We start from the raw sequence: 230686 nt of genomic DNA on the forward strand, positions 1-230686 counted from the left end.
CAACAATGGCTGGCTGATCAATTCCTCCTGCATTTTTGGTGCAGGAGTTGGGTATAGCGTGACTTGATTACTGGTTTGCTTCACCGCAAAACCATCCTTTCTACTACTCTTCATCTAACAGCGAGTCACTGTTAGCCAGTAGACGAACGTAGAATTGTGTTGTTTCTTCTTGTGCTGAACGCAGTCGTTTGCGGTAATTCTTGATTTCTTGTTTCATCACCCGCAGCTCTAGGGCCGCATCATGGATGACCTGCTCAGCTTCTTGTTCCGCTTGACTGCGAATTCCTTTCGCTTCATATTCTGCTCGCTCTAAGACAGATCGTTCTTTCTTTTTAGTCTCGATCAAAATAGTCGCTAACTCTGCCTTCATTTCCTCATTTGCTGTTTGTTCCTTTTTCAAGGCTTCAATTTCTTGTTGCGCTTGGATAAGTGCTTCTGCTTGCTCCTTCACGTTGCTGTCAAGCTGCGCCTTTAAATGAGCTAGCTGTTGTTTCATTTGAACCAGCTCTTGCTCTTTTTTAGCCTGTTTATCTTGAAATTGCTGTTCTTTTTCAGTCAGAGTTGTTGCCATATTAGACATTTCTGTTTGTTTGACTTCCAGTTGATGCTTTAGTTGAGCAACAGTTTCTTCTAATCGTTCAATTTCCTGATGCATGGGAGATTCCTCAATAGGCTCCTCATCTGCTTGTTGAGGAATCATATTTTCTTCCTCCTCATATCGGGAAGCATATCGCTCTTCACGGGAATCGTACCGTTCTTCTGTTGAAGGACTTGTTCTTCGCTGGGATCGTCGGTCTTCGCGTTCACTGTGATCATACTCAGAATAATTTTCTCTTGGGCGATCGTAGGCTTCTTCCGGGTAAGCTTCATACCCATAGTCTTCTTCATATCCCTCAGCATCGTATTCATCGTAAAAGTAGTCTTCTTGATGTGAATCTTGATACGCATCCCTTTTCTGTTTGCCAAATCCAAACATGTTCCTATTCCTCCTCGGTCACTAACCTTGCATTCTAATTCTCAAACTATGAGAAAGCTTTAAACTACCTACCAAATACATGCCAAATAGTTGTGCTTCGTGATAAAATATAAACAAATAGACACCCCCCGCTTTCTATCTTTGAATTAAGGAAAACAGGATGGCGTATTTAAAGCTTGTAATGACAGGCTTTTTTTCGTGTGACGATTATTGATGACGGCTTATGATTTTGTAAAAAAAACATTTCATAACAAGAATGTCATTTTCCTGCTAAAGAATTTATATAGACAATGTTTTATTTGGGCAACTAATTAATGTTAGCGCTTTCTCGAAAAAGACAAAAAAACTCTCCTCCGAATCGTCTATTTTCGTTAAAAAAACAGTTGTTATAGATTCTTCAGTTTATCCGATTGCTTTCTCCATACTGGAAATAGCCACTACTCTCTGGGCTAACATCGAATCCGAATAAACATCCAATGTCATTTGTGAAGAGGCATGACCTAACAATGCACTCACTGATGGAATATCAGCACCGCTTTCTAAACAACGTGTCGCAAATGTATGACGTAATTGGTGAAAATGTACTTGCTCCAGCTTCGCTTTTTTACGAAGACGATGGAAATGGTACGTCAACAATCGTGGTTCGCAAGGCTTGCCATTTACTGAAAATACATACTCATCTATTGCCTGTTTTTTGCGTTCTATCAAGGCCTCACGGATTTTTTTTGACATTGGAATTACTCGAAGGGAAGAAACACTTTTTACGGAGCTATAGCTCATCTTTGTTTTTTGCCCATTCGGCATTGTTAAACGCTGGTAGGTATTTTCAACCATGATCAAATTCTGATCGAATAAAATATTCTCCCATTTCAAGGCAGAAATTTCTCCAATTCGCATACCTGTGTGCATTGCCAGTATTACAGATAGTGCCTTCGAGCTCTTGGCTTTCTCTGCCAGACGTTCTAACTTTCTTTGTTCCCGCTTAGAAAGCGCGCGAATCTTTTTCTTTTTAGTTTTTGGCAGGATCATATTCACACAAGGATTCTTCTCAATTTTTCCCAGTTGTTCTGCATTTTTTAGTGATTTGTTCAATAAGCCAACAATAATTTTAATGCTGCTAACAGACAGTCCCTCATCCATCCATGTTTGAATCATGCTTTTTAACTGCACATCATTGATTTCATGTAAGGGTGTTTCTTTTAAGTGAGGCATTAAGTATCGGTTGATTTTGTAGCTATAGCTAGCAAAGGTGGAATCCTTGACCGTATCTTTTATCTCAACAATCCACTGGTTAATCCATTGCTGATAGGTCACCCCACCAACCACTTGATAGTGAGACAACAAAGCAATTTTCTTTTTCAATGGCTCAAGCTTCTCTTTTACGTCCTTATAGGTTTTCCCATAAATATAACCATAGCGTAGCCGACCGTTTGATTTCCGGCCGATGTGATAACGCCCTTCCCATCGACCATCTTTCCGCTTATAAATGTTTTCTCCAGTACGCGCCATAAAATAACCCACTCCTTCTAATAGTTTGACGACGAATTTTGACGAGAATAGACAAAAAAATTTCTAAAACAAATCCCACGACTTCACTATTCTCGTCCTATCTTTACGTAGATTTTTTAAAAAAAGTAACAGAAAATTTAAAATTACCGTTGCTTTCTCCCTTATTTTCTTTTATAATTTCCAGAGAATAGAACACAAAGATAAAAGCATATATCAATTACGTAGCTTAAACCTGAGTTTTTTTCCTGTTTTCCTTAATTCAAAGATAATTTTCAACTTTTTTCATAATATAGAAAAATCAACTTCATGTAAAACAATTATTTAGTATATTTAATGTTTTCCATTAGGTTTAACTCACTCTAATAAAAATAACGAACAAATGATCAGTAGATGTTGGTATAATTTTAAAATCATTTTTCTATTTCTAAATAAGCGTAAACTATGTATTGTCATCAGTTTTTAAGAAGCAATCTCTTAATTTTATAAACTTCCTTTTCTATGATGCTACGGGCTAACTACCTCAATATTTCCTAAAAAATAGGCATATATAAAAACATCTAGTTAGTTCCACAACGGGAGGCTACTAGATGTCTCTTAAAGAATGCAAAAAAACCGGAAGCATCTGTGGTAAAGATGCTTCCGGTTCAATTTCTATTTCGGATATTTAATACTGCTGCGGACTGCCAGACTAGCGCTCATTCCGCCGATAATGATAGCCAACAAAATGTTAGCACCAATAATACATGGGACTAAAGTCGAGAAGTCCAACCAATTGTAACCTGCTGGTATACGTACCCAGTTTGTTACAAAACGACGATACCCGCTCAAGGCTACTGCTCCAGCGACTAGTCCGCCTAAGCCCGTTAACAATACACTTTGCAGGAAGAATGGTCGATAGACATAGCCTCTAGTCGCTCCTAACAAGGTGCGAGTACGGATCTCTTCTTCGCGTGTTTTGATACTCATCAGTAAGGTAGCAAATAGAATTATCCCTGTCACTAGTAAAGTGACGCCTAAAATAATGAAGCCTGTAACCTGTACCCCACGTAAGCCAGACAGTAAACTGTCGGCAGCTTCATCGCCGTAGGTTGCCTGGAATACATCTGGCAGCTGACGAATCTGGCGCAGCGTTGCTTGAATCTGTGAGTTGTCAGCAACCTCTACCGTTAGCTGGTCATACAGCGGATTGGTGTCACCCTCTAACATTTCAAAGGCCTCGCCATAGTGTTCCACCATTTGCTTCATGCCTTCATCCTTGGAAATAAAGGTAACCTTGGAAATATTTCCCAAGCTGTTGATTCCCTGTTCTAAGGCTTGAATCCGTGGCTGATCGGCTGTTGAGTCAATAAATACTTGAATTTGAATATTCTCCTTGGCCTGCTGTGAAAAATGATTGATATTCAGCAGCAAAACCACCAATAAACTAAAGAAGAGTAAAGAAATGGCGGCAACTAGCCAGCTGATGATCGAAAGAAATCGATGCCGCGAAATGTTCTGCCAGCTTTCTTTCCAAACTTTTTTTATGCGGTAACGAAACATCCTTTCCCTCCTTTAACATCCTTGCTGGTATTCCATAAAAGTCACTTCTAAATGTATAAATGTTACCCGTTTATTAAGCGAAAATAGCAGTCGGTGGATATATCCTTCCTGCTTTATCCTTAAAAATTTTACTTGTTCACATTTTTACTAAGATCTTGTTAAATTATTATCTTATGAATTCTTCATCATTGTCAACCTTTTTTCAGTATTTGCCTGCACGAAAAAAGACGACAAGAAATGGCTTAGATTTCTCGTCGTCGCAGGTTTAAATTTCTTCTGGATCAATTTCTGGTGCTTTGTGGAACTTGATTAGTTCATTGATGATGATTGGTACAAAGGATAAGATAATCGCAATCATCCAATGAGTCAAACCAATTGGTACTAGGTTAAATAGACCTTGAGTAACTGGTACTAAAGCAATCACTGTGGTTATAGTAATAGCTAGTAAAGCCATGCGAGCCAACGATTTATTCGTTAACAGGTTCACCTGGAAGATCGATTTGCTGCTGCGTACATTAAAGACGTGCAGGATCGATGAGTAAGCCAAGACTAAGAAGGCAACAGTTTGGCCCACTTCAAGACTTGGAGCGATCCAATGGCTGACTTCGTTAACAAATGCACCTACATAAAAACCAATTAATGTAACAATCGTGAAGATCGTTGCGTTCAGTGCAATTTTCTGCCACAAGCCGCGGGCAAAGATACCTTCATCGTGAGGAATTGGTTTTTCATCCATGATTCCTTTTTCAGCTGGTTCGCGACCAAGAGCAAAGCCTGGAAGTCCATCAGCTACCACATTTACATACAGTAATTGAACAGCAGTAAATGGTGCTCCCCACCCTAATAACAGGGCAATCAATACGATAAATATCTCTGAGATATTACAGCTTAACAGGAAGTTGATCGCTTTACGGATGTTTTGGTAGACAGAACGTCCACGAGCAACCGCATCAACAATCGTCGCAAAGTTATCATCGGTTAATACCATGTCAGCAGCACCTTTGGCTACATCAGTACCGGTGATCCCCATGGCTGCTCCAACATTACTTGCCTTCAGAGCTGGGGCATCATTTACTCCATCACCTGTCATTGCGACAACTGCTCCGCTTCGTTGCCAAGCTTTTACGATTCGGATTTTATCTTCAGGGGTTACACGGGCATAAACAGAGAGTTTACTGACTTGTTCATCTAGTTCTTCGTCGGTCATTTTCTTCAGTTGTGCTCCAGAAATAGCCTCTTGGCGCGAAGCCATAATTCCTAACTCTTTGGCAATCGCACCAGCAGTTACTACATGGTCCCCTGTAATCATGACCGTTTTAATTCCAGCTTTTTTAGCACGGGCAATTGCTGGTTTTGATTCTGGGCGTGGTGGGTCAATCATCCCAATTAAGCCCATTAAGTGTAGATCTTTTTCTAAAGCTTCTGAAGTAATTTCTTTTGGTTCTTCGTCATGGATGGCATAGCCCACTGCAATAACGCGCAAGGCTTTTTTACCAAAACGGTCGTTTACAACAGCGGCCTGATCGACATCGCCATAATGGAACTTAGGCAATAGCACATCAAAGGCACCTTTAGTAATCGACATATATTTCTTACCGCGCTTGTGCACGGTTGTCATCATTTTACGATCAGAATCAAAAGGAATTTCACCAATTCGGGGATATTTTTCTTCTAATTCAGCTTTCGTATGATAATTTTCTTCCACTGCGCGGACAATCGCCGCTTCGGTTGGGTTTCCTTTAATGATTAACTCGTTGTCTTCTTTTTCTACGATGACATCACTATTAAGAGCAGCAATACTGAGTACTTCCATCGCTTCATCTGTCATACCTTCTTCCGTATCCACCACGGAATCGCCACGAGTCCAAACTCGACGGACGCGCATTCTATTTTGGGTAAGAGTTCCGGTCTTGTCTGACAAAATGACATTCGCCGAACCCAATGTTTCAACTGCGGGTAATTTGCGGATGATGGCATTTTTCTTCGCCATTTTTTGTACACCGTAGGCAAGGGTTAATGTTACGATAACCGTTAGTGTCTCTGGGACAGCGGCAACGGCTAAAGAGACTGAGGTGATGAACATTTCTAACACAGGTTCTCCCTGTAGTTCACCAATAACAAATACTAAGGCTGCAGCAGCTAACGCGATGATACTAATGCGTTTGCCAAGCTGATTTAAACGTTGTTGTAGTGGTGTTTTTTGTTCGTGATCCTGATTCAGCAGATCAGCAATTTTACCCATTTCAGTCTGCATACCAGTAGCAGTAATCACTGCTTTCCCGCGACCATTTACGACGGTGGATCCTTTATAGATCATATTCAACCGATCGCCTAATGAATCGTCTTCTTGTGCTTCATAAGCTGAATCCTTCATTACCGGTTCACTTTCACCAGTTAGTCCGGATTCTTCTACTCGTAATTGTGAATCTTCAATGAGTCGGGCGTCTGCGGTGATCAGCGCGCCAGATTCTAACAGAACAACATCACCGGGAACGAGTTCTTCCGCGTCAATTTCTTCAACTTTTCCATCACGCATTACTCGCGAGGTTTGTTTGTTCATGTCTTGCAGGGCCGATAGTGCTTTTTCGGCATTTCCTTCTTGGACTATCGATAAAACGGCATTAATCACAACAATAGCAATAATCAAGAAACTCTCGAAATAATCTCCATGGTCGGTAGCAATTGCAGTGTATAAAGAAATGACTGCTGCTACAAGTAAAATAATGGTTGTAAAGTCTGATAGGCTGCGGAAAAACTTCTTAGCAACCGATTCTTTCTTGGCTTCCTCGAACTTATTTTTCCCGTTATTTTTAAGTCTATCATCAACTTCATTAGATGTTAAACCGTTATCGAAATCCGTGTTAAATTCCTTCTTAATTTCTTCAATCGTCTTCTTGTATGGTTCCATCCTATTCCTCCTTCATGTTATAAAAAACCACTCTCTTTACTTACTATAACATAGTATTACTTGACAATTCAAAGGATTCAACTCGAAAATTGGTCATAAAGTAACAAAACCTAAAGATTAAATAATCAGATGTAAACGCTTCCCAAAAGTGTTAATCTGTGCTATTATATAGATACAAGGAAGGAGGACATTTGTTATTCGAAGAATTTCTCGATAGTTTTGAGTGTAGAAGAAAAAGTAAACAATAAAGTTGTTCGTAATACCAGATTCACCAAATAAGCAACACGATATGTGTAGAGTATTTTCTTATAAATAGTGAATGCGTATCAGTCGTTGAGTAAAGAATCAAAATTAAGTAAAAAAGATACGTAAGAATTGAACATTGGTAAAACTGAATAGTGTGAAAAAAAGTAATATAAGCAAGATTTATGTTTATGATCTAGAAATTCGTGTAAATACTTTACATGTATAAGAAGTAAAGAAGTAAGCAAATTCGAATAACAAATCCTTCCGCAGCAACACAAAGCCAGGCTTATCGAGAGCCTGGCTTTTTTGTGTGGTTTGTGATGCGATGAGGGATAGCGATTTGAAGCGGTTCTGAGAAGAGCCACTCGTTCCTTCTGTAACCAAGTAGCTAATTTCATTCAATTTATATCTATCATAAACGCAAGCATAAGCTCCGCATGCACTGCTACTTTTTTTCAAACCTCGATACGTGGTCCAACGCATTCTATGCTTCTCTTTTGTGTCTAAGAGTATTCGCTCAATCGATTCCTTTTTGCAAATGATTTTATTCAAAGCTGTTAAGTGAAAGTGCTCCGCTTCGTTTATTGGAGTTCTCTATGCAGATCTTATAAATACAGATAAGTGCTTTAGTGCTTATATTAAGATTTCCAAAAGTTAATAACAGTCGTTACTAATAAAAACTTCCACTATTAGTTCCGATGAAGTATAGTAACCACTACTACGAAGCTACCTAACGATTATGCAGACAATCTTACAACTAGATAAAAGCCGCTCATCGCAAAGCGAAGAGCAGCTCACATAATCATTAAATATTTTATTGTCTTATTGACAAATTACCTACCAAAATCCAGTTATCTAGTATCAAACTTTATGCTTCAAACTTTTGTCTTACTCGTTCAAACTGTTTATTTACGGGTTTAAAATAACCTTACCATATAATTCTTTTCTTTCTAATAACTTATCCATCATTTCTGGACCAGCTGATAATGGTTTTCGATGAGTAATGATGTTTTCGGTATTAATTTTGCCATTTGCAAAAAATGTTACGCTGGTGTCCCATTCCTTACCAGGAAATGGTGCAGATACATTGCTCCAAGAACCGATAACTCTAAGCTCGCTTCTAAGAATTTTTTCAAAGTAATATCTTTTAATTTTTACATCACCATATGGAATCCCTAAGAATAAAACTTCTCCCCCTTTCGTTGCATAAGCGTAGACCTGAGAGGCTGTAGTTGGATTTCCTGCTGCTTCAATTACTAAATTGGCTTTTAGATTTTTTGTTTCTTCTTCCACCCTTTTTTCAACATCTTCATTGAGAGAATTCACAATAACATCCGCACCTGACAACTTGCTTAATGCCAACTTCTCATCATCAATGTCTACCGCAATAACTTTACTGGCACCATAAATTTTTGCCCATTGAATTGCTAATAAACCAATTGATCCTCCTGCTCCGACTACCACTACCGAATCACCTGGTTGCAATTTTGTTTGGAATAAACCATGCAAAACAACTGTAGAGGGTTCAATTAAAGCTGCGGAATCAAAAGAAATGGCATCATCAATTTTGACAAAATTCTCAGATGGTAAACATATATATTCTGCAAAACATCCTGGTTGTTTTGCACCGATTGCATTGTTATGAGCGCTGCGATTATACTCTCCTTTTCGATAATAATAATCTACTCCATCAAAGACGACCGGGCAACCTGCTACACGATCACCAATTTTTAAATCACTCACTTGATTGCCTACTTCTACAACTTCTCCTGAAAATTCGTGTCCCCAAACCATTCCTTCAATATAAGGCCCTAATAGGCGATATCTAGAAATATCTGAACCACAAATACCTGCTGCCTTAACTTTGACAATTACATCATTAGGAGTTTGAAGTGTTGGTTTTTCCGCCTCTTCATATCTTAAATCCTGCACACCATACAATTTTAATGCTTTCACATTACTTCCCCCCTGCTAAACTTTGTAATGCATTAATATTTTTTTCTTTATCCCCACTAAATAAATTACTACCTACTACAAATAAATCTGCACCTTTTTCGGCAGCTTTTTGAATTCGCTCTACATTCATACGACCGTCAATTTCAATTAAAATGTTTCGTTCACCAATCAACGCTTTTGTTTGCTCAATTTTTTGATAAATCGTCGGAATAAAATCCTGATGCCAAAATCCAGGATTAATCGACATCAATAAAATAAAATCAAGATCGTCTAAAAGATAGGTTAAAACTTCCGGTAAAGTAGCTGGACTAAGAGCAACACCGACTTTGATGTTTTTAGCTTTGATTAACCTAATTATTTCATGGGGATGAGGCGTTGCTTCATAATGAAACGAAATCATATCCACCCCAGCATCCGCCAGTAAATCAATTAATTTTTCAGGATGTTGCACCATCATATGCACGTCAATTTTCATTGCTGTATTTTTTTTAATCTCCCGTAATTGATCGGGACCGAATGAAATGTTTGGCACAAAATTCCCATCCATCATATCAATATGAATAGTTTTAATGCCTTGACTTTCCATAAATGCTAGCTCAGATTGTAAATTTAATATGTCAGAATTAAATAATGATGGTAATATTTCCATTTCTATACCACTCCTTTTTTAAAATAATGTACTTATCCAATAGATCATCACACCCCAAATTGGTGCACCGACTGAAACATCCGTGCCTAATCCAGAAATTTCAAAACCAGCTGCTCGCAACATTTCCGTTGCTCCAGGTGCAACATAAGCACAGGTATACATTGAGATAATACAAAAAATTAGCGTCGATAAGATCGATCTGAAAAGATTCCCTTTACTTGCTAAAGTACAAACTACTGCGAAGTAACAAACAGAAGTTAACATTCCAACTGGGAAAAACTGAACATTTGGCAAGACTAGTGCTGCTAAGATAACTAGTGGAATCGTAATAACTGTTGTCGTAATAACTGTTGGATCACCCATCCCAAGAGCTACATCCATACCAATCGATAAATTTTCGTTGTCGCCCATTCTTTTTTTCATAAATTTGTTAGCTGCTTTTCCAACAGGTGCTAGTCCACCCATCATTACCCCCACCATTTTAGGCATTAACAACATAACACCGGCCACACCGATACCCATTGAAATAATTTCAGAAACATCTTGTTTCGTTAATACACCTAACAAAACCCCTACAATTAGTCCAATAACCATTGGATCACCAAAAATCCCGATTCGTTTATGAATTTTCTCCATACTTAAATCAATCTTGTTGACTACTGGAATAAAGTCAATAATTCGATTTACTAACCAAGCTACTGGAAAAGTCCAAGCTATTAAGTTAACCGTCGTACAAGTCGTCTCTTCTAATTTAAAATACTCTTGCCACAAGGGTGCCAGTCTATCCCCTGCAAATAATGCAATAACTGACATTAAAATAGTTACTAAGAATCCAGCGATTACGCTGTTAAATAAAACATAAGTTAAAAATCCGGGAATTAAAAAATGCATATAGTTCCAGATATCAATATTCATTGTTTTGACAATTTTAAAGCGAATTAACAGTAGATTTAATAAGAGTCCAACTGGAATCGCAAGAGCAGCAAAAGGAGCCATCCAAGAAGCAGCGCCAACCGCGGCCCAGCCAATATCAATAATGGTATATCCAGTTCCCAATTCTTGGTAGTAGTCCACCGCCGGCTGTAAAGTAGAGGTTAAAAGATCAACGATCAACCCTAAACCTAAAAATCCTAAACCAACTGTTAAACCAGCGATAAGTGCATTTTTAGCTTTCATTCTGAAAAATATACCAAGAAAAAAGATAATGATTGGCAAAATAGCTTTAGCACCTAAATTTAAAACTAATTGAACTGCATTGGATAACGTTTCCATTTACTTCACCCCGTTTATTTTTCTAAAAATCCCTTCAGCAACTTCTCTTGGTTGAGCATCATTTAAAATACCACTTCCCACAATTACAATATCTGGTGATTCTTTTATATAACTATCAATGGTTGATAAATTGATACCACCTGCAACGGCAATCTGACATTTCTTCACATGTTTCTTCATTTCGATTAAATCTTCTAACGGTGTTCGTCCTTGTTTTTGCAGATCCGCTCCGGTATGAACCGCAATAATATCCACACCTAAGGCCTCAATTTCAGGAATCCTTTTTTCCAAATTTCCAACACAGATCATGTCAACTAAAACTTTTTTCCCATATTTTTTAGCAACTTCCACACATCCCCGAATAGTTGAGTCATCAGTTAGACCTAATACGGTAACATAGTCAGCCTTTGCTTCAAATACCAACTCAGATTCATAAGCACCCGCATCCATAATTTTGGCATCACATAATACCTCTTTATGAGGATATTTTTCTTTTATTCTTCTGACTGCTTCTCTCCCAGCATCAATCATAAAAGGAGTCCCGACTTCAATGATATCGATAAAGGGAACAATTTCATCTAGAATATTCAGTGTCTCTGATAAAGATAATTCGTCAATCGCCAACTGGATTTTCATAGTTTTCCTCCTTATTTTTCAGCCGAAATATTGGACAACAGCTCTTTTAATTCTTCTTTGATTTCATCTTCCTTAATGCCAGTTATTAATCCAGTAATATTCTTATGGGGCTTTAAAATTTCTCCTGAGTAATTATTGGTCGTAAATACCACATCCACTTGATTCAAATACCCTTCAATCTCAGTCATGCTGCTTTTTTGAATATGAAAAGGAATATTTAAGGCTTCGCACAATTCGCTTATTTCGTCTGCTGCCATTGTTGAAGTAGCAATTCCGCTTCCGCATGCAATTAAAATTTCGACTTTTTTATTCATAGACTTTTTCCTCCAATTCGATTTCTATTTTTAATAACTCACTAATTTCTTTTACTGATTGACTATTTTCCGCTCGATGAATTAATTGCTCACTTTTGATAACCTTCATGATTTTTTTTAGAATTTTCAAATGATTATTAGCATCTTGTAATCCCAAAAAGAAAAGATATTTTACTGGAATTTCATTGTCAGGTTTATCCATTTGATTCATTTGGATATAATTTGACAAAATTACAATAGCAATAAAATCTTTTTTAACATACTGACTATCACAATGAGGAATACCAACATTATAATTTTCAAGTACTAAACCAGTAGGAAATTTTTCCTCTCTGCTTATAATTTCTTCTTGATACCCCTCATTGACATACCCCTTTTCATATAGCTGCTGAGACATGAAGCTAAATAGGGCCTCTCGACTAGTGAAATCTTGCTGAATCCAGACTAATTGTTCACTTGTAATTGCTTTTTTCATGTACTTTCCTCCTTCACACATTACATAAAGCAAAAACCGTGCCAAGGCACGGTTAGATTTGTGTTTTAGTTAGTAAATCATAAATTTGATTTGGTTGTGTCGTATCTCGAAGCTTATTCAAAAAAGCTTTTGACGACACTAATCGATATAACTGCTTAATATAAATATCACTATCTTTATTCAAAGCCAATAGAATAACAAACTCAACTTCTCGGTCATTTTCCCACATTATTGGCGTGGTCAATTTTGTGATGTAAGCGGTTGGTTTTGTGACGAATTCAGAATCTCCATGAGGGATACCAATCCCGCCTTTTAAAAAAGTTGAATTCATTGTTTCTCTTTTATAGACACTCAGTAAAAAATGATCATCGACATAGCCTTTAATGTTAAGCGCCGTTACCATTTCATCAATCAGCTGATTTTTATTTTTATATTGTTGACAAATTTCAATTTGATCTTCTTTAATAAATTCGGAAAGGATATTTTTCCTAATTTCAATGTTGATTGAATCCAAGTAACAGACTAAAGCATTGGGAGATTGTGTTAGTAGATCATTGGCAAAAAAGAATTTTGCATTAGGAAATTTTGGATTCATGGTTCCTACAATGGCAATAATTTCAAACTGTTCTTGGATTTTTGACAGCTCTATTAAAATATCGTTCTCTGAAAAAAAACCAGCTGCTAATATATCTATATCAAATCCTTTATTAGCTAAACTTTCATCTAAGAATTCCTTTATCTCCAAGGCTGCTCCCTGACCAGTCAAACAAACTGTGACTATAACTTTTTGCTTTTGAGTTATTTTAGGAGTTATTAAGGAAATGCCTTTTTCACTGAGTATCTCGTCGTATAGCCCCTCCAAAGTAGTATTGGGCAATAACGATTTTCGAACTGATTCTAATACCATTAAGGTGTCCACCCGATCAATCAGCTTAATCGGCGTTGTTATCTGTTCACCGATGATTTCTTCTACCCGAATCAACGAGCCCATATCAGCTAAGATAAGGACCCCTTTTCCACAATCTACCTTTTTTATCTGCTCAATAATCTGATCCAAAATCATCTCAAAAGAATCATTCAAACTCATTTCAATACCCACTGCATGAGAAGTATTTAAGATAGAATTAGCTACATCTACCATACCTTTAGCAACATGACCATGACTCAAGACTAATACTCCCACAGATTGCTGACTTTTATTCATTTCTTGGGTAAAATTTTGAAGATATAATGAAATATATGAGTTTTCGTCTTCAGGCAAGGCAATCCCAAAATGCTGATTGATTTTATCCCGAATTTGATCGGCAAACTCTAAGTAAATAGGATTTTTTATTGAATTAATCGATATATGATTGATTTCCTCTTCCTGATTCAGTTGACGATTCACCCGTGATTTTAAATGGAGTGCCAATGGAATCACTACTTGTGAATCAATCGTCGGTAATCTTTTTTGTACCATTTGAATACATCTGTCAGTTATATCAAGAATATCTTTTCCAATAACACTTTCCACTATGTTTTGATGTAGGTTATCTTTTTGAATTTTTGAGATAAAACGGCTGAATTTTTCATCGATCTCTTGATTGATAATTTGACTGATTTCTTCTTTGGAATTTCCTTGAAGAATTAGTTTATGATAATTTTCTTCTATATAGTCATAAATAGAATAAAGAGATAAATTACCTTTTTCACTAGTCTTCTCCTGATTTTCATCAATTACTAAATCGTTTATAGCACTCTCAAAAAAATCGGTTGGCTTAAACGACTGATTTACCATAGGCAATGCCAAATTATGATTATCAATATGGACGACTGCTTGATTATCAATACTTGCTTTTAAAAATGCCCGGGCGCAAGTTGCCTGAATATCAGATTTCAATTGTCCAACATTTCCCGGACAATCATAGGTAAGCAGATTTTTAATCACTTCTTTTTTTATATGAATAGGTTTTCCAATTCGTTGACTTTCTGCTTCAAAAAACTTCTTCAATAGGATAAATTTTTCATCTAGCGGTCTTTCAGAAAATTTCGGTAGCATTATACTAATTGGAATCCGTCTTCTAAAAGTTAGCAACAAAGAATTCTCAGGTTCTTCTGTAGTTGCCGCAATTATTAATACATTGGCTTTTCGAGTTAACTCCGTTTCTCCTAATCTCCGATACATTTTCTTATCAAACAAGGTAAACAAAATTTCTTGTCCTTCAGGTGGTAAACGATGGACTTCGTCTAAAAAAAGAATACCTCCATTACTAATTTCAACTAATCCTTTTCTACTTTCATTTGCTCCAGTAAACGCACCTTTTGTATGACCAAATAGCTGAGAAAGTAAAAACTGTGGGTTTTCAGCATAGTCCGCACAGTTGAATACATGATAAGGACTTGATTTAGAAAAGATCTGTTTCTCTTTTCCAAATTCATACATTTTTTGTGCTAAGAAACTCTTTCCAGTACCAGAAGGCCCTAATATCAGAGTATGAAGCCCGAAAGGTGGATACAAAACAGCCGCTTTTGCTTGATTAATTACATTTCTTAAACTTCCCTGAGCACCGATAATTTCTGCCATTGTATCTTTTGGTGCATGACTAGTAAGTTCTGTCGAAAGTGATTCCTCTATAGCGTTACGAATGCTTTTAATTGTTGTACGGCTTGCTTCAATTCCCACCTCATTGACTAATGAAGTCAGTTTGCGGTCGGATAATTGTGGATCTGTTTTAAGCAATTTAGCGATCTGTTCTTCAATCGTTTTCCGCTTTCGTAAACGAGAATCGGGTATCTCATGTTTAAGACGGATTTTTGTTACCGTATCCCTAGCAGTATTTAGCTTTAATGCGATTTGTTCATCAGTCAAAGGATGATTTATATCCTCTGCTTTTATAATATCTAGAATGTCATCTATCATATATTCCACCCTTTAATTGATTTATTTCCTTCTTATCAAGACTTCAAACACTCTAATAATATATCATCCCTACTAGATCAGTTTTTTTTAATATGACTCTTCTTCAACAGCTCAAGCATTCTATTATTGTATCTATTCTACTTTAGGTCGGTCAAACATTGATTCACTTATTTTGATTAAATTGGTATTTGTTCAATGAGATAAACGATTAATGAAATCAGGACACTTATAGACTATCGTTGATTCTCAGGCTTAGGATTCACGAACTCGGTTTTGTATTTCTCAACTTTTAGTAAGGATTATTATGTTCGATGTTTTGCTCAAACGACACTTTTAAGAAATCTCTTTCTATATTTTGAAACAAGCTGTCAAAGTCGGTTTCATAGCGGATGGGGATCATTTATAAGGATGCTACGCATATCAAACAAATATAGATTTACAAAGCGCTAAGAAATTCATCTAAAGAGTATGTTCTAGTAGTTTTCTTAATTAATTTACTATTTTCGAGATTTATTTGAATGAAGAATATCATTTGCTTTATCTGCAATAGCTTCTGTTAAAAGAACTGAAAAATTCATGCCTGCTCGTTTTCCTAAAGTATCTGCCCATTTAGGAATAGTCAACGTTTTCTTAACCAGTTCAGTATCTTTTAAATACTTTGCAACGTTCACTCGAATGAATGTAGTAAAGGAATCATTCTCAACTTTTATTTCATTAATTGGTGTTGGTTTTGGTAAAGGATCTTCATGCTCAATATAATCAGCTAAGACTATTCCAAGTACCTCTTCTGCCATTGCAATCCCATACGAAATGTCCTCTTCATTGATTCCTGTATATGCGCCTTGAATATCAGGGAATGTAATAAAATATCCGCCACCTTCTTCTGGTTGAAATACAGCTGGATAAGTTTTAGCTAAAGGTTCACTCAACACTTCACTCAGTCCTTTCTTTTAATTAGACACAGGATTATTTCAATCCCGCGTCCTTCAAAATTTGTTGCTCAAGTCTTCGGTTGATATCTTAATTGCCCTCCTTATAAATATAATGATGAGAACCCTCTTACATACGCTCAATCCAACCATTTTTTTCAATAACTTCAGGATCTGTTTTCCTGCAAGTAGCATGTGCACTATAGCTCTTTACGATTTTATCTTAGTACGTATCAATACGTGTGTAAAGGTTATCATTATTCTTCAGTGGCTTTTTAATCGATCTTGCTACTTCCTGTCTCTCATATTATTCAAACAGACTTTTTAATTTTTCTTTCAGGCGCCAGACTTTGCGCAATAAAAAAAGCCAACAACATTTTGCTGGCTTGTTGATTGAAAATCAATCATTCAACTCTTTGATTTTTTCAATAGTTTTCTTTTGGACAGAATTTTTTGCACTGGTTAAGACCGCAATTAGATTCGCTTCTTGATGATTTTCATCGTAAGCATGACCAATACTTTGAATATAGCTCTGCCGCAATTCGCTGACTACATTGATTTGTAGTCTTTCATTTTCTGCAGCTGCTCGGAAGCAAACTCTGACCGGATCGTCTTTCTTTTTTCCCAATTGGAAATGGTCTTTTTGAGAAAAATATTTTTCTTCAGCTAGTCTTATGTCAGCTTATATTTGATTTACTTGCTGATAGCTGTCTAACTGCTTTCTATTTATTTTCACCTATTAAAAAGTTTTTATCCCTTAACGATTTACCCTTCTACTCCATATCATCTTTATTCAATTAAGATTTTGGTTGTGTATATTGATACCTTGCTATAATGATAGAAAGGAGCTGATGACACATGGAAAATACTGAACAGGCGATGTCAGCTCGTACGAATCGCCATGAATTTGAACTAGCAAAAAAGAAACTCTTTTCCTAACTTGAAAAAGGTGCAAAAGTTAGGCGGGAGCAAAACTCCATTACGCTTAAACATCTTAAGGAATAAATGAGTGTAAAATTATAAGTTGTATCTATCATCTCAAATCAGTAATGATTTGAGCGATAGTATCGGCTATATGCACGACAACGGACATATAGTGCTACAATAAACCCCATTTCCAATCGAATCTATACAACAATCAGCAGCCTCAATAACACACCTCTAGTAGGTGCATCGCTACAAACAAAAGTACAGATCATACAGCCTATCGGGTTATTATTGTGAAGTCATATAGAATCTTTTATAAATTGATTAAAGACACAATATACGTTGACCGAATTCTTTCTGAAAAAAAGATTATCAAAAAAATGATTGCCTAAAGTTTGTAATGAATTGCAGTAGTTTGGCGGATAATCCATGATCACTTCTGATTCCTCTGACTTTTCATCAATCAACTGTTAACAACCTAGCTGCATTTCTTTTGGTACCTGTTCATTTACTCTTCTCGTGATGCAGCAATTTTCTCGCGTATCAAACACTACTTATTCCTCCTTAAACATAAAAAACAACCCAACCATCATTACGATGATTGGGCCTCATGATAATAATATATATAGATTAGAATCTTGACGGAGATTTCCAAAGCTTTTTATTGAACACCTATCAAGTAGTCTTATTCTTTTACATCTAAATGTTCTGGACCCCAATCAGTTGGAACACGAACCAACTCTATATTTTTGTGTTCATAAATAACCACTTCACCGACATAACATACTGCACAGCCATCTTCTAAATGACCTGCAAAGGTCTCTTTCCCTTGTGAGATGACCATGTGGATATGCGGCTCGCCATCAGCGATAACCCCTGTCATTGAAGCTAGCTCTAATGGTGCATCTTTCCATTCTGGGAAAATATTTCCTGCTGGAAACTCGCCTGTTGTTGTCACCATATGCATCTTAGCATCTGAAAAAGTCCCATAACCACACATTAAAGTTGCATTTTTGATGTCTAGATCTTTGATGGTTTGCTTGATTGACTCAAGCATTAGCTCTCCTTTATCTAGCCTAAGAATAATTACTCGTCCACCGATTTCACCTGTAAATTGTTTCATTTTCTATTCCTCCATTTTCTAATTAAACTTTACCAGCTGATCCAAACATTACCATGTAGCGTTTCAGTTCTTCTTTGTATGCTTCATAGAAGAATGGCAGCGTATCATGTGGGGCATGAACTGTACTATTTAAAACGGCATCGCGGCCTTTTTGCATCACATCTGTTCCAATATTTACTTTACAAATACCTTCACGACAAGCGCGAGCTAAGTTTTCGTCTCCAGAACCTGAACCACCATGTAAAACTAATGGGATATCGACTGCTTCAGTTAATTCATGCAATAAATCAAAATCAATATACGGAGTTCCTTTGTAAGCACCATGAATGGTTCCGATAGCTACTGCCAAACAATCTACGCCTGTTTGTTTTACATACTCTTTTGCTTCTGATGGGACAGTCAAAGCGCGTTGATCCTCATCATCCTTATCACTATAGCCAACATGTCCTAATTCACCTTCAACGGTAACACCGCAAGCATGGGCCACTTTGACAATTTCAGCTACCTGAGCCACATTATCCTCAAAAGGCAATGTTGAACGGTCTGCCATAACGGATGTAAAACCGGCTTGGATGGCACACATTGCATGGTCATAACAGGCTCCATGGTCCTGATTTAATGCAACTGGAACAGTAGCTTCTAAAGCAAGGTCACGACACATCCGAGCAAAGAACTTGATATCTGGATGGGCCCGATAGTTTAAATTGATGATAACTGGCGAACGTGTTTCCTCAGCGGCATCGATGGACGCTCGCAAAGTAATCTCATCTTTATTACTTGGCGCGCATACAGCATACTTCCCTTTTTGTGCTTCTTTCAATAATTCTCCCATTGTGACTAACATATTTATTTCCTCCTATTTCATATTTTTAAACTGTTCGGTGTTCTTAAACTTGCACTTTCTTATTTATCCCGAATAATTTTCCACCATGCGATTTGTAGGCATCTGTGGATTCTACACCCGGTGTGCAGTTGTTTTGAATCTCAGTACCATCTAGAAATTTCACTAGATTACTCAACCCGATTTCATATTGGTGATCGATTCTCTCTCTACTGAAACCAGCAGTGTGATTAGTAAGTATCAGTTTTTCAGCAGGAATATCATAATAACTATCGGTCAATGGCAAACCTTCACCATCAAAAACATCCACTGCCGCCATGCGAATCTTATTGTTCTTCAATGCATCTTTTAGAGCATCTGCATTAACTAATGCTGCACGACCAGTATTGACAAATGCTGCCGTTGGTTTCATCAAATCAAACTGTTCGAAATCAATCAGATTATGGTTTTCTGGCGTAACACGAGCAAGTACGCTGATATAATCACTTCGAGACATCAATTCATTCAGTTCGACTAATTCAATGCCTTCTTTTGCCATCGCCTCTTCATTTTGGAATGGATCATATGCAATAACATCCATCTTAAACGCTTGAGCAAATTTTGCGACTTGCCGTCCGTTTCTGCCCAATCCAACAATCCCTAACGTTTTCCCGTAAAGCTCCGTTGATTTTTCAGTGACGATATTCCGCAGTGATTGCTGATTTGCCTTTGTCCAGCCATCACGTCGCATAGTAGAAGTCAACTCGAATACAGGTCTAGCCATATTCATGATCAAGTTAAAGGTAAATTCGGCAACAGAAACAGTACATCTTCCGGCACTGTTTAAAACAGGAATACCCAGTTCTTTACACGCCTTTAAATCCGTCCCTTCTTCTGGACCATCACGTACAGAAAGAATAAGCTTCAAATCTGGACTATTTTCTAATACGCGCTTTGTGACTGTGTCGTAGGCATTAAAAAAGATGTCGCAGCCTTTTAACTGCTCAATCAATTCATCTTCGTCAAAATAATCATTCGCTCGATTATGCACGTTGAATCCTGCCCTTTTTACTTCGACAACTTCTTGAAAACGTTTGTCCCATTCTGGACTATAATCCGCTGTCCATAACATCTTTGGCATCTTGATTCCCCCTCTTCTTCTCCTAAAGCTTACAAAATAGTTCTTTCGTTCACAATGAGTTGAAAGGATCAAGCATGCTTGTCACCAAGTTAGCAATTTGTTGCCACATTTCTATAGAACAAACTGCTCAATAGCCCTTGCTACGCCCTCTTGATCATTGGTGTAGGTAATTGTATCTGCCACTTCTTTTACTTCTTTCATTGCATTATCCATCGCAACTCCTAGTCCCACTTCACGAAGCATTTCAAGATCATTAACTCCATCGCCAAAGGCCATAACTTCTTGACGTTCTATTCCTAGAAGTTTCGCTAATTCGATCAGTGATGACCCTTTATTGACCTGTTTCTGATTAATCTCCATGTTCCGTTCATTCCCATAAGTCAGAGCTAACCCGGTTCCACTCATTTTATTGAATGCTTCTTTGCGCTCCCTACTATCAAGAAAAACACAGTTGATTTTGTCGAAACCATCCTTAGTTTCTCTTAGCATATCTTCTAGCCGATCAACGGTCTTCCTAGTTTCTCTAACATATTTTTCCATGTGGGGATTAGTCGTATATTTTTCTATCTTTTTCATCTGATCTGTTTGAATGTATCCCACACCATGAAAAACAATTTCTCTTAACGCATCATAGGAATTCAAAATTGTCAGAGCCCTTTTCACATCCTCTGCCAATAGAAGTTTTTCCAACACCAATTGATCTTCCTTCAAGTCAAAAACCCGGGCACCATTTGAAACAAGTACATAACGGATTTCTGGAATCAAGCGAATTTCTTTTGGTATACCTGTCAAAGGTCTGCCAGTCGCAACCACGACAGTTATACCTTTATCGATAGTCTGTTCCAGCACTTTACGGGTATAATCCGTTATTTTATTCTCTAGATTTAGCAATGTACCATCCAAATCTAAACCGATCATTTTGATTTGTTGCTTTTCCATTTCTATCCCTCCTATTTCGATCTTCTTCTCTTATCTTAAATTAAAGGGCACGTATATATTGACAATTGTCTTGTTCATCATCACTGTCACCAACATATCATTTTGATGTCAAATATTATGTTGTCAACCTTTTCATAGGGTTCAGCTTATTGGTCAAATTGCTATGAAGCTTGGAATTTGATAGAATCAAAGTATAGAAGGATTGAAGTTATTTATTCTTAAGCGAGGGGGAAACATGATGCTTTTAGATTTTATTCGAGAAAACTGGTGGCTTTTATTCCTGGGAATCCTTTTGGGTTCATTTAGTATTTTTTCGCGTCGAAATCGTAATACAAACAAAACGTATAATGGAAAACTAACCGATGTCAGTTCAGACATCGCTATTGGTTCAAATGTAACTCTAGACAGTGGTATACATGGTATAGTTCGTAAAATCCAGGAAAATACCTATATGGTTGAAATTGCAAATAATGTTATTATTGAAGTTGAAAAATATGGAATTGTATTTGTCCGTTAGGAGTGATGAAAATGTTTCATTCTCGATTCAACTACTTGATGTCCACCATAGCCTTCAAAAATAAAGATCTTGCGGATGCCTTATACATCGACCGCTCTCTGGTCTCTCGTTGGCGGACTGGAAAAAGAGAACCGACTACAGATGTTGTAAAACAAATTTCTTCCGCGATCATCTCATTGTGTGAGGATACAAATACCAAGCTGCTTCTATGCCGAACTTTGGAGCTGCAGTATAGTGATCATCTATTCAATGACACTCGTATGCTTCAATTAACCCTATCGAAATGGTTATCAGACGATATCGAGAACGATTCATCTGTTCAATTTAATTGGGATACAGACGGCAGCGAGCGATTATTGCAGCCAACTCAGGTCAGTTTATACTCTGGTGATGACGGCTATCGAAGTTGTGTAAAGTCTTTATTAGAAATGGCTTTAGCCACCGGAAAGCCCTTCACACTGTATTTCTTTGGCAATGACAGCCTTGAATGGTTGATAAGACAGAAGAAATTTTTTAATCTTTTTAGTCAAGTTATCAATCAGGCCAAGCAGATCGGAATGAGAGTCCGTTTAATATTTCACATCTCAAATGATTCAAAAAAGATGGGGAATTATATAAGCCTCTGGTCACTCGTCCAATCAATCCCCAATACTGAGCTTTATGGGCTTTATGGCTTAGCTAATCGCGAAACCAATCGGCGTTTATTCAGTCATGTATCCTTCGCTATCCCAGAAATAGGAGCGGTAACTGGCTGGTCAGTGATGAATTCTCCCCATCAGTACGTCACTTTAATTACCGATCAAAAAGAAACGCGTTATGTTATTGATGATTTTGAAATTCTTTTTTCTAGATGTATCCAAATAACGAAAAATTGGGAGAACTACGACCATGAGCGGCTCTTCAATTTAATTGCCAACGATGACTATCTCGACAGTTCCAAAGAGTATATTTCCCATAGCCATGCACTTCCTCTGGCGACTCTTCCGACAGAGATCCTGCAGGACATGCTGGAAAGGGCCGGTTTTAGTTCAGAAAATATTTCCCGCTATGTTGAACTTCATCTTAAATACAAGCATTGGTTCGAAAAATATATTGATCAAGGTAGTATGGAGTATTTCTTTATAGAAGATGAAATGTCTGGGGAAGTTATCATGCCACATTCCGATAAATTTTTTGGGAAGACATTGACTTACAAGCAGAATCAATACTTTGAGCACATCATTTCTACGCTAGAATACTCACAAAAATTTGAGAACTTCCATTTCTATCCAATCGATGAACCGCTCTACCCAGTCGATACTCACATTGCTTATGGTGCTTATCTTATTAGCTTTAGTGAATCAGAAGGCGATCAGATTACTATCTGTACACACCAGCACTTTGCTAATTGTGTCTTTATGTATATCAACGAAGCTGCTGCTCAGTTATCAGAAAAACTTTTCTTGCCTAGTTATCCATTTCAGCATTATATGGAAAAATATCCACAGATTGAAAATCTATAGATAATAAAGGACGCTACAACAGTAAAATACTACTGCTGTAACGCCCTTTTTCCTTATGGCTCCATCGCTTTTGGTCGCTCACAACGCGAGGTTATCGGAACAAAGGTTTGTTTATCTCTTCCTTGAATTAAGCTATCCAATACTTCCAATACATGATAGGCTAATTCTGCGGAAACTCTAGGTTTAGTATTCCTTCGAATCGCTTCTGCCATATCCGCCGGACCAATCCCACGACTATTATTTTCAAAAGGAAATTGAAAATTGATGATCTCTTTCTCTATTTCTCTGGTAGCTTGATTTTTTGTTTTTATTAGCGTAATCTCACTGCCAAATTTATCTGGATTCCCAAAGTGAAGAATGCCTTTGGTTCCATACACAATAAACTCCGCTTGGTCTTTGACAATGCTATTCGCATTCAAATGGAAGGTTCCCGTCAATCCGCTCTCAAATCGTAATATAGCTGAGACACGACTTTCATTGTCACAGATAAACTCTTGGCCATAGTCTGGACTTTTGACATTACTGTTGATATGTCTAGGAATCGGATTGTCCGTGAATGCTGCTGTAGTAGCAACTGACCCAAATAAACTAGCTAAGGCTGTCATATAATACACGCCATAGTCATAGCAGACCCCACAGCCAGGTGCACGCAGAAACGGATAATAGCTCAGCATATGGTCATTCTCCCGATTGGCAGAAACTACAAAAGACGTAACTTGCCCGATTTCTCCTTCATCTATTAGTTTCCGCGCTGTTTGTAAAGAAGCACCTAAAAACGTATCAGGTGCAGATCCCAAAAGCAAACCTTTTTGTTGAGCTAACAATAAAAGTTCTTGTGCAGTTCCAGGACTATTCGTCAATGTTTTTTCAGTGTAAACGTGCTTTCCTGCTTCCAATGCCTGCTTAATAAGTTCATAGTGGAATTGCACTGGGGTTAAATTAACGATCAACTCGATTTCAGGATCAGCAAAAATGTCCTCAACTTCTTCAGCACGTATCCCATACTGCTTCGCTTTTTCCTGTGCACCAGAAGCAGCTCCAATCGCAACTACTTCAATAGCAGGAAATTTTTGAATCATATTTGTTAAATAAATATCACTGATCATTCCCGCACCAATGACTGCTGTTTTTACAGGTTCGTTTTCCATGATTTCCTCCTTAAAAGTAGAACGAACTCGCTCACTTTTTGAGCAATAAGACTAAAATTTTGAGCTGCAGCTTCCCAGACTGATCAAAATTTTCGCTTATTATCGAGAAAGCTAGTTCGTGCAGCCAGATAATAAAAGACAAAAGAACATCCTGAAGATGTTCTTTTGTGAGAATTAATGCCCCATAATTTTGAATACCGATAGAATAATACCTAAGACCATTGTCCCAATCGTTAAATGACTGATCTTGACTTTTTTCTTCAATAACCAGTAATAGATAAAGACGGCACCGATGGTTAAAATACCAGGAATCGCACTATCGATCATTTCTTGAATATTGATTTCCTTGTACTTGTTCTGGAAGACCAACGATGTAGTAATAGATACGAATTTAGAAGACATTCCACCCATGATAAACATAGCCATGATCCCGGCAGCGTCAGCAACCTTTTGCATAATACCGTTTTGTAAAAGCTTCAATACAAACTCGTTACCTAGTCTATAGCCTCTTGGATAACCAAGTAAAGCAATTAGACATGGTGCTAAGCTCATCCCAGCCATCATCATGAAAGCACCAAAGACGCTTCCTTCTAAACAATAGGGCAAGGTAATAGCGATCGCGATTTGTCGAAGCGTCGATCCATTGATCGCATCTCCCAACCCCGATAGTGGTCCCATCATACTGGCCCGTGTAGCAACGATCAAGTCCCCATCAATCTCAGCACCATTTGCTTTTTGTTCTTCCATACCAATGATAATAGCAAAAACGATTGTCGAAAAACTCTGTTCACATAAGTAATAGTTTCGTGTCCGCATCAACCCAGCACGAATTTGTTCATCTGCATCTGGACGTCCTTCATACAAATAACGGAAAATTGGTGCAATCGCGTTGGTAAATGAATTAACATACCCGCGGTCAAAGGATTGACTACAATGATGGAAGAAAGCAAATTTGAAAAAACATTTCCATAGTAAAGATTTAGGTACTTTCCGTGGTTCTTGTGAACTCGTCATATTAGCTAAATTGTTTGCATTTTCCATAATTATGCCTGCCCCCTATTCTTAAAGAAATCCGGATCGCCCCATAATACAGATAGGAAGGCTAAGAATGCACCAAACACTGCCATCCCAATAATTGGTATGTCACCGAATCGCATGATGTAGAAACCAATAATGAAGAATGGAATCTGTAATGGTCGCCCTAAGATCGTAATAAACATCGCAAACCCCATCGCCGGAATAATCGCACCCATGTTAGAGAATCCGATTAACAGCCATTGCGGTAAATTATCCATCAGCCAGTTCACAGCATCGGTACCGACATAAAGAATTAAGAAAATAATCGGAGTCGATAATAGAATTCTAGTCAGGATGGGAAATAATGTACTCCCTCGACTGATCTTTCCATATTGTAGTTTTTCACAGGCTCGGTCAACATATGGTCCCCAAGCTGAGGTATTCAACGTTTTCCAGATGGTATCGATGGCAACTCCTAAAGCACCAAATGCTGCTGCTAATGCCAAGGCTTGCTTGTCATCCATACCGGTTGAAATAGATATTGGAATCGCAATAATACTTGCAAAGAATTGGTCAACCGGCATTGTTCCCCCGTAGTGAACTACGCCTAAATACATGACTTGGATCATCGCTCCAATCATGACTGCCTTTGCAGGATCTCCCATGATGATACCGATGAAAAGTCCGATAACTGCTGGCATTCCCGATGGTCCCATGATCAACATGATCGGGTGTGCGGAAAAGAATCCGTAGTAAAGTGCTAATAGAAATGCTGTAACTAACGCCATAGTGAATCGCTCCTTAATATTCTATAATTTGGTAATCTGCAGGGCCTTTTCAAGTGTCGTCTTCGGTAAACTTGGCATCGCTTGGAAATAGATTTCAACACCTTCATCATTCATACTGCGTAAATAATCCGCTTCCTTCTCGCTGATATAACAAGACGCATTCACTTGGACCGCTCCTACTTCACCAGGTATATTAGCTAATGCAATAAAATCGAATTTTAACCCTGCTTGCAAAGTATCATAAGCATCCTTGATATTTCCCCACAGCAGCATCATATTTTCCGTCTGATAAACCCCAGAGTTCCAGGCCTCCACAGCATCTTCGATTCCTAGAATATCTACTGTATAACCAATTGCGACAGATTTATAAAGCGTTGACATAAATGGATCTTTTGCATTGATATCACTGATCATCAAGACTTTTGTGATATTGTATTCCTTAATCAAACGTGCATTTACCTGTCCGTGAATGTATCGATTATCGACACGAGATAATTTAATGTTACTCATAATAATCCTCCTCAACTTTTATTACGTTTCTTCTTTAGTCAAATTATATATCATAAAGCGGCTCTTTTATTAATTTGCGAAGCAATGACAACGCTGTCATTCATTTGTCATTTCAATGATATCGTTCTAAATTTTCTACCCTTGCGACATGGTATGAAGCATTCGTAAATCAGCGTTCATATTTTTTATGCCTTCTGCTGCTGCCTCTGCCATCTGGTCCGCATACACATCTGCATTACGTTCACCGCTCATACGTAGCTCCATTGCTCGGAACACCATTGGAAAGTTCACTCCGGCGACGGCACATAGTTCCCAATCACGGCTGACTTTCATCACAGTGTTGTAGGGTGTTCCACCGATGATATCTAAGCAGATCACAATATCTCCTTCGTATTTTTTTACAATATCCGCCATTTCTTTTTCATATTTTTCAACATTCATTCCTTCAAGCAAGGGTAAAACCTCAATATCATTGATTTCCCCCATAATCATTTTGGATGAGTCGATCAGTCCCTGACAAAGCGGTCCATGAGTCGCAATTAAAATCGCTGGTTCTTTTTTGAATTCCATTTCTATCTTCCCCTTACTGTTTAACGCACGCCGACAGTCAATAGTATGTTGCCAAATACTCTAGTTTCAGCACTTCCGATGACTAAGCGAACTTCTTTTTCAACCGCTTTTTGGTAAAACTCAAATCGCCCAAGTTTTTCATTCTCGATATCAATCAAAATCTCCGAAAATTCAGTGAATAGGGCAGGTAGTTCTTCATGGTCACCTGGATCCATCAATTCATATTTTTCAACATTCACAACACTCGTCAGTGCTTTTAGAACCTCAATGACACTAGGAATATTTTCGCTAAGCGCCAAATCAATCAGACGAGCTGCTTCATGTTTCTTTTCGTATTTTGGATAATTCCCGTCAGTAATCAAGATTTTATCTCCATGGCCGCATTTTGCGACCTCGAAGAGAATCTCTGGATGAATCAAACTTCCCTTCAGCATTTCATTCTCCTTCCCTTATGTGAAAAATTAGCAACTTGCTTTTTGTTCTTCCCCGAAATCTTTAATTTGATTCAAGCAACTTAGATTATTTTGAAAATATTCTTCCTCCAACCAAATTGCTGCTAAGTTCTTCAACTCTTCCCTGGATGAATTCCAAGTTCCTAAGCATAGGACATTCGTATTGGTATCTACCCGAGATAATTTTGCGGTATAAGGGTTATGGCAAAGCGCTGAACGAACTCCGTTAAATTTATTTGCTGCAATATTCATTTCTTGACCTGTAGTACTAATTAGAATCCCACGCTCATATTCTCCGGATTGAACAGCTTTACAAACTGCTTCAAGAGCCTCTGTGTAATGAGCCGCTCCGTCAATTGCTTCATCAATTAGGTATTTTCCGCTCGCGTTCAATGATTCAATCAAATCATTTTTCTCCTTAATACAACTAGGATCACAACCTAAAATTACTTTTATTTTTTTATTCATTTATGGACACCTCCTGTAATTAAAATTGTTGTTCGATCATTTCAATACATTTCATACCTTTTTCGTCGCGGTTATTGTATCCAACCATCAACCAAGTTTCGATCATTTTCGCGCATTTTTCATCTGATTCCATTGTCCAGGCCCCTGTACAAAGAACATTAGCATTATTATCGATCACAGAGAGAGCAGCTGGTAAAATATCATAAGCTAACGCTGCTCTTACTCCGTGAAACTTGTTCGCAGCGATGCATACGCCGATTCCCGATCCGCAGAATAAAATTCCTCTTTGATATTCTCCACTCTGGATTCCCTCAGAAACGATCTTAGCTGAACTGGTGAACTCACCGATCGCTTCTTTTTCAGCTCCAGCATCAGTGATCTCATATCCATGATCTTTTAGTATTGCGATCGTTCCTTTGATCATTTGACTAATTGCCTGATCATAAGCAATGATAATTTTCATTTTTGATCCCATTTGATTTGGCTCCTTCATTCAATTTTTAAGCTATTTTAGACCGAGTTGTTTCTCAACCTCAGAAAAAGTCGGCAAGGATGGTTGTGCTCCTAATCTTGATACTGTAACTGCTGATGTTGCCACGGCCCACTCCAAAGCGGCTTCGATTGGATAATCGATTGATAGACCGAAAGCCAGACCACCAATAAAGGAATCACCTGCGGCTGTTGTATCTTCCACCTGCACTTTATGGGCATTTTTAAAGAAGGAATTCGTGTTGTCTTGAAAAAGAATGCCACGTTCACCTAGAGTAATAATTACTTTCTCAAACCCTTTATTCCGTAATTCCGCTGCAGCTTTTTGTGCATCCTGATCTGTTTTGATTGCTATTCCTGTCAGTAATTCTGCCTCGGTTTCATTAGGAATGATCAAATTGATCATGTCATTGTATTTTTCATCAATCTTTTGTGCTGGGGCTGGATTGAAGATCACAAATTTATTGTGTTTACGCGCCAATTCAATCGAGCGATAAACAACTGGTAACGGAACTTCCAACTGTAAAATAATAATGTCATTTGCCGCGATCAATGCCTCGCAGGAGTCAATTTCTTCAACGGTCAGCTCCATATTGGCCCCAGGAACAACAATGATTCGATTGTTTCCCTCTGCATCTAAAGTGATACTGCCTACTCCTGTCGCCTTTTTGGGATCACGAAAGACATTTTTACTATCAATCCCATCATTTTCTAACGCTTCTATGTGTTCTTGACCAAAAGCGTCGTCTCCGACTTTACCAATCATATCGACTTTTCCACCAAGTCTTGCTGCGGTCACCGCTTGATTTGCACCTTTACCGCCAGTGAATTGGTTAAAAGAATTCCCTATAAAGGTCTCTCCATTTTTTGGTAAACGATCCGCTTGAACAACCAAGTCCGTCATAAAACTGCCGATAACCAGGATCTTTTTCATTTGAAAGCCTCCTTTCTATTTGCTGCTTTTAATACCTAAACTTCCTCCGGGGTGAAATAAAGCAAAATCGGATTTCCCGAATTTCTTCACATGAGATAGCGTCAAGGCAATCGCATCTCCCACAACTAAGGTCGCTGTTGAGCTGTTCGTTGGTGCCAAGTCTAGTGGATCGGCTTCTTTTTCAACAAATAAATTAAGGTTGATATCACTTGCTTTTGAAATTGTTGATTCAGGATTACTGGTAATCGAAATAATTTTTGCGCCAATTGCCCGAATTGGTGTGATCGTAGCAATTACTTCCCCGGTTTCTCCACTATTTGAAATCATCACAACAATATCCTTTGCCTCGATCATTCCTAGATCGCCATGTAGTGCTTCTGTCGCATGGACAAAGAATGCTGTTGTGCCTGTACTAGCAAAAGTTGCAGCTAGTTTTTTTCCGATAATGCCAGATTTTCCAACACCTAAGAATACTACTTTGCCTTTGCAATTTAGAATGGCTTCCACCGCTTGGTTGTACGTTTGTTCATCAATGTTGTTATAAACCTCATCAATACATTCCTTCTCGACATTAATATAGGTACGAATTTTTTCTGTATAGTTCATATGCTCCCCTTCTTCACCTCATTGAAAACTCTTACATTCCATTTTAAGATAAAACTATTTCTTAAAAAGAGAATCAACTAGACAGATTGCTCTATTTGATTCTCTTTCAGACTGATCAATTATAGTAACCCGTTTTCAATCGCCACTTTCTTTAGCTTCGCTTTTTCCTCATCAGTCAAAGGTAGAAACGGTTTACGACATTCACCGCAATCAATGCCCTGCAGCTTCAAGATTTCTTTCACGCCTTTAAAGACACCGACTTCGCAAAGGACAGAAACAACATTATTGACTTCATTTTGAATCTTCAAAGCCTCTTGCAGCTTACCCGCCGCAAACAGTTGATTCAGCTGAACAAATTTACCAGCCATAATGTTATAGGTACTTCCAATTCCAGCACTAACGCCGACTGATAAAGCACTTAGATAAATCTCATCATGTCCGATAAAAATACTTTTCTCCGGAAACTGTTCAACGAGCTGCTGCAATTGGAATAAATCATAGCTAGTATGCTTCAAACCAATAATTTTTTCGTTAGACAACAAACGAGTTAAATCATCCATGCTGAATTTCACCGCTGACATCGCTGGAATGTTATACACGATTACCGGAACAGAAACAGCATCGGCCAAGTCATTATAAAACTGAACATATTCATCCATATTGAATGAAAAGTAGAATGGCGGCACAGAAGAGATAGCTGATACATTCAACTCTTCTGCGTGTTTTGCCAACTCAATACTGTGCTTCGTTGAAAACATTCCAACATTTACGATGACTTCTGCTCTTTTTCCAACAATTTCCATCACCGCTTCTACCAGATATTCTCTTTCTGCCATTGAAAGCATGTACGATTCTCCGGTACTACCTGTAAGATAGAAGCCCTCTACACCTTCATCAAGATTCTTTTGAATAAGTTTTTCCAATGAGGAATAGCTGATATTTCCTTTATTATCGTAAGGAGTGACTAAAGCTGTAAAAATCCCATTAAACTTTTTCATCGCTAGACTCCTATCTAGTTATTTGCTGTCGTTGTATTTTTTCATCGCATAACGGAAGATGATTGATTTTTCTTGGGTTACTTCTTCAAGGACAGAAGACATACACTCACGGCTATTACCGCTCATTTTCTTACCGCCGCCAAATGGTAATTCCTGCGCTCGGAAACCACCTGAACCATTGATTGCGACCATTCCCGTTTTGAGTGATCCGGCAACCTTCATAGCATCTTGGAAATCATTTGTAATCACACCCGAACTCAAACCAAAGCTAGATGCTTCCGCAATTTCTATTGCTTCGTCTAGGGTTTCAAATTCGATGATCGGATATACAGGACCGAAAACTTCCATATCTCTAGCGATATCCATGTCGACTGTTACATTATCTAAAACAGTTGGTTCATAGAAAGCCCCATCACGAGTGCCGCCATAGATTAATTTGGCTCCTTGTTCGATCGTTTTTTCTACTTGTTTCTGTACATCAATCGCTGCTTTTTCGCTAATCAAAGTGCCATAATTTGTTTCAAGGTCTAACAGGTCTCCTGTTTTGATCGTCTTCAACCGTTCCTCAATCAATCTGTTAACAAACTCTTCTTTGATTGATTTATGAACAATGAAACGCTTCGCCCCTGAACAAGCTTGACCAGCATTTCTCGTTTTATCGCCGGCTTCATTGACCGCTAAGTCCATATCACAATCCGCACAAATGATTAACGGATCATTTCCACCTAGTTCAAATTTATAGTCCGTTAAGTTTTCAGCTGCACTTTTCGCGATGGAGATACCTGCTGAAACGCCGCCAGTCAAGTTCACTTGAGCCAATAAAGGATTTCCGCAGATCCAGCCGCCAACTGTTGATCCACCGCCCGTAACACATTGAACAGCTTCTGGTGTCACCCCTGCTTCAACCAATAAGCCCATTAGCTTCATAACACATAATGGATTAGAAGATGCTGGTTTTACTACAATTGAGTTTCCTGCCATCAACGCGGGACCAGCCTTGAACGCCCATAATGCCGCTGGGAAGTTGAAAGGAATGATACAAGCAATTACTCCGAGTGGTTCATGGACTGTTACTTGTAAATCATCGTCATAACCGCCTTCGATTCCCATTGGCATCGTTTTGCCATATTGATGCTTAACGATTTCGATTGAGCTTTCAAAGGTCATGTAAACTGAATCAATTTCACCGTAAGAATCGAAAATTGGTTTCCCAGTTTCCAGGGTTAGTGTTTTGGCTAAGTCATCACGATTTTCTTTGATTAGCTCTAAGTACTTACGCATAATTGCAGCACGTTCGCGAATAATTATTTTATTCCAATTTTTTTGTCCTTCAACTGCACTTTCAATCGCAAAATCAACATCTTCTTTCGTAGCCATAGGTACAGTATCCAAAAATTTTCCATCATACGGATTAGTTACATCTTGTGTCTCTTTGTTACTTGAATCGACCCATTGTCCATTGATCAACATTTTCATAATTACTTTCCTCCTAGTTCGTTTTATGATATTCATTTTTCAAAAAGTGAAAAATGAGTTTGATGCTCACCACGTATATCATTCAACTAAACGCAGACTTTTTCGAATGATGACTTTTTTTTTGATCATTAGCCGAAAAGAACTGCGAAAAGTGGAACTGACAGCCTATTTCAGTAGTGTTATATTGTCTTCGTTTAATTCCATTCCCAAACCAGGTCCATCTGGAATGGTTAAGATACCATTTTTTGGTTCTGGCGGATTTTTGTACACCATTTTGGTCACGTCTTCAAAAAGGAATAACCGTTCTAAGAACACTGCATTTGGAGCCGCACTTGCTAAGTGCATATGGACGTGTTCCATCGCATGTGGCGCAAAAGCGATATTAAAGCTTTGAGATAAACCAATAATCTTTAACGTCTCGGTGTATCCGCCACAACGACAAGCATCAACTTGTAAGTAGTCTACAGCTTCAGCCAAAAGTAAATCTCTCGCGCCGTATTTTGTATATTCATGTTCCCCAGTTCCTAGTGGAATGTCTGTACCCTGCTTGAATTTGTGTAAGCCGGGGATATCATCCGCAAAAACAGGTTCCTCAAACAACATGATGTCATATTGACGAATGTCATTTGCCAGCTTTACTGCATCTCCGGCATAGAAAGCATTATTCGCATCAACCATAAATTCAATATCTGGTCCAATTGCCTCTCGAACTTTACGACATCTTCGAACATCTGCTTTAAGATCTTTCCCGCCGTTGTATCCTACCTTTAACTTGATGGCTGTGTATCCACGAGAAACCATTTCCAACGCTTCTGCAACTAATGCGTCGTCATCATGAGATGTCCAGCCTCCGCTAGCATAAATCGGAATTTCTGTTTTGGTTCCGCCCAATAATTTGTATAGCGGCATATCCAGAATTTTTCCTTTTAAATCCCATAATGCGATATCCAGTGCACTCAAAGCACAGAAAGCCAATCCTTTCCGACCAACACCTCTTGGATAATGGAAAAGCTCTTCCCAGATATCTTCTGTCTCAAATGGTGTTCTACCAATAATTTTCGGTGCATAGTATCTTTCAATCAAATCTTTGATCGATTCGCCGCCTACTTCATGATAGGTGACACCGATCCCAACTAATCCTTGATCAGTTGCTACCTGGACCACACACATGCCGACTGTTTCGACTGTTCGAGTCGCATCTTGAAAACCATAATCAATTGGAGCTGCAACTAAATCTACTTTGACTTTTTTTATAACCTGATTCATGCTCGCCCATCCTTTCTTTAACCCGATTATATGAACCAGCACTGATTAAATCTACAAGTTGGAAGAGCTTGACAACGCTGTCATCAGTTTGTCATTTCGTTGATTTTTAGAAAAGAACAGATGTGTCTTATTTTTCATTAATTAGAAAGAACAGAAAATAAAATAACGAACTCTTCGATATGATAGGTGCTTCAGTCATTGATACAAAAAAAGACTGTGATATAAGTCTCTAAAAAAATACCAGTGAAAATGACGATAACTGCCAATTTCACTGGTATTTACGAGGTAGAGTAACAATAATAAAATATTGCGAGCCCCTCATGTTGTTCTCCTGTAAAAAAACTGTGAAGTAACTTCCAACATGAAATTAGTGGTTACTCACACAGTTCATATAATATTCTTTTTTCTGGGATACGAATAGTCCGATAATTTTGAATAAGTAACTAGTAGTCCATATTAGTTTTTAATGTTCTTCATCAGCTTTTTAATCGATCTTGCTACTTCCTGTCTCTCATATTATTCAAACAGACTTGTTGATTTTTCTTTCAGGCGCCAGACTTTGCGCACTAAAAAAAGCCAACAACAGTTTGCTGGCTCATTGATTGAAAATCAATCATTCAACTCTTTGATTTTTTCAATCGTTTTCTTTTGGACAGAATTTTTTGCACTGGTTAAAACCGCGATTAAATTCGCTTCTTGATGATTTTCATCGTAAGCATGACCGATACTTTGAATATAACTCTGCCGCAACTCGCTGGCTACATTGATTTTCACTACATTGTAGTCTTTCATTTTCTGAAGCTGCTCGGAAGCGATCCCTGAGCCACCATGGATAACCAGTGGGACAGGAGATTCTTTTTCGATCTCTGCTAATAAATCAAAATCAATACAAGGCTCTTCATCCATTCCATGTACATTTCCTACTGAAACTGCTAGTAGATCACAGCCTGTTCGCTCAACAAACTCCTTCACCTGCTTTGGATCAGTCTTGCAATCCGCTTCATTGACATGATCGTCTTCTTTTCCTTTGATCGCGCCTAATTCCGCCTCAACAGGAACACCATAGGCTTTCGCAAAATCTACTGCTTCTTTGGTATAGCGAATATTCTCTTCAAAATCAAACTCAGCTCCGTCAATCATTACAGAAGTAAACCCTGCTCGAACCGCCGCTTTGAAGTCTTCCATCTTTTTACCATGATCTAAATGCAAAGCTACTGGTGTATCCATTTGCTTAGCTTTGCGCTCTACCATTTCCACAATTCCCTCGTAACCTGCTAACTCAATATTTGAAGGAGCGATTTGGATAAAGCTTGGAATTTTTGTTTCTTCAATGGCATCTAAAATCCCAACGGTCGTTTCCAAATTGGTTGTATTAAAAGCGCCGCCCATTACCTGTTGTTCTTGAATAAAATTTACTAATAACTTGCCGTTAACTAATGGCATTTTTGTTCACTCTCCTTACGTTATCTTAACGCTCCTAGTAAATCCGTCAGCAGCTCATTTTTATTTTCTGACAATGCCAACGTACTGGAAATCCCTGTCCCTTGAGCACCCAATCTGAGTAAGCGTCGAACATCTTTACCACAAGTAATCCCTGCACCCTCCATGATCAAGATTTCAGAGTTCACTGCCCGCACTGCCGCAATCGTCTCAGCAATGTAGGATTCATCACTCACTGTTCCAGTACCTACTAAACAATCCGGTTCACATAAGATGATATCAGGATCTAAAGTAGCAATTGCTGCTGATTCCTCTGGTGTATCCGCACAGGCGATGGTAATAATTCCTAATTCCTTTGCTCGCTTGATTGTTGTACTCAATTCTTTAATCGTTAATGGATGTTCCATATGATTCAAGAAAGTTGCCTCAACGCCATTTGCCTTTAAAGACTCTAAGGGGGTTCTCCCCATTCCTCTCCCCAATCCATTAGCATCTGCCGTTTGTGCCGTCACAATCACATGTTCAGTATTTTGCACGATGTTCACCAGTTCAGCCGCTGGTGCTACAAAAAAGATAGAAGATTCATGTTTTTCGGCTAACTCGTCTGTCATTTTTGCTAATTCTATTAGTTCGTTACCTACTAAGTAAGATTTAGGGCTAACTGTAAAAAAGGGAGGAGTTATTTGTTCACGCTTCATATCTTTCTCTCCTTTCCTTTTTGATCAAAGCATCCGAAAAACTGATGAATGCTCGATAGTTTTTTTGGTATTTTTTTACTAGCATCTCTTCTGGTATCGTTTCACGCAGCTCATTTTCCAAATCGGGAAATTCCTTGAATAAATTATAGTATGCCAGCATTGCTGCACCACAGCTTGCTTCACGTGCAGTTTGATTAACAGTGACTGTCGTATTAAAAACATTAGCGAAAATTTGCGGCCAAATGTTACTTTTCGCACCGCCGCCAATCAACAAGATATCCCGTTTTAGTTCTGGCTGCATTTGTTGCATCAAGCGTTTCATCGCAAAAGCGACCCCTTCATAAACTGCCAATGAAAAGTTTGTTTGATTATGATTCAAGGTAATTCCATAAAAGGCTCCACAAAGATCAGATTCTTTGAAAAGTGTTTTATCACCATTCAAATAAGGAAAGAAAAGCACTTGATTCTCACCCAATTGTTGCTCCAATTGATCTTCAAATTGTGTAACATCCTGCTGAATGATTTTTTTGGACCACCAATCAATTACTTTTGCCCCACTCTGCAATGCTCCTTGAGTGATTACACGTTGATCGTTTACTGAAATTTTAGCAAGGATGTTTTTTCCGGTATTCAACCATTGACCTTTTTGATTCGTCAAAATCACCACGCCTGATGTCCCCAGCGAAATAATTGGCTGATTCTGATTTTGGTTGGCAATAGCAGAAGCCACATTGTCTCCTGTTCCGATTACTACAGGGATAGCTGCTTCTGCCTCAATTCCTAACAACGATAAATCTAGATTCCCTGCAAAATCAGACGCAAACTTCACTTCCGGAAAAATTTCTAAGGGAAGCTGAAAGGTATTGATTACTTCAGATGACCATTGTTCTGAAACGACATCATAGAGACTGCTAGTAGAAGCATCACAATAGTCAGTCGCTAATTCGCCCGTTAAAACATACCGCACATAATCCTTAGCAATCAGCAACTTGCCTAATTTCTGATAGTTTTCGGGTTCATACGTCTTTAGCCAAATCAAGTTGGCAAGCGGACTCCCAGTCGATAAGATAGAAAAGATATTTTCTGTTTGTTTCACCCTCGGCAGCTTCATTTTGATCTCTTCTACAATGTCTACCGTTCGTTTATCATTCCACATGATCGCTGGGCGAAATGGTTGATTCGCCTGATCTAAGAAAACGGTCGTATGCATTTGCCCGGTAAGTCCGATGCCCTTCACTTGTTGATAAGGAATGCTTTCAAAAATCTGCGACAACTGTTCTAGAACCTGAGTTGACCAGATCGTTGGATCGACCTCTGTCCAGCCAGCCATAGTCGAAACATATTCATAACTGCTGCTGTACTCCTCAACTAACGTAAAATCATCGCTATAGACTGCTGTCTTTATTGAGGATGTTCCGATATCAATGCCGATAAAGTAATTCTCCTTCGTCATTGCTATCAACTCCGTTGTTCTTGGATTTTATTTACTGACAGCTTTACTGCATCATAAAATTTATCGCCATTCAGTTCCGTTAAAACCGTATTTACCCCACAGCCGACTAACTCAGATTTTTGCTTAAATTTGGAAAAAGTCGTCCAGCCATACAGGTATTGACACTCAGTAATCGTTCCTTCAAAATCGCTCACAGTTATGATCATGACCTTGCGAAAAAAATTGACCTTACTGACACCCGTTCCTAAATAGCCGGAAAAACTTTGCTTCAATTCACTCAGCTTTCGATTGACCTTTTTCCAGTGAAAGTAAGAAGATATCGTGCCTAATATCCAAATCAGCATAATCAAAAGTAATACTTTCAAATCTCCCATGATCTTTACTCCTATCTTCTACAGTCCGAATGAGGCAAAGTACGCAATAATGATTGCCAAAGGTCCTGTTAATAGTTTTCCGATTAAAAAGGCCGGTACGCCATTTTCGATCGTTTCTGGTTTTGCTTCCATTAATGTCAAACCAACTGGGGCAAAATCTGAGCCAACCTGACAGTTCACTGCATATAAAGCTGGTAACGCATAATGGGCCGGAATTGTCCCACTTGCAATTTGGTTCCCAATCAACAGACTGATTACCGAAGCAATAATCGCTCCTGGACAAATCAGCGGCGAAAGGAATGGAATACTACAGAACAGTCCGATTGCGATCAATCCCCAAATACTTCCTGCTAATGGTGACAATAAATTCGCAATAACATCTGCAAAACCTGTATAGTTAATAATCCCAATTAACACTGATACGAACAGCATGAAAGGAATAATGTTTCGTACCAACGTATCAACTGTATCGCGAGCTGCCTGATAAATGACATTGATGACATTTCCTACTCCTACACCGACTTTGTTAATTGCATCCATCATGCCATTGCTTTTCGTCTTGTTGGATTCATATTTTTCCCGAGCTTCTTTGGTAATGCTTTTCTTTGGTCCTTGGACAGCTGTTTCTTTTACTGTTGAAGAAATCGGTGCTTCATCGCCTTCAGCAAGAGCAATACTGTCCGGCACTACACCTGAAACAAAGATATCTTCCGTAATATATTTTGCTAACGGGCCAGATGGTGAGCCTAATTTCACATTGACTGTTGGAATTCCTAGTTTCGGGTAAGTCCCACACCGAGCGATCCCTGCACAATCGATTACCGCACAGAAAGCTTCCCCCGTATCGATTGGATTGGTAAACTGATCAATCACTGTTGCACCAGATAATTCTGCAATTCGTTCAGCAACTGGATGAACACCGCCTGTTGTGACACTAATGACGTATTTCTTTTCATCTGTTGGTTTTACTACTAGTGGGCCACCCCAGCCACCATTTCCATGAGAAATCTTAATTGAGTTATACATATCACTTCGTCCCTTTCTTTTTCATTTTCCTATGTTTCAGAAACTTCAGCAGATCTTCTAGCAGCAAAACGTTTTGCTAATTGTTCGGTGACAATTCCTCTGATCAAGCAAATTACAAAACCTGTTAATAGGAAACGAATCGCCAAATCACTCTGATTACCAACTGTTGCAAACCCGCCAGAAACACCTAACCAAACGAATAATTCTGAGGAATTAGCATGTGGAAACAATCCCGTAATCGGATGGAGCATTGAAACCGTCGAATCATAAAATCCTGCTTTATATTCTTCTTCTAAGAAAGTTCCAAAGGTATAACACATTGGATTGGTCAAAAAGAAACAAGCCATGAATGGAATGATTGTGTATCTCAAAATCGTAAATCGCGTCATCTTTTTCATGAAACCAAAGACTCGATCTTCCCCGATAAATTGTATAAGAGCATTAACAAAAAGAATCAGGCAGGCGATCAGCGGGATCATTCCTCCAACAAACGAAGTGAATTGATCGGCGCCAGCTTGGAACAAACCAGTAAAATGTTCAGCAATACTTACTAAGAAATCCATACGAAAACTCCCTTTCTTTAATTAAGATCAAAAAACCAACGAAACGAACAAATCCTCCCCTACTTGTGATAAATGCTAAAATTTGTTACTATACATATATAAACGTCTATAATGGTATAGTAATAGGAACGCTTTCATTTGTCAATAGGATTTACCAAAATATTTCAAGGAGGAAGTAGAATGAACATTTTTGAAACTCAAGTAATTGCGATTGGTGAGGATGCAGAGGATTTCAAACAGGAGGATATGCTATTGCTCTTTGGAGAAGATGCTCCGCCTGAGCTAAGTGATTTTTGTTATAAGATTCTGATCAAGCCAATCCAGCAAACCATCACCCCGGGAATGAAGGTTTGGTTTAATAAGAATGCCTACAAGATTACCGCTGTCGGTGAAGTCGCTGAAGAAAACTTGCGGAACCTTGGGCATATCACGATCAATTTTAATGGTGCGATAAGTTGTGACATGCCTGGTACCATTTATGTTGAACATAAAGACTTACCTGATCTAAAGGTTGGCGATACAATCTCAATTAGAATGTAGCTTTTTGTATTCTTAATTGTTCGCCCTTATCGACAAAAGAAATAACTATTGTCATTTAGTTCTATATTTAAGAGAATTATCCCTACATATCACAGGTGAAATTGGATATAATGAGAGCAAGAGCTTTTCGACTAAGAGTTAGGAGAATTGATTTTATGGAAATCGATAAAAATTCATTAATACCAATTTACGAACAAGTGATGGACTATATTAAAAAGAAAATAGAAAAAGGCGAATGGAAAAAAGGGGATAAAATATCTACCGAGAAAGATCTCATGGAGCTTTTTGATGTGAGTCGTGGAACGATTAAGAAAGCGATTGCTTTACTAGTAGAAGAAAAAGTATTGACGCAGAAACAAGGAAAAGGAACCTTTGTCATTGATGAGAATATCAGCTTTCCTTTTGCTGAAGGATTGATTTCCTTTTCTGAATCAATGAAAAATCAAGGTCTTGAGTTTGATACAAAATTGATTAACTTAGAAAAGCGACAGGCCGATGAAAAAATCGCGCGCATGTTAAAAATCAATATAGGCGATGACTATTTATTTATTGAACGGACGCGGACGGTTCATGATGAAGTGGTGATGTTTATCCAAAATAATATCAACATTCAATTAGCACCAGATATCGATACTGCAGATTACGCTCATGAAAGTCTGTTTAACATCGTTGAAAGTTATAGCAAACACAAGGTAGCTTATAGTGAGACTTCTTTTGCCGCTGTCCCTTCAACTAAAACGATTTCGGAGCTTCTTCAAGTTGAAGAAAACTCTCCGTTGCTTTATCAAGAACAGCTTGTTCATTTAGATGATGATTCAATCATTGAATTAGGACGCGTTTGGTTGAAATCAAACAAATTCTACGTAGGAAGTATTTTGCAACGAACTTAATATTTTACCCTTAACTGTGTAAGCAACCATTGATTCCGAATAGGTGGCTGCTTCACAGTTTTTCTTTTTCTAAGTGAAACTAAATGAGCTTTGCTCATATTGAACAATTGTTTAATTTTTCTTCGCGTTTCGTAAAATCATGTATGCTATGAATGTCGTTGAGAATGCCCTGCCAATTTTCAGAAAGGCAATAAAAAAGGGGCATTCTTCAATGAGAATGCGCTCCTTAAGCTACTATATTTGCGTAAAAAAAGAAATGTATAACTATTGGATTAGTAGCCATATATCGTCTTTCCTATTTCCCAATTGAAAATGGTCTTTTTGAGACAGGGATTTTTTCTCCAGCTGGTCCTATGTCAGCTTATATTTGATTTATCGTAGTTGTCTAACTGCTTTTTAGTTATCTTCACCTATTTAAAAGACTTTTATCTTTAGTTATTTCCCCTCTACTCCATATCATCTTTATTCAATTAAGATTTTGATTGTGTATGTTGAAACCGTGCTATAATGATAGAAAGGAGCTGGTGACACATGGAAAATACTGAACAGGCGATGTCAGCTCGTACGAATCGCCGTGAATTTGACCTAGCAAAAAAGAAACTCTTTTCCGAACTTGAAAAAGGTGCACAAGTTAGGCGGGAGCAAGGCTCCATTACGCTTAAACAGCTTAAGGAACAAATGAGTGCAAAATTATAAGTTGTATTTATCATCTCGAATCAGTAATGATTTGAGCGATAGTATCGACTATATGCACGACAACGAACATACAGTGCTACGATAAAAACCCTTCTCAATCGAATCTATGCAACAATCAGCAGCCTCACGAACACACCTCTGATAGGTACATCACTACAAACAAGAGTACATGATCATACAGCCTATCGGTTTATTATTGTGGAATCATATATAATCTTTTATAAATTGATTAAAGACACAATATACGTTGACCGAATTCTTTCTGAAAAACAAGATTATCTAAAAATTTTAGGATTCTGATGTACGTTTTAGTAACTCAGATTTATTGCATCACCAAATAATACCGGATTAAGGAGTCGCTTCCTTGATCCGGTGTTTTATTTTAAGAATTTATACTTCATTCTTCAATAAACAAGCATTAGGACGGAATATTTTTCCATTTAGAAGGACGTTGCTATAATGAGTGCAGAAAGAAGGCTGAAAGATGAAAAACTATAAAAACGTGATTATCGGCTTTGGCAAGGGCGGTAAAACACTGGCTAAAAGCTTGGCGGTGCATGGTGAAGAAGTTCTAATGATCGAAGCCTCTGATCAAATGTATGGCGGAACTTGTATCAATATTGGATGCATTCCTTCAAAGTCTTTGATTGTTAACAGCGAAAGAAATTTGCCTTTTACAGAAGCAGTGGCGCATCGCGGCGAGCTGACAGCCAAGCTGCGGAATAAAAATTATCATATGGTTGCTGATCAGCCGACTGGCGAGGTCTGGACTGGCACAGCTTCATTTTTGTCTGACCATGAGCTGGCTGTGGAATTGACAGATGGTACTTATCAGGAAATTCAGGGTGAACGAATCTTCATTAATACTGGTTCGACACCAGTTCTTCCGGACATTCCTGGTCTTGCGCTGAGTTCACGGATTGTGACTTCTAAAGAAGCGATGGAATTGCCTGAGTTGCCTAAACGCTTGATTATTATTGGGGCAGGCTATATTGGATTAGAGTTTGCTTCGATGTTTGCCAACTATGGCAGCCAAGTAACCGTCTTGGATCCTCACACTGAGTTTATGTTTAAGGAAGACCCGGATATTGCTGAGATGATCTTTCAAGATTTAACTAGAAAGGGCATTGAATTTGAACTAGGTGCAACCATTAAGCACGTGACTGAAACCAGTGACGGTGTTCAGGTAGCTTTTGAAAAGGATGTTGAGCACATTATCACAGGCGATGCGATTTTGGTAGCAACTGGCCGCAAGCCAAATACGAAAAGTCTCCATTTAGAAAATACCGGAATTGAAATCACTGAACGAGGTGCAGTCAAGGTCAATGATAAGCTACAAACTACGGTTGACAATGTTTGGGCCATTGGCGATGTGAACGGCGGTCCACAATTTACCTATGTATCATTGGATGATTATCGTATCATTAAGGATCAATTGTTAGGAAAGGGCGACCGGTCTACCTCTGATCGCAAATTCGTGCCTTATACGGTGTTCCTGACCCCGCCGTTATCGCGAGTTGGATTAAGCGAAAAAGAAATCAAAGCTGCTGGCTATGACTATAAAACCTTCAGCTTTGCGACAGCTGGGGTACCCAAAGCACAGGTCCTAGAAGATCCAACTGGTCTCTTCAAAGTAATGGTGGATACTAAAACGGATAAAATCTTAGGTGCAGTGATCTACAGCGAGGAATCCCATGAAGTGATTAACCTGATTGCTTTAGCGATGAAGGCTGACCTGCCTTATCAGCTATTAAGAGATCAAATTTATACTCATCCAACTATGTCAGAAGCGTTGAACGATGTGTTGAGCGATTAGTCAAAGAAGGCCTGAGGGAATTGTCCTCAAGCCTTCTTTTTCATTTGATTTTATTTTGCTGAACTACAACGTGTTGCCACCATCTACACTAATTACCGCACCGGTCATGTAGCTAGAATTTTCAGAAGCCATCAGTGACACCATACCAACAATTTCGCTGGTATCCCCCATTTTGGCCGGACCTAACAGCGCAACAGATGGTTTTGGCTGTTGATACTGATGCTCCTGCATGTATTGCCCAACCTCCATTGTCATTGGAGTAATGAAGCCTCCTGGGCACAGACAATTTACTCGCACATCGTAACGCGCGTATTCCATTGCGGCAACTTTACTCATACCAACTACACCATGCTTAGTGGCAGAGTATACGCCAAAGCCGGTTTCTGGGCGAATCCCTGAGGAAGAACCAGTATTCAAGATGTGACCGTAGCCTTGTTTTTTCATTACTTTCAAGGCATGTTTCATACCGAAGAAGCAGGCCTTAAAGTTGGAATGCAGCACATAATCCATGTCTTCTTCTGTCAACTCATCAAAGTCTCTTGGCATATGCAAAACGCCTTGATTGTTAAAGAAGAAATCAATTTTTCCATATTTGTCCATAGTAAATTTCATCAGCTTTTCTACTTCGGCTTCTTTACCCATATCAGTTAAAACGAAGTCGACATCTTTATGCACATCTTTACATAGACCCAGAGTAGTCTTCCCTTCTGCTTCATTCCAGTCTGCCAATACTAAAGCAAATCCATCCTCTGCTAAACGAACCGCACTCGCCCGTCCGATTCCAGTAGCAGCCCCACTAACAATTGCAATTTTTCTTTCCATGCTTTATTCTCCCTTCTAATATTAAATACTTCTCGCTAATTCTGCGGCTTCTGCTGTTGCATCGATTGCCCGACGCGGCTGCAGCGCATCGCCGATTACATAATAATCCAGCCCTTGTGTTTCGCAATAGTCGGCAATGGCTTCGAAGGCGCGACTTCGAGAACCAATGGCCAAGACAACATGATCACTTGGCAAACGTTCTTCTTTGCCCTCCTTCATTACAAGGACACCGTCATCAGAAATACTTAAGCACGTAGTCTCGGTCATGGTTACAACGTTATCTGCATATAAATGTTCCATCACAGTGATTTTTCTAGTTGAGCCTAGATCTTTGGCAATCGTGTCGGTCATCTCAATCACGGTAACCTCACCACCAGTTTCTGCCAAAGTTTCAGCTACCTCTAGACCGACTAAGCCACCACCGATAACCACCGTTTTACCTGCCAAATGTGGTTTGTTTTGTAAAATGTCTACAAAGTTATGCACGTTCTGCCCTTCAATTCCCGGAATCGCTGGTATAAGTGGCTGTGCACCAATAGCATTGATGACTACATCTGGTTTCAGTTCAGCTAACAGATCAGGTGTGACGGGCGTATTCAACCGTACTTCTACCCCCGCTCGTTGCATTTGTTCGCCCTTCAATTCAGCGGCATCCTTCATTTCCTGCTTGCGAGGTGCCATGCCAGCCAATAGGAATTGTCCGCCTAAACGATCGGATGCTTCCGCCAAAATGACATCAAATCCGCGTTCCTTCAACGTCATTGCAGCTTCCATTCCAGCCATTCCTCCACCAGCAACCACAATTTTCTTCATTTCATCAGCTGGTTTCAACCGGTATTCTCGTTCTTTCCCCACCGCTGGATTTCTCAAGCAAGTAATGTGAGGGATATCCGCTCGTTCACAGGCATCATAGCAGCCTTGGTTACAGCCAACACAGTAAACAATGTCTTCTAGCTTGCCTGCTTCGGCCTTATTCAAGAAATCTGGATCAGATAGCTGGGCACGGCCGATCCCAATCAAATCTACTTTTCCAGCCGCCAGAATTTCTTCAGCTAATTCCGGTCGATTCACCCGACCGACTCCCATGGTGATTATGCCAGTTTCTGCTTTTATGCGCGCCGCATTTTCAATGTTGAAGCCGAAGGGAATATCAATTGGCGGCACTTCGTATTTCAAGCCGCTGGAGATGATATTGCCGCGAGAAACATCCGCAACATCTACACCACGTTCCTTGGCCCACTTAATAAACTGGATGACTTCCTCAATGGTTAGTCCATTTTCCAGATAGTCATCATGGGCGTCAATCCGCATAAACAAAGGCATCGTGTCTGGCAGCGCAGAACGAACTGCCTCAATTACAGCCAACGGGAAGCGTGCACGATTTTCTAGACTGCCGCCGTATTCATCGGTTCGGCGATTGATTCCTCCAGATAGGAAGGAATGCAAAATATAATTGTGACCTAAATGGATTTCTACACAATCAAAATCTGCCTCTACTGCACGGCGAGCTGCTTGCCGATAGCACTCAATCAGCTCAGCAATCAATTCTTTACTGGCACCCGGAATCGTGTATTCGGGTGATACCGGCATGTCACTGGCAACAATCACCTGAGAAGTCGGGTCCGCGGCAACTGCGATACTGCCTTGCCAAAGCTGAACGCCGGCTTTTCCGCCGTACTCGTGGATTGCGGCTGTTAATTCCTGCATTCCGGGAATGAAACGATCTTCTGCTAACGACAGATAGTGACTAGGAATGGAGCCTGCATGAACCCCAGTTACCTCAACCATGTTCAAGGCGGATCCGCCTTTTACCCGTTCTACATGAAAATCAATCAATTGCTGTGTTACTTGGTTGTCCTTCGGGAACTTAGTACCCATTGCTGGCATAATGGCACGATTCTTCAAAGTCAGTTGGCGAATAGTGACCGGTAAAAAAAGTGTCGGAAACATAATATATCCTCCTCCTTGTGAATGATTCAACAATATTTTCTCACACCTTTTGAAACCATTCTGGACAAAAGGATCACATCTATTCTCATTTTATTAGCCATTAACTAAAAAAACGCTATCATTTATGGTATTCTGAACTTGAGAGGAGGAATTCCTTGTGGGAGATTACGAAAATATTCACACTTATTCCTTAGCGGAGTATCACCAGCAATCCTTTGAACCTGTTGCTTTTGAAGCTGAACAGAAAAAGCTGATCCGTTCTGAGGAATTGCATGCCCATGATTGTATTGAACTGATTTATATTATGAGTGGTCAAGGGAGCTTGCATGTCAATGGTCGACAATATGATTTTGAACCAGGAGCATTAATTCGGCTTTTTCCCTTTCACATTCATGCTTTAGAAAATAAGGCCGTGACAGTTGAGTATATCTATTGCCGATTTCCACTTTCGGTTTTGATGTATGTAGATGTTGATTTGTCAAAGCGTTACAGCAGCTATTACATTCTCGAGAATTTACCCCCAGTAGTGACTATCCCTCTCACTAACCAGATGAAGGTACAGCAATCTTTTATCGAAATTTTGGAGGAAAAAGAACAGGCGGATATTTACTGTGACAATTTAATAATTGCCGAATTAACGAAGCTTTCTTTGTATTTTGAGCGAGCCTCTCAGCAGGCGGAAAAAATCCCGCAGGAACAAACAGCTATTTGGCAAGCTTTGCAATACATGCATTTGTACTTCAATCAAGAACTGAGTGCTAAAACAGTGGCCGAAAAATTCCAGCTCTCGGTAACCCAGTTGAACCATCAGCTTTATCAAAAAACCGGAACAAACTTTATGGGCAATTTGCATGAGATTCGCATTCGCAATGCCTGTGCCATGATGCCGTTTACTGAATTGTCGATTGCCTATATTCAACGCTATGTTGGTTACAAATCGCCGGCCACCTTTTATCGAGTGTTTAAGAAGCTAAAGGGAACGACACCTGAGGCCTATCGGAAGAGCAATTTACCACAGGAAACAACTATTCACGAGAAAGCTGATACGGTCTGGAAAATCATCCTGTTTGTCGCAGAGCATTTCAAAGAGAGTATTAGTCTGGATGATGTAGCAAAGCGCCTTTTCTTGAGCCCTCACACAATTAAGCAAACGCTGCAAGATGATCTGTCTATCAACTTTTCTGACTTGCTTTTAACCATTCGCATGGCTTATGCATCCTCCTTGATTAAAGCTACCAAATTGGAAATCGCCTATATTGCGGCTTACGTGGGCTATGATTCTTTACGGAGCTTTAATCGGCACTTCAAAGAGTATCTAGGTGTGACACCGCGGGAATATCGATTAGAAGGAAAAGAAAAAACGTAGAGCAGCTCCTCTGCTCTACGCTTTTAAGTTGTGGGTTTCAGATTTCTATCACTCATTAATAGGTAAAAGAGCTAACCTGACCGACCTCTTCAAATCCCGACATTCGGCCCTCGCCTTCAAAGATCTGTTTACCTTGTTCCATTAAAGTGATATTAATGGTCGTATTCGCATTTTCACGGATAATCCGGTTCATTTCACCTTGGCTTGGTGCCATTAACGCGTGGCCCACACGACTATCAACAGCTATTCTTAATACTAAATCTTTTTGTTTAAGGGTTATTATCAGCTGCTCATTTTCTCGGGTAATGGATTGAACCTTTCCCCCATGATAAGTGGCAATTCGGTATTCTTTTCCAGCAATTACTAACACACAGATTAAGCCCAAAAACTCGAAGCCGATAAACGGAATATCTGCCAAGGAAAAGAAAAACTGAACATCTCTCTTCGAAAATTTATTCGATTGTACCCAAATATAGGCCTTAGGAAATGACGTTCCCCAATCCTTCTCGATATAGCCTGTTCCTCCAGAAAAATCAATCACCTGCCCATTCCAAGTAAGACTGCCCTGTAAAGAATGCTCCATACTTAAAATGCCATGATAGCATTCCATAAAGCTTAAATAAGAAAAAGGACCCATGATGCTTGGTGCAAATTTACTCCGTTGAATTGGTGCAAATGGCCCGTAAGTAATTTGTCCTGAGATAGCTAGCTTCTCTTTCTCATCCTGAATGTCTAATGAGATTCCTTCTTCTCCAAACACATTGTTGCCAATGCGCACATGAAAATGATCCTTTTCTGCAAAAAAATCATCCTCAGCAAAATGAATCATATGAGAGCTGTCGTCATGAATAATTTGAATAAAAGGGTGCTTACTTCCATCCTGCTCAATCGAAATCCCTGGAATAAAAGCATAGGCCTGTTGCTCTATTTGATGTTTCAAATACCAGCCTTCAAAGAAAGTATGCTGCTTTGTTTCTCCGTGATAAGCAATATCGGTTGTTATTGACATTTTTTCGCCGCCCTTTCAACGAAACGTTTTCATTTATATTCATTATACTGAACTGCTGAAAAAGTAGCGAAGAATGAGCATCGGGGAGAAGTCTTTCGTTTATGCCCTGACTTATTTCAAACCTATTAACTTCCACTCATCGATCATCCATCCAATTCATTGGCTTCATACTTTAATACTCGTTCCTCGTACCCCTCAATTTTTTTATCTAACCGAGCTAACACATTTTGCATATCGCTGATTCGCAAGGCTAAATCTTCTCGCTGGTCCAAAAGTAGTTCCTTTCGGGCAGGTATCGTCTCAGCACCTTGTTGAAAAAGTGTTACGTACTCAATTAATGTTTCCACCGAAATCCCTGCACTTCGCATTGATTTGATATAGAAAACCCAATTTTCATCATATTCTGAATAATCTCGATACCCATTCTTCATCCGATTTACTTTCGGCAGCAAACCGATTCGCTCGTAATATCTCAACGTATCTATAGAAAGATCATATTTTTGACTGACTTCTTTGATATTCATGCTAGTTCTCCTTCACTTATTTTGTATTACTAGTATAAACTATGGAGTGAACTCCTAGGCAAGCAATGAATCAGTATTCTTTTGATTGATTTGTATTCGCTCGGCGAAAAAGCAGAAGATAAGGAAACCACCGTAGAGAAAATTTGACAAATGTCTTGCGCTTGAGTTAACTCCATAGTTTAAGATAAGTCCTATACTAACTATCGAATGGAGCGAAGCAGATATGAAAATGAGACGATTAGGTAAAACAGCTATTGAGATTTCTGCAATTGGTTTAGGAACAATGGGAATGGACCACGCCTATGGTCCTCAAGCCGATCGTAGCGAAATGATTAAACTTTTGCGTAAAGCCGTTGAACTTGGCTGTAATTTTTTTGATACAGCCGTAGTTTATGGAGAAGCCAATGAAGAATTGTTAGGCGAAGCCTTTGAACCCCTTCGCGAGCAGGTCGTGTTAGCAACAAAATTTGGTATCATAGGACAAGAAATCGTAGATGGAGAGCCACAAAATATTTTAAACAGTCAGCCTAAGTCAATCCGAGAACAATTAGAAGGATCACTGAAACGCCTAAGAACAGATGCTATTGATCTGTACTATCAACATCGGGTAGATCCAAACGTTGAGCCGGAAATTGTAGCAGCAACGATGAAAGAATTGATTGCAGAAGGAAAGATAAAAGCATGGGGAGTATCAAACGCGCCAATTAATTATATTAAAAGAGCACATGCTGTTTGTCCAGTTTCAGCCGTTGAAAATCAATATTCTATGGTGTGGAGAGAACCTGAAAAAGAACTATTCGATTTGTGCGAAGCCTATGGCATCTCTTTTGTGGCTTATAGTCCGCTGGGAAATGGTTTTCTAAGTGGAAAAATCTCAAAAGACACCAAGTTTCCTGAAGGAGATTTCAGAAATTTCATGGGTCGTTTCAAACCTGAAGTGATTGACCATAATAAAGCACTCCTAGATATTATCGCAGATGTTGCTGCACGTAAAAACGCTACATCCGCACAAATCGTCTTCGCTTGGGAGCTAGCTCAAAAACCGTTCATTATTCCAATCCCTGGTACAACAAAGCTCCATCGTCTCAAAGAAAATCTTGGTAGTGCAGATATCATTCTTACTCAGACTGAGCTGAATGAACTTAACGAAGCACTCGCTAAGCTTGAGGTTGACGAAACTCATTTTTAATACTTGATGAGAAGCCTATTCCAACAGCAGAATTCTATGTATAAGAAAGGTAAGCCTGGAGGCAGATTTTAATCATCTCCATTTAATTTTTCGCTATCTGTGGTAATTGACTATTACCTATCTTTCTTCCCTAAAGATTAATAAATCCATCTACACATAATGGTCCTAGTCTTTGAATTTGAAGATTTCATAATAGCTTCTAACGAATGATTAGATATTTTGAATAATCCTGATTTTTCAAAATGTCACAACAGCACAGCTACTTTTTTGGTAATTTATTCAGGTCATTTAGTACAACACTAAAAAAACAGCTTACAACAACTTTCCCAATAGTAGCTGTTAGAAAGGGTATTGTAAGCTGATAAAGTAGTAGTATCCGTTCTTATACTTCCTATAGCCGAACCTACTTCACGAACATGGCATCGCCAAAGCTAAAGAAACGATAGCGTTCGTCAATGGCATGCTGATAAGCGGCCAAGGTATTTTCTCTTCCAGCAAAGGCACTTACCAGCATCACTAAGGTTGATTTTGGCAAATGGAAATTGGTGGAGAAGGCTTGGACTACTTTAAATTCATACCCAGGAGTAATGAAGATATCCGTCCAGCCGCTGTCAGCCTTAATTTCACCGTTGAATTTGGTTCCGATTGTTTCCAAGGTACGAATCGAGGTAGTTCCTACGGCTACGATTTTGCCGCCATTTTCACGTACTGCGTTTAATTGATCAGCCGCTTCTTGAGTCAGGCGATAAAACTCGCTGTGCATTTCGTGTTCAGCAATATTGTCCACACTGACTGGTCGGAAGGTGCCTAACCCGACATGCAGAGTTAAATAAACCAGTTTTATCCCTTTTGCTTCAATTGCCTGCAGCAGCTCTGGTGTAAAATGCAAACCTGCTGTTGGGGCAGCTGCTGAACCATTTTCTTTGGCATAAACCGTTTGGTAACGATCTGGATCTTCCAGGCGCTCCTTGATGTATGGAGGCAGAGGCATTTCGCCTAATGATTCCAGGTTTTCTAGAAAAATCCCTTCATATTGAAACTCCACAATTCGTCCGCCATGCTCCAGCTCTTCTTTTACTTCCGCCCGCAAGCGGCCATCACCAAAGACGATTTTTGTGCCAACTTTGGCCCGGCGAGCGGGTTTAATCAAGGTTTCCCACTGGTCTCCTTGAGTATTATTCAATAAAAGAACTTCCAAATGTCCGCCGGTTTCTGGCTTTTCACCATATAAACGGGCTGGTAAGACACGCGTGTCGTTCATTACTAGGGCATCTCCTGGTGCTAATTCATCAATAATGTCATGGAAATGCTTATCCTCTACCTCTCCTGTTTGGCGATCCAAGATCAGCAGGCGGGAGCTGTCTCGCTTAGACAGTGGGGTTTGAGCGATCAGTTCCTCAGGCAAATCAAAATCAAAATCTTCTGTAGTTAACATATTTTTCTTCCTTTTTTCTATTAAAGTATTCGTGACCGTCTCTATCCTAGCAACGGTATTTCCTCGGCTATTCTAACACGCATGGACTGGAATGGAAAGCAGACTCCTTTGAATCCTATTAAATGTGCGTTATACTTACTTTTAGTAAAAGTAATACCGATGAAGATTTTCGATAGCTAAATAGCATTCATTATAAATTTACCATTAAAGGAGCAAACCATTATGACCTACTATCATCATGTTTCACTATTGACGCGACACAAGGAAGAAAATGTTGCCTTTTATACCCACTTACTCGGCCTGCGATTTGTCAAAAATACAGTCAATCAAGACAATCATCGCATGCTTCATTATTATTATGGAGACTATCAAGGTGCTCCTGGCTCAGTTATTACCTTCTTTGTCGTTCCTAAACTAGGCCATCGCTACGATAATGACCATTATTTAGCAGAAGTGGAGTGGAATTTACCGGCAGGAAGCTTGTCATACTGGAAAGAGCGGCTAGAAAAGCAGCAGGTTCCCTTCACGCAGCAGCAAAATCAGCTGCTCTTTAATGATCCAGATGGTGTAGCCCTCATTTTTACGGAAACAGATCAGCCGCCGTTAAATGAAAATCATCGAGTGGCTAATGAGGTACCGGCGGACAAGCAGCTGTTGGGCTTGCGCTCCATCCATTTCCATGTGCCTGAACCGGCAAAGACTAGCGAATTCTTCAGAAAACTACTGGACTGGCAGACAGAAGATGGTGTGATCCCTTTAAGCTCTCAGGAATTCGTAAAAATTTCTGCCTCAGATACCACCGATACTAGCCGCATGGGACGTGGCAGCATCGACCATGTCGCCTTTGCATTAAAGGATGAGGACACCTTAACAGCTCTTTACAAGAAAGCGCAAGAGCAGCAATGGCAGATTGAGAAAATTGTTTCTCGCGGCTACTTTAAGAGTCTTTATATTCGTGAACCAGGCGGCATTCGAGTTGAGTTTGCGACAATGGGGCCGGGCTTCACCATCGACGAAGATTTGGCTCATTTAGGAGAGTCTTTTGCCCTGCCGCCCTTCTTAGAAAATCAACGAAATGAGATCGAAAAGCAGCTTTATCCCGAAAATTAGTCAAAAATCTTCAATCCTTCCATTCGTTGCGGAGGATTGTTTTTTTATTTTTTTGACTCTTTTTGCTTTTCTGCCAAGCTATACAGTGCTTATTATAAGCTTCCTTAATAATTAAAATCACATCTATTAGTTATTTTATAATCTTATAAAATGCCTGTAATACGCCATTTTAGACCTGATAAAAGCTTTCAGATTTGTCTTTTTCTCATATTTATAGCATACTAGAAGTATCAGAAATGATTGAAAGGATATAAAGGTGGAAAAAAATGATTGAATTTGATAACGTTTCAAAAATATACCCAGGCAACAAAATGGCCGTCGAAAATGTCAACCTTTCCTTCAATAAGGGTGAGTTTATTTGTTTAATTGGTACTAGCGGGAGCGGGAAAACCACGACGATGCGGATGATTAATCGGATGATTGATCCCACCGAAGGAACCATCAAAATTGATGGTGAGGACATTCAGCAAATTAACCCTGTCGAGCTGCGCCGTCAAATTGGTTATGTCATTCAAAACATCGGTTTAATGCCCCATATGACAATCCGTGAAAATATTACCCTCGTACAAAAATTATTAAAAGTCGATCAAGACAAACGTGATAAGACAGCTGAACGAATGATTGATTTAGTCGAGCTGCCTAGAGATATGCTGGACCGTTACCCGCATGAGCTGTCTGGTGGACAGCAGCAGCGGATCGGGGTTGTTCGTGCCTTAGCTGCCGATCAAGACATTATTCTGATGGATGAACCCTTCGGTGCCTTAGACCCTATTACCCGTGATTCCTTGCAGGATCTAGTAAAGGATCTTCAGGAACGTTTAGGGAAAACCATCGTATTTGTTACCCATGATATGGATGAAGCCCTGAAATTAGCCAGTCGAATCGCTATTATGGATGGTGGTCATGTTATTCAGTTTGATACACCAGAAAATATTCTACGTGCCCCTGCCAATGATTTCGTTGAAGAGCTTTTAGGTGAGGATCGTCTGCTGCAGGCCAAATCAGATACGACAACAGTTGGCGAAATTATGATGCACACCGCTGTTTCAATTACTCCTGAAAAGAGCCTGCAAAGTGCCGTTCGTCTAATGCGGGAAAAACGGGTGGATACCTTACTGATTGTCGATGAAGACAACACCTTAAAGGGCTTCGTGGATGTTGAAACCATCGAAAAGGAACGTCGTCGCAGTGCAGCAACTAGTGTAGGCGATATTATCAACACAAAAGTATTTTATGTAAAAGAGTCTGCTTTGCTGCGTGACAGTTTGCAGCGTATTCTAAAACGCGGCGTTAAATACGTCCCAGTAGTGGATGATCATAAGCATCTAGTTGGTATCTTGACTCGTGTTTCCTTGGTGGATATTGTCTATGATGCATTATGGGGCGAGGAAGATGCTGTCATCAGTGCTGCTGGACCGATTACCGCTACGAATGAGGAGGCGTAAGCATGCAACAATTCATTAATGAATACGGCGGACAAATCCTGACTAAGAGTGCCGAGCATATTTATATTTCTGCTTTTGCACTTGGCTTAGGTATTTTGTTTGCGGTACCTTTAGGAATTTTATTGACCCGCTTGCCTAAGGTTGCCAATATAGTTATCGGAATTGCCAGTGTTTTGCAAACCGTCCCTTCACTAGCATTGTTGGCTTTAATGATCCCCTTTTTCGGGGTCGGAAAACTGCCTGCGATCATTGCACTGTTTATCTATTCTTTGTTGCCGATTTTGCGTAATACTTATATTGGTATGAAAAATGTTGACAGCAATTACCGAGATGTCGCCAAAGGGATGGGCATGACCAACATGCAATCAATTATTTCAGTTGAACTGCCAATTGCTATGCCTACTATTATGGCTGGGATTCGTCTGGCTGCTGTATACGTAGTGGCTTGGGCAACCTTGGCTTCTTATATTGGTGCTGGTGGATTAGGTGATTTGATCTTTAGCGGATTGAACAACTTCCAACCGCCATTGATTTTTGCCGGAACAATTCCTGTTATCATTATCGCTTTATTGTCAGACTTCTTGTTGGGCGTATTGGAAGACAAAATGACCCCAGCTGCACTACGGAAGGAGGAGTAGTCTGTGAAGAAAGCAAAATTACTTATGTTAGGACTCGCGCTACTTTTTCTAAGCAGCTGTTCATTCCCTGGGTTATCCTCTAATGATAACGAGGACACTGTCGGAATTACTGGCGGAGTGACCTCGGAGGCTCAGATTTTAGGTGGTATCGTGTCCGAAATGATCGAACATTATACCGACTTGAATACTACAGTCATTAACAACTTAGCGACTACAACCATTAATCATCAAGCAATGATGAACAATAATGCGTCGATCTCAGCAGCTCGTTATACTGGTACAGATGTCACCACTACTTTGGGACTGCCAGCTGAAAAAGACCCGGAAAAAGCTTTCGATCTAGTCAGCAATGAGTTCGAGAAACGCTACCAGCAAACCTGGTTCCCTTCTTACGGCTTTGATAATACCTATGTTTTCTTAGTTCGCAAGGATACCGCTGAAAAGTATAACTTGAAAAAGGTTAGTGACTTGAAAAACGTTGCCGGCGAACTAACAGCTGGAGTTGATACCGCTTGGATTACTCGTGAAGGCGATGGCTATGATGGCTTCAAGCAGGCCTATGGTTTTGAATTCTCATCGATTCTGCCAATGCAGATTGGTTTGGTTTATGATGCAGTAGATGCTGGAAGAATGGATATTGTGCTGGGCTACTCTACCGATGGCCGGATTGCCAGTTATGACTTAGTGATGCTGGAAGACGACTTGAATTTCTTCCCACCCTACGACGCAGCTGCTGTCGCAACTGATGAAGTTCTAAGAAAAAATCCAAAAATTCGTGAAGCCTTAGATAAATTGGCCGGAACGATTGATACCGAACAAATGCAGAAATTAAACTATCGTGCCGATAACGACTTGGTGGAACCATCTGTAGTAGCCAAGGAGTTCTTAGAAGAGCACAATTACTTTGAAGGGAAGTGAGCGCAATGGAAAACATGAACACGTTTCAACAATTCTTTGAATATTTTCAAGTGAATGGCGGCTATGTCTTCTCACAATTCTATCGCCACTTCTTGATTTCAATTTATGGGGTACTTTTTGCTGCTTTGGTAGGCATCCCGGTAGGTATCTTCATTTCTAAACATTACAAATTAGCCAACTGGGTGATCCGGATTGCAAACATCATTCAAACCATCCCTTCATTGGCGATGATTTCGATTTTGATGTTGGGCTTAGGACTAGGAGCAAACGTGGTTATTCTAACCGTGTTTCTTTACTCCCTTTTGCCAATCATCAAAAATACCTATACCGGAATGCGCCAGGTCGATCGGAATGCCTTGGACGTGGGGAAAGGCATGGGGATGACTTCTTTCCAACGCTTATACATGATTGAATTACCTTTATCGGTCTCAGTCATTATGGCAGGGATTCGGAATGCCTTGGTTGTTGCCATTGGTATTACAGCCATTGGTGCCTTCGTGGGAGCAGGCGGCTTAGGAGATATCATTATACGTGGGACAAATGCCACGGATGGTACTGCGATTATTTTAGCCGGTGCACTGCCGACAGCCTTAATGGCAATTATTACTGACTGGCTGTTAGGCTTAGTGGAACGCCGTTTAGATCCAGCAACTAAAACAAGCAAATAGCAAAAAAGCTAGAAACAGTGGTACACACACCGTTTCTAGCTTTTTTTTATTTCTTCAAATGATAGTTATAGGTACTGATAATAATATCATCCCGATAGGACAATCGTAAACGCAAGCGCAAAGCCGTTTGGTTATGCAGGGAAAGCTTCCACGCTTTGTTCGGTACGAACTCTGGAATTAATACCGTCGTTGTATAGTTGTATTTCTTGGATTTCTTACTTACCCGATCAACATAACGAGTAACAGGATTAATAATTGAACGATACGGTGAATGTACCACGGAGAAACGAATATCAGGAAACTTCTCTTTAAATTCCTTTTGAATTTCCTTTTCCTTTTCCGAATTTTCATCTAAGGACACATGCATCGCAAGGATATAATCACCAATTGAACGCGCATAATTAATCGCTCCAATATTTACTTGAGTGACATTTCCCACCAATACAATGACCGTATTGCCATCGTATTCATGCAGCTCGACATCCTCAGCCAAACGCAATTGTTCCGCCACATTTTGATAATGTTTATGAATCTTGTAGAAAATATAAATCAAAATCGGCATGATAATGAAGAATGGCCAAATATCATTCAAGCGATAAACAAACAGAATAACCACAATAGAGAAGGAAATCAGTGCGCCGATAATATTAGCGATTGATTTTCTTAACCATGAACCACCTTCACTGTACCATTTCTTCACCATTCCCGTTTGCGAGAGAGTGAAAGGAATAAATACACCTACTGAATACAAAGGGATTAAGCGTTCCGTTGAGCCTTGGAAAATCAGCAGCAATACAATTGAACCTAATGCCAACGTGATAATCCCATTCGAATAGCCTAAGCGGTCCCCGCGATCTTGGTAGCGGTGAGGAAGATATTTATCTTTCGCCAAGTTGTAAGCCAGAACTGGAAAAGCTGAGAAGCCAGTGTTAGCCGCAACCGCTAAGATCAACGCAGTCGCAAACTGCATAATGTAGTACATAATCCCTTTACCGAAAACCGATTCGCCTACTTGAGACAACACCGTTACTTGTTCAGATGGCACGATTCCATACCAATAGTTTAAAAAAGTAATCCCGGTAAAGAAGAAAGCCAGAATAATTCCCATCATGGCTAAGGTTCCAGCAGCATTCTTTGCTCGCGGTTTCTTAAAGAACGGTACTGCATTACTGATGGCTTCAACCCCAGTCAGTGAGGAAGAACCTGATGAGAAGGCCCGCAGCAGCAGGGCGATACTAATCCCTGGTACAAATGATCCCGGCTGAGCAGTTGCATTCATAGGCGCCATTCCGGTTACAATTTTGAATAATCCAACCACAATTAAAATAGTCATAATAGCAATAAACGAATAAACCGGAAGCATCAAAAAGCCAGCGGACTCTCTAAGTCCCCGTAAATTCATCAGCATTAACAGCAATACAATTATTATAGCAATCAATACTCGATGACTATACAAAGCCGGTATGGCTGACGCAATGGCTTCTGCTCCAGCAGAAACCGATACTGCTACCGTCAGCATATAATCCACTAGCAGTGAACCACCTGAAATTAAGCCGGCACTTTTCCCTAGGTTCTCACTGCTGACAACATACGCCCCTCCGCCATGAGGATACGCATGAATGATTTGTCGATAAGAAAGAATCAACGAGGTCAACAAGACCAGTACTACTGCTGCTATTGGCAACGAATACCAAATCGCTGCAGCAGACAACGTTACTAACACAACTACGATCTGTTCCGTACCATACGCCACTGATGACAGTGCATCGGAGGAAAGCATCGCTAAAGCTGCAAATCGGGTTAAGCTTTGATCATCATTTTCAGAGGATTTCAAAGGCTTACCTACCAGCAGCCGTTTCAAATAATTCACTTTGTTCAACTCCTTATTTTTAACGAATCGCTTCGGTTTTTCGCACCATTTAAGCTTCTCTTCTTAGTTTAGCTGCTTTTTTTAGACTTTCCCATTATCCTGCCTAGCAGCTTGGTAGATTTAGCGAGAAGCTGAGCAAGGCAAATTAGCCGTCTTCATCTGCTAAATAACTACAAGCAATCGCCATACTACTCGCCTTTTTAATAAAAGTCAATATTAGTTTTGATTAAATTATGCTAAAAGACAGCTAAGCAAAAAGCTGCTGCCTCCGCTTTTGGCTTTCCCACTTTCTTGCTCATATTCTCAAAAGCTTTGCTTGTTACCAGAGTATTGTGACTTCCCTTCTAACCGGTTACCCAAACATAAAATAGCTTCTTAAGCATGCAACAAAAAAACAGACAATCAACAATAAGATGACTGTCTGCTTTCGCTTAATGGAAGATTTTACTTTCATGGGAAATCTTGGTCAACTTCGCCATTTTTGGTTGAAGAATTGGATACGCCCACGTACCGACGACTCCAAATAAAATAACGATAAATATCATAATTAGTATATCCATTTTGGCATTAGGCCAGTAGATACCACCAGCACTTTCCCGCAACAGATTGACTGCATGGGTAAACGGCAGCCAAGGATTTACTGCTTGGAAAAACTTGCCGGATACTTGAATTGGATAGTTTCCGCCGCCACCAGAGATGGACAGCACCAGTATGATGATGGCAATTCCCTTACCCACTGTTCCAAACAGGGCGACTAGGACATACACCATCATAGTAAAGGCAATGACTATCAACAGAGCAAACAGCACACTCCAGACAGGGTTCTTCACGTAGACACCTAACAGGAAGTAATTTCCCAAGGTAACTACCAAGGCTTGAGCAATCCCCATCGTCATATAAGTCAACATACGAGCACTGAACTGTTCACGTTTCGTATATTTGCCGCGATCCTTTTTATCCAAATAGAAATCCGTAGTTGTTACACTAGAGAATAGAACGGCTCCTACCCATAAACAAAGTGCGGTATAAAATGGGGTACTAGCTGAACCATTGTTGGCAATTGGATACATCGTGTTGGTTTGCAGATCAACTGGTTCAGCAAAGAAATTACTTTCCTTCTGTGCATCCAGCTTCAACAGCTTGATTACTTCGCCAAAATCAATCGTTTGATCCCCTTGATTGATTGCAGCAGCAGCCTTTTGAATTCCGCCGCGAATCGATGGCCAATCATTTTGAATCAAATCCGTCGCCATATTCAGTGCAGATTCGACTTCAGGCATTTTTTCATTGGCTATATTTAAGCCTTGATTAATGTCATTTTTGACCCCTGGCCAATCATTTTGCATGAAATTCGCTGCCTGATTTAACCGTTGTTCAACTACAGGCAATTCATTGTTATACAAGCTAGCACCTGTGTTGATGCCATTTACAATGGTATCCATATGTCCATTTAACAAGACATTGGCATCATGCACCTCTTGCCCAATCGCTGGCATTTGTTGCTGATACTTTTCCAAAATTGGAATTGCATTGGCAACTGTCTTTTGGGTATTGTTCAAAAGAGACGCAAAATCAATTTGTTGCGCTTGATTCAATACTCCTTGCGCAGTCGTGATGGTGCCGATTACTTTGTCTAGGACATCTGTAATGGTTTTAGAAGCTTGATTTACATCAATCTGAGCAACTAGATTAGCAATATTTTTTGAAACAGTTCGAATTTGATCTAGATAAGCTATTGCTTCGGCAGGTGAGCCATTTTGAACTAGATTGTTCAAATTCCCTAGTCGATTGCTCAAATCTCCTAAACTATTTTTTACGTTTCCTAATTGACTAACCATCGTTGCTAAAGCTTGGCTAGCATCTGGCAAATTATTATTGTCAGCATATTCTTTTAACTGATTCAAAAAACCGACTAGATTATCAATTGCACTTTGCTGGGTCGCAATATTTGTCTGGAAGTCTTGAATCAAGGATGCTATGTGCTGCTTCTCAGCAGGTGTCAATTGTTCCTTGTTCAATAGCTCTTGAATGTTGGCTAATAAAGAATCCGTAGCCGTTGCTACTTCGCCAATTGAGCTCAAGGTTGCGCTGGCACTGCTAGCAATACTTGGCACCGCACTCTTTAACTGCTCTGCTCCGTTTTTTGTAGTAGTAGCTAGGTCATCGGCCTGGTTGCCTAATTTTTGTACATCCGGCAGAATTTGCTGAACCTGTTGAATAATTTGCAACCCTTGTTTTGCTTCATTGATGCCATCAGTTAAGGTTTGTTGGATTGAAGCAAAATCTGAATCCACTGTTGCTAGCTGTTGGCCAGCTTGTTGAATTTCTGGAATTTTTTGCTGTAGCGTTAGAATGACACTAGCCTGCTGTTTTAGTTCCGGAAATTTCTGATTCAAGGTGACTATTTTTTGTCCTAAATCATCAATCTGTGGCAAATAGCCTTGTATTTGATTGGCTTGCGCCAGCTTTTGCTTTAGCTCTGGCAGCTTGCCTTGAACCGCTACGATTTCTTGAGTATATTGATCAATTTCGTCCAAATTATCATTGGTCTTAAGGATGAGATCCTTGACTTTGTTTATGCTGACAAGATTTTCGTCAATGTTGTAGCCGATCTCATTGAAGACTGACAGTAACGTTGAGCTGGCTGTTTTGATGAATTCATCTGTGATTTCTTGTTGAATCGAGCTGGCTCCCTTATCTGTAATCTTTGGCGCAATGGCATTGATCTTTTGATTCAAATAATACTCGATCTTGGGTTTCTTAATATCTCCCGAGGTAAAGCTTAGTAAATCCGCTGAAAAGTCTTTTGGTAAATAAATGCCGGCATAGTATTTACCTGATTTTACTCCTTCAACGACTTGCTCCTTAGAATCTACAAACCGCCAGCCTAATTGTTTGTTTTTATGCAGATTATCGATTACCTGATCGCCAATCTCGATGTCCTTTCCCTGAAAAGAGGAACCAGCATCGGCGCTGTAGACAGCAATTGGCAGCTCGCCTGTATTAGAATACGGATCCCACAACGCCTTGATATTAAACCAGGCATACAGCGATGGAATAATCATCAAAGCGATCATCAGTAAGACCGCGATTGGATTTTTGGCAATTCGTTTCCAATCGAGGGCGTATAGTTGAATTGTATGTTTAATTGATTGGAATGGTTTCATTTGATTTCACCCACTAGTTTTATTTTTCGACTGACTTACTTTAGCATGGAAATTTGCCTGATTTCAATCATCTAAACTGCGTGAAATCAACTTTTACGACATATATGACAATCTGTCATAATTGTATCCCTTTCCAAAAATTAAATCTAAAGAAAAGCTTAATGTCCGAGATTTTTAGCCGCTAGAAATTTATCCAGCAAGGCTTCTGCTTGCGCCTCAATTTGCTCCTGATCTCCATCCTTTACTGACAAACGAGTGGTTGGTGTTGTCTCTAAATCCATCAAACGGCTGGGGACAGCTTGTCCGTCTACTACTTCAATCGTAATTTCTGGATGAATCAGCGTCTCCCCGCAAAGTCCTGGCACAAGATACGCCATTTGATACCCTTCCTCCACCATTCTTACCCGATAGTAGCCATCCTCAATAAATTCTTTTTCCGCAGAATAATTCGCTAAGACTGTTTCCCATTTTTTTTGATCCATTTTTTATGCTTCCTCTCTCTCCACCACGAATTTACCAGCTATCGGATGACCCTCAAGCGCTTCATGAGCGGCAATAACACTTTCCAAGGTAAAGGGATATCTTTTGGCAATGGTAATATACAAGTCTGCTTCTTCATAAAGCTGATTAAAAGCTTCTAAGGCTTCTAAATCTGGATAATCCTTTGATGGGGCAAAGTGAAGATAGTTTCCAGGCTTTGACTGATCCTGCGGCAAATCATTCAATACTACATAATTTCCGCCAGGTTTCATGGCTTTTAAGCCTGATTCCGCTGTTCGACTGCCTTTTGTCGCATCAATTACCGTATCAGCTTGCTCTTTAAACAGCTCGCCAACATCCTCTTCATCATAGGCAGCAAACTCATCTGCACCAAATTTACGCACCATTTCTTCATTTTTCTTAGAGGCTGTAGCAAAAACTTTTTTCCCCTGATATTTCAACAGACGAACCAATAATGAGCCGACTGCCCCAGAAGCACCTTGAACTAAAATCGTGTCGCCAATTTCATCCCCTAGTAAATGGGTGACCACATTATAGGCAGTCAACCAAGGAGTAACTGCTCCAGCCGCTTCTGCCCAGCTGATTGAAGGTGACTTCTTAGCCGCCTTTTTACCAGGGACAACAATTTCTTCTCCATAGGTTCCGCCAACAGCATGGACAATAACTCTATCACCAACAACTAGATGATCCACCTGTGCGCCCACCTCTGTTACAATTCCCGCTCCATCATTGCCTAAAACATAAGGAAACTTCAATGTCCGAAAGCTGCTCATGTTGCCTTGACGCAGCGAAACATCATAAGGGTTCACGCCAAAGGCCACAATTCTCACCCGAACATGGGTATCGTCCACTTCTCTTGGCTGAGCGTCTATTTCCTGCAAGACTTCTCTGGCAGGTCCGTAATCTTTCATCGCAAAGCGTTTCATTTTCCTCATCCTTTCTACCTAAAAAAAAGCGGCTAGGTTTACACGAAACCTAGCCGCATACCTATATTAACAATAATACAAAATGGATAACTTGGAAACTATCTAGCTCTAATCCAGCTCAACCTTGCCAGTATATAATTGGTAATACATTCCATGCTCAGCCAGCAAGCTGTCATGGTCTCCACGTTCGATGATGCGACCGTGGTCCATTACCATAATGACATCGGAATTTTGAATAGTTGACAGGCGGTGAGCGATGACAAAGACTGTTCTGCCTTCCATCAACCGATCCATCCCCGTTTGCACAATACTTTCAGTCCGAGTATCAATACTAGAAGTTGCCTCATCCATAATCATTACCGGCGGATCAGCGATTGCTGCTCGGGCAATCGCCAGCAGCTGACGTTGTCCTTGTGACAGCCCTTCGCCATCACCAGTAATTACCGTTTCGTATTTTTCCGGCAAATGCTGGATAAACATATCTGCATTGGACAATTTTGCCGCTTGATACACTTCTTCATCCGTCGCATCTAAACGTCCATAACGGATATTCTCTTTAATCGTACCAGTAAACAAATGCGTATCCTGCAAGACAATTCCCAGTGAATGCCGCAAAGAGTTTTTCTTAATTTTCTTCACGTTAATGCCATCATAACGGATTTTTCCTTCTTGAATATCATAGAAACGATTAATCAGGTTGGTAATGGTTGTTTTACCAGCACCTGTTGCTCCTACAAAGGCCACCTTCTGCCCAGGCTCTGCATAGAGATTAATATCGTGCAGCACCATATTTTTGGCATCATAACCGAAGTTCACGTCTTCAAAACGTACATCACCGGTTAAACGTGTGTAAGTAGTCGTTCCATCTTCATGAGGGTGCTTCCAGGCCCACAATCCAGTTCGTTGATTTGTCTCAATTAGCTGACCATTTTCTTCTTTTACATTGACCAGTGTTACATAACCATCGTCCACCTCTGGCTCTTCATCCAATAATTGGAAAATCCGGTCAGCACCAGCTAAGGCCATAATAACAAAGTTAATTTGTTGGGAAATTTGGCTGATGGGGCCATTTAAGGAACGGCTCAGCTGCAGGAAGGAGGCAATCATCCCTACCGTTAAAGCCGAAACGCCATAGACTGCAAACAAACCGCCAACAATGGCTACTAAAACATATTGAATGTTTAACAGGTTCATCATAATCGGCATCAGCATATTGGCTGTTCCATTGGCTTTGGCTGCACTTTGACGCAGCTTCTCATTAATCTCATCAAACTCTTCAATCGCTTTTCGTTCGTGATTAAAGACCTTAACAACCTTTTGACCATGCATCATTTCTTCGACATAGCCGTTCACTTTCCCCAGATCCCGTTGCTGACTGCCAAAATAGCGTCCGCTTCGTTTCGAAATAAAACGCAGCATCACAAACATCAAGGAGACTGAGAACATAACAAACAATGTTAACGGCACACTGATTGAAAACATCGCGATAAACACCGAAATAAAGGTCACCAAAGCCATCAGCAGGTTAGGAATACTTTGGGAAATCATTTGACGCAGGGTATCGGTATCATTGGTGAAATGACTCATGATATCCCCGTCAGAATTCGCATCAAAGTAACGCAGCGGCAGACTTTCCATATGGGTAAACATGCTGTCGCGAATCGTTTTCTGAGTACCTTCTGACACCTTAACCATGACTAAATTGTAGAAAAGCGTCCCCGCAATACCTACTAAATAAATCATCGCCATCATAATAATTGCCCGCAGCAATCCACTAAAATCTGGATTGGCTTGCCCTAGCATCGGCGTGATATAATCATCAATTACTACTTGCAGGAATAATGACCCTCGTACATTGGCAAAGGCACTAACCAAAATAGCGATAAAAACGACAACAAGCTGAAACTTGTATTTTCTCATCATAATACTCAACAAACGCTTTAACGTCCTGCCTGGACTGGATTTAGCAAATTTTCGATTATTCGGAATCATGGTCACCAAATCCTTTCTGTTGAGAATTAAAGACTTCTTGATAAATCTGGTTATTGGCCAACAACTCCTCGTGCGTTCCAACACCGTTTATCTTGCCGTCATCTAAAACGATGATCCGATCCGCATCTTGAATCGAGCTAACCCGTTGGGAAATGATAAAGGTTGTGGTTCCTGGAATTGCTTGATTTAAACCATCACGAATTGCCCGATCAGTTTTTGTATCTACCGCACTAGTTGAATCATCCAAAATTAAAATCTTAGGTTTCTTCAATAATGCGCGGGCAATTGTCAACCGCTGTTTCTGTCCGCCAGAAACGTTATTCCCGCCTTGAGAGATCATAGTTTCGTACTTATCAGGAAACTCCTGGATAAACGGATCAGCCTGCGCAATTTTTGCGGCTGCCTGAATTTCTTCTTCCGCCGCCTGTTCATTGCCCCAGCGCAGGTTTTCGTTAATCGTTCCACTGAATAGAACATTGTTTTGCAGAACCATTCCGACTTGATCCCGTAATGCTTCTAGGTCATAATCACGAACATCGTGTCCGCCAACCTCCACTCGTCCATGGGTTACATCGTAAAGCCTCGGAATCAGCTGAACCAAGCTGGATTTCGAGCTTCCGGTTCCTCCAACAATCCCTACCACTTCCCCGGAAGGAATGGATAGATCAATATTTTCCAAAACCAGCTTTTCCATATCGTCTTGATAGCTGAAGCACACATCTTTAAATACAACTGAACCATCCGGTACTTCGGTCAATGCGACTTCATTGTTTTTCAAGTCGCTTTCTTCATCAATCACTGCAATAACCCGCTCAGCAGAGGTCCGGGCAATCATCAATTGAACAAAGGTCATAGACATCATCATTAAGCTCATTAGAATTTGCATAGTGTAGTTAAACATACTAACCAGCTCACCCGTTGTTAAAGAGCTTTGTTCAACAATCAATTCGGCACCTAGCCAAGAAATCAGCAGCATACAGGTATAAATAGCAATTTGCATTACCGGCATATTAAAAGCAACAATTCGTTGTGCTTTGGCAAAGTTGTTGTAAACCGCTTGAGAAACCTCGCCAAATTTTTCCTCTTCATGTTCTTCACGAATATATGATTTTACTACCCGAATCCCTTGAAGATTTTCTTGAACAACGTTGTTCAACCGGTCATAAGTGCGAAACACCTTCATAAAAATCGGATAAGCAAAATGAATAATCAAGCCTAAACCGATGCCCAATAAAGGAACAATAATCAAATAAATCATGGATAAACTACGGTTGATATGAAAGGCCATTATTAAAGAAAAAATCAAAATCAAGGGAGAACGAACGAGGATACGAATAATCATTTGGTATGCGTTCTGGATATTGGTTACATCCGTCGTCATACGCGTAATCAAACTAGAGCTGGAGAAACGGTCAATGTTGGAAAAGGAAAAGCCTTGAACCTTTTCAAACAAACGGTGCCGCAAATTCTTCGCAAACCCAGCGGAAGCAATTGCAGCCGTGCGCCCTCCCAGCGTTCCCATAAACAGTGCAAAAATAGCACACAGGAACAGCAGACCGCCATAGCGTAAAATCGTTGACTGATCACTTTTTTGAATTCCTTGGTCAATTAAACTTGCCATAATCAATGGCATGATAACATCCATCAATACTTCCCCCATTGTAAATAAAGGGGTCAACAAACTATCTTTCTTATATTCGCCGACATTTGCCAGCAGCTTTTTCAGCATACATTCACGTCCTTTCACTTCATTACCAGTATAAAAGTTTCTGGCAGGTATTCCTAATAATAGACTCACTTACTCAAAAGAAAAAGAGAGGCACGCCTCCCTTTTTCTTTCTCGATTATTAACGAATCTGTTTAATCACTGAATTAACAATAGAAAAATCGACCTCGGTTAAAAAATCATCTACAATTTGTAAATTAGAATAAGGATATTGCTTCAAGCTATAGTTGGAGATTACTAAATCATACACATCAAAAGCTTCCATCTTTTCCGGTGTTAAATGTAAAACAGATTCATCATACACCGTAATTTCCACCCGATAATAAAAACGGCTTTGGATCAATTCTGAGAGCATCTCACCATGCCGCCGACCAGAGTCGCTGACGATCAAAATTTTAACCTTTGGCGAGAGAACATCTAGATAATGCGCCAGCTGTCCCCATTCGATAAACAAACAACGCAATACTAAAAAGTAAAACTGACTAAACCAGGGGAATGCCATTTCACGTTCTAAATCAATCAACTGCTGTTGAACCGTTCTTGCAAAATGAGGATAATAATGCTGAGCCGAACGACTGAAAAAAGCAGCCTCGTTGAAAAGCATGGCCCGAGAGTAGGGATAAATATAATATCCGCGGTAAATCCGCAACATTTTTTGCGTGAGGTGCTTTTGATTCAATTCCTCCAATGGAATTTTGAAGGTAGAAACCAATTGCTCCAAGAAGCTCTCAATACCTGTACAAACCTGATCGTAGGTTTCTTTCTTGTTGGTGAGAAAGTAATCATAAAACAAGCTATGAATCACTTCCTGGTACCACGTTTTAGTTACTACGTAATCGGAATTTTCAACAGTTGCTTCTGCATAGGTATATAAATCCTTCAGCTTAGCTAGTATTTCCTCATCGGGTTCCTTAATCGTTGGGTTAGACATAATCAGGCCTTGCGAACAACGGATGATAATGATAGAAAGCAGGAAGCTATATTCCATTGTATCCCGGTCATTCATCATGATATCAAAAGCTTCACTGGAACGATGAACAAAGGTTATGATCTTGTCCTTCTCCAGATCAAAAGGCCATTCACTCAATCCATACTTCTCGAGGAATAAATGAACATAGAAGATGCGAACCCAGCGTTCGTCGTCAGCAGTGATGCGAAACGGCTTGCGCTCCAATCGCAGTCCTCTTTTCTCCATGACATCATCAATCTGACGAACCATGCGATAAAAGGTCGCTTCACTAATATACAGCTCATTGATCCAATAATCAGCATCCTCATTCGGGCGGAAAAAGACCCGCTCCAAAAATTGAAAGCTTTCTGACTCTTCCATAATGTCAGCAGCTAAGGGACGGATTTTGTTATGTAAGCTATCATCTAATCGTATACCTTTAGTTCTTGAATATTCAATACCGATCTTATCTTGCCAGTCATGATTGATTGCCTCTATATCAGAAAGGATTGTTTTAGTGGAACAATCCAGCAAATCAGCCAGCAGTTGAGGGTCTTGCCAATCATAGAAATCCCTTAATATTCCAATGATCGACAATCGGCGTTGAATCGTCGTTTTTAATAGGTGCTTCAAGGGAAGCCCTCCTCTGCTAATCATTACGTTGATTTGTTTTTTCTTTCGTTCACTAAAACATATAATCGAAAGAGCACACAGGTATTATACCTAAAACAACTGTTTTTTTCTCGTATAAGCCATCAATTACAAACTTAAAAAAAACAAACATTTCAAATCAAATAATGGTTAAACAATCTTTTCTAGCAAAATTTGTTGTTAAAGTGCTAAAAACGAGAGAGTGAGTCATAAATCCATTGATTTACACGTTCACTCTCTCACTCTAAATAAATTAGCAGTATGCAAAGGCTGCTTATACGATAAATGATAAAATTTCGTGAATGACTGCTTTAACCGTCAAAACTGGACGCATTCTCCATGTCATCTACAGCTTCTTTTTGAGAAACTTGAGAGTATCTAACATATAAGACTAACAGAAAAACGGCTCAACTGTCTACCTAATCCCACATTTTATTTTTATTATCTGAAAAAATTTATGTATAATTTGGCTGGGCGGCAACAACTGAAGAAGATATCTCGATCCCCACACTAACCCGTAATGCCTCATCTACTGATTTCATCATTGCTTTATCAAGATGACAAACCTTTTCTTTTAACCGTGATTTGTCTATGGTTCGAATCTGCTCCAACAAGATGACCGAATCCCTCTCAATCCCTGTTTTATTGGCATTGATACCAATGTGGGTGGGCAGCTTGGGTTTCGCCATTTTAGCTGTAATTGCTGCAACAATAATTGTTGGACTAAAATGGTTGCCTAAATTATTTTGGATCACTAAAACTGGACGGACACCACCTTGTTCTGATCCTACTACTGGAGATAAATCCGCAAAATAAATATCACCACGTTTAACCATGACACTCCTCCTACTCCTTATAAATTCGTGGCACTCTTTCTGAAATCATACAAGCTACTTCGTAATGAATGGTATCCAAATGGTCTGCAACCTCCTGCATCGTAATTTCTGCAGCACCACTTTTCCCGATCAACGTCACTTGAGTTCCCACTTTGTATTCATGGGGCAAGCGAATCATTAATTGATCCATACAAACACGACCGATAATTTCACAATAATTGCCATCTACCAAAACAGAAAAACCTTGCATTTTTCTTAGCCAGCCATCGGCATAACCGATTGGAACAGTCCCTATCCATTCCCTTTCTGGCGTGATATAGGTTTCCCCATAACCTATCCCTTCTCCAGCGGGTAATTCTTTTACTTGGATTAACTCTGAAACAAGCTCCAATGCCGGACTTAATGGATATGCATCTGGTAAAGCATGACCAGATGGATTGAGTCCATACATGGCTACACCATAGCGGATCATATTCCCTGGAAACTCTTTATGCCACAATGCCGTCGCACTGTTGCTGGCATGAATATAACGCGGTTTTTCCTCCAACACATCCAGCATTTTCTTAAAACGCTGGTTCTGCTGCTCCCAATAACGCGTGTCTGGCTCGTCAGCGGTTGAGAAATGAGTAAACAGACCTTCCCACAGCATATTCGGCGATCGCTGGATAAAGTCAGCAGCTTCCTTCACCTCTTCAGGAGTCAAAAAACCAATCCGCCCCATTCCAGTATCTGCCTTAATGTGAAGCTTTAATGGCAAATCCGAACCAATATCAGCAAGCATCTCCTGAGCTTCAATCAGCCACTGCTTTGTAGCAACGGTAATAGATAAATCATAATCCAACACTAACGACAAATAACTTGGAAAAACAACGCTCAAAATCAGAATGGGTTCTACAATCCCAACTTCTCGCAGCTCAATCGCCTCATCCAGGGTAGCTACACAAAAACCAGCAGCACCGGCTGCTAATGCTGTCTGAGCAGTTGCAACTGCTCCATGACCATAGCCTTGTGCCTTTACCACAGCAAATAGCTCTACCTCTTCTGGCAGGCGCTCTATCTCTTGCTTTATGTTCTTCTCGATTGCTTTTCTATGTATAAGTGCTCTTGTTGGTCGATGATACGTTACAACCACGTAAAAATCCTTCTTTCCTATTCTTCTAATAATACTTGGGCAATAGCCAAAGTATCTGTATGGGTTAAGGTCACTAAAACTTTTCCCATGTGTGGAGACTTAGTAAACTGGGGAGCTCCGTTTTCATTACGAAGGATCTCTAGATCTTGAAAGCTTATTTCACCGATACCAGTACCCCAAGCCTTGGAAAAAGCTTCCTTACACGCATACCGTCCTGCTAAAAATTCTACCTTGCGATGAGCAGAATGGCTAGTAAAAAGCGTTAACTCTTTTTCAGTCAATACTCGGGCTGCAAATTGCGGCTTGGCTTCGATGATTTTTGCCATCCGATCCAGTTCCACCGCATCTATGCCGATTCCTTTGATCATGCTTACATCCTTTCCATGTATCACTACTATTTTACCAAAGTCTTCATCAAAATCTATTTATTTTTTTAAAAGAACGCTAAAAAAAGATAAAAAGACTTATGATCGCTGATATCAGTAGGTTACAGCCTCATCATGTCTTGGGTCAATAACGAGCAAAAACAGAAAAAAGGCGGTATATTGCTCTAAGTTACAAGATTCGGTTTTTAAAATTATTTTCCCTTATTACAAATATAATAGAATATGAATGTTGTATCCAGCTATTTCTCATGCTTTTCCGACTATTATAAATGACTTTTCCATCATTTATTCTAATGTTCATTTGTCGATCACGTTTAGAATGTATTATACCGTTTTGAGACCTTCATTAGTAAGAAAGAGTGCAAAACTTTTTTTACTTAAAAATAAGTAATTGTCTTTGCTTTAAAACGAGGATACAGGATTTTAACAGGTTATGCCCTTAGAAGTCAAAAAAAAGAACAATCTGACTGGAATAGTCAGACTGCCCTTTGCTAATTAGTCGTTCGAATTAGTACGAATTACAAAACCACGCTTTTTATCATTGCTGCGGTTGTTGGTCCGTTTTGATCCGCTGTAGTTTTTGTTCTTGTTTGAACGGTCACGATCGCGATCTTTCCGGTAGCCGCCTTCTTTGTTGCGGTTGCGGTTATTGTTGTTTCCACCACGTTTGCCGCCACGGTTAAAGCCGCCTTTTTTGTTTGAAGGCAATGGACGTTCTGGTGTGATCTTCACTGGAACAGCATCAGAAGGATCTTTAGCGACTGTTTTCAATAGTAAAGCAGCCATTTCTTCCGCACTATAAGCTTCCAGCAAATCTCTTGCAGCTTCTGTGTACTTGTCTAAGCTTTCAGCACTGCCGTCTAATTCTTCATGAATTTGTTCAATTGCCGCACCTAATTGGCCTTTGAAGGCTTCTTTTTCGGTTGGCGGACGTAAAGGTGTCATGCGTTTTTTAGTCAAGTTTTCGATGACATGCAGATAGCCCATTTCATTTGGTGTAACAAAGGTTACTGACATTCCGCCTTTACCAGCACGGCCAGTACGACCAATTCGATGGACATAGCTTTCAGGATCTTGTGGGATATCGTAGTTGTATACGTGTGTTACGCCTGAGATATCTAATCCGCGAGCAGCAACATCGGTAGCAACTAAAATATCTAAGTCACCTTTTTTGAATGAACGCAAAACGCTCATCCGTTTTTGTTGTGACAAATCGCCATGAATTCCTTCAGCTTTGTAGCCGCGGGCTTCTAAGCCGCGAGCCAATTCATCAACCCGACGCTTCGTACGACCAAAGACAATTGCTAACTCAGGAGTCTGTACATCAAATAAGCGAGTCATAATATCGAATTTCTCAAAGTCTTTTGCACGAACATAATACTGATCAATTAAATCAGCAGTCATTTCTTTTGCTTTGATTCGCACATGTTCTGGATTATTCATGAACTTGACGCCAATTTTCTTAATTGCATCTGGCATAGTAGCAGAGAACAACAGTGTTTGACGATTTTCAGGGACTTTGCTGATGATTTTTTCGATATCTTCTAAGAAGCCCATGTTCAGCATTTCATCGGCTTCATCTAAAACAAGTGTTTCAACTGTTTCAAGTTTTAGGGTGTGACGATTGATATGGTCCAGCATACGTCCTGGTGTACCCACTACGATATGTGGACGGTCTTTCAAGCCGCGGATTTGGCGACCAATATCAGCACCACCATAGACAGCTTGAACCCGAATTTTTTTGTCGCGACCTAAACGGAATAATTCTTCTTGCGTTTGGATAGCTAGTTCACGGGTAGGTGCGATAACCAGGCCTTGTAGAATTTGTTTCTTCGCATCAATCTTATTCAGCATTGGCAAGCCAAAAGCAGCTGTTTTACCTGTTCCTGTTTGTGCTTGACCAATCACATCTTTTCCTTCTAAAGCTAAAGGAATAGTTTGTTCCTGAATCGGAGTTGCTTCTTCAAAGCCGGCGCGTTCAATGGCTGCTAGTAGTTCTGGTGCTAACTGTAATTCTTTAAATTTCAAATGATATCCTCCTAGTATATGTTGACTTATGTCAGGTGGAGCGTACAGGTCCTCGTATCTATCAATAATCTGCAACTGTCCCTTTTAGTTGCCGTTTATTGTGATACCACCGAAAAACCGCTCCTTGAAGTCAGGCGGAAGGAACATCTCTCAAAAAAAAGCCCGTTTTATGGGGCTTTCAATAATCTATTGGATGACTCATTCAATCATTACTTCATTTCTCGGCAACAGCTTATTATAGCACATGAAACTATTTTCTGCAAGTTTCAATTCTTACGCTTGCAACTCTTCAATGACTTCTATTAGTCCCATGCCATTGCTTCCTTTTAAAACAATGCTATCTTCAGGAAGCAGGTCGGCTTTGACCGCTTCAATTAATTTGGCTTTTTCCTCTTTAGCGAATGCTTGGACTAACAAGCGTGGATAACGGGTCGCAAGGATAGCGGCCAGATTCCTCATTTGTTCTCCATACAGATAGACTATTGCAAATTCTTGATCATTCAAATGATTGAGCATATTTTGATGCAAAAGAGCAGTGTCTGGGCCGAGTTCCAGCATATCCGCTAAAACCGCTAATCGTCGGCCATTTGTAGGCAGCTTAGCAAAGGTATCTAGTACCAAGCTCATCGCGGTTGGATTAGCATTGTAAACATCGCTTAAAATATCAGCCCCGTTAGCCGCCTTCAGCCACTGTGTGCGATTTTGAGTTACTTCAACGTAAGCTAGTCCTTGATAAATTTCTTCATCAGATAAGCCGTACCAGCGTCCGATAGCCATAGCAATCAGTGCGTTTTTAACGTTATATTTTCCCGGCATTGGTATTTGATAAGCCTTGCCATCCACAGTAAACAGCGTAGCTTCCCGCGATTCCGACATAATGGTTGCGGAAACGTCACCCATTTGAATGCCAAAGGTTTCTTGCTTTTGTGAAAGGTTTTGCGTTCGCTCTGTTAATAATGGCTCATCTGCCGGAATCAGCAGCAGTCCATCTTCAATCAAGCCTTTAGTAATTTCCAGCTTCGCTTCTGCTATTCCTGCTCGCGAACCTAGATTTTCAATATGGGCTTCGCCGATGATGGTAATTGCAGCCACATCCGGCTCAGCCAGCTCCGAAAGAACTTTGATTTCTCCGGCATGATCCATACCCATTTCTAAAATCAGCTTTTCTGTTCCTTCTGGCATATGTAAAATCGTATAGGGCAAACCAATATCATTGTTGTAATTTCCTTGCGTTTTATAAGTTCTAAACTTTTGACGCAAAACAGCTTCAGTCATATCCTTCGTCGTCGTTTTACCATTTGAGCCGGTAATAGCTATAACATCAGGATTTTCTTCCAACAAATAATAACTGGCTAATGCTTGAAAAGCTTTTAAAGTATTCGGTACTTTAATAGCGACAATATTCTCTGGCGGTTGGACATTCTCATTGCTCCAAAGTGTTGCAACTGCACCATTTTCAATTGCTTTTTGAACAAACAAATGACCATCGGCATTGCCTTGTAATGGGACAAACAAATCCCCTGCTTTAATTTTACGCGAATCAAACTCAACTCCGGTGACAGTTACTTCTTCTGCACCGACTAATTCGCCTTGAACGGCTCTATTGATGATCGTCGTTGTTAATTTCATGGTGTGTTCCTCCCATTTCTTGTCTAAAAAAAGAGTCTGGTCAACTACTTGCTCCAGACTCTTTCCCTAATAATAAGCGGTAATTAAAGAAGCATGTTGACAAGCCTGCATTGAATACTGTCTACTTCATTGTACCCGTCTTTTATTCAAAAGAAGCCTGCTGCTTGTAACGATTTAAGCCTAATTGAATCAATTCTTCAATTAGATCACCATACTTCAAGCCCATGTTTTCCCACAATAAAGGATACATGCTAAATTCAGTGAAGCCTGGCATTGTATTTAGTTCATTTAAGAATAATTCATTCTTATTGGTTAAAAAGAAATCGCAACGGGTTAAGCCCGATCCGCCTAGCATGGTGTATGCCAGTTTTGCATATTCCCGTGCTTTGTCGCTGACCTCTTCAGGAACCTCTGCTGGAATAGCCATTTTAATCGAATTGTCGATGTATTTAGCATTGTAATCATAGAAGGCAACTTCTTTGACTACTTCACCTGGTAACGTGGTTCGCACATCGGCATTTCCTAAAATTGCTATTTCGATTTCTCGCGCGTCAATTCCTTGTTCAACTACTACTCGCGAATCATAGCGATACGCTTCCTTCAATGCATTTTGCAGCTCTTCGCGGTTCTCAGCTTTAGAAATCCCTACACTAGAACCCATATTAGCTGGCTTAACAAACATCGGATAAAGCAGCATCCCTTCACATTTATCAAAAATCTGCTTAGGGTTTTCTTTCCATTCGTTTTTCAGCACGGGTACATAAGGCACCTGCGGAATACCTGCTGCCTGCAGAATGTATTTAGTCATAATCTTGTCCATGGCACTGGAACTAGCTAATACACCAGCACCGACATAGGGCATATCTAAAACTTCCAAGAACCCTTGAATCGTTCCATCTTCACCATTTGGACCATGCAGTACAGGAAAGACAATCGCATCGTCTTCCTTAATATCTCCTGGTGCAATCACTTTGCCAGTAAAGGCTTCGACATCGGCCCCGGTTGGATCCCAAGTTAATCGCAATGTTTCATCTGTTTCAGGTGCTTCAGTCAGCAACGGGCCTTTCACCCATTGGCCGGTTCTGTCAATATAGACCAGCTGCACTTGATAATAGTCGAAATAAACGGCTGAAATTACTGAAAAAGCCGATAAGATGGATACGTCGTGTTCAGGACTTTTTCCACCATACAGTAAAATAATCTTCAAGTACTTATCCCCCATTACTTTTAAGATTCCCCCATATTTTAGCATAAAAAACAAAAAGCCGAAAAAAAAATTTACAAATGTGACGAAGCTTAAGAATTTTTATGGCGAAACAATTCGAAGCAGCGCTTGACGAAACTGCTCACGATCAGCTTCAGTATAAGGTTTTGGCCCCTTTGTTCGTTGTTTAGCTTGACGCATTTTTCCGCTAATATAGCGTTGGCCCAAAAGTGCATCAATATTGTTCATGGTATACTCCATCCCTGACTGATGCAAGACATGTGCCGCCTTGCTAATCGTTAAGGAAGCTAATCCGTAATCTTGAGTAATTAAGACATCTTCAGGTTGAATCAGCGAAACAATTTTGTAATCTGCAGCATCCATTCCCCGATCCACATAAACGAATTTTACAAATTTAGGATACTCCTTGGTAGAGTAATGGTCAATACTAGTCACGATTACTACTTCTAATTCAAACTGTTGCGCAATTTCAATTGTTGTATCTTTTACCGGAGAGCCATCTCCATCAATGATCAAACGCATGCCGTCCCACCTTTCCAATCACCGCCAGCCAAAGCAACATAAAAATACTGGTCCCATTTTTTACAGTCATCATTACTGCTCCCAAAGCCTTACTGCCCTGCTGCAAGCTTGGCAAGGAGAACAATTCATTCACTGAAAAATGATCATACCTTAAAACTAGCAGCATGAAAACCATCAGCAGGAATTGATGGGCAATGCTTCCTTTATTTGAGGTTGCATATTTGGCAATAATTCGCTGCTCCGTTTCGATTGTATCCTGTTGATAGTACCACTGATTCAGCCAATTGCTGGTGCTGCTGTGAAAAAACGAGAGAACCCCAATCGCTACTGGAAACATCGGAGAATAAAATAGGAGTGCCAAGCCCAAGCCTAACCCGAGTAATTGAGCCAGCAAAGGATTCTCAAGAAGCTCCCTCACTTTTTTCCCTATAAGCATGGCACCGATAATTCCCAACAAATATGGTAAAAAAAGATGGGTTGATAAGGTTTGTTTACCATACACGGCAGCTGTATAAAAGGTGCCAAACAAAATTAGAAAATTGCCGCACATTCCATTGAAGAAGGTTAACATATTCACCCAAGAAGGAAGGCGCCAGTTTCGTTTAGCAATTTTAACTCCGTATACAGACAAAACAAAAATCAAACAAAAGATCAAAATAGCACTATTCAAGTACGCCTCATTAAACAACAATCTCCCACTGCGCAAAAGAAAGATCGCAACAAAAAATAAACTGAACCAAATTAACTCCTTAGGCGAAAAGACATTCTTCGACAGGTCTTTAAAATCCAATTCATAGTGCGGATAATGACGAATGGTATGATACGCAAAAACAAAATAAATGGTATACAGCCCTGGAACAATCACCAGCTGAGCATTAATTGGTAAACTCAACCCATAAAATAATGGCAGCAGCAGAACTAGACCAAACAAATACATTTTTCCACCGGCTACTCGTTCTCCCTGCGTTTTTTCAAAATAATTTACACTTACATTCGCCGGCGGAAATAACGCCGCACTTAAACCTAGGCAAATACTGGCAAGCAGGAAAAAGGGCGCATATAACGCACCTAGCAGACTAAGCAATGAGCCGCTCCCTCCTAGCAGCAGCGCTAGAATCAAAAGTGTGTATTTTTCAATTGAACGTTGAAGACTGCGAATTAAAAACACACCAGTCATACGAAAGGTATAAAACAATACAAAAGGCAGCACACTCATGGTATTACGGCCATTAATTAAGTGAATATAGAGTAAATATGGGACGATAATTAACGTATTGGATAAAATAAATGGTGTCGCCTGCGCAAAACTTTGCCACACAGTCTTTATCTTTTCCATGCAGATTCCTCTTTTCCTAATAAGCGATCACGGTCATCGCCTGTTGAAATTCTTGTTTCAAATGTTCCGATTTGTACGCTTGAAAAGCTTCCTGATGCTTGCGTAACACACCCCGCAGTTTCATTGGATTATACTCCTCTACCAATTGATTATTCAAGACAAAATCCCGAGTCAAGCGCCATTCATAATAGTAGCCTAATGGACGACAATGATATCGGGTTCCTTGAATCAGCTGCTCATCAAAGCGCCGATGCGTATGACCGAAGACCACATCAGAAATATTATTGTAGCGATTCAACAGCTCACCCAACGAAGCCGAGCCTAAAAAGGCATTCAGCTGATTCCAAATCTGATATTGGCCCTCCAAACGAACAATAAATTGCTTTTGCGGAACAAAATGAGTCGCCAGAATTACTCGATACTGCGCTTTTTCCAAATTCTGCAGCACTGAATCCAGCTGCTGCAAAATCCGTTGATTCACGGTAGGATCATCCCCTGAGCGTGTAATGATTCGATCGTACCAATACAGTCGTTTCATTGATGCTATTTTTTCCTGATCCTGCAGCTCTGAAAACTGGTAATCATACCAGCCATTCAGCCCCAATAAAACGGTAGAATCATTTAACGGCAAGTAACGAAAATTTAAAAAGTGGCTGTCGGGATAATGTTCAATCATCTCTTCGCCAGCAATACTGCCCATCTCATGATTTCCTAAGTTGAAGGTCGTATCCAACCCGTGTTTGCGAAAATATTCATTAATGGTAAGTGTCTGTTCAATTTTATTTGCACTGTCACCTGCGAAATGCAGTCGAGTAATCTTTTTCTCCTGCAACGTTTCCAATAAAAGGTTTAGTTCTGTTTCTTCAAAATGATTAATATCCGCATGAAGATCACTAATGATCGCCAGCTTGCCCATTCAATCATCTCCTTTATTTCACTCCCAAATACGGGGTAAAAATCTCCAACTTATAAGATAGCCTGCGTAAAGATTATGCTATACTAAAGGTAGTAAGTAAAGGAGGATCGCCTATGGTTACCTATTCGCAGTTAAAAGAAGATTTATTGCAAGCGCTTGATCTGCACATTGATATTTTGAAAGAAGTCGACGACATTTGTCCAGAGCAACTGCCGGGATTCTTGTTTATGATGCGCAGTTTAGGTTTCATGCTGGATCGAGCACCGAGAGTTTTAGCAGAGGAAGATTTGGAAGAAATGTACTATATGATGTTTCAATACTACAGCTTGCTAACGGAACTGAAATACAATTTGACGCTAAATTTCCCATACGCTACACTTCAAGGCGCTCCCTTACTAGATTTGGTCCGTCAATTCCCTACCACCTTTGAAAAAGAGATGAAGCAATGGTGGGAAGAAAAAACTGGTCTGGTGGTTGAAGAAACTAAGCAGACGATCGAAATCAAAGAATTTGAATACTAAAAACCGATGAAAAAGGATCAGTCCAATTTTTTGAACTGATCCTTTTTCGTAGCTATTGAACCCGCCAGTACTCTGAGCTTGGTTTACTACGCGCGTATTTATCGTCTCACTGATACCGTTCTAGTAATTTCTTTTGGTGGCTTTCCATTATATCTTCCAACGAGATTTCGTACTTGTCTGCCAAAATAAATAAATTATCCAGTACATCTCCCAATTCTTCGGTCAAATTATCTAATTGTTCTTGCTCCGTCGTTTGCCGTTCATCGGGACGATCACGCCCAATTTCAATGGTGCGAATTGCACGGGCAACTTCTCCTACCTCTTCGGTTAAAAAATTGGCCCGAATAAACGGTGGATAGTGGTACCAATTCCTTTCTTTATAGAATTCACTGATCCATGCTTGATACTTTTTGATATCCATTTTTATTCTCCGTTCTGCTATACTGATTAAAAAAAAGAATTGAGGTCTTTTGATGAATATAGCTGTATATTGTGGTGCTAGTGTAGGTAACGAGCCGATTTATACCGAAAATGCTCGAACCTTAGGCACTTGGATTGCGAAAAACGGCCATCAACTAATTTACGGTGGCGGTAAAGCTGGCCTGATGGGTGTGATTGCTGATACCGTTTTAGAAAATGGCGGCAATGCGATTGGAGTCATCCCTACTTTTCTGCAGGAACGTGAGCTGGCTCATCCCAATTTGAATGAATTAATTGTCGTTGAGACTATGTCTGAACGCAAAAATCAGATGATTGCTGCTGCGGATGTGTGCATCGCACTACCTGGTGGTCCAGGTACCTTGGAAGAAATCAGCGAAGCCATCTCTTGGGCTCGTGTAGGGCAAAATGACAGCCCCTGCATTTTCTATGATACCAATGATTATTACCTTCCGCTACAGGACTTTTTTGACAAAATGGTGGCTACTGACTTTCTTTCCATCAACGACCGTAAGAAAATGCTGTTTGCTCATACAATTCCCGAAATTGAACGATTCATCGCTTCCTACGAGCCGCCTCGAATAAGAAAGTATTAAAAAAAGAGCCGTTCTCGTTATCCTTGCGAGAGCGGCTCTCTAAAAGTTATAATTCTTTTTTCTTCACGATGCTGACAGATATTACATAAGACAAAGCAGCAGCTATTGCTACAATGACTAGACTCACTAAGATCAACAGCCATGCTGGTTGGGACAAAATTGTGTTTAGCTTGTTTGCTACATTTATATCCATTTTCTCTGCTAAATAACTTCCGGCAAAGCTTAAAAATAAAACTGTGCCAATTACAAGCATGAGAATTAACCGACTCTGTTCTGCTCCAAACTTGAAATAAATCGGCATCAGCAAACTCATATACAGCAAGCCGAGTAGACAGACAAAACCAAATATGAAAAGCAGCTTCTCTGCAGCAATTGACTGATTTTGAATCTTGTTCATGACAACAATAATTCCCAGTGACAGAAGTAGCGCAACGCCAATAGTACCAATTGACAGCAAGTATTTTTCGCCGACGTATTTCTTACGAGAAATCGGCAATGTAAATAAAAAGATTAATCCATGATCTACCTCATCGTATGCGATTGTCGTAAACACTAGGCTGACTAGAAAAAATATCATTAAGCTCGGCACAACAGCAATATTTTTGAGATTCAGGCTATTAAAAATTGACAGGCAGATAATCACCAAGAAAAACGTCTTTTGCTTTAACAACAACCGTATATCTTTAATATATAAGCCTTTCATCAGTTAACCCTCCCATAATCATTAAAGTGATTTCATCCACACTTGTTTTCTCCATAACAATTTCCGGGTAATTCTCCACATAAAATTGGCGTTGCTTAGTTAACCCTTGATAGCCAAAGCTTGTTCTCTTCACAGCAATCAGATAGTCTTTTTCAATGTGTGCATACTGTTCCTCAGTCATTTTCAAAAGTCCATATTCATCTAATAAAACATCGGTGTCTTCTCGGAGAATGATTGTGCCCTGATTAATAAAATATAAAGCATCACACAGCTGCTCTAAATCTTTTGAAATATGAGAACTGATTAGAATTGCCCGCGTTTCATCCTGCTCCATGTATTCTTGCAAAAGACGCAAAATCTCTTCTCTGGCAACAACATCCAATCCTGCTGTAGGTTCATCCAAAATAAGTAAAGAAGCTTGATGACTGATAGCAATTAAGATTTTCAACCGCGCTTTCATCCCGGTAGAAAAATCTTTAATTGCTTTATTTAGTGGAAGTTGAAAAGCTGCACATTTTTCTAGGAAGAAATCCTTTTGAAACTGTGAATAGAAAGTAGCCAGCATAGGGACAATATCTTGAATAGTCAAATATTCACTAAAACCAGACTCTGACAACGAAACCCCTAATCTTTGCCGATGTTTTTCAGTCAGCTCTTCCAGCGGCTTGCCAAAAATCTCCACTTCTCCGGCCTGATAAGCTAGCAGTCCTAAGGCTATTTTAAATGTCGTACTTTTCCCGGCGCCATTGCGACCAACGAGTCCAATGATTTGACCTGGTTCAACCTCCAGAGAACATTTCAGGCTGAAATCATTGTATTTCTTTTCCACATTTTTTAGTCTAAGCATCATGATTCCTCCATTACAATTGTTAACAGTTCTTTAATATCCTCATCACTAATCCCGGCGATTCGTGCTTTATTTACAGTTGCCTCAAGCTCGCTCTGAACAACTTTTAACTGTTCCTCTCGCTTCTGCACCGGATTAATAGCTAAAACGAAGCTCCCCTTGCCATGAACTGTTGCAATCATCCCCTCTTGATCCAACGTATCGTAGGCTTTTTTCACTGTTAAAGCACTAATCTTCAAATCTTTTGCTAAGGAACGGACAGAGGGTAACGGATCATTTTCTTTTAAACTTCCTTGAATAATTGCTCTCTTTACTTGTTGAACTAATTGTTCATATATAGGCGTCATCGATGAATGCTGAATAATTATTTCCATAATTTCTCCTTCTCCCTACAAACAGTATATAACAGTATATATCAGTTGTCAAAACTATTCTTTACAACAAAAAAAGTATCAGCCGCAATAGCCAATACTTTTATCTACTTATTTACTTTTTCAGAAAACACCCTTGGTAAAATCGCGCACCAGATAAGAGATCCGATAAAACTCAGTCCAAAGTAAAGAAACAGCAATTGAAAACTCGCTGAATTTTGAGCCAAAACTAGAGAACCAAAGGTACCGATTAGAAACCAATAAGCGGTATATATCCCTAACTGCCAATATCTTCCTACCAACCATTTTTTCTCAAACAAAAAGGTTAATGCTAAGAAAACAAGCAGGGCGCTATAGCCTAGCACACCATACAAACTTATCCTACCCGTTAAAACCTCAATTAAGCTAATAATGAATACTGCCCCAACAATAAAAACAAAATAACTCCTTCGTTTTCTCATCAACCTCTCCTTTACCCAACTAACACCCCTAAAGCTATCAACAATCCAGCCAGTAATAAATTCATCCCAAAAGCATACTTATTTTTCATGTTCAAACCATTGCCAAAATACTTATCTTTTATTACAAAAAAACGAGAATTTGATGGAAAATAGGTCCCCGTCTGTTGCTTGTTTTTGTATAAGTTTGGTACATTAGCTAAGGGATAAAGTAACAATAACAATCCAAATATAGAAAAAAGCATATCCGTTCCTTCTCTCTTCTCACTCTCTGATAATTTAGTAAAATCCTGTGATGATTCAAGCAAAACTAACCTCGAAACAATCAAGGAGTTATTCTTTTATTTGTGGTTCGTATTTTTAACGAAACCACCAAAAAAGTCCCTACAAAGCAGCAGCCAATTAAACTGATCCGCACTCTCAATCGCCTAGTTTCTCTAGTAAATTTGCAATATCACGTGCAATCAAGCTTTGCATGCTTTCTTTGTATTTCGATAATTCCAGCTGCTCTAGCTTGCGGATTATCAATGGTCTTAACTCTGGTCGAACCTCTAGTAACTCCCGCAAATAAGGAATACACTGGCGAACTGTAATTGACTTTTCATCATCCAAAACGGCTAATATTTCTGGTAAGTATTTATCCAATTGCTGCTGCTTATCCCACTTTACCGTCTTCATTATTAATTTAAAGCCTCTCGCACGATTACAGGATCTTTGTCCCTTCAGTCCTGCTAAGTAAAGCGGCCAATACTGGTACATTTCACGCTTCTCGCTGCATTGTTCTTCCAAGTTCTTAAATCGCTGCAGGGCATCTTTTGTATCCTTTGCAGCCAGAACCTCTTGAATTTCGCTTTCCAATCTGACCACCCCATTCTCATTTTACTCTTCGCGTGAATTCTTTAAAAGAGTAAAGTAAAAAATGATTCGAACACCCCGTTTAATTTTGGACGGATTTGCAGGACTAGGCATCGTTAAAATTCTCCTAGTATGCTGGATATTTCAAACATGAAAAAAACAGTTTCTTCTCTACCTGAAGTCCCTGCTTTTATATGTTGGTTTCATTTTTATGTTTTAAAGTCACTACCATTAAACTAATACCGATTAGGGCTGTAACTGCCAAAGTAATCCAGCAATAAGGCGCAGGAATTAGAAAATTCAAAAACAGCGCTGCAGCCATCAAATACATCATTGTTCGATCTTTCATTCTTTCCCACCTCTTTCGTAACTACTGAGATAAGAATAGCAAAAGAAACCTAATAATGGTTAAAGATGTCCGAATCGGTCAAAATATGATCGTGAACGACCCCTGTTTTTACTTTCAGAAAAAAACTTACTGCTAAACTTGGTTATCTCTAACCACCATTAATGAGTTAGATCAACCTTCCAACACTCAGAAATACTTTCTCAGCTACTAAACGTTAACGTTTCTCCAATTCTTTTTTCATTCGTTCTGAGAACCCCAAAAACAGATCAACTGGTACCAGCGCTAAACCAAAGGATTCGGGATCTTCATCCCCCAACAATACAAAGCTGTCGCCTTTTTCTATTTTAAAAACCTCTTGAGCCTCTTTAGGAATAACAATTTGTCCCTGTTCTTGAACCTTTACCACCCCAAACATGTGCTTGCCTTTTGGAGCGATCTTGGTCAGAGAGTCTTCTTCATCAAAGCTCATCAAATCATCCACAGTGACATCATACAAATTTGCTAAAGCCAATGTGTTTACTAAATCGGGCATTGAATCCCCAGCTTCCCATTTAGCCATGGCCTGGCGAGTGACTCCGATTTTTTCAGCTGCTTCCTCTAAGGTAAAATTATGCTGCATGCGTAAAAAGCGCAAATTTTTCTGAATCGTGATTGCCTTCTGGTTTTTCATGCTTTTCCAACCTCCTGCCTTTATTCTAGCAGGAAAAGCCCAATAAACAACCGATGAAGCAAATACACCTTCTCCCTCTCCCATAATAAAAATCCAGGTATCTCCTTTCTCTTTCTAACTCAAAGAGTACGGATACCTGGAAATTTTTATTAACCTAATTCTGGAAATAGCAACCGCAAAACATCTAGTGTTAAACGACGGCTTTTTCCAGCATAAGGATAGATATGCATGTGCATTGCTGGATTGAAATTGGCTTCAATAATTCCATAATCCTTCTCATCTTTAAAAGGCTTGTCTTTATCTGGAATGATCAAATCAATCCCGCTAATTTCAGCTCCCAGTGCTTCTACAGCATCAATGGCAATTTCTTTATAGCTTTCGTGCATCTCATCGGTAATATCGATGGAGTCGCCGCCAGTAGAAATATTGGAATTTTCTCGTAGAAAGACCTGCTGCTGAGGTGCCGGTACGCTATCGATAGTGAAGCCTTGTTCTTTAAGCATTAGTTTTTCTAAATCCCCCAGCTGGATTAATTCCAGCGGTGAACGATGATGCGTCCCGCGCAATGGATCTTGATTCTTCGCATCAACTAACTGCTTGATAGTCTTTTTCCCATCTCCCACTACATTCGCCGGAATTCGCAGCAATACCGCTTTTACTTGATGATCAATCACAAAGAAACGATATTCAGTTCCTTCCATAAATTCTTCAATCAGGACGGAATCGTCCTCTTTGAAGGCAATCTCCAAACCAGCCATGTAATCTTCCAGTGAGGCGCCTTCCTTAAAAATAGTAATTCCTAGACCATAGTTGGTGGACTTAGGCTTAATAACAAAGGATTGCTTAGCGTAACGCGGATACGCTTTTTGCGCCTTTTCAATTGAGGTAAAGGTTTCTCCTGCAGGTACTCTGAAACCTGCCTGATCCAATACCATTTTGGTTACCGTTTTATTTTCCATCAATAATGGTGAAATATAAGTATCTTTGCTGGTCATATTGGCATTCTTTACGTATTCTTTATGGTCACCATGTTTTAATAAAACAAATTGGTCACTGCGATCCATTACCTCAAATTCTAAGCCTAGTTGAATGGCATCAAATAGTAAACTTTGGGTAGACAATTCCATTTCCGCAAAGCCAGCTAATTGGTAAGGACGTGCATATGCTTCGTCGTAATATTCTTTCCCTAAATGTCGACCTAACGCAGCTTGCCCTTCTGCTTCATCCGCTTTTAACAGACGAGCAGCTAGGGTCAATTCTGGTTGTTCCAGCCATTCCTGATAGTTGCCTAAAAGCTCAGCTGCCGGAAGATCCAGCTCTGCGGCCATCTGCTTCATTTCCGCAAACAGCTGTCTTCCTTCTTCCAGGTAAGCAGTTTGTTCATAAGGGTGCTCTAGAGACACAGCATCGTTTATTTGATTGCCTTGCTCTACCCATTCGTCAGCTGGAGCCTTTTCATCTGTCCACAATAAATACAGCATAAACAGATGAATGAATTTGATGGCTTCTTCATTAATCCCGATACGCTCAAAAGGATTCAGATCAATATTGCGTAATTCGACATAACGAATTCCTGTATGGAACAAATCAGCGACTTTTTTCCCGCCTCGCATACGGATGGGTGCATAAAATTCTTTTTCTTCAGACAAACGACCTTGCGCAACATTCTCTGCCAGGTCTTCACTGTATCGATCCAATGAAGCATAAGATACTTTTACATTAGGTTTGTTTACATAGCCAAAGGGACTAGTCCGAATACTGCGTACTGGTTCATTGGGACGATCTTCATCGACAAAGTAACCGGCCTCACTGAGCGGCGTAGCGCCAAACAAGTAAGTTAACAGCCAGCGGTAACGCAAGAAATTACGAGCAATTTTCATATACAACTCGGTTTTAAAGGCCTCAATGCAGGTAACTTCCGTTTGAGAGTGAAACAGTTCGTTTACTAAGTCCAGTCCATATTCAAAGTTAAAGTGAATCCCGCTGACCATTTGCTTGCGTTTCCCATATTCGCGAGCCAAGAAGCGACGGTATAATACATCTTCATGACGCTCCAGTTTAGCAATCACAATGTCTTCTTCTTTTTCTGGTAAAGCTGGCGGCATGGATAACGGCCACATCATTTCACTTTCCGGCATACTGCGCTGAGCAACATCATGAACAGCGGTTAGGCTGGCCAATACCTCATCGACTGACTCACTGACCGGTGTAATTAATTCTAATTGAGTCTCAGCAAAGTCTGTTTGAATATATGGGTGAAAACTACGATTGCCTAATTTATCCGGATGATCCGTTTTAGCTAGCTGGCCCTGCAGGTCAACTCGTTGGCTTTCTTTTTCTATTCCAAAGCGTGCTTGCAGCAACCACGGCTTTACTTTTTCTTGGCGCATCATTTCTTTGATTTCCATCTGTGCAGGCCTCCTCATCACGCCTATTATATAGAATTATTGATTGAAAAAGAATGGAAATGCTTAAATTTATTTTTTCAGCTTTTCATCTGCTTAGTCTGTTTCTTCCTTTATTGCATGTACAATGAATTCAGCAAAGGTTCGTGCAGCGTAAGAAAGTGTCTCTTTATTTCGCCAAGCTAATGCTACAGTCCGTTCTGGTCGTTCTCGAATTGGACGAATAACCAACTCTTCTTCCATCCCTAATAGCACCCGTTGATACATGATAGAAAACCCTAATCCTTGGCGAATCATTTCAATAATTGAATAATCATCGTATACTTCATATTCGATTTTAGGAAGCAATTCTTGTTGTTTGAATGCCGCTAGTGTCACGCTATAGGTTCCCTCATCTAACAAAATCAAGGGTTCACTCGTCAATTGGGATAAAGAAACGTCTTTTTGCTCTGCTAACGGATGCTCTTTAGGAAAAATGGCAGCCATTACATCCTGATACAAAACCTGTAATTCAATGTCAGATACTGCTGCCGTGTGGACAAACCCTAAGTCTACTTCGTTGTTCCTGACCCATTCAGCAATGCTGGTATATTCTCCTTGGCGAATCACAAAATTCACTGCTGGATATTCTAATTTAAAAGCCTTGATCAGAGGTGGAAGCAGGGTTCGGCTTACACTAGTAAAGGTTCCAATACGAATCGTGCTATTTTTCAGTCCTTTGATCTCTTGCTGCTTCTCCTGCAAGTTTTTCTCAGCTACTGAGATTCCTTGCAAATAAGGAAAGTATTGATGCCCATCGTTTGTTAGAGCCAAGCCATCTTTTTTACGGTGGATTAAGACGGTACCCAATTCTTGCTCCAGCGCTTTGATGATTTGACTGATTGCACTTTGAGAATACCCCAGCTCTTCCGCAGCCTGCGTAAAACTGCCAGCCTTAATGACTTGGCAAAATACAGTATAGCGAGATATCATCGCTTCTCCTCCATTACATTTTCTTATGTATCTATTATAATCATTTGTTTTACTAATGTAAAAACCATTGATATAATACCTACAATAAAAACGAAGGGTGTTAACAGGGATGGAAGAAAAAGAATACTTTTTGCAACAGGAAAATCCGCAAACGCTTACCAACACCGCCGCATTTAAAGTCGGTTTTAAGGATGGCATCCCCATCGGAATTGGGTATTTTGCTGTTGCATTTTCATTGGGAATTACCGTCAGAAATGCTGGGATGTCGGCTTTTCAAGGCTTTTTGATGAGCTTGTTGAATAATGCTTCCGCTGGACAGTACGCAGCTTTAGTTGTGATTGCAGCTAAAAGCTCCTATTTAGAATTGGCCTTAGTCACGTTGATTACCAACGCACGCTATTTATTAATGGGCTGCGCGTTAAGTCAAAAGCTGTCTCCGCAAATGCCGTTCATTCATCGTTTCTTTTTAAGCTTTGACATTACAGATGAGTTGTTCGGCTTAATGATCGCTCGCTCTGGCTATTTAAATCCCTACTATATGTATGGGGCTGTAGCAGCTGCTGCTCCCTGCTGGGCAATCGGCACCGCAATCGGCGTTGTCTCTGGAAACATTTTGCCACTACAGCTAGTCAGCGCGCTGAGTGTAGCTTTGTATGGTATGTTTTTAGCCGTTATTATTCCTCCGACTCGCCAAAATAAAGTATTGGGGATTTTAGTCTTGAGCAGTTTTGCAGCCAGCTACTTTACTGCAAAGGCTCCAATTCTTTCCACTATTTCCAGTGGCTCACGAACCATTCTTTTAACGATCATTCTTTGTACGCTAGCTGCCTTGCTGTTTCCTATCAATAAGGAAGGTGAAAAAAATGCCTAACAGTTATCTATATATTTTAGTCATGTCGGCAGTTACCTACAGCATTCGACTATTGCCTTTAACCATTCTGCGTAAACCCATTAAAAATGTTTTTATCCAGTCCTTTTTGCATTATGTTCCTTATGTAACTTTAGCAGTGATGACCTTTCCGGCGATCCTAGAAGTCACACAAGTACCCTTGGCTGGCTTACTAGCTTTACTTACCGGCAGCCTTGCTGCTTGGTATCGCGGCAATCTTTTTCAAGTGGCGATTGTTTGTTGCGTGACCGTGCTTATAATTGAAGCTTTATTTATATAGTATAAACTCGCTCTCGATTGACGTTTCAAGTAAATATTTTTCCCAGTAAAAAAAGCTTATTCGCCCAGCCAGCTTCTGCTGCCTGGGCGAATAAGCTCTGTTTTACTCTTCTTTCAACAATCCTTTAAATAGACCAACGGCAAAATCGTTGGGATCAAAGGTTGCTAAATCATCAATTTTTTCACCTAAACCGACCAACTTCACTGGCAAATGCAGTTCGCTGCGAATAGCCAAGACAATTCCACCCTTAGCCGTTCCGTCTAGTTTAGTTAAAACTAAGCCAGTTACATCAGTAGTTTCTTTAAATTGTCGAGCTTGCGACAACGCATTTTGTCCCGTAGTTGCATCAACAACTAATAAAACTTCATGAGGTGCAGTTGGATATTCTCGCTGGATAACCCGCTTAATTTTTTCCAACTCGTTCATCAGATTGACTTTATTTTGCAAACGGCCGGCTGTGTCGATTAGTAGAATATCGTAATTTTCGTTCTTCGCTTTGGCTACTGCGTCATAAACGACCGCAGCTGGATCGCCACCCGCGTTTCCACGAACGACCTCTACACCAGAACGTTGACCCCAAACCACTAATTGGTCGATGGCTCCCGCTCGAAAAGTATCCGCGGCTGCCAACAAGACTCTTTTGCCCTCTGATTGATACTGATTAGCCAGCTTACCAATGCTTGTGGTTTTACCTGTACCGTTCACTCCAACAAATAGAATGATCGACAAACCTTCAGGCTGCAGGTTCAACTGATTGTTTTCATCTACTCCTTCAGCTTCATAAATATCAACTAGTTTTTCGATAATGACATTCTGAATCTGAGACGGCTTCTTGGCATTTTTCAGCTTCACCTCTTGACGTAAAGCATCTGTCAGCTTAATGGCTGTGTCAAAGCCTACATCAGCGCCAATCAGCGTTTCTTCTAATTCTTCAAAGAACTCTTCGTCTACCCGACGGAAACGAGCAAATAGTTCGTTCATCCGGTCACCGAACGATTTCCGGGTCTTTTCCAACCCTTTGTCATACTTTTCTTGCGTAGAGCTTTCAGCAGGTTCGGTCAGCTCTTCCATTACTTCTAGTGTTTCGACAGGTGCTTCTAACTCTTCATCTGTTAAGATTTCTGTTTCTTGAGGTTCTTCTACCACTACCTCTTCTAATTCTTCCGCTTCTGGCAAAGTTTCCTTTAGAGAGGTTTCTTCAGTATCCGTTAGGTCCTCTTGATCAGCTGGAGCTTCAACGTCTGTGATTTCTTCTGTCGAATCAGACGGATCGGCTGGCATTTTATCAGCGGATTGACTGTTGGCATCACTTGCTTCGGTTTCTTGCTGTTCAGCTGACTCGGGTGTTTCCTGCTCTTCTTTTTTCTCGCTCATGAAGGCATTTTTTATTCGATCAAATAATCCCATCGTTTTCCTCCTAGTTCAAAACAAATTTTTCGATGGCTAAAGCAACACCATCCGCTTGGTTAGTCGCTGTGACATAGTCAGCTGCTGCCTTTACATCTTCGGTTGCATTTTCCATGGCTACACCGATACCTGCGTATTCAATCATCGGTAAATCATTCGCTTCATCGCCTAAGGTCAGCATTTCACTGGCACTAATTCCCAATTCCTTGCCTAAAACTTCTAACCCGTATGCTTTTGTTACACCCTTTGGCATGAACTCTAACAAGTTAGGACGGGTCTTACAAATTTCGTAACGTTCGATATAAGCTGCTGGAATTTCAGCCATCTTTTCGTCTAAATAATCCACATCAATTGCTGCAACTACTTTATTGTATAATGTATCTTCAGTTAATTCCTCGATGATGGCTGGAAAATAAGTGACTTTTTTGTTCATCGTCGGATATAAGGAAACATGATCTGGTGCAGTAGCAAGCTGTAGACAACGAGCGTCTGACAAAATATCCATTGGTAAAGGCAGTTTAGTAAACAAATTGTAAATATCTTGAACTTGTTCTAAATCCAGCGCCGTTTTCCCTAATAATTCACCGGTATTATTCTTTTGAATTAAGCCACCATTAAATGTAATGGAGTAGTCCCCTTCCTCCATCAGGTTCAGCTCTGCCAAATAATCCCCAATGGCAATTAAAGGTCGACCGGTACAAACAACAATTTTTACCCCTTGTTCCTTCGCTTTAGCCAAGGCGTGTTTATTTTTGTCAGAAATCGTTTTGGCATCCGTTAGTAATGTGCCGTCTAAATCAATTGCTACTAATTTTATCATGGGACTGTTCCTCTCCAATTTCAAATTTTCCACCTTCATTTACCTGTTCCAAACGAACCGAAATAATCTTCGATACCCCGGATTCCTGCATCGTCACCCCATACAAGACGTCTGCTGCTTCCATCGTTCCCTTACGGTGGGTAACAACAATAAATTGTGTGTCATCTTCAAATGAGCTCAAATAGCGGCCAAAGCGAGAAACATTGGCTTCATCCAAGGCTGCCTCTACTTCGTCCAGCACACAAAACGGCACTGGGCGCACCTGAATAATTGAAAACAGTAAAGCAATTGCGGTTAATGCCCGCTCTCCCCCTGAAAGCAAGGATAAACTTTGCAGCTTCTTGCCTGGCGGTTGTGCTTCGATTTCAATCCCGGTATTTAACAAATCATCTGGATCCGTTAGCAACAGCTCTGCCCGACCGCCGCCGAACATGTTAGGAAAGACTTGCTTGAATTGTTCTCGGATTGCCTGGAAGGTCGTATAAAAACGTGATTTTACTTCATCATCCATTTCATCCATTGTTTCAAACAATTGTTCTTTAGCCGATAACAGGTCATCTCTTTGAGTAGTCAAGAAATCATACCGTTCTTCCACCTGTTCATATTGCTCAATCGCATTCAGATTGACTGGCCCTAATTTTTCAATTGCTTGCTTCAAACGCGTTACTTCTTGCTGAGCCGGACCGACATCAATCGTCATATCTGCCATTTCTTCGGCTGCCACAAAACTTAAGCTGTATTCTTCCTGCAAGTAATCCAATTCATTATCTAATTGCAATTCCAAACGATTTTTTTGGACATCAGCCTGAGATTGACGAGCCAGCAAGTCCTTCTGCTCACGGTTAGCCAGTGTCAGCTCACCATCAGCCTGATCTACTTGCTGCTGCAAGCCTTGGCGCGTTTGTTTCCAGTCAGACAGTTGCTTCACTAATTCTTCATGAGCGGCTTCTAACTCTGTCAAACGCTGGTTCAAGCTCTCTACCGTTTCTTCATGAGTAGAAGAATCATTTGATAAAGCCAGTAGCTGGTTTTCTAGGCTTTCCATCTCATTCACTAAAACGGTTAGCTGCTGGTGCTGCATAATTTGTTGTTGATTGAAATGATTCAGCTGCTCTTCCATTACAGCACGATCTGCCTGTAATCCGCTTAACTGAGCGGCTAAGGTCGTCCGGCGTTCTTCCAGCAGATCACTTTCCTGGTTCAACTGTTTAATTTCCTGGTCGATCCGTTGCTGCTCTGTTTGCAATTGTTCAGCTTGAGCTTCCAATTGGGCTTTTTGCTGCTGATATTCGTTTAAGAAACGATCCAGCTCCTTCGCTTCATAAGAGAAAAGCGATTGTTCTTTTTCTAAACGAGTTAAATCAGCTTCTAAACGTTCCAATTCGCTCTGCGCTTCTTGATAGGTCAAACGAGTTTGTTCTCCGTTGGTGCGTAAAGCCTCGATTTGTCCCGTTTTTTCTTGAATCGATTGCTGCATCTGTTTTACTAAAAGCTCTTTATTTTTCAAGTCACGGTTTAATTCTTCGTAACGCTTCGTTAATGTAGTCAATTCATGACCTTGATTAAACAGGTTGCCTCGATTGCCTTGCTTAGTCGCTCCACCAGTCATAGAACCACCGGCATTCATAACATCGCCTTCTAACGAAACGATCCGAACTTGATAATGCAGCTGCTTTGCTAATTGGTTGGCGCTTTCTAAGTCTCGTGCGATAACAATACCGCCTAACAGATTTTCCATAACCGTTGAAACCTTTTGCTCAAAGGAAACTAATCGGCTGGCTACACCAATAAAACCTTTGTGATCCTTAATGGCTTGATAATGATGACTAGCTAAACTACGCGGTTTAATTGTCGTCAAAGGTAAGAAGGTGGCACGACCACTGCGTTGCTGGCGCAAATAAGTAATGCCCTTACGTGCGTCTGCTTCATTCTCTACAATGACGTGCTGGGCTGCCGCACCTAAAGCTGTTTCAATTGCCAGAGCATATTCCTGCGGCACTTCCATTAATTCGGCTACTGCACCAACTATTCCTGAAAGCTTATCTTTATGCTGTAAGACACTGCGTACACCTTGATAGAAGCCGCTGTAATTTTCCTGAATTTCCTGCAGACTTTTTTTGCGGGCCCGTACCTGCTGCACTTGATTCATCAGCTCATACATCAATTGCTGCTCATGCTGCAATCGTTTTTGCTGCTTGGTCGTTTCTTCTGTCAGTTCACGATATTGCTGCTGCTCATTGGTTAATTGGTCACCCACTGTTTCAGCTCGCTCTTGGGCTGTCTGTTGTTTTTCCTGCAATTCTTTTAATTGCGCCTGCAAAGCTTCAAAACGAGAGACACTTTGCTGATTCTTCGCGGTTTCCTGCGTATACTGACGTTCCAAGTATTTCAATTCATTGCTGACATTGGCTTGCTCTTGCATGAGCTCAACATAAGTTCCACGTAAATCTTCCAACACTTCCTTGGTCGACTTTTGGTATTTAATTGATTCTGCGGTTAATTGTTTTATCTCCGCATCCAGCGCTGCTTTTTCAGCTTCTTTTTGCTGCTGCTGGTTCTCCAGCTGTTGGATTAACGCTTCAACCGCTGTTTGCTTCTCTCGGTTTTGTTCCAAAGAAGCTTGATATTCTTCGCTAGTTTTTTGTGTGTTTTTCGAACGCTCGCTTAACAGCTCTTTTTGTCCCTCAGTCTGCTTCAGCGCCTCTGTTAGATGCAATAGCTGTTGTTGTCCATTTTCCAGCTGTTCATCCAGCTTCCCACGTTTTTCCCGCAGGCTGCCCAGTTGTTCTTCTGTTTGGCGAATGAATTGCGAACGCTCCTCGACCGTTGCCGAGAGCTCTTCAAATTCTTGGCAAGCAACTTCCCATGCTTGTTTATTCGCTTTAATTTTTGCCACCGTCAAACTAACGTCGGTTTCAGTCAGCTGTTCCTTTAACGTCAAAAATTCTTTCGCTGCTTCGCTTTGAGCTGCTAAAGGCGTCAGTTGATCCTCCAGTTCATAAATAATGTCCTGTACGCGGTTTAAATTGTCTTCAGTTTCAAACAATTTCTGCTCGGCTTTCCGTTTACGCTGTTTGTATTTCAGCACTCCAGCGGCTTCTTCAAAAATTCCTCGGCGATCTTCCGGTTTGCTGCTGAAGATGGCTTCAACCTTACCTTGAGAAATGATAGAGAAGGATTCTTTACCTAACCCTGAGTCCATAAACAGATCTTGAATATCCTTTAAGCGGCAGGCCTTTTTATTGATGAAAAAATCACTTTCTCCCGTTCGACGATAGCGACGGGTAACGCTGACTTCGCTAAAATCCAAAGGCAAATAGTGATCCGTATTATCTAAAACAACGGTGACTTCGGCAATATTCAATTGTTTTCTTGCTTCTGATCCTGCAAAAATAATATCGGGCATTTTACCGCCCCGCAGGCTTTTTGCGGATTGTTCTCCCAGTACCCAACGAATGGCTTCAGTGATGTTGCTTTTTCCGCTGCCGTTAGGTCCGATTACCGCTGTCACACCCGTTTCAAATTCGATCTTGGTGCGTTCAGCGAAGGATTTAAATCCAGCTATCTCTATACGTTTCAAATACACGAAAGGTGGTACCTCCAATTATGCTTTAAGAGCTGCCAGAGCCTTAGCTGCAGCATCTTGTTCTGCTAGTTTCTTCGACTTGCCTTTTCCAGAACCAATTAGTCGGTCATCCACGTACACTTCAATTGTAAATGTTCGTTCATGAGCCGGACCTTCTTCACTAACTAAACGATAGTCAATCGTCACATCCCCACTTTTTTGCAGTACTTCCTGCAGACGGGTTTTGTGGTCTATTTCTCGGGTAAACTCCCCAGCTTCTATTCTTGGGAAAATAACTGCTTGAATAAATTTCAAAGCGGCTTCATATCCTTGATCTAAATACAAGGCACCTAAAAAAGATTCAAAGAGGTCGCACAATAAAGATGCTCGATTACGGCCGCCAGAATTCTCCTCACCTTTGCCCAATAATACGTATTGATCAAAATGACATTTCTTTGCAAATTTAGCTAAACTGTCTTCACGCACAATTGCCGAACGCAGCTTCGTTAATTTTCCTTCCGGCACATCCGGGTATTGACGATACAAATAATGAGAAACTTGAAGCTCTAACACCGCATCTCCTAAAAATTCTAAACGTTCGTTATCAGAAAGCTGCATATTGCGATGCTCATTGACATAAGACGAATGAGTAAAAGCTTGTTCCAGTAACGTGACATCTTGGAAGACAATGCCATAGCGTTCTTTTAGCTCGTTGATCAATTGCGTATCCATTGGCTACATTCCTTTTTTAAAGTTTTACATCACGTTCCATTATACTGTTTTTTGGGAAAATTTTAAATGAGAAGTAATAATAGTAAGAAAAACTTGAAAAACAGCGAAATTTTTCTACTGCTCATTCAACATCTCAAATTTTTTTCAAAAAACTGCAATTTTTCTATTTACAATAAAATTTCTTATGTTACACTATTGTTACAAAAGGATTAAGGAGTGGTTACTTTGAAGAAATGGCTTTTATTAGGAGTGTGTGTGTTGGCTTTCCCCATGGGTGTTCATGCTGAAAAAAATGAAATGAACGGGAACGGAGCAGCTTTAACTGCCCAAGAAGAAACCGTTGCATCCACAGTAGATAGCAACCAAGCAAACACTACAACATCAACTGAGCTAACAAATGATTCAGCAAATACAGCAACTAGCGATTCAGCAGCAGGGCAGGAACCAACTACCTCTGTTAATAAAGAGAAGAACAATACTTCTGAGAAAACTGTATCCAGTAAAGAAGCAGAAGATACTCAAAAAAAAGTCGTTGAGGATATTGAAAAGGATCTAGGCATTAAAGCCACCGAAGAGCAGCAGACAAATTTAACTGCTCAGCAATGGCGGGATGCGCTGTACGAAATTAGTGGAAATCTAATCTCTAAAGAAGAAATTGACAGCTACACAGATCAGCAATTATTAGATGCTCAAACGTTATTTGAGCGTTATAACCATGATACCGTTGGAATGGATGCCGGCAGCTTTGCACGGCTGCTGCGAGCTTTGTATCAAGATAAGTCACTTTCCTATGACAAAGCAGTCAATGCCTTAGCTTTTAATCCCAACAATTATCAAAGCAGCCTTGACATGATTTCAGATATCGATCAATTACAAGCTTATTTGAAAGCAATGTACCCAGCAAACAGCAGTTTTTGGGGAATTCGCAATCTGAGCAATGATGAACTGATTGCTATCTTGAAGCATATTGCTCCTGTCCAACAAAAAATTGTTGAAGAACGAGGCTACTTGTGGCCAGGAATGATTGCTTTAATCTCTAACTACGCTGAAAAAGGGTTACCAGCTACCGAAAGTTCCACTGGACAAAGTACTGGTACGAGCACCAGCACATCAGAATCTACTGGAAATAAAGTGAATAATGGGGCTACAACCCCCTCTTCTTCAGAAAGTCAAAGCATCGTGCAAAAGCTTCTGCCAAAAACCGGCGAACAAAAAACAACTTGGATGATTGTCATTGGATTAATCATTATCGGGGTTGTTGCTTATATCTGGCTGCGCAAAAGCCGGTCCCGTCATTAAAAACTTCATTATCCAATCGAAACAGGACTAGCAATTGGATAGACTTGAAAAGGCCGTTCGCACGTTGAGAACGACCTTTTCTTATAATAAAAATTCACGGTACAAACGTTCCACGTTTTGATAAAAAATTTTCTCACGCTCGCTAGCCGAAAAGCCTGCTGCTCGTAACGCCTGCTCGATTTTTTCAATTGACCGAATATCAGCCAACTCTGGATGCTCTTCAATCCCATCGAAATCTGATCCAAGACCTACACACTCAATACCACCAATTTGGATAAAATGCTTGATATGATTTATCAAGCCTGCTGCTAATGACTGCTGACTGCCTGGTGGGCGGATAAAAGCTTCGTAATAATTCATGCCAATTACTCCGCCACGCTCAGCAATTCCATGAATCAGCTCATCAGATAAATTGCGCGGGTGATTGCAAATGGTTCGAGCATTGGAATGGCTGGCTACAAAGGGTCGCTTAGTATAAGTTAAAACATCCCGAACTAATTGATCCGATCCGTGAGATACGTCAATTATCATCCCCAGCTCTTCCATTCGCTGAACAATTTCAATCCCTTTTTCAGTCAATCCTCGTTGATCAGGATTTAACGTCTGCTCCACTTCATTCCAATAAAGCGCATTGGGGAAACCGAGTTCATTTTCAAAATTCCAGGTTAAAGTCAACATACGCACACCTAAGTCATAAAATTCTTGCAAACGATCCAAGCGACCAGCTAGCGGTGCCCCTTCTTCCATTGTCAACAAAGCACTTAGACGTCCCGCAGCTTGATTTTCTTCGTACTCCGCCATCGTAGTAATTGCTCGAATCAAATCCGTATTTTTTCCTATCTCACTTTGATAACAATCGATCATTTCACGACAGACCGTATATGGATCATCTACTTCGTCCAATGGAATAAACATCGCAAAGTTTTGCAGGTCGGTTCCACTTTCTTTCATACGCAATAAATCAATTTGAAAATCATTTTCTTTTAATTCAGCTTCTGGTGTTTGATAGAGCTTCATAATCGTATCGCAGTGCATATCGATTGCCTTCATTTTTTCCTCCTCAACGAAAAAACGCAAAATCCTGCGATTCTGCGTCTTTACTCTTATCCTTGATGTTCCATAATGTAGTCAACTGCAGCACCAACAGTTTCGATTCTTTCTGCATCTTCATCAGAAATCTCTGTACCAAACTCATCCTCTAATTCCAGAACAAATTCCATAATACTGATTGAATCTGCATTTAAATCATCCTTGATACTTAACTCAGATGTTACTTTGTCTTTGTCTAATTCAAAATGATTTGAGATAATCTCAGCTACTTTGCCGAATACTTCCTCACGCGTCAACAACATTCACCTCCATACGATTAACATTTATTTCCTATTCAATTACCAGAAGGTCAATGTACATTTTACTTTTGTTTCAAGGGTTTGTCTACCTTTTTCGGCAAATTCCCTTGTCAGACGGCTTATTGCTCCTGTTCAAAGAACTGGACCAATTGACCGACAACGTCAGTTTCCAGCATTGTGTGAATCTGAGTAATCGTATGAGAAACCGCTTCAGGACCAGTTGACCCGTGGGTTTTGATAACTGGTGCCTTTAGACCAAATAAAACTGCTCCGCCATGGGAGGAATAATCTAATTTATCCTTCAAGCCGTACAAAGTATCTTTCAACAGTAAAGCTCCGAATTTTCCTTTCGTTCCAGCATCATTGATACTACCCTTGATTAACTGCATTAAGCCCATAGCTGTGCCTTCGATTGTCTTTAACACGGCATTACCAGTGAAACCATCGGTAACTACCACGTCTGCAGCACCATTCAATAATTCGCGGGCTTCAATATTGCCGATAAAATTGATGCTCTCTTCCGCCTGCAGCAATTGATACGCTTGCTTAGTCAGCTCGCTGCCTTTTGTTTCTTCCGTTCCATTATTCAAAAGTCCTACACGTGGGTTTTGGATACCGCGAACGTGTTTGGCATAAAATGATCCTAAAATAGCATACTGATGCAAATGTTCCGGTTTATTTTCAGCATTGGCCCCTAGATCCAGCATATCAAATCCTTGATCACTAGACAGGACTGGCATAGTCGACATCAAGCCGGGACGTTCAATATTTTTGATCCGTCCGACTACAAACAAACCAGCAGCCAGCAATGCTCCGGTATTTCCAGCAGAAAAGATCGCATCTGCTTTTCCTTCTTTAACAGCCTGAGCAGCTAAAACCATTGAAGCGGTCTTTTTTCGGCGAATCGCCTTCACTGGTTCATCGTCACTGTTAATTTTTTCATCAGTATGAATAATCGTAATATTGGTTTCATCCGTCACGTATTGACGAATTGCATCTTCTTTTCCGTATAATTGGAACTCAATCTCTGGATGATTTTTCTTTGCCAGCATAACACCTTCCACAATCGCTTGTGGGGCAAAGTCGCCACCCATCGCATCAACTGCGATTTTCATTTGAGCGTCACTCCTTTAATTTTTATTTTAGTATAGCACACTAATCAAAATATGTTTCACCCGCATTGGACGGTAAAATTACTTGATCCAACGGCGAAAATTCCGGCTGCTGCTGCCAATTGTCTACTTTCCAAATATCCGCAGCTTCTGTTCTAGCTACCTCCAGCACATTGGCATCATTCACTAAATCGGCAATAATAAACTGAGGCAGACCCGATTGTCGAAATCCAAAGACTTCCCCTGGTCCCCGCAATTCCAAATCCTTTTCACTCAAGACAAAGCCGTTATTGGTTTCAGTCATGATTTTCATGCGCTCTTTTCCCAATTCGTTTTTGGGACTGGCTACTAAGATACAATAGGAAGCTTCTGAACCTCGACCAACACGGCCCCGCAGCTGATGCAGCTGAGCCAAGCCGAAACGTTCAGCGTCCATAATAAACATCACGGTAGCATTGGGCACATTGACGCCAACTTCAATGACCGTTGTTGAAACCAAAATTTGGCTTTGATTGTCCTTGAATTCTTCCATAATGGCTTCTTTTTCAGCATTTTTCATTTTACCATGCAGTAAGCTGACTTGATAATCTGGGGCATAATAGTCTTTTAGCTGTTCATAAATTTCCGTGGCATTTTGAACATCCAAAGCTTCCGATTCTTCAATCAGAGGACAGATAACATAAATCTGATGGCCTCTTTGGAGCTCCTGCCGTGCCCAATCCAACGTATGCTCCAGCTGCTTTGGTTTAATCCAGCTGGTTTTCACTGGAATGCGGCCGGCTGGCATCTGATCAATAATGGAAACATCCATTTCACCATAGGCTGTGATGGCTAAGGTTCGCGGTATCGGAGTTGCCGTCATGAATAGAACATCTGGATGCAGCCCCTTTTCCCGGAGAACCTTCCGTTGATTCACCCCAAAACGGTGTTGTTCGTCCGTAATCACCAAACCCAAATTAGCGAATTGCACATTGTCTTGGATTAACGCATGAGTCCCTACAATTACATCAATCTCTCCATTGGCAAGTGCTTCTAGAATCACCTTACGTTCTCTCGCCTTAGTTGACCCAGTTAATAAAGCAATACTGACTTCCAACGGATCAAATAATTGTGTTAAGCTTTCCAAATGCTGCTGAGCCAAGATTTCAGTTGGTACCATTAATGCACCTTGGAAGCCTGCGGTCATGGCAGCATATAAAGCAATGGCTGCTACTACTGTCTTCCCACTACCAACATCTCCTTGCAAAAGGCGTTGCATATGGTTCTTGCTGCGCAAATCGTAACAGATTTCGTTCGTTACGCGTTTTTGAGCATCCGTTAATTCAAAGGGCAGACTTTGAGTAAATTGCTTCAAGCGCTGCACATCATAACGAATTGCGATGCCATTTTTCTCGCTGCGTTCGCGGTTTTTAAGGCCTTGCATCCGCATTTGAAATAGGAAAAACTCCTCAAACACCACTCGCCGCTTGGCTTGATGGCTCTCTTCAGGATTTCGAGGGAAATGCATCGCATACATGGCTTGTTTACGAGAAATCAGCCGATATTTTTCTAACAAATAAACCGGTAGATTCTCAGGTATTTCAGCGCCGTACTTTTCAAAGCCTACTTTAATCAGTTCCACTAGCGTACTTTGCCGTACCGACTTGGAGACATGATAAATCGGAGCAAAATCCTCAGTTTGCTTCCCACCTAAAATTTTCATTCCAGTTAGTGATTTGCGTTTAGCATCCCACTTGCCATACACCGCAATTTCTTCACCAACCTCAGCTTTATCTTTCAAATAAGGCTGATTGAAAAAGGAAACTGTAAAAACAGCGTGATCCTGCATCATACGAAATTGCAGCCGACTTTTTTTATAGCCAAAGCGGTTCAATACGGGAGCAGAAACTACAACTCCTTTTAACGTCACTTTTTCCTGGTCATTAATTTCCAATAAGTTCTTTTCCTGAATATCTTCGTAGCGAAAAGGGTAATAGCTTAACAGATCTTCGATTGTAAGTATTCCCAACTCCGCTAAGTTTTGTGCACGCTTGGGACCTACGCCAGGCAGGACACTCACGCTTTCTTGCAGGGGCATGTAACTCCTCCTTTCCTCACATTTGTGTAAGAAGAAAAAGAGACCGGGAAATCCCGGCCTCTTTGGTTTATTCAGCTGAAAGCAAGTAAGGATATACGGGTTGATTACCTTCGTGGATTTCAACTTCTAAATCGTTATCCAGGGATTCGATCGCTTCTGCTAATTGTTGTGCTTGGGCTTTGGTTCCTTCTTCACCATAAATAATAGTAATGATCTCTATATCAGCAGTGATCATTTGTTTTAAGGTGTCCAAGGTCGTTTGATACAAATCAGATTCTGATAGAACAATTTTGCCATCAATCATGCCAAGGTAATCCCCTTCATGAATTTCGACGCCATCAATTGATGTATCCCGAATCGCATTGGTGATTTGCCCACTGATGACTGAATCAAGCATATCAGTCATCGCTTTTTTATTCTCATCTAAGCTTTGTTCCTCATTGAAGGCTAACATCGCTGTCATCCCTTGAGAAATCGTCTTACTTGGTACTACAGCTACAGGAACTTCAGCTACTTCTGCTGCTTGATCCGCAGCCATAAAGATGTTCTTATTGTTTGGTAAAACAATTACTTGATCCGCATTAACTTCTTTGACTGCTTTTAAAATGTCTTCCGTACTTGGATTCATCGTTTGTCCACCGCTGATTACGTAAGAAACACCTAAGCTCTCAAATAGGTTTTTGATGCCTTCTCCAGCGGAAATAGCGATTACCGCATACGGCTTGCGTTCAGTACTTGTGCCCTCAAACTCGGCTACTTGCTCGTCATGCTCCAAGATATTTTCATGCTGCAGACGCATATTATCAACTTTGATTTTTACTAAAGAACCAAATTTTTGACCATAATTCATCACTTCACCAGGATGCTCAGTATGTACGTGCACTTTGACAATTTCATCATCGTTTACGACCAATAAAGAATCCCCGATTCCGTCCAGATAATTACGGAAAGTATCATAATCAAATTCGCTGTCTACTGTTGGACCTTGGCCTAGTTGAACCATAATTTCGGTACAATAACCAAACTTAATATCTTCAGTCGCCATGTGTCCTTGAACACTGCGGTGGTGCTCAGCATTCACCATTTCATCCATTTCGGCTGGACTTGGTTCATAGCTTTCATCTGCTAAGAATTCGCCGTTTAAGGCACTTAAGAATCCTTCATAGATAAACAATAGACCTTGACCGCCGCTGTCTACTACGCCGACTTCTTTCAGTACAGGCAGCATTTCTGGTGTCTTGTCTAATGCGCGTTTGCCGTATTTTACCACAGCTTCCATTACTTCAATGACATCGTCAGTTTGTTTTGCCTTGCGGTCACCAGCCTTAGCTGCTTCACGAGCTACAGTTAGAATGGTTCCTTCAACTGGCTTCATCACTGCTTTATAAGCCGTTTCCACACCGTGAACCAGTGCTTTTGCCAAGTCTTGGGCATTTAAGGTTACGACATCAGGAATTTCTTTAGAAAAACCTCGGAATAATTGCGACAAAATAACGCCTGAATTGCCGCGAGCCCCCATTAACAAACCTTTGGCAAGTACATTGGCTAATTCCCCCACCTTTTCCGAAGGGGAGTTGACTACTGCTGTTGCTCCGCTAGTCATAGATAAATTCATATTGGTTCCAGTATCACCATCGGGAACTGGAAAGACATTCAACGAGTTGACATATTCTGCATTAGCTTGCAGACGTTTAGCGCCAGCCTCCACCATTTCTTGGAATTGGCTCGCGCTGATTTCTGTTACCTTCACTTAGATAATCCTCCTTAAGAACACTGCCTAATCTGGCAGTACACGTACACCTTGGACAAATACATTCACTGAATTGGCTTTAACACCTAATAACGTTTCAAGATTGTATTTTACTTTTTCTTGTACGTTGCGGGATACTTCAGAAATTTTTGTTCCATAGCTGACGATTGTATACACATCAACCGCGATGCCATTTTCTTCTTGACGTACGACAACCCCACGGGAATAGTTTTCTTTACGTAAAATTTCAGTAATATTGTCTTTAATTTGGTTCTTGCTTGCCATACCGACAATACCAAAAACATCGGTTACTGCACCGCCTACGACTGTTGCGATGACTTCATTTGAAATCTCGATCATGCCTGTTTGGGTATTAATCTTCACAGCCATTGTTGTTAGCCTCCTTAAATAGGCACACTCGCCCATTTTTTCTACTATAATATTCTATCATAGCCCTCATGCAAATAAAAGGAAGTTCGACTAAAAGGCTGCCATCTCTACTTGCAACTTTTACCTGTTTGAGCTAACATTGTCTAATTTACCTGCAAAAAGCCGTCTTGTCAATCTTTCTTAGAAAATATGCTTGCTATTTTATTTCTTTTGTGCTAAATTATTTTAGTATGAGCCAAAGAAGCGCTCCAATATCAAGGCAAAAGGAGGAAACAAAACATGGCAAAAGTTTGCTATTTCACTGGTCGTAAAACAAGCAGCGGCAACAACCGTTCACACGCTATGAATGCTACAAAACGTACTGTAAAACCTAATTTACAAAAAGTTCGCGTAATGATCGACGGCAAACCTAAAAAAGTTTGGGTGTCAACTCGTGCTTTGAAATCTGGAAAAGTTGAGCGCGTTTAATTTCAAATTAATCGAACACAACCAAACCGTTCGACTGAACGGTTTTTTATTTTGTTAAGCAAGCCGCAAGAAGCTGTCTTTACTATAGAAGCTTCTTGCAGCTTGTTTTTTTCTTCATAAAATTTTAACACTTCTTTCAGGTGATCTTCTTCTCCATCTCTTTTCATCTATGGTAAACTTTGAGTACTACCTATTGTTAGAAATTTGGTGACTTTGTTGAAAAAATATCTTCGTGAAAATCGCTGGTATCTACTGGCCAGCTTTGGTATTCCCTTTGTATTAATGATCATTGCCTATTTAACTATTGGCATCTATCCTGGCTCTAGTCGCAGTATTTTAGCTAGTGACGCCTTTTCGCAATTTTCAAATTTCCATGCCAGCTTTAGAAATATGCTGCTAGGCAAGCAAGGGCTGCTTTATACTTGGAATGCCTCGATGGGATTAAATTATCTCTCGTTGGTCTCTTATTACTTAGGCGGTATTTTTACACCGCTGGTTATTTTCTTTCCTAATCAATATATGCCTGATGCGCTATACGTAATTACCTTGCTTAAAATCGGGTCAGCCGGACTAGCCTTTTGGTTTTATGCCAAGGAAAGCTTTCAACTGCCGGATTGGCCAAAGGTCGCTTTAAGTGTCAGCTATGCCTTAATGTCATTTACTACGGCTCATTCAGAAATTATTATGTGGCTGGATGCTTTTGTTTATTTACCTCTGGTGATCCTTGGTATTAATCGAGTAATGGACAAAAAAAAGCCGACAGTTCTTTTTGTTTCCTATTTAATGTTGTTTTTAACCAGCTTTTATATGGGCTTTATGATTGGCATCTTTTCAGTATTGTATTTTGCAGCCCGCCTATTCACGGATTGGAAAAGATACAAGAAGAGCATTTTGCCTTACGGAATTACTTCCTTATTAGCCGGTTTTGCTTCCATGATTATGATTTTGCCAGCTGTAGTAGACTTAAGAACCAATGGTGAAGAGTTAACGAAAATTACGCAATTTAAAACCGAAGCCACGAGCTGGTGGGATTTTGTAGCTAAGAATATGGTGGGGGTTTATGACACCACCAAATACGGCTCTATCCCTTTTATTTACATCGGGCTTTTTCCCTTGGCGCTTTGTTTATTCTATTTTGTTTCTAAACGCATTCATTGGCGAAACAAAATTCTTTATGGCTTTGTAGGTGCACTGTTAATCGCCAGTTTTTATATCGTTCCTATGAACCTTTTTTGGCATGGCATGCACGCACCAAACATGTTTTTATTCCGTTATGCTTATTTATTGTCCTTCCTGATTATTACATTAGGCGCCTGGGGCTGGGAAGAAGTTACCCGGGAAAACAGCGTACAGCTGGCAGCTATTTTATTAATGATGATTGCGATTATCTCCATTTTTTGGGGGATGAAGGGAACTGATTACAGCTATATTGAAAATCATTCCTTCTATCTATCCTTAGCATTTCTAGCCGTGTATGCACTCTTAGTTACTGGCTACTATCTTAAAAAAATACCTATCAAAATTTTAGCTGTTTTATTCCTGCTGCTGATGGGAACAGAAGCCTTTGTGAATGCTGATTCTATGCTCCACGGTATTCTCAATGATTGGAATTATGCATCTCGCAGTCTGTATACGGATCCTTATCCAAGCATTAAAGCGCTGGTTGACCAGACTAAAAAAGAAAATGACAGCTTTTATCGGCTAGAAAATCTTGATCCGGTCTCTTCAAACGATGCTTTTAACTACGGCTACAGCGGTATCAGCATGTTCTCATCGATTCGCAATCGGCATTCCTCTGGCTATTTAGACCAGCTAGGTTTTCGTTCGCGAGGAACCAACTTGAATATTCGTTATCCGAATAATACTCTGTTAATGGATTCCTTTACGGGAATTAAATATAACATTGCTAAAACGGATGATTTAGCTAAGTACGGATTTAGTCAGGTAGGAAAAAAAGGTGACTATCATTTATACGAAAATGAATACCAGTTGCCTTTAGCCTTCAAAGCACCAAAAGCTGTGACTAAGCTGAAACCTTTGCCTAACGATAATTTAGGCACCCAGACCCAGCTGTACAATGCTTTGGCTGATGAAAATTATCAATACTACCAATTTCTGCCAATCCAAGAGGTCGGTACGGAGAACGCTGTTGTAACGAATACGGGCAACATCATGACCATCGCTGAAGAAGAAGGCAACGTGGCCAAACAGGTGACTTGGCAAGTTCGAGTGCCTGCCAACACTCAAGCTTATTTAAGCCTATTTCCTTATAATTTTAGCGAACTGGAAAGCTCTACCGCCAGCGTGACCGTCAATGGACGAACGAGAAAAACGCAGATTAATATTAATGGACAGTATTATGATTTAGGCTACTATCCTGCAGAAACTTACGTAACCTTTACTGCCAGCTTTTATGGCACAAAATCTATCAGCTTCCAAAATCCGCAGGTACTAGCTTTAGATACAGTGGCTTATCATTTAGCCAGTCGTAAGATTCAGGATAACGGAGTGGAAATGACTGTCGGCAAACACAGCGCTGCTGGTACAGTCGAAGCAGATAGCGATCAAACCTTAGTCACGACTATTCCTTACGATGAAGGCTGGCAAGCAAGAGTAGATGGCAAGAAGGTCGACATTACTGCCTTTGAGGACGCATTTATCAGTATTCCGATCGAAAAAGGTACACACAAGGTAACCTTTACTTACCTCCCAGCAGGTTTAGCTCCGGGAATTGCTTCCTTTATTATCTCCATCTTACTATTTGTCTTGTATCTTCAATGGCTAAAACGTAAGCCTAAGGTCAAACATATCAAAGAGGTTTCATCAGAAGAATAGAAAAATGCGGTCAAGGGATTTACACCTCCTTTGACCGCATTTTCATCTTAAAATAAAGAACCAAAAAACACACCATTAAAGAAAGAAAAGCTCATATACATTAAAAACATAGTGATCACACCAATCGGAATCCCCTTTAAGAAATTAGGAATTGTTGCCATCGACATCCGATCCAGTGCTCCGATATAAGCCAAACTAAATACAAAATACATAGCCCCATAAATGATTACCTGATACATAAAATCAGCCACATCAACGGCTTCTATTCGCGAAAATGTAGCTGTACTTAATAAGAAAACTACGGTAACCATCATCTTTTTCAACTCTACTGTCAAAAACTGTTTGTTTTTCGGTGCTAAAAGAGTCACTCCGCTTACCATCAATGCAAGACCACCAGCATACACAATTTTCATCACATTCTCTGTGCCTGGAATTTCAAATGCTGTAACTAGTAAAGCAAACAAGAGCCCGGCAATACAATAAGCCAAATAGTTCAATGCACCAGCATAAGCTGTCCGAGCTACCGGGCTTGCCCCTTCTGCCGGAACACTTTTTTGCTTGTATTTTTGTGCACAATAGCAGGTAAATAGAATACAGCCGAAAAATACTAAACGATTCGCTATTGTCATTTTGTTACACGCCCTTTCCTTCGTTTATTTTTCCAACGATCCCTCTATTTATTCCACTTAATATTCAACAGCTGATTTCCGTCTTCACCTAGAACACGATTGCGCAGCAGATAATCTATCAATGGTGTGAAGCAATTCATAATTAAAATGCTATAGCTGACCCCTTCTTCGGTCACGCCATAATAACGAAACACCATGACTAAAGCACCACAACAAAAGGCAAAAAGATATTCTCCTGCTCGAGTAGAAGGTGTTGAGGCATAGTCGGTCGCCATAAAGAATGCGCCAAAAACTGCACCACCACCAAAAACATACCCTAAAACAGTAGTTAAATCTGCCGTGAAAAAGTTCTGCCCATCAAAGACAAAAGCAATCACCGCTATAGTTCCCAGCATAGTTAAAGGGATACGCAGATGAATTATTTTCTTATACAACAGAATTGCTCCACCAATTAAGATCAACAACGTACTCGTCTCACCCAAGCGCCCTCCAATATTTCCGATAAAACTATTAAAAAGTTCCTGACTAGATAAGCTGCCACCCTCATTTAAAATAGCTAATGGCGTGGCACTAGTAACAACATCTGGCGTAATCCGGCTGAAAGGCGGATCCGGCCAACTGATTTCAAACATCTTTGTAAAAAATAAAGCGACCAAGAAGGCTCTTCCACCTAATGCGGGATTAATAAAGTTAAAGCCAATCCCGCCAAAAAATTCTTTCACTACAATAATAGCAAAGGCCGAGCCGATTACCGGAAAATACCAAGGAGCCGATGGCGGCATATTCGCCGTTAACAAAATAGCTGTAACTACGGCACTCAAGTCCCAAGTTAATTCTCGCTTACACAATTTAAACCAAGCAATTTCACAAAGCTGAGCGGTAATAATAGCAATTAAATATAACCCCCAAACGCGAAAACCAAAATAATAACCAGCGCCTAACATAGAAGGAACTAAGGCGATAATCATCCACATCATGATATTTCGTGTAGTGTTGTCACCTCGAATATGAGGGTTAGCCTCCGGCGGCGGAACATTTTTTTGTGCTTCAGCAAAAATTTGAGCACTTTTACCAGAGACATGATCCACTTGTTTTGCATCATTTTTCATTTTTAGGCCTCCTGTAACAATTCTTCGATTTTGCCCGCAGCTGCCGTAATATTCTTCGCCAAATCACGTCTTGCCGGACAAACATACGTGCAAGCGCCACAATTGATACAAGCATCCGCTCTTAAATCCTGACAACGCTTATAGTCCTGTGCACGATAAAAAAGATCCAAATTCTGCGGCTCCAACCGCATCGGACAAACTTCCGCACACAGATTGCAGCGAATGCAGGGGCTCTCTTCGTAATACCTTGCATTTTCAGTATTGATAACGACTAAACCATTACTGGACTTAGTAATGGGTACCTCCAACGTATCAATCGCTTTCCCCATCATCGGCCCCCCAACAAAAATCTTTCGAGGATCCCCGTCAAAGCCTTCACAAAAATCAATCAAATCTCCCGTTAACGTTCCGATTGGACAAGAAACAGTTTGCTTATTTTGTACATCACCAGTTACCGTGCAAAATCGATTGATTAATGGTTCCTGTCGTTCCACTGCATCTGCTACTGCGGCAGAGGTTGCTACATTCATTAAATAAACACCAGAATCAACTGGCAAACCATCTAAATCCACCTCAACACCAAGTAATCCCTCCAGCAGCTGTTTTTCACCACCTTGCGGATAGCTAGTTTGAACAGCTTCAATAAAAACATCAGCAAATGCCTCGGCAGCCTCTTTCATTTGACGAATCGCTTCCGGCTTATCATCCTCTATAGCAACAATCACTTTTTTTGCTCCTAAAATTTTTTGCGCAATTCGTGCACCCGTCAACACCTTGCCGCTTTCTATTTGCATTAATAAATTATCTGCCTCTAAAAATGGCTCACACTCCGCTCCATTCAATACAATTGTTTCCACTTCTACCTCATCATCCACTGTTAATTTAACATGAGTAGGAAAGGTAGCTCCCCCCATTCCAACTACACCAGCAGCCGATACACGCTCAATTAACGTCTCCCTATCCATTGAGTCAAAGGAAACTGCGTGCTGATTTTCTTCCCGAACTTCGTCTTCTTCTTTTTCAATTACAATCGTCGGGACTTTGTTTCCTGAATTGTCCGGCCAATCTAAAATATCTGTGACTGTACCAGTAATTGTGGCATGGATATTCGCACTGACAAAATCCCCCGCTTCCGCAATCAAATCACCAGCCTTTACCTGATCTCCTATCTCAACCACTGGTTCTGCTGGTGCTCCAATATGCTGCTGAGTTGGAATGTATACTCGTTGAGGAACGAATGTAATCACTTCACTCTGCTTAACCTTCCACTTTTCCTTGAACACTTCTGTCGATGGAGCAAAAATAACTCCTCCACTAAACTTCCCAGGTGCGGTTCTTTTCATTGGATTTCCCCCTACTTTTTTAAACCAAGAAAAAAGGCGCCAGATTATTACTCTACGCCTTTTTTCCAGAGGATCTAAAGCGCCGTATCCTTACTTGCTCCCACAAAAAAACTTTGGAAGTAGTTCTTTATCTTTTTTTGGCTACGTGCATGCTTTTTCCTTTTCATCATTTTCTTACCTTTTGTCTTCAACAACCAAATCTTTCACTAAATTATCCGAAAACAGCTGTTCATACATCAGGCTGCCTATACTTTCTTAGTACTCTGTTCATAGTAACTATTCTTCATTGTTATTATGAATACATAATCAGTGTAACAAGTGTTGGATTTTTTTATCAAATAATATGACTTTAAGCATATTTATTGACGAATTTATGCGAAAAACGACAAAAAAAAGACCAGTAGCACTTTACGGCTATTGATCTCAAATTACTAGATACATATCTATTTTGTTTTTTTGTATTTCACTTCGGCTAAATATAAGCCTTCTGGATGAGCAGTAGGACCAGCCGCATTTCGATCCTTTTTAGCTATTATTTCAGGTATACTGTCAGCAGCCAGTCGACCATTTCCAATTTTCAACAATGTACCCACTAATATACGGATCATCTTGTAAAGGAAACCATTCCCGCGAAAAATAAAGGTAATTTCACTCCCCTCAGCATTCACTTCCATATCCGCCTGGTAAATCGTCCGCACCTTATCTTCAATGGAACTACCAGTTGCACAAAAAGAAGTAAAATCATGCGTCCCTAGCAGATCCGGCAAGGCTTGCTTAACCTTTTCCAAATCCAAGGGATATGGATAATAAGCTGCATAAAACCGACGAAATGGACTACGAGGCTTTTGAATCTGAACCTTAAAATAGTAGGTTTTTTCATGCACATCATAACGAGCATGAAAATCCTCAGGCACAATCTCAACTGAACGAACTGCGATATCCTCTGGGGTTTGTGTATCTAAAGCAAAACGCATCCGTTCTTCAGGTCGTTTTTGCGGAAAATCAAAGTGAATTACTTGCCCTAAGGCGTGAACACCAGCATCGGTACGTCCAGAACCAAATAGTTGAACCGCTTGACCATTGTTCATCTTTTGCAGCGTCTTTTCGATTTCCTCTTGAACCGTTCTTCCATTGGGCTGACGCTGAAATCCATGGAAGTTGGTTCCATCATAAGCAATAATTGCTTTATATCTAACCATTCGTTCTTCTCCTAAATTGTCATTATAAAAAGAGGCTGTGACATTAGTCTTTTTAACAGATGGAATTCCGAACTATATTGTATTTGCGACTACGGTCCAGTAGGTCCTCGTTGCAAATCTACAATATTTAGTGTTTCTTGCTAGATATCGTTCGTGATATTCAGGTCTGTTTTTACTAATGTCACAACCTCTTAACTGCGTAAAAAGATTAATCCAACTGTTACTACTGCAAAAATAATAATTACCGCGGTATCTCGTCCCGACCATTTCAGCACACGGTATTTGCTGCGGCCTTCACCACCACGATAACCTCGCGCTTCCATTGCGGTGGCCAAGTCTTCTGCACGATTAAAGCTGCTGACAAACAAAGGAATCAGCAAAGGAACCACTGCTTTCACCTTTTGGATCAGATTGCCCTCACCAAAATCAACACCACGTGCTCGCTGAGCATTCATAATCTTCTCAGTCTCATCCATCAACGTAGGGACGAATCTAAGAGCGATAGAGAGCATTAACGCAATCTCATGCACTGGAACATGAACCACTCTAAAAGGCCCCAAAAGCGATTCTATCGCATCTGACATGGATAACGGCGGCGTCGTCAACGTCAGCAATGTCGACATAAATATAATCAAAATAAAACGGCAAAAGATAAACAAACCATTTTGAATACCATATTCTGACAAACTAAAAATGCCCCACGACCAATACAATGTCCCGCCACGGGTAAACAGCATTTGCAAAATAACCGTAAACGAAATCAGCCAAATCAATGGCCGAACGCCACGAATAAAAAAGCTGAGATCTACTTTTGACAGCATGATAGCACTTAAGGTAAAAATTGCCAGAAACAAATAGCTTTGCCAGTTATTGGCTAAAAAGATAATACCGATAAAATAAAAGCTGGCAACCAATTTAGCTCGGGGATCCAAGCGATGAATAATTGAGTCGCCTGGAATGTAGCGGCCAAATATCAATTTATTCATCATGGGCAGTACCTCCTGCCTCACGAATAATCCAGTCAGCTAATTCTGACTCAGTTAAAGGCAGCTGAGTAAAGCTTGCGCCCTTTTCCTGCATCTTCTCCGCAAAAGTACTGGCGGCTGGTACCCCCAGCTGCTTTTCCTTTAGCCATTCAACATTTTGAAAAACTACTTGCGGAGTGCCGCTTTTCACAACCTGTCCCTTTTCCAGAACATACATATAGTTAGCAAAATTAGCTACATCATCCATTAAATGAGTCACTAAAACAATTGTCATATTTCGTTCCTTATGCAGCCGCCAAAAAATATCCATCATTTCCTTGCGACCAGCAGGATCCAGCCCGGCTGTAGGTTCGTCCAACACCAAAACCTCCGGCTGCATAGCCAAAACTCCAGCGATTGCCACTCGACGCATTTGTCCACCAGACAGTTCAAAAGGAGATCGTTCAAGATAGCTTTCATCTAAGCCAACCAAACTTAACATCTCAGCAGCCAGCCTTAACGCTTCCTCTTCGCTAACACCAAAATTCTGCGGCCCAAAAGCTATATCCTTAGCAACAGTTTCTTCAAACAACTGTGCCTCAGGAAACTGAAAAACGATGCCCACTTTTTTACGCACCGGTTTCAAATTTTTATTGTCTGTTTCGGGGGTAATCAGGCGTTCGCCAATCTTAACCTGTCCCGCAGTAGGCTTTAAAAGAGCATTCAAATGCTGCAATAGCGTCGATTTACCACTGCCAGTATGACCTACTAAGGCAGTGTAAGAACCTTCCTCAATGGCTAAATCAATGTCAAATAGTGCTCGTTGTTCAAAGGGAGTATTCGGTTGATAAACATAGCTTACTTTTTCAAAACGGATGTCCATAACCAATCCATCATCCCTTCTTCATCCAAATATGTTGTTGGGACATCAACACCCCTGGCTTTTAATGCCATCTTTAGTTTCTCAGGAAAAGGCAAATCTAACCCTAGAGAAACCAATTCAGGACCTGCTGAAAAAATTTCTTCCGGTGTTCCTTCTTGATAAAGCCGGCCTTCACGCATCACTAAAATACGATTAGCACTCGCCGCTTCGTCAATATCATGAGTAATTGAAATAACTGTCAAATCGTTTTCTTCTTTAATCTGCTGAATCGTAGAAATAACATCTTCACGACCTTCTGGATCCAGCATACTGGTTGCTTCATCCAAAATAATAATATCTGGACGCAAAGCGACAACGCCAGCAATCGCAACCCGCTGCTTTTGCCCACCAGATAAACGAGCCGGTTCTCTCGTTGCAAATGAAGACATTTTCACTTGCTCTAATGCGTCAGACACACGCTTTTGCATCTCACTGCGCTCAATCCCTTGATTCTCTAAACCAAAGGCCACATCGTCTTCTACTGTGGCTCCCACAAACTGATTATCAGGATTCTGGAAAACCATACCTACCATGCGGCGAATATCCCAAACAGTTTCTTCTGAAAGTTCCCTTCCGCCAACAGTCACGGTACCTTTTTGCGGCATCTGCAACCCATTAATAGTTTTAGCCAAGGTAGACTTACCAGAACCATTATGGCCAACAATCGCAATCCATTCCCCTTTATTAATCGAAAAAGAAACATCGGTTAATGCTGGTGGTGTATCTTCTTGATAACTAAATTCAATCTGATTAATTTCAATAATTGGATCCATGACAGCACCCTTCATTTACTTATATTTCGTTCTGTTAAAAACCTGTACTAAGACTAGCAAAAAAGTCTTCTTTTTTCAATCTGTTCTACTTAAAATGCTTTTTGATACCTTGATGTCTTGACAGGAAATCAGGGTACAAAAAAACACTTTATGATGAGAGCTTACTTCCCAGAACAATCTGGGAAGCAGCGCTGAGCTAGACTCGGAGATAATCTCCAACATCATAACACTCTAAAAGAATCATCTATAAAGTGAAGAGTGATTATTAAACAAGTTCAATAACAACCATAGGGGCGTTGTCGCCGCGACGAGGTTCAGTTTTCAAGATACGAGTGTATCCTCCTTGACGTTCAGCGTAACGAGGTGCGATGTCATTGAATAGCTTTTGCAAAGCAGATTCTCTAACAATTTCTTCGTTATCATCGCGAACATCGGCTACTTCATTACGTACAAAGCTTGCAGCTTGGCGACGTGCATGAAGATCCCCGCGTTTTCCTAAAGTAATCATCTTTTCAGTTGTTGAACGAATTTCTTTCGCACGAGCTTCAGTCGTTACGATGCGTTCGTTGATAATTAAATCAGTTGTTAAGTCACGCAACATTGCTTTACGTTGGCTAGATGTGCGTCCTAATTTACGGTAACTCACGTAGGTTTCCCTCCTTTGTCAACAATATTAATCGTCTTTACGTAGGCCAAGGCCTAAATCGTGTAATTTAGCTTTTACTTCTTCAAGTGATTTACGACCTAAATTACGAACCTTGATCATTTCAGGTTCAGACTTATTCGTTAATTCTTGAACCGTATTGATTCCAGCACGTTTCAAACAATTGTATGAACGTACAGACAAATCTAGTTCTTCGATGGTCATTTCCAACATTTTTTCTTTTTGAGTCTCTTCTTTTTCTACCATGATTTCAGCATTTTTGGCTTCATCTGTTAGATTTACAAAGATATCCAAATGTTCAGTTAAAATCTTTGCAGCCAAGCTTAATGCTTCTTGTGCAATGATTGAACCGTCTGTCCAAATTTCCATCGTTAATTTATCATAATCATCTCTACGACCAACACGAGTATTTTCAACTTGGTAGTTGACTTTACGTACTGGAGTATAGATAGAATCGACAGGAAGTACACCGATAGGCATATCTTCTTTTTTGTTTTCGTCTGCTTGAACATAGCCTCGACCAGGTCTTACTGTTAGGCGAGCATGGAATGTCGCACCTTCAGATACTGTACAAATGTACAAGTCTTTGTTTAAGATTTCAACGTCGCTGTCAACGATAATATCGCCGGCAGTAACTGTTGCTGGTCCAGTAATATCGATCTCAAGGGTTTTTTCTTCTTCGGTGAATAATTTTAACGCTAAACCTTTAATGTTTAAGATGATTTGTACTACGTCTTCTCTTACACCTTTTACAGTAGAGAATTCATGTAACACACCATCAATTTGAATATTGGTAATAGCAGCACCAGGTAAAGAAGAAAGTAGAATACGACGTAGAGAATTACCTAAAGTAGTTCCATAACCTCTTTCTAGAGGCTCAACAACGAACTTGCCATAATCTCTGTCTTCATCAATTTTTGTGATTCTTGGTTTTTCGAATTCAATCATTCTTATCATTTACCCCTTTCAAAACGAAAAGTGTCTTGTTCAATGACGTTCCTGTAAAACTCATAGTGAGAGGGGCACTCATTAAACACGACGGCGTTTTGGAGGGCGGCATCCATTATGAGGTACTGGAGTCACGTCACGAATTGCGGTTACTTCCAAACCAGTTGCTTGCAATGAACGAATTGCTGCTTCACGACCAGAACCAGGTCCTTTAACAGTCACTTCAACACTTTTCAAACCATGTTCCATTGCAGCTTTTGTAGCTGTTTCAGCAGCCATTTGTGCCGCAAAAGGAGTAGATTTCTTACTACCTTTGAAGCCTAATGAGCCAGCAGAAGACCAAGCTAGAGCATTACCGTTTGTGTCAGTAATCATGATGATTGTATTGTTAAAAGTCGAATGAATGTGAGCAATTCCTGACTCAATATTCTTCTTCACACGACGTTTACGATTAACTTTCTTTGCTACCATGAAGATTTAACCTCCTTCACTAATTATTTTTTCTTACCTGCAATCGCGCGAGCTGGACCCTTACGAGTGCGCGCATTGTTTTTCGTGTTTTGTCCACGAGTTGGTAATCCACGACGATGACGAATTCCACGGTAAGAACCGATTTCCATCAAACGTTTGATGTTTAGGTTGACTTCACGACGAAGGTCACCTTCAACTTTTAATTTATCAACTTCTGCACGAATAGCGTCTGTTTGTTCATTCGTTAAATCACGTACACGAATGTCTTCAGATACGCCGGCATCGGCTAAAATTTGTTTAGCAGTAGTATTTCCAATCCCAAAAATATAGGTTAAAGAAATTACTACGCGTTTATCACGAGGAATATCTACTCCTGCAATACGAGCCATATTTATCTACACCTCCAATTATCCTTGACGTTGTTTGTGTTTCGGATTTGCTGGGCAAATCACCATAACTCGTCCATTACGACGAATCACTTTACAATGTTCACACATTGGTTTTACTGATGGTCTTACTTTCATGATAATACCTCCTGAAGTTTTACGGAGTACAATTTACTTAAAGCGATAGGTAATGCGACCACGACTTAGATCATACGGAGAAAGTTCAACAGTCACTTTATCCCCCGGCAAGATTCGAATATAATGCATTCGAATTTTACCGGAAACATGTGCAAGTACTTCGTGCCCATTTTCCAATTCGACTTTAAACATTGCATTCGGCAAAGTTTCGACGACTGTTCCTTCGATTTCGATCATATCATCTTTTGCCACGCAGAGTACCTCCTTGTTTTTGTTTCGCATTTTCACACGATAAAATGGCGGAAACTGCAGTTCCCACCTTAATTTTTAAGTTTCACTTCTAGTTAGAAGTCGGACTGACATATTCTATCATAAAACCTTAAACTTGGCAAGACGAACTGCATTTTTCAAGTCGGTAGTAAAAAACTATTTTGCAATGATTTTTTCTACATCCGCAAATACGGCATCAATGTCACGATCTCCGTCGACTGGATATAACAGACCTGCTTCTTTGTAAAAGGCTAAGATAGGTTCACTAGCTTTCACATTCACAGCTAAACGATTCTTAACCGTTTCAGGCTTATCATCATCACGTTGATAAAACTCATGGCCGCCGCAGCGATCACAGGTTTCATCGACTTTTGTAGGATTGAATATCTTATGATAAGTCGCTCCACAATTTCGACAAATAAAGCGTCCTGCTAGTCGTTCAACTAACACTGATTCAGCAACTTGAATTTCGATGACTGCATCGATCTTTTTGTTCAAGTCTTCAAGCATTTCAGCTAGTGCTTCTGCTTGATCTAAAGTACGTGGGAAACCATCTAACAAGAATCCTTTATCAGTATCTTGTTGTGCTAGACGTTCCTTTACAATACCGTTTGTTACTTCGTCTGGGACCAAATCCCCTGCATCCATAAAGGATTTTGCTTTCAATCCGAGTTCAGTCTCGTTTTTAATTGCTTCACGGAACATATCACCGGTACTGATATGCGGAATATTGTATGTTTCTACAATTCTTTCTGCTTGTGTTCCTTTACCTGCTCCAGGCAGCCCCATTAAGATGAGGTTCATGGTTTTCCCTCCTTAGTCATTGCGAAGCGAGAAGGGTGTTGAGGAAATCCTCAACCCGCTTACTCTGCATCCATGAAACCGACATAACGTCGTTTCAACATGAGTCCTTCTAATTGTTTCGCCGTTTCTAGTGCAACCCCAACCACAATCAGCAAGCTGGTACCACCCAATCCAATAGATTGAGGCAGGTTCCAAACCATTTGAGCGATGATCGGAATCAAGGCAATCAGTCCTAAAAAGATCGAACCAACTACACTCAAACGCATCAAGATACGAGAAACGTATTCTTCTGTTCCTTTACCTGGTCGCACACGCGGAATGTAACTTCCTTGTTTTTGCAAGTTCTCTGCAAGTTTCTCAGGGTTAACCTGAACAAACGCATAGAAGAAGGTGAAGGCAACAATCAGAACAGTGTAAATCGTCGCACCTGGTACCGTGTTATAGCTAAAGAGATTTTTTAAAATATCAAACCAATCTTCAGCACCATAACGACTAGCTAAAGCTTGCAGCACCGCATTAGGCGTTGCAATAAATGAACTAGCAAAGATAACCGGAATAACCCCGGCAGCATTCACTTTTAAAGGTAAATAACTACTGGTTGGTGCCCCAACGACTTGTTTTGTATATTGAATTGGAATTTTTCTTTCTGCCTGTTGGAAATAAGTAACGAAAACAATGATTAATAGCATTGCAGCTACTAGAATTACAACAAAAATGACAGATTTCCAAATTTCGCTTGATTCAATGTTTACGAAATAGTCATCGTAAATGTCTACAATACTTTGCGGCAATCGCGAAACAATCCCTGCAAAGATGATCATAGAAACGCCATTCCCAATTCCTTTTTCCGTAATTTGTTCTCCTAGCCAAGTAACTACCATCGTACCAGCTGTTAAGATGACACCGATAGTAATGAAGGTTTGCATATCACGATCTGGCACAAAACCAAATTGAGCAAAATAGTTAAATCCTGCTGTGATGGAAACAGATTGGATGAATGCTAACACTAATGTTAAATAGCGAGTCGCCTGATTCAACTTTTTCCGTCCTACTTCACCTTGCTTGGACCATTCAACAAATTTAGGCACAATATCCATTTGTAATAACTGGATTACAATGGATGCTGTGATATATGGGGAAACTCCCATAGAGAAAATTGAGAAGTTTTGCATAGCTGAACCACTGACCATATTCAGCATTCTGAAAAATGGCATCTCGCTCAAGCCTTGCAATCCACTGGCATCAACCCCAGGAACAGTAATCTGAGCGCCAATTCTAAAAACCAGCAAAATCAGTACTGTAAACAGGATGCGAGATCGGATGTTTTTTACCTTAAAAGAATCCTTTAAAAGTTTAAACATTAGATCACCTCAATTGATCCACCTGCAGCTTCAATTGCTTCTTGTGCAGCTTTCGAGAATTTTGCAGCTTTGACTGTTAGTTTTTTCTCTAAAGTCCCTTTAGCTAATACTTTAATTCCAGCTTTTTCGTTGCTGACGATTCCAGCTTCTACTAAAACAACTGGAGTTACTTCTGTTCCATCTTCAAAGCGGTTAAGAACATCTAAATTCACTACTGCGTATTCTTTGCGGTTTACGTTAGTAAATCCACGTTTTGGCAAACGACGGAATAAAGGAGTTTGTCCCCCTTCAAAGCCTAAACGTACGCCTCCACCTGAACGAGAGTTTTGACCCTTTTGTCCACGACCAGAAGTTTTACCATTGCCTGATGAAGTTCCGCGACCGACACGATTGCGTACTTTACGAGAACCTTCTGCAGGTTTTAATTCATGAAGTTTCATTGATTGGCACCTCCTTAACAATCTAAATCTATTTTCTAGACTTCTTCTACGTCCACTAAATGTGAAATAGTGTTAACCATCCCTTTGATGGCTTCGTTGTTAGGTTTAACAACGGTGCTGTTCAACTTTCTCAAGCCTAGAGCTTTCACTGTATCACGTTGGTTTTGAGGACGTCCGATAACACTGCGTCTTAAAGTAATTTTTAATTCAGCCATTATTTTCGTCCTCCTTATGCTAAGTCTTCTACAGAAACGCCGCGCAATTGCGCTACTTCTTCTGCACGTTTTAATTGTTTCAAACCTTCAACAGTTGCACGAACAACGTTGATTGGTGTGTTTGAGCCTAGAGATTTAGAAGTAACATCCGCTACTCCTGCTAATTCCAAGACGGCACGAACAGGTCCACCAGCGGCAACCCCAGAACCTTCTACAGCAGGTTTCATTAAGATACGTCCACCGCCGAATACACCAATAACTTCGTGAGGAAGGGTTGTTCCTACCATTGGTACTTCGACTAAGTTTTTCTTCGCATCTTCAATTGCTTTACGAATTGCTTCTGGTACTTCTTGTGCTTTACCGGTACCAAAGCCTACGTGTCCGTTTTTGTCACCGACAACAACTAGGGCTGCAAAGCGTAGACGACGTCCACCTTTAACAACTTTAGTTACACGGTTAATCGCAACAACGCGGTCTTCTAATTCCAAATGTTTTGGATCGATATAAACCATGAATGGTGTTCCTCCTTTTCCTAAAATTCTAGTCCATTTTCGCGAGCTGCTTGTGCTAAAGCTGCTACACGGCCATGGTAAAGGTATCCACCACGGTCAAAGACTACTACTTTAATACCTTTTTCAGAAGCACGTTGGGCAACTAACTTACCGACTTCTTGTGCTTGTTCAGTTTTATTTCCACCTGAAATTTCTTTATCCAAGGTAGAGGCACTTGCTAGCGTCACACCCGCTACGTCATCAATTACTTGCGCGTAGATGTTTTTGTTAGAACGAAAAACGTTCAAGCGTGGGCACTCAGCAGTACCAGAGATTTTGCTACGTACACGCATGTGGCGCTTTTGGCGTGTTTTGTTTTTATCTGGTTTTGTAATCACAATTGTCACCTCTTTAATTAAGCTGGCCTAGGCCGCATGTAGGGCGAGCCTACTATTTACCAGTTTTACCTTCTTTACGGCGTACGTATTCACCAACATAGCGAATTCCTTTGCCTTTGTAAGGTTCTGGAGGACGAGTGCTGCGGATTTTCGCTGCAACTTCTCCGACTACTTCTTTATTAGATCCTTTAACGACCACTTGTGTGTTCGCAGGAACTTCGATTGTAATTCCGTCTGGAGCAACAATCTCAACTGGATGTGAGTAACCAACGTTCAATACAAGTTTTGAACCTTGTAATTGTGCACGGTACCCAACCCCGATTAATTCTAATGCTTTTTGGAAACCTTCGGAAACACCAACAACCATGTTATTGAAGTTTGCACGAGTAGTTCCGTGAATTGTTTTCATTTCTTTGCTGTCATTTGGACGAGTGAAAGTAACTTCGCTGCCTTCGATACTCATTTTGATATCAGAAGAAAACGTACGTGTTAATTCACCTTTAGGTCCTTTTACAGTAATGTCGTTACCTTTTTGAGTTACTTCAACTCCTGCAGGTAAAACAACGATTTTATTACCAATACGGCTCACTTAAAGACACCTCCTCATGGATTGTTTGAAATTACCAAACGTAAGCTAATACTTCTCCGCCAACGTTTTTCGCTCTAGCTTCTTTGTCTGTTACGACACCATCAGAAGTAGAGATGATTGCGATACCTAAACCATTTAATACTTTTGGTACTTCGTCAGCTTTGACATAAGCACGCAAACCTGGTTTTGAGATACGTTTTAAGTTCGTGATAACACGTTCGTCATTTTTACCGTATTTAAGGAAAACACGGATCATGCCTTGTTTGTCATCTTCGATATATTCAACATCACGAATGAAACCTTCACGTTTTAAGATTTCTGCGATGTCACGTTTGATTTTTGATGCAGGTACTTCTAGGGATTCATGTTTAACCATGTTGGCATTACGAATACGCGTTAGAAAATCTGCAATTGGATCTGTCATGACCATTGAACTGTTTACCTCCTTTATGCGAGTTGTATTTTACCAGCTAGCTTTCTTCACGCCGGGAATTTGTCCTTTATAGGCAAGTTCGCGGAAGCAAATACGGCAAAGATGAAATTTACGATAGACTGAATGTGGACGTCCGCAGCGTTCGCAACGAGTATATTCTTGCGTTGAGAATTTTGCAGGGCGTTTGTTTTTAGCAATCATTGATTTTTTAGCCAAATTTTTTCGCCTCCTTGATTATTTTTGGAATGGCATTCCAAGTTGTGTTAATAATTCGCGTGATTCTTCATCAGAGTTAGCTGTTGTAACTACTACGATGTCCATTCCGCGTACTTTATCAACTAAATCATAGTCAACTTCAGGGAAGATCAATTGTTCTTTGATACCTAAAGTGTAGTTGCCGCGGCCGTCAAAGGCTTTTTTACTGATACCGTGGAAGTCACGTACACGTGGAAGAGATACAGACACTAATTTGTCCAAGAACTCATACATTCTTTCTCCACGTAGTGTTACTTTCGCACCAATCGGCATGCCTTCACGCAAACGGAATCCAGCGATTGATTTTTTAGCTTTAGTAATGATTGGTTTTTGACCAGAAATCAATGCCAATTCTTCAACTGCTTTGTCCAAGTTCTTTGCGTTTGATACCGCATCACCAACACCCATGTTGATGACGATCTTGTCAACTTTAGGTACTTCCATGATTGAGCTATAGTTAAATTTTTCCATCATTGATGGGGTTACTTCATTTAAGTATTTTTCTCTTAGGCGGTTCATCTAATAAGATCCTCCTTTCCTGTAATTATTTATCTAAAACTTCGCCGGTTTTCTTAGAAACACGGACTTTTTTACCGTCAACTACTTTGTAGCCAACACGTGTAGCTTCTCCGTTTGAAGGATCAATAACCATTACATTTGAAGCATGAATCGGCGCTTCTACCTCCAGAATTCCGCCTTGAGGGGAAGTCTGAGAAGGTTTTTGGTGTTTTTTAACGACATTGACGCCTTCAACAACGACTTTATCTTTTTTAGGAAGGACTTCTAGAATTACGCCTTCTTTATTTTTATCTTTACCAGAGATAACTTTTACTTTATCGCCTTTTTTAACGAACATTACTGTTGCGCACCTCCTTTGGTTGGAACTTTCCGATTATAATACTTCCGGTGCCAATGAAACGATCTTCATGAAGTTGCCTTCGCGCAATTCGCGAGCAACAGGACCGAAGATACGTGTTCCTCTTGGGCTCTTGTCATCACGAATGATAACTGCTGCATTTTCATCAAATTTAATATATGAACCATCGGGACGGCGAGCTCCTGTTTTCGTACGAACGATAACAGCTTTAACAACTTCACCTTTTTTGACAACCCCACCTGGCGTTGCTTGTTTAACCGTAGCGACAATCACATCACCGATATTAGCGGTTTTGCGACCAGATCCGCCAAGAACTTTAATAGTTAAAATTTCACGAGCGCCTGAGTTGTCCGCGATTTTTAAACGACTTTCTGCTTGGATCACTTGTGTATCCTCCTTTCTCAATTTCAAGGAATTAATTTTTTGAGAAACTTAGTCTTATCTTCGAGACGTATACCATTTCACTAGGATACTTGATAAAAGTGAAACTGGCACCCTTTCTCAATTTCAAGGAAATAAGTTTTTGAGAAACTTAGTCTTATTAGGAAAGCTCGTGTGATTAGATAATCACTGCTTTTTCAACGATTTCTAACAAACGGAAACGTTTAGTAGCTGATAATGGACGAGTTTCCATAATTCTCACGATATCGCCAATTTTTGCTTCATTGTTTTCATCATGAGCTTTATATTTTTTAGAATATTTCATACGTTTACCGTAGATTGGGTGGTTCTTTTTGGTTTCAACGACAACAGTGATTGTCTTGTCCATTTTGTCAGATACCACACGACCTTGGTAAACTTTACGTTGATTTCTTTCAGACATACCTGAAATGGCCTCCTTCCACTATTTTACAGTTTGTTCACGCAATACCGTTTTGATGCGTGCAATCGATTTACGTACTTCTTTAATACGTGCAGTGTTTTCTAATTGACCTGTTGCTAGTTGGAATCTAAGATTGAACAATTCTTCTTTTAATTGTTTTTCTTGATCAAGCATTTCGGCAGTGGTTAATTCTCTGATTTCTTTAACCTTCATTCGATTCACCACCCATTTCCTCACGTTTAACGATCTTAGTTTTCACTGGTAATTTGTGAGAAGCAAGACGTAAAGCTTCGCGTGCAACTTCTTCAGGAACACCGGCAACTTCAAACATGATCTTGCCGCGTTTAACTGGTGAAACCCAGCCTTCAGGAGCACCTTTACCAGATCCCATACGTACCCCAATTGCTTTGGCAGTATAAGATTTATGAGGGAAAATTTTAATCCATACTTTCCCACCACGTTTCATATAACGAGTCATCGCAATACGCGCTGCTTCGATTTGACGGTTTGTGATCCAGTGAGATTCTACAGCTTGTAAACCATATTCACCAAATGCTACTTCTTTACCGCCTTTTGCTTCTCCGCGCATTTTTCCACGGAACTCACGACGGTGTTTCACACGTTTTGGTACTAACATGATTATTTCCCTCCTTTCTTAGTGTTTTTTTTAGTTGGAAGAACTTCTCCACGATAAATCCACACTTTAACTCCTAGTTTTCCGTATGTTGTGTTTGCTTCTTCCCAAGCGTAGTCGATATCGGCACGCAATGTATGAAGAGGAACAGTTCCTTCAGAGTATCCTTCTGAACGAGCGATATCAGCTCCGTTTAGACGACCAGATACTTGAGTCTTGATTCCTTTAGCGCCTGAACGCATAGTGCGTTGGATCGCTTGTTTTTGTGCACGACGGAAGGCAACACGGTTTTCTAATTGACGTGCAATTCCTTCTCCGACTAATTTTGCATCTAAATCTGGTTTTTTGATTTCAACGATGTTGATATGAACTCGTTTACCAGTTAATTTATTTAATTCTTTTCTTAGGTTTTCGACCTCAGAACCGCCTTTACCGATAACCATACCAGGCTTAGCTGTGTGGATTGAAATGTTCACACGATTTGCAGCGCGTTCGATTTCAACTGTTGACACAGCGGCATCAGCAAGTTTAGTTGCGATGAACTTACGGATTCTCAAATCTTCGTGTAGAAACTCAGCATACTCTTTTTCGGCATACCATTTAGCATCCCAATCACGGATGATGCCTACACGCATTCCAATAGGATTTACTTTTTGTCCCACTGATTATCCCTCCTTATTTTTCTGATACCACTACGGTGATGTGACTTGTACGTTTGTTGATTGGTGAAGCTGATCCTTTAGCACGTGGACGGAAACGTTTCATTGTAGGTCCTTCGTTAACAAAAGCTTCAGAGACAACCAAAGTTTCAACATCTAAGTCAAAGTTGTTTTCTGCGTTAGCAACTGCTGACATTAAAACTTTTTCAATTAAACCAGCAGATTTGTTTGGTGTGAACTTCAAAATTGAAATCGCTTCTGCTACGCTTTTTCCTCTGATAAGATCGATTACTAAACGCGCTTTACGAGGAGACGTGCGAACTGTTCTTGCAGTTGCTTTAGCTGATGTGATTTGTTGTTCTGCCATGATGATATCCTCCCCTCAAAATTAACGTCTTGTTTTCTTATCATCGGCTGCGTGGCCACGATAAGTTCTTGTTGGTGCAAATTCACCTAATTTATGTCCTACCATATCTTCTTGGATGTAAACTGGTACATGTTTACGTCCGTCATACACAGCAATTGTGAAACCTACAAAATTAGGAAAAATTGTTGAGCGACGAGACCAAGTTTTAATGACTTTTTTCTTTTCAGCGCCTTGTTGTGCTTCGACCTTCTTCATTAAATGATCATCAGCGAAAGGTCCTTTTTTCAAACTACGACCCATGGTGTACCTCCTCTCAAAATGTGCGACACATGGTCAATGATTCTATTTATTCTTACGACGACGTACGATAAGTTTGTCTGATGCTGCTTTCTTGTTACGAGTTTTGTAACCCAATGCAGGTTGTCCCCATGGAGATACTGGAGCTTTACGTCCAATAGGAGCTTTACCTTCACCACCACCGTGTGGGTGATCGTTAGGGTTCATTACGCTACCACGTACAGTTGGGCGTTTACGCATCCAACGAGAGCGGCCAGCTTTACCAATGTTAATTAATTCATGTTGTTCATTACCAACAGAACCAATAGTTGCACGGCAAGCAGCTAAGATCATACGAACTTCGCCTGAATTCAAACGAACTAATACGTATTTCCCTTCTTTACCAAGTACTTGAGCACTTGTACCTGCTGAACGGATTAATTGTCCGCCTTTGCCAGGTTTCATTTCAATATTGTGAACCACAGTACCTACTGGAATGTTTTCTAGAGGTAGAGTGTTTCCGATTTTAATGTCGGCATTTGATCCAGAAACGATAGTCATGCCCACTTCTAAGCCTTTAGGTGCTAAGATGTAAGCTTTCACTCCGTCTGAATAGTGAACTAATGCAATGTTTGCTGAACGGTTCGGATCGTATTCGATTGTTTGAACAGTTGCAACTACATCGTCTTTATTACGTTTAAAGTCGATAACACGGTATTGGCGTTTATGTCCGCCACCTTGATGACGTACAGTAATACGACCGTTGTTGTTACGACCGGCATGGTTTTTTAATGGCTCTAACAAAGTTTTTTCTGGTGTGCTAGTTGTAATCTCAGCAAAGTCAGAACTTGTCATGTTACGACGGCCATTTGTGGTAGGTTTGTACTTTTTAATCGCCACGTCTGTTTCCCTCCTATATTAATCGCTATTTCTTGTGCTTATTCAGCAGCGTCGAAAATTTGGATTTCTTTTGAATCTTCTGTTAACGTCACGATTGCTTTACGACGTTTTTTAGTGAAACCAGTGTATTTACCCATACGTTTCGCTTTTGGTTTAGCATTTAGAATGTTTACGTTTTTCACTTTAACGTCAAACGCAGCTTCAACAGCTTGTTTAACTAAAGTTTTGTTCGCACGAGTGTCCACTTCGAAAGTGTATTTCTTTTCGTCCATGTCTAACATGGCTTTTTCAGTGATCACTGGGCGTTTAATTACGTCTAGTAATTCCATTATGCAAGCACCTCCTCAATTTGGTTAAGAGCAGTTTGCGTTGCTAAGATTTTTTCATTAGCGACTACATCAAGTACAGTAACGTTTGATGAAGTAGTAACAGTAACGTTTGGTAAGTTGCGAGCTGAAAGTGCTGCAGCTTCGTTATCTGCTTCTAAGACAACCAATACTTTTGAGTCAATAGACAAGTTAGCTAAAACTTGCTTGAATTCTTTTGTTTTTGGTGCTTCAAAGCTTAATGCTTCAACTGCTACCAAATTGTTTCCAGCAACTTTTTCTGATAAAACAGATTTAATTGCTAAGCGACGAACTTTTTTAGGAAGTTTGTAGCTGTATGAACGTGGTGTAGGTCCGAAGACAACGCCACCTCCACGCCATTGTGGTGAACGGATTGAACCTTGACGGGCACGACCTGTTCCTTTTTGACGCCATGGTTTGCGGCCACCGCCACGAACTGCGCTACGATTTTTCACAGCGTGTGTTCCTTGTCTTAATGAAGCGCGTTGCATGATGATTGCATCAAACACAACACTTTCATTTGGTTCGATTCCGAAGATTTCTTCGTTTAAAGTAATTTCACCATTTTGAGTTCCATCTTGTTTGAATAATGCTACATTCGGCATTCCTTAGTTCCTCCTTTCCTCTAACGATTATTTCGCTTTCACAGCAGATTTAATTGTAATTAATGATTTTTTAGCTCCAGGAACATTTCCTTTAACTAAGATAACGTTGCGTTCAACGTCAACACGTACAACTTCAAGGTTTTGAATTGTCACGCGGTTGCCACCCATACGGCCAGCTAATTTTTTATTTTTAAATACACGGTTCGGTGCAACAGGACCCATAGATCCAGGACGACGATGGTAGCGAGATCCGTGAGCCATTGGGCCGCGGCTTTGTCCGTGACGTTTGATAACGCCTTGGAATCCTTTACCTTTAGTCGTTCCGGTTACATCAATGATGTCTCCAGCTTGGAAAGTATCAACTTTCACTTCTTGTCCTACTTCATAATCTCCTAGCTCAACATCTTTGAATTCTCGAATGAAGCGCTTAGGAGCCGTGTTTGCTTTTGCAACATGACCTTTCGCAGGTTTGTTAGACAAAACTTCACGTTTATCTTGGTAACCTAATTGAACTGCTTCGTAACCATCGTTTTCCATTGTTTTCACTTGTAAAACAACGTTCGGAGTAGCTTCGATAACAGTAACTGGAATTAATTCACCAGATTCTGTGAAGATTTGAGTCATTCCCACTTTTTTCCCTAAGATTCCTTTGGTCATGATTACACCTCCATTTTCTTATTATAGTTTGATTTCAATGTTTACACCGCTTGGTAAGTCTAGCTTCATTAAAGCGTCAACTGTTTTTGGTGTTGGGTTCACAATGTCGATTAGACGTTTGTGAGTACGCATTTCGAATTGTTCGCGTGAATCTTTGTATTTATGAGTCGCACGGATTACAGTGTAAAGACTGCGTTCTGTTGGTAATGGAATTGGACCTGATACGCTAGCTCCAGTTCTTTTTGCAGTTTCTACGATTTTATCTGCTGATTGATCTAAAATACCATGTTCATACGCTTTTAAACGGATACGAATTTTTTGTTTTGCCATCTTGTTCCCTCCTTCGCCTATTTTAAAAGTAGACATAGCTCCACGAAAATTTCCGTCACGCTCGTTCGTGGCAAAGCGTCCGGGCGTGTCGCAACCTCTCGTTTCAAAGCCGGTGAATTCTATTAAGAACCCCCCAGTACGTTTACACTTCTGTAAACAGCACCTTTATGATTATATTACATAGGTTCAGTGATTGCAAGGTTTTTCTAAGACATTTTGTATTTTCTATTTCGTTTTCAGAAAATATTTTTCCTTCTATTATATTAGAATCTTTCTGCGGACAATTTTTTATAGAATTTTCTCGCGAAAGTATGCGCATCTCCTGGCCATCTTGCGGAAATGTAATTCCGGTCTTCTACAACGAAAGCTGGTTTTTCATTCTTTATTGAATCGCGGCTCATGGTGACTTTGCCAGTTAAAAATTGATTTTTTTCTTTTAATACTGATTTCACCTCTTCTTCAACAGTTATCGAATAGGTTCGATAATAGTCGTTTAGCCATAAAGCTGTCAGGTAGTAAGCTCCCATTTCCTGGCTTTTTAACAAAGAAGTCGTTTGGTAATCATAAATTACCGATTTTTCAGTTCTTGGATCTATCGTTCTAGCAGCTAGTACAGTGCCGTGACAAATGGCACCAATAAGTTTTTCCGCTAAAAAGAATTCCGCTACTTTCTTTTGCAGTATCTCTGATTCTAGATATTCACGCATTCCTTTGTCATGGCCACCCGGCAGTAAAACGCCAGTAAATAGTGTTGTATCAATTTCGGAGTAGCGAATCGGATGTCTGAAGGCTTCATTTTTGGTCATGCTGCGGTAATCTTTTAAAGCAGAGGGTTCCGCCATCAACAACTTTTTAAATGGCCCAAAACCTTCGCCTGTTAGCAAGCGTTCATCAGCAGATGCCATTTTCCCACTGGGCGTTGCGATAACAATGTCAATTCCTTTTTCCTTTAAGTAATTCCAAGGAACAGCAGCTTCTGTCGGATCAAAACCATAATCTGGTATTGGCATAAGAATCATATCTATCTTCCTTTCAATTTCCATGTGATCATCCTACTGGAATTCTGCTAAAAAACAAATTGATAACCTTCCATTTCAGTTCAAAACAGCCCATTTCTTACTATTTATTAAATTTCTAACAGCTACCATAAAGAATCCCTACAACGCCTATGACTATTTGTATAAAAATGATTTGCACTCTTGTTTAACTTTCCTACATTAAACATCCTCAAAAATACCATTGATAGAAATTTATACCTTCTTTAAAATCAAAACCACCCGTGGTAACGGGTGGTTTGCTCTTCGGCTGAAAGCCTCTTTTACCGGCCTTGGCCTAAAAGGCCTTCTGAAGGGGCTTCCTCCCGCACCACTATTACCCACTGATTCTAAAAGAATCTCGGATTATTTCTTTTTGTTTTTTTCTCCTGTAAACGGATCATATTCTTCAAATAATGTTAACTGATCTGCTGCATAATCATCTTGTAATTGATTACGAATATATTCTGCTATCTTCTCCTTGTTTCGTCCGACTGTATCCACGTAATAGCCACGACACCAAAATTTTCGATTCCCATAACGATATTTTAGATTGGAATGACGATCGAATATCATCAAACTACTTTTTCCTTTCAAGTAACCCATGAATTGAGAAATACTTATTTTGGGCGGGACGCTAACAAGTAGGTGAATGTGGTCTTTACAGGCATTTGCTTCGAGAATTTCTACTCCTTTTCGTTCGCATAATTCTCGAATAATCTCGCCGATGCTTTGTTTGTATTTTCCATAGATAATCTGCCTTCTATACTTTGGGGCAAATACAACGTGGTACTTACATCTCCAACTGGTATGTGATAAACTTTCTTTGTCCTTTTTCATAAGGGTACCTCCTAATTTGTTTGCGATGCGGTCGGGAAACCAGCATCAGTTTAACATTCTAGGAGGTTTTTTCACTACCACGCTGGAAGCTCTCCGGAACCACCTGCATAGCAGGTGGTTTTCAAAGCATACAACCAAAAAAAGAGCCACCGATAATTCGGTGACTCTTTACGTCCGAGCATAGGTAAAGCTAATTTATTAAAAGTTTTGTTAAATCAAATTAAGCGTTGATAGTTGAAACAACACCGGCACCAACTGTACGTCCGCCTTCACGGATTGAGAATTTAGTACCGTTTTCGATAGCGATTGGGTGGATTAATTCCACTTCCATTGCTACGTTGTCACCAGGCATAACCATTTCAGTTCCTTCTGGTAATTCAACTACACCAGTAACGTCAGTTGTACGGAAGTAGAACTGAGGACGGTAGTTAGTGAAGAAAGGAGTATGACGTCCACCTTCTTCTTTAGACAATACGTAAACTTCAGCAGAGAATTTTGTATGTGGAGTGATAGTACCTGGTTTAGATAATACTTGTCCACGTTGGATATCTTCACGCGCAACACCACGCAATAATGCGCCAATGTTGTCGCCTGCTTCAGCGTAGTCTAATAATTTACGGAACATTTCAACACCAGTAACAGTTGTTTTAGAAGTTTCTTCAGCAATACCTACGATTTCAACTTCGTCACCAACACGTACTTGTCCACGTTCAACACGTCCAGTAGCAACTGTACCACGACCAGTGATAGAGAATACATCTTCGACTGGCATCATGAATGGTTTTTCAGTGTCACGTTCTGGAGTTGGGATATAAGCATCAACTTCTGCCATCAATTCAATGATTTTTTCTTCGTAAGCAGCGTCGCCTTCCAAAGCTTTCAAAGCAGAACCAGCGATAACAGGAGTGTCATCACCTGGGAAGTCGTATTCTGTTAATAGGTCACGTACTTCCATTTCAACTAATTCTAACAATTCTTCGTCATCAACCATATCAACTTTGTTTAAGAAAACAACGATGTAAGGTACGCCAACTTGGCGAGACAATAGAATGTGTTCACGAGTTTGAGGCATTGGGCCGTCAGCAGCAGATACTACCAAGATAGCTCCGTCCATTTGAGCAGCACCAGTGATCATGTTTTTAACGTAGTCCGCGTGTCCTGGGCAGTCAACGTGAGCATAGTGACGGTTTTCAGTTTCGTACTCAACGTGAGCAGTGTTGATAGTAATTCCACGTTCGCGTTCTTCTGGAGCACCATCGATTTGTGCGTAATCCATAGCAGTCGCGCCGCCTTTTTTAGCAAGTACAGTAGTAATTGCAGCAGTTAAAGTAGTTTTACCATGGTCAACGTGTCCGATAGTACCAATGTTAACATGGGGTTTTGAACGGTCAAATTTTTCTTTAGCCATTTAAATATGTTCCTCCTAAATGAGTTTGTTTTTTTATCTGATAGGTCCGCGGTACAATTGTACCGCGAGCCCATATCATCGATATCATTTTATCTGAATTGTTCACAAAAATACAGGTCTTTTAGAAAAACAGTTGGAATTTGTCTAAGATTTTTTAAATTACTCAGATTTTCCGCCATTTTTCTTAATAATTTCTTCTTGAACTGCTTTTGGAACAGCTTCGTAGTGGTCGAATGTCATAGTGAAGACACCACGACCTTGTGTTGCTGAACGTAGCGTGGTTGCATAACCAAACATTTCAGCCAATGGAACCATTGCACGAACAACTTGTAAGCCGCCGGCACGAGCGTCCATTCCTTCTACGCGACCACGACGAGCAGTCACGTGACCCATAATATCACCTAAGTAATCTTCTGGGATAACAACTTCAATTGCCATAATCGGTTCAAGGATCGCTGGATCAGCTTTCTTCGCAGCTGCACGTAATGCCATAGAAGCGGCAACACGGAAGGCTGTTTCATTTGAATCGACATCATGGTAAGATCCATCGTAAAGTTTAGCTTTAATGTCAACCATAGGGTAGCCAGCTAATACACCGTTGTCCATTGATGCTTTCAATCCTGCTTCAACAGCTGGAATGTATTCACGAGGGACAACCCCACCGACGATTGCATTTTCAAATTCAAAGCCAGCGCCTTCTTCGTTTGGTTCGAATTCGATCCATACGTGACCGTATTGACCTTTACCACCAGACTGACGTACGAACTTACCTTCTGCTTGAGTACCTTTACGGAATGTTTCACGGTAAGATACTTGAGGAGCTCCAACGTTCGCTTCAACTTTAAATTCGCGACGCATACGGTCAACGATAATATCTAAGTGAAGTTCACCCATACCAGCGATGATTGTTTCGCCAGTTTCCACGTTTGTTTCAGCGCGGAAGGTAGGATCTTCTTCAGATAGTTTTTGCAAGGCAACACCCATTTTATCTTGGTCAGCTTTTGATTTAGGCTCAATAGCGACTTGGATAACTGGTTCTGGGAATTCCATTGACTCAAGGATAACTGGTGATTTTTCAGCACACAAAGTATCCCCGGTAGTTGTATCTTTCAAACCAACTGCAGCAGCGATATCTCCAGCGTAAACTTCAGAGATTTCAGAACGTGAGTTAGCATGCATCTGCAAGATACGACCTACACGTTCGCGTTTGCCTTTAGTAGCATTTTGTACGTATGATCCTGATTCTAAGACACCAGAGTACACACGGAAGAAAGTTAAACGACCTACGAATGGGTCAGTCATAACTTTAAATGCTAAAGCAGCAAAAGGTGCGCTATCATCAGCTGGACGTTCTTCTTCTTCTTCAGTCTTAGGATTGATTCCTTTAATTGCAGGAATATCCAATGGTGAAGGCAAGTAGTCAAGAACGGCATCCAATAATAATTGAACCCCTTTGTTTTTGAAAGCAGAACCACAAAGAACTGGATAGAATTCAACATTAACAGTTGCTTTACGAATTCCTTCTTTCAATTCTTGTTCAGTGATTTCTTCACCTTCAAGATACTTCATCGTTAAATCTTCATCAGTTTCAGCAACAGCTTCAACTAATTTTTCACGCCATTCTTCAGCAAGCTCTAAGTAGTCTGCAGGAATGTCAGTTTCTTCGATTTCAGTACCTAAGTCGTTTGTATAGATTTCAGCTTTCATCTTCACAAGGTCGATGATACCAGTGAAATCATCTTCCGCACCAATTGGTAATTGGATTGGATGAGCATTTGCGTTCAAACGGTCATGCAAAGTTTCTACAGAATATAAGAAGTCTGCACCGATTTTATCCATTTTGTTAGCAAATACGATACGTGGTACACCATAAGTGGTTGCTTGACGCCATACGGTTTCAGTTTGAGGTTCAACCCCAGATTGAGCATCCAATACAGTTACAGCACCATCTAGTACACGCAATGAACGTTCAACTTCTACAGTGAAGTCCACGTGTCCTGGTGTGTCAATGATATTGATACGATGACCTTTCCATGCAGCGGTAGTCGCAGCTGAAGTGATAGTAATACCACGTTCTTGTTCCTGTTCCATCCAGTCCATTTGTGAAGCTCCTTCGTGAGTTTCACCAATCTTGTGGATTCTACCAGTGTAATACAAGATACGTTCAGTTGCAGTCGTTTTACCAGCATCGATGTGGGCCATGATACCAATGTTACGAGTGTTGTCTAGAGAAAATTCTCTTGGCATTTCTTCTGTTTCTCCTCTCTTAAATCAAATTAAGCGTTCTATTATCTTTCTGCTGACAGTAGTCAAATGCAGAGAGGATTTTACCAACGATAATGAGCGAATGCACGGTTGGCTTCGGCCATTTTGTGTGTATCTTCGCGTTTTTTCACAGAAGCTCCAGTGTTGTTAGCAGCATCCATGATTTCTTTTGCTAAGCGGTCTTCCATTGTGTGTTCTCCGCGAGAACGCGCATAGTTGACAACCCAACGCAAACCAAGAGTTGTACGACGTTCTGGACGTACTTCAACTGGTACTTGGTAGTTAGAACCACCGACACGGCGAGCTTTAACTTCCAATACAGGCATAATGTTTTCCATTGCTTGTTCGAAAACTTCCAATGGGTCATTCCCTGTTGAATCTTTAATTTTATCAAATGCGTTGTACACGATATTTGAAGCAATACCACGTTTGCCATCAACCATTACACGGTTGATCAAACGAGTTACTAGCTTTGAGTTATACATAGGATCTGGTAAAACATCACGTTTTATAGCAGCACCCTTACGAGTCATGCGTAACTCCTCCTTCCGAAAATATGTCTTTTATCTAGTTCGTTTTTTAAGCTTTAGGTCTCTTAGTACCGTATTTAGAACGGCTTTGTTTGCGATCGTTAACACCAGCTGTATCTAGTGCACCACGAACGATGTGGTAACGTACCCCTGGTAAGTCTTTCACACGTCCACCACGCAATAGAACAACACTATGTTCTTGCAAGTTGTGGCCGATACCTGGAATATAAGCTGTTACTTCGATCAAGTTAGACAAACGAACACGAGCATATTTACGCAATGCAGAGTTAGGTTTCTTAGGTGTCATAGTACCCACACGTGTGCATACCCCACGTTTTTGCGGAGAGTTAACGTTTGTTTGAACTTTTTTAAAGCTGTTATATCCTTTATTCAATGCAGGTGAATCTGATTTTTCCACCTTTGATTTACGAGGTTTACGTACTAATTGATTAATTGTAGGCATTCCTTGTTTCCTCCTTCCTCGATTCGCTTTCTAGTCCCACACATCCTGGTGGTTCTTTTTCGGCGATAAAAAATAATGCAATCACTGCATTCTCTATCAAGCGTACCTTGACACAGTCAGCACGTCTCATCTGAGAGACCTGTTCACAAAGCACCTCAGATAGCATATCATGATTGATTTTACCTGTCAATAATCTCTTGAAAGTTTTTTTAGGATATTTTCATTCCTAATATTCTTGTATTTAAATAGAAAGAAAAATCTTTTTGGTCTTTTTTACTAAAAAAGAACTATCTTTTTTTTGTGGTTCCGATTACAATAGAGGTAACTAAAACGAAGGTGGGATTTTTCGATGAATCTAAAGGAACTAGTAGGCATTGAAGTCGCAAAATATGTTAAAGATGGCATGGTGGTTGGATTAGGTACTGGATCTACTGCTTATTACATGGTAAAAGAAGTTGGTCGACGTATGAAGGAAGAAGGCATTCAAGTTACAGGTGTAGTTACCTCTTCTGCGACTGAAAAACAAGCAAAAGAACTAGGTATTCCTTTAAAGGCCATTGATGAAGTGGATTATGTTGATTTGACAATTGATGGCGCTGATGAGATCAGCAGTGATTTCCAAGGAATCAAAGGCGGCGGTGCAGCATTATTATTTGAAAAGATTGTGGCAACCTATTCTAAAGAATGTATTTGGATTGTTGACGAAAGTAAAATGGTTGATAAATTAGGCAATTTCCCGTTACCTGTAGAAGTTGTACCTTTTGGCAGCCATAATCTATTCCGTCTTTTTGAAGAAAAGGGCTACAATCCAAAATGGCGTAAAACAGCAGAAGGTGAACTATTAGTTACCGATGGCGGACACTACATTATCGATTTAGCTTTAGAAGTAATAGAAGACCCTCATGCCCTCGCAGATGAATTAGACAGATACGTCGGTGTTGTAGAACATGGTTTATTTATTGATATGATTTCAAAAGTTGTTGTAGGTACTCCCGATGGTCCAAAAGAATTAGCAGTTCCTAATAAATAATTCTTTTTTTAAAAATCCGCGGTTAATAAAGGAAAACAATGGAAAAACCTTTGAAAACATTGTACAATGAATCAGGAATTGAAAATTTCAGAAATGGACTAAAGGAGAGAATAATATGCCAAAATTAGTTTTTTCTCGTCACGGACTAAGTGAATGGAACAAATTGAATCAATTTACTGGCTGGGCTGATGTAGATTTAGCTCCAGAAGGTGTTGAAGAAGCAAAAGAAGGCGGACGTAAAATTAAAGAAGCTGGCATCGAATTTGATGTTGCTTACACTTCTGTATTGACTCGTGCCATCAAAACTTGTAACTACATCTTAGAAGAGTCTGACCAACTTTGGGTACCAACCGTTAAATCTTGGCGCTTAAACGAACGTCACTATGGTAAATTGCAAGGTCTTAACAAAAAAGAAACTGCTGAAAAATACGGCGACGAACAAGTACACATCTGGCGTCGTTCATACGATGTATTGCCTCCATTAATGGAAGCAACTGATGAAGGTTCTGCTGCTCAAGACCGCCGTTACTCAATGTTAGATCCTCGTGACATTCCTGGTGGAGAAAACTTAAAAGTTACTTTAGAACGTGCATTACCTTTCTGGCAAGACGAAATTGCTCCTGCTTTGAAAGACAACAAAACTGTTTTAGTTGCAGCTCATGGTAACTCATTACGTGCTTTGGCTAAACATATTGAAGGTATTTCTGATGAAGATATTATGGACTTAGAAATCCCAACAGGTCAACCACTTGTTTATGAATTGAATGATGACTTAACAGTAGCGAAAAAATACTACTTATAAGATAAGCAAACAGCGCTGAGGTCAAAAGCCTCAGCGCTGTTTTTATGCATCTTTCGAATGGCGTTCACCAATTTGGAAATCCTCCGCATGTTCAAACATATAGCGAACTGTAATTGGCTCGTCACCAGTTAATTGTTTAAAATCATCCGTATGCTCAGCCATTTTATTTTCACGAATAGCTTGAGCGAAGGTTACCATTCCTTCTGAAGAAAATGGTGCCTCTGAACCGTCTTTAAATTTGCCGTCGGTGGTACGAGGTACGCCCATTGCATCAAAAACGGCATAATTTTCTTCATCCGTCACTTCTCTATACACAACCTTATTTCCAGTTACCTCATTGCCAATATTGATAAAATCCTGAATCGTCATCAAATCTTTGCCATTAATATTTAGAATTTTATGGTGATAGGTTTCATTAATTAAGGCATAAGCGACTGCTTTAGCACAGTCTTTGCGGGAAATGTAGGCCATTTTCCCATCACCTTGGCTATTAGTCAATTCACCATTACCTTTAACATAAGTAAAGTAATTAGTTACCATCGCTTCTGCGTATTGCGAATTACGTAAGAAGATATAGTCCAAGCCACTTTCTTCAATATATTTTTCAGTAAAAGCATGATCAATTTTTTCAATACTTGGATTACTTGGATCAGCAGCATTTACTAATGAAGTATAAATAATTTTCTTCACACCAGCTGCTTTAGCTGCATCAACAACATTTTTATGAGCGGCTTGCCGCTTTTCACCTACAAAAGGCATTGAAATTAACGCTAAGACTTCGCCTCCAGCAAATTTTTCAGCTAAGCCTTCTAAATGATTGAAGTTCGTTTGTTGAACTGCCACTCCTTGCTTCGCATACTTTTCCAAGGCAGCCGATGAATAGCCACAAAATACTAAGCGTTCCTTATCTGCCAAAGTCATCAAATATTCTGCTGCTTGGCTACCTAGATTTCCATCCACACCAGTTAAAATCAATTTGCTCATTTGATATCTCCTCCTTGTTTTCGTTACCTATATCATATGTGAATAAATGAACAATAACCAATACAAAGATTCAATAATCTATAAGTAAAACTTATACCTTATCCGCGAATGATGCCTAAAAATCGTTTTATACTGGGCTTGTTTTCTCCCTTCCGATAAGCGAGAACAATTGAAAATTGATGATGAGAATGCTCAATTGGCAACAATTTTACTCCATCCCCATTATTAACTAACGGGTAATTTTCTGGAAAAAAACCAATCATATTATTGTTTTGAATCATGAATAGCTCCGTTTCAATATCACTAGCTACCTTTATAATATTGGGAGCATAACCATCTTTTAAGGCATTCTCCAACATCAAATAATAAGACTTTCCGATCATTTCCGGTGCTAACATCACGATTGGCTGACTGTACAGTTGATCAATCGTTAAAGACTCTTTTTCAAAATAGGCATGACCTTTTCCCACTACTGCTAGATAATTCCCATGATATAAAGGAATTGTACGAATGCCCTCTTCTTCAAAAAATTCAGAGTCAAAGCTGATGGCTAAATCATAGCGATGATTTCTAAGGTTTTCTGCTACTCCTTTTAAAGGTACCTTTTCAACATCTAGCACAATGTCTGCTTTTTTTAAATCATGTTTATGAATCACTTGTGACAATTGCTGGATATCCATAATCGAAGTGTATTCAATCCGAATACGATTTTGCCCCTCATTATAGTCAACCAATCGCTGGTTTAGCTGTTGATATTGTTGCAGCAGCTGCAGCGATTCCTGATACAAAATTTTACCAGCTTCTGTCGGGGTCACGGGTATTGTTGTTCGGTCAATCAATTGACATTCGAAGTGTTCCTCTAAAAAATGAATCTGTTGCGTAATACTCACCTGCGAAACATAATTCTTCTTTCCAGCCTTGGTAAAGCTCCCAGTCTGAACCAAATCAACAAAATAGCGCAGTTTCTCTAAATTCATGCAATATTCCCCCTGTTCTCTCTAGCTAAAAAGCAGACAGCTCCCAAAAGGATTTGTCTGCTTCAATACTCTTACTCATGATTCAAAAAAGAGGATACTTTCGTCGCCAATAAATCAATCGCCACATGATTTTCGCCGCCTTCTGGCACAATAATATCTGCGTAGCGCTTGGTTGGTTCAATAAATTGATGGTACATTGGTTTTACAACGGTTAAATATTGTTCAATGACAGAGTCTAAGGTTCTTCCCCGTTCCTCCATATCTCGTTTGATTCGACGGATAATTCTTATGTCGTCATCTGTATCAACGTAAATCTTAATATCCATCAAATCACGAAGCCGTTCGTCTTCCAGAATTAGAATTCCTTCTAAAATAATAACTTCTTTTGGCTCCTGTACGATTACCGCCGTACTGCGAGTGTGAGCAACATAGTCATAGACCGGTTTTTCGATTGCTTCAAAATTCAACAACTGCTTCACATGTTCAATTAATAAATCGGTATCAAAAGCAAAGGGGTGGTCATAATTGGTCTTCAACCGTTCCTCAAAGCTTAAGTTACTTTGATCTTTATAGTAGGAATCTTGTTCCAGCATCATAATTGAATGATCTGGGAAATGATTATAAATTGCACGGCTGACGCTAGTTTTCCCGCTGCCGGAGCCACCTGTTACACCAATGATAATTGGCTTGCTTTTCATGAAATAAAACCTCTTTCGTGTCTTTTGCTACAACTATTATAGCGAAAATCGCGGCAATTACTATTGGTTTATCAAAATTCTTGCAAAATTTTGTAAAGATCGGTCAATTGACGGATTTGATACGTTGGCTGAATCTCTGTAGCTGGTTTATTTTGCGGGTTCATCCAGACCGTATCTATTCCAGCGGTCTGCCCTCCTTTAATATCTGAGGTTAGAGAATCTCCGATAATAACCGTCTGCTTTTTATCCACGTGAGGGATTTCGTCAAACACGATATCAAAGTATTCTTTCATTGGTTTGTGGACCCCCATTTCCTCCGAAATAAAGAATTTCTGAAAATAGGGTGCCAAGCCAGATTGCTGCAACCTTTGATGCTGTGTTTCTGACACGCCATTAGTCACAACATACAATTCTTTGGTTTGGCTAAGACGTTTAACGACAGCTAGCCCATCTTTTATCAATTTGTGACCTTGGTTTAAGTAATAGCGATACCGTTCCTCGGTTTCTGGACCATCTACCTTTTTACCTACAGTATCGAAAAAAAGACTAAAACGTGTATTTAGCAATTCCTGCCGCGAAAGCGTCCCTTGTTCATGCTGGCGCCAAAAACCGCGGTTCATTTCTTTGTAAGCGTCCTTGATTGTTTCATTCAAAGGCACACCCATTTCTACAAACAACTTATTTAAAGCCTGCTCTTCGGCATCTTGAAAATCCAATAGCGTATCATCAATATCGAATAATAAAGTGGTATACATTCTTTTTCCTTCTATCTAAAATATTTTTTTAACAGCTGCAGCTCATCTAAAGTGAGTGCACGATAGCTGCCTATCGCTAAATCGTTTGGTAAAGACAAGGGCCCCATCTTCAATCGCTGGAGATCAACTACCTTTTTACCACAAGCCAGAAACATTTTTTTCACTTGATGGAACTTACCTTCATGAATCGTCAGGTCAACCATAGAAGCTTTTTCACTGGCAAAAAGAACCTTCAATTCAGCTGGCTGGCAAACAATTCCACCGTGGAAGACAATCCCTCTAGCAAAGGCAGTTACATCCTCTTCTGTAACTCGCTCATTGACCACTGCTCGATAAGTTTTAGCTACTTTTTCCTTTGGTTGCAGCAAATCATAACCAAGCTGACCATTGTCAGTCAGTAAAAGCAAACCGGTAGTATCGCGATCCAAACGACCAACAGGATAAAGCTCTTGCCGCCAGTCTTTGGCATCAATTAGATCTAACACGGTCTGACAATGATTATCCTGCTTGGCTGTCACTACTCCCTTAGGCTTATTTAATAAATAATAAACCTGATCCGTTTGTAAGTTTTGCCCGTCGACTACAATATGATGCAGCTGACTATCCACATTTCGCTGTGGGTTCAATTCAACTTCATTATCTACGGTCACCCGCTTCATTAGAAACAGACGCTTCATTTCTTTTCGGGTAGTATGCAACTTGGTTTCGATCAGTTTATCCAAACGCACTGTGAAAACTCCTTTAGGCTTGTCGGATACATTATACTGGAATTAGTAACCATTGTAATTAGCCAGGCTCTATTTTAAAGAAAAAAGGGGAAATTCCCGGTCTTAATCAAAATTTGAGCTGCTAAAAAAGAGCGTGCGGCGTCATGATTTTTTCGTTCGAACAATTTTGTAAGTTCATTGACAGCCAAATAAATGGTGAAACCTGTTTAGTTTCCTTATACTACTTAGCAAAAGAGCAGTTCTATGTTCAAAATTTTATAAGTAAGGAGCATATCTATGCAAAAAGGTTTAACGGGGTTTCAACTTAAAATAATCGGAGTCATTACCATGGTCATTGATCATTTAGGACAATTTTTCGCTTTCTTAGGTGCCCCGCTCTGGTTTCATTGGATAGGGCGAATCGCTGCACCTATTTTCTTGTTCGAAAGCTCTGAAGGCTTCATCCATACTAGTAATCGTAAAAAATATATGCTTCGCTTACTAATTGGCTTTTGGATTATGGGAGCAATTGACTGGGTTTTAAATACGTATTTCAGTATTGGTAATGCTGTAGTCATCAATAATATTTTCAGCACCCTCTTTTTAGGTACTGTTTTCATGCAAGCCGCTGACTATTTGATTACTGGAGTTAAGCAAAAGCAAGGGCGTGTTTTTGGAAAAGGACTACTTTGGTTGTTTATCCCTTTGATTCTTAGTATTTTTCCATTGCTTATTCTTTCAGGTGGTACGATTAATCCGGTTTTAATGATTGGTTTCCAAGTTTTCACCTATTTAGTACCCACATTGTTATTAACTGAAGGCGGCTTTTTGTTCGTCCTTTTAGCAGTATTATTTTATCTTTTTCATGGTAAAAAGGGGCTGCAGGTGGCAGCTTTACTAAGCATTGCTTTGATTTCACTCGTTTTTGGCGGAATGCAGCATCCCTTCACCGTAAATTTCCAATGGATGATGATGCTTTCAGCAATTCCAGTTATCTTGTATAACGGTGAAAAGGGTCGCAGTATGCGCAGCTTCTTTTACTACTTCTACCCTGCTCATATCGCAATTTTTGCTATTCTCAGCTTTTTCTTGCAAAAATAATCCAGTTTTTCTTGACTGGTTCACAGAAAAGCTTTACAATCCTTTTTGTGAACAAATCGTACAGATAACGCGTATTGCTACGCGTCGAGAGAGAGGCGGTTTCTATTAATTTAGAAACGTCTCTCTTTTTTGTTGCGAATTTTCTGTGCTGTTAACAAAAACTGAGGTGATATTATGAAAGAAAAAACGATTCATTTAATTCCTGCCGTACTGGCTACTGGGATTATGTCCTTTTCTGGCGTACTGATTGAAACAGCCATGAATGTGACCTTTCCTACCTTGATTCATCAATTTGGACTGTCTACTGCATTGGTTCAATGGGTCACAACTATTTACTTGCTGGTTATTTCCATTATGGTGCCCTTTGCTAATTATTTATTGAAAAACTATTCGATTCGGCGCTTATTTGTCGCGGCCAATTTATTTTTTATCGCTGGTCTGATTATCGATTTCTGGTCCCCCTCCTTTAGTGTGCTGTTACTAGGACGTCTTCTTCAAGGGATCAGTACCGGAATTGCCTTACCCTTAATGTTTCATATTATTTTGAATTTCACTCCGATGCATAAGCGTGGAACCATGATGGGGTTGGGAACATTGACTACCTCTATCGCACCCGCAATTGGTCCAACTTACGGCGGATTGTTGACGTCAGCATTATCTTGGCATTATATCTTTCTCTTTTTGATTCCTGTTTTAGTGGTTTCAATGGTCACTGGTGTAGCAGCAATTCCTGAGATGACTGTCAAAAAGACTACTCAGCTGGACTTTTTAGGATTGCTGGGAGTTGGCTTATTATTCAGCGGTTTGCTGCTCTTTTTAAATCAGTTGGGTTCTTGGTTTAGTTTAGTTCCTTTACTAGTGGGACTAGTTGGATTTGCTTTGTTTTATCACCAAGCAAATCAGGCCGAACATCCACTAGTTCGGCTGACCGTTTTGAAAAATAAAACCTTTCGACTTTTTTTATTAGGCTTCTTAGTTTGCCAATTTTTGTTGTTAGGAATTTCCTTTGTCTTACCGAATTTTTTACAAATTATTTTAGGAAAAGATGCCTTTGTCGCTGGCTTGGTTATGCTGCCGGGTGCAGCAGTGGGAGCTATTTTGGCACCTGTTTCTGGTCGTGTTTTAGATAGTGTCGGCCCGAAAAAGCCCATTTTATTTGGCTTAAGCTGTGCCACTATCGGCTGGATCGGCTTAACGCTTCTGATGAAATCACCAATTTTATTAGGTTTTGTCGCTGGACATGTCTTTTACATGATTGGTATCGGCTTTGCCTACAGCAATATGATGACAACTGGAATGAACCAGCTATCAGAAAAGGAATATGGTGATGGCAATACGTTGTTTAACACCCTGCAGCAATTTTCCGGCGCAGTGGCTACTGCCATTGTCGCAACTATCATTAATTTAGCTCAAGTCCAACAAGGTAATTTTCAGCAAGGAACTGTCTTAGGATCACAATTATCTCTGCTCTTCTTGTTGCTCTTACTCATTATGATTTTCGTGGCCACCATTCTCCATTTTAAGAAAAAGACGTGAAAAAAGACCCGACAACTTTTTGTCAGGTCTTTTTGACTAACGAAATGCATAAACAATCTCGGTAATCCCTACTAACATGAAATATGCACCGACTAGGAAGCTTAATGTTAGAACGGATGATACTGGATTGAACAATAAATAAATACCTAAAAGAATTCCCAGAACATTTACTACTACCGTGAACCAGTAATAGCCATTACTGAATACTCTCGCAGCTCCTGCAGTCATCAATCCTACAATTGAATCTAACAAGAACCATAAAGCAAAAACAAATGGTAAAGTGATTACACCTGCACCAATATTAAATAGCAGCAATAATCCAATCACAATATCGATAATCCCAATCACAATCGGCATTTTGCTTTGGTATCCAGTAAATTCCTTCACCTTGTTCCGTACAAAAATTTCAAACAGACCTTTAATAATAGCAAAGGCTCCGATTACAATGACAATCGCCACAAGATTTCCTACTGGATCTTGAAATGACAGTAAAGCAACTAAAATAAATAAGATTCCTAAAAGAAACGAGCCCCAATTGAACCCCTTTTGTTGTTGTGTATCCATTATTATTCCTCCTCTCATAAAAAACCATAGCACACCCCCTCTTTCTCGTCAGTTTACACGCCTTGAAAATGTTTTTTCGTATTTTTTACAGAAAAAGTTGAGGAAACATCAAATTAAAAGCGCTTTTCCTTGCAATTTGCTGAAAAACGCGTTAACCTTTAATTAGATCGTAAATTTCTGCGGTCTGCTAAGTGAATCAAAGGTTTCTCATACACAGCGTAATGACCTGGTAGAGAAAGTTGAACCCAGACTTTTTTTAGACAGTTGCGCTATGCGACTGTCTTTTTGCGTATTTTCGCAAAACCATTGTGCTGAGAATAACCCGTCACTTTAAGAGAATCTGACTGAAAACCAACAGTCAGTGACATTTTAAGGAGGAATTTGGTTATGGCAGTATCATTGAAAGTAGAAGAAAGAGCAACTCGTCCCCGTTCCCTACGCAACAAGCTACGTCACGAAGGTAAAGTACCTGGCATCGTTTATGGATACAATGTGGAAAGCACACCTATCTCAATCGATGACCATGAATTCATGCGTTTATTGCGCGAAAACGGATCAAACACAGTCTTCACTATGGATTTGAATGGTAAAAAAGTAAATACTTTGCTTCATGATTATCAAGCAGACACCTTCACACGTGAATTAACCCACGTTGAATTCTTGTCAGTTGATATGGCAGAAGAAACAGAAGTTGAAACTGAAATCGTACTAGTTGGAGAAGCAGTTGGTGCTAAAGCTGGCGGTGTATTAACTCAAACATTGTACAGTATCGTGGTTTCAGCAACTCCAGACAAATTACCAGAAAACGTTGAAGTAGACGTTACAAATCTGGAAATCGGCGAGTCAATCACTGTTGGTGACTTGAAAGCCCATGCTGATTACACTATCGTTACAGATGCTGACGAACAAGTTGCAGCTGTTCAAGGAGCACAAGAAGAAGCTCCTGAAACTGGTGAACCTGCTGAAGCAGCAGAACCAGAAGTAATTGGTGAATCAGAAGAATAAGCTTAACACGTCAAAAGCAGGAGATCCGCTGATCTCCTGCTTTTTTTCTAATAGTCAAACTGGCGATAGTAGCGGCGAATGTCCAATGGATGACAATTCAATTTTTCGATATGGGCATCAATTCGTTGCGTGACACAATGCATCAACAACGGTGACAGAATACGTCCGCGATATTTTTCACTAATTCCTTCAACCGGATAATCCTTTGTATCGATGAAGGTATACTCTCCACAAATCCGCGGCAGCAGATTTGCCACCCGCTCGGCTAATGGCCGTTGTTCATCTTCTCCTAAGAATAAGGTAACTGGCGTAGTTTCATCCACTACCTCCAAGGTACCATGCAGAAATTCTGCTGCATGAATAGATTTTGAACGCAGCCAGCTTTGCTCTTCCCAGTAACACATGGCATAAGAATAAACCGCTCCCCATTGGTTTCCAGCACCAATGAAATAATGCATTGGATCATGACGATGCTTTTCAACAAACTTCAAACCAAATGCATCTGCTTGTTTCTCAGCTTCTACCAAACCGACAGCTAAATGCTGGTCTAATTCTTGATAATACTCTTCGTAATCTTCAAAGTCGCCATTATTTTTCATCAAACGATCCGCCACCATAAAGAATTTCAGCTGCTCAGTTCCAGGATTTGGATAAGAAATTACCTGGTCGCACAAATCAGCCAGAATGCTATCAGGTGTATCGATGAAGCCTAACAGGACAGCTCCTGTTTTTTTGATTTCCTTTACAGCCTTCACCACTTCTTCAGTTGTACCAGTTACTGAAGATAAAATGACCAAGGAATTCTTTGTTAGACGTCGATTACCGGTCGTATAATATTCTGCTGCATGCTGAACGTAAGCTGGAAGTGCACTTTTTCCATTGATATAAGTGACTGCCTGCATTGCCGACGCATAGGTCCCGCCAATTCCTAAATAATAAATTGCGTCAACGCCTTTTTCCCAAACTTGATCTACCAGCCTTTCTACCTCTGGTCGTAAGGCTAATGCTCCTTGGATATCCTCAATTTGCTGCTGTTCGTTAAACTTTAACATGTCTTCACCTCTATAATTTACTTTTTAGTACATCGTCAAAATTATCAAAAATCCGTTGACTCAAATCGATTCCCTTAGCTGCTGCTGTTCGACAAGCAAATAACTGGAATGGGATAACCATTACTAAGGAGGAAAGAATACTCTCACCTTCAATTTCCAAACCCAAAACATTTTCTTCCTTGCTTATTCCAGCAGTTACCGTAAAGGTTTGCCCTACCGCTGGCTCCATGTATTTTCGCAGCATCGCTGCACGTTGGGCATTTTCATCGGCAGTTTCTACAAAAAACAGGACATGCTGACTATCAGCTTCAAGATACGGTCCATGCATATAAGCCTCCAGTTCAAAGCCTTGAGAAGGTTTACGAACCGTTTCCGTAAACTTGGTCTCAAATTCTTTTACCGTTCCCCAGTTGGCTCCATAACCAATCCCAATAAATCGTTCTGAAAGCTTAAAGATCGCCTCGTGTCTTTTAAAAAATGCTTCTGACACTTCTATAATAGAAGGAATACGTTTAACCAATTGCCGTAATTCATCAATTGTCTGTTGAATCGTTTCTTCCGGCAGCCCTTTCGCTTGCCCGATTGCTAGTCCCAACAACATCAGTTGAAGTACAGTTGCTACATATCCCTTAGTGACAAAGCCGACTGTTTCTACTCCAATATTCAAGTCAATCGTCCGATCAGCTTTTTGAGCCAAGGAGCTGTCTAAATTACTAGTCAAGGCTATGGTATACAGCTCAGACCGTTCCAATGCTTCTAAGGCATAAATTGTTGAAGCACTTTTTCCACTTTGAGAAACAGCAACTACCGTATCAATCGCAGACGAAAGCTTGCCATAATGCCGAAAATGATAAGGCTCTTCAATCGTGAGCGTTACATCCCCTAACTGCTCTAATGCAACCTTAGCCGCCAAGCATGCATTGTAAGAAGAGCCAGTTGCCAACACCAAAATATTTTGACAGTTTTCTAATTCGGTCTCCGTTTTCTTTGAAAAATTATCTAAGATACGGAATAACGTCGGCTCCTCCTCATGGATATAATCCAACATTGTTGCCATACTTCCCCTCCTAAAAGATTCCTATTAACGAGCCTAAAATACCAACAACTGCAATACTGATTAAAATGATTAATGGATTCAGATCTTTCTTCAACAGATAAAATACACCGCCAAAGGCTCCCAAGGACAAAATCTTAGGCACAATATCATCAAACAAGCTTTGAACTGTCACCGCATTGTCGCCGGAACCAATTTGCAGAGGAATATTTACCTCAATCATCGTTGCCGTCATCCCGCCAACCACCATCAAGCCAATAATCGCTGCGCTGAAAGTCAAACTTTCCATCATGCCATTTTCCTGAATTTTCTTTAAAAAGCCTGTGCCTAATTTATAGCCCCAGCCAGTCGCAAAGTAACGGAACAAAAGATGTGGCACATTAAAGATTACCAAAAATAAAATCGGTCCTAAAATGTTTCCCTGAAGCGCTAATGACGTTCCTACGCCTGTTGCAATCAACCGCAGCGTTCCCCAGAACAATGAATCGCCAATCCCTGCTAAAGGCCCCATCAACGAAGTCTTAATACTGTCGATGGCCGTTACATCAAAGCTAGGGTCGTTGGCATTTTCTTCCTCCATCGCTGCATTGATTCCTAAAATCAAGGTGACGACATGAGGGGTGGTGTTAAAAAATTCCAAATGTCGCTTTAGACTGCTGGCCATCGCTTCTTTAGTGGTATACAATTTTTTCAAAATCGGAATCATGGCATAGGCATAGGCCATATTCATTTGCCGTTCATAATTCCATGAGAATTCCATTTGGAAGGAACGCCAGAACACCTTATTCAAATCCTTCTTTGTAATTTTCAACTCGTTATTAGAAGTCTTCGTCATCATCGATTACCTCCCCGGTAGTGGTTTGAGCAGGCTGAGCCGCCCGAACATTCATAATATTCACAACAACAACAGCTACAATCGCTCCGAAAATAGCTAGACCAGTCACTGGAATTTCTAAATAAGCTGCCAAAGCAAAGCCTAAGAAGAAGTAAGGAGCGACCTTCTTGTTTAACAACAACCGTGCCAGCATCGCAAACCCTAAAGCTGGAATCAAGCCTGTTGCCACACTTAGTCCATGCTGTACGAATTCTGGAATACTGTTTAACAAACCACCAACTGTTTTACTCCCTACCATGAAGGAAATAGTAACCACTAATCCCAGCATCAAGGATAAGCCAAAGCCAGCCATTAAATGCATTCGTTCTACACCCTTATAGTTTCCTTGTTCCGCGTAATCATCCGCCTTATGATTCATAATCGGAATCAACAATCCTAAATAGACATTTTTCAAGATCAAGGTTAAGGTAGCAATCGGCAAACCTAGCAGCAAAGCTGTTTCTGTTCCTGCGCCTGCAGTAATTGCAAATGCCGTTCCCAATACACCCCCTGTTACTACATCAGGTGGGATGGAGCCGCCCACTGAAAATGACCCAATAAATGCTAACTCTAACGTGGCTCCCATAATGACGCCCGTTTTCACATCACCTAATACAATCCCTACAAACAAACCAGTCACAATCGGTCTAGAAAGCAGTGATGTTCCCAACGCGTATTCTGACTGTACAATAAATGCCACAATCCCCAGTAAGATAGCTTGTCCTACCATTGTTCTCCCCCATTTCTTATAGCACTTCAGTAACCTTAACTTTTTTCTCTGATGGTACCTGTTGAATATCTATCTCCATTCCCTTTTCCACCAGCTGCTTTAGTAATTCTTCCTCTTCCGGCACCACATTGACCGATTTACCAATACTACGAGAACCGTCTTTAGCTTTAATCCCCCCTAGATTGATTCGTTTAATTTCCGGGTACGCTTCTGCTAATTTATAGGCATCAGCAATGGATTCTACTACGATAAATAATTTGTACTTGTCAGTAACGCCGCTTTTTAAGGCAGCAATTGAATCCTCAATATTCTTGATTACTAGCTTAACTCCTTGTGGTTTGGCCAATTTAATCGTTGTTTTGCGAATTTCGTTGGTTGGCACGTCATTGTTAGCAATTAAAATACAATCCGCGCCAATCGTTTGGGTCCAAGAAAAAGCAACCTGTCCATGAAGCAAACGATGGTCAACTCTCGTCAATAAAATCATCTTTCGTTCCTCCTATTTTGTTTAAAATTCTTCCTCCGCTAATTCCTTTTTAACGGTTTCGTTACAAAATTGAATACTTGCTTTAGCTTCCTCCAGCGCTTCCTGAATGATTACCGCTGTAGTATCGGCGCTCTTTAGTCGAGTGGTTAAGCCAATTAAGAAGGGTAAATTCAAGCCCGCCACTAAATAGAAATTCGGGCAATGAATGTAATGCAGGAATTCGTTGTTGACGCTGCCGCCAAATAAATCTGTAACAACAATCAAGTCATCGGCTGCATGAGATTCCATGATTTCTCGTACTTCTTTAGTTAAATCAAAGGTTTCCTCCATGTAACAATCTAACGCTGTAATAGATGGATCTCCTCCACAGATCAGCTGCAATGAACTCAGAATTCCCGACGCAAATGCTCCATGAGAGGCTAAAATAATTTCTCTTGCCATACGCTTCACCTCGCTTACCTAAGAAAGACTTCGCAAACTCGCCCCCCTTTGGAGCAGCTGCGAAAATTCCTTTCTTTACAAATATAAAAAGCAAGTCCTGTGCCAACTTTAGTGGCAAGGGACTTGCTTTTCTTAAAAATCTTCAACTTCAGCTGTTGTATCAGTCGTTTTAAAGACAATATCATAAATGTAGGCAATCTCTGAGTCAGGGATTTTGACACTATACACCTTTTCTATGACACTAAAGGCCAGTTTGATCTGTTGAAGCACTTCTTTTTGACACTGGTACAATTCTTCATAGCCTTGATAACTATCAATGGCTACATTGCGAATCAGTCGTTCAATTAAGCAGCTAACATGAACATATAATGCCAGCTTCTTCGCATTACTGATAGTTAGCTTCGTAAGGCTCTCCAGCTCCCGCATGAAAAGCTCGATTTCTCCCATAACTTTGTCTGTATCAAGAATGGTCACTGAGTCAATCACCTTTTCCAAGGAGAAGTTACGAATAATATTGCTGTTGAACACGGCATTCTCTTCAGGCGTTAACGTTTTGTCCAACCAGCGAACTAAGGTCTGTTCCTCATCACCAGAAATCAGTTCCTCTAAGGATAAATAAGGAATCGTTGGAATATCCGGATCAGCTGTGCCAATAACGCCCAAGACTTCATACATGGAAAAGATTGTTTCAGCTTCCTTTTTTTCCTTCAATAGATGGTATTCATAAGGCAAAATCTTCAAATTAGAGGTTGGCGGCAAGCTTTTTTCTAGCAGGTGACAAATGTGTTCAGCTGTTCCAATTCCGGTAAAGCAGGTGGTAATTAATACCTGCAGCTTGTTCTCCTCAGGATAAATGATTTCCCAATCCAATGGCGCTGCCTCAGCGGTCTGCTGGACAATTTCTTGTAAGGATTTTTGCTGCTGCAGCTGCTCGCCCATCGCAATCGCCAAAGGGGTCGTTACATTGTTCATAATGACAATCGGTGTAGTTATCTGTTTAGGAAAGTATTGATAGATTTCCTTTAATGATCCCATATCGACTAAAATTACTAGACCATTGGAAACATCATGGTATTCACTGTAATTTAAAATTTCCTCAGCAATTTTCTGGGGCGTGACATCCAGTGGCATATCAAAGGACTCGAAAATGTCTTTGCCTAATAAACGGTTTGCAACATTAGCAATACTGCTGGCAGTTGCATACCCATGAGCTACGATGACCGCCTTAGGAATTCCCGCTAGCTTCTTCCAATCAGTTTTCCTTAAATAAATAGTCAAAAGCACCTTGTCCATCGGTGAAATATCCAAATCTAATTTCGGGCGACACAATTCTAAGACACGGGTGACATAACGATAGCTAGCAGCATAACGCTGTTCTACCTGCCGTTCCAACTCCTTAATCAAGCGATTAATATCCGGATCTTCCGGATACCAATGGCTGCTTCCTCGCTGGAACAAGTAGTAGCTGATAGCATACACACTATTTCCATTAAAGCGAATTTGGTAGGCACTTTCCATTTGAGTGAAGGTATCCCGTACATATTGAGTTAAATAAATCAGCAGCTCATGCTTTTGCTGGCGATCAGTTTCAAACAGCAAGAAATCAAATAATCCTTCTACTTCCTTTTTGAACTTCTCCTCGCAGGCTGCCAACTGGCACTCCTGCTGCTGAAATTCGGTTAATAGCCGCTCAAAGGTTTTCATGACACGCTGCTGCTTTGGATGAGCTTTTTCAACCAGCTGCTCTAAGGAAAGTTGATCGTTGAGACAAATTTCCTCTTGAATCGTTGATTGGGTTGTCAGATTGGAGGTATTCAGGCTGCTGTCTGGTAGATGGTAAATCGTGACCTGAATCTCTGCTGCCCCCTTTTGCTCCGAAAAAGCCTTCGCGACTGTCACCTTGACGACATTTTTCAATTCTCCAATGTTCCCGTTCCAGGTACCGCTGGCTAGCAGCTGCAAGACTTGCCCCGAGACCCTCATTGGGAGATGTAATTTTCGCTGTTCGGCTAATAGGAAAGAATAAATCAATTCCAGCCGTTCAGTTCGATTGCGTGCTGCTAAAGCAGGCAGCTCGATTTGAATCGGGATTCGCCGAATAAAGGTCGTTAAAAAGCTGCTCTGCAAATCTTCAGTTGTCGCAAAAAACAGGCGGGTATTAATTTTCAACGGATGATTAGTATCCCCCATCCGATAAATAATTCCCTGATCTAGGAAGGTAAAAAGCTTTTCCTGGCCTTCGGGATTCAAACGATGGACTTCATCTAAAAATAAAATCCCCTGATCGGCTGCTTCAAAAGCTCCTTCTTTATCTTGATCCGCACCGGTGTAGGCTCCTTTCACATGACCAAAAAGATTGCTCGTCAACAGTTCGGGGTTATTGGCATATTGTGCACAATTCAACGTTACAAAGGGGGCATTTTCATCAATCAGCCCCTTTTCTAAACAGTATTGATAAATAATTTTTACCATGAAGCTTTTCCCTGTACCACTTTCACCAGTAATTAAAACCGGCAAGCCATTTCCAGGATAATCCAACGCCGTCTTAATTTGATCCACGCTGCGCCTTAAGCTTTTATCGTGGCCAATTACTAATGAAAACAAATCCTTTTGCTGATCGAACAAGGGCTGCTCCTTGATAATTTCCTCCAGCGACCGATAATAGGTTTGACTTAATGAGAAAAATTGTCTTTCAAAAGCCTCCTTATGGAAGTAGTAGACTGGTCGAGAATTCACTTTAATCAATAATCCTTCATCATTCAGTTGATTCAGATAATGGCTGATCGTATTGCGTTTTACTTGAAATATCTCAGCCAGCTTTTTCGTAGTAAATACTTCATTAACCGCTTTCAAATCAATAAAGGCTGTTTGATTTTCTAAATAGTTTAGTAGTTTTGCTTTCATGGTTCTCACCTCTTTAAATGGTCGCTTTCTTATGATTGTAGCAAAGACTCACTCAAAAACAAATTCCTTTTTCGGTAGTAAATAATTGTTTTTTCTTATAAAAAGCTTTACAATAAATCACTACAAAGGCAAGGTTCAGTGAATTGCGCTATAATTAGTCTATAGACCTGTTCCGCAAAGGAGGACAAAACATGTTTGAAACATTTGATGCAAATAGAAGTCGTTATGCCTCTGTCGGTGTAGTCTCCAGCTTGCCTGGTGAATTGATAGACAGCATTTGGTTTATCATCGATTTGGATTTGAAGGGCTTGATTCCGTTAGACAATATGCTGACATTTGATCTTGTAAACAAGCAAGGACATGTCACGATGCACTTCTCTCAAGAAGGCAGTGAGGTAGAGATGGATATTGATCTTCCTTTTGTCTACTCTTCCGAATTCCCAGCAGAAGTTTATGCTTATGATGACGGTAACCGCCAAACTATTCTATTACCTAACGAAATTAGACAACGTTAAAACAAACTTTGCTGTCAAATACATTTGCAGCCTGAAACAACTAAAATCTGAATAAGATAGTGGAAGTAATTAAGTAAATTTTACTATTTCTTTACCTATCAAAAAGGCGTACCAGCAGCGGTTTTGACCGTATCTGGTACGTCTTTTTTGTAAAAAATTTATAATTCAAAATTTTCTCTTGCATTGTGCAGGTTCTGTGGTAATATCTAGTGAGCATTTTCATGAAAGGAATGAAAACGATGAAAGAACTTACACGAGGAAATCCTGCAAAATTAATTTTGTTTTTCACTATTCCATTGTTAGCTGGTAATGTTTTGCAACAATTTTATAATATGATTGATATGATCATCGTAGGTCAGACATTAGGTAAAGATGCTCTGGCTGCTGTTGGTGCAACTGGGAGTGTCAGCTTTCTAATTATTGGGTTTGCCCAAGGCTTGACGTCTGGTCTTTCCATTATTACTTCTCAGCGCTTTGGTGCTAAGGATACCTTAGGCGTTCGTAAGAGTTTTGCGACTTCTGTAGTAATCAGCGCTGTTGTCACTATTGTTCTTACTGCTTTGAGTCTGTTGTTTCTACGTCCGTTACTATTGGTTATGCAAACACCGCCTGAGATTTTGGATCAAGCCCAAGAGTTTATTTCAATTATTTTAGCAGGTATTTTTGCAGCGATGATGTTCAACTTATTGTCTAACATGATTCGTGCTTTAGGCGACAGTCGAACACCGTTAATCTTTTTAGCTCTTGCTGTTCTCGTGAATGTGGTTCTGGACATCGTCTTCATCACTAAGTTTCATTCTGGAATTGCTGGTGCTGGTTATGCAACAGTAATCGCCCAAGTAATTGCCAGTCTGTTGTGCCTGATCTACATTCGCAAACGTATCCCATTACTGCAAATTGGTCGGAAACATTTTTCATTCGATAAACAAGAATTTCGTACTCACTTGAATGCTGCTTTGCCAATGGGCTTCCAATCTTCTATTATTGCAATTGGTGCCGTTGTTTTGCAATCAGCCTTAAATAGCTTGGGAACTGACGTAGTAGCAGCTCAAGCAGCTGCAGGCCGAATCGAGCAATTTGCTATTCTGCCAATGATGTCCTTTGGAATTACTATGGCTACCTTTACTGCTCAAAACTTCGGAGCAAGACAGTACAGCCGGATTCTAACTGGAATCAAACAAAGCCTGATCATGAATATCCTATTCAGCTTGCTGGCGGGCTTCTCAGTGATTTTCTTTGGACACTATTTAGTCGCATTGTTTGTCGACAAGGGAGAAACAGAAGTTTTCCAATTGGCTCAAGTATACTTTAATATCAGTGGTGTCTTGTATGTGATCTTAGCAGTTCTATTCATTCTGCGTTACACACTGCAAGGTCTTGGCCAAGCAAAAATTCCAACCTTCGCTGGGATTATGGAGCTGCTGATGCGCTCATTCGCTGCGATTATTTTGACTGGTTTATATGGCTACCCTGGTGCAGCCTTTGCTTCACCATTAGCTTGGATCGGCTCTGTATCGGTGCTCCTGCCATCAACAATCAAAGCAATCCGCAAGCTGAAAGAATTGGAACGTCAGCAGCAAGCGGAAGAAATTGGTTTGCCAGAAGAAGAACACAAGCCAGTAACCTCACCGAACTAATTGAAAAGCCTAAAATCTGCTGTTTGCGGATTTTAGGCTTTTTTTCTAGTCTGTGTAAGGTAAAGAAGCTGCCGCAAAAGCGATGGCAGCCTCTTTATTTTCAGCTTTCTGTTAACAATTTCTTGTTGAAGGCTGCTTCTAAGTCATTTAAATAGTTTACGATACCGGCAAGCTGGGATTGGTTGAACTGTTTGATAAACTCTGAACCAATAATCGCCCCATCTGCCCCACTATCTAAAATACTAATCACATCTTTCACTGTTTTCACCCCGAAGCCAATAAAAACCGGCAGTTGGGTGTGTTCCTTGATATATGGAAGCAGCTGCAGATAATCATCTGGTAATTGATCGAATTCACCAGTCTTTCCTTCACCTGACACTACATAAACAAACTGTGAGCTGCTGGCAAGCTGTTCATCAATAGCCGCTTGACCCAACTGGTTGGTAAATATGTGAACTAGACCGGGATACTGTTTGGGGTTTAGCTTTTGATCGACACACAATACTGCATCATACAAATGTCGCGGTACCTGCGAAAGCTGAAAATGCTCAATCCCTTGCTGATAAGTCATTAAGATAACCTTGAACTGATACCGTTGACGGATTTCCTCCAGCACAGAAACGATCTCTTCTTGAGAAAGATTAGGATAAACCAACTCCTGGGTTTTTCTAACCACTCCACCATCTAAATGTGGGTTCTCCACCGGAATTCCGATTTCCACATACCCTACTTGAAACTGTTCAATCACATCTAAAATCTCAAAAAACTTTTCTCGTGTCGGATAATTTATCGTTACGTACAAAGCTAAATTGTTCATTACGCACCTCCAAACAGTTGTAGGAACCAGCCTAAAATCGGTCCATAAACTGTATAATCCGTCTCACTAAGAATCCGCATAATTGGTGCATAACTGCCAACCATCGGCAGCAAAAAGGCTTGTCCGAAAATTAAAATGAAACCATTTGCCAAAGAACCCATAATTGCTCCACGACGACCACCATGGGCGTTTCCAAAAATCGCAGTTGCTGCCCCAGTAAAGAACGTAGGGATCAATGCTGGAAAAACCACTACTGGATAATTCAACGCACCAAGAATCAACATGCCTGCTAAACCTGAAACTAAGCTGCATAAGAAACCAACAATTACTGATGTTGGATAATTTGGAAACAGCAAAGGGATATCCAATCCTGGCTTAGAATTAGGAATAATTTTGTTGGCAATCCCATGGAAGGCGGGGATAATTTCTGAAAGCATCATACGCACCCCAGTGATAATGACAGTAATCCACATGCCGAACTCAACACCACGTAATAAAGAAAAGACAATAATATCTTGACCACCAGTAATATTTTCCATCGTCCAGCTTGGTGTGGCAATTAAACTAATTAATAAGAACAGCACAGTCATCACTAAGGTCAAGGCAATTGTCATTTCCCGTAGGAAGTTTAATTTTTTAGGTATTTCCAGCTGCTCTAAATCATGCTCTTTATTACCAAAGGCTTTCGCCAATAAGGTCGCAACTAAAAGTCCTGAAGAACTTGAGTGAGCTAAAGTAAAGCCTTCTCCTCCCTTCACTCCTTTAATACAAACAGCTACATAAGCACAAGAGAAAGTCATGTATAAGCCAAGTAAGACTGAACCAATCGCCACAATCCCAGTAAAAGGCAAGGTTGTCCCAAATTTCAATAAAGCTGCGATCAAGCCTGCAAAGAAGAAGGACACATGGGCAGACAAGTGAACATATTTAAACCGAGTAAAACGAGCCAACAATAGATTAATTAGAAAACCAAAGGCAAAGATTAAGGCCATTTCAGTTCCGATATCGGCTAGACTCTCCGCTTGGGCAGCCCCGATATCAGCTGAGAAGCTCTGCATATTGAAAATTTTAGAAATCATTTGCTGCAAAGGCAACAAAGCGCCTCCCAATGTTTGTCCACCGACATTAATCATAGTAAAGCCGATCATCGTTTTAATCGCACTAGGTAAAATCTGATCCCATGATTTCTTTTGAGCAATCATTCCGACAACAACAACCATTCCAATAATAAAAACTGCCTGACTCAGCACATTGTTGACAATATATAGAAATACTGACATAGTATTTACCCCCTTAAGCTTCGATGGCTGCTAATACTTGCTCTTTCAAATACGCTTTATCCATCATATTATCAATCCGGATGATTTTTGCGGTTGAATCTCGCAGTGTGTCCGCAAAATCAGACGTAGTAATTAAAATATCATAGCTGTTAGGATCAACCGACCCAATATCTGCAGCATCAACGGTTGCTTCAATTTTTGCATCATCTAGGATTTGCTGGGTAAACAGGCGCATCATCATACTGCTACCAACTCCAGCTCCACAAACGGTTACGATTTTTAACATGTTGCTTCTCCTCCTTCGATTATATCCATAATTTCTGTTTTACTAACGGCTTTAGTAAAGCATGCGACGTTTTCCTCATGAGATAAAATTTCCACTAATTCAGCCAACGCTTTTAAATGGGTTTGATGATCAATTGCACAGAGTCCAATCACGATTTTCACCGGATCATTTTTTGGATGACCAAAAACCACTGGCTCTTTTAAAGTGACAATGCTGAAGCCGACATCCAGTGCGCCTTCTTCCGGACGAGCATGCGGCATTGCGATTCCTGGTGCAATCACTATATAGGTTCCATTAACTTCAACATTTTCAATCATGCCATCTACATAACTATTGGTCGCTAAACCACTGTGTACTAATAATTCTCCACTTTTTCTCACGGCTTCATCTCGATTTTTGGCTAAGTAATTAAGCTCGATCAAATTGGGAGTTAGAATTTCTTTAAGCATAGGCTGGTACTCCTTCTTCTTCTGGGATTTAGGTAAATTCAAATAAGTAGTCAGTTCATCGGATAAGCTCTTTGATGCCTGAAAAGATAAGGGTGCATATTTTTTTACAATTGTTAGTAACTGATCAATGTTAACCTCGCGAAAGATTGGCTTAACAAACCGATTAATGCTTTCGCGATCTTGCTCTGACAAGTAAGGGTTCACTTGAACCACTGGGACACTCTTCAGCTCTAAAGGAATTGTAGCAATCACCAGATCCACGTTATTTTCTTTCAGCCATTTGATACCTTCTCGTGTGCCGAATGTCCCTAATACTTCTACGTGAAACGTATTTTGAATTTTACTCTTCAATATTTCTGAGGTGCTAACACCAGCATTACAAATAATGATGATTCTTGTTCTTTGCGGGGTAAAGAATTTTTTACGTTCCAATGATGCTGCAAAGAACAAGGTAAAGAAGCTGATTTCCTGATCAGTAAATCTTACCTTCAATTTCGTTTCCAGCAATGGCACTTGTGCACGAACAGAAACATGCAGCTCTTGATAATTTTCCATTACATAGTCATACATGGGATTTTCAATAGGTTCATGAGCCAAGGTTCGTTTGTAGGCTGGTCGCAGATGATTCAACAGGCCTTCATAAAGCTTTTGGTCAGTCGTAAAATCGATTGGGGGAAAATCCTGATCGACTGCCTTAATAAATTGCTCAACGATTAGATTAAATGTTAACCATTTGTCAGTTAACAACTCCTGATATTTCGTAATCGAAGCCTCTGATAACTTGTTTGCTAGATGAAGCAGTTCATTTTGAGTTACAGATCGATTAAACAGCATGCTTATCGTCTCTTCATTCGCTAACAGAACCTGTTCCTCTTTATTGTAGATGTCTTTTTTTGGCCACTGTTTAATTGTCTTGTTCACTTCCAGCCGCTTTTTAGTTACCCAAAAGTGCAGAACAACTTTTTGAAAGGATTCATCACTTAGCTGAATCCCGATCTCCTGACAAATGGCCTCAATTAGCCTATCAATTTCCACTAAACTTTTTCTTTCCATTTGAAAGCTCTCAGTCTCAAATACTAGTGGGTCCTGTCCCAAGGTTGCTACTAGAAAATTTCTGATTCTTGTTTCCTCACCAATCACCCGATACCCACGGAAGGGAATGGTCTCTAGGAAAATCTCGTTATTCTCCAACTCCTTACGAACAGCTCGTAAATCATTTAGCAATGTGTTTCTAGATACTAATGTCTGCTGCAATAACGTATCAGAGCTGAAATTATCCGGCAGCAGCAACACCGATTCCAACATGCGAATTTTTCTGATTCGCTGATCGCTGCTGATAAAGTCATTGTTTTTAAACAAAATTTTCTCAATATCGACAGGTGTTTCACATTCGTATTGAATGTGCCCCTTTTCGATCATTATTTCTGCAGCTTCGACTGTTTCTAGTAGTTCATTTAGTTTATCGATGTCATTGTAAATTGTTCGAGTGCTAACGTGAAAGCGAGCGGCCAACTCACTGATTTTTACTTTTGTTTCTTGCTTTGCTAGCAAGCTATATAAATTTGATAATCGATTATCCATAGGTCTTCCTCCTGACTTTAGTATAAAGGATGGGCAATCGCGTGAAAAAGAACAGTTCATTTCAAATTTCTTGAAACGAACTGTTCTGGTGATAAATTTCGTATACTTTTCCTTAAACACTGTGGAAATAAACTGTCTACTAAAATACAAACATCTACTTTATGCGTATCTTATCATTGGATAGTCACTGGCAAAGCATTTGACGTACGTCAAAACGTACCTTAAAATAAAGGTAGCTTAAAGAGGATGTGAGATAAATGGAAGTTATTTCTCCAACAAATGCCCGCAAAGATTTATACGGGATAATTAAACGAGTTGTTTCCGATAATCAACCTATCGAAATAGCTAGTGTAAAAGGTGAAAGAGAGAGTGTTGTAGTTATTAGTAAAAGTGATTGGGATGCTCTACAGGAAACTATTTATTTACAAAATACTGGTGTATTGGATCGAATCAAGCATTACGAAGAGGAAGAAGTCGAAGATCTGGGGGAAATTGATTGGGATACACTATAAAAATCAAAAAGAATGCACGTAAAGATCTATCCAAACTAAAAGATGCGCGTCTAAACAATAAATTTGACGAATTGATTACTATAATTAGGGAGAATCCCTTTCAAATTCCACCTCCTTATGAAAAACTGGTTGGCATTCCTTATTATTCAAGAAGACTCAATATTAAACATCGCTTAGTTTATAGCGTCGTAGAAGAAGATCAACTGATTATCATTCAATCCGTATGGTCTCACTATGAACGAGAATTTAATTAACTGATTTCTTTTTTGGGGACCTCTCAGTCTTTTTCATTTTACGCCAAAATCATCCATTATAAAAAAGCTGCCGCAGATTTTATTCTACGGCAGCTTCCATCTTTATTTTCGTTCCTTCAACCACGTCTTGCGGGTTTGTCCCACAATCAGTGGCACAGATTCATAGACGACTTCGCTATATTCCAAACCAAACCAGCGCTCTGGAGATACTGTGTAACGTTTAATAGCCAAGCGAGCCTGCATAATTTGACGATCCCATTTTGCAATTGTTGTGGTTGAAGACAGTTCTTCCTGTATCAATACAAAACGGAAATCCCCTACTTGCCGACCAGGTGTTAAGGAGTAATGCTGCGGTTGTTTCGGCAGCCGTCCTTGCTTCATCAGATCATGAATAATTTGACGCAGGTACACATTTACATCCTGTGACATGCGGAAGCCTAGGTATAATTTTACTTTTACGATAAAATCAGTCCCCATCATATCAACGGAGAATTCTTCTGTATAAGGTTCATCTGTAACCTCAACATTTACAAACCAATATACCTTCGCTCGTTTCAAGCGTTTGTCTAAAATTGAATAAATGAATTGTTGCGGAATTTGATCTTCTTCAAGCTTTGGCACTAAAAAGACAACGTTAGTTTGGTAATAAGGAATCCGATCATCCTCATGTAGTTCTTGCAGCTGTCCCATATAATCTTGGAAGTTGACTTCCTGACTGGTATTTTCTTGAATTTGATTGCTGCGATACCAAATATACATTAACGCTAAAATGAGTAGTGCCATTCCTACTGCCACGAATCCTCCATGGAAGAACTTCGTCACGCTGGAAATGAAAAAGAAGGTTTCCAAGAAGCCAAAGAACAGAACCATCAAATAAGCTAAGAAGCGTGAAACCTTCTTCTGAATCATATAATGATACAACAAGAAAGTCGTCATCAGCATCGTTACTGTAATAGACAGGCCGTATGCTGCTTCCATATGACTAGAGGTTCTAAAGGTTACTACGATTAATGAACAAGCCGCCCATAAAATGAAGTTCACCGCCGGAATATACATTTGTCCAATGGAACTACCAGGATAAAAAATACGCATTCTTGGTAACAGCTTCAGCTTAATAGCCTCAGAAACGAGGGTAAAGGAACCTGAAATCAAAGCTTGAGAAGCAATAATTGCAGCGATGGTCGCAAATACAACGCCGAACACAATCCAGCCCTCTGGTAAAATTTGGAAGAATGGATTCAAATTTTCCAGATTTTCATAAGCCGGGTTCCCCTTCGCATGAATAATCCAAGCTGCTTGTCCTGCATAGTTTAACATCAAGCAAATGAAAATATACGGCCAGCTAAAACGAATATTCTTTTTGCCTACGTGTCCCATATCTGAATACAAAGCTTCCGCCCCAGTCGTTGCTAGGAAAATACTTCCTAAGATAAAGACACCCATTTTGTTTTCCGGGCTAAATAATAAATGTATTGCATAGTAAGGATTTAACGCACGAATAACTGAAAAATCATATGGAATGTTAATTAATCCCATAACCCCTAAGAAAGTAAACCACAGCAGCATAATCGGCCCAAAAGCTTTTCCTACAAAGTCTGTCCCGAAACGTTGAATCAAAAAGAGAAACAGCAAGATAAGCAACGTAATAATTACGATAATATTTTGATTATTGCCGAATCGATCATAGAAGATAGGTATCCCCCGCAACCCTTCAATAGCTGTTGTAACAGTTACTGCCGGAGTTAAAACACCATCCGCCAATAAGGCTGCCCCACCAATCATCGCCGGTATAATTAAATACTTTCCGCCCTTGCGCACCAAAGTATACAGAGAGAAAATACCACCCTCACCATGGTTATCGGCATTCAGCGCGATGATCACATATTTTACGGTCGTCAACAGCATCACTGTCCAAAAAACCAATGAAACGACACCAATAACAAAATCATTGGTGACTGATGCAAGACCGCCATTTTCCATCAAAATAGCTTTCATTACATATAAGGGACTTGTTCCAATATCCCCATAGACCACGCCCATCGCCACTAATAATCCAGCAACTGATAATTTTTTGACATGACTTTTCTTTTCCATTCTTACACTCTCCTCTTGCAGATGACTCTTATATAGGAACTCAATTTTCTATGCTGAGTAAAAATCGAGGCTGTTTGTTCGCTTAGTTTGATGCTTAGGGAATAATTGCTAGTTACAATTAATTATATCTTTTAATTTACTATACCTTTATATTTAGCAAATACCTACTAAATAAGCTTTGGTGGGGAACAATGGCAGCTAACTCAAGGTAAGGAATTCATTTTTTCGTACGCATATTATTCTGCTAAACCGCTTAGTTCGATAATCTGCTATACCTTTAGGTTTAGCAGGTAATTGTCGGACGAACTGCGAAAAGCAGAACTAACAGCTAGCTCTTTGTTAGGAATTCATTTTTTCAAAGACCGAAAAAATGAGTCCTATTTTCGTACGCATGCTATCCAACTAAACCGCACTAACTTAGCACTGGGCTCCTAATCTTTATCTGGCTTACTTACCTAATAAACTGCGAAAAGTTGGACTAGCAAAAAAGACCTAAACAACAGCTTGTACTGTCGTTTAGGTCTGGCAAATTATCTCTTAGACCAGTGCATAGGCACTAGTTGTTGATCTAAAAGCATAGAAACTCTATGTCGCTACTCCCCTAAAACATAAACGTATTATGGGCGTAGTTTGGTTATTTGTCAAAGAAAATGTGAATGATTTTGAAAAAATTATTTTTCTTCCTTTTTATTCTCATCATCTTTTAACATTGCTTTACGTGAGGCATTCACACGGCCTTGACGATCGATCTCAGTAACTTTAACTAAGACTTCGTCGCCCATTTTCACAACATCTTCAACCTTGTTTACACGTTCGTTGGCAAGTTGAGAAATGTGTACCAATGCATCTTTACCCTTGATCAAGTTAACGAAAGCACCAAATTTTTCAATACGGACAACTTTACCTAGGTAAACTTCGCCAACTTTGATTTCTTTAGTTAATTCTTCAATGATCTTGATCGCTTTTTTGATCATTTCAGCATCAGATGAAGCAATGCTTACTTGACCTTCTTGATCGATATCGATCTTCACGCCGGTTTCATCAATAATACCATTGATGGTGTCGCCGCCTTTACCAATAACGGTTTTGATCTTATCAGGATCAATTTTGATCATTTCAATCTTAGGAGCATATTCACTTAGCTCTTCACGTGGAGCAGCCAGAGTGCTAGTTAAGTTTTCAAGGATTTCCATACGAGCTTTTTTCGCTTGGTCCAAAGCTTCTTTTAGGATTTGTTCTGTGATTCCTTGGATCTTGATATCCATTTGCAAGGCAGTAATACCTTCTTTTGTTCCAGCAACTTTGAAGTCCATGTCGCCCAGGTGATCTTCTAGTCCTTGAATATCTGTTAAGATGGTGTAGTTTTCGCCATCTGAAACCAAGCCCATTGCGATACCCGCAACCGGTGCTTTAATTGGCACACCAGCATCCATTAAGGCTAATGTTCCAGCACAGATACTTGCTTGTGAAGAGGAACCATTTGATTCCAATACTTCCGCAACTAGACGAATCGTGTAAGGGAAGTCTTCTTCACTAGGAATGATTTGTGCTAATGCACGTTCACCCAAGGCTCCGTGTCCAATTTCACGACGACCAGGACCAAAGGCACGTCCGGTAGAACCAACTGAAAATTGAGGGAAGTTATAATGGTGGATGAAGCGTTTAGAATCTTCAATTCCTAAGCCATCAATAATTTGATGTTCCCCTAATGGTGCTAACGTACATACTGACAAAGCTTGAGTTTGTCCGCGAGTAAATAAACCAGAACCGTGAACACGTGGCAATACGCCAACTTCAGAGTCCAATGCACGGATTTCATCTAATTTACGGCCATCCGGACGAATTTTGTCAATCGTGATTAATTCACGTACAACATCTTTTTCAAGATCTTCTGCGATTTGTTTCACTTCTTTAGTTAATTGATCCACGTCTTCATGTTCCGCAAATTTCTCTGCGTAAACTTCTTTAACTGTATCTTTCACTTTGTCAATTTCGTCTTCACGAGCCAATTTTTCTTCAGTCATAACGGCCGTCTTCATTGTTTCATAGTAGCCGTCGAAGATTTCTTTCTTCAAGTCAGCATCTACTTGCAACAATTTAACTTCCATTTTAGGTTTGCCAACAGCTGCTACGATTTCTTCTTGGAAGGCTACCATTTCTTTGATCGCTTCAAAACCAAACAGCAAAGCACCTAACATATCTTCTTCAGAAACTTCTTTGGCACCCGATTCAACCATGTTGATCGCTTTTTTAGTACCAGCAACAGTTAAGTTAATGTCTGAAGTTTCATTTTGTTCGGTAGTTGGGTTCAAGACATATTCGCCATTTACACGACCAACATCTACACCAGCGATTGGACCGTCAAAAGGAATATCTGAAATTGCCAAAGCCAATGAGGAACCAAACATAGCGGCCATTGAAGGTGAACAATCTTGTTCCACACTCATAACAATGTTGGTTACTTGTACTTCATTACGGAAACCATCCGCAAACATCGGACGAATTGGGCGGTCAATCAGACGCGCGGTTAACGTCGCTTCCGTACTTGGTCGACCTTCACGTTTGATGAAGCCGCCAGGAATTTTACCTACTGCATACATTTTTTCTTCGTAGTTGATTGTTAACGGGAAAAAGTCAGTATCCTTCGCTTCTTTTGAAGCAACTGCTGCACTTAATACAACCGTATCACCATAACGAACCAAGACTGCACCATTGGCTTGCTTCGCTAATTGACCAACTTCGACTTGCAAGGGACGTCCGCCCCAAGTGGTTTTGAATACTTGTTTTTCTGACATAATTTCTCCTTTTTCCCTCTGACAGGTGCGACGCTACTAAACAAATGGAAACAGCGAACAGCTTCGCTTCTTGCATTTGGTTAGTAGAGTGACGGCAATCTGTGGGAGGGGCCTTATTTTTTGTACACATGCTTATCTGCTATGTGCCTTGTTCCTTTTACTGCCAAAAGCTGTAATTGGCAACCTAGTAAAAAAGTGAGATTCCTAGGAACCTCACTTTTAGGTAAAAATTAACGACGTAGTCCTAGACGTTGGATTAATTCACGGTAACGTTGTACATCATTCTTACGTAGGTAAGCTAACAAGTTACGACGATGACCAACTTTTTTCATTAAGCCACGGTATGAATGGTGGTCTTTTTTGTGGACACGTGCATGCTCATTCAATTGGTTGATTTCTTCTGTAAGTACAGCGATTTGTACTTCTGGAGAACCAGTATCTCCTTCATGGCGAGCAAAATCTTTGATGATTTCATTTTTGCGTTCTTGTGTTAATGCCATGTATTTCACCTCTTTCTCTTTTTTTCCCTACAACTGAGTAAAGCGTTGGTGAAGCGCCCAACCAAGTAATAGGCGATATACGCATAGCGTACCTTAATACTTTACTTGATTTTGTAGGAAAATGCAAGATTTGCCAGGAATATTTCATCCAATTCATCAGGATAGAGGATTCTTTAAAAATTCGCAAGTTTTAAGCAAGCCGTTTGCCTGCGGCTACTTTTGTGATAAACTATCTTGATGTATGAAGTCCTTTGAGAGGAGACCTATTTAATGATCACAATGGATGATATTATTCGGGAAGGACATCCCACCTTGCGTGAAGTTGCCAAAGAAGTTCCTATTCCGCCTACGGAAGAAGACGTGAAGCTTGGTGAAGAAATGATGGAATTTCTAAAAAATAGCCAAGATCCAGTAAAAGCTGAAGAACTGCATTTGCGCGGAGGCGTCGGTCTAGCCGCTCCCCAATTAGATATCTCAAAACGAATTATAGCGGTTCATGTGCCGAGTCTTGATCCAGAGAAACCAGATTCTGGGATTAGCACAGTGATGTATAATCCGAAAATTTTGAGTCACTCAGTCCAACAAGCCTGCCTTGGTGAAGGTGAAGGCTGCCTATCAGTAGATCGGGAAGTTCCTGGCTACGTGGTACGAGCTGCTCGAATCACTGTTTCCTACTACGATGCAGAAGGCAACAAACAAAAAATTCGTTTAAAAAACTACAACGCAATCGTTGTACAACATGAAATTGATCACATTAATGGTGTGATGTTCTACGACCACATCGACGAAAAAACACCGTTCACTTTAGATGACGGCGTGTTGGTGATTGAATAGAAGAATGAATTACATACAACTGGGGCTCAGCACTTGTCTGATTCCCAGTTGTTTTTTGTTTTCTAGACCCAACTACATCAAACTCTGATACAGCTCAATAGTCGCATCCCGTGGATTTCCTGGTGAACAAACATCGCGGAAATCCGCGGAAATTTTAGGAATATCCTCAGCCTTAACCCCCAGCTCAGAAATCGTCGCTGGAGTTCCTACATCTTTACTTAACTGATCAATCGCTGCACAGGCCGCTTCTCGAGCTTCCTCAATCCCTAAAACTAAAGCAATATCACGATAGTTTTCACCCGTATAATCCTTATTGAATTTCATTACTGTTGGCAGTAACTAAGCACAGGCTACCCCATGGGGAAGGTTATACCAAGCACTTAATGGGTGTGCCATTCCGTGAACCAAGCCTAAGCCAACATTGAAAAAACCATACCAGCAATATATTGGCCTAAAGCCATTTCTTCCCGTACCTCCAGCTGCTCAGCTACCGAATCCCGCAGCGAACGACCTACGATTTCGATCGCTTTCAGATGCAGCATATCAGTTAATTCCCAAGCACCCTTCGTAATAAATCCTTCAATCGCTTGCGTCATGGCATCCATGCATAATCTTGTTATTACATTGCACTATATTGGCAAAAAAAAAAAAGGAATCCCTCAAAGAATAAAATTTTGAGCGATTCCTTTTTGAATTTATCTTGGTACTTGCAGCTGTACATTGTAGCGATAGCGATCGCCACGATAATAGATTTCAGCGTACTCAATTAGTCGGTCGCGTTGATCCCTTGTCACCCGCTGAACATACAATAAAGGTTTGTTTTCTTCTACTTTTAAATATTCTGCTAATTGCTTATCAGCTACCACAGACTCGATCGTCTCTTTTGCATTTGTCACCACAAAACCTTTTTCCCGCAACAGTTTGTATAATGAAGTATCTGGGGCTTCTAGTTCTTCTGCAGCCAATGGAATAAAAGAAGGACAGTACACTCGTTGAAAGCCTATTGGTGAATCCCCAATCCAACGCAATCTCTCATGACAACTAACAGTTGCCCCTTTTGGCAGCTCTAGTTGTGAGCAAACCATAGGATCAGCTATAACCGTCTCCTTAAAAGAGTGCAATGTGGAATGTACCCCACGATCTCCATTTTCTTCAGAGAAACTAAGTAAAGTCTGTAATTGCAGTGATTCTTTTCGACTCAAAACAATTGTCCCTACACCATGAATACGCTGAACATAGCCTTCATCCACTAAAAGCTTCACCGCATTTCTAACGGTAATTCGACTTACATTAAAACGCTTCTGCAAGTCAGGTTCAGCCGGAAATAGATCACCTACAGGATACTTACCATTGATAATCTCTTGCTTTAATTCTTCATAAATTGCTAGATATTTAACACTGTTTCCTTTCATGAAACCTCACCACATCTGCTAATGAATTTGATAATTCTACAATATTAAAATCATTGGCCTTTTGAACAGTTTCAAATAAAGAAAGGAATTCTGGATCAGATAAATCAATAAATGCTCCCACCATTGAACCAACAATAGTTGCGATTGTATCTGTATCGTATCCAATATTTACAGCATCAATAACTGCCTGTAAAGCATTCCCTTTATTTAAGGACACGATTCCAAAAGCACTAGGTACCGCTTCTGAAATATGCAGCCCGCTACCAACGATTTGTGACAGTCGACGTAGTTTTTCTTCCTTTGTACCTACACCGTCTACAATATTATACGCTAGTTGTGTGCGCTCTACAACACTAGGCCCAGCCACTTCTCGAGAAACTTCCTTCGCTAATGCTTCTCCACGAACTGCTCCATAATAGCCAGCTGCTAATACGTCTTCAACAGTCGCATACTCAGCTAATGAAGCACTAGTCGCAGCTGCAACAGCACAGGCCCCAGAGATTGCCAAGGAGTTATCATGGGTTACTTGAGTGATAGTAATTGCTGCTTCAATTGCTCCTGTTAAATCGTTAGGGTTCAAAATACCTGCTGGAGCAATCTTCATTGCTGCACCATTCGTCGCTTTAGAAGCATAGTCCACTGTTACAGCACCAGGCAAAGGTTTCATTTTTAAAGAAGGATCTTTGTACATCGCTACTGCACTTCGAGTAGTTGGTCCAGCAAAGCGGTCAAAGTACCAAGAAACATCTGACCATTTTAAAATAGCTTTGATCACAGTTTCCTTATCTAGCGTTCCCCCATTTTCTAAAATCGCTTGGCAGAGAAAATAGATTTGAGAGAAATCATCTGTAACCTGTCCAGCCTCATTCCCTAAAGCAAAAGCCGTTTCACCAGGCTTGCGCAGTTCAGTAACCGGTCCTCCGAACTGTTGGCGAATCTGATCAAAGGATAAGTTCTCTGTTACCGCCCCCATCGCATCGCCAATTGCTGCTAGACCTAAAATCCCTTGAATTTTTGTTTGTATTGTCATTATTTGTTTCCTCCCATTTTGTTAATAGCTGACATTTCTGCTTCTGGATCTTTCACGCCTAAAATTAGTGTTAAAATCAATCCACCCACAAAAGAAATGATTAAACCTACGATATATGCCCACAATGTCGGGCCAGCAAAAGCTGGAATAGTCGTTAACCCACCAAATACAAAGGCATTACCGATTACATTAAAGGCTCCCATGAATGCTCCACCTAAAGCTGCACCTAAACAACCAGCAATTAAAGGTGTTTTAAATTTCACCCCTAAACCATAGATAGCTGGTTCAACAATTCCTGATAGAAGTACTGAGGTGATCGCTGTTAAAGAAAAGTTTTTCAGTTTTTGATTGCGAGACCGCAAGAAGATAGCAAAGGCTGCACCCGCCATACCAAAGTTTGCATTAGCCCCATAGGCAATAAACGGCGAAGAACCTGTCCGAGCGATTTCTGGAATAATGACCATTGTATTCGGTGCCCAATGAACTCCAAACATAATGAGAATGTTCCAAATACCGCCAATTACTGCCCCTGTAACAATTTGATTAATACTTGCCAACCAGCCAACAACATTGGCGATACCAATACTTAAATAATTACCAATCGGTCCAAAAATACCTGCAGCAATTGGTACTAATACCAACAATAAAACGGTTGGAATAATAATCATGTGTAAACTATTCGGCAATTTCGCCTTCATAAAGTGTTCCATTTTTGATTGAAGCCAAATCGTTAGAATAGCTGGAATCACTTGACTCGTATAATTAAATACTGGAATTGAAATACCTAAAAATGAAACCATGTTTCCCCCGTCGCCTTGGATTAGCTCTATAAATCCAGGCATGATCAAAGCACCCATAACAGCCATTGCAATGAATGGACTGGTTTTAAAGCGATTGGCAGAGGTTACCGCAACGAGTAATGGCAAGAAATAAAATACAGAAGTTGCAGCCAAGGTAAGCACTAAATTAGTCGTACTTTCTGTTGATAACCAGCCTAATTCATTTGCTAAAATTGTGAAGCCGCGAAGCAATCCTGATCCAGCGAGCAACGGCAGCAAAGGAGAAAATATACTGACTACCAATGCAACAAAATCATTTAACAAGTGCCGTTCCTTCTTCACTTCTTCAATCGGATGCTCTTTTACATCTGATTCTGTTCCTAACTCCTTCAAGAACGCTTCATACACTTCACCAACCGTGGTTCCAATGACCACTTGAATTCCTGATTCTTTATCTACAACGCCAGTCACTCCTTCTAGTGCCTCTATTTGCTTCGCATCAACGAGTGCATGATCCCTAAGCTGCGGTCGTAATCTGGTGGCACAATGAGTGACTGAAACAACATTGTCAGCCCCTCCCATTAAATCAAGCAACTGTTTAGCCAAAGCCTCTGTCTTCCCCATCATTATTGACTCCCTTCCATATTATGAACAGAAACACGATACACAACCAGATAAGACGTTATAACGTCTTATCCTCAAGACGAGTATACCTTAGCTGGATCAAAATGTAAACGTAAACACAGAAATTTCTCCAACAAAAAAATGCTCTCGTTAAGAAAGCATTTTTCACTAGACAGCTATTTTATTGAGTTATCGCGCATTTACGCTTCTTTTTCTTTGTACAAAATCCCTTTATCTGCCAAAGCTTGAGTAATTCGCTCAAAATCTTCTTGGGTTTCATAGGCAATTGTATGCAGATGGATACCATCTGTTAATTCTGATAAGAAGCTGGCATTAGATGATTGGTAATTTTTCAAGAAATCATCTACCTCTCCTTGAGTAGTAATGTGTAGGCCGCCAACTAATTCTCCGTATAAAGGATGCTCTACAATTACATCAACAATCTCTCCGCCTGCTGCAACAATCGTGCGCAGTTCTTCTTCTGCTTGGTTTTTATCGTGTTGAACCGCAATTTTACTAAATAGCTGAGTGGACTTGCGCTCTAGCAAATAGCCGCGAGAAGTTGCGATAATATTCTCACCTGCAGCTCTTAGCAAGGCTACATCTCCTACAATAATTTGGCGGCTTACATCATATTTTTTGGCAAAGCTGCTGGCACTTAACGGTTTTTCTGTTTCTCCCAGCTCTTTCAAAATTGCTTTTCTACGTTTAATTCCGTCTTTCATTTCATTCACCTAACTCTTTAGATTGGAAATTTCTAGATTGCTTCATAATATCTTGGAAGGTCGCTACCATGGTCTCTTCAAACAAAGGATTTTCAACCCGCTGTGCTACTTTTTCTAAGACAGCATCTTCTCGGCTTTGATCCAGAATATCTTTTTTGTTTTCCTTTTTATAGGCGGTGACTTCTGTTACTGCCTGTAGTCGTTTTTCTAACAATGCCACTAATTGTTCATCAATAGCATCGATTTTTTTACGAGCTGCTTCGAGCTTATTGGCTTTGTCATCCTCATCAATGGTCCGAATAATTCGAGCTGGATTTCCCCCAAGCACCACATTGTCTGGAAATGATTTGGTTACTACTGAACCAGCTGCGACTACCACGTTGTTTCCTAGCGTCACACCTGGCGTAATTACCACTGAACCACCAAACCAAACATTGTCGCCAATAGTAATCGGTTTGCCAAATTCCATCCCACTGTTGCGCTTCACTGGTTCAACCGGATGAGTCGCTGCGTACAGTTGGCAATTAGGACCAAACATGCAATTATCACCAATAGTTATCGGGCAAATATCTAGAAAAATACTGTTAAAGTTGCAGTAGAAATTTTCGCCCACCGAGATATTGTAGCCATAATCAAAGGAGATAGTCGGCTCGATGTAGACATGATTGCCCGTTTTACCAAAGGTTGATTTGACGATCAGCTCTCTTTTGGCTGCATCGGTTTCGCTATTGATTGCTCGCATTTTCACTCGGGCATCTTTACGATCAGCCACCAATTCGGGATCACCTGCAAAATATAAATCTCCGGCAATCATTTTCTCTTTTTCTGTACGTTCCATCAAAATCCTCCTATAGCTGTTCGAAAACAGTACTGCCATCGGCTTCTACAAAGTCATGCATCATCGGAACATGGATCGGTGTCCGATTGATAGCCAGCACTGCGGCATTTTCGTTCTTTTCATAAATTAAATCACAAAACGGATGGACTTGAAAGCTTGTTCCAATGATTACTAACAAATCTGAAGCTTTTACCGCTTGAATAGCTTGGCTAATGGTATCATCGGTAAAACCTTCGCCATACAAAACAATCCCTGGTCGAATCTGCCCTCCGCAATTTTCATGCTGATCATTCTTCAAATATTCTTGCCAAGGCACCGTCTGCCCACACTTGCGGCAATAGCAATCATAAAGTGAGCCGTGAAAATTCACCAAGTGTTGACTGCCGGCTGCTTGATGCAGACCATCAATATTTTGCGAAACAATCCTGATCGGTTTACGTTTCTCCAATGCTGCCATCTTTTGATGAATTACGTTTGGTTTGGCAGTCGGATGGTACAACGCTTTAACAAAGGAATAGAATTTCTCCGGTTCTCGGTCTAAGCAATCAACACTCAATAAATACTCCGGTGCTTCCATACCATGATAAACACCTTTCAAGGATCGATAATCTGGTACTCCTGATGGCGTTGAAACACCTGCTCCAGTTAAAAAGGTAATGCTGCTTGCCGCTTGTATTTTCTGCACTGCTGCTTGAATGGTTGTTTCCACTTTTATCACCTCGTATCTATTATACTTCTACTGCATGGTAAAACAAAAACACCTCCCAGCTTGAGGAGGTATAGGTACTGTTGCTAATAAAAAAGGAACACCATCATTATCACTTGGTAACTTCTGATGCTTAGGTGTTTACAGTGTCCCCGTTTCCTTATTGTAATTGTCGTTCCAGTTCTTTTACTTGTTCAATAGATAACCCGGTGCCTTGAGCTACTTGTTCTGGGGATAGACCCATTTTCAAGAAATTAATTGCCGTTTCAATTTTATTTTCTTCTCTGCCTTCTCTTCTAGCAGTGGACAGTTCTGCATTCCGGATCGCTCGACCTTTGTCGATCTTTAACATCAACACTTCCCCCTCCTCTTCTCGTCCACACATCTACATACAGCACATAAAAAAGGAATTCCGCAATCATCAACTCCTAATGCTCTGGACTCGCTATATTCCCAGTCACTTATTCTAATTGTCGTTCCAGTTCTTTTACTTGTCCAACAGACAACCCGGTCCCCTGAGCTACTTGTTCTGGGGATAAACCCATTTTTAAGAAATTAATTGCTGTTTCAACTTTATTTTTGGTCTGGCCTTCTTCTCTGCCTTCTCTTCTAGCAGTGGACAGTTCTGCATTCCGGATCGCTCGACCTTTGTCGACTCGCATAATCATTTTCTTCTCCTCCTCGTTTAATGAGTAATAATTAACCTTCTTCTGGGCATCCTTCAAATACTGAGGGGCATGCTCTGCCACTTGGCCAGTTTTGAAAAATTGCTGCCAGTGGTAAACAGGGCTGTCTGTTTCAATGTTTTTATTTTTCAAGCTAAGAAAACATAAGCGATGGATTTTTTGGCCTTGGCTGCCTAAAAAAGGTCTATGAGTTTTGTCATTGTGGTAGCTAATATTTTGCAACGCATCCTCATCTTTAGGAAACATATGAAAGTCAATGATGTTTATGCCGTATGCAGCGCGCAGAGTAGAAAATTGGTTATCCTCTTCAAAAGCTTCAGCATCTTCATCACCATAAGGGGAAGCATACGCAGCGGACAAATAAAAGACTGCACGTTCTCTGAAAAAATCATGGCTGCGGACCTGCATTTCTTATGTAAAGCTTTGCATAAGAAATGTTATGAAAAGTAAATAGTTATGTAAAGAACATCAAAATAGTGCCCGTAGATCAACTATCGTGATGCTCTTTACTTTACATAACTAAAGTGAAGTTTTCAACCATTCAACCAATTCTGATTTTTTTTCGTCCGTATACTTTGTATCAGAATGAACTTCTGAATAGTTTTTTTCCAATATCCTTCGCTTTATTTCTGGGTTTACCCTTGCATAAATTTCTGTCGTATTCACTGAGGCATGTCCTAATAAATCTCGGATATAAATCAAATTAACCCCAGCTTCCAACAAATGCATGGCTTTACTATGCCTCAAACTATGGTTGGAAATTTTTTTGAGAAATAAGTGTGGATTCTCCTGTCGAGCTTTTTGGATATTTTTATCCAATATATACTGGACGCCTGCTCGGGTCAATTTCTTATTTACATTATTTCGAAAGACGTATTGTTCTGAAGAAATATTCAGATTTTGATCTTTAAGGTATTCCCTCAGTAAGTCACGGACTTCTAATGAAAAAGGTATTTGACGATATTTAGCGCCTTTTCCAAGAACCTCCACTGAAGGTGGCGAAGAAAAGCGAATATTACATATTTGGGTCTCAATTATCTCTTGAACGCGACAGCCTGTATCATACATAAAGGATAATAACGCCTTTTCTCTGCGCCCCTTTTTAGTAGTATTATCAGGCATAGATAAAAGTATTTTTAACTCTTTTATTGTTAAATATGCTATTTGTTGAGTGATCTTTTTTTTGCTAGGAATGTCTGTTATTCTTTCCCATTGACTCAAAAAGGCAAACTCTTTTCGTTTTAAATAATTCGCAAAACTTTTTAAGCAACCTAAGCGTTGATTTCTTGTATTGATACTATTTCCACGATTTTCTTCTAAATAGTTGAGGAACCTTTCAACGATTGCTTCATTAAAATCTTCTAGCTTTATGTTGTCAGAAGTAATTCTTTCGTGCGTTGCTAAATAGTCAAAAAAGAGCACGAAAGTGTCTCGATAAGATTCAATAGTCTTTTTTGAGCAACCTAAGAATTTAGTTAAATAACTTGAAAAATAATTCATCACATAAAATGAAAAGCCATGCATGTCAATCTTCCTCTCCTTGATAGAACAAGTTACCGATATACTTTTTCACTTTTGTGCTCACATTTTTATGTTGCTGAACGGTTAGTCGTAAATAGTTTTCAGTTTGAGTCAGGTGTTCATGTCCTAAATAAACAGACAATAAAGGAAGTGCGGCATAAAGATCAATTCCTTCTTTTTCTGCCTTTTCAAGCGCATGAATGGCAAACGTATGACGTAAGTCATGAATTCGAGGTAAATTACCGCCCTGTCGATATGGAATGTAAGAGTCTACTAGTAGTTTCCTATATCTACGATATAGAGACCCTATAGAATAATGTTCGTCATAAGAATTCGGGTGATGAAAAATGAATTGGTTAGGTTCTAAGTGGGAACTGTAAGAGGTCATATAGCTTTGTAATTGTGCATGCACACTATCAGATAATGGAATGATTCGACTTATATGATTTTTAGAATCAATGATTTCAATAATCCCTTGATCCACTTTACAATGTTTTTTCCGTAAATGCAGTCCTTCGGAGCGACGCAGACCACAAGAGTAGTACAAAATGAATAATAAGGTAAACGCATCATTTGAATAATCCTTTTGATTGACGATCTTTTTTAGATTATCAAATAGACGGATAATCTCCTCGTGAGTAAAAATGTAAGGGACAAAAGAGCTTTTCAGGTATCTCGGTTCAAATGGATCAATATAAATATTTGGATAACCCATGTCAGTTAATATATGACAAATATCACAGAGTACTTTGATTCGCATGTTATGGTAGACTTTTCCTTCATTGTCAGTTTGTTCGCACCATTTCTCATACATTTCCTGTGTAATAATTGGTTTCGTTGGTTTAAACTGACTGAGAAATTTTGCAATTCGTCTATAAAAACCAACATAGCAGTCGCCATAATCATAACCTATTCCTCGTTTGTATTGAATAACACGCTCAAATGGTTCGTTGTAAGGTTCGGCGAACTTATAATTATAAAAAGACATAAGGCACCTCCAAAGAAAATTCTCTTAATTTGGTTTCGTCAATGGTCAGATATTTCTCTGTCGATCTTATTTGCTTGTGTCCTAGAACATTAGAAATTGCGCTAATTGGAACTGACTCCTGCATCAAATTTGTCGCAAGTGAATGTCTCATGGCATGGGCCCCCGCATGCTTACCAGTAATATCAATTTCTGCTCTTAGAAAGACTCGTTTAACGATAGAAGAAATTCCACCAATAGAAAATTTGTGATAGGGAGCACAGCTAATTAAAAAAATATGATCCAAGTCCTCATTGACCGCTTTTCTGCTGTTCTTAATGTAATCTAACAAGGCAAATTTCATTTCGGGCAATAATGGAAGTGTCAGAGGTTCGCCGCTTTTCTTTTGCCTGATAAAGAAAACATCGTTTTCCCAATCAAGTTGCGCAAACGTCATCTCTAATAAATCAGATGCACGTATTCCAGTATAATAAAGAGTTGTAATAACTGCCATTTCAAGTTTACCTTGAACAGAGTTTATATCGATAACATCAAATGCTTTTCTCATATCTTCTTTACTATAATAAGATAATATAGATAATCTCTGACTAGAATGGATAACTGGAAAGATAGAATACCCAGAAAACGGGCAAATTTGTTTATCAAACATCCAATCAATTGCTTGTCTAAGATTTCCACGATGTAAATCCTTAGTATTTGGAGAGCTTTCTAAACTATTGATGAATTGATGGACAAGTGTAGTAGATAGTTCTCTAAATGAATAGACCCGGTTTTTATCTAAAAAAAGAAGGAATTTTCCCATTGTCCATAACTTATTTTTTTTTGCTTGCTTCTGACAAGTGATTAAATTATCTACGAAATCTTTGTATTCTAAATAAAAATCTAAAAATGCAGTAGGGATATTTGTATAAGCCGTGTTGTGATGTCTTAATAAGTAATTTCCAGTGTGATAAAATTCAAACAGTAAAAGTACGGGGCGGCGAAGAGTAAATTGTAATTGGCAGTTAGGGGCATCTAAATCAAAGTCGAAGGATTCTTTAAAAAAATTTCGAGCTTCATTAGAGTTCACCTTCTGAATATTTCTCTTAACACAGAAAGTTTCAAAAGTATGACCAATCCATAAAAAATGATCCAGTGTATTGTCGGAATATCCATCGCCTTTCATTTTTTTGATAAGTTGATTCATAGTAGGAACAATCTGATCGGTATCCATGTAAAAACCTCCTTTTCTTTTATTTGGATACAAATCAACTGTACCACCATCTTTCATTATGTGAAGAAAAAAAGTGAATAGACATTGACAAATCAACGTCTGTTCACTCAACTTTACATAACTATTTACTTTTCATAACATCTCGATAGTCACCTGCGTGCCATCATTGCTGGCAGCCAGCACGTCCACCTCCGTGTACTTCAGCTTGTTCTCATCCTCCAAAGATTGTTTGTAGCTGTCAATGTGATAGGTGTCTCTAGGCGTCAGGGTCTCAAATTCCTCGCCAAGAACATCTCTGACAAAAGCTTTTAGAATGTGATTGGTATCCTTAGATGTAAAAAGCTTGTGAAATAACAGATCGTTGGTTGGTAAATAGTTGGGCATTTTTTACGTCCTCTCTGGCTAGAGAAGGATTCACCTTAAGTATAGCACGGGTTTCCTTACTCCATCAAAAAATAGTTGTTCATTATATAAAGTACGCAAAAAAGAACCTTTTTGATTTAATTTCAAAAAATAGTTCTATCTTTAGCTATTAGCATTAATCAAACATAGGATGAGTTCGCTGAATATCCTATCAAAATATTGCTTCCAGCGATCCTCAATTAAAACCTCCGCACAAAAAACACCTCCCAATTTTGAGAGGTGCTCCACCATTAATTTGCTGCTTTAAGTTCCTGTTTTTCTAAAAAGTCTTGGATGTCACTGAAAGAATCAAAAAGTCCATCAGCCTGTTCTTGTGAGAAGGGGAATCGTTCTTCCCGTTTCGCCAAGGTATACATCCCTGCTCGTGTCGCAGACTCAATACCGTAATTAGAATCCTCAATTACCAGACATTCTTCTGGTGTAAGACACATTTTTTTTGCAACTGTTTGATAAATCTCTGGATGCGGTTTGGACGCTTTAAACATGTCACCACTCAAGATCAGTTCAAAATAATCCTTAATCTGACATTGTGTCAGGGCAGCCTCTATTTTTTCAGGTGCTCCTGAGGAAGCTAAGGCTAAACGATATCCTTGAGACTTCAACCATTCCAAGATTTCGACAATTCCATCATTTAGAATCTCAGTAAAGTCAATGGGCCGATCCGCATAATAAGCACCAAACCGTTTGTAATATTCCTTAAATGATATTTCTTCCTTACAATAGGTAGAAATAATTTGGAAAGCCATCTTTTTATTCCCGCCCACCATTTTCATCAGTGTTTCTTCTGGAATAGTTATGCCCAAGTGCTGCAAATATTCCTTCTGCCTAGCGAACTGTAACGGTTCTGTATCAACGATGACCCCATCCATATCAAAAATTACGGCTTTAAAAGTCATTTAGCTTTTTCCTCTTGCAGTTGTTGATACGCAGTGACAATCTTATCGACCACTTCATCGTCAGCAGCTCTGTTTATATATTTTGCAACGGTTGCTCTTACGCCATCAGCAGCTATATCCTTCTGAATAGTTACAGCACTTTCATCCTCTGGTTCGCTATAAGCAAAAGCACAAGCTAAGGCTTTTGCGATCCCATCATAATTAATATCATATTTTTGACACAAGCGAATGACTCCCATGAAGCGATCTTGTGGACCAACCTTTCTAATTGGATCGTAAGCCACACGATAAATCGCATCCGGCATTTCATTTTTAGCTTTTGGTAAATATTCCAGCTCACGAATTTCTTCACGAGTAACAGGATATTCAAATAGAACTGCATGTACCGTTGCATCGTGAACAGCCTTAATTAAGGCAGCAACATCTGGATCAGCCTGAGCAGTAACAATATCGTCATACCCTTTTAAGTACCCGTAGTAAGCCGTAGCAGCATGTGGTCCATTAATGGTGAAGACTTTAATATCCTTCAGCATTTCAACATTTTCTCGGACATCTAACCACTTCACATCACTGAAGTCTGAATAGACTGGTCCTTGAATGATTAACGCAGCCACAGCTGTAGTTACCAAATCTGTCGAATAGGCCGTTTCCGCATCAGTAGAGCGACGAACGATCGAGTCACGGACAACCACATTTTTGTCAAACCAGTTTTTAGCTTCTTCAGATCCTAAGTTGTCTCTGAAATATGCTGTAATTTGATCAATAATATGGTTTTTATTGGTTAAGCAAATCAAGGTTTTCTTGCCTTCAGGATTCACTTCATACTGCTTGTCAAAGCACTTAGCCAAGTATTTAGCCGACGCTTCAAAATCTTCTGGATATAATGGAAGCATTACTAAATCAGTGTTAAGAAAACTATCCATTACTGAGTATTCCTCATCAGTTACAAAGGCTTTATAGCCATCAATTTTGTTCATAAATACATCATCAGTTGTATGAACTCGTACATCAAAATGCCCTTCTTTATTCAGTTCGTCAATTACTCGAGGGTCACTATCTAAAAAGGTGATGTTCCAGCCTGCATTAAAAAATGTTTCTCCTACAAATCCTTTACCCAATCTCCCAGCACCAACGATAAGTACATTTTTCATCCTACATTCTCCAATCCTGCGATCTATTTTGCAAAAACATCCATAATTTCTTTTGCCGTTACGGCCCTGCGAATCCGTTCTACCTTCTCTTCATCAATCAACGAACGAGTAATCACACTTAAAATTTCTAAGTGACTATTGTCCTTGCCAGCGATTCCGATAAAGACATAAGCAATTTCTCCATCTGGAAAAGCCACGCCCTCCGGCACTTGCACAATCGAGACCCCTGATTCCTTAATGGCGCCTCGGGATTCTTCTAACCCATGAGGGATGGCTACATGATTCCCAACATAAACTGGTAAGCGTTGATTGCGTTCAAGCATCTGATCGATGTAATCCTTCGTTACATAGCCTTGCTCGACTAAAAGCTGGCCCGAAGCAACGATAGCTTCTTCTACATTTTCAAAGCTTTGATTAAGCACGATATTCGCTTCATTCAAGATTTTTCGATCAATTATTGCGGTATCTTCATGAGCTTCAGTTGTCCTGTTAACCTGACCATGCTGATTTCGTTCTTTTACGAAGGCAATGGCCTCATCATAATCACTTTCCTTTAAAAAGTTATTGATCGGAATATAGGCAATTTGATCATTATCCCCACTAATTTTGGCTCGTTCAATCAACGAATCCAACGTTATAACTAAATCTGCATCCGAATCAATTTTGTTCGCCGAAGAGTTTACTACAGTGATACCTGTAAGATTTTCCTTTTTCAGTAGGTTCTTCAAAACAGAAGCCCCCATAGCACTAGATCCCATACCAGAATCACACGCCACAATAATTTTTTGAACAGCAGCATCCATTTCCTTCAATAAAGCTGTTTGCTTAGCGGACTGTTTCGCAAAATCTGCAACACTTTTTACCTTGTGATTACCCACGGCATACTCTTTGCCCTCTTCACCAGAACCGAACGTCTTCAACAGGAACATTCCGATCAGCGTCGAGACAATGAAACCAGCCAGAATCGAGACGAAGTTGGCAAATATCGCATCCTTCGGTGTCATCAGGGCAATATTTATCAAGCTTCCTGGAGAAGCTACCCCGATTAAGCCTCCACCCAAGAGTACTTGTAAATACAGCGAAACTGCTAGACCGCCCATTGTTGCAAAAACCATAATTGGATTTCCTAATACAAATGGGAAGTACACTTCACCAATACCCGCAATACCTGCAATGAACATTGCCATTGGCGCTGTATTTTTAGATTTCCCTCGGCCAAACAAAGCGATTGAGAACAGCGTTCCTAATAACGGTCCGTTATTAGTATCCACTAAGAACATAATCGACTTACCTAGTTCGGCAGCCTGTGCATACCCGATTGGAGCTAAAATGCCGTGGTTCACTACATTATTCAAAAACAATACTTGAGCAGGTGCCATAAAAATAGATAAAGCCGGAATCATGCGATTATCTGTTGCCCATTGCACACCTGCTGTCAAAACTGCTACTAGCCCACGAATCGCAGGACCTACGGATAAGAAAGCAACAATCGTAAAAATCGCACCAATAATCCCTAAACTAAAATTGTTCACAAACATTTCAAAACCAGGTTTGATCTTGCCGTCAATAGCCTGGTCGAATTTCTTCAAGACCCAAGCTGCCAGTGGTCCCATGATCATCGCACCACTAATCATAGTGATGTCTGATCCTACAACTACGCCCATACTGGCAAATAATCCAATAACTCCACCACGCTGGCCGTGAATATTGTAGCCAGCAGTGTAACCAATCAATAGTGGAAATACATAATTAAGAATCGGTCCTACTAGTTCATTTAATTGTTCGTTAGGCAGCCAACCATTAGGGATAAACAAGGCTGCCATTATTCCCCACCCAACAAACGCACCTAAGTTGGGCATTACCATGCCACTCATAAATCCGCCAAAGCGGCGGATTTTCGCTAAAATACCTGAGCCGCTTGAGCCTCCGCTGATATTCATCTCCATCACTTTAATCCCCCTTAACGAGTTGATTTTGCTCCAGTAATATTAATTGTTGTTCCTGAAATATACGAAGCATGATCCGAAGATAAATAGGAGATCAAATCGGCAATTTCAGTCATTTTTCCAGGTCGTCCTAATGGAATGGTATCCGTATAATTCCCGGTGTAATCATCATTTACAGCCTCTGGATCCACACCTCTCGTATAATTTAGCGCTCTGAAATTCTCTTCACTGTTCATAGGTGTCCGTTCATTTACTCCAGGTGCTACGCCAATAACCCGAATATTGAATGCTCCTAGCTCTTTTGCCCAAGCTTTAGTAAACGCATGAACTGCTGCTTTATTTCCTGAGTAGCAGCTCTGGCCTTTTGATCCTTCCAACCCTGCCTCAGAGGACATATTAATGATTACTCCTGATTTTTGCTTAATCATCACTCGCGCAGCAGCTTGCGAACAAAGAAAAACACCTTTTTGATTGACGTTGGTCATAAAATCAAAATCTTCTTCGCTTAATTCATACTCAGGCTTCTTCCCATAGTAATCGACTAACATTCGAGGACGACTAACCCCAGCATTGTTCACCAATACATCTATCCGTCCATATTTTTCCACCACTTGCTGAATCATGGATTCCACTGATTTTTTATTGGCTACATCACAAATCATTGTGTCGACATTGGCTTTCCCATCATGGTTGTTCGTTTCAGTAACATCTGCTGAGATAACCTGGGCACCATTTCCTGCTAAGCTATCCACCATCTTTTCACCTAATCCCATACTTCCACCTGTGACAATCGCTACCTTACCTGACAAATCTAACCACTTTTCTGACACTTCGGACACCTCACAAATTTTATTTGATAACCCAGGAGCTCTACTAAGCTATCTTTTCGACATTTTGAAAACGTTACCCATGTCTTTGACATCATTGTAAACGGTACACGTGCAAAAATCAATACATTTTTTGCACGTTCGTTCAATATTTTTGCACATTTTGCGTAAGTAGATTTATTACGTAGTATTTTTATGGTAAAATAGACAGGAAAATGAGTGGTTGGAGGGGCATATGTTAAAAAGAGAAAGACAACGCCTAATATTGGAAGAATTAAGTGTAAAGAAAAAGGTTCTTGCAGCAGATTTGAGCAAGCAATTCCATTGTTCGGAAGATACCATTCGAAGGGATCTTAGAGAGCTTGATCAGCAAGGATTACTAAGGAGGATTCACAGTGGGGCTATTAGCCTGGGTCCAGCAGTAACAACTTTTGAACAGCGATTAGGTGTAAATACCGATCAAAAACAATCCTTAGTACAAAAAACGCTCCCGTTATTAACGGAAGACAGCATTTTATTGATCGATGGCGGCACTACCAATTTAGAACTGGTGAAAGCTTTACCAGAAGACTTTGCAGCTACCATTATTACCAACTCACCGTATATCACTATCGAAGCTATCAAAAGAAAAAATATCGAAACTATCGTACTAGGTGGTATTATGGCTAAACGTGCAGCTGTCAGTCTTGGAGTGGAAGCATTAGAAGCGCTAGACACATTAAGAATTGATACTTACGTGATGGGTATTTACAATCTCGATCCTGAGAAAGGCATGACCGTTCATAGTCAACAGGAATCACAGGTAAAGAGGAAAATGACGGAGGTCTCTGATGAAGTAATTGGGATGGCCTCTGCTGATAAATTGGGCGTTTACAGTAACTACATTTGTTGTGCAGCCGAAGCAATCAATGTTTTAGTAACAGATTCAAAGGATAACGCTATGCTAGAGAAACTCGAGAAGAAACAGATCTCAATAGAGCGAGTACGAAGATAAGCCACAAAATAAAACCAAGCCTATTCATAAAGTTGAATAAGCTTGGTTTCTTTGCATTAGTAAGCCCCCCCTGATTGAGAGGTGTCTCTACTATCGACTATATGCTCGACTCCGTGTCTGCTTTTTAGCTAATCGTTTCACTGGTCGTGTATCATGAACCAGCTTGCCCTTTTCCAGATGGACCACACGATGAGGGAACCGACGAATCAGCCCATGATTGTGCGTGGTCATCACGACAGTGACACCTTTACGATTGATGCGTTCCAACAGCTGGACAATCTGCTTCGCATTAGCTGCATCCAGATTCCCCGTGGGTTCATCCGCTAATAAAATGCGCGGTTGGTTGACAATCGCCCGTGCGATTGCTGCCCGCTGTGCTTCCCCACCTGAAAGCTTCATGGCATGACGCTTGTGAGTCAAGCCCACTAAGTGCAGGATCTGATTGACCTTCCTTGGAATCTGTTCTGGCGGCGTATTAACGATATCTAATGCATACACCAGATTTTCCTCAACGGTCATTTGCGGCAATAAACGGAAATCTTGGAAAACTACACCGATTTCTCTTCGCAAATAAGGAATTTCTTTACGCTTTAAGGTGCTCAGCTGGTGTCGATTGACAAAAATTTCACCTTGTTCAGGAACTAAATCTTTGTACAAAAGCTTCAACAGGGTTGATTTCCCTGCTCCAGAAGCGCCAGTAATATAAACGAATTCTCCAGAAGGAATCACTAAATTCACTCGTCTTAGAATGGGGATTTGCTGCTTCTTTATTTTCACTGCGCCATCGATTTTAACTCGACGCGGTTCAGTGATGAATTTACTCACATTTCTCATTTCAATCATGTTATCACCTCACTACTTGGGATACGCTAAATTCTTTCAGTCGGTTTTGAAAAGTTCTTCTTGCCGCTGATCATCGAAAACTACTAGTAAAAGTATACCATATCCCACCAGTCGGTTAAACGTCATTCAAAGATGTGAAAACTAAGCTTAGCCTAAATCGAAAAAAAGTTATACCGTTTTAACTCTTTCTAAACAGTCTATTCACAATTCGGTCATATCTTCCAGGTATTATATATTCATACCAACAAACAACCCTAACACTTTTTCATTTTTAACTCCTTTGCTAGTCGGCCACCCACCGACTAGCTTTTTTTGTTTTCGATTAGGTGTTGTAGCTTATTCTCACTTTTTCAGTCAACACAATTTATCGTCCACTTTGAGTATTTACTTCTCTTAGAAAGAATATCTCTTATCTTCTTCCCATCAGAAAAAACGCTCAATCATCATTCGATCAAGCGTTCCTATAATTAATTTGTCGCGTAATACATCTCTTCCATCTGCTGAGATTCCACAAGCCAATAGTCATAGAATTCGCTGCTTAACTTATACCCTCGTCCCCACAAAGTAATGATGGCTTCGCTGGTAAATCCATGCTGTTCAAATTTACGTTTTAATTTATTAATCAAACAAGATAACTGACTCATATTCGAGGAAGTATCCCCATCACGCCAAAGGTGATCACACAACTCTTTTCGAGACAAGATACCACTCTTTGGGTAGGCTTCCACTAAGCATTCAAACACTTTTTTCTCAGTTTTGGATAGACTCTTTAGCAAAAGCTTTCTATTGTCATACTTCGGACCTTCCCCCATATGTGGGAAGGAAAGAATCGGATTACCTGAGGCCATTTCCTGCTCCAACTGACGAGTCAAGTCGTTTATCTTTTCCCGCAAGCTCTCGTAGCTGGTATCCTTCGTCAACCAGTCCGCAATCCCCTGTTCGTGCCAGTGCGACTGTTCCTCTTCGTTTGGATAGTTCTCCACAATCCGTAACACCTTGAGCGGATATTTTTTTAATAGGGTTAACAGCTGTTCTACTTCTGAATGACACAAGCTCTCGCTCAAGATAACTCCCTGAAAATACGAAATAAACGGATTGACGGTGCCGTTCTGTAAACGATGAAGCATATCCGCCGAACACAAAATTTCACAGTTCATTCGCTGCAGCTTATTAATAATGTTTTCTTCGGTCAAGGTATTCTTGGTTAAAATAAGTACATGTTGCATGGGGATTCCCCTTTTCTTTATGTTTTTGAAGCGTTCTTTTCTTTGTTTGGCGGCTTAGTTTCAGATTCCTCAGTATCAATCAAAACATTCCATAAAATAATCAGTGTTACTGCCACACAGATCGCTATTTGAATCCACAATTGATCAAAATATGATTCCGCCAACTTAATGCTAAAAATTGCCAATAGAAAACAAATAACTAGAACCATTGCCAGCTGAAGTTGCTTTAGCTCTTGCTGTATGCGGTAAGCTGTCTCCAGCGGTACCCGCTTTTGTTGGGCCACCTGACGGATCGAGTGCTTGCCCACTAAAAGCCAAATAATCTCACGATACAGCTTGCGTGCCTCCGGTTCTTTACTAAATAATGAGTAAGCATCCTTACTGCGATCCCGTTCCTTGCCAGCCTTCACCAGCACCGGATGCAACAAGCGATCATTGCGCAGCGACCAACGAAAAATCTGGCGCCATTCCTCCATATTCAGTTGCGGTAAATTCAACACATCCAAGGTAATTTCCCGCTCCTCCAACTGATCCAAGCAAGCTAATAATTGGCGATAATCGCGAGAAATTACTTCCCATGAAGCAATCACCAGATGATCTCCTGGCTGAGCAAAATTCAGCAGTGCTTGAAATTCACTGGTAGGCGAATTCAGGGCCTCTACCTCCTGATGCCCATCAGAGAAAAGTTCGTCCACCGGATAATCCTCCAGCATATCCAATTGTTGGGTAATCTGATACCCGCGTGCATAGCCAAGATTCATCGTGTCCTTCCTCTTTCTGTCGGAGTTTTTCTCGCAGGTGCCGACTGCTGGTTCGTTCGCAGCAGTCGAGCAACCTTCATTTGCAAGTCCCGTTGACCCTTCATCAGCGAGAATAGTAAATAGCTTTGGACCAATACAATCAGGCCTAGCACTAGCAATAATAAATAGACCATTGCATCACTCCTCGCCTCTTTCGTTTATTTGGTTTTTATTTTTCCTAAATCATTCTTCTTATAGTCCCAACTATACGGCTGTGGAGTTTTCGGATTATCTTGTCCATCTACATTCGGCTGAACATAGAAGGTCACCCAAAATTCTTCCCCTTGATTTAACTCATTTTTGCTTAACTGCAACGGTCCTGCCGTATAGGCACTGTGGTTCTCATGACTTGCACCATTCGCATCGGCAAGTTGAGTCGTTTGGTAATAGCCCAACAGGTTATAAAACTCTGGAACAACCACCGACATCTGAACTTGATCAGCTAAATCAGTCAACTGATCTGTATCCACTGCAATATCAGTGAAGCCCGGTTCATCTGCTAATAGACCAGACTTCCCAGTCAGATTGGCCTGATAATCTGGATCAACAGCTGGATTGCCACCATTATTTTTTATGTTTTTGATGTCAAAATAGCCTTCAGTTGGCACTACAATCTCACCAGATTCATTCAAGACTACTTGTCGAACATGGAATAGTACATTACCTGTTAAGGTGATATCCAAATGTCCGATCGTCTCATTACCAGAAATTGAACCATCCTTGTGATTGGCATCCAATGGCCCATCCCATTTGTAGGTCACTGAAGGTGTCACTTTCCCTGGTGCTAAGGCATCATGAATGGTTGGTAAGCTAACTACTAATTTGTTTGGATTATTCGTTGCATCCGCCAAGGTTGGCAGTTCTGCACTAGTTTCATTAGACGCATCAAAGTAGTCGTAGACCTTTACATTACCGTTCTCTAATACCTTGTTATTGGTCTGTGTCTTACGTAAACGATACGGAATAGTATAATCATCCGCATAGTAAACAACGCCATTGGTATCCTTCGGTGTTATAGCCGGATTGGTTTTAGTATTCGGCAACGTATTTTTCGTTGTTGCAAACACCCAAACCCGATTCCTAATCGTAATTCCCGATACGCCTGTTGTGTAGGTTACATCCACCGGGTAAGGCTTCGCAACAGTTGCTTCTCGCAAAGCTTTTAATTGGTTAGCATCCACCGTTACTTTACTTGAGAACTTACTTTCTTCCCCATCTTCATCTAAGCCTTCGCCATGGTCACCGTCTCCAGTACCATGGTTAACCAAATCCCAAGCAGTTGTCTTTGCGAGCTTCTTGAATACTTTATCTGCATCGGCAACGTTAAAAGTGGTCTCAAGATCAGCTAATGGAATATGGAAGTTTTGAGCATCCAAAGCAAATTTGTTATCAGGGTCGTCAACTGTTTGCGATGTTTTCTTGTTAATCCACCGAGAAGTTACCGATGCTTGCCCTTGTGAATCTGATACAAAATAGGTAATTAATTGTGGTCCAGCCTTCGTTTTATCAAAACCTAATCCACTCCAATCAATCGGTGAAGAAATACTTAAAGGATTCCTGTTAATTTTCATCTGTAATGCATTTTCTCGATCTTGTGGCGTTGCTCCTAGAGATGTATCGTTACTATCTACTTGGTCGTAAACATTTATCGCAGTATCATCAGACATTAAGCCATTTTCTTTGCCAGTAATCAACCAGCGATCTAGTGTGTTCCAATTTCGATAATTTGTAGGGCTAGGATTTGCTACAGCATTATTTGTGATATCTACAGTAATAGCTTTTTCACCCTTAATCGCAGGTGAATAGTCATCATTTATCTCTAGTACACCTATAAAACCCATATTTGAAGAAGGAGCTCCACTAGTTGCTGGTGGAACAGCTTCATGGTAAAGACTAAGTTTGTCTACAAACTTATCTTTATCTGCTGTTGATCCCCCCATAAATAGTTGGTTATTGCCCGAATCAATAATCTTAGTTGGAAGGACAAAGCCATTTGTTTCAAGTGCACGGACAGAGATAGTTTTCAAAGGTTCTGAATCTGTTATACCTTTCATCAGCCCAGAAATAAAATAGTTGGCCCCTGTTAAGTTATTAGAATAATAATCAGAGTAGAAATTATCAGTCAAAGATGATGTGGAACCAAAATATGAAATTGTTCCGTCACTATTATTAATTAGCTTAATCCGAGTCAATCTAGGAAAAGTTTGTATTTCTCTTGATGCATAAGTATTTAGATCAACTTCAATCAACTTAGTTTTAGGAGAATCTACAACCAAGAAATAAGCATGGTCATCTGTACAAATTTCTTCTAAAACTAGCAATTCTCTGTTAGTAGCATATGAATATTTTCTTTTCTTTAAGTTTTCTCCTGTTAAAGGGTCTTGAATATCCTCATTAGTATCGAATACTTGAAATGATAATTTTGAAGTAGTTTTCACACCATCATAGTGACTATTGCTAAAAGTTCCATATACTTTTCCATCATTATTATAAAAAATATTTGTAGGCGTAGTTACTACTTGCACACCTTCATTTGGTAAATTGATTTCTGGATCTGTATTCAATAAGTTTTCAACTGAAAACAAATAGGAAGAAGCACCAGAAAATCCAGATCCTTCCCAACCGTTGACGTTAATCGCCGCAAATGGAACTCGGTGCTTCACTTTTCCCTCGTGTGTTGAGTTAGAAGTGTTTATCCTACCTACAATTATTGAATCATCAGAATAAGTACTGAAAGTATTTACTTTTATATGGTAATTAGCTTTCATACCAGTATTGGGATTATCAGTAGTGGTTAACTTCACTCTATTAATACTAGCCGCAGTGTTCGATTCTCCACTTATCTCATATCTGAAGAATGAGCCATCCTGTGTTCCAACTAAATAAGCATTATTTGATACATTATAAAAACCTGTATTAATCCTCAAGGCAATATCAGTTGTCTTCCCTACTAAGTTTTCTGCTAATAATTGTCCCTCTTTATTGAACACAGCTACTTTGATCAATCCGCCTTTGTTGGATCCAGCAAAACCATACAATACAACATAATTTCCATATGTCGTTTTTTCAATTGCTCTAATTGCAACGCTTATTGTACCGAGTTCACTAACAGCTGCCCCTGTAGCATCTACAATCTTTTTTTCTAATATTGCTACTATTTCATCATTTTGCAGATAGTTATTAAATCTTGGGGTCTGACTAGTAAGTGATTGTTCAAAAACTGCGCCACCATCTATCGGTACATTAAATGCGTTATTCCCATTTTCATCTGTCACAGTGAGTGGATTTGTCGGATGCGCAGAAACTCTCCCATTATCATCTAGCAATTTCATACCGACAAGAACGGCACCCAACATCAATAGCATAAAACATACTAGTGCTAATGCTTTTCTTGCTTGTTTATTTTTCGATAAAAGAAAACGAATTCTTTTTATTTTCTTCATTCTTCTCGACTCCTTTTTCTCAACACTTATCAAATCAATGCTTTACACTTAAAACACTCACCTCATGAGTGTTGTTGCTTTTTATGAGAGGGATACAGAAAGCTGTATCCCTAATTGTTCCTCTTGATCTTTACTGTGATACGAAATTATTTTCTAGAATATTTTCTTCATTTTCAGGTAACTCATCCAATAGGTTCTGAGTTGAAAGCGGCTGAGGAATCCTGTCATTAAGTGGACAAACTTCTAGCTCAAACCTTAGTTCACATTTGTAATATTGGTTCAGGTTAACTACCCGTATTTTCAGAGTAGAATTTGGAAAGACATAAGTTGAACACCTAAAATTACGGTGATCACCATTGTAAATAGAATAAGGAAATGTGGTGTCTGAAATAGTTACCCAAGGGTACTTGCCGTATACACCACCTCCAGTGTCAGTTTCATAATAGAAACTTAGCCTATTGAACCCTCTCCCAATTTCACCATCAGGCAGCTGGAATTCCTCTTCATAAACCTCGCCCGCAGCTATTTCCTGATTGATTTCAATTATTTGTGGATGATCAACTGCATCAAAATCGATTTCAGCAGAAACTGAACCACTAGTTGCTGTAATTGTCGCGGTTCCTTCACTTAATGCTTCAACAACTCCAGTTTCACTAACAGTTAGAATTGATTCATCACTACTATGCCAAACGAGTGTTTTATCCGTTGCATTTTCTGGATAGAATTTTACTTGTGTTCTTACTTTTCGATCATTCCCTACATAAACCTCTTTAAACTCAGTTGATAACTCAATTCGCTCTAAAGGAATAATTGCCTCATTCACTCTAAGCTCACATGTTGCAGTTAAGCCATTACTTGTTCTAGCGGTTATTATTGCGGTTCCTTCACTAATACCGATGACTTCTCCATTCATAACGGTCGCGACACTTTCATCACTGCTGCTCCATCCAATGGTCTTATCATCCGTAGTATCTGCTGGCGTGATTGTGGTTTGTAAAACTTCTGAGGTTCCCTCGTCCAATTCTAATTGGTTCTTGTTTAAAGTAATGTTAGTAATATTCTTAGGCTTTTCGGAACCTTTTGGAAAGATATTTAACACATAGTTAGTTTTGTATGCTTCTTCATCTATATGATAGAACCTACGTAGTTTAGGTAATATATAGTAGCTCTTACCTGCTTCAAAGGAATAAGAAAAGTATTTTTGTTCCTCCTTTTTAAGATAAGTTCCATTCTCATCCCAGATCATGAATTCCCACACTTGATTTAACGCTACGTTATTTGGTCCCAATACTTCTCCATCAATTGTATATTCGCCACTAGATTCAGCTTTAAATTTGAAATAATCCAAATCAGAGTATTTGTAAAAGTAACCCCACTGGCTTACACTACTTTCAATCTGTGTTGCCGTCTCAAACTTATCCCCATGGTCATCAACACGAACAGTCTTTGCTTTATATGTCTGTCCGTTGTCTTTCGAATGGCAATAAATATCTACAGATCCTGATTTACGATATTTTGGTGAGTAGGGGTCTTTCAACTCCATATCTAAAATATCCGTATCTGAACTCGTATAGTAGATTTCTTTATTACTAGCATTTTCTGGTATAAATATTGGTGGTCTGGTAGAAAAAGATCTTCCTTTTTCTACATCTTCCACTTGGTCATTATTACTAAACTCAATTCGTTCCAACGGTACATAATTTTCATCTACTACATTCACCAAACAAGTAGCCTGTTTTCTGTTGTCATCAGTAGTAAACGTAATAGTTGTTTGACCATGATTCTTGCCTGTTACTTTTCCAGCGTAATCAACAGTAGCGATTGACTTATCACTCGTTGTCCATTTTCCTTCTTTAATCGTTGCATTGCTCGGCAGCACATTGACACTTAGTTGATGTGTCTGATCCTTCTCTAGCGAAAGTAATTGATTGGACAAGGAAACATCAGTCACTTCAACTTCTGCTTGACCTGTCACCCAAAAATCAATCATTTGCTTAGCAGTATTGGTAATTTTCGAACCGCCATTATTTGAAGTGTTTACCCCTCCTGAATGAATAGCAATCAATTCATTGTTTATGTTGTAGACAGGGCTGCCGCTATTTCCACCTGTTGAGTCAGCACTATACGTAATTCCGTTATAATATATCTGATTGACCGATCCTTTTCCTGTCCACATTGTCTTGTTTTTCTCACCAGGGTATCCAGTAAGAGTCACCGACTCCTGCAAGGAAATATTCTGCTGAAGTGGAAACCACCCCGTTTCCTCTCCTAGGTTACGATCCAGCTTAATTGCTGCTAAATCGTAGGAAGAATTGAAACTAGTTATCTTCGTCCATGAAGCTGCGCCTAAAATTTGTGCAGCCTCTGCATAATACTTGTTGTTTAATCCATCGAAACCCGCATGGACCTTCACATCCGTTGCCCAACCCTTAGATGAATTGAATAAAACATGTCCGCAAGTTAAAACCGTATCTTTAGAAACCATTGCTCCACTGGCGTAAGTTTGCGAACCATCTGCAAAAGTAATATCTAAGAATACAGTCCAGCGATAGGGTGCTTGCTCCAAATGTTCTCCACTAACTAACTCACGATCATCTGGTCCAATAATAATTCTTGGCTTAATTGTATTTTCTGCAGCATACGTATGACCTATGAATCCAACACTTGCCATGAGTGCTAGCAACAACCCTAACAGTATTTTTCTTTTCACTTTGACACCTCCTCAGAATTAGTAATTATTCGTTACCCCCACATATAATTTCTTAGTACCCATCAAATCAATGCTTTACACTTAAAACACTCACCTCATGAGTATTGCTTTTTTATTAAGAGGGATACAGAAAATTCTGTACCCCTAGTTATCGGTCATAGTCTTCAGGGTATTATTGATGGTTTTTAGTGGATCATCCGTTGGTACGGTTCCCTGCCACCAAGCCTTTTGATACGCCTCTTCATTACAGTTGATGGTTTCTACCTTCAATGACAATGAGAAAGTGGCACCATGGTATTGATCACTTAGGCTGCTGGAAAGCTTGACTGTCTTGAACAGACTCGTGGTAGGTTTCCCTGCAGGCACGGCTTCCTTTACATAGTAGTAATAGCCGTCTCCGCCATCCTTCCACTCACTTGTATTCAATTGTTCCAGCTCCAAATCCTTCCCAATCACTAACGGCAGTGTCCGGGTATTGTTGGGATCACCTGCGATTGTTGTCCGTACTTCAGGCAAGACCATTACCCGAACGAATTGCTTAATCGTTCCAGTATTTTTGATGGTGACATCCTTACCAATTGATTGGTCCTTCGGTATTTCAGTAATCGGCGTAAAGGCTTCTACCAATTTAGTTTCCACCTGGCCGATTTGGAAATCATTCACTTTTTCGTCTGTGTCTGTCATAGCTGCATACACCAGATAGCCGCCGCCAGCTACTAAAAGGATGGAGCAGATAGTGACTAATACATAGACAGCACGAACTGATTTTCTTCGCAAATTCATCCTGCTCCTCCTTTACTTCGCTAGTTTCCCTTGATACAGGTTATACACATAATCGGTTGAAACCAGACCCCAATCATCTAATAAAGATTTGGTTAGATCATGAGCATCCATCTCTGGTACCAGCTTGTACAGAGCACCTTTGTATTGATTGGCATACTCTGCACTTAACGACACACTGTCCAAGAGATTCTCGGTTTCTTCACCTGGCTTCAGCACCTCTGAATAATAAAAGTAGCCGTTTTCGTAATACCAATACTTCGTTGTTCCAGGCGGTACCGTTGAATCAAACACTTTTCCTGCTTGATAGGTTAACTCAATTGAAGGAAGCGGTTGGGTACGCGTCCCATTGTAGACAATCTTCTGATCAGTTAAAACCTTATCCGCTTTGTAATATTTGCTGGCACTTTGTTCATAGGTGTTACCCTTCTTCCAAGTAGACGTGTCGTTTACCTTAATAGCCGTCGTTGGAACTCCATAGACCTTCAAATTTCCATTGCCATCGCCCGTGCCTACGTGATTGTCAGTCACATCGGTTTCAAATCCCGCAAAGAATTCTGTCAAAGAAATGCGCACAAGTGCGGGGACTTCCCCAGTATTTTTCACTCGGATATTCTTTTCCTTTGTAGTGCCGGGTGACCAATGAAACACCTGATTGAAGTCTTCAACAATTACTGCACCTAACCGCTTATGGTTAGCCACATTCCGATTGACCCGTTCATCACTAGAGGTAATCCAAGCATATGTGCTGCCAACAATTAAAAGCAAACTCAACGCGATGGAGAAGCAGGCAAAGAGTGCCTTGCTTTTAACAAAGACTTTTAGTAAATGTCTTCGTTTGTCTTTTTGGCTCATTCCCGCTCCTCCTCTCGGCGTTTTTTCCATAAGAACAATGCAAGTAACACCAACAACAAGCCGGAAAGAAACTGGTAAACCAGCTGTTCACCGGTTTGCGGCAAACGTTTTCCGCTACCAGAGGTTCCTGCAGTAGTCGTTGGACCAGTTCTTGGTAAGTCTCCTGAACCACTAGGTGCTGTAGGATCGCTTGGTACAGTCGGCTCTGTTGGCTCGCTGGGTTCTGTTGGTTCTGTTGGTTTTTGATCCTTGGTACCAATAAAAGTCCAGTAGAATTGCAGGGTACTGTCTTCTCGCAAATCTTCATTGGTTAGGCTGCCATCGACAGAGAATTTTGCGACGAGAACCTTGTCAGTCCCATACTTGCACACACCTAGTTCCAAAGGGGTTTTCGTCCAATCCGTTTTGCCATCGCCTAGTAATGGACCATGGTAAATTTCTTTATCATCCAAAGTTAAGGTCATCGTAATATGCTCTTTCCAATCCACTGACCCCGTAGAGTCGCCTTCTTCCACCAACATCCCTAAAGAAAAGGGCTCCTCCAGATCCAAACTGCGGATGGTTATCTCTTTTTCATACATATCACCAGGCAGAATATTCACTAAATCAACATAGTATTCCCCTTCAGATGTTGCATAGACACCATCAGAATCCCCGATTACCATGCCGGGAGGAAGTGCTTGTGCGGCTTCTGCTGAACGTAATCCTCCAAAACAAGCAAGGAGACACATCAGAATACCGAATATAGCTTTGAGCTTGCGCAACTTTTTCCACCCCTCCCTTTTTCATGGTTTTATTTCCATAGTGATTATTGTGTTAATTTGTCGTAAATAGCCTTAGTAATTGGTTTGGTTGCTGGTGTAATATCTAATTTCCAACCACTACTATCTGTTAATGCTTCTGGAGTCGCTTGGATTGCTTCCATTTTTACAACTAAATCGTAAGAAGCATTTCTGTATTCTGTACCCATCGCACTGCCAAATACTAGTTTGTCTAATAATTCTGCTGTAGTCACACCATTTTTCAGTGGTTGAGTATAGTAGAACCAGCCATCTTCAGAGTTGTAAATCCAGTTATCTGTTGCGGTAGCTAAAGCGGCTTGACCAATAACTGCTGCAGTATAATTTACGTTGATTTCACTCTTGCCTAAACCTGTAGGATCAGTATCTGCTTGAACAGCTTTTTGTCCAGCTCCTGTAGGAATTTGCGCAGTGTTTGTTGTTACTGATTCACCAGGAATTGCAGCTATACCTAAATCTGCAATTGTGTACTTGTAGCTCACACCATGACGGTTACCGCTTGTTCCCAGCAAAGCATTCCCAGTCAAGTTTCCTGCTTCATCTTCTAGTGAAGATTTCGCCCAATTAGCAACTGTGTGTTTGTAGCCATTTTCAAAGTAGCCATATTGCGAATCAGAAACTGTGAAGGTCCAATCTTTCGCATCATTACTTGCTTCAGTGTCTTTATTAGGAATAGTGACAGTTGCTGTCATGTCTTGGTATTTCCCAGGCGCATACTCATGAACAACTTTTGGTTCATCGTTGTATGAAATAGCTCCGGTTACACCATCAACAATTCTTCCACCTTTAACAAATAGTTTTGTATTAGGCTCCAATCCGGTTACATTTGTCGCTTCTACGTATCCAGTCACTAATGTTTCCGCTGGCATATGTTTGCCTAAGCCTGGATCGTTTGCCACATAGGTATACTTAGCGGAAGGAACTGCTCCTGCACCAGTCGTTGGCGCGAATTTGATTTCACCTTTGTTGGTCAAGTGCTTCAAGACTTCTTCATAAGAAACTCGAACAAATACACTTGCAGTACCTGTGTTAGAGATAGATACTTTTTTAGTAGCCTCTGTACCCGCTACTAACGGCTTTGGTTCCCATTCCTCATTGATGGTTACACTGTTATCAACAACCGCTGATGAACTCACCTTATTGACCCGTTGATCCTGTGACGTAATCCAGGCAAATGTCCCGGAAATAGCTGCGATTAAGGCTAAACCTGCTGCTGCAGCCATCAGCTTTTTCTTTTTACTGTTCTTCTTCATTTCTTTTCCTCCTATAGTTTTCCTTTTTTTGTTTTTTTATATAAACACCTGCAATGCAGATGGTTATACCCCATTTGGATACCTATTTCTTTTGGTTGATTCTCTTACTGTGTCTGGTTGTAAAAAGTATGCTTTGAGTACCAGAAAGAACCCAAAGGTCGATAGGACACAAACAATACATAACCAGAGATTTTCTTGAACAAAATTAAGTACACTGCCCATTCTCGGAATTACAAAGGTGACCTTCCCGTAGACTCGCGAGGCTTCTATTGGAGGATCTTTACTTTCATTTGCATCCCCTTTGGTGACAATGTAGTCTCCTTCTTTACCATTCAATTCAGTTAAACGCTCTACCATTCTATGAGTCAGGTAACGATCGCCATCACCAACCTGGAAAGTAACAATATCTCCTTCCTTCACCTGACTACCATCCGTCATCTTCACCAGTACAATGTCGCCTGAATAGAATCCTTTGGACTGAGCATCTGGCTGTGATGCCATCGAATCAGTTAACACGCGATAAAACCGATGACCAAAAATGGCCGCATCTGATTTTTCACTAAAAGCAAACATCAAGGAACTCAATAGAATGCCAATCGTCAACGTGTAGAAAAACAAGTTGTAAATGAATAAAAAGATTTTTCGATTCGTTGATGCTTTAGCTTCACGCAATGGTTGACTGCCAGTAGATGCCGGCCGTTGCTGTACTGGGCGTTGCCTTGGTGGAATTACTTCACGTTCGTATCCTCTAGGAATGGGTCGCGGCCTTTCATCGTGATAATGATTGACTGGTCGCCTTTCCCCTCTAGGCGGTTGGTGCCGATCAACAGGTGGATAGTACTCTCGATTGTAATTTCTTCTAGGCGGCACTGAACGATGATTGGTGAGCCTTGGCCTCCGATCGTTGTAACGATCATCCACATAGTCATCCTCTTCGTATCTCCTGCTCGGCCGACGTTCAGAAGGGGCTCGCTCCCGATAAGGTGGTTCTTCCTTTCGATAGTCCCGTGTTCTCGGCATGATTCCCCTCCTCTCATTGTGCAGTTCGATTACCAATAAGCTGCTTAGCTGGCCGTTGAGCAGTTGATGGAATTACGACCACTTTTTGTTTAGTTTTAACGGCTATCGCTTCAACTTCCGATGATTCGGAACCTGCCTCACTTGAATTAGATTCGTTCCTAATACCTTCCTCAGTTGAAACGACAGTTCTAATTGGTTCTGACAATCCTTCTGTTTCTCCAGCCTTATCCGGCTCACCATCAAACTTCGTTAACTCATAGGTTTCAATCAATGCATTCAGCTTCTTGTCATAGGAAGTATCCGTCGCGTATTTACCTGTCAGCGCTTTAGTTGCCTCATAGTAGGTTGCGGCGTTTGTTTTCCAGGTTGCTTGGTAAAATCCTGGATTCCCCGACAATCCTTTTTTTAACAATGCGGCATAATCTTCTAACGATTCTTTATAGCTGGGATATTGACGAAATGCTGATTGAATCGTGTATAACTGCCCATTCCCTTTATCTTCTTGTGTATTGAAGGACACGTTTTTCCCTTGATAACTCCCTTTAATTCCGAACAAATTATGATGCGGTGGACGCGCCAATTGACTGTTACCTGAACCTGTTTCCAGAATTGCTTGGGCAATCATGACCGAAGCATATAATCCTTCATTCCATGCAATTTGCTGGGCATCCGCCCCAATGGTTTGAATAAACTCTTCAGTCGTTTGATTTTTCGCCACTGAAAACTGATAATTTTCCTCTACCTTGGCAGCTGGCAGCGGTGCCTGAACCTTGTTAACTGCTTCTGATGTGGGCATTGTTATAGCCGCTACAGATTCTTCTGTTACTTTTGGTGATTCACCTAAGGCAGTAGTTGAAGCCGTTGAGTTCCCTTTTTCAATTTCACTATTTGTCGTTTCTTCTATAGAAGAAGCCGGAGGTGTAGTTGATTCAGTTGACTCTTTCTTTACTTCACTAACAAGACTGGAGCTCGCTGTCACACTGGAAGCCACTTCCTGTTGTAACGATATTGACTCCTGCGTTTCTGCTAAAACAGTTTGTTTCACTTGAGTTTGATAAATTGTAAATAAACAAAGGCTTAACCCCAAGCTTCCCAGCAAGACCTTACCCTTCATCTTGCTTCCGCCTTTCCTGCGGTCGCGGCTGCGGACGTCCTCTCGGTCTTCTAGGCCGAGCAGCTAACTGCTTCAATTTCAAAAGAACATTGTGATAATGTAACGCTGTCATCCTTAGATAAAGTGCCAACACCATTAACAACATCAATAGAAACAACTGACTAACCGTGACTACCTCTTGAAAATCCGTAAAATAGAAAAAGATACCTAATATGATGACTCCAAACAGCACGACTAAAGAGAGAAGCCAATAAACCCAATACCAAAAGGTGTACCATTCGATTTTTTCCTGCAGTGTCTTCATTTATCCTTGTTCCCCTCTTTGACGATTCCTAAAATTTGTTTTTCTGAAACTAGTCCGAAGATTCGGCTATCCTTGGAAATGTTGCGATTGTCTCCTAATACAAAGTAATAACCTGGAGGAATAGGCTCCTCATACAACAGTTTCCATTCGAATTGCTCTGTGTTTGCTGCGAACCTATCCGGCGTGGCTACATCATTAACAAATAGCTGGCCGTCTTTGTAATCAATTCGCTCCCCTGGTAACCCAATAATTCGTTTCAGATACAAATCATTCGGTGCATCAGGCGGATGCAGCACCACCACATCAAACCGTTCTGGTTCACGATGTGCCTTCACTTGAACCACTTCTTGTTCCCAGAAGGTTGGATTCATGGATTCCCCACTGACAAAATACTTTGGATATAGCCAGTGATAGGTACGAAACGCTCCAAGAAATAGTAAATAGCAAAGAATAAATGCACTTGCGAGTTTTGCAACAATCGGCCAATTTTTGGATCGCTGTCCTCATCCAACCTCCTGGGCTTCTTTGACTGGCGCATCCTTTTGTTCTCGAACCATCCGTTCCAACAAAGCACTTTCTCCTTGAAGCAAATCAAAGTAGGCTGCCTTACTTAACAAATTGTCGTAATCCATCTTCATCAGTTTGACGTAGGGTTTTCTAAACCAAGGTCGAGCATGAACTTTGGCCCGCGACTCAATCACTTGGCATTCATATAGGACAAAGTGAATGTCTCTGGCTGAAAGATTGGCTTTGATTTGTTTGACTTGATCTCGCTCGTAGACCAGTTTGTTGCCGGTCACGGTCATTTTTTCAGTTTTATTCACCAGCTCACCATTGAGATTCCACATCTGTTCCAAAAACCTTGCCTTCTGAAGCAAATACGTGTATTCCCGCAAGCTGATTTTGATTCGTTTGTCCCAATCGCTTTCTTCTTTGTTTTCTCGTTCAAAGTATTGGATACCGCTGTAGAGCATGGATAATTCTAGTTTTTCAATCACCATTTCTAACTTCTGATTTACTGCTCGCAGCCGAGCCTTGCTTTGACTTTCTTGCTTGACTTCTTCCTGTTGGACCCGATTAACAGATACTTCCGCTTTCTTTACCTGTTCTTCTACCTGTTTGATTGGAACATTCGCGGTCTTTTCTGATGTGTCCTTTGATTTAGGCGGCACATCTAACAGGTGCTGTTCTACTAATTCCAGTAATAACTGCTCTGCTCGGTCCAAGGCTTCTTCGGCAGACAAAGGAAACTGTTGGATCAAGCTTTCCTCTAAGTGGATCGCAAAGGGAAACCCGACTTCGCGAAAAGTTAACGGAATAAAGTCAAAGCGATAAATCTGCCGGCCATATTTTGGTTCTTCCGTTTGTGCTTTGATCCAAGCAAATTGCGGAAAGAACTGATGCAGCGACTGCCAGAAACCCGACCAATCAAAATAGCCGGTTGGCAACAACAGCTCCACATGATAGCTGCTGTTCATCAGACGAAACAATTGCTCAAAGTGCTGATAAATCTTTTTCCGCTGGTCGTCGTTTAAGGTGCCATGTGGTGCGTATAAATATTCACACGCCCGTTCAATTTCCTCTAAGAGCGGCTGGGTCACTAACTCCTCCTGCATGGCAGGAGCTGGAGTGGGATATAAGGCGAGTTGATTCTGTGCTTGCTTCACCAACAATCATCCCCTCTTCTATTCGTCATCCAATAAGTTGTCGCTCGTTGCTAACAAACGCACAAAAAATTGGGTGGTTTCTTCTTGCACCGAACGCAGGCGTTTGCGGTAGTTCCTGATTTCCTGCTTCATGACACGTAATTCCAACGACGCATCGTGAATCACTTGATGGGCTTCTTGTTCGGCTTGACTGCGAATGCCTTTGGCCTCGTATTCGGCCCGTTCCAAGATCGCACGTTCCTGTTTCTTCGTTTCAATCAGAATCGTCGCCAATTCTGCCTTCATGTCTTCATTTTCTTTTTGCGTTTGTCTCAAGGTGTCAATTTGACGTTGGGCCTGAGCCAAGGCTTCACTTTGGTAAGTTTGATCCTTTTGCAGGTCGCTCTTCAATTGAGTCAGTTGATCCTTTAACTCATTGATTTGTCGATCTTTTGCTGCCAGCTGTGCTTGGATTTTCTGTTGGTTTTCTGTTTGCAGGGCTTGGAGTTCGCGTTCTTTTTCTTCCCGCAGGGCTTCTACTTGTTGCTCTGCTTTGGTCTGATACTCCTGCAATGCTTGATCTTTTTCAGTCAAGGTCGTTGCCATCCCTGTCATCTCAGTTTGTTTGACTTCCAGCTGGTGCTTTAACTGAGCAACGGTTTCTTCCAACCGTTCCACTTCCTGTTGCAGTGGGGGCTCTTGATGTCTAGATTGCTCCTCCTCAATAGCCGATGTATGCATGGGCTCATTTTCACCACTATAACGGCCATCATAACGTTCTTCCGCGGAAGGTTCTGTTCGTCTCCGTGAGCGACGTTCTTCACGACCATACTCACGATAATTTTCTACTGGCCGTTCATATTCTTCTTCAGGATACGAGTCATACCCATAATCGTCTTCGTACCCCTCTTCATAATCATCGTAAAAATAATCGTCTTGATTGGTTTCCTGATAGCTATCTTTTTTCTGCTTGCCAAATCCAAACATCCAGCGTTCCTCCTCTATTCCTTCGCAGGGGTTTCTTTTGAAAAACTCCCTTCATTCATCTATACTTTTTTTAAGGCAAAGCGCTCGTTTTGCCTTTTTTTACTTAGTATTAGAAAGACTACGAAACTCCTCAGAAACCCTTTTACAGCAACAAAAAAAGCCATCCCCTGACAAAGAATGACGGATAATAGCAGGCCGAATGGTCAGCAATTTTTTTATTAAATAACGATGGAGCCGAGGTGGCTGTTTTTATTTTAAATAACGATTGTTATTTAAGGTTATCATGCCAAGCTATAACTTTATAACTTTTGAAGCGCTTACTTTAACTGAGCAAACTGTTTCCCTCCTTAAAATAAAGATCAGTTTTTTAAAAACATTTTAATTTAATAACTTAACTAATCGCCTGTTCCATCTGTACAACGACTTGAATTTGTTGCTCCATCAGTGAACCCGCATACGTATCCAAGGTCATTTGAGTAGAGCTGTGCCCCATTAAAGCACTCACGCTCATAATGTCCCCTTTACTTTCCAAGCAACGGGTCGCAAATGTATGACGCAATTGATGGAAATGGATCGTTTCCAGCCCCGCCTTTAGGCGCAGCTTATGGAAATGGTAGGTAATCAGTCGTGGCTCGATTGGTTCCTTCTTATCAGAGAGAACAAATTCTCCTTTGGCCTGCTTCTTCCGATCCAACAACACCTGTCGCAACAGCTTGCTCATAGGAATGGAACGAGTCGAAGCAGCGGTCTTAGAGCTCGAGTAGAGCAAGCCGGTTTTTTTACCCGCATATAGTCCAATAATTCGTTGAAAAGTAGAACGGACATGGATAAGGTTATTGTCGAAATCAATGTCTCGCCAAGCTAAAGCCGCTGTTTCACCAATCCGAAGGCCGGCATGCAGGGCTAACAAGGTGGACACCCCTCTGCCTTTCTTTTCTGATAAAGCTGCCGTTTCCAATCTTTTTTGTTCTTGTCTGGTGATGGCTTGATTCTTTCTTTTTTCTACTTTGGGCAGCTTCACAGACAGGAATGGATTGACCTTGATTCGTTGCTTCCGTATAGCAATTGCCAAACATTGATTCGTAATCCGAAAGATCACTTGGATCGTAGAAGGCTTCAACTTGCGCTGCAGCAAAGACGCTAACAATTCTTCTCCCACTGATTCATCCAATTCATTCAAGCGATAATCACCAATAGCTGATAAGACATATTGAACCAATTTATGTTCGTAGTTGGCATAGGTGGCTGGTTTTACAGTCGGTTGAACGTCATGCAGCCATAAATAGCCCCATTCTCGAAGAGAAATCGTGGACTCTCCTTGAACTTTTTGAATTAATTGATATTTCGCTTTCAATGGGTACAACTTCTCCCGCACCTCTGTTAAGGTACTGCCGTAGACAGAACCGTATAAAATTCTGCCGTTCGGTTTTCGTCCTTTGGCATAACGACCTTCCCATCGTTTGTCCTTTCGCCAATAGATATTTTCTCCTCTGCGCATCCTATTACTTCCCTTCTATAAAATACGATTTTTTGACGGCTAATAGGATAGCTATATTCCTTGGCATTTCCGCAGCAAATATTGCATGCCTGATCATTATAAAAACGAAATAAAAAACCATTTTAATTATTTTTTTAAAATATATTGCGTATTTATTTCTCGTATTCTATAATTAGACTAGTAAAGAGCCACTGAAATATTAAAAACATAACTACCTTATCGACAGTCTTCTACAAACTTCTTAGTATTTCTAATACCAAGAAGTTTTTTTGATTTATTAAATAACCATATTTATTTAATTTGTTCGTCCCTTAAATAAAAACCATGCTTCCCTGCCTCTCATAAGTTGATTATTGCATATTGACAGGAAATTATTAAATTAAATTTAATTAAAATAATCATTAAACATCCAAGTGAGAATTTTCGTTTCCTTATATCATTGATGTTTTTTTAACTATTTCTCGGTAATATAGTTTATAATATTAGTTGTTACTAAGAGTCTCGTTTATTTCTCTTGTAACAAACAATTATATGAAGATGCCATAGCAAAATGACAGAAACTGAATGAAACCGCGTCACGTCTCAGTAGCAGGTAATGATAGGGCCCTATTCATTACCAATTGTGTATGAACAAGTACTTTTAATTCGCGATAAAAAGTACCGTTGATCGATTCATTGATACCCCATTTCGCTGGCATCCCACTAAAAAAAGCAGGGGTGACAAACACATGTATAAACCAAATTCCTTATTTGAATTACTAAATGAAACCGATTTATCGCTGAATACGAACACTTTTCCAGAAAATCACGCACTCTCTTTGATATTTCCTGTGCCTGATCGGAATGAAAGTATCCTGTTTTTCCAAAACATCCAGCATCACCAACCCAACCAAACGCTTACCACCTTACAAAAACATGCAAAAACAATGAATTTTCTAGATTATTCTGCACTTGCCCGTGCTTTGAGACGGTTTGACTGTTTCAGTAAACGAAACAATCCAATGGCTAGTTTGTCTTCGGTTCTTTTCCCTTTGGGACAGCCACAGCACAGTCCGTGGATCAATCCGGCAGACATTGAAGAATTAAAAGAAGAGGCGGGATTCACATATATCCAGCTAGTAAATGGTTCAACACTCCGGACGACGCTAACTACTCGGACAATCCGAAACCGCTCGGAGGAGGCATTGTCTCTTCTTTCCCTACTTGAACGCGACTATTTACAATCGTCTGCTTCTTCGCCTTTAGCACTTCTGCAGCTGCCAGATACGCCATTTTTACGCTCTCTCAGCAAACGAGCGATGCTAGAAGCCTTTCCGCTTCCAATTGGTGCTTTAAAAGAAGCTTATGAAAAAGAACATGCGCTTCAAACCTTCCTGCATCTGGGACATTCACTAGATCCAGCTGAGTGGAACTATGAGACTTTTTCTGAGCTGCTTACAACATTACTGACTTGATTTCATCGTTCTATTCAGGTTGCCTTCGTTATTTTATTTCCCTTTCGGGAAGCGAAGGCAGCTTTTTTATTTTTCCTTCCCCATCCCCTTCACAATAAAATCCTTTTAAAATCAGCGAAACACATCCTTTTTTTCACAATATCCTTGTTTTCCTATCGGAAATAAAAAATTTCCCTGACCCTAGAAATACGACACTTTTCCCCCACCCAAAAAGACCAAAAACTGATTAAATCAGCATTCCTTAAAAATAAGACAGTCGTATTTGTGGGGGCACCTGCATATTTCTACAGTTTTCAATTTTTTGTTATTGAAGTATGGTTTAGTCACCGGCCGGGAAACACAACAAGCAACACCAAATACAAACTAAAAACAGAAAACGGAGGAATGAATTGTGATACAAAAATTGGGCACAAAACTACAAGTACAAATCGAACAAGAAGGCGAAGACAAACAGAAGAAAGTGAACTTTTCAAATGTAATTGATAATCCACCTGAAGAAGATGTGGTGAAATTAGGCGAAATTATGGCAGATCTGTCTCAACAAGGCAGCTCATTGGATAGTGTGATTATGACGGTGCAGTCACGAATTACGAAGGAGGTTGAATAAGGATGAATCGAGTCGTGAAATTAGTTTCCATGTTTAGAAATGGTGCAGGAAAAAGTCAAACTTGGAGTTTAAACAATCCCGATACAACAAAAACGCCATCCCAGATCAAAGGATTGTTAGAAGAAATGTCCAAACTAAACTTGTTCCAAAAAGATGGCATTCGTCTCTTTGATACAGTTGTGAGTGCCAAGTATGTCGAAACGATTGAAACACCGATCTTTGAAGAAGTCCCTGTTACACGCTAATTAAAACATGAGAAGCTGCGACAGACGTGTCGTGCTTCTCTTGCACTATTTTATGATTGAACCAACTTTCCTAGATAGTTGGTCCAATGAATACTTAACTATAAAGAGAAATGAGGAATCCATTATGATGTCAGAGCAACCCTTCACTCACCAGCAACTGTTTAACCTAAAACTCGAAACCATTGAACAAAGACTCATGGAATATTACCAAGAAACTCAGAATGGCACCATGACCATCAAGCTATTACTTGCTTTACGTGTACGTTACCAGTTAGGTGCGAAGGAGTTTGCTCTGGTATTGCAGGATTTAGTTCGTTACTTATTTATGAATACCAAAGCTACGAAAACCATGAAGCAGTTCTTCTGGTATTTCGTGGATTATTTTGAAACCAGTGAGTTGCGGATCTTGAATTTAAAGCTGAATCCTGTTCGCAACTTTATCGAAAAAACCAAGTCTCTGATCAAGTCACAAGTTGCCAAGCTATTCCATTCTGAAGCCGACACTGAAGCCACCTGAAAGTAATATGCATTGTCTGTCTCACCTACGCGAATAACCTAAAGAAAGGAGTCCAGTAAATGATCAAACTAGTATCCACCTTCCTGAACAGTGCAGGAAAAACACATAATTTTACAGTTAAAGATCCGGATACGACGAAGAGTCCTGAAGAAATCAAAGAATCATTGAAGCTGTTAAGCAGTTTACATCTGTTTGAAAAAGATGGCGTGGTTCTGTTCCAAGAAGTGGTCAAAGCCAAATTTGTAGAAACCATTGAACATCCAATTTTTGAAGGCGATGAATTGTTTGGTGTTCCAGTACCAGAAGAGAAACCGGAAGAAATTGAACAGCCCGAACAACGGACAGCACTACATTGCACATGGCAGGAAGCGCCAAAAGTTCCAGAAATATCCTTAGATTTACCACCAATTAGAAGTGAGGTACACGATACTCTGCGTTCTGTAGTTGAGAACGACGGAGAGGTTAAGGAAGTTGCTGCAACTACCTTTCCTTCTATTGAAGCAACAACTACTTTAGATAAAGAAACACCTTTAACTCCTCCTGCCGGAAGTCCTTACGATGCCGTGAAAGAAATGATTCGGCGAAGAAAGCGACGGAAAGCCAAAGAAAAAGAGCGTCAGAAACGGAATGGTCCGCCTGACACCCCTTCTTGATGTTTGATCATTTACCAGCGTAGGTAGATAACCTTCGTCTAGATCGTGATCCTGTACTGAAGGGAGGTGATGAATGTGCAACCTTTTGTACAGTATATTCTAGCCCCGATTATTGTCGGTGTGGTTCTCGCTATTGTGAACCATTTGTTAGACGATCATGATCCATGACGATACAAAAAGACCCCTGTGAATGCTAGCTTCGCAGGCGGTCATGTGTTCATTGAAAATTGAATAAATGATATCTGTTGAAAAAGCAGAATCTCAGCAATAGATGGTCATCTTTTCTTATTCAAGTATTTCTTCGGTTTTATTTACTAGTTCCTCTTCTACGGCTTGATTATCCAGCACTTTGAAGAATGGATAATAAATCAACATAGAAATGGCGGTTGCGAGAATTTCGTAAATACCAAAGGACAGGCTGCCTTGAACGATTCCGTGAATTACTGGTGGTAAAGAACCTGCACCTAAAATACCGATTGGAGCGGTTACGATTCCTAAGGATATCAGTACATAACCCAAAGTTACAATTACTAATGGTGTTAATAAAAAGGGAACCAGCAGCATAACATTCAACATTAATGGCATCCCGAAGATTACTGGTTCATTTACGCCAAATAATCCACTTGGAAAGACAATCTTAGAAAAAGCTTTGTATCGATTACTTTTGGAGAAAAAGAACATATTTGCGACTAATCCGATCGTTGCGCCGCTTCCGCCTAGACAAGCCAAGTCGTACAAGCCAAAATTGATTGCATGAGGAATGGCTTCACCTGCTGCAACGGCAGCACTATTGTCTGCTAAATAACCTAAGAAAATTGGCATTAGAATCGGAAGGACTGTCATAGAACCGTGAATTCCAAAGAACCAAAGCAAATTTGATACTAGAATCAATAGCAAGAACGCTGGCAGGGTACCTGTTAGCGACTGCAGGGGCTGCTGTAGAATTGTATAAATAAAATCCGTAGCTGTATTGTAGCTCGTTAAAGTAAATAAGAACTTCACGATGCTAAAGACCAACGCAATGGAGACAGCTGGGATTAATGCCGTAAAGGATTTTGTTACCATTTCAGGAACTCCGTCAGGCATTTTCAGTGTAATATTCTTTTTAACAAAGAAGCCCATCATTTTTACGGTAAGCAAAGAAACAAAAATGGCTACAAAGACTCCTTTAGCACCTAGATAAGAAATATCCAGAAAGTTCACTCGTTCTACCAATGTATCATTTACAGGTGTTAATAATAAAAATGAAACCAAAGAGATGAAGCCGCTGCTTAAAGCATGTGCTTTAATACCAAAAATATCCGCTGCACAGTAAGCAATACTAAAAGACATGTACACTGCTAACAAATCAATCGTAAATGCTGGAATATACCCAAAAATCGTTCCCAAATTTGTGGCATTCATGAAGTTTTGATACGGTTCCCAGGTAAAACTGGTGATCACTGTGAAAATTGCTCCTAGCATGATGACACTCAGCAATGCCATTGAACCAGTACTTACGCTTTTCAAATATTTATTAGAAGAAATTTTATTGGCAATTGGAATAAATCTTTGCTCCATAAAAGTAATAAATGCATTCATTTTCTGCTCCCCCTAGTCTTTTAATCCGTCTCTTATTTTTGTTTGGTACCAATAATAGCTGTCTTTTGGTATTCTACGGCATTGCTTCACGTCTTCGTCTGTTCGATCTACATAAATAAGGCCGTACCGTTTCTTGAAGCCTTGATGAGAACTGACTAAGTCTAGCAATGACCAGGCACAATAGCCCAAGAGTGGATACCCTTCTGAGACAAAGCGTTCGCACTGTGAGATATGAGCCGACAGGTAGTCAATTCGATAGGGATCATGAATTTGATCGTCGATTAATTCGTCTGAATAGGCCAACCCATTCTCGGTCACAATCATCGGCAAGTGATAGCGTTCATAAATATCTCGCATTCCGATATAAAGGCCTTCAGGATCTATACCGAATTCCATCCATTTCGTTTTTTTAAGGTAGGGATTACTTCCTAAGGTAAACAATTCATTTCGATAAAACGGCGGCAATTTGCTGGTATCTTCATTTGGTTTCAATGCTCGGATACACGTACTGCAATAATAATTGATACCGATCAGATCCGGTTTATTGTCTGTTAAGGTTTTAACATCTTCCGGTTGAGTCTCTGGATACCAGCCTTTTTTCTCTAAGTAACGGCGATAGGCTTGTGGGTATCGTCCAAAGACTGACATGTCTAAGAAGCAATGCTGCAGAAAGTCTTCTGCATTTTTAGCAGCTAAGATATTCGCTGGTAAGGGGCTTTCGGGATAAACTACCTGCATCGAACAAATTGGTCCAATTTCCCCTTCTGGTACCAGCTTTCTAAAGAGCTGAATTGTAAGCTTTTCTGCCAGTGACATATGATAGCTCATTTGGTACATATCCTTCATTTTTTGAGCAGCATCTTTTTCATGATTTCCGTTGAGGTCCGAAGCTGCACTAACGATCAGCTGTTCGTTAATGGTTCCCCACATTTTCACCCGATCACCGAAAGCTTCAAAGCAAACCTTGGCATAGTCTACAAAGCAGCTGATACATTCTCTTGATTTCCAACCGCCAAATTTGTCAACTAACGCTTGCGGCATTTCGAAATGATACAAGGTTGGAAATGGAACTATATCTGCTCGTAGGCATTCATCAATTAGTTGATTATAAAAATCGATTCCTTGTTGATTGGGCTCAAAGCCATCTCCCATAATTCTGGACCAATTAAAGGAAAAGCGATAAATGGTTAAGCCTAGCTCCTTCATCAAGGCAACATCTTCTACCATATGATGGTAGTGATCGGCAGCAACCTTGGCGTCCGCAATTCCAGGGGGAACTGTTCGTGCATCAGCTGTGGAAAGTCCTTTCCCATCTTCTTGATAGCCGCCTTCTACTTGAAAAGCCGACGTTGAGGCTCCCCATAAAAACTGTTTTTCTCGCATCTGTTATCCGTCCTCTCTTTCTATGTGAAAACGATAACATCGGTGAATATACAATGCGATATCAAAACAAGCTGAACAGTTTCAAAACTGCCCAGCTTGTTTCAACTAATGAAACTAATGATGATAGTGAAGGAAATATTGATATATCAGCAGCTCCATTATATAAAGAATCGACAGCCGCCCCTCTGTATTTTCATTATGCGTGCCACACAAGACAATTTCGTCTGCTGTGCGTTCAATCATCGCTGTTTTATTCAAGGTAAACACGATAATTTTAGTCTTTTTTTCTTTGAGAATGTCTAATATCTTTTCATTGTAGTAAAAGTATCCGCCTTCTAGGGAAAAGATCAATACCGTACTACCTTCAGCCATTTCTTGAGCAGCAGTCAATTGTTCTTCTTTCGTCAATCCAATTCGGGTATATTTATTTAACTCTGCCATTTTTATTTGAAAATGCTGAGCCAAAAAGGAGGCAAACTCTAGACCAAACACACCGACATCTTTTGACTGATGAATGTATTCATTAATACGCAGAAATTGCTCAAAATCCAATTGGTTAGCGATTATTTGAACATTGTCTTGAATATTCTCTGTAAATTGCTTAACAAAGGTAGGGTAAACATCCGGTGCTGCCGCGTTGTATTTACTAGAATAATCATTTGTGATGTCAATCTTTTCAGCACAAGCCTCTTTAAACGCTGTAAAGGTCGAAAAGCCAAGCTGGCGAATAAACCTTGATATGGCTGCTGTCGAAACAAAGCAAAGCTCTGATAGATCGTAAATGGTTATCTTCGGGATTTGATCAAAGTGATCCAGCATTGCTCTTGCAATATGATAATTATTGTCCCGCTTTTCACGGTTGTTCACATAGCGTAAAAGAAGGCTCAAGACCGACGTGCGCATTTCCATGGACGTACCTCTTCCTTGTCTTTTTTTTCTTATTATAGCATATTGGAAAACTCGGCCGTTTTAATCAGAAGAGCCCTAGCTTTTAAACAAAAAAAGACCTCAGCCAGCTTCTAACTGAGGTAAATATAGCCTTACTTATTAATAATCGAAGGTGGCTCTTTCAGATACTCTCGGATAATTTCTTGGTTTAACTCTTTAGCTTCAGCAATGGCTCCATAGAATTTCCCGCTCGTTTTTAGCGTTCGTGTATAGCTTTCTTTGTCTACACTGGCTAAGCCAAAGATTGGGTGATAACTGCCCCATTCCCAGTTATCGATCAAGGACCAATGCAAATAGCCAATGACTTCTGCACCCAAGTCCATTCCTTGTTTTAACGCCTGAAGCATTGCAGCAATGTAGACGATTCGTAGACGATCATCCGCTACCGCAATACCATTTTCGGTTATCATTATCGGCTTATCACGAAACCGCATAAGCATCTCAATCATAATATCTGGATTGATTTCTTCTGTAAAGAAAGGCTTATCTAACGCTTTAAAGTGTGTGGCTGTATAAACATCAAAACGGAAATTTTCGTCACGGCTATTGATAAATTGACGAATATACGTGTTCAATGCCCAAAAATCGCAAGTATCCTTAAGCTCTGGCATGACAACTGCATCATGAAAAGGCATCACAATCTCACCTGTTCGAATGGCATGAATAAAGAACTCATTTTCAATGTAATCGACATAATCCGCCATCACTTTATCGGGATAGTCGTAACGCCCCCGAAAAGGCTCTTTCATGGAATAGGACAAGGTAGAGCTGACTGGCTTATTCGAATATTGCTTAATGATATGATACCCTCTAGCATGATATTGCAGCATATTAATTCTTTCCTCAATAGAGTACTCGAAGGCTAAATTCATCTCGTTAATTACTAGCCAATAGTCGACATAGGCTTGATACGTTTCTGATGCAAAGTGAATATAATTTTCCCAGTCTGGCAGATTGTCTAACGTTTTGAAAGCATCCTGCTTATGAAACCACACAGGATGGGACACATGATGCAGAGTCAGACACACTTTAATGCCTTCTTCTTGCAATCGGCTCAATACTTTTTTGTAGTGCTCTACAGCTTGCGGATCAATGCAGCCTTTTTCTGGTTCAATTCGTGCCCATTCTAGCGACATCCGATAGACGTCTAAGTTCATGGCTTTTAACAGCGCAATATCTTCCTCAAATTTCTCGTAACTGTTATCGGCTTTACCTGCCATTTGGTAAGGGATGCCCCCATAGGCAAATGCAGGAGCAAAGTCTGGATCATCATGATAGGAACGATTATTTCCCTCAATTTGCATCCCGGCGGTAGCTGCTCCCATCAAAAACTCCTTAGGGAATTGAATACCTGGGTACTGAAAAACATCAATCATTCATAGGACCTCCTTTTGTCCTTTTCAGTATAGCAACTATTATCAGGACAAAGGTTCCATTCTGGGAAGCGCGATTTCTTATTATCTAAGGCAGTTTCAGATTTTGAAACAAGTTTGTTCTCTACATTAAACTCTGTGTAGGAATAATTATGGGAATTTATAGCATTTGACTTTTAGAAATACAAAGGCCCTACTCGTTTTAAGAGCAGGGCAACTTTTCTTCATTTTACTTCTAGCAGCGTGTACAAAACTATTCTAAGCATTACCACCGTTTTTCGTTGCTTTCATGTGTCAGTAAAGGAATTCTCTTCCTACATTTTGTAGACCAACCCATTCATCTTTTTCATAAAATTCACCGATCACTGCAGTAACAAAGGGATCATCCATTTTAGGAGTTAACAGAATACTTCCATCTTCACTGTATTCAACAATGTACTCTTTATTGGGTTCTGGCTTTTTACCATCTTTAGGCGGGAGAGTTATCACAACAGTGTTTTCTTGCAGTCTCGATGTTGTAGTTAACATGTTTAATCACCTTTCTATGTGTATCGTAATACAATTCGAATAGTAAATTATATCAAATTGATCGTACATATACCATAACACTTATCCTTATCGATGGGTTGTACTAATCCCTTAATTTTTCCGGAAACAAAAAATTTATGCGTGACAACAAACTAAAAAGACAGAAACCCATATCCCGCAGGAAATTATGGCTTCTGTCTTCTTTGATTGATCATTTTCGGATCGTATATCTCACTTTCCTATTTCAAAAATTTGACTAACTGCTCTAGCATTTTACCAGTTGTCAGCCCAAACTCTTCTTGCAGGAATTCTGGTGTGCCTACTTGACCGAAACGATTGTCAACACCGATTCGTTTCAAAGGAACTGCCAAGCCATTATCGGCAATAACCTCTGCTACTGCACTGCCTAAGCCGCCTGTAATTGAATGATTTTCAATAGTGATGACGCCTTTTTTACCAACTAATCGTTCTAGCAATAGCTCTTCATCTAACGGTTTAATCGTGAACATATCTACTACATCACAGGTTACACCTTTGGCTGCTAATTGTTCAGCCACCTCTAAGGCTTCGGATACTAACTGTCCAGTTGCTACTATTAAGTAGTCTGATCCTTCTTTCAGCAAGTTGCCTTTGCCAATTTCGAAGGTAGAGCCTGGTGCATAGACATTCCGAACACCTTTGCGATTGCCCCGTACATAATGAACACCTTCCATTTTACTGAAGGTTTTAATAATCCAGTCCATTTGTACTTCATCGGCTGCATCACAGATGACTACATTTGGAATTGAGCGCAGTAACGCAACATCTTCCCAAGTAGTATGGGTACCGCCGTTATGTCCGGCTGCGAAGCCAGGATCGGAACCAAAGATATTGATGGTATTTTTTGAATAGGCACCTGACAGGAAAATTTGATCCAGTACTCGTCGGGTTGCAAAAGGTCCGAAGGTATGGATAAATGGCGTATAGCCAGTTAAATTCAAGCCCGCTGCAACGCCGACCATGTTCGCTTCGGCAATTCCAACATTGATGAAGCGATCAGGATTGGTTTTAGCAATATCGGTCCATTTACTAGCACCGCCTAGATCGGCATCTAAAGCGACGACTTTATCATTTTTTTCCATAACGGCCGTCAACGCATCCACCACAGTCGCGCGCAGTTCTTTACCAACTTCTTTATTCTCTGCTAGTGTAAACATCTAGGCACGCTCCTTTGCTTTTAGTTCCTGTAAGGCTTGGTCAGTGGCCGTTTGAACAGCTTCATTGTCGAATTTTACAGAATGATTGGCAGCCATTTCTTCAAAGAATTTGACGCCTTGGCCTTTGATGGTATCTAATACGATACAAACGGCTTGGTCGGTAACAGCCTTGCACTGATCGATAGCTTCATCAATAGCTGCTAGATCGTCACCCTTTACCTTAGTAGTATGGAAGCCGAATGCACGCATTTTTTCTGTGATATCAAAAGGATTCAAGATATCCACTGTTGTGCCATCTAGTTGTTTTTTGTTTTCATCAATGATGACTATACAGTTATTTAGTTTGAAATGAGCTAAATACTGGAAGGCTTCCCAGCATTGGCCTTCATTTAATTCGCCGTCGCCGACGATTAAATAAACATAGCTGTCTTTTTTCTGCATCTTCAAACCAGTAGCAATCCCGGCAGCAACTGACGTCCCTTGACCTAGCGAACCAGTAGTAGCATCGACTCCTGGAGTTTTGGTCCGGTCCGGGTGAGAAGGTAAGCGAGTCCCACCTTCATTCAAGGTGTCTAGCCATTGTTTGTCAAAGAAGCCAACTGCTGCAAGGGCACTGTACCAAGCGGGGCCAGCATGTCCCTTTGATAAAACGAGGCGATCTCGCTCCTCCCATTCAGGATTTTTAGGGTCGTAGTTCATTTGTTTTCCATATAAGACAGCCAACAAATCAGCAATCGATAAGGAGCCGCCGATATGTCCGGCTCCTACCTTGCGAATGGCTTCAATACTGTCAATGCGAATTTCAGCGGCTAGCGATTCTAGTTTAGCAAGCATAGCTTTTTCCATCGTGTATTTTTCCTCCATTATTCAGAAACTGCTTTTGATTTTTTACCCTTTGCAGCCACAGTCAAACCGATAAGAACAGCTAAGACTGCGATAATTCCAGCGATCGCAGCAATTTGCCCACCGAAGTTTGCCAGGTTGCCTAGGAACAAGCCAGTTACACCATAGTCAGTATCTGAGAAGGTTGAGCCTTGGAAGCCCAGATCTCCCATAACCGGCATTAATAAGATTGGCATGAAGCTGATAATGACACCGTGTACGAAGGAGCCAACTAACGCCCCACGCAATCCGCCAGTCGCATTGCCGTAAACCCCAGCTGTAGCGCCACAGAAGAAATGCGGGACAACACCAGGAATGATTACCGTTGTTCCTGTGAAGACCATAATGACTAAGCTGACAATTCCACCCACAAAGCTAGTTAGGAAGCCAATCAATACCGCATTTGGAGCATATGGGAATACGATTGGGCAGTCCAAAGCTGGGATAGAATTTGGTACCAATTTTTCTGAGATTCCTTTAAAGGCTGGGACAATTTCGGCTAAGATCAAACGAACACCTGCTAGGATAACGAAGACGCCGGCCGCAAATGATCCTGCTTGCTGCAATGAATAAATAATGTAGTTCGTACCATCGCTTAAGTTTTCAGTTACAAAGGCATTTCCAGCAAACAAAGCGACGATGACATAAACAACTGCCATTGTGATCGTAATACTTACCGTTGAATCACGTAGGAAAGATAAGCCTTTAGGAAAATTAATGTCTTCAGTTGATTTTTCTTTATCTCCGACATATTTTCCGATCAAACCGCTTAAGGCATAGCCGAAGTTCCCTGTATGTCCTAAAGCAACGGTATCGTTTTTAGTAATTTGACGAGTAAATGGCTGAGCGATTGCTGGGAAAATAGTATTGGCTAACCCTAAAGCCAAACCGCCGAATAATACTAACGGCACAGGTCCCATATCCGTAACACTTAAAATTACGGCAATCATACAAGCCATGTATAAGGTTGCATGCCCCGTTAAATAGATGTACTTAAAGCGTGTGATTCGGGCAATCAAAATGTTGAAGGCCATACCAACCAGCATAATAAGTGCGGTATACGTTCCAAAGGTGGTTAAGGCCAGAGCTACGATTGCCTCGTTATTCGGGACAACCCCCTGCATGTTAAAGGCAGCCTGAAACATTTCGCCAAAGGGTGCCAATGAATTCTCAACGACACCAGCTCCTGCGGTTACAACTAAGAAGCCGACAAAAGTCTTAATTCCGCCTTTAACTGTAGAGGCTAAATCTTTTTTCTGCAGAACATTTCCTAAAATGGCAATTAAGGCAACCAACAGTGCCGGGGTACTAGCGATATCGACTAGTAAATCTAAAATTCCATTCATTCTATTTTTCCTCCTATTGTTTAACTATCTTGCTTGCCCTCTCAAGAGAAAGGGCATTGTCTTTATAACAAGCCCTTTTCGACACAAACAGCTTGAACCTTTTCTTTTAGCTCATCCATATCGATGATGCTGTCCAGGACGACTACTTCACCTAAATGTGTCGCACTGTCTGCCAAGTCTCCGCCGACAAAGAATACGTCTGCCAAATCTGGTGCAGCACTGCCCATATCATAGTGGGCAACCTCTACATCGCTAACGCCCAAGTCCTTCAATACTGTGTTGATGTTCATTTCTACCATAAAGCTTGATCCTAAGCCGGACCCGCAAACTGCTGCAAATTTCATTATTCATTCTCCCCTTTAGTTAAAATTGATAAGATTTCTTCTTTGGTTGCTGCATTTAACAGCTTTTCTAAGTTTTCCTTGTTAGATAATAATTTGGTTAAGCTGGACAATGCCCGCAAATGTGCTTCGTTGTCGACAGCAGCCAGACAAACGAAAAGTCGAATGGCATGCTTCTCGTCATCCATCAGCAATACAGGCTCCTTGACTTTTAGCAGCGACATGCCTAACTCGTTCACACCGTCTTCTGGACGGGCATGAGGCAGGGCAATGCCTTTTCCGATATGAATAAACGGTCCGTATTGCTTAACCTTATTGATCATAGCGTCGATATATTGGTCTTCAATTTTCCCTTGAGTCACTAACGGCTGGGCAGTTAAGCGAATGGCTTCTTCCCATTCCAGCGGCTGATCATTCAGCTGGATCATCTCTGGGGTAATTAGTTCAGTTAACATTGGGCGACAGTCCTCCTTTTTCTCAATCAATCGATTCATTTTTTTATTTAAGGTTTTGTACAGCTTTTCCTTGGAAACACCTTTTTTGATGCTGATATACGGCAAAAGGGCATCAACAATCTCTTCGGCACTAGGCAATGAGAAGCCGGGAATCAACAGTTCCTGCTGAACACGATTGATTAATTGGTTCTTTTCTAGCTGTGACATTAATGGCTTCACTAGGTAAACACGTTTTGTAGTATCCACTTGGATTGTGGAAAAAATGACATCATAGCTTTCTTCTGGAATACTCTGCAGCTGGTCTACCGAATTGGCTTCTTCAAAATGAATCGTCGGAAAAATTTTCTTCAATTCTGTTTGCAGAATCAGGGAAGAACTGATCCCGTTCGGACATACTATCAGGGCGCGAACCTCTTCTTGAACCGCCTCTTCCTTTTGCCGCGCTACTTCACCGCCAAACAAAATGGAAAAGAATCCTACTTCTTCTTCTGGAATTTTCTTACCAGTTAACTGTTCCAGCGGTAACAAGGCTTCCTTAGTAAACCGATAAATTTCCGCATACTCCATTTGAATATTGTCGATTAGGACATTTGGCAAATAAAAGCCATTCTTAATCCGAAAGTAAGCCGGCACTAAATGATAAAACAGGTTCATCAGCAGCTCACGGAAATTAGAAAATTCAATGGCGGACAGATTTTCCATCCGATGAATAATTTCAGCTGAGCAGCTTAAGAGCTGATCCAATTGAATATCCTGTATTTCACCTTGCACAACGGTCATTAGAATGACGGTTAAATAGGCTGTTTCTCTGGCATTTTCGTTGTCAAAAAAGTGTTGATAAATCAAGGTACCCGCCTGGTATGCGGTTAAGGAACGAATCAACTCGCTATCTTCTAAAGCTGATAACGGTCGATTGGCGATTCGATCGGCAGAGAAGGCTAAAAATAATGCGACTTCATCAATCCGACTAGGCACAATTTCCAAGCCAACTTTTTTGGTTTGCTTCTGAATCGTATCCCGCCATCTGGCATATGTAGCCAAATCCTGTTGGTTAATCCAATGCAGCAAGCCGAATTTACCAGAATTGGTTTGCAGCAGCTGCGCCACAAAGTTTTTGGCTAACCGTCGAGCATTTTCCTCCTCGCCCTCAATCAGAAAACCTGTTTTCCGTGTGTACTCTAAGCGAAGATCAAAGCTAGTTAACACACTGCGTAATTTCTTGATGTCAGCAATCGCCGTTCCCTTTGAGATTTCTAGAAAATCTTGAAAATGGAACAACGACAGCTCTTCAAATTGTGAATAGCTTAGCAGATAAATGAGGGCGCGCCGCTCTTCCTCGGAATAAATAACCTCTTCCTCATGGGTTAACCAGCTGGCCCACTGCTTTGCCGAAATCCTTGGCACGTAAAAGACTCCTGCAGCAGTCCTTTGCGTTTTTTGCTTGTGTGTCTGTAGTTCTCCTGATTGCTGCTGGACTTCTTTAGCAGACAGGCCTGTCTGAATTTGCGCTTGTTCCAGCGTGATTAAGCAATCGGGTTTTTGGGATAGGAGATAACTCAATTTGTAATTCATCTCCGCCACCTCCTGACTTTAGTATAGGATGAAAACGATTCATTTTCGATTATCGTTCAGTACAAAATAGGTTTCTAAAATTGATTTCATTGTACCGAAGCTTCTGGATCGGCTAACCTGAAGCCATAAAAAAAGAACAAACCTCCGTCTGTTCTTTTCCATATTAAATCGCTGCTACCGCATTCGATAGACATTTTTATATTAAAATATTTTGAACAGAATAACAAACAGAACTGGAAATTCAATTGTATATTTTTGCACATAATCACGACAGCCTGCTAACTAGAAGTTTGATAAACCACTCCTTTTTATTCTGCTAAGCTTCTCTTGAAGAACACATTATCGACATCCATGATGTGGTAATCCTTAGGCATAGCTGTTTTCGAACATTCTACAAAGCCATGCTTTTTATAGAACTTTTGAGCTGCAATTAAGACATTGACTGTACCTAGATAAAGCGCCTTGTAGCCATGAGCCTGACAGTACGCAATCAGTGTATCCAGCAGTCTTTTTCCTAATTGTTTTTCGCCACGGAAAGCTGGAGCCGCAAACATCTTTTTGATGGCACCATTGCCGTTTTCTAGTTTAACTAGGGCAATCGTTCCTACTACCTGACCTTCAGCGAGCGCCACCCAAAAGTTGCCACCGGTTTCTATGTATTCTTCTTGGATGCGTAACAAATCAGGCTGATCTTCCAAGGTAACGGAAACACCATGTTCCTGCTGTATGGAAATAATCAGATCGACAACCTGGGATTCGTAGTGCTTTGTAAATGGGACAATCACGATTTCAGACAATGACGATTCCTCCTTTGCTCTCAGTATAGCATGGAACACTTTGTCTGTTGTTGCCGATGGCAGACAGCTGTTGGAAACAGCTTTTCTTCATTAATCAGCTAATTTTAGGGAGTATTATATTAACTACAACATTGATAGCAATAATTTAATCGTCAATTTGAGCTCCGGTGCCGGAATTGGTCATCCTGTTTACTTGTTAACTGAAGATGATGAATTCGTTTATCCAACATCTGGTTTTGTTTTAGTGGATCAGTCAGCTGAAGCTGTCTACGAAAATGCTCCTGTAAATACCACCCCAGTCTCCAAACTTGACTTGTTAGATGACTACCATGCCAATCGTCAAACCTTTGAAACAAATGCAGATAGAGTAACGCTAAACAGTCAATTCACTACCGCTTCATTTAACGAAATGCGAAATAAAATACAATAACTATAAAAACCAGACCTATCACTCAACAGGTCTGGTTCTATTTATCCATCATAAAAGCCTAAGATAATAATCCCTATCATCACAATCGCAATTACTACATACTGCTTCCAGTTCAATTTCTCCTTCAAGAAAATCCGACCCAGCAATACCGAAATAATCGCATAAGACGAAATCAATGGTGCTGCAATTACTGCCTGCTTGCCAGCGATTGCTCCAACATAAAAGAATTGGCCGACTGTTTCAAACAAAGCTGCCAAGCCGCGATCCCGCTCCTGGAAGAATTGGATTTTTTCATTTTTGCGGAAGTACAAGTAGCCAATTAAAACAATAGCAACAATCAAGAAGGTCAGCTCGTAGCTCATATTGGCCTGGTCTTCTGGCATAATCTGCTTGTATTCCAAGTAATAACTGTCTAAAAAGGTTCCCATCCCATCGACAATCATGTAAATAATGGGAAAAATAATAGCTAACGCACCAAACCGATACTTTTCTTCTATTTGTACCCCTGCTTGCTTCAGCTCTTCATCTTCAGCCTGCTTTTCTAAAATTGACAGCAGTAATATACCAACTAGGATAAGCAGTACCGCAAACAGCTGACCACCATTGATCCGATTCCCCAGCAAGATGACCCCCAGCATCGCCGTAACAGCGCCAGAAGAATTGGAAATCGGTGATGAGATAGATACTTCAATGTATCGTAAACCAAAATACCCGACAGCCATTGAACCAATGTACATTGAGGAGACCGGCAAATACCGAACCAGATTCATCCAATCATAAGAAATCCGCTCAATCAGACCATAATAAATAATTGCATGCAGACCCATCACCAGTCCAACGATAATTGTCGTCTTGACCGCGCTATATCGATCTTTCGGATCATTTCCCTTCTTATAGAATAAATCCGCACTTCCCCACGCTAGTACTGTCAGCATGGCATGAACAAACCACATATGGATAACCCCTTTTCATTTTATTGATGGTATTTCCGTACAGCTGACGCTTTTTCTTTTTTTGTTTCCGATCCAATTTTTTCAATTTATTCGTGACTTCAGCATTTGCATAAGGTTGATTGGAGGGTGTTTTCACCACTGAATCGCTTTTCTTTTCCTTCAAGAAAAAAGCTTTGATCTTTGTTAGTATCTTTCCCATCATTACTCTCTCTTTTTTTGGATATTGCAACCATCTGCTCACGTCGAGAACAAAAAAAGGCAGCCTATTTGTTGAGGCTGGCCTTGTTTAATTATAACATGTGGGTTTTAAGGAGAAAATAGAAGATTATATGTTAGTAGTCAAGCTGCTTTAATCGTAACTTTGCCTCAGAAGAATTCAATAACTCAATCGTATACAGCGTCATAATATCATTCTTCAAATTTTCTTCTTCTTTGTTGCTGCCATATGACACACGCAATCTTACTAATTGTATTTCGTAAAATAATTATGAATAAAGTTAATATTCTTGAAGGTTAGTCTCCGATGATTTTTTACCAATTGTTAGCCTACAATCTGAATTCCAGCACTTAAAATTCCTACACTACGAAAAGACCAGTGAAATAGGTACATTTCACTGGCCTCTTCTTTATTAAAAAGGTGAAAAATGACTTAGCTCACCTGATTTTAAACTAGCTGTTGTTGTCTCAATTCTAAATACATTAATTGTTTTGCTTTAGTTTGTGCATCATAAAGACGAATTTCTCGCGGAATAAACTGATGAATATCTTCTTCATTGTATCCTACCTGTAATCGCTTGCCGTCAGTCATAATTGGTCGTCTCAACAAGCCTGGATTTTCTTCAATCAATGCCACAAGTTCGTTAAAGCTTAAATCATCTAAATCAACATCTAATTTTTCATACACCTTTGAACGAGTAGAAATAATTTCTTCTGTTCCGGTTTCTGTTAATGATAGAATCTCTTTAATTTCATTTCTAGTTAGAGGCTCAGAAAAAATATTACGTTCTTGAAAATCTAATCCCGCTTCTTTTAGCCATGCCTTTGCTTTTCTACATGATGTACAACTTGGAGAAATATATAATTTGATCACTCTAATCCCAACCCTTCAGTTTCTCACTTAATAGTTACTAACTATTTACTGAAATCAATTTACCTCTTTCTTTTCGCTTTGTTAAATAATTGGATTTTGAATTTCATTTATTTTCTGCCTTTATATCAAAATTTGCATTTATAATAACTAACCGTTAAAACAAAGAAGATTTGGCTTAGCAGAAAAACCAGTATTCACAATGGAACTAAAAGCTCCATTCCAAATGGTCTATTCCATTCGATAACAAAATTATTTTCGGTCACAAGAATGAATCAAAATTTTCTCTAATGAGGAAAAAAATGGTTCTATTTTTTGAGAGATTAAATCCCTGTTTTCTCTTTTGGTGTGCATTGGATCAAGTAGGCCGCCTTTTTAGAGGATAGAAAAATCCCGAGCGGTGGGATTGCTCGGGATTTTGAGGGGGGTTATTGGGTTAGTTGAATGTAGCGTTTTCCAGGTGTGTACGCATTTAGATTCATAAATAAATAGTCATACTCTTCGTAAACCACAATATAGCCACTAGTGAATGTAGCAGTTTCTCCTGGCGCAATGGAACGAGCAGCCGTTTCTTCTTTAATGGTACGATCCACAATTTCTCCAACTGTTGTTGGCAAGGTATATGCGGGAACATTTAAGGAAATATACGGATCTTCTGGATTAGAATATACTTTGCTAACAAGGAATGTATCAGTAGGTAAGTCGGTAAATGTATCTCCTTGTTTTATAAGCCTCCTAACTTGAATATAAGGGTCATACTCCATAGGGGCTTCGGTTACGTTTTTAACCTGTAATTCAACTTCTAGATATTTTGGTTCAATTTTGAACTCTCGAACCTCTTTACTCAGGGTACTCTTACCGTCTCCCCATGTATATTCCGTTGCAGTGAGAGGTAAAAGTTTTCCTTTTTTATCCCATTTTGCATTGTATGCCCACTCGTAATCTGTGCCGACTTTCAAACGCTCATTTAATACGGATAACTGTTCAGGAGCAATTTTATCACTAAGTGTTGCTCTAGTTACTGTAATTTCTTGAAGAGGCATATTGTAAATATCAATAGTGTTGATTGCTTCATTCAATTGCACAACTTCGTTTTTGTTATTAATATCTAAAGCCATTGGTTCATTTGACCCTAAAAGCTTCGTAAATCTCTCATCCAAATCATCTGGGCTAAAGTAATCACCCACAGAAGTTGCTTCTTCCGCAGTAGCTACACTGACTAAATGCAGATTGTCTAAAATTTTTTCGATGTCCTTTTGGGAGATGTTCCCATGATACTGCAAATCAACAAACTTATTATGATTTTCAAAAAATCTTCTAACTATAGTATTTTCTTGTTTACCAAAGTTATCTGTTTGCTTCAGCATATATGCCTTGCCTTTTGAAAGCTTGATCTCTTTGTAATCTTTTATATATTCATCGATCACCGTATCTTTTTCGTTTAATTCATAGAGTTGGAAAGACATTACACGAGCCTTGGATAAAGCTTCCCAATTCTCTTCATCTTCTTCATCCAATCCTAAATCTTCATAAAAAGATAATGTGTATGGATCTTCATCAACAGTGAAATACTCCGGAACATACTCAGCCACTAATCGGTAATATCCCGTATCCGGCTGCTGATTAGCTGGTTTGTCGATTTTGGTTGTAAGTTCATACCCTTGCTTGTCAACAGTGACCTCCCAAAGCTTCGCTGCAACGTAGGTTCCTACTGGTATAAAGAAAAGCAACAAAACAGCAACTAGCAACAGCTTGTGCTTAGTAAAGGTTACTCGAACAATGGGTTCTTTTTTCTTAAGCTTAGTTTTACGTACAATATTTTTATGATTTTCAGCGGAATAGCTGCTGATATAGTTGTCTAAAATCTGATCTAGCTGTTCATCAGAAAGCTCGCCTAATGGATGCTCATCATATCTTTTTACCATTTCTATCCGCTCCTTTATTTAGTAGTAGTAAAAATTCCATGTCTTGTTCCGCAAAGGTCTGCTGCAGCATCCTTTTCCCGCGGTAAAGATAATTATTCACCGTCTTTAGCGAAATTTTTAAATCGCGGCTGATCATTGTTGGTGTCTTTTCGAAAATATAGCGCTGCAGGCAAATCTCACGCATCGGATTGTTCAGGCTGTTAATTAAGTCAAACATCTCATTAATGAATTCACGATTTTCTTCTGTTGCTGGAATATTTTCCAATGTGAAATTATCATTAAGCAGATAGTCCTTCTGATTTCGTTGAAGCTTATTAATACTAAGGCTTCGAGTGATCAGTATCAGATAGTTTTTAAGCGAGCCACGCTTGGGCTGATACTTGTGGGGGGCCTTCCAAATCCGCAAAAAGGTGTCGCTTACAATCTCTTCGATATCCTGTGGATCATGGTTTTTCCCTAGTATGGATAAGGAGACTACCCAAAGCAGCTTTGAGTACCTGTCCATCAGCAATTCGAAAGCTTCTTCATCCTGCTGCGCAATTTTCTGCAGCAATTCCAAGTCTTCCAAAACAATCCCTCCCTCATTTTTTTGTTTCGTCTGTCACCTATATATACACAGCAAGTTCGTAAATATACTAGAATTTCAAAAAAATTCTGCAGATATAAATATGTACATAGATATTCATGAATTTTATAGCTTCAGCAATCCCTATTTATCCATATAAAATAGATTTCTAGGTTAAGAATCCGAAGAGTAAAATCAAAGCAGCAATAACTACCAATTTACTAGTAGCTATTGCTGCTTTGATTAATGCCATTGATCAGCTATTCTCGGTAATAAAGTGGAACGGTCCCTCATGAGTAAAGGGTCTTCGTCCTCCACGGTAATTCTCATCGGTAAAGGTCATAAAGCTTTTAACATAGTTGTTGGGTACATCGACTGTGTAGGAAACACAAAGCCCAGATTCTTCCACCCAGTCAATGGAATAAATGCCCCCAGGATATTCTTCAAAATGGATCGATTCCACATCTGTTGCTCCCGCATCTTCTTCTCGAATCGATGTCCAGCGCAATTGGTTGTCTGGTAAAAAATCAATTCGAAACTGCAAACCAGAGTCAAATTTTATTTCTGCTGATTTACCTTCAAATGGATTACTCTTCATTCTTGCACCTGCTTTATTTAATATTGTGTATAGTTTCACTTAATCAAAGCATACAGATTTTCAACAAAATTATCAATACAGGATATAAACACTAGCATTTCTTCATTTAATTGTATGTTAGCATGAGAAATACTTGCCTACTCAACAAATAGCTTCTGCCCAAGAATCGAAAAATTACTTCATCATATAAAGAGACCTTAACTTGAAACCATGTTTATTCTCTATTTTCTATCTTTCCGCTTAAAAAGAGCTTCTGAATAAAGTCTATTTATACAGTCTGAATTTGTATGACACAACACGAAAAAACGTAAGTCCTTACGAAAAGGAACTTACGTTTTTTTAATTTCTTATATCTCACCCATTGGCTATTGTTGAGTCTGGCTGTAACGCTTGGTTGGATTTCCAACGATTAGCGAAATCAGAACTAGCATTCAACATTTCTTTTTTCGCTGGTCACTATAATCCGCAAGTGGTTGTATGCTGTGTTCCTGTATCTGCTTTATTTAATATTAATTCCCAAAACCAACATAAGACAGGCATAACCCTGTTTCATTACTAAAGGTAGCCGATAAAGAGCTATTATCGGTCCCACGCCAATAATAGTCTTTGGAATCTTCAGTTTTTTCACACAATACTCCGTCAACTCCGCCAACCCATTCTTTCACTTCATCGTATGTTACACCATCATTTATCTTGGTCTTTAATTCATCTAGATCTTTGACCTTTGTTTTTTGGTTAGTGATATCTTTTACATCATACTCTAATTCAACTTTCTCAACTTTGTTTTCTTCTTTATCAACATCGACAGTGACACCATGACCATCCTCTACATCCCAAAAATATGTAGTGCTGTATTCACTATCATAAGTTATTTCGCCTATGTCACCCATTTTTTCTTCAACCTGTTCTAGTGATTCGCCTACATCAATAGCAGCAAAATAGTCCATATAAGTTAGCTTAACCTTACTTTTTTTACTCTTAGCTGGCGTTGAAGCTTGCGTACTGCTGCTTTCAGAAAGATCATTTTCATTTTTATCGCCACATCCTGAAAATGATAAGGTAATTGCGAGACCAAATACCAAAAATCCAATTTTTTTCATCCTAAATCCCCCAAAATATTTTTACATAAAATATAAACACTCTTTTCATTTTTGTTTTATTTTACGCACAAACAATAATACCACATGGCGATAAACGGTGTAAATATATAAAATAAATGTGGATATCGGAGTAAATATAATTAATTGACTTTTTGCTAAATTTAATAAAGGTGAAATACTTTTTTATTCAATTTCTTCAAAACACACAATTAACTTTTCGTGTGTATCTTTCGTAAAATACGTTGTTTTAGAACTTTTTCGGTTAGTAAAAGATTTTTTACTAATTCAATAATTGAATCTATTTGACAGCTCTATTACTTTAAATGAACGATTTCGAATCACTCTTTTGCCTTCCAATTAGACCCCTCACTATTCTATCCAGCAACAAATGAATTCATCATCTCAGTAATAAGCTCAGCATTCTTTTCAAAGAATGACGGAACTCCGATAAGATTAACAACAATATAGTCTGTATCTGTCTCTAATAAATAGTACTGGACTTCAATCTTTATCCCTTCTGTAATACCAATAAAACTGTATTCGCTTCCCGAATAATGCGCTGTTTGATAATCTGCTTCCGCAGCACTTCCCTCTTCGATTTGAAAGTCCTCCGTTGAAACGATCTGTTCCTTCATGCCATTTTTGAAGGTCTCAAATCCATCTACATCGGTCTTTTTCATCCCGTAAACCATTATTCCCTGCACACCTAATTCTTCTCTGGCACTAAACGGAATAGTTTCCTCTTCTGGTTGAATCGCCCACTTATCCAAGATTTTGATTTTGTAAGGCGTTCCCTCAATTTGAAAAGCGGCCTCTTTTAATTCGATCTTTTTCTCAGAGGAAGAAACTTCCATTACAGCAGTTGATTCTGCAGTGCTTTCTGATTTAGTGGTTTCCTCTGTGCCACCAGAACTACATCCTGCTAAAATACCTGCCATCATTACTAAAACAACCCATTTTTTCATTTTTGCTCTCCTGACATCGTTAGTTTGACACTTTTATAAAATCGTAATTACTGCTTCTACATTTTTAGCTTTCACAAAAATTCTAGTGATTGTTCTCCGGAAGTTCCTCAGGCAATGGCTGCCTAACTTCCTTTTTGTATTCTAAATTGGACACACTAAACATTTTGAAATTTTCCTTTGCCCTATTTAAGACTTATACCATGGTTTGGCCCACCACCATAGTCTGGATCTTCCCTTTGTACTATATCATCTTGCCACCAGCATACAGGACAAATGTCATCACTATCCTCGATCAGAGTGTAATAACCACAACAATGACACCTGTAACGCACAACCTTATCCCCCTTCCATTCTTTATAAACTGCTTGTTTTCCTCCTAGCAGTACTACATATCCAGCTTTATAAATAGGCACTTTACGTGATCGCTTACAAAAGCTCTCACATTTTAAATAATACTAATCTTGAAATCTCTACAGCTAAAACGCAATATATTATGCTCTTCTTCTACTATTGTGTATCGTACATTTTCCAATTGATATGAGCTTATATCGGTAATAGTAAAAATTGTTTTATAAAGCCCTTCTAGTTCGTTTAGCTTCAACTCTTTGATGCCGATAAAATTTGCCACCATTTTTTTATCTCCCATAGTATACGGGTAGCTAAAAAAAGTTATTCTTAGATTAATGGTTATTTCTTCAGCTTCGATAAGCTTGCACATTGATAACGACTCTATATACCCAAACTTCGATTGTTCATTATAGAATTCAAGTATTTTTTCATTTGGTCTCATAGCTTGCATTCTCCTCTTCAATCAACCACTCTAGTTATGTCAATGTATAAGCTGTAATCATAAATATCGAATGTAAATTGGTAACCATTTGAAGTGACCGTACTGGTTTCTCCAGTCTCAAACAAATCATTAAAAGCTCTAAATACTTTGTCATTATCAACTTCGTAATTTAGTATAAATGCTACCATGATAGCTGCTAGTTCTGGTGTTGCTGCTTCCTCTCCAGCAATCATAGATAATCCAAGTAATTTCCCCTCCTGAATATGAACCCAAGTTTGAGCATCATTTTTATCATCGGCAATAAAAGTGCCATCTTTGACTGTACTAGGAAATCTAGTTTCGGCATTTTCACCCATATCGTTGATAGCCTCATTCATCTGATCAGCAAAAGTATCATAGGAATCAATTGGTTCTCTCTTGGGTAATTCGATTTCAACATTAGCTCTTTTTCCATTTTTAAAGATCACCTTGAGCTTCAGCTTTTTATCAGTGATTGATGCTGGAATGCTTAGATCAAAATTTTTCCCATCTATTGTAACTTGATCTCTTGTGCCATCCTCTCTGATGGAAGTTACTGATTTTATCTCAAATTTTGATTCTCCTGTGATGTAATCAGAAAGGCCGCCACTTTGATCTACATGTGTTTCAACAGGAGGAGCTTTCTTTACTGGCATTCCCCTTGGTGGTCTTTTCAGTGAACAGCCACTTAAAATAGCAACCATAAGGAAAAAAATAATCACACATTGCTTCATTCTAAACGCTTTCATGTTAGTAGCCTTTCTTCTTTATATTAGATTCCAAAATGAATAACAAATTTATCTTCAGCTATAGCCGTTTCCAAAATTTGCTTCAACGTATCCCATTCATCACCTACAAAATATTTTGCTTGCTCTGATTCCATTGCCTGCCAAAAAGGCTTCCACCGTTTGAAGTAGTTTTTCAGCAATTTTAGGCGTAATAATGGTTATCCCGTAGTAATTGAATCCTTGTTCTAAATTATCCAGGTTATTACAATACATGTCTACATCCTTGAAAACATCATAGTTATCAAGAATAAATTGATCTTGAATTTTAATGCTTATACTTTTATATTTTCTCGGATCAAGATCATCGGGTACTTCTTTACATAGGACAAAATCATGAATCAATCCTGCTGTCGAAGGACTCCCATCTACGTGAAAAACCTGCTTGCCATTAGAAAGACAGTCTTCTAAAAATGACCTGAATTTCACGTATTCTGGTGAAGTATTACCTTTTAAAACCAGACAATTTTGAAGATATAGGATATCTTCTGCATCAAGTAATGTAACACCTTTACTTAATCCATAATCTGTCTCTTCCGAATAGTATTCCATGAATTTATGCCTACTCAAACAACTTTTTAAGTCCTCTATCAGACGATTCGATATTCGGATAAAATCTTCCTCTTGCACAAAATCAATCTGAAAATTTTCATCGTATTTATAAAATTTGTGATTTAGCATCTGCACCTCCAAATGATTAATAAAGAAACGACCGAAGAGTTTATTCAGCCTTTTCATGTTTTCCACTGACTAATTTTTTCCCAGACTTTTTCAACCCATAAGTTAGAAACTTCGGATAATCGGAAATTTTTAACTCATAACTAGATATAAATTGGAATCAAATTCAATCTAATATACTTACTCTTTCCTGACATCAATGGTCTGTATAGATTGCCGGACTCATTCTATTTTACTTTCAAAACTTCGATAAATTCTGGTGGAATACTATCTGCTAGCCAGACTTTTTCATTTCCCAAATAAAATGTTGTTCCTTTTGCTCTAGCATTTTCGGTATTGATCACTAAAATAATCGGTTGCTTATCTTTTCTTTTTCCAACTAAAGTAGCTGTTTCAATATCTTCGGATAAATGAACATATTGTCGAGACATTGGAGATAAACCCATTGCTTCAATCTTAGGTAAAAACTTATGCGCCGTTCCATGATATAGGTATTTAGGAGGAACAGCCGCTTCCTTTACTATCTTCATTGGAATAGAATGTCCGTATAATGCTCGAATACTATTCCCATTGATTTCATGTCTTTTCTTCTCCGATTTCACAATCATTTTTCTTAAATCATCCAGTCCTACCTCTTGCCATTCAGGAGATTGGTGAAGCGTTTGCATTAGTTGGTCAATTTCCACCCAGCCCTGTTCATCTAATTCCAATTCATATTCCCATGGAGCATGACGCAAGGCATAAGAAACTTCTTTACTCAGTTTTGTATAGTTTATCTCATTAGACATTTTTTCCTCCTTATATCTAACTTTTTTCGAATAGCTGGCCTATTATTTAATTAAACCAACTAATAATCAAGCTTTTTCAAAATAGCACTCACATCATTGTACCAAGCATCTATCGTTTCAATAGCCAACTCTATCCTATCCACCATCTCATAATTCGCCATATATGTTTCAAACGGAACAAAATCCTTATCTGGCTCTGAATAATTGTACTGGTATTGTGGAGATATCTCCAAATATGTTTTTCCTTTGTAAGTATAGATCCAGGTAGCCATTCCAGAAACGGTTTCCCACATTAGAAATGATGACGTTGCATCATCGTCACTAAAGTCTCCCTCGGCTATTTGATAAGCGGTTTTATTCCACCTATATCCAATCCCTTTTTCAAAATAGTTTGATGGTAAATTTTTCTCACCATTCAGGCATTTTTGTAGAACGTTCTTAAACGTACGGATTCCTTCGATCACAAAATCATCAAACAGCTTGATTTTTTTATTTTCAAAATAGTACTCAATTCTCAGCTGAGAAAAATAACCATAATTCTGGGGATCTTCCAATAAAAATTCTATTGCACGATCACTCGTTATCTCGAACTTTCTAAACGTTCTCATCTTTATAGCCTTTCTTTTACCGATCTCCATATGATAGCTAGTTTTGATCAACAAATAGCTGGAGCCCTAGTAATCTTCATTTTTGAGATAGTTAACCACTGTCTATCTATCACTTCTAAACTTTAGTTCAAAACAAAATCCACGCAGTTTTTTAGTAGATGACACATATACATACTTACTATACGTCCCATGAATTAATATCTACTTTTGATACCTGTATTGAGTGCAACTAAACTCTCAGTAAATGCTCTAGATCGTGGCTATCTCTGCATTTATAAGATCTTGTAATAAGTTATCCTACATGAATTATACAACACTGGGGGTAAAGACTTTTTATGTTTTAGAGAATCCAGTCTCAAAATTAGCTGCTAATTCAAATTCCTCACTGATCTTCATTCAACCATTTTCTTTTTATATTAAAGTTAGGATCAAATTCAATACTTTTTAGACGCTCTTTCGCTTTATTTATTAAATAATCTATATTCGAATCCAATCTTTCAGGCCTTAATGACTCTACGTCTTCTAATTCACACGCAAATTCTATAATCTCAACTACTTTTCTATCAATACCTTTTCTATTTAAAATACTTACTGAATATGGGGAAAATAAATATTGTTCACACTCATTAGTTGTTAAAAGTTTAGCTTTTAAAGCTTCTAATAGCCCTATAGTGCAAACCAATACTATCTTATTTGAATCTCCTTCAGTCCTGCTTTTTAGTTCTAAGTCCATCCTTTTCCCTCCTAATAGTCTTTAGCTGTAGTGTGGTATTGGAGAATTTCTGCTTGTTGTTCTTCATTTTGTTGAAATCTTCCAGAAATTGTTTACTAAGTTATCATATCAGCATTTTTTCAAAATTAGAATCTTATGAATGAAGTAATTTTGAGGAGCTACCACAATTGAAAAAAGCAAGATGTACAAAATAGAAACTTTTGTAAACCTTGCTTTTCGTCCTGAGTAATTTTCCACCTATGAATATGAAAAGAAAGCCGAAAATCTCCACTGTCTAAGTATTAGCTTTGGCCTTTAGAGATAAGGTGATTCCATTTCTTCAACGAACAATCCATTTTCGGTTATTTGTGTAATTGATTTTTTCGAAGGTCCACTTGAGCAAATGAACATATAGTAATCATACCCAAAATGGACTTCGATTTCCTTACTCACAAGTTTCGCCCATATATTTTCTCGTAAAATTAATTTCACTGCTAAAGGTACATTACAGTTACTAATTGTCATTCCTTCTTCAAGTAAGTCATACATTTTTTTCAATTCATCAGAAGCTTCTTCACTTTTACTCGGATGGTGATTCTTCTCAAGTTCTTTAATTCTTAAGCTGTCTGTTTTCACTTCACTCATCATACTTTTTACTGCCTCACAATATTTTTCTTCGACAAGTAAGTAATCAGATAAAGTGAATTTTTTATTGTCGTATACTTTTCCAATATCGCTGATAGCAGTCCAATCATCCTTCATATAATTCCCGTTAGAATTTCTATATCGGGGGTTATACTTTGTAATTCTGTAACAATTCATATTAATCCATCATCCTATTCAAATTGGCATCATGAGTAATATTCTTTCTTTTTACTAGTTTCCCTAATGTTAATCCGATTAAACCCCAACTTAAACACCGTTTTGTGCTAATTTGTAAATCGCTAATCTAATATATCTAACGGTACTATCCTTTTATGACATAACACGTATTGAATAGATTTTTTTTGTTTTACAATAACTCAACAAATTTTTCGTAGTTAATCGTTCCATATATAAATTCCGAATCATCTACAATTTGATATTTTGCCAAAAAGACAATTCGGCGAATGGGAGAGCTCTCAATTAGAATTTGCATCGTTTTTAACACGTCTTCTTTATGCTTTTCTCTTAAACAGA

The 230686-nt window shown here is 40.0% G+C and carries 239 protein-coding genes and 2 pseudogenes (2 of these 241 running past the window's edge); 39 read left to right on the forward strand and 202 right to left on the reverse strand.

The annotated features are described in order from the left end of the window. The 18 genes from I588_RS10565 to I588_RS10655 form a co-directional block, all read right to left on the reverse strand. Window positions 1-84, reverse strand: the beginning of a protein-coding gene (locus tag I588_RS10565; protein WP_010756569.1) for a hypothetical protein. It extends 1050 nt beyond the left edge of the window; only the first 84 of its 1134 coding nucleotides appear in the window; its start codon is at window positions 82-84; its stop codon lies off the left edge, out of view. 19 nt (window positions 85-103) lie between these two features. Then, complete coding sequence (locus I588_RS10570) at window positions 104-976, reverse strand: hypothetical protein (RefSeq protein WP_010756568.1); 873 nt, start codon at window positions 974-976, stop codon at window positions 104-106. A 402-nt stretch (window positions 977-1378) separates the two neighbouring features. Continuing rightward, the gene (locus I588_RS10575) at window positions 1379-2485 is read right to left on the reverse strand and encodes a tyrosine-type recombinase/integrase (RefSeq protein ID WP_010756567.1); all 1107 of its coding nucleotides are present in this window, start codon (window positions 2483-2485) and stop codon (window positions 1379-1381) included. A 651-nt stretch (window positions 2486-3136) separates the two neighbouring features. Further along, entirely contained in the window at window positions 3137-4024 is an 888-nt protein-coding gene (locus I588_RS10580) for a permease-like cell division protein FtsX (RefSeq protein ID WP_010756566.1), read from the reverse strand. Window positions 4025-4289: 265 nt separating this feature from the next. Then, window positions 4290-6932, reverse strand: a complete 2643-nt coding sequence (locus I588_RS10585) for a calcium-translocating P-type ATPase, PMCA-type (RefSeq protein WP_010756565.1) — start codon at window positions 6930-6932, stop codon at window positions 4290-4292. Window positions 6933-8087: 1155 nt separating this feature from the next. After that, window positions 8088-9134 (reverse strand): galactitol-1-phosphate 5-dehydrogenase, encoded by a 1047-nt coding sequence (locus I588_RS10595; RefSeq protein ID WP_010756564.1) that lies wholly within the window; start codon window positions 9132-9134, stop codon window positions 8088-8090. A 1-nt stretch (window position 9135) separates the two neighbouring features. Continuing rightward, window positions 9136-9783 carry a ribulose-phosphate 3-epimerase gene (rpe, locus tag I588_RS10600; protein WP_010756563.1) on the reverse strand — a complete coding sequence of 216 codons (648 nt, stop codon included), beginning with the start codon at window positions 9781-9783 and terminating at the stop codon, window positions 9136-9138. A gap of 18 nt (window positions 9784-9801) precedes the next feature. Continuing rightward, entirely contained in the window at window positions 9802-11055 is a 1254-nt protein-coding gene (locus I588_RS10605) for a PTS transporter subunit IIC (protein ID WP_010756562.1), read from the reverse strand. After that, on the reverse strand, window positions 11056-11691 hold the full coding sequence (gene hxlA, locus I588_RS10610; protein ID WP_010756561.1) for a 3-hexulose-6-phosphate synthase: 636 nt from the start codon (window positions 11689-11691) through the stop codon (window positions 11056-11058). 11 nt (window positions 11692-11702) lie between these two features. Next, complete coding sequence (locus I588_RS10615) at window positions 11703-12005, reverse strand: PTS sugar transporter subunit IIB (RefSeq protein WP_010756560.1); 303 nt, start codon at window positions 12003-12005, stop codon at window positions 11703-11705. Then, a complete protein-coding gene (locus tag I588_RS10620) occupies window positions 11998-12480 on the reverse strand; it encodes a PTS sugar transporter subunit IIA (RefSeq protein WP_010756559.1) in 483 nt (160 codons plus the stop codon). Before I588_RS10620 ends, I588_RS10615 begins: the two co-directional genes overlap by 8 nt. A 52-nt stretch (window positions 12481-12532) precedes the next feature. Further along, window positions 12533-15379 (reverse strand): sigma 54-interacting transcriptional regulator, encoded by a 2847-nt coding sequence (locus tag I588_RS10625; RefSeq protein WP_010756558.1) that lies wholly within the window; start codon window positions 15377-15379, stop codon window positions 12533-12535. Window positions 15380-15876: 497 nt separating this feature from the next. Beyond that, window positions 15877-16311 (reverse strand): type II toxin-antitoxin system HicB family antitoxin, encoded by a 435-nt coding sequence (locus I588_RS10630; protein ID WP_010756557.1) that lies wholly within the window; start codon window positions 16309-16311, stop codon window positions 15877-15879. 397 nt (window positions 16312-16708) lie between these two features. Then, window positions 16709-16936: a hypothetical protein gene (locus I588_RS10635; protein WP_034692939.1), complete on the reverse strand. Its 228-nt coding sequence runs from the start codon at window positions 16934-16936 to the stop codon at window positions 16709-16711. A gap of 984 nt (window positions 16937-17920) precedes the next feature. Next, a complete protein-coding gene (locus I588_RS10640; RefSeq protein ID WP_010756556.1) occupies window positions 17921-18358 on the reverse strand; it encodes a PPC domain-containing DNA-binding protein in 438 nt (145 codons plus the stop codon). Between the two features lie 22 nt (window positions 18359-18380). Continuing rightward, window positions 18381-19202, reverse strand: coding sequence for a class II fructose-bisphosphate aldolase (locus I588_RS10645; protein ID WP_010756555.1), 822 nt, complete (start codon window positions 19200-19202; stop codon window positions 18381-18383). A 43-nt stretch (window positions 19203-19245) separates the two neighbouring features. Beyond that, on the reverse strand, window positions 19246-20319 hold the full coding sequence (locus I588_RS10650) for an NAD(P)-dependent oxidoreductase (RefSeq protein WP_010756554.1): 1074 nt from the start codon (window positions 20317-20319) through the stop codon (window positions 19246-19248). Between the two features lie 111 nt (window positions 20320-20430). Further along, window positions 20431-21258: a Cof-type HAD-IIB family hydrolase gene (locus I588_RS10655; RefSeq protein ID WP_010756553.1), complete on the reverse strand. Its 828-nt coding sequence runs from the start codon at window positions 21256-21258 to the stop codon at window positions 20431-20433. A 235-nt stretch (window positions 21259-21493) separates the two neighbouring features. On the opposite strand from I588_RS10655, the gene I588_RS10660 reads away from it, so the two are divergent. Then, a complete protein-coding gene (locus tag I588_RS10660) occupies window positions 21494-21775 on the forward strand; it encodes a preprotein translocase subunit YajC (protein WP_139244028.1) in 282 nt (93 codons plus the stop codon). An 11-nt stretch (window positions 21776-21786) separates the two neighbouring features. Continuing rightward, window positions 21787-23277: a helix-turn-helix domain-containing protein gene (locus tag I588_RS10665; RefSeq protein ID WP_010756551.1), complete on the forward strand. Its 1491-nt coding sequence runs from the start codon at window positions 21787-21789 to the stop codon at window positions 23275-23277. Between the two features lie 53 nt (window positions 23278-23330). Here I588_RS10665 and I588_RS10670 read toward each other — a convergent pair whose 3' ends face one another. The 19 genes from I588_RS10670 to srlA all read right to left on the reverse strand — a co-directional run bounded on the left by I588_RS10670 (window position 23331) and on the right by srlA (window position 39553). Next, window positions 23331-24425 carry a Gfo/Idh/MocA family protein gene (locus tag I588_RS10670; protein ID WP_010756550.1) on the reverse strand — a complete coding sequence of 365 codons (1095 nt, stop codon included), beginning with the start codon at window positions 24423-24425 and terminating at the stop codon, window positions 23331-23333. Between the two features lie 174 nt (window positions 24426-24599). Next, window positions 24600-25466, reverse strand: coding sequence for a PTS system mannose/fructose/sorbose family transporter subunit IID (locus tag I588_RS10675; RefSeq protein WP_010756549.1), 867 nt, complete (start codon window positions 25464-25466; stop codon window positions 24600-24602). A 2-nt stretch (window positions 25467-25468) separates the two neighbouring features. Further along, window positions 25469-26230 carry a PTS sugar transporter subunit IIC gene (locus tag I588_RS10680; protein ID WP_010756548.1) on the reverse strand — a complete coding sequence of 254 codons (762 nt, stop codon included), beginning with the start codon at window positions 26228-26230 and terminating at the stop codon, window positions 25469-25471. Window positions 26231-26251: 21 nt separating this feature from the next. Beyond that, on the reverse strand, window positions 26252-26740 hold the full coding sequence (locus tag I588_RS10685; protein WP_010756547.1) for a PTS sugar transporter subunit IIB: 489 nt from the start codon (window positions 26738-26740) through the stop codon (window positions 26252-26254). Window positions 26741-26875: 135 nt separating this feature from the next. Beyond that, the gene (locus I588_RS10690; protein WP_010756546.1) at window positions 26876-27310 is read right to left on the reverse strand and encodes a PTS sugar transporter subunit IIA; all 435 of its coding nucleotides are present in this window, start codon (window positions 27308-27310) and stop codon (window positions 26876-26878) included. A 20-nt stretch (window positions 27311-27330) separates the two neighbouring features. Next, the gene (locus I588_RS10695; protein WP_010756545.1) at window positions 27331-27744 is read right to left on the reverse strand and encodes an RbsD/FucU family protein; all 414 of its coding nucleotides are present in this window, start codon (window positions 27742-27744) and stop codon (window positions 27331-27333) included. A gap of 27 nt (window positions 27745-27771) precedes the next feature. Continuing rightward, a complete protein-coding gene (locus I588_RS10700; protein WP_010756544.1) occupies window positions 27772-28230 on the reverse strand; it encodes an RpiB/LacA/LacB family sugar-phosphate isomerase in 459 nt (152 codons plus the stop codon). Window positions 28231-28249: 19 nt separating this feature from the next. Next, window positions 28250-28705: an RpiB/LacA/LacB family sugar-phosphate isomerase gene (locus I588_RS10705; RefSeq protein WP_010756543.1), complete on the reverse strand. Its 456-nt coding sequence runs from the start codon at window positions 28703-28705 to the stop codon at window positions 28250-28252. 30 nt (window positions 28706-28735) lie between these two features. Next, window positions 28736-29653, reverse strand: coding sequence for a ribokinase (rbsK, locus tag I588_RS10710; protein WP_010756542.1), 918 nt, complete (start codon window positions 29651-29653; stop codon window positions 28736-28738). Window positions 29654-29668: 15 nt separating this feature from the next. Then, window positions 29669-30259 (reverse strand): KpsF/GutQ family sugar-phosphate isomerase, encoded by a 591-nt coding sequence (locus tag I588_RS10715; RefSeq protein WP_010756541.1) that lies wholly within the window; start codon window positions 30257-30259, stop codon window positions 29669-29671. A 119-nt stretch (window positions 30260-30378) separates the two neighbouring features. Beyond that, the gene (locus I588_RS10720) at window positions 30379-31257 is read right to left on the reverse strand and encodes an N-acetylneuraminate lyase (protein ID WP_010756540.1); all 879 of its coding nucleotides are present in this window, start codon (window positions 31255-31257) and stop codon (window positions 30379-30381) included. An 18-nt stretch (window positions 31258-31275) separates the two neighbouring features. Then, window positions 31276-32733 (reverse strand): aldehyde dehydrogenase family protein, encoded by a 1458-nt coding sequence (locus I588_RS10725; protein WP_010756539.1) that lies wholly within the window; start codon window positions 32731-32733, stop codon window positions 31276-31278. A 165-nt stretch (window positions 32734-32898) separates the two neighbouring features. Next, window positions 32899-33999 (reverse strand): mandelate racemase/muconate lactonizing enzyme family protein, encoded by a 1101-nt coding sequence (locus I588_RS10730; RefSeq protein ID WP_010756538.1) that lies wholly within the window; start codon window positions 33997-33999, stop codon window positions 32899-32901. A gap of 609 nt (window positions 34000-34608) precedes the next feature. Beyond that, window positions 34609-35442: a class II aldolase gene (locus I588_RS10735; protein ID WP_010756537.1), complete on the reverse strand. Its 834-nt coding sequence runs from the start codon at window positions 35440-35442 to the stop codon at window positions 34609-34611. A 20-nt stretch (window positions 35443-35462) separates the two neighbouring features. Then, on the reverse strand, window positions 35463-36137 hold the full coding sequence (locus I588_RS10740; protein WP_010756536.1) for a triose-phosphate isomerase: 675 nt from the start codon (window positions 36135-36137) through the stop codon (window positions 35463-35465). Next, a complete protein-coding gene (locus I588_RS10745; RefSeq protein ID WP_010756535.1) occupies window positions 36127-37590 on the reverse strand; it encodes a xylulokinase in 1464 nt (487 codons plus the stop codon). The genes I588_RS10740 and I588_RS10745 overlap by 11 nt, the downstream gene beginning before the upstream one ends. Window positions 37591-37595: 5 nt before the next feature. After that, complete coding sequence (locus I588_RS10750) at window positions 37596-37964, reverse strand: transcriptional regulator GutM (RefSeq protein ID WP_010756534.1); 369 nt, start codon at window positions 37962-37964, stop codon at window positions 37596-37598. Window positions 37965-37982: 18 nt separating this feature from the next. Beyond that, entirely contained in the window at window positions 37983-38990 is a 1008-nt protein-coding gene (gene srlE / locus I588_RS10755; protein ID WP_010756533.1) for a PTS glucitol/sorbitol transporter subunit IIB, read from the reverse strand. A 29-nt stretch (window positions 38991-39019) separates the two neighbouring features. Continuing rightward, window positions 39020-39553, reverse strand: coding sequence for a PTS glucitol/sorbitol transporter subunit IIC (gene srlA / locus I588_RS10760; RefSeq protein WP_010756532.1), 534 nt, complete (start codon window positions 39551-39553; stop codon window positions 39020-39022). Between the two features lie 180 nt (window positions 39554-39733). On the opposite strand from srlA, the gene I588_RS10765 reads away from it, so the two are divergent. From I588_RS10765 to I588_RS10775, 6 genes and pseudogenes are all read left to right on the forward strand, one after another. Beyond that, complete coding sequence (locus tag I588_RS10765) at window positions 39734-40093, forward strand: PTS glucitol/sorbitol transporter subunit IIA (protein WP_010756531.1); 360 nt, start codon at window positions 39734-39736, stop codon at window positions 40091-40093. 155 nt (window positions 40094-40248) lie between these two features. Next, window positions 40249-40983 carry a GntR family transcriptional regulator gene (locus I588_RS10770; RefSeq protein WP_010756530.1) on the forward strand — a complete coding sequence of 245 codons (735 nt, stop codon included), beginning with the start codon at window positions 40249-40251 and terminating at the stop codon, window positions 40981-40983. 86 nt (window positions 40984-41069) lie between these two features. Then, a pseudogene (locus I588_RS28195) lies at window positions 41070-41235 on the forward strand (IS256 family transposase); the annotation flags it as partial. A 279-nt stretch (window positions 41236-41514) separates the two neighbouring features. Further along, window positions 41515-41679 carry a hypothetical protein gene (locus tag I588_RS27285; RefSeq protein WP_010756529.1) on the forward strand — a complete coding sequence of 55 codons (165 nt, stop codon included), beginning with the start codon at window positions 41515-41517 and terminating at the stop codon, window positions 41677-41679. Between the two features lie 81 nt (window positions 41680-41760). After that, window positions 41761-41979 carry a type II toxin-antitoxin system RelE/ParE family toxin gene (locus I588_RS28200; protein WP_081632992.1) on the forward strand — a complete coding sequence of 73 codons (219 nt, stop codon included), beginning with the start codon at window positions 41761-41763 and terminating at the stop codon, window positions 41977-41979. 184 nt (window positions 41980-42163) lie between these two features. Beyond that, entirely contained in the window at window positions 42164-43495 is a 1332-nt protein-coding gene (locus tag I588_RS10775) for an FAD-dependent oxidoreductase (RefSeq protein ID WP_010756528.1), read from the forward strand. A 63-nt stretch (window positions 43496-43558) separates the two neighbouring features. On the opposite strand, the gene I588_RS10780 is transcribed toward I588_RS10775, so the two are convergent. Beyond that, window positions 43559-44317, reverse strand: a complete 759-nt coding sequence (locus tag I588_RS10780) for an SDR family NAD(P)-dependent oxidoreductase (RefSeq protein ID WP_010756527.1) — start codon at window positions 44315-44317, stop codon at window positions 43559-43561. A gap of 21 nt (window positions 44318-44338) precedes the next feature. Continuing rightward, window positions 44339-46267: a bile acid Fe-S flavoenzyme BaiCD gene (baiCD, locus tag I588_RS10785; protein ID WP_010756526.1), complete on the reverse strand. Its 1929-nt coding sequence runs from the start codon at window positions 46265-46267 to the stop codon at window positions 44339-44341. A gap of 157 nt (window positions 46268-46424) precedes the next feature. Here baiCD and I588_RS10790 point away from each other — a divergent pair, with 157 nt between their 5' ends. Beyond that, a complete protein-coding gene (locus I588_RS10790) occupies window positions 46425-47633 on the forward strand; it encodes a helix-turn-helix transcriptional regulator (protein WP_010756525.1) in 1209 nt (402 codons plus the stop codon). 55 nt (window positions 47634-47688) lie between these two features. Here the strand turns inward: I588_RS10790 and I588_RS10795 are convergent, their stop codons facing one another. Then, entirely contained in the window at window positions 47689-48642 is a 954-nt protein-coding gene (locus I588_RS10795) for a tocopherol cyclase family protein (RefSeq protein WP_010756524.1), read from the reverse strand. Window positions 48643-48785: 143 nt separating this feature from the next. Continuing rightward, on the reverse strand, window positions 48786-49166 hold the full coding sequence (locus I588_RS10800; protein ID WP_010756523.1) for a MerR family transcriptional regulator: 381 nt from the start codon (window positions 49164-49166) through the stop codon (window positions 48786-48788). Window positions 49167-49389: 223 nt separating this feature from the next. On the opposite strand from I588_RS10800, the gene I588_RS10805 reads away from it, so the two are divergent. Then, window positions 49390-50355: an aldo/keto reductase gene (locus tag I588_RS10805; RefSeq protein ID WP_010756522.1), complete on the forward strand. Its 966-nt coding sequence runs from the start codon at window positions 49390-49392 to the stop codon at window positions 50353-50355. 403 nt (window positions 50356-50758) lie between these two features. On the opposite strand, the gene queA is transcribed toward I588_RS10805, so the two are convergent. Next, window positions 50759-51790 (reverse strand): tRNA preQ1(34) S-adenosylmethionine ribosyltransferase-isomerase QueA, encoded by a 1032-nt coding sequence (queA, locus tag I588_RS10810; protein ID WP_010756521.1) that lies wholly within the window; start codon window positions 51788-51790, stop codon window positions 50759-50761. A gap of 222 nt (window positions 51791-52012) precedes the next feature. Between queA and I588_RS10815 the strand changes: the two genes are divergently transcribed. The 5 genes from I588_RS10815 to I588_RS10835 all read left to right on the forward strand — a co-directional run bounded on the left by I588_RS10815 (window position 52013) and on the right by I588_RS10835 (window position 56569). Next, window positions 52013-52900, forward strand: a complete 888-nt coding sequence (locus I588_RS10815) for a VOC family protein (protein ID WP_010756520.1) — start codon at window positions 52013-52015, stop codon at window positions 52898-52900. Between the two features lie 266 nt (window positions 52901-53166). Beyond that, on the forward strand, window positions 53167-54345 hold the full coding sequence (locus I588_RS10820) for a betaine/proline/choline family ABC transporter ATP-binding protein (RefSeq protein ID WP_010756519.1): 1179 nt from the start codon (window positions 53167-53169) through the stop codon (window positions 54343-54345). A 2-nt stretch (window positions 54346-54347) separates the two neighbouring features. Then, window positions 54348-54983, forward strand: a complete 636-nt coding sequence (locus tag I588_RS10825; protein ID WP_010756518.1) for an ABC transporter permease — start codon at window positions 54348-54350, stop codon at window positions 54981-54983. A gap of 24 nt (window positions 54984-55007) precedes the next feature. Next, on the forward strand, window positions 55008-55901 hold the full coding sequence (locus I588_RS10830; RefSeq protein ID WP_211219406.1) for an osmoprotectant ABC transporter substrate-binding protein: 894 nt from the start codon (window positions 55008-55010) through the stop codon (window positions 55899-55901). A gap of 5 nt (window positions 55902-55906) precedes the next feature. Then, window positions 55907-56569: an ABC transporter permease gene (locus I588_RS10835; RefSeq protein WP_010756516.1), complete on the forward strand. Its 663-nt coding sequence runs from the start codon at window positions 55907-55909 to the stop codon at window positions 56567-56569. Between the two features lie 46 nt (window positions 56570-56615). On the opposite strand, the gene I588_RS10840 is transcribed toward I588_RS10835, so the two are convergent. The 16 genes from I588_RS10840 to I588_RS10915 all read right to left on the reverse strand — a co-directional run bounded on the left by I588_RS10840 (window position 56616) and on the right by I588_RS10915 (window position 78361). Then, window positions 56616-58439: an APC family permease gene (locus tag I588_RS10840; RefSeq protein WP_010756515.1), complete on the reverse strand. Its 1824-nt coding sequence runs from the start codon at window positions 58437-58439 to the stop codon at window positions 56616-56618. 431 nt (window positions 58440-58870) lie between these two features. Next, window positions 58871-61606, reverse strand: a complete 2736-nt coding sequence (locus I588_RS10845; RefSeq protein ID WP_010756514.1) for a YhgE/Pip domain-containing protein — start codon at window positions 61604-61606, stop codon at window positions 58871-58873. Window positions 61607-61764: 158 nt separating this feature from the next. After that, window positions 61765-62088: a hypothetical protein gene (locus tag I588_RS10850; protein WP_010756513.1), complete on the reverse strand. Its 324-nt coding sequence runs from the start codon at window positions 62086-62088 to the stop codon at window positions 61765-61767. A 3-nt stretch (window positions 62089-62091) separates the two neighbouring features. Then, window positions 62092-63033 carry an NADP-dependent oxidoreductase gene (locus I588_RS10855; protein WP_010756512.1) on the reverse strand — a complete coding sequence of 314 codons (942 nt, stop codon included), beginning with the start codon at window positions 63031-63033 and terminating at the stop codon, window positions 62092-62094. A 108-nt stretch (window positions 63034-63141) separates the two neighbouring features. Beyond that, window positions 63142-65025: an ABC transporter ATP-binding protein gene (locus I588_RS10860; RefSeq protein WP_010756511.1), complete on the reverse strand. Its 1884-nt coding sequence runs from the start codon at window positions 65023-65025 to the stop codon at window positions 63142-63144. Continuing rightward, the gene (locus I588_RS10865) at window positions 65012-66754 is read right to left on the reverse strand and encodes an ABC transporter ATP-binding protein (protein ID WP_010756510.1); all 1743 of its coding nucleotides are present in this window, start codon (window positions 66752-66754) and stop codon (window positions 65012-65014) included. The genes I588_RS10860 and I588_RS10865 overlap by 14 nt, the downstream gene beginning before the upstream one ends. A 118-nt stretch (window positions 66755-66872) precedes the next feature. Continuing rightward, window positions 66873-68333, reverse strand: coding sequence for an AcpB/EbpR/MafR family transcriptional regulator (locus tag I588_RS10870; RefSeq protein ID WP_010756509.1), 1461 nt, complete (start codon window positions 68331-68333; stop codon window positions 66873-66875). A gap of 473 nt (window positions 68334-68806) precedes the next feature. Further along, complete coding sequence (locus tag I588_RS10875) at window positions 68807-69187, reverse strand: type II toxin-antitoxin system PemK/MazF family toxin (protein WP_010756508.1); 381 nt, start codon at window positions 69185-69187, stop codon at window positions 68807-68809. A 10-nt stretch (window positions 69188-69197) separates the two neighbouring features. Continuing rightward, entirely contained in the window at window positions 69198-70319 is a 1122-nt protein-coding gene (alr, locus tag I588_RS10880) for an alanine racemase (RefSeq protein WP_010756507.1), read from the reverse strand. 17 nt (window positions 70320-70336) lie between these two features. Then, window positions 70337-70687: a holo-ACP synthase gene (gene acpS, locus I588_RS10885; protein WP_010756506.1), complete on the reverse strand. Its 351-nt coding sequence runs from the start codon at window positions 70685-70687 to the stop codon at window positions 70337-70339. A 513-nt stretch (window positions 70688-71200) separates the two neighbouring features. Further along, on the reverse strand, window positions 71201-72733 hold the full coding sequence (cshA, locus tag I588_RS10890) for a degradosome RNA helicase CshA (RefSeq protein WP_010756505.1): 1533 nt from the start codon (window positions 72731-72733) through the stop codon (window positions 71201-71203). A 273-nt stretch (window positions 72734-73006) separates the two neighbouring features. Next, entirely contained in the window at window positions 73007-74362 is a 1356-nt protein-coding gene (locus I588_RS10895) for a UDP-N-acetylmuramoyl-tripeptide--D-alanyl-D-alanine ligase (protein ID WP_010756504.1), read from the reverse strand. Between the two features lie 142 nt (window positions 74363-74504). Then, a complete protein-coding gene (locus tag I588_RS10900) occupies window positions 74505-75569 on the reverse strand; it encodes a D-alanine--D-alanine ligase (protein WP_034693007.1) in 1065 nt (354 codons plus the stop codon). Window positions 75570-75668: 99 nt separating this feature from the next. After that, complete coding sequence (locus tag I588_RS10905; RefSeq protein ID WP_010756502.1) at window positions 75669-76109, reverse strand: YaiI/YqxD family protein; 441 nt, start codon at window positions 76107-76109, stop codon at window positions 75669-75671. Beyond that, window positions 76093-77445: a hypothetical protein gene (locus tag I588_RS10910; RefSeq protein WP_010756501.1), complete on the reverse strand. Its 1353-nt coding sequence runs from the start codon at window positions 77443-77445 to the stop codon at window positions 76093-76095. Before I588_RS10910 ends, I588_RS10905 begins: the two co-directional genes overlap by 17 nt. A gap of 16 nt (window positions 77446-77461) precedes the next feature. Next, a complete protein-coding gene (locus I588_RS10915; RefSeq protein ID WP_010756500.1) occupies window positions 77462-78361 on the reverse strand; it encodes a metallophosphoesterase in 900 nt (299 codons plus the stop codon). Window positions 78362-78474: 113 nt separating this feature from the next. Here I588_RS10915 and I588_RS10920 point away from each other — a divergent pair, with 113 nt between their 5' ends. Further along, a complete protein-coding gene (locus tag I588_RS10920; protein ID WP_010756499.1) occupies window positions 78475-78882 on the forward strand; it encodes a hypothetical protein in 408 nt (135 codons plus the stop codon). Between the two features lie 106 nt (window positions 78883-78988). On the opposite strand, the gene I588_RS10925 is transcribed toward I588_RS10920, so the two are convergent. Further along, a complete protein-coding gene (locus I588_RS10925) occupies window positions 78989-79303 on the reverse strand; it encodes a MazG nucleotide pyrophosphohydrolase domain-containing protein (RefSeq protein WP_010756498.1) in 315 nt (104 codons plus the stop codon). Between the two features lie 52 nt (window positions 79304-79355). Here I588_RS10925 and I588_RS10930 point away from each other — a divergent pair, with 52 nt between their 5' ends. Beyond that, window positions 79356-79916, forward strand: a complete 561-nt coding sequence (locus tag I588_RS10930) for an LOG family protein (protein WP_010756497.1) — start codon at window positions 79356-79358, stop codon at window positions 79914-79916. Between the two features lie 46 nt (window positions 79917-79962). Here the strand turns inward: I588_RS10930 and I588_RS10935 are convergent, their stop codons facing one another. From I588_RS10935 to I588_RS10975, 10 genes are all read right to left on the reverse strand, one after another. Beyond that, window positions 79963-80619: an ABC-2 transporter permease gene (locus I588_RS10935; RefSeq protein ID WP_010756496.1), complete on the reverse strand. Its 657-nt coding sequence runs from the start codon at window positions 80617-80619 to the stop codon at window positions 79963-79965. After that, a complete protein-coding gene (locus I588_RS10940; protein ID WP_010756495.1) occupies window positions 80600-81466 on the reverse strand; it encodes an ABC transporter ATP-binding protein in 867 nt (288 codons plus the stop codon). Before I588_RS10940 ends, I588_RS10935 begins: the two co-directional genes overlap by 20 nt. Next, on the reverse strand, window positions 81466-81840 hold the full coding sequence (locus tag I588_RS10945; RefSeq protein ID WP_010756494.1) for a GntR family transcriptional regulator: 375 nt from the start codon (window positions 81838-81840) through the stop codon (window positions 81466-81468). The genes I588_RS10940 and I588_RS10945 overlap by 1 nt, the downstream gene beginning before the upstream one ends. Window positions 81841-81944: 104 nt before the next feature. Next, window positions 81945-82298, reverse strand: coding sequence for a hypothetical protein (locus I588_RS10950; protein WP_010756493.1), 354 nt, complete (start codon window positions 82296-82298; stop codon window positions 81945-81947). Between the two features lie 11 nt (window positions 82299-82309). Further along, entirely contained in the window at window positions 82310-82603 is a 294-nt protein-coding gene (locus I588_RS10955) for a hypothetical protein (RefSeq protein WP_248628226.1), read from the reverse strand. A gap of 112 nt (window positions 82604-82715) precedes the next feature. After that, a complete protein-coding gene (locus I588_RS10960) occupies window positions 82716-83153 on the reverse strand; it encodes a hypothetical protein (protein ID WP_245569575.1) in 438 nt (145 codons plus the stop codon). 187 nt (window positions 83154-83340) lie between these two features. After that, window positions 83341-83499: a hypothetical protein gene (locus tag I588_RS27290; protein WP_010756490.1), complete on the reverse strand. Its 159-nt coding sequence runs from the start codon at window positions 83497-83499 to the stop codon at window positions 83341-83343. 214 nt (window positions 83500-83713) lie between these two features. After that, on the reverse strand, window positions 83714-84169 hold the full coding sequence (locus I588_RS10965) for a helix-turn-helix domain-containing protein (RefSeq protein ID WP_010756489.1): 456 nt from the start codon (window positions 84167-84169) through the stop codon (window positions 83714-83716). 149 nt (window positions 84170-84318) lie between these two features. Beyond that, complete coding sequence (gshAB, locus tag I588_RS10970) at window positions 84319-86577, reverse strand: bifunctional glutamate--cysteine ligase GshA/glutathione synthetase GshB (protein WP_010756488.1); 2259 nt, start codon at window positions 86575-86577, stop codon at window positions 84319-84321. A 93-nt stretch (window positions 86578-86670) separates the two neighbouring features. Then, window positions 86671-87546, reverse strand: coding sequence for a LysR family transcriptional regulator (locus I588_RS10975; protein ID WP_010756487.1), 876 nt, complete (start codon window positions 87544-87546; stop codon window positions 86671-86673). 109 nt (window positions 87547-87655) lie between these two features. On the opposite strand from I588_RS10975, the gene I588_RS10980 reads away from it, so the two are divergent. Further along, entirely contained in the window at window positions 87656-88417 is a 762-nt protein-coding gene (locus I588_RS10980) for an AzlC family ABC transporter permease (protein ID WP_010756486.1), read from the forward strand. After that, a complete protein-coding gene (locus I588_RS10985) occupies window positions 88410-88715 on the forward strand; it encodes an AzlD domain-containing protein (RefSeq protein ID WP_010756485.1) in 306 nt (101 codons plus the stop codon). The genes I588_RS10980 and I588_RS10985 overlap by 8 nt, the downstream gene beginning before the upstream one ends. A 102-nt stretch (window positions 88716-88817) precedes the next feature. On the opposite strand, the gene ftsY is transcribed toward I588_RS10985, so the two are convergent. From ftsY to rnc, 4 genes are read right to left on the reverse strand one after another with little or no spacing between them, the layout of a single operon-like run. Continuing rightward, complete coding sequence (ftsY, locus tag I588_RS10990) at window positions 88818-90122, reverse strand: signal recognition particle-docking protein FtsY (RefSeq protein WP_010756484.1); 1305 nt, start codon at window positions 90120-90122, stop codon at window positions 88818-88820. Window positions 90123-90132: 10 nt separating this feature from the next. Next, window positions 90133-90942, reverse strand: coding sequence for a Cof-type HAD-IIB family hydrolase (locus I588_RS10995; RefSeq protein ID WP_010756483.1), 810 nt, complete (start codon window positions 90940-90942; stop codon window positions 90133-90135). Next, on the reverse strand, window positions 90920-94528 hold the full coding sequence (gene smc, locus I588_RS11000; RefSeq protein ID WP_010756482.1) for a chromosome segregation protein SMC: 3609 nt from the start codon (window positions 94526-94528) through the stop codon (window positions 90920-90922). The genes I588_RS10995 and smc overlap by 23 nt, the downstream gene beginning before the upstream one ends. 18 nt (window positions 94529-94546) lie before the next feature. Further along, complete coding sequence (gene rnc, locus I588_RS11005) at window positions 94547-95239, reverse strand: ribonuclease III (RefSeq protein WP_010756481.1); 693 nt, start codon at window positions 95237-95239, stop codon at window positions 94547-94549. A 216-nt stretch (window positions 95240-95455) separates the two neighbouring features. Between rnc and I588_RS11010 the strand changes: the two genes are divergently transcribed. Continuing rightward, complete coding sequence (locus I588_RS11010; RefSeq protein WP_487042777.1) at window positions 95456-96538, forward strand: LPXTG cell wall anchor domain-containing protein; 1083 nt, start codon at window positions 95456-95458, stop codon at window positions 96536-96538. A gap of 81 nt (window positions 96539-96619) precedes the next feature. Here the strand turns inward: I588_RS11010 and I588_RS11015 are convergent, their stop codons facing one another. The 6 genes from I588_RS11015 to I588_RS11040 all read right to left on the reverse strand — a co-directional run bounded on the left by I588_RS11015 (window position 96620) and on the right by I588_RS11040 (window position 103216). Further along, complete coding sequence (locus tag I588_RS11015) at window positions 96620-97588, reverse strand: dipeptidase (RefSeq protein ID WP_010756479.1); 969 nt, start codon at window positions 97586-97588, stop codon at window positions 96620-96622. A 53-nt stretch (window positions 97589-97641) separates the two neighbouring features. Next, window positions 97642-97884, reverse strand: coding sequence for an acyl carrier protein (acpP, locus tag I588_RS11020; RefSeq protein ID WP_174316925.1), 243 nt, complete (start codon window positions 97882-97884; stop codon window positions 97642-97644). A gap of 122 nt (window positions 97885-98006) precedes the next feature. Continuing rightward, complete coding sequence (plsX, locus tag I588_RS11025; protein ID WP_010756477.1) at window positions 98007-99002, reverse strand: phosphate acyltransferase PlsX; 996 nt, start codon at window positions 99000-99002, stop codon at window positions 98007-98009. A 40-nt stretch (window positions 99003-99042) separates the two neighbouring features. Beyond that, window positions 99043-101076 (reverse strand): ATP-dependent DNA helicase RecG, encoded by a 2034-nt coding sequence (recG, locus tag I588_RS11030; protein ID WP_010756476.1) that lies wholly within the window; start codon window positions 101074-101076, stop codon window positions 99043-99045. 67 nt (window positions 101077-101143) lie between these two features. Then, window positions 101144-102826, reverse strand: coding sequence for a DAK2 domain-containing protein (locus I588_RS11035; protein ID WP_010756475.1), 1683 nt, complete (start codon window positions 102824-102826; stop codon window positions 101144-101146). 27 nt (window positions 102827-102853) lie between these two features. Then, the gene (locus tag I588_RS11040; protein ID WP_010756474.1) at window positions 102854-103216 is read right to left on the reverse strand and encodes an Asp23/Gls24 family envelope stress response protein; all 363 of its coding nucleotides are present in this window, start codon (window positions 103214-103216) and stop codon (window positions 102854-102856) included. A gap of 279 nt (window positions 103217-103495) precedes the next feature. Here I588_RS11040 and rpmB point away from each other — a divergent pair, with 279 nt between their 5' ends. Next, window positions 103496-103684: a 50S ribosomal protein L28 gene (gene rpmB, locus I588_RS11045; protein WP_010756473.1), complete on the forward strand. Its 189-nt coding sequence runs from the start codon at window positions 103496-103498 to the stop codon at window positions 103682-103684. A gap of 216 nt (window positions 103685-103900) precedes the next feature. After that, window positions 103901-106519 carry a YfhO family protein gene (locus I588_RS11050; RefSeq protein WP_081632991.1) on the forward strand — a complete coding sequence of 873 codons (2619 nt, stop codon included), beginning with the start codon at window positions 103901-103903 and terminating at the stop codon, window positions 106517-106519. A gap of 47 nt (window positions 106520-106566) precedes the next feature. Here the strand turns inward: I588_RS11050 and I588_RS11055 are convergent, their stop codons facing one another. The 42 genes from I588_RS11055 to rpsL all read right to left on the reverse strand — a co-directional run bounded on the left by I588_RS11055 (window position 106567) and on the right by rpsL (window position 134337). Then, entirely contained in the window at window positions 106567-107148 is a 582-nt protein-coding gene (locus I588_RS11055) for a hypothetical protein (protein ID WP_010756471.1), read from the reverse strand. Window positions 107149-107192: 44 nt separating this feature from the next. After that, on the reverse strand, window positions 107193-108257 hold the full coding sequence (locus tag I588_RS11060) for an RnfABCDGE type electron transport complex subunit D (RefSeq protein ID WP_010756470.1): 1065 nt from the start codon (window positions 108255-108257) through the stop codon (window positions 107193-107195). A gap of 2 nt (window positions 108258-108259) precedes the next feature. Then, window positions 108260-109600: an electron transport complex subunit RsxC gene (gene rsxC, locus I588_RS11065; protein WP_010756469.1), complete on the reverse strand. Its 1341-nt coding sequence runs from the start codon at window positions 109598-109600 to the stop codon at window positions 108260-108262. 443 nt (window positions 109601-110043) lie between these two features. Further along, on the reverse strand, window positions 110044-110799 hold the full coding sequence (gene truA / locus I588_RS11070) for a tRNA pseudouridine(38-40) synthase TruA (RefSeq protein WP_010756468.1): 756 nt from the start codon (window positions 110797-110799) through the stop codon (window positions 110044-110046). Between the two features lie 191 nt (window positions 110800-110990). After that, window positions 110991-111788, reverse strand: a complete 798-nt coding sequence (locus tag I588_RS11075; protein ID WP_010756467.1) for an energy-coupling factor transporter transmembrane component T family protein — start codon at window positions 111786-111788, stop codon at window positions 110991-110993. Then, complete coding sequence (locus I588_RS11080) at window positions 111778-112647, reverse strand: energy-coupling factor ABC transporter ATP-binding protein (protein ID WP_010756466.1); 870 nt, start codon at window positions 112645-112647, stop codon at window positions 111778-111780. Before I588_RS11080 ends, I588_RS11075 begins: the two co-directional genes overlap by 11 nt. Further along, window positions 112623-113459, reverse strand: a complete 837-nt coding sequence (locus I588_RS11085) for an energy-coupling factor ABC transporter ATP-binding protein (RefSeq protein WP_010756465.1) — start codon at window positions 113457-113459, stop codon at window positions 112623-112625. Before I588_RS11085 ends, I588_RS11080 begins: the two co-directional genes overlap by 25 nt. Before the next feature lie 265 nt (window positions 113460-113724). Beyond that, window positions 113725-114105 (reverse strand): 50S ribosomal protein L17, encoded by a 381-nt coding sequence (rplQ, locus tag I588_RS11090; protein ID WP_010756464.1) that lies wholly within the window; start codon window positions 114103-114105, stop codon window positions 113725-113727. A 27-nt stretch (window positions 114106-114132) separates the two neighbouring features. Beyond that, window positions 114133-115071, reverse strand: a complete 939-nt coding sequence (locus I588_RS11095; RefSeq protein WP_034692916.1) for a DNA-directed RNA polymerase subunit alpha — start codon at window positions 115069-115071, stop codon at window positions 114133-114135. A gap of 81 nt (window positions 115072-115152) precedes the next feature. Then, a complete protein-coding gene (gene rpsK / locus I588_RS11100) occupies window positions 115153-115542 on the reverse strand; it encodes a 30S ribosomal protein S11 (RefSeq protein WP_010756462.1) in 390 nt (129 codons plus the stop codon). A gap of 23 nt (window positions 115543-115565) precedes the next feature. Continuing rightward, window positions 115566-115931 carry a 30S ribosomal protein S13 gene (rpsM, locus tag I588_RS11105; RefSeq protein WP_010756461.1) on the reverse strand — a complete coding sequence of 122 codons (366 nt, stop codon included), beginning with the start codon at window positions 115929-115931 and terminating at the stop codon, window positions 115566-115568. Between the two features lie 18 nt (window positions 115932-115949). Further along, on the reverse strand, window positions 115950-116066 hold the full coding sequence (gene rpmJ, locus I588_RS11110) for a 50S ribosomal protein L36 (protein ID WP_010742772.1): 117 nt from the start codon (window positions 116064-116066) through the stop codon (window positions 115950-115952). Between the two features lie 33 nt (window positions 116067-116099). Then, window positions 116100-116318, reverse strand: a complete 219-nt coding sequence (gene infA, locus I588_RS11115; protein ID WP_010756460.1) for a translation initiation factor IF-1 — start codon at window positions 116316-116318, stop codon at window positions 116100-116102. Between the two features lie 174 nt (window positions 116319-116492). Beyond that, the gene (locus I588_RS11120; RefSeq protein WP_010756459.1) at window positions 116493-117140 is read right to left on the reverse strand and encodes an adenylate kinase; all 648 of its coding nucleotides are present in this window, start codon (window positions 117138-117140) and stop codon (window positions 116493-116495) included. A gap of 59 nt (window positions 117141-117199) precedes the next feature. Continuing rightward, window positions 117200-118501 carry a preprotein translocase subunit SecY gene (secY, locus tag I588_RS11125; RefSeq protein ID WP_010756458.1) on the reverse strand — a complete coding sequence of 434 codons (1302 nt, stop codon included), beginning with the start codon at window positions 118499-118501 and terminating at the stop codon, window positions 117200-117202. Beyond that, entirely contained in the window at window positions 118501-118941 is a 441-nt protein-coding gene (gene rplO, locus I588_RS11130; protein ID WP_010756457.1) for a 50S ribosomal protein L15, read from the reverse strand. The genes secY and rplO overlap by 1 nt, the downstream gene beginning before the upstream one ends. A 35-nt stretch (window positions 118942-118976) precedes the next feature. Continuing rightward, window positions 118977-119156: a 50S ribosomal protein L30 gene (rpmD, locus tag I588_RS11135; protein ID WP_010756456.1), complete on the reverse strand. Its 180-nt coding sequence runs from the start codon at window positions 119154-119156 to the stop codon at window positions 118977-118979. A 14-nt stretch (window positions 119157-119170) separates the two neighbouring features. Continuing rightward, the gene (rpsE, locus tag I588_RS11140) at window positions 119171-119668 is read right to left on the reverse strand and encodes a 30S ribosomal protein S5 (RefSeq protein WP_010756455.1); all 498 of its coding nucleotides are present in this window, start codon (window positions 119666-119668) and stop codon (window positions 119171-119173) included. A gap of 20 nt (window positions 119669-119688) precedes the next feature. Beyond that, complete coding sequence (gene rplR / locus I588_RS11145; protein WP_010756454.1) at window positions 119689-120045, reverse strand: 50S ribosomal protein L18; 357 nt, start codon at window positions 120043-120045, stop codon at window positions 119689-119691. A 52-nt stretch (window positions 120046-120097) separates the two neighbouring features. Beyond that, entirely contained in the window at window positions 120098-120634 is a 537-nt protein-coding gene (rplF, locus tag I588_RS11150; protein ID WP_010756453.1) for a 50S ribosomal protein L6, read from the reverse strand. 31 nt (window positions 120635-120665) lie between these two features. Next, window positions 120666-121064: a 30S ribosomal protein S8 gene (gene rpsH / locus I588_RS11155; protein WP_010756452.1), complete on the reverse strand. Its 399-nt coding sequence runs from the start codon at window positions 121062-121064 to the stop codon at window positions 120666-120668. A 33-nt stretch (window positions 121065-121097) separates the two neighbouring features. Continuing rightward, entirely contained in the window at window positions 121098-121283 is a 186-nt protein-coding gene (locus I588_RS11160) for a type Z 30S ribosomal protein S14 (RefSeq protein ID WP_003128010.1), read from the reverse strand. Between the two features lie 18 nt (window positions 121284-121301). Beyond that, the gene (gene rplE / locus I588_RS11165) at window positions 121302-121841 is read right to left on the reverse strand and encodes a 50S ribosomal protein L5 (RefSeq protein ID WP_010756451.1); all 540 of its coding nucleotides are present in this window, start codon (window positions 121839-121841) and stop codon (window positions 121302-121304) included. 25 nt (window positions 121842-121866) lie between these two features. Next, complete coding sequence (gene rplX / locus I588_RS11170) at window positions 121867-122178, reverse strand: 50S ribosomal protein L24 (RefSeq protein ID WP_010756450.1); 312 nt, start codon at window positions 122176-122178, stop codon at window positions 121867-121869. A gap of 36 nt (window positions 122179-122214) precedes the next feature. Then, entirely contained in the window at window positions 122215-122583 is a 369-nt protein-coding gene (rplN, locus tag I588_RS11175; RefSeq protein WP_010756449.1) for a 50S ribosomal protein L14, read from the reverse strand. Window positions 122584-122758: 175 nt separating this feature from the next. After that, a complete protein-coding gene (rpsQ, locus tag I588_RS11180) occupies window positions 122759-123022 on the reverse strand; it encodes a 30S ribosomal protein S17 (protein WP_010756448.1) in 264 nt (87 codons plus the stop codon). Between the two features lie 21 nt (window positions 123023-123043). Next, window positions 123044-123235: a 50S ribosomal protein L29 gene (rpmC, locus tag I588_RS11185; protein ID WP_010756447.1), complete on the reverse strand. Its 192-nt coding sequence runs from the start codon at window positions 123233-123235 to the stop codon at window positions 123044-123046. Further along, window positions 123225-123659: a 50S ribosomal protein L16 gene (rplP, locus tag I588_RS11190; protein WP_010756446.1), complete on the reverse strand. Its 435-nt coding sequence runs from the start codon at window positions 123657-123659 to the stop codon at window positions 123225-123227. The genes rpmC and rplP overlap by 11 nt, the downstream gene beginning before the upstream one ends. A 2-nt stretch (window positions 123660-123661) precedes the next feature. Further along, window positions 123662-124318, reverse strand: coding sequence for a 30S ribosomal protein S3 (gene rpsC / locus I588_RS11195; RefSeq protein WP_010756445.1), 657 nt, complete (start codon window positions 124316-124318; stop codon window positions 123662-123664). Between the two features lie 13 nt (window positions 124319-124331). Beyond that, window positions 124332-124682 (reverse strand): 50S ribosomal protein L22, encoded by a 351-nt coding sequence (gene rplV / locus I588_RS11200; RefSeq protein ID WP_010756444.1) that lies wholly within the window; start codon window positions 124680-124682, stop codon window positions 124332-124334. A 21-nt stretch (window positions 124683-124703) separates the two neighbouring features. Then, window positions 124704-124982, reverse strand: coding sequence for a 30S ribosomal protein S19 (gene rpsS, locus I588_RS11205; protein WP_010756443.1), 279 nt, complete (start codon window positions 124980-124982; stop codon window positions 124704-124706). Window positions 124983-125024: 42 nt separating this feature from the next. Continuing rightward, the gene (gene rplB, locus I588_RS11210; RefSeq protein ID WP_010756442.1) at window positions 125025-125858 is read right to left on the reverse strand and encodes a 50S ribosomal protein L2; all 834 of its coding nucleotides are present in this window, start codon (window positions 125856-125858) and stop codon (window positions 125025-125027) included. Window positions 125859-125896: 38 nt separating this feature from the next. Beyond that, on the reverse strand, window positions 125897-126187 hold the full coding sequence (locus I588_RS11215; RefSeq protein ID WP_010756441.1) for a 50S ribosomal protein L23: 291 nt from the start codon (window positions 126185-126187) through the stop codon (window positions 125897-125899). Further along, complete coding sequence (rplD, locus tag I588_RS11220) at window positions 126187-126810, reverse strand: 50S ribosomal protein L4 (protein WP_010756440.1); 624 nt, start codon at window positions 126808-126810, stop codon at window positions 126187-126189. The genes I588_RS11215 and rplD overlap by 1 nt, the downstream gene beginning before the upstream one ends. A 27-nt stretch (window positions 126811-126837) precedes the next feature. Then, on the reverse strand, window positions 126838-127467 hold the full coding sequence (gene rplC / locus I588_RS11225; protein WP_010756439.1) for a 50S ribosomal protein L3: 630 nt from the start codon (window positions 127465-127467) through the stop codon (window positions 126838-126840). A 21-nt stretch (window positions 127468-127488) separates the two neighbouring features. Beyond that, on the reverse strand, window positions 127489-127797 hold the full coding sequence (gene rpsJ / locus I588_RS11230) for a 30S ribosomal protein S10 (protein WP_010756438.1): 309 nt from the start codon (window positions 127795-127797) through the stop codon (window positions 127489-127491). Between the two features lie 263 nt (window positions 127798-128060). Continuing rightward, window positions 128061-128840, reverse strand: coding sequence for a type 1 glutamine amidotransferase domain-containing protein (locus I588_RS11235; protein ID WP_010756437.1), 780 nt, complete (start codon window positions 128838-128840; stop codon window positions 128061-128063). 357 nt (window positions 128841-129197) lie between these two features. Then, window positions 129198-129671, reverse strand: a complete 474-nt coding sequence (tnpA, locus tag I588_RS11240; protein WP_010755290.1) for an IS200/IS605 family transposase — start codon at window positions 129669-129671, stop codon at window positions 129198-129200. Window positions 129672-129891: 220 nt separating this feature from the next. Further along, entirely contained in the window at window positions 129892-131079 is a 1188-nt protein-coding gene (gene tuf / locus I588_RS11245; protein WP_010756436.1) for an elongation factor Tu, read from the reverse strand. A 159-nt stretch (window positions 131080-131238) separates the two neighbouring features. Then, a complete protein-coding gene (gene fusA / locus I588_RS11250) occupies window positions 131239-133326 on the reverse strand; it encodes an elongation factor G (RefSeq protein ID WP_010756435.1) in 2088 nt (695 codons plus the stop codon). An 80-nt stretch (window positions 133327-133406) separates the two neighbouring features. Continuing rightward, window positions 133407-133877 (reverse strand): 30S ribosomal protein S7, encoded by a 471-nt coding sequence (gene rpsG, locus I588_RS11255; protein WP_010756434.1) that lies wholly within the window; start codon window positions 133875-133877, stop codon window positions 133407-133409. 46 nt (window positions 133878-133923) lie between these two features. Continuing rightward, window positions 133924-134337, reverse strand: coding sequence for a 30S ribosomal protein S12 (gene rpsL, locus I588_RS11260; protein ID WP_010756433.1), 414 nt, complete (start codon window positions 134335-134337; stop codon window positions 133924-133926). Window positions 134338-134686: 349 nt separating this feature from the next. On the opposite strand from rpsL, the gene rpiA reads away from it, so the two are divergent. Together rpiA and gpmA are read left to right on the forward strand one after the other, a co-directional pair. Further along, entirely contained in the window at window positions 134687-135367 is a 681-nt protein-coding gene (gene rpiA / locus I588_RS11270; RefSeq protein WP_010756432.1) for a ribose-5-phosphate isomerase RpiA, read from the forward strand. Window positions 135368-135482: 115 nt separating this feature from the next. After that, window positions 135483-136169, forward strand: coding sequence for a 2,3-diphosphoglycerate-dependent phosphoglycerate mutase (gene gpmA / locus I588_RS11275; protein ID WP_010756431.1), 687 nt, complete (start codon window positions 135483-135485; stop codon window positions 136167-136169). Between the two features lie 42 nt (window positions 136170-136211). Here gpmA and I588_RS11280 read toward each other — a convergent pair whose 3' ends face one another. The 5 genes from I588_RS11280 to I588_RS11300 all read right to left on the reverse strand — a co-directional run bounded on the left by I588_RS11280 (window position 136212) and on the right by I588_RS11300 (window position 140311). Then, window positions 136212-137153 (reverse strand): NmrA family NAD(P)-binding protein, encoded by a 942-nt coding sequence (locus I588_RS11280; protein ID WP_010756430.1) that lies wholly within the window; start codon window positions 137151-137153, stop codon window positions 136212-136214. Window positions 137154-137251: 98 nt separating this feature from the next. Next, window positions 137252-138130, reverse strand: coding sequence for a LysR family transcriptional regulator (locus I588_RS11285; RefSeq protein WP_010756429.1), 879 nt, complete (start codon window positions 138128-138130; stop codon window positions 137252-137254). 71 nt (window positions 138131-138201) lie between these two features. Further along, the gene (gene udk / locus I588_RS11290) at window positions 138202-138828 is read right to left on the reverse strand and encodes a uridine kinase (protein WP_010756428.1); all 627 of its coding nucleotides are present in this window, start codon (window positions 138826-138828) and stop codon (window positions 138202-138204) included. Window positions 138829-138899: 71 nt separating this feature from the next. Continuing rightward, complete coding sequence (locus I588_RS11295; protein ID WP_010756427.1) at window positions 138900-139583, reverse strand: YjjG family noncanonical pyrimidine nucleotidase; 684 nt, start codon at window positions 139581-139583, stop codon at window positions 138900-138902. An 11-nt stretch (window positions 139584-139594) separates the two neighbouring features. Continuing rightward, window positions 139595-140311, reverse strand: coding sequence for a 16S rRNA pseudouridine(516) synthase (locus I588_RS11300; RefSeq protein WP_010756426.1), 717 nt, complete (start codon window positions 140309-140311; stop codon window positions 139595-139597). Between the two features lie 276 nt (window positions 140312-140587). On the opposite strand from I588_RS11300, the gene I588_RS11305 reads away from it, so the two are divergent. Beyond that, window positions 140588-141391 (forward strand): TraX family protein, encoded by an 804-nt coding sequence (locus tag I588_RS11305; RefSeq protein ID WP_010756425.1) that lies wholly within the window; start codon window positions 140588-140590, stop codon window positions 141389-141391. Window positions 141392-141565: 174 nt separating this feature from the next. Beyond that, the gene (locus I588_RS11310) at window positions 141566-142927 is read left to right on the forward strand and encodes an MFS transporter (protein WP_010756424.1); all 1362 of its coding nucleotides are present in this window, start codon (window positions 141566-141568) and stop codon (window positions 142925-142927) included. A gap of 36 nt (window positions 142928-142963) precedes the next feature. Here the strand turns inward: I588_RS11310 and I588_RS11315 are convergent, their stop codons facing one another. Further along, window positions 142964-143491 (reverse strand): HdeD family acid-resistance protein, encoded by a 528-nt coding sequence (locus tag I588_RS11315; RefSeq protein ID WP_010756423.1) that lies wholly within the window; start codon window positions 143489-143491, stop codon window positions 142964-142966. Window positions 143492-143878: 387 nt separating this feature from the next. Between I588_RS11315 and I588_RS11320 the strand changes: the two genes are divergently transcribed. Then, on the forward strand, window positions 143879-144496 hold the full coding sequence (locus tag I588_RS11320) for a 50S ribosomal protein L25/general stress protein Ctc (protein WP_010756422.1): 618 nt from the start codon (window positions 143879-143881) through the stop codon (window positions 144494-144496). 47 nt (window positions 144497-144543) lie between these two features. Here I588_RS11320 and I588_RS11325 read toward each other — a convergent pair whose 3' ends face one another. The 7 genes from I588_RS11325 to I588_RS11355 all read right to left on the reverse strand — a co-directional run bounded on the left by I588_RS11325 (window position 144544) and on the right by I588_RS11355 (window position 152038). Further along, a complete protein-coding gene (locus tag I588_RS11325; protein ID WP_010756421.1) occupies window positions 144544-145548 on the reverse strand; it encodes an SIS domain-containing protein in 1005 nt (334 codons plus the stop codon). Between the two features lie 10 nt (window positions 145549-145558). After that, window positions 145559-146605, reverse strand: a complete 1047-nt coding sequence (locus I588_RS11330) for an SIS domain-containing protein (protein WP_010756420.1) — start codon at window positions 146603-146605, stop codon at window positions 145559-145561. A 10-nt stretch (window positions 146606-146615) separates the two neighbouring features. Continuing rightward, a complete protein-coding gene (locus tag I588_RS11335; protein ID WP_010756419.1) occupies window positions 146616-147437 on the reverse strand; it encodes a PTS system mannose/fructose/sorbose family transporter subunit IID in 822 nt (273 codons plus the stop codon). Further along, window positions 147421-148206, reverse strand: a complete 786-nt coding sequence (locus I588_RS11340) for a PTS mannose/fructose/sorbose/N-acetylgalactosamine transporter subunit IIC (RefSeq protein WP_010756418.1) — start codon at window positions 148204-148206, stop codon at window positions 147421-147423. Before I588_RS11340 ends, I588_RS11335 begins: the two co-directional genes overlap by 17 nt. A gap of 16 nt (window positions 148207-148222) precedes the next feature. Beyond that, window positions 148223-148693, reverse strand: coding sequence for a PTS sugar transporter subunit IIB (locus tag I588_RS11345; protein WP_010756417.1), 471 nt, complete (start codon window positions 148691-148693; stop codon window positions 148223-148225). A gap of 21 nt (window positions 148694-148714) precedes the next feature. Further along, the gene (locus I588_RS11350; protein WP_010756416.1) at window positions 148715-149134 is read right to left on the reverse strand and encodes a PTS sugar transporter subunit IIA; all 420 of its coding nucleotides are present in this window, start codon (window positions 149132-149134) and stop codon (window positions 148715-148717) included. Between the two features lie 132 nt (window positions 149135-149266). Then, window positions 149267-152038, reverse strand: a complete 2772-nt coding sequence (locus I588_RS11355; RefSeq protein ID WP_010756415.1) for a sigma-54-dependent transcriptional regulator — start codon at window positions 152036-152038, stop codon at window positions 149267-149269. A 191-nt stretch (window positions 152039-152229) separates the two neighbouring features. Here I588_RS11355 and I588_RS11360 point away from each other — a divergent pair, with 191 nt between their 5' ends. Continuing rightward, on the forward strand, window positions 152230-152553 hold the full coding sequence (locus I588_RS11360; RefSeq protein WP_010756414.1) for a DUF960 domain-containing protein: 324 nt from the start codon (window positions 152230-152232) through the stop codon (window positions 152551-152553). Between the two features lie 239 nt (window positions 152554-152792). Beyond that, a complete protein-coding gene (locus tag I588_RS11365; RefSeq protein WP_010756413.1) occupies window positions 152793-154190 on the forward strand; it encodes an MATE family efflux transporter in 1398 nt (465 codons plus the stop codon). 100 nt (window positions 154191-154290) lie between these two features. Here I588_RS11365 and I588_RS11370 read toward each other — a convergent pair whose 3' ends face one another. The 4 genes from I588_RS11370 to I588_RS11385 are packed head-to-tail and all read right to left on the reverse strand — an operon-like array spanning window position 154291 to window position 158603. Next, entirely contained in the window at window positions 154291-155007 is a 717-nt protein-coding gene (locus I588_RS11370) for a tryptophan synthase subunit alpha (RefSeq protein ID WP_010756412.1), read from the reverse strand. Continuing rightward, on the reverse strand, window positions 155007-156287 hold the full coding sequence (ulaA, locus tag I588_RS11375) for a PTS ascorbate transporter subunit IIC (RefSeq protein WP_010756411.1): 1281 nt from the start codon (window positions 156285-156287) through the stop codon (window positions 155007-155009). The genes I588_RS11370 and ulaA (I588_RS11375) overlap by 1 nt, the downstream gene beginning before the upstream one ends. Before the next feature lie 13 nt (window positions 156288-156300). Further along, a complete protein-coding gene (locus I588_RS11380; RefSeq protein WP_010756410.1) occupies window positions 156301-156573 on the reverse strand; it encodes a PTS sugar transporter subunit IIB in 273 nt (90 codons plus the stop codon). Next, the gene (locus I588_RS11385) at window positions 156567-158603 is read right to left on the reverse strand and encodes a BglG family transcription antiterminator (RefSeq protein WP_010756409.1); all 2037 of its coding nucleotides are present in this window, start codon (window positions 158601-158603) and stop codon (window positions 156567-156569) included. The genes I588_RS11380 and I588_RS11385 overlap by 7 nt, the downstream gene beginning before the upstream one ends. A 257-nt stretch (window positions 158604-158860) precedes the next feature. Here I588_RS11385 and I588_RS11390 point away from each other — a divergent pair, with 257 nt between their 5' ends. Continuing rightward, window positions 158861-159115 carry a type II toxin-antitoxin system Phd/YefM family antitoxin gene (locus tag I588_RS11390; protein WP_010756408.1) on the forward strand — a complete coding sequence of 85 codons (255 nt, stop codon included), beginning with the start codon at window positions 158861-158863 and terminating at the stop codon, window positions 159113-159115. Next, window positions 159100-159369 (forward strand): Txe/YoeB family addiction module toxin, encoded by a 270-nt coding sequence (locus I588_RS11395; protein WP_010756407.1) that lies wholly within the window; start codon window positions 159100-159102, stop codon window positions 159367-159369. Before I588_RS11390 ends, I588_RS11395 begins: the two co-directional genes overlap by 16 nt. A gap of 102 nt (window positions 159370-159471) precedes the next feature. Here the strand turns inward: I588_RS11395 and I588_RS11400 are convergent, their stop codons facing one another. The 3 genes from I588_RS11400 to rpsO form a co-directional block, all read right to left on the reverse strand. Beyond that, window positions 159472-161463, reverse strand: a complete 1992-nt coding sequence (locus tag I588_RS11400) for a KUP/HAK/KT family potassium transporter (RefSeq protein ID WP_010756406.1) — start codon at window positions 161461-161463, stop codon at window positions 159472-159474. A 671-nt stretch (window positions 161464-162134) separates the two neighbouring features. Beyond that, window positions 162135-164258, reverse strand: a complete 2124-nt coding sequence (gene pnp / locus I588_RS11405; protein ID WP_010756405.1) for a polyribonucleotide nucleotidyltransferase — start codon at window positions 164256-164258, stop codon at window positions 162135-162137. A 230-nt stretch (window positions 164259-164488) separates the two neighbouring features. Continuing rightward, window positions 164489-164758 carry a 30S ribosomal protein S15 gene (rpsO, locus tag I588_RS11410; RefSeq protein ID WP_010756404.1) on the reverse strand — a complete coding sequence of 90 codons (270 nt, stop codon included), beginning with the start codon at window positions 164756-164758 and terminating at the stop codon, window positions 164489-164491. 270 nt (window positions 164759-165028) lie between these two features. On the opposite strand from rpsO, the gene def reads away from it, so the two are divergent. Beyond that, window positions 165029-165592: a peptide deformylase gene (def, locus tag I588_RS11415; RefSeq protein ID WP_010756403.1), complete on the forward strand. Its 564-nt coding sequence runs from the start codon at window positions 165029-165031 to the stop codon at window positions 165590-165592. A 72-nt stretch (window positions 165593-165664) separates the two neighbouring features. On the opposite strand, the pseudogene I588_RS11420 reads toward def, so the two are convergent. The 17 genes and pseudogenes from I588_RS11420 to I588_RS11505 form a co-directional block, all read right to left on the reverse strand. After that, window positions 165665-166197: pseudogene (locus I588_RS11420) on the reverse strand (dehydroquinate synthase/iron-containing alcohol dehydrogenase family protein); the annotation flags it as partial. Window positions 166198-166287: 90 nt separating this feature from the next. Then, window positions 166288-167004: a GntR family transcriptional regulator gene (locus I588_RS11425; protein ID WP_010756400.1), complete on the reverse strand. Its 717-nt coding sequence runs from the start codon at window positions 167002-167004 to the stop codon at window positions 166288-166290. Then, window positions 166985-168034, reverse strand: a complete 1050-nt coding sequence (locus tag I588_RS11430; RefSeq protein WP_010756399.1) for an ADP-ribosylglycohydrolase family protein — start codon at window positions 168032-168034, stop codon at window positions 166985-166987. The genes I588_RS11425 and I588_RS11430 overlap by 20 nt, the downstream gene beginning before the upstream one ends. Beyond that, window positions 168034-169440 carry a PTS transporter subunit EIIC gene (locus I588_RS11435; protein WP_010756398.1) on the reverse strand — a complete coding sequence of 469 codons (1407 nt, stop codon included), beginning with the start codon at window positions 169438-169440 and terminating at the stop codon, window positions 168034-168036. The genes I588_RS11430 and I588_RS11435 overlap by 1 nt, the downstream gene beginning before the upstream one ends. 197 nt (window positions 169441-169637) lie before the next feature. After that, window positions 169638-170162 carry a transcription repressor NadR gene (locus tag I588_RS11440; RefSeq protein ID WP_010756397.1) on the reverse strand — a complete coding sequence of 175 codons (525 nt, stop codon included), beginning with the start codon at window positions 170160-170162 and terminating at the stop codon, window positions 169638-169640. Window position 170163: 1 nt separating this feature from the next. Further along, window positions 170164-171000, reverse strand: coding sequence for a chorismate mutase (locus I588_RS11445; RefSeq protein WP_010756396.1), 837 nt, complete (start codon window positions 170998-171000; stop codon window positions 170164-170166). Window positions 171001-171010: 10 nt separating this feature from the next. After that, the gene (locus I588_RS11450; protein WP_010756395.1) at window positions 171011-171709 is read right to left on the reverse strand and encodes an NAD-dependent protein deacylase; all 699 of its coding nucleotides are present in this window, start codon (window positions 171707-171709) and stop codon (window positions 171011-171013) included. A 157-nt stretch (window positions 171710-171866) separates the two neighbouring features. Then, complete coding sequence (locus I588_RS11455; protein WP_010756394.1) at window positions 171867-172058, reverse strand: hypothetical protein; 192 nt, start codon at window positions 172056-172058, stop codon at window positions 171867-171869. Window positions 172059-172167: 109 nt separating this feature from the next. After that, on the reverse strand, window positions 172168-172800 hold the full coding sequence (locus I588_RS26855; protein ID WP_010756393.1) for an Rpn family recombination-promoting nuclease/putative transposase: 633 nt from the start codon (window positions 172798-172800) through the stop codon (window positions 172168-172170). A 111-nt stretch (window positions 172801-172911) separates the two neighbouring features. Beyond that, window positions 172912-173892: a tyrosine-type recombinase/integrase gene (locus tag I588_RS11470; RefSeq protein ID WP_211219390.1), complete on the reverse strand. Its 981-nt coding sequence runs from the start codon at window positions 173890-173892 to the stop codon at window positions 172912-172914. 25 nt (window positions 173893-173917) lie between these two features. Then, window positions 173918-174901, reverse strand: a complete 984-nt coding sequence (locus I588_RS11475; protein ID WP_010755494.1) for a tyrosine-type recombinase/integrase — start codon at window positions 174899-174901, stop codon at window positions 173918-173920. After that, window positions 174888-176111 carry a tyrosine-type recombinase/integrase gene (locus I588_RS11480; RefSeq protein WP_010755493.1) on the reverse strand — a complete coding sequence of 408 codons (1224 nt, stop codon included), beginning with the start codon at window positions 176109-176111 and terminating at the stop codon, window positions 174888-174890. The genes I588_RS11475 and I588_RS11480 overlap by 14 nt, the downstream gene beginning before the upstream one ends. Before the next feature lie 132 nt (window positions 176112-176243). Further along, window positions 176244-176495 carry a PD-(D/E)XK nuclease family transposase gene (locus I588_RS11485; protein WP_010756392.1) on the reverse strand — a complete coding sequence of 84 codons (252 nt, stop codon included), beginning with the start codon at window positions 176493-176495 and terminating at the stop codon, window positions 176244-176246. 269 nt (window positions 176496-176764) lie between these two features. Continuing rightward, complete coding sequence (locus tag I588_RS11490) at window positions 176765-177430, reverse strand: HAD family hydrolase (RefSeq protein ID WP_010756391.1); 666 nt, start codon at window positions 177428-177430, stop codon at window positions 176765-176767. Beyond that, window positions 177427-178581 (reverse strand): mannitol dehydrogenase family protein, encoded by a 1155-nt coding sequence (locus I588_RS11495; protein WP_010756390.1) that lies wholly within the window; start codon window positions 178579-178581, stop codon window positions 177427-177429. Before I588_RS11495 ends, I588_RS11490 begins: the two co-directional genes overlap by 4 nt. Before the next feature lie 23 nt (window positions 178582-178604). Then, entirely contained in the window at window positions 178605-180527 is a 1923-nt protein-coding gene (locus I588_RS11500) for a PTS mannitol transporter subunit IICBA (protein WP_010756389.1), read from the reverse strand. Window positions 180528-180541: 14 nt separating this feature from the next. After that, a complete protein-coding gene (locus tag I588_RS11505) occupies window positions 180542-181357 on the reverse strand; it encodes a sorbitol-6-phosphate dehydrogenase subunit (RefSeq protein WP_010756388.1) in 816 nt (271 codons plus the stop codon). A gap of 232 nt (window positions 181358-181589) precedes the next feature. On the opposite strand from I588_RS11505, the gene I588_RS11510 reads away from it, so the two are divergent. Continuing rightward, a complete protein-coding gene (locus I588_RS11510; RefSeq protein WP_010756387.1) occupies window positions 181590-182348 on the forward strand; it encodes a DeoR/GlpR family DNA-binding transcription regulator in 759 nt (252 codons plus the stop codon). Between the two features lie 90 nt (window positions 182349-182438). Here the strand turns inward: I588_RS11510 and I588_RS11515 are convergent, their stop codons facing one another. The 17 genes from I588_RS11515 to I588_RS11600 form a co-directional block, all read right to left on the reverse strand. After that, window positions 182439-183191, reverse strand: coding sequence for a cell division ATP-binding protein FtsE (locus tag I588_RS11515; protein WP_010756386.1), 753 nt, complete (start codon window positions 183189-183191; stop codon window positions 182439-182441). A 467-nt stretch (window positions 183192-183658) separates the two neighbouring features. Further along, on the reverse strand, window positions 183659-184417 hold the full coding sequence (locus I588_RS11520; protein WP_010756385.1) for a winged helix-turn-helix domain-containing protein: 759 nt from the start codon (window positions 184415-184417) through the stop codon (window positions 183659-183661). Between the two features lie 17 nt (window positions 184418-184434). After that, window positions 184435-185178 (reverse strand): recombinase family protein, encoded by a 744-nt coding sequence (locus I588_RS11525; RefSeq protein WP_010756384.1) that lies wholly within the window; start codon window positions 185176-185178, stop codon window positions 184435-184437. After that, window positions 185175-185351 (reverse strand): hypothetical protein, encoded by a 177-nt coding sequence (locus tag I588_RS27580; protein WP_010756383.1) that lies wholly within the window; start codon window positions 185349-185351, stop codon window positions 185175-185177. Before I588_RS27580 ends, I588_RS11525 begins: the two co-directional genes overlap by 4 nt. 24 nt (window positions 185352-185375) lie before the next feature. Beyond that, window positions 185376-188582 carry a hypothetical protein gene (locus I588_RS11530; protein WP_139244092.1) on the reverse strand — a complete coding sequence of 1069 codons (3207 nt, stop codon included), beginning with the start codon at window positions 188580-188582 and terminating at the stop codon, window positions 185376-185378. 208 nt (window positions 188583-188790) lie between these two features. Next, a complete protein-coding gene (locus I588_RS27895) occupies window positions 188791-191370 on the reverse strand; it encodes an Ig-like domain-containing protein (protein ID WP_010756381.1) in 2580 nt (859 codons plus the stop codon). A 144-nt stretch (window positions 191371-191514) separates the two neighbouring features. Further along, the gene (locus I588_RS11550; RefSeq protein ID WP_010756380.1) at window positions 191515-192153 is read right to left on the reverse strand and encodes a hypothetical protein; all 639 of its coding nucleotides are present in this window, start codon (window positions 192151-192153) and stop codon (window positions 191515-191517) included. Window positions 192154-192165: 12 nt separating this feature from the next. Next, window positions 192166-193005 (reverse strand): BsaA family SipW-dependent biofilm matrix protein, encoded by an 840-nt coding sequence (locus I588_RS11555; protein ID WP_010756379.1) that lies wholly within the window; start codon window positions 193003-193005, stop codon window positions 192166-192168. Next, a complete protein-coding gene (locus tag I588_RS11560) occupies window positions 193002-193769 on the reverse strand; it encodes an LPXTG cell wall anchor domain-containing protein (RefSeq protein ID WP_010756378.1) in 768 nt (255 codons plus the stop codon). The genes I588_RS11555 and I588_RS11560 overlap by 4 nt, the downstream gene beginning before the upstream one ends. A gap of 44 nt (window positions 193770-193813) precedes the next feature. Further along, the gene (locus I588_RS11565; RefSeq protein ID WP_010756377.1) at window positions 193814-195058 is read right to left on the reverse strand and encodes a hypothetical protein; all 1245 of its coding nucleotides are present in this window, start codon (window positions 195056-195058) and stop codon (window positions 193814-193816) included. 63 nt (window positions 195059-195121) lie between these two features. Further along, window positions 195122-196078, reverse strand: a complete 957-nt coding sequence (locus I588_RS11570) for a signal peptidase I (RefSeq protein ID WP_010756376.1) — start codon at window positions 196076-196078, stop codon at window positions 195122-195124. Window positions 196079-196091: 13 nt separating this feature from the next. After that, complete coding sequence (locus I588_RS11575; protein ID WP_010756375.1) at window positions 196092-197192, reverse strand: glucosaminidase domain-containing protein; 1101 nt, start codon at window positions 197190-197192, stop codon at window positions 196092-196094. After that, the gene (locus tag I588_RS11580; protein WP_010756374.1) at window positions 197182-197496 is read right to left on the reverse strand and encodes a hypothetical protein; all 315 of its coding nucleotides are present in this window, start codon (window positions 197494-197496) and stop codon (window positions 197182-197184) included. Before I588_RS11580 ends, I588_RS11575 begins: the two co-directional genes overlap by 11 nt. Further along, window positions 197493-197948 carry a signal peptidase I gene (gene lepB / locus I588_RS11585; protein WP_034692899.1) on the reverse strand — a complete coding sequence of 152 codons (456 nt, stop codon included), beginning with the start codon at window positions 197946-197948 and terminating at the stop codon, window positions 197493-197495. Before lepB ends, I588_RS11580 begins: the two co-directional genes overlap by 4 nt. A 51-nt stretch (window positions 197949-197999) precedes the next feature. After that, entirely contained in the window at window positions 198000-199166 is a 1167-nt protein-coding gene (locus tag I588_RS11590; RefSeq protein WP_010756372.1) for a hypothetical protein, read from the reverse strand. 15 nt (window positions 199167-199181) lie between these two features. After that, window positions 199182-200129: a coiled-coil domain-containing protein gene (locus I588_RS11595; protein ID WP_010756371.1), complete on the reverse strand. Its 948-nt coding sequence runs from the start codon at window positions 200127-200129 to the stop codon at window positions 199182-199184. A gap of 391 nt (window positions 200130-200520) precedes the next feature. After that, a complete protein-coding gene (locus I588_RS11600) occupies window positions 200521-201627 on the reverse strand; it encodes a tyrosine-type recombinase/integrase (protein WP_010756370.1) in 1107 nt (368 codons plus the stop codon). A 728-nt stretch (window positions 201628-202355) separates the two neighbouring features. Between I588_RS11600 and I588_RS11605 the strand changes: the two genes are divergently transcribed. The 5 genes from I588_RS11605 to I588_RS26860 all read left to right on the forward strand — a co-directional run bounded on the left by I588_RS11605 (window position 202356) and on the right by I588_RS26860 (window position 205103). Further along, window positions 202356-203081 (forward strand): hypothetical protein, encoded by a 726-nt coding sequence (locus tag I588_RS11605; RefSeq protein WP_010756369.1) that lies wholly within the window; start codon window positions 202356-202358, stop codon window positions 203079-203081. A 391-nt stretch (window positions 203082-203472) separates the two neighbouring features. Then, entirely contained in the window at window positions 203473-203688 is a 216-nt protein-coding gene (locus tag I588_RS11610; RefSeq protein ID WP_010756368.1) for a DUF1659 domain-containing protein, read from the forward strand. Window positions 203689-203690: 2 nt separating this feature from the next. After that, window positions 203691-203933 (forward strand): DUF2922 domain-containing protein, encoded by a 243-nt coding sequence (locus tag I588_RS11615; protein WP_010756367.1) that lies wholly within the window; start codon window positions 203691-203693, stop codon window positions 203931-203933. Between the two features lie 124 nt (window positions 203934-204057). Next, window positions 204058-204450, forward strand: coding sequence for a hypothetical protein (locus I588_RS11620; RefSeq protein WP_010756366.1), 393 nt, complete (start codon window positions 204058-204060; stop codon window positions 204448-204450). A 59-nt stretch (window positions 204451-204509) separates the two neighbouring features. Beyond that, window positions 204510-205103: a DUF2922 family protein gene (locus tag I588_RS26860; protein ID WP_010756365.1), complete on the forward strand. Its 594-nt coding sequence runs from the start codon at window positions 204510-204512 to the stop codon at window positions 205101-205103. 285 nt (window positions 205104-205388) lie between these two features. Here the strand turns inward: I588_RS26860 and I588_RS11630 are convergent, their stop codons facing one another. From I588_RS11630 to I588_RS11680, 11 genes are all read right to left on the reverse strand, one after another. Continuing rightward, entirely contained in the window at window positions 205389-206684 is a 1296-nt protein-coding gene (locus I588_RS11630; protein ID WP_010756364.1) for a PTS sugar transporter subunit IIC, read from the reverse strand. A gap of 12 nt (window positions 206685-206696) precedes the next feature. Next, entirely contained in the window at window positions 206697-208067 is a 1371-nt protein-coding gene (locus tag I588_RS11635; protein WP_010756363.1) for a glycoside hydrolase family 1 protein, read from the reverse strand. A gap of 114 nt (window positions 208068-208181) precedes the next feature. After that, window positions 208182-208976, reverse strand: coding sequence for a MurR/RpiR family transcriptional regulator (locus I588_RS11640; RefSeq protein WP_010756362.1), 795 nt, complete (start codon window positions 208974-208976; stop codon window positions 208182-208184). 131 nt (window positions 208977-209107) lie between these two features. Beyond that, window positions 209108-210391 (reverse strand): family 1 glycosylhydrolase, encoded by a 1284-nt coding sequence (locus tag I588_RS11645; protein ID WP_010756361.1) that lies wholly within the window; start codon window positions 210389-210391, stop codon window positions 209108-209110. 291 nt (window positions 210392-210682) lie between these two features. After that, window positions 210683-210916 (reverse strand): type II toxin-antitoxin system PemI/MazE family antitoxin, encoded by a 234-nt coding sequence (gene mazE / locus I588_RS11650; RefSeq protein ID WP_010756360.1) that lies wholly within the window; start codon window positions 210914-210916, stop codon window positions 210683-210685. 239 nt (window positions 210917-211155) lie between these two features. Continuing rightward, window positions 211156-212112 carry a transketolase family protein gene (locus tag I588_RS11655; protein WP_010756359.1) on the reverse strand — a complete coding sequence of 319 codons (957 nt, stop codon included), beginning with the start codon at window positions 212110-212112 and terminating at the stop codon, window positions 211156-211158. Continuing rightward, a complete protein-coding gene (locus I588_RS11660; protein ID WP_034692897.1) occupies window positions 212113-212958 on the reverse strand; it encodes a transketolase in 846 nt (281 codons plus the stop codon). Between the two features lie 17 nt (window positions 212959-212975). After that, window positions 212976-214340 carry a PTS ascorbate transporter subunit IIC gene (gene ulaA, locus I588_RS11665; protein WP_010756357.1) on the reverse strand — a complete coding sequence of 455 codons (1365 nt, stop codon included), beginning with the start codon at window positions 214338-214340 and terminating at the stop codon, window positions 212976-212978. A 62-nt stretch (window positions 214341-214402) separates the two neighbouring features. Continuing rightward, window positions 214403-214684 (reverse strand): PTS sugar transporter subunit IIB, encoded by a 282-nt coding sequence (locus tag I588_RS11670; RefSeq protein WP_010756356.1) that lies wholly within the window; start codon window positions 214682-214684, stop codon window positions 214403-214405. Next, window positions 214684-216708, reverse strand: coding sequence for a BglG family transcription antiterminator (locus I588_RS11675; RefSeq protein WP_010756355.1), 2025 nt, complete (start codon window positions 216706-216708; stop codon window positions 214684-214686). Before I588_RS11675 ends, I588_RS11670 begins: the two co-directional genes overlap by 1 nt. A gap of 308 nt (window positions 216709-217016) precedes the next feature. Beyond that, window positions 217017-217505 carry a GNAT family N-acetyltransferase gene (locus tag I588_RS11680; RefSeq protein WP_010756354.1) on the reverse strand — a complete coding sequence of 163 codons (489 nt, stop codon included), beginning with the start codon at window positions 217503-217505 and terminating at the stop codon, window positions 217017-217019. Window positions 217506-217662: 157 nt separating this feature from the next. On the opposite strand from I588_RS11680, the gene I588_RS11685 reads away from it, so the two are divergent. Next, window positions 217663-217935, forward strand: a complete 273-nt coding sequence (locus I588_RS11685; protein WP_034692894.1) for a hypothetical protein — start codon at window positions 217663-217665, stop codon at window positions 217933-217935. A gap of 41 nt (window positions 217936-217976) precedes the next feature. Here the strand turns inward: I588_RS11685 and I588_RS11690 are convergent, their stop codons facing one another. The 16 genes from I588_RS11690 to I588_RS11760 form a co-directional block, all read right to left on the reverse strand. After that, on the reverse strand, window positions 217977-218888 hold the full coding sequence (locus I588_RS11690) for an EamA family transporter (RefSeq protein ID WP_010756353.1): 912 nt from the start codon (window positions 218886-218888) through the stop codon (window positions 217977-217979). Between the two features lie 664 nt (window positions 218889-219552). Then, complete coding sequence (gene spx, locus I588_RS11695; RefSeq protein ID WP_010756351.1) at window positions 219553-219978, reverse strand: transcriptional regulator Spx; 426 nt, start codon at window positions 219976-219978, stop codon at window positions 219553-219555. Between the two features lie 425 nt (window positions 219979-220403). Beyond that, complete coding sequence (locus tag I588_RS11700) at window positions 220404-221900, reverse strand: hypothetical protein (RefSeq protein ID WP_010756350.1); 1497 nt, start codon at window positions 221898-221900, stop codon at window positions 220404-220406. Next, window positions 221884-222468: an RNA polymerase sigma factor gene (locus I588_RS11705; RefSeq protein WP_010756349.1), complete on the reverse strand. Its 585-nt coding sequence runs from the start codon at window positions 222466-222468 to the stop codon at window positions 221884-221886. The genes I588_RS11700 and I588_RS11705 overlap by 17 nt, the downstream gene beginning before the upstream one ends. 253 nt (window positions 222469-222721) lie before the next feature. Next, the gene (locus I588_RS11710) at window positions 222722-223063 is read right to left on the reverse strand and encodes a MoaF-related domain-containing protein (RefSeq protein WP_010756348.1); all 342 of its coding nucleotides are present in this window, start codon (window positions 223061-223063) and stop codon (window positions 222722-222724) included. A gap of 509 nt (window positions 223064-223572) precedes the next feature. Then, window positions 223573-224163 carry a hypothetical protein gene (locus tag I588_RS11715; protein ID WP_010756347.1) on the reverse strand — a complete coding sequence of 197 codons (591 nt, stop codon included), beginning with the start codon at window positions 224161-224163 and terminating at the stop codon, window positions 223573-223575. Window positions 224164-224537: 374 nt separating this feature from the next. Beyond that, window positions 224538-225128: a hypothetical protein gene (locus tag I588_RS11720; RefSeq protein ID WP_010756346.1), complete on the reverse strand. Its 591-nt coding sequence runs from the start codon at window positions 225126-225128 to the stop codon at window positions 224538-224540. A 182-nt stretch (window positions 225129-225310) separates the two neighbouring features. Then, window positions 225311-225541 carry a CPCC family cysteine-rich protein gene (locus tag I588_RS28205; RefSeq protein ID WP_211279460.1) on the reverse strand — a complete coding sequence of 77 codons (231 nt, stop codon included), beginning with the start codon at window positions 225539-225541 and terminating at the stop codon, window positions 225311-225313. Window positions 225542-225573: 32 nt separating this feature from the next. Then, window positions 225574-225918 carry a hypothetical protein gene (locus tag I588_RS11725; RefSeq protein ID WP_010756345.1) on the reverse strand — a complete coding sequence of 115 codons (345 nt, stop codon included), beginning with the start codon at window positions 225916-225918 and terminating at the stop codon, window positions 225574-225576. A gap of 17 nt (window positions 225919-225935) precedes the next feature. Beyond that, on the reverse strand, window positions 225936-226685 hold the full coding sequence (locus tag I588_RS11730; RefSeq protein WP_010756344.1) for a hypothetical protein: 750 nt from the start codon (window positions 226683-226685) through the stop codon (window positions 225936-225938). A gap of 99 nt (window positions 226686-226784) precedes the next feature. Beyond that, on the reverse strand, window positions 226785-227402 hold the full coding sequence (locus tag I588_RS11735; protein WP_010756343.1) for a hypothetical protein: 618 nt from the start codon (window positions 227400-227402) through the stop codon (window positions 226785-226787). 224 nt (window positions 227403-227626) lie between these two features. Next, a complete protein-coding gene (locus tag I588_RS11740) occupies window positions 227627-228187 on the reverse strand; it encodes an RNA 2'-phosphotransferase (protein ID WP_010756342.1) in 561 nt (186 codons plus the stop codon). Window positions 228188-228246: 59 nt separating this feature from the next. Further along, the gene (locus tag I588_RS11745) at window positions 228247-228825 is read right to left on the reverse strand and encodes a hypothetical protein (protein WP_139244001.1); all 579 of its coding nucleotides are present in this window, start codon (window positions 228823-228825) and stop codon (window positions 228247-228249) included. 352 nt (window positions 228826-229177) lie between these two features. Continuing rightward, window positions 229178-229528, reverse strand: coding sequence for a DUF3969 family protein (locus I588_RS11750; RefSeq protein ID WP_010756340.1), 351 nt, complete (start codon window positions 229526-229528; stop codon window positions 229178-229180). Between the two features lie 294 nt (window positions 229529-229822). Beyond that, complete coding sequence (locus I588_RS11755; protein ID WP_010756339.1) at window positions 229823-230269, reverse strand: hypothetical protein; 447 nt, start codon at window positions 230267-230269, stop codon at window positions 229823-229825. A 250-nt stretch (window positions 230270-230519) separates the two neighbouring features. Beyond that, window positions 230520-230686, reverse strand: the end of a protein-coding gene (locus I588_RS11760; RefSeq protein ID WP_010756338.1) for a hypothetical protein. 316 nt of this gene lie beyond the right edge of the window; the window shows 167 of its 483 coding nt (coding positions 317-483); the start codon falls outside the window, past its right edge; its stop codon occupies window positions 230520-230522.

Source organism: Enterococcus pallens ATCC BAA-351 (assembly GCF_000407485.1).
Lineage (GTDB): Bacteria > Bacillota > Bacilli > Lactobacillales > Enterococcaceae > Enterococcus_A > Enterococcus_A pallens.

Excerpts from the sequence above, each read along its gene's own strand:
- I588_RS10570 (WP_010756568.1), bottom strand. The coding sequence starts at position 976 with ATGTTTGGATTTGGCAAACAGAAAAGGGATGCGTATCAAGATTCACAT.
- I588_RS10575 (WP_010756567.1), bottom strand. The coding sequence starts at position 2,485 with ATGGCGCGTACTGGAGAAAACATTTATAAGCGGAAAGATGGTCGATGG.
- I588_RS10580 (WP_010756566.1), bottom strand. The coding sequence starts at position 4,024 with ATGTTTCGTTACCGCATAAAAAAAGTTTGGAAAGAAAGCTGGCAGAAC.
- I588_RS10585 (WP_010756565.1), bottom strand. The coding sequence starts at position 6,932 with ATGGAACCATACAAGAAGACGATTGAAGAAATTAAGAAGGAATTTAAC.
- rpe (WP_010756563.1), bottom strand. The coding sequence starts at position 9,783 with ATGGAAATATTACCATCATTATTTAATTCTGACATATTAAATTTACAA.
- I588_RS10605 (WP_010756562.1), bottom strand. The coding sequence starts at position 11,055 with ATGGAAACGTTATCCAATGCAGTTCAATTAGTTTTAAATTTAGGTGCT.
- hxlA (WP_010756561.1), bottom strand. The coding sequence starts at position 11,691 with ATGAAAATCCAGTTGGCGATTGACGAATTATCTTTATCAGAGACACTG.
- I588_RS10615 (WP_010756560.1), bottom strand. The coding sequence starts at position 12,005 with ATGAATAAAAAAGTCGAAATTTTAATTGCATGCGGAAGCGGAATTGCT.
- I588_RS10620 (WP_010756559.1), bottom strand. The coding sequence starts at position 12,480 with ATGAAAAAAGCAATTACAAGTGAACAATTAGTCTGGATTCAGCAAGAT.
- I588_RS10625 (WP_010756558.1), bottom strand. The coding sequence starts at position 15,379 with ATGATAGATGACATTCTAGATATTATAAAAGCAGAGGATATAAATCAT.
- I588_RS10640 (WP_010756556.1), bottom strand. The coding sequence starts at position 18,358 with ATGAAACAATTTACAGGTGAAATCGGTGGACGAGTAATTATTCTTAGG.
- I588_RS10645 (WP_010756555.1), bottom strand. The coding sequence starts at position 19,202 with ATGTTAGTCACAATGGGAGAATTATTGAAAGAAGCACAAAAAGGGAAG.
- I588_RS10650 (WP_010756554.1), bottom strand. The coding sequence starts at position 20,319 with ATGCCAAAGATGTTATGGACAGCGGATTATAGTCCAGAATGGGACAAA.
- I588_RS10655 (WP_010756553.1), bottom strand. The coding sequence starts at position 21,258 with ATGGAAAAGCAACAAATCAAAATGATCGGTTTAGATTTGGATGGTACA.
- I588_RS10660 (WP_139244028.1), top strand. The coding sequence starts at position 21,494 with ATGATGCTTTTAGATTTTATTCGAGAAAACTGGTGGCTTTTATTCCTG.
- I588_RS10665 (WP_010756551.1), top strand. The coding sequence starts at position 21,787 with ATGTTTCATTCTCGATTCAACTACTTGATGTCCACCATAGCCTTCAAA.
- I588_RS10670 (WP_010756550.1), bottom strand. The coding sequence starts at position 24,425 with ATGGAAAACGAACCTGTAAAAACAGCAGTCATTGGTGCGGGAATGATC.
- I588_RS10675 (WP_010756549.1), bottom strand. The coding sequence starts at position 25,466 with ATGGAAAATGCAAACAATTTAGCTAATATGACGAGTTCACAAGAACCA.
- I588_RS10680 (WP_010756548.1), bottom strand. The coding sequence starts at position 26,230 with ATGGCGTTAGTTACAGCATTTCTATTAGCACTTTACTACGGATTCTTT.
- I588_RS10685 (WP_010756547.1), bottom strand. The coding sequence starts at position 26,740 with ATGAGTAACATTAAATTATCTCGTGTCGATAATCGATACATTCACGGA.
- I588_RS10690 (WP_010756546.1), bottom strand. The coding sequence starts at position 27,310 with ATGGAATTCAAAAAAGAACCAGCGATTTTAATTGCGACTCATGGACCG.
- I588_RS10695 (WP_010756545.1), bottom strand. The coding sequence starts at position 27,744 with ATGCTGAAGGGAAGTTTGATTCATCCAGAGATTCTCTTCGAGGTCGCA.
- I588_RS10700 (WP_010756544.1), bottom strand. The coding sequence starts at position 28,230 with ATGAATAAAAAAATAAAAGTAATTTTAGGTTGTGATCCTAGTTGTATT.
- I588_RS10705 (WP_010756543.1), bottom strand. The coding sequence starts at position 28,705 with ATGGGATCAAAAATGAAAATTATCATTGCTTATGATCAGGCAATTAGT.
- rbsK (WP_010756542.1), bottom strand. The coding sequence starts at position 29,653 with ATGAAAAAGATCCTGGTTATCGGCAGTTTTATGACGGACTTGGTTGTT.
- I588_RS10715 (WP_010756541.1), bottom strand. The coding sequence starts at position 30,259 with ATGAACTATACAGAAAAAATTCGTACCTATATTAATGTCGAGAAGGAA.
- I588_RS10720 (WP_010756540.1), bottom strand. The coding sequence starts at position 31,257 with ATGAAAAAGTTTAATGGGATTTTTACAGCTTTAGTCACTCCTTACGAT.
- I588_RS10725 (WP_010756539.1), bottom strand. The coding sequence starts at position 32,733 with ATGAAAATGTTGATCAATGGACAATGGGTCGATTCAAGTAACAAAGAG.
- I588_RS10730 (WP_010756538.1), bottom strand. The coding sequence starts at position 33,999 with ATGAATCAGGTTATAAAAAAAGTCAAAGTAGATTTAGTTGCAGCTCCA.
- I588_RS10735 (WP_010756537.1), bottom strand. The coding sequence starts at position 35,442 with ATGCCATTAGTTAACGGCAAGTTATTAGTAAATTTTATTCAAGAACAA.
- I588_RS10740 (WP_010756536.1), bottom strand. The coding sequence starts at position 36,137 with ATGAAGCGTGAACAAATAACTCCTCCCTTTTTTACAGTTAGCCCTAAA.
- I588_RS10745 (WP_010756535.1), bottom strand. The coding sequence starts at position 37,590 with ATGACGAAGGAGAATTACTTTATCGGCATTGATATCGGAACATCCTCA.
- I588_RS10750 (WP_010756534.1), bottom strand. The coding sequence starts at position 37,964 with ATGGGAGATTTGAAAGTATTACTTTTGATTATGCTGATTTGGATATTA.
- srlE (WP_010756533.1), bottom strand. The coding sequence starts at position 38,990 with ATGTATAACTCAATTAAGATTTCTCATGGAAATGGTGGCTGGGGTGGC.
- srlA (WP_010756532.1), bottom strand. The coding sequence starts at position 39,553 with ATGGATTTCTTAGTAAGTATTGCTGAACATTTTACTGGTTTGTTCCAA.
- I588_RS10765 (WP_010756531.1), top strand. The coding sequence starts at position 39,734 with ATGAACATTTTTGAAACTCAAGTAATTGCGATTGGTGAGGATGCAGAG.
- I588_RS10770 (WP_010756530.1), top strand. The coding sequence starts at position 40,249 with ATGGAAATCGATAAAAATTCATTAATACCAATTTACGAACAAGTGATG.
- I588_RS27285 (WP_010756529.1), top strand. The coding sequence starts at position 41,515 with ATGGAAAATACTGAACAGGCGATGTCAGCTCGTACGAATCGCCGTGAA.
- I588_RS10775 (WP_010756528.1), top strand. The coding sequence starts at position 42,164 with ATGAAAAACTATAAAAACGTGATTATCGGCTTTGGCAAGGGCGGTAAA.
- I588_RS10780 (WP_010756527.1), bottom strand. The coding sequence starts at position 44,317 with ATGGAAAGAAAAATTGCAATTGTTAGTGGGGCTGCTACTGGAATCGGA.
- baiCD (WP_010756526.1), bottom strand. The coding sequence starts at position 46,267 with ATGTTTCCGACACTTTTTTTACCGGTCACTATTCGCCAACTGACTTTG.
- I588_RS10795 (WP_010756524.1), bottom strand. The coding sequence starts at position 48,642 with ATGTCAATAACAACCGATATTGCTTATCACGGAGAAACAAAGCAGCAT.
- I588_RS10800 (WP_010756523.1), bottom strand. The coding sequence starts at position 49,166 with ATGAATATCAAAGAAGTCAGTCAAAAATATGATCTTTCTATAGATACG.
- I588_RS10805 (WP_010756522.1), top strand. The coding sequence starts at position 49,390 with ATGAAAATGAGACGATTAGGTAAAACAGCTATTGAGATTTCTGCAATT.
- queA (WP_010756521.1), bottom strand. The coding sequence starts at position 51,790 with ATGTTAACTACAGAAGATTTTGATTTTGATTTGCCTGAGGAACTGATC.
- I588_RS10815 (WP_010756520.1), top strand. The coding sequence starts at position 52,013 with ATGACCTACTATCATCATGTTTCACTATTGACGCGACACAAGGAAGAA.
- I588_RS10820 (WP_010756519.1), top strand. The coding sequence starts at position 53,167 with ATGATTGAATTTGATAACGTTTCAAAAATATACCCAGGCAACAAAATG.
- I588_RS10825 (WP_010756518.1), top strand. The coding sequence starts at position 54,348 with ATGCAACAATTCATTAATGAATACGGCGGACAAATCCTGACTAAGAGT.
- I588_RS10830 (WP_211219406.1), top strand. The coding sequence starts at position 55,008 with ATGTTAGGACTCGCGCTACTTTTTCTAAGCAGCTGTTCATTCCCTGGG.
- I588_RS10835 (WP_010756516.1), top strand. The coding sequence starts at position 55,907 with ATGGAAAACATGAACACGTTTCAACAATTCTTTGAATATTTTCAAGTG.
- I588_RS10845 (WP_010756514.1), bottom strand. The coding sequence starts at position 61,606 with ATGAAACCATTCCAATCAATTAAACATACAATTCAACTATACGCCCTC.
- I588_RS10850 (WP_010756513.1), bottom strand. The coding sequence starts at position 62,088 with ATGGATCAAAAAAAATGGGAAACAGTCTTAGCGAATTATTCTGCGGAA.
- I588_RS10855 (WP_010756512.1), bottom strand. The coding sequence starts at position 63,033 with ATGAAACGCTTTGCGATGAAAGATTACGGACCTGCCAGAGAAGTCTTG.
- I588_RS10860 (WP_010756511.1), bottom strand. The coding sequence starts at position 65,025 with ATGATTCCGAATAATCGAAAATTTGCTAAATCCAGTCCAGGCAGGACG.
- I588_RS10865 (WP_010756510.1), bottom strand. The coding sequence starts at position 66,754 with ATGCTGAAAAAGCTGCTGGCAAATGTCGGCGAATATAAGAAAGATAGT.
- I588_RS10875 (WP_010756508.1), bottom strand. The coding sequence starts at position 69,187 with ATGGTTAAACGTGGTGATATTTATTTTGCGGATTTATCTCCAGTAGTA.
- acpS (WP_010756506.1), bottom strand. The coding sequence starts at position 70,687 with ATGATCAAAGGAATCGGCATAGATGCGGTGGAACTGGATCGGATGGCA.
- I588_RS10895 (WP_010756504.1), bottom strand. The coding sequence starts at position 74,362 with ATGAAATTAACAACGACGATCATCAATAGAGCCGTTCAAGGCGAATTA.
- I588_RS10905 (WP_010756502.1), bottom strand. The coding sequence starts at position 76,109 with ATGCGTTTGATCATTGATGGAGATGGCTCTCCGGTAAAAGATACAACA.
- I588_RS10910 (WP_010756501.1), bottom strand. The coding sequence starts at position 77,445 with ATGGAAAAGATAAAGACTGTGTGGCAAAGTTTTGCGCAGGCGACACCA.
- I588_RS10915 (WP_010756500.1), bottom strand. The coding sequence starts at position 78,361 with ATGGGCAAGCTGGCGATCATTAGTGATCTTCATGCGGATATTAATCAT.
- I588_RS10920 (WP_010756499.1), top strand. The coding sequence starts at position 78,475 with ATGGTTACCTATTCGCAGTTAAAAGAAGATTTATTGCAAGCGCTTGAT.
- I588_RS10925 (WP_010756498.1), bottom strand. The coding sequence starts at position 79,303 with ATGGATATCAAAAAGTATCAAGCATGGATCAGTGAATTCTATAAAGAA.
- I588_RS10930 (WP_010756497.1), top strand. The coding sequence starts at position 79,356 with ATGAATATAGCTGTATATTGTGGTGCTAGTGTAGGTAACGAGCCGATT.
- I588_RS10935 (WP_010756496.1), bottom strand. The coding sequence starts at position 80,619 with ATGAAAGGCTTATATATTAAAGATATACGGTTGTTGTTAAAGCAAAAG.
- I588_RS10940 (WP_010756495.1), bottom strand. The coding sequence starts at position 81,466 with ATGCTTAGACTAAAAAATGTGGAAAAGAAATACAATGATTTCAGCCTG.
- I588_RS10945 (WP_010756494.1), bottom strand. The coding sequence starts at position 81,840 with ATGGAAATAATTATTCAGCATTCATCGATGACGCCTATATATGAACAA.
- I588_RS10950 (WP_010756493.1), bottom strand. The coding sequence starts at position 82,298 with ATGAGAAAACGAAGGAGTTATTTTGTTTTTATTGTTGGGGCAGTATTC.
- I588_RS27290 (WP_010756490.1), bottom strand. The coding sequence starts at position 83,499 with ATGAAAGATCGAACAATGATGTATTTGATGGCTGCAGCGCTGTTTTTG.
- I588_RS10965 (WP_010756489.1), bottom strand. The coding sequence starts at position 84,169 with ATGAAAAACCAGAAGGCAATCACGATTCAGAAAAATTTGCGCTTTTTA.
- gshAB (WP_010756488.1), bottom strand. The coding sequence starts at position 86,577 with ATGGAAATCAAAGAAATGATGCGCCAAGAAAAAGTAAAGCCGTGGTTG.
- I588_RS10975 (WP_010756487.1), bottom strand. The coding sequence starts at position 87,546 with ATGATATCTCGCTATACTGTATTTTGCCAAGTCATTAAGGCTGGCAGT.
- I588_RS10980 (WP_010756486.1), top strand. The coding sequence starts at position 87,656 with ATGGAAGAAAAAGAATACTTTTTGCAACAGGAAAATCCGCAAACGCTT.
- I588_RS10985 (WP_010756485.1), top strand. The coding sequence starts at position 88,410 with ATGCCTAACAGTTATCTATATATTTTAGTCATGTCGGCAGTTACCTAC.
- ftsY (WP_010756484.1), bottom strand. The coding sequence starts at position 90,122 with ATGGGATTATTTGATCGAATAAAAAATGCCTTCATGAGCGAGAAAAAA.
- I588_RS10995 (WP_010756483.1), bottom strand. The coding sequence starts at position 90,942 with ATGATAAAATTAGTAGCAATTGATTTAGACGGCACATTACTAACGGAT.
- rnc (WP_010756481.1), bottom strand. The coding sequence starts at position 95,239 with ATGGATACGCAATTGATCAACGAGCTAAAAGAACGCTATGGCATTGTC.
- I588_RS11015 (WP_010756479.1), bottom strand. The coding sequence starts at position 97,588 with ATGAAGGCAATCGATATGCACTGCGATACGATTATGAAGCTCTATCAA.
- plsX (WP_010756477.1), bottom strand. The coding sequence starts at position 99,002 with ATGAAAATCGCAGTTGATGCGATGGGTGGCGACTTTGCCCCACAAGCG.
- recG (WP_010756476.1), bottom strand. The coding sequence starts at position 101,076 with ATGCCCCTGCAAGAAAGCGTGAGTGTCCTGCCTGGCGTAGGTCCCAAG.
- I588_RS11040 (WP_010756474.1), bottom strand. The coding sequence starts at position 103,216 with ATGGCTGTGAAGATTAATACCCAAACAGGCATGATCGAGATTTCAAAT.
- rpmB (WP_010756473.1), top strand. The coding sequence starts at position 103,496 with ATGGCAAAAGTTTGCTATTTCACTGGTCGTAAAACAAGCAGCGGCAAC.
- I588_RS11055 (WP_010756471.1), bottom strand. The coding sequence starts at position 107,148 with ATGACAATAGCGAATCGTTTAGTATTTTTCGGCTGTATTCTATTTACC.
- I588_RS11060 (WP_010756470.1), bottom strand. The coding sequence starts at position 108,257 with ATGAAAAATGATGCAAAACAAGTGGATCATGTCTCTGGTAAAAGTGCT.
- rsxC (WP_010756469.1), bottom strand. The coding sequence starts at position 109,600 with ATGAAAAGAACCGCACCTGGGAAGTTTAGTGGAGGAGTTATTTTTGCT.
- truA (WP_010756468.1), bottom strand. The coding sequence starts at position 110,799 with ATGGTTAGATATAAAGCAATTATTGCTTATGATGGAACCAACTTCCAT.
- I588_RS11075 (WP_010756467.1), bottom strand. The coding sequence starts at position 111,788 with ATGATGAATAAATTGATATTTGGCCGCTACATTCCAGGCGACTCAATT.
- I588_RS11080 (WP_010756466.1), bottom strand. The coding sequence starts at position 112,647 with ATGGACATCCGTTTTGAAAAAGTAAGCTATGTTTATCAACCGAATACT.
- I588_RS11085 (WP_010756465.1), bottom strand. The coding sequence starts at position 113,459 with ATGGATCCAATTATTGAAATTAATCAGATTGAATTTAGTTATCAAGAA.
- I588_RS11095 (WP_034692916.1), bottom strand. The coding sequence starts at position 115,071 with ATGATTGAATTCGAAAAACCAAGAATCACAAAAATTGATGAAGACAGA.
- rpsK (WP_010756462.1), bottom strand. The coding sequence starts at position 115,542 with ATGGTAGCAAAGAAAGTTAATCGTAAACGTCGTGTGAAGAAGAATATT.
- rpsM (WP_010756461.1), bottom strand. The coding sequence starts at position 115,931 with ATGGCTCGTATTGCAGGAGTAGATATTCCTCGTGATAAACGCGTAGTA.
- rpmJ (WP_010742772.1), bottom strand. The coding sequence starts at position 116,066 with ATGAAAGTAAGACCATCAGTAAAACCAATGTGTGAACATTGTAAAGTG.
- I588_RS11120 (WP_010756459.1), bottom strand. The coding sequence starts at position 117,140 with ATGAACCTCATCTTAATGGGGCTGCCTGGAGCAGGTAAAGGAACACAA.
- secY (WP_010756458.1), bottom strand. The coding sequence starts at position 118,501 with ATGTTTAAACTTTTAAAGGATTCTTTTAAGGTAAAAAACATCCGATCT.
- rplO (WP_010756457.1), bottom strand. The coding sequence starts at position 118,941 with ATGAAACTTCATGAATTAAAACCTGCAGAAGGTTCTCGTAAAGTACGC.
- rpmD (WP_010756456.1), bottom strand. The coding sequence starts at position 119,156 with ATGGCTGAATTAAAAATTACTTTAAGACGCAGTGTTATCGGACGTCCT.
- rpsE (WP_010756455.1), bottom strand. The coding sequence starts at position 119,668 with ATGGTTTATATCGATCCAAAACATTTGGAATTAGAAGACCGCGTTGTT.
- rpsH (WP_010756452.1), bottom strand. The coding sequence starts at position 121,064 with ATGGTCATGACAGATCCAATTGCAGATTTTCTAACGCGTATTCGTAAT.
- rplE (WP_010756451.1), bottom strand. The coding sequence starts at position 121,841 with ATGAACCGCCTAAGAGAAAAATACTTAAATGAAGTAACCCCATCAATG.
- rplX (WP_010756450.1), bottom strand. The coding sequence starts at position 122,178 with ATGTTCGTTAAAAAAGGCGATAAAGTAAAAGTTATCTCTGGTAAAGAT.
- rpsQ (WP_010756448.1), bottom strand. The coding sequence starts at position 123,022 with ATGTCTGAAAGAAATCAACGTAAAGTTTACCAAGGTCGTGTGGTATCT.
- rpmC (WP_010756447.1), bottom strand. The coding sequence starts at position 123,235 with ATGAAGGTTAAAGAAATCAGAGAATTAACCACTGCCGAAATGCTTGAT.
- rplP (WP_010756446.1), bottom strand. The coding sequence starts at position 123,659 with ATGTTAGTACCAAAACGTGTGAAACACCGTCGTGAGTTCCGTGGAAAA.
- rplV (WP_010756444.1), bottom strand. The coding sequence starts at position 124,682 with ATGGCAGAACAACAAATCACATCAGCTAAAGCAACTGCAAGAACAGTT.
- rpsS (WP_010756443.1), bottom strand. The coding sequence starts at position 124,982 with ATGGGTCGTAGTTTGAAAAAAGGACCTTTCGCTGATGATCATTTAATG.
- I588_RS11215 (WP_010756441.1), bottom strand. The coding sequence starts at position 126,187 with ATGGAATTACTAGACGTAATTAAACGCCCAGTGATCACTGAAAAAGCC.
- rplD (WP_010756440.1), bottom strand. The coding sequence starts at position 126,810 with ATGCCGAATGTAGCATTATTCAAACAAGATGGAACTCAAAATGGTGAA.
- rplC (WP_010756439.1), bottom strand. The coding sequence starts at position 127,467 with ATGACCAAAGGAATCTTAGGGAAAAAAGTGGGAATGACTCAAATCTTC.
- rpsJ (WP_010756438.1), bottom strand. The coding sequence starts at position 127,797 with ATGGCAAAACAAAAAATTCGTATCCGTTTAAAAGCGTATGAACATGGT.
- I588_RS11235 (WP_010756437.1), bottom strand. The coding sequence starts at position 128,840 with ATGGAAATTGAAAGGAAGATAGATATGATTCTTATGCCAATACCAGAT.
- tnpA (WP_010755290.1), bottom strand. The coding sequence starts at position 129,671 with ATGAAAAAGGACAAAGAAAGTTTATCACATACCAGTTGGAGATGTAAG.
- tuf (WP_010756436.1), bottom strand. The coding sequence starts at position 131,079 with ATGGCTAAAGAAAAATTTGACCGTTCAAAACCCCATGTTAACATTGGT.
- fusA (WP_010756435.1), bottom strand. The coding sequence starts at position 133,326 with ATGCCAAGAGAATTTTCTCTAGACAACACTCGTAACATTGGTATCATG.
- rpsG (WP_010756434.1), bottom strand. The coding sequence starts at position 133,877 with ATGACTCGTAAGGGTGCTGCTATAAAACGTGATGTTTTACCAGATCCT.
- rpsL (WP_010756433.1), bottom strand. The coding sequence starts at position 134,337 with ATGCCTACAATTAATCAATTAGTACGTAAACCTCGTAAATCAAAGGTG.
- rpiA (WP_010756432.1), top strand. The coding sequence starts at position 134,687 with ATGAATCTAAAGGAACTAGTAGGCATTGAAGTCGCAAAATATGTTAAA.
- gpmA (WP_010756431.1), top strand. The coding sequence starts at position 135,483 with ATGCCAAAATTAGTTTTTTCTCGTCACGGACTAAGTGAATGGAACAAA.
- I588_RS11280 (WP_010756430.1), bottom strand. The coding sequence starts at position 137,153 with ATGAGCAAATTGATTTTAACTGGTGTGGATGGAAATCTAGGTAGCCAA.
- I588_RS11285 (WP_010756429.1), bottom strand. The coding sequence starts at position 138,130 with ATGAATTTAGAGAAACTGCGCTATTTTGTTGATTTGGTTCAGACTGGG.
- udk (WP_010756428.1), bottom strand. The coding sequence starts at position 138,828 with ATGAAAAGCAAGCCAATTATCATTGGTGTAACAGGTGGCTCCGGCAGC.
- I588_RS11295 (WP_010756427.1), bottom strand. The coding sequence starts at position 139,583 with ATGTATACCACTTTATTATTCGATATTGATGATACGCTATTGGATTTT.
- I588_RS11305 (WP_010756425.1), top strand. The coding sequence starts at position 140,588 with ATGCAAAAAGGTTTAACGGGGTTTCAACTTAAAATAATCGGAGTCATT.
- I588_RS11310 (WP_010756424.1), top strand. The coding sequence starts at position 141,566 with ATGAAAGAAAAAACGATTCATTTAATTCCTGCCGTACTGGCTACTGGG.
- I588_RS11315 (WP_010756423.1), bottom strand. The coding sequence starts at position 143,491 with ATGGATACACAACAACAAAAGGGGTTCAATTGGGGCTCGTTTCTTTTA.
- I588_RS11320 (WP_010756422.1), top strand. The coding sequence starts at position 143,879 with ATGGCAGTATCATTGAAAGTAGAAGAAAGAGCAACTCGTCCCCGTTCC.
- I588_RS11325 (WP_010756421.1), bottom strand. The coding sequence starts at position 145,548 with ATGTTAAAGTTTAACGAACAGCAGCAAATTGAGGATATCCAAGGAGCA.
- I588_RS11330 (WP_010756420.1), bottom strand. The coding sequence starts at position 146,605 with ATGGCAACAATGTTGGATTATATCCATGAGGAGGAGCCGACGTTATTC.
- I588_RS11335 (WP_010756419.1), bottom strand. The coding sequence starts at position 147,437 with ATGACGAAGACTTCTAATAACGAGTTGAAAATTACAAAGAAGGATTTG.
- I588_RS11340 (WP_010756418.1), bottom strand. The coding sequence starts at position 148,206 with ATGGTAGGACAAGCTATCTTACTGGGGATTGTGGCATTTATTGTACAG.
- I588_RS11345 (WP_010756417.1), bottom strand. The coding sequence starts at position 148,693 with ATGATTTTATTGACGAGAGTTGACCATCGTTTGCTTCATGGACAGGTT.
- I588_RS11350 (WP_010756416.1), bottom strand. The coding sequence starts at position 149,134 with ATGGCAAGAGAAATTATTTTAGCCTCTCATGGAGCATTTGCGTCGGGA.
- I588_RS11355 (WP_010756415.1), bottom strand. The coding sequence starts at position 152,038 with ATGAAAGCAAAACTACTAAACTATTTAGAAAATCAAACAGCCTTTATT.
- I588_RS11360 (WP_010756414.1), top strand. The coding sequence starts at position 152,230 with ATGTTTGAAACATTTGATGCAAATAGAAGTCGTTATGCCTCTGTCGGT.
- I588_RS11365 (WP_010756413.1), top strand. The coding sequence starts at position 152,793 with ATGAAAGAACTTACACGAGGAAATCCTGCAAAATTAATTTTGTTTTTC.
- I588_RS11370 (WP_010756412.1), bottom strand. The coding sequence starts at position 155,007 with ATGAACAATTTAGCTTTGTACGTAACGATAAATTATCCGACACGAGAA.
- ulaA (WP_010756411.1), bottom strand. The coding sequence starts at position 156,287 with ATGTCAGTATTTCTATATATTGTCAACAATGTGCTGAGTCAGGCAGTT.
- I588_RS11380 (WP_010756410.1), bottom strand. The coding sequence starts at position 156,573 with ATGTTAAAAATCGTAACCGTTTGTGGAGCTGGAGTTGGTAGCAGTATG.
- I588_RS11385 (WP_010756409.1), bottom strand. The coding sequence starts at position 158,603 with ATGGATAATCGATTATCAAATTTATATAGCTTGCTAGCAAAGCAAGAA.
- I588_RS11390 (WP_010756408.1), top strand. The coding sequence starts at position 158,861 with ATGGAAGTTATTTCTCCAACAAATGCCCGCAAAGATTTATACGGGATA.
- I588_RS11400 (WP_010756406.1), bottom strand. The coding sequence starts at position 161,463 with ATGGAAAAGAAAAGTCATGTCAAAAAATTATCAGTTGCTGGATTATTA.
- pnp (WP_010756405.1), bottom strand. The coding sequence starts at position 164,258 with ATGTCAGAAAAACAAGTATTCAAAACCACTTGGGGCGGACGTCCCTTG.
- rpsO (WP_010756404.1), bottom strand. The coding sequence starts at position 164,758 with ATGGCATTAACACAAGAACGCAAAAATGAAATCATCAAAGATTTTGCT.
- def (WP_010756403.1), top strand. The coding sequence starts at position 165,029 with ATGATCACAATGGATGATATTATTCGGGAAGGACATCCCACCTTGCGT.
- I588_RS11425 (WP_010756400.1), bottom strand. The coding sequence starts at position 167,004 with ATGAAAGGAAACAGTGTTAAATATCTAGCAATTTATGAAGAATTAAAG.
- I588_RS11430 (WP_010756399.1), bottom strand. The coding sequence starts at position 168,034 with ATGACAATACAAACAAAAATTCAAGGGATTTTAGGTCTAGCAGCAATT.
- I588_RS11435 (WP_010756398.1), bottom strand. The coding sequence starts at position 169,440 with ATGATGGGGAAGACAGAGGCTTTGGCTAAACAGTTGCTTGATTTAATG.
- I588_RS11440 (WP_010756397.1), bottom strand. The coding sequence starts at position 170,162 with ATGAAAGACGGAATTAAACGTAGAAAAGCAATTTTGAAAGAGCTGGGA.
- I588_RS11445 (WP_010756396.1), bottom strand. The coding sequence starts at position 171,000 with ATGGAACGTACAGAAAAAGAGAAAATGATTGCCGGAGATTTATATTTT.
- I588_RS11455 (WP_010756394.1), bottom strand. The coding sequence starts at position 172,058 with ATGTTAAAGATCGACAAAGGTCGAGCGATCCGGAATGCAGAACTGTCC.
- I588_RS26855 (WP_010756393.1), bottom strand. The coding sequence starts at position 172,800 with ATGCAGGTCCGCAGCCATGATTTTTTCAGAGAACGTGCAGTCTTTTAT.
- I588_RS11470 (WP_211219390.1), bottom strand. The coding sequence starts at position 173,892 with ATGAATTATTTTTCAAGTTATTTAACTAAATTCTTAGGTTGCTCAAAA.
- I588_RS11475 (WP_010755494.1), bottom strand. The coding sequence starts at position 174,901 with ATGTCTTTTTATAATTATAAGTTCGCCGAACCTTACAACGAACCATTT.
- I588_RS11480 (WP_010755493.1), bottom strand. The coding sequence starts at position 176,111 with ATGGATACCGATCAGATTGTTCCTACTATGAATCAACTTATCAAAAAA.
- I588_RS11485 (WP_010756392.1), bottom strand. The coding sequence starts at position 176,495 with ATGCCCAACTATTTACCAACCAACGATCTGTTATTTCACAAGCTTTTT.
- I588_RS11490 (WP_010756391.1), bottom strand. The coding sequence starts at position 177,430 with ATGACTTTTAAAGCCGTAATTTTTGATATGGATGGGGTCATCGTTGAT.
- I588_RS11495 (WP_010756390.1), bottom strand. The coding sequence starts at position 178,581 with ATGAAAAATGTACTTATCGTTGGTGCTGGGAGATTGGGTAAAGGATTT.
- I588_RS11500 (WP_010756389.1), bottom strand. The coding sequence starts at position 180,527 with ATGGAGATGAATATCAGCGGAGGCTCAAGCGGCTCAGGTATTTTAGCG.
- I588_RS11510 (WP_010756387.1), top strand. The coding sequence starts at position 181,590 with ATGTTAAAAAGAGAAAGACAACGCCTAATATTGGAAGAATTAAGTGTA.
- I588_RS11515 (WP_010756386.1), bottom strand. The coding sequence starts at position 183,191 with ATGATTGAAATGAGAAATGTGAGTAAATTCATCACTGAACCGCGTCGA.
- I588_RS11520 (WP_010756385.1), bottom strand. The coding sequence starts at position 184,417 with ATGCAACATGTACTTATTTTAACCAAGAATACCTTGACCGAAGAAAAC.
- I588_RS11525 (WP_010756384.1), bottom strand. The coding sequence starts at position 185,178 with ATGAATCTTGGCTATGCACGCGGGTATCAGATTACCCAACAATTGGAT.
- I588_RS27580 (WP_010756383.1), bottom strand. The coding sequence starts at position 185,351 with ATGGTCTATTTATTATTGCTAGTGCTAGGCCTGATTGTATTGGTCCAA.
- I588_RS11530 (WP_139244092.1), bottom strand. The coding sequence starts at position 188,582 with ATGCTATTGATGTTGGGTGCCGTTCTTGTCGGTATGAAATTGCTAGAT.
- I588_RS11550 (WP_010756380.1), bottom strand. The coding sequence starts at position 192,153 with ATGAATTTGCGAAGAAAATCAGTTCGTGCTGTCTATGTATTAGTCACT.
- I588_RS11555 (WP_010756379.1), bottom strand. The coding sequence starts at position 193,005 with ATGAGCCAAAAAGACAAACGAAGACATTTACTAAAAGTCTTTGTTAAA.
- I588_RS11565 (WP_010756377.1), bottom strand. The coding sequence starts at position 195,058 with ATGAAGAAGAACAGTAAAAAGAAAAAGCTGATGGCTGCAGCAGCAGGT.
- I588_RS11570 (WP_010756376.1), bottom strand. The coding sequence starts at position 196,078 with ATGCCGAGAACACGGGACTATCGAAAGGAAGAACCACCTTATCGGGAG.
- I588_RS11575 (WP_010756375.1), bottom strand. The coding sequence starts at position 197,192 with ATGAAGGGTAAGGTCTTGCTGGGAAGCTTGGGGTTAAGCCTTTGTTTA.
- I588_RS11580 (WP_010756374.1), bottom strand. The coding sequence starts at position 197,496 with ATGAAGACACTGCAGGAAAAAATCGAATGGTACACCTTTTGGTATTGG.
- I588_RS11595 (WP_010756371.1), bottom strand. The coding sequence starts at position 200,129 with ATGTTTGGATTTGGCAAGCAGAAAAAAGATAGCTATCAGGAAACCAAT.
- I588_RS11600 (WP_010756370.1), bottom strand. The coding sequence starts at position 201,627 with ATGCGCAGAGGAGAAAATATCTATTGGCGAAAGGACAAACGATGGGAA.
- I588_RS11605 (WP_010756369.1), top strand. The coding sequence starts at position 202,356 with ATGTATAAACCAAATTCCTTATTTGAATTACTAAATGAAACCGATTTA.
- I588_RS11615 (WP_010756367.1), top strand. The coding sequence starts at position 203,691 with ATGAATCGAGTCGTGAAATTAGTTTCCATGTTTAGAAATGGTGCAGGA.
- I588_RS11620 (WP_010756366.1), top strand. The coding sequence starts at position 204,058 with ATGATGTCAGAGCAACCCTTCACTCACCAGCAACTGTTTAACCTAAAA.
- I588_RS26860 (WP_010756365.1), top strand. The coding sequence starts at position 204,510 with ATGATCAAACTAGTATCCACCTTCCTGAACAGTGCAGGAAAAACACAT.
- I588_RS11630 (WP_010756364.1), bottom strand. The coding sequence starts at position 206,684 with ATGAATGCATTTATTACTTTTATGGAGCAAAGATTTATTCCAATTGCC.
- I588_RS11635 (WP_010756363.1), bottom strand. The coding sequence starts at position 208,067 with ATGCGAGAAAAACAGTTTTTATGGGGAGCCTCAACGTCGGCTTTTCAA.
- I588_RS11640 (WP_010756362.1), bottom strand. The coding sequence starts at position 208,976 with ATGGAAATGCGCACGTCGGTCTTGAGCCTTCTTTTACGCTATGTGAAC.
- I588_RS11645 (WP_010756361.1), bottom strand. The coding sequence starts at position 210,391 with ATGATTGATGTTTTTCAGTACCCAGGTATTCAATTCCCTAAGGAGTTT.
- mazE (WP_010756360.1), bottom strand. The coding sequence starts at position 210,916 with ATGTTAACTACAACATCGAGACTGCAAGAAAACACTGTTGTGATAACT.
- I588_RS11655 (WP_010756359.1), bottom strand. The coding sequence starts at position 212,112 with ATGTTTACACTAGCAGAGAATAAAGAAGTTGGTAAAGAACTGCGCGCG.
- I588_RS11660 (WP_034692897.1), bottom strand. The coding sequence starts at position 212,958 with ATGGAAAAAGCTATGCTTGCTAAACTAGAATCGCTAGCCGCTGAAATT.
- ulaA (WP_010756357.1), bottom strand. The coding sequence starts at position 214,340 with ATGAATGGAATTTTAGATTTACTAGTCGATATCGCTAGTACCCCGGCA.
- I588_RS11670 (WP_010756356.1), bottom strand. The coding sequence starts at position 214,684 with ATGAAATTTGCAGCAGTTTGCGGGTCCGGCTTAGGATCAAGCTTTATG.
- I588_RS11675 (WP_010756355.1), bottom strand. The coding sequence starts at position 216,708 with ATGAATTACAAATTGAGTTATCTCCTATCCCAAAAACCCGATTGCTTA.
- I588_RS11690 (WP_010756353.1), bottom strand. The coding sequence starts at position 218,888 with ATGTGGTTTGTTCATGCCATGCTGACAGTACTAGCGTGGGGAAGTGCG.
- I588_RS11700 (WP_010756350.1), bottom strand. The coding sequence starts at position 221,900 with ATGGTAAAAAGATATGATGAGCATCCATTAGGCGAGCTTTCTGATGAA.
- I588_RS11710 (WP_010756348.1), bottom strand. The coding sequence starts at position 223,063 with ATGAAGAGTAATCCATTTGAAGGTAAATCAGCAGAAATAAAATTTGAC.
- I588_RS11715 (WP_010756347.1), bottom strand. The coding sequence starts at position 224,163 with ATGAAAAAAATTGGATTTTTGGTATTTGGTCTCGCAATTACCTTATCA.
- I588_RS11720 (WP_010756346.1), bottom strand. The coding sequence starts at position 225,128 with ATGAAAAAATGGGTTGTTTTAGTAATGATGGCAGGTATTTTAGCAGGA.
- I588_RS11725 (WP_010756345.1), bottom strand. The coding sequence starts at position 225,918 with ATGAGACCAAATGAAAAAATACTTGAATTCTATAATGAACAATCGAAG.
- I588_RS11730 (WP_010756344.1), bottom strand. The coding sequence starts at position 226,685 with ATGAAAGCGTTTAGAATGAAGCAATGTGTGATTATTTTTTTCCTTATG.
- I588_RS11735 (WP_010756343.1), bottom strand. The coding sequence starts at position 227,402 with ATGCTAAATCACAAATTTTATAAATACGATGAAAATTTTCAGATTGAT.
- I588_RS11740 (WP_010756342.1), bottom strand. The coding sequence starts at position 228,187 with ATGTCTAATGAGATAAACTATACAAAACTGAGTAAAGAAGTTTCTTAT.
- I588_RS11745 (WP_139244001.1), bottom strand. The coding sequence starts at position 228,825 with ATGGAGATCGGTAAAAGAAAGGCTATAAAGATGAGAACGTTTAGAAAG.
- I588_RS11750 (WP_010756340.1), bottom strand. The coding sequence starts at position 229,528 with ATGGACTTAGAACTAAAAAGCAGGACTGAAGGAGATTCAAATAAGATA.
- I588_RS11755 (WP_010756339.1), bottom strand. The coding sequence starts at position 230,269 with ATGAAGGATGATTGGACTGCTATCAGCGATATTGGAAAAGTATACGAC.